This is a genomic window from Marinomonas sp. FW-1, assembly GCF_005222245.1.
Classification (GTDB): Bacteria; Pseudomonadota; Gammaproteobacteria; order Pseudomonadales; family Marinomonadaceae; genus Marinomonas; species Marinomonas alcarazii.
Genome location: NZ_CP025987.1, coordinates 1,787,819 through 2,018,504, shown reverse-complemented (window position 1 = coordinate 2,018,504; position 230,686 = coordinate 1,787,819). Strand labels below are relative to the sequence as shown.

General features: G+C 42.9%; 220 protein-coding genes, 3 tRNA genes and 3 pseudogenes (2 of these 226 cut by a window edge). 65 read left to right on the top strand and 161 right to left on the bottom strand.

The features are described from left to right. Positions 1-1,868: the 3' portion of an alkaline phosphatase D family protein gene (locus tag C1X04_RS09440; protein ID WP_137169763.1), read on the top strand. Its footprint begins 31 nt before the window's first position; the window shows 1,868 of its 1,899 coding nt (coding positions 32-1,899); its start codon lies beyond the left edge, outside the window; the stop codon is at positions 1,866-1,868. A 128-nt stretch (positions 1,869-1,996) separates the two neighbouring features. Continuing rightward, entirely contained in the window at positions 1,997-2,158 is a 162-nt protein-coding gene (locus C1X04_RS18465; RefSeq protein ID WP_175404921.1) for a hypothetical protein, read from the top strand. A gap of 10 nt (positions 2,159-2,168) precedes the next feature. On the opposite strand, the gene zapE is transcribed toward C1X04_RS18465, so the two are convergent. The 4 genes and pseudogenes from zapE to C1X04_RS09420 all read right to left on the bottom strand — a co-directional run bounded on the left by zapE (position 2,169) and on the right by C1X04_RS09420 (position 5,229). Continuing rightward, positions 2,169-3,632, bottom strand: a complete 1,464-nt coding sequence (zapE, locus tag C1X04_RS09430; protein WP_217494961.1) for a cell division protein ZapE — start codon at positions 3,630-3,632, stop codon at positions 2,169-2,171. 109 nt (positions 3,633-3,741) lie between these two features. Further along, positions 3,742-3,919: pseudogene (locus C1X04_RS18460) on the bottom strand (TraI domain-containing protein); the annotation flags it as partial. Beyond that, the gene (locus C1X04_RS09425) at positions 3,904-4,251 is read right to left on the bottom strand and encodes a hypothetical protein (protein ID WP_217494960.1); all 348 of its coding nucleotides are present in this window, start codon (positions 4,249-4,251) and stop codon (positions 3,904-3,906) included. The pseudogene C1X04_RS18460 and the gene C1X04_RS09425, both read right to left, overlap by 16 nt. Positions 4,252-4,515: 264 nt before the next feature. Further along, the gene (locus C1X04_RS09420) at positions 4,516-5,229 is read right to left on the bottom strand and encodes a hypothetical protein (protein WP_137169761.1); all 714 of its coding nucleotides are present in this window, start codon (positions 5,227-5,229) and stop codon (positions 4,516-4,518) included. A 279-nt stretch (positions 5,230-5,508) separates the two neighbouring features. On the opposite strand from C1X04_RS09420, the gene C1X04_RS09415 reads away from it, so the two are divergent. Next, on the top strand, positions 5,509-6,054 hold the full coding sequence (locus C1X04_RS09415; protein ID WP_137169760.1) for a recombinase family protein: 546 nt from the start codon (positions 5,509-5,511) through the stop codon (positions 6,052-6,054). Positions 6,055-6,305: 251 nt separating this feature from the next. Beyond that, positions 6,306-6,467 carry a hypothetical protein gene (locus C1X04_RS18455; protein WP_175404920.1) on the top strand — a complete coding sequence of 54 codons (162 nt, stop codon included), beginning with the start codon at positions 6,306-6,308 and terminating at the stop codon, positions 6,465-6,467. 66 nt (positions 6,468-6,533) lie between these two features. Here the strand turns inward: C1X04_RS18455 and C1X04_RS09410 are convergent, their stop codons facing one another. From C1X04_RS09410 to C1X04_RS09375, 10 genes are all read right to left on the bottom strand, one after another. Further along, positions 6,534-6,722, bottom strand: coding sequence for a hypothetical protein (locus C1X04_RS09410; RefSeq protein ID WP_137169759.1), 189 nt, complete (start codon positions 6,720-6,722; stop codon positions 6,534-6,536). A gap of 34 nt (positions 6,723-6,756) precedes the next feature. Next, positions 6,757-6,939, bottom strand: coding sequence for a hypothetical protein (locus tag C1X04_RS09405; protein WP_137169758.1), 183 nt, complete (start codon positions 6,937-6,939; stop codon positions 6,757-6,759). A 38-nt stretch (positions 6,940-6,977) separates the two neighbouring features. After that, the gene (locus C1X04_RS18450; RefSeq protein ID WP_175404919.1) at positions 6,978-7,142 is read right to left on the bottom strand and encodes a hypothetical protein; all 165 of its coding nucleotides are present in this window, start codon (positions 7,140-7,142) and stop codon (positions 6,978-6,980) included. Positions 7,143-7,221: 79 nt separating this feature from the next. Further along, positions 7,222-7,422, bottom strand: coding sequence for a hypothetical protein (locus C1X04_RS09400; RefSeq protein WP_137169757.1), 201 nt, complete (start codon positions 7,420-7,422; stop codon positions 7,222-7,224). After that, on the bottom strand, positions 7,394-8,005 hold the full coding sequence (locus C1X04_RS09395) for a DUF6338 family protein (RefSeq protein ID WP_137169756.1): 612 nt from the start codon (positions 8,003-8,005) through the stop codon (positions 7,394-7,396). Before C1X04_RS09395 ends, C1X04_RS09400 begins: the two co-directional genes overlap by 29 nt. Positions 8,006-8,047: 42 nt before the next feature. After that, positions 8,048-8,545, bottom strand: a complete 498-nt coding sequence (locus C1X04_RS09390; RefSeq protein ID WP_137169755.1) for a hypothetical protein — start codon at positions 8,543-8,545, stop codon at positions 8,048-8,050. A 310-nt stretch (positions 8,546-8,855) separates the two neighbouring features. After that, positions 8,856-9,785 (bottom strand): DUF6538 domain-containing protein, encoded by a 930-nt coding sequence (locus C1X04_RS09385; protein ID WP_368073957.1) that lies wholly within the window; start codon positions 9,783-9,785, stop codon positions 8,856-8,858. Between the two features lie 70 nt (positions 9,786-9,855). Beyond that, positions 9,856-9,996, bottom strand: coding sequence for a hypothetical protein (locus C1X04_RS18445; RefSeq protein ID WP_175404918.1), 141 nt, complete (start codon positions 9,994-9,996; stop codon positions 9,856-9,858). Then, positions 9,954-10,041, bottom strand: a tRNA-Ser gene (locus C1X04_RS09380). The genes C1X04_RS18445 and C1X04_RS09380 overlap by 43 nt, the downstream gene beginning before the upstream one ends. 91 nt (positions 10,042-10,132) lie before the next feature. Beyond that, positions 10,133-10,699, bottom strand: coding sequence for a nitroreductase (locus tag C1X04_RS09375; protein ID WP_137169753.1), 567 nt, complete (start codon positions 10,697-10,699; stop codon positions 10,133-10,135). A 69-nt stretch (positions 10,700-10,768) separates the two neighbouring features. Between C1X04_RS09375 and C1X04_RS09370 the strand changes: the two genes are divergently transcribed. Then, on the top strand, positions 10,769-12,334 hold the full coding sequence (locus C1X04_RS09370; protein ID WP_254682241.1) for a hypothetical protein: 1,566 nt from the start codon (positions 10,769-10,771) through the stop codon (positions 12,332-12,334). A 22-nt stretch (positions 12,335-12,356) separates the two neighbouring features. Here the strand turns inward: C1X04_RS09370 and nadA are convergent, their stop codons facing one another. The 14 genes from nadA to C1X04_RS09300 all read right to left on the bottom strand — a co-directional run bounded on the left by nadA (position 12,357) and on the right by C1X04_RS09300 (position 23,179). Further along, a complete protein-coding gene (nadA, locus tag C1X04_RS09365) occupies positions 12,357-13,403 on the bottom strand; it encodes a quinolinate synthase NadA (protein WP_110572540.1) in 1,047 nt (348 codons plus the stop codon). Positions 13,404-13,445: 42 nt separating this feature from the next. Further along, positions 13,446-13,521, bottom strand: a tRNA-Lys gene (locus C1X04_RS09360). A 26-nt stretch (positions 13,522-13,547) separates the two neighbouring features. Beyond that, positions 13,548-13,623: transfer RNA gene (locus C1X04_RS09355), tRNA-Lys, on the bottom strand. Between the two features lie 41 nt (positions 13,624-13,664). Beyond that, on the bottom strand, positions 13,665-14,456 hold the full coding sequence (ybgF, locus tag C1X04_RS09350) for a tol-pal system protein YbgF (protein ID WP_110572538.1): 792 nt from the start codon (positions 14,454-14,456) through the stop codon (positions 13,665-13,667). After that, positions 14,456-15,031 carry a peptidoglycan-associated lipoprotein Pal gene (pal, locus tag C1X04_RS09345; RefSeq protein ID WP_110572536.1) on the bottom strand — a complete coding sequence of 192 codons (576 nt, stop codon included), beginning with the start codon at positions 15,029-15,031 and terminating at the stop codon, positions 14,456-14,458. Before pal ends, ybgF begins: the two co-directional genes overlap by 1 nt. A gap of 19 nt (positions 15,032-15,050) precedes the next feature. Continuing rightward, positions 15,051-16,349, bottom strand: a complete 1,299-nt coding sequence (gene tolB / locus C1X04_RS09340) for a Tol-Pal system beta propeller repeat protein TolB (protein ID WP_137170754.1) — start codon at positions 16,347-16,349, stop codon at positions 15,051-15,053. Continuing rightward, a complete protein-coding gene (gene tolA, locus C1X04_RS09335; RefSeq protein WP_137169752.1) occupies positions 16,349-17,287 on the bottom strand; it encodes a cell envelope integrity protein TolA in 939 nt (312 codons plus the stop codon). The genes tolB and tolA overlap by 1 nt, the downstream gene beginning before the upstream one ends. Then, positions 17,287-17,712, bottom strand: a complete 426-nt coding sequence (gene tolR, locus C1X04_RS09330; RefSeq protein ID WP_137169751.1) for a protein TolR — start codon at positions 17,710-17,712, stop codon at positions 17,287-17,289. The genes tolA and tolR overlap by 1 nt, the downstream gene beginning before the upstream one ends. After that, positions 17,712-18,392: a protein TolQ gene (gene tolQ / locus C1X04_RS09325; RefSeq protein ID WP_110572528.1), complete on the bottom strand. Its 681-nt coding sequence runs from the start codon at positions 18,390-18,392 to the stop codon at positions 17,712-17,714. The genes tolR and tolQ overlap by 1 nt, the downstream gene beginning before the upstream one ends. A 9-nt stretch (positions 18,393-18,401) precedes the next feature. Then, positions 18,402-19,415, bottom strand: a complete 1,014-nt coding sequence (gene ruvB, locus C1X04_RS09320) for a Holliday junction branch migration DNA helicase RuvB (RefSeq protein ID WP_110572526.1) — start codon at positions 19,413-19,415, stop codon at positions 18,402-18,404. 3 nt (positions 19,416-19,418) lie between these two features. Next, a complete protein-coding gene (gene ruvA / locus C1X04_RS09315; protein WP_110572524.1) occupies positions 19,419-20,021 on the bottom strand; it encodes a Holliday junction branch migration protein RuvA in 603 nt (200 codons plus the stop codon). After that, the gene (gene ruvC, locus C1X04_RS09310) at positions 20,018-20,575 is read right to left on the bottom strand and encodes a crossover junction endodeoxyribonuclease RuvC (RefSeq protein WP_110572522.1); all 558 of its coding nucleotides are present in this window, start codon (positions 20,573-20,575) and stop codon (positions 20,018-20,020) included. Before ruvC ends, ruvA begins: the two co-directional genes overlap by 4 nt. Before the next feature lie 156 nt (positions 20,576-20,731). After that, the gene (aspS, locus tag C1X04_RS09305) at positions 20,732-22,504 is read right to left on the bottom strand and encodes an aspartate--tRNA ligase (protein WP_137169750.1); all 1,773 of its coding nucleotides are present in this window, start codon (positions 22,502-22,504) and stop codon (positions 20,732-20,734) included. Positions 22,505-22,687: 183 nt separating this feature from the next. Then, positions 22,688-23,179 carry a GreA/GreB family elongation factor gene (locus C1X04_RS09300; RefSeq protein ID WP_137169749.1) on the bottom strand — a complete coding sequence of 164 codons (492 nt, stop codon included), beginning with the start codon at positions 23,177-23,179 and terminating at the stop codon, positions 22,688-22,690. A 211-nt stretch (positions 23,180-23,390) separates the two neighbouring features. Between C1X04_RS09300 and C1X04_RS09295 the strand changes: the two genes are divergently transcribed. Next, positions 23,391-23,837 (top strand): MarR family winged helix-turn-helix transcriptional regulator, encoded by a 447-nt coding sequence (locus C1X04_RS09295; protein WP_110572516.1) that lies wholly within the window; start codon positions 23,391-23,393, stop codon positions 23,835-23,837. A gap of 10 nt (positions 23,838-23,847) precedes the next feature. Then, the gene (locus tag C1X04_RS09290) at positions 23,848-24,588 is read left to right on the top strand and encodes a siderophore-interacting protein (RefSeq protein ID WP_110572514.1); all 741 of its coding nucleotides are present in this window, start codon (positions 23,848-23,850) and stop codon (positions 24,586-24,588) included. A 62-nt stretch (positions 24,589-24,650) separates the two neighbouring features. On the opposite strand, the gene cysN is transcribed toward C1X04_RS09290, so the two are convergent. The 3 genes from cysN to C1X04_RS09275 form a co-directional block, all read right to left on the bottom strand. Then, positions 24,651-26,264 carry a sulfate adenylyltransferase subunit CysN gene (gene cysN, locus C1X04_RS09285; protein WP_110572512.1) on the bottom strand — a complete coding sequence of 538 codons (1,614 nt, stop codon included), beginning with the start codon at positions 26,262-26,264 and terminating at the stop codon, positions 24,651-24,653. A gap of 18 nt (positions 26,265-26,282) precedes the next feature. Then, positions 26,283-27,188, bottom strand: a complete 906-nt coding sequence (gene cysD / locus C1X04_RS09280) for a sulfate adenylyltransferase subunit CysD (RefSeq protein WP_110572510.1) — start codon at positions 27,186-27,188, stop codon at positions 26,283-26,285. A 218-nt stretch (positions 27,189-27,406) separates the two neighbouring features. Beyond that, positions 27,407-28,153, bottom strand: coding sequence for a hypothetical protein (locus C1X04_RS09275; RefSeq protein WP_254682240.1), 747 nt, complete (start codon positions 28,151-28,153; stop codon positions 27,407-27,409). A gap of 331 nt (positions 28,154-28,484) precedes the next feature. Between C1X04_RS09275 and C1X04_RS09270 the strand changes: the two genes are divergently transcribed. Then, a complete protein-coding gene (locus tag C1X04_RS09270; protein ID WP_110572506.1) occupies positions 28,485-29,069 on the top strand; it encodes a Fe-Mn family superoxide dismutase in 585 nt (194 codons plus the stop codon). Between the two features lie 63 nt (positions 29,070-29,132). On the opposite strand, the gene C1X04_RS09265 is transcribed toward C1X04_RS09270, so the two are convergent. Continuing rightward, positions 29,133-29,576 (bottom strand): TerB family tellurite resistance protein, encoded by a 444-nt coding sequence (locus C1X04_RS09265; protein WP_137169748.1) that lies wholly within the window; start codon positions 29,574-29,576, stop codon positions 29,133-29,135. Continuing rightward, the gene (locus C1X04_RS09260; protein WP_137169747.1) at positions 29,573-30,040 is read right to left on the bottom strand and encodes a hypothetical protein; all 468 of its coding nucleotides are present in this window, start codon (positions 30,038-30,040) and stop codon (positions 29,573-29,575) included. Before C1X04_RS09260 ends, C1X04_RS09265 begins: the two co-directional genes overlap by 4 nt. A 166-nt stretch (positions 30,041-30,206) precedes the next feature. Here C1X04_RS09260 and C1X04_RS09255 point away from each other — a divergent pair, with 166 nt between their 5' ends. The 4 genes from C1X04_RS09255 (at position 30,207) to C1X04_RS09240 (ending at position 33,421) form a co-directional block, all read left to right on the top strand. Then, positions 30,207-30,605, top strand: a complete 399-nt coding sequence (locus C1X04_RS09255; protein WP_137169746.1) for a YeeE/YedE family protein — start codon at positions 30,207-30,209, stop codon at positions 30,603-30,605. A 10-nt stretch (positions 30,606-30,615) separates the two neighbouring features. Then, positions 30,616-31,035 (top strand): DUF6691 family protein, encoded by a 420-nt coding sequence (locus C1X04_RS09250; RefSeq protein ID WP_137169745.1) that lies wholly within the window; start codon positions 30,616-30,618, stop codon positions 31,033-31,035. Between the two features lie 265 nt (positions 31,036-31,300). Next, positions 31,301-32,467: a type III PLP-dependent enzyme gene (locus C1X04_RS09245; RefSeq protein ID WP_137169744.1), complete on the top strand. Its 1,167-nt coding sequence runs from the start codon at positions 31,301-31,303 to the stop codon at positions 32,465-32,467. Between the two features lie 111 nt (positions 32,468-32,578). Continuing rightward, entirely contained in the window at positions 32,579-33,421 is an 843-nt protein-coding gene (locus C1X04_RS09240; protein WP_137169743.1) for an MOSC domain-containing protein, read from the top strand. A 70-nt stretch (positions 33,422-33,491) separates the two neighbouring features. Here the strand turns inward: C1X04_RS09240 and C1X04_RS09235 are convergent, their stop codons facing one another. Beyond that, positions 33,492-35,078, bottom strand: a complete 1,587-nt coding sequence (locus C1X04_RS09235; RefSeq protein ID WP_110572492.1) for an ABC-F family ATPase — start codon at positions 35,076-35,078, stop codon at positions 33,492-33,494. 299 nt (positions 35,079-35,377) lie between these two features. On the opposite strand from C1X04_RS09235, the gene C1X04_RS09230 reads away from it, so the two are divergent. Beyond that, positions 35,378-35,866, top strand: a complete 489-nt coding sequence (locus C1X04_RS09230; protein ID WP_137169742.1) for a Crp/Fnr family transcriptional regulator — start codon at positions 35,378-35,380, stop codon at positions 35,864-35,866. Positions 35,867-35,918: 52 nt separating this feature from the next. Here the strand turns inward: C1X04_RS09230 and C1X04_RS09225 are convergent, their stop codons facing one another. The 16 genes and pseudogenes from C1X04_RS09225 to C1X04_RS09140 form a co-directional block, all read right to left on the bottom strand. Beyond that, positions 35,919-36,272: a RidA family protein gene (locus C1X04_RS09225; RefSeq protein ID WP_110572488.1), complete on the bottom strand. Its 354-nt coding sequence runs from the start codon at positions 36,270-36,272 to the stop codon at positions 35,919-35,921. 81 nt (positions 36,273-36,353) lie between these two features. Further along, a complete protein-coding gene (gene cobO, locus C1X04_RS09220) occupies positions 36,354-36,962 on the bottom strand; it encodes a cob(I)yrinic acid a,c-diamide adenosyltransferase (RefSeq protein WP_137169741.1) in 609 nt (202 codons plus the stop codon). Positions 36,963-37,041: 79 nt separating this feature from the next. Beyond that, entirely contained in the window at positions 37,042-40,779 is a 3,738-nt protein-coding gene (gene metH / locus C1X04_RS09215) for a methionine synthase (RefSeq protein WP_137169740.1), read from the bottom strand. Positions 40,780-40,937: 158 nt separating this feature from the next. Next, the gene (locus C1X04_RS09210) at positions 40,938-42,473 is read right to left on the bottom strand and encodes a hypothetical protein (RefSeq protein ID WP_137169739.1); all 1,536 of its coding nucleotides are present in this window, start codon (positions 42,471-42,473) and stop codon (positions 40,938-40,940) included. A gap of 182 nt (positions 42,474-42,655) precedes the next feature. After that, positions 42,656-45,289, bottom strand: coding sequence for an aminopeptidase N (pepN, locus tag C1X04_RS09205; RefSeq protein ID WP_137169738.1), 2,634 nt, complete (start codon positions 45,287-45,289; stop codon positions 42,656-42,658). Positions 45,290-45,302: 13 nt separating this feature from the next. After that, a complete protein-coding gene (locus C1X04_RS09200; RefSeq protein ID WP_110572477.1) occupies positions 45,303-46,127 on the bottom strand; it encodes a DUF2797 domain-containing protein in 825 nt (274 codons plus the stop codon). Further along, complete coding sequence (locus C1X04_RS09195) at positions 46,127-46,408, bottom strand: YeaC family protein (protein ID WP_110572475.1); 282 nt, start codon at positions 46,406-46,408, stop codon at positions 46,127-46,129. Before C1X04_RS09195 ends, C1X04_RS09200 begins: the two co-directional genes overlap by 1 nt. Positions 46,409-46,460: 52 nt before the next feature. Continuing rightward, positions 46,461-47,342, bottom strand: a complete 882-nt coding sequence (locus tag C1X04_RS09190; RefSeq protein WP_137169737.1) for a rhomboid family intramembrane serine protease — start codon at positions 47,340-47,342, stop codon at positions 46,461-46,463. A gap of 59 nt (positions 47,343-47,401) precedes the next feature. Beyond that, positions 47,402-48,283: an NAD(+) kinase gene (locus tag C1X04_RS09185; RefSeq protein ID WP_110572471.1), complete on the bottom strand. Its 882-nt coding sequence runs from the start codon at positions 48,281-48,283 to the stop codon at positions 47,402-47,404. Positions 48,284-48,415: 132 nt separating this feature from the next. After that, positions 48,416-49,345, bottom strand: a complete 930-nt coding sequence (locus tag C1X04_RS09180) for a 1-aminocyclopropane-1-carboxylate deaminase/D-cysteine desulfhydrase (protein ID WP_137169736.1) — start codon at positions 49,343-49,345, stop codon at positions 48,416-48,418. A 331-nt stretch (positions 49,346-49,676) separates the two neighbouring features. Beyond that, positions 49,677-49,937: pseudogene (locus tag C1X04_RS09175) on the bottom strand (transposase); the annotation flags it as partial. A 220-nt stretch (positions 49,938-50,157) separates the two neighbouring features. After that, a complete protein-coding gene (locus C1X04_RS09170) occupies positions 50,158-50,541 on the bottom strand; it encodes a hypothetical protein (protein ID WP_217495011.1) in 384 nt (127 codons plus the stop codon). Positions 50,542-50,551: 10 nt separating this feature from the next. Further along, positions 50,552-50,674, bottom strand: a pseudogene (locus tag C1X04_RS18880) (HNH endonuclease signature motif containing protein); the annotation flags it as partial. A 566-nt stretch (positions 50,675-51,240) separates the two neighbouring features. After that, positions 51,241-51,630: a hypothetical protein gene (locus C1X04_RS09160; protein WP_137169735.1), complete on the bottom strand. Its 390-nt coding sequence runs from the start codon at positions 51,628-51,630 to the stop codon at positions 51,241-51,243. A 249-nt stretch (positions 51,631-51,879) separates the two neighbouring features. After that, complete coding sequence (locus C1X04_RS09150; protein ID WP_137169734.1) at positions 51,880-52,335, bottom strand: hypothetical protein; 456 nt, start codon at positions 52,333-52,335, stop codon at positions 51,880-51,882. Positions 52,336-52,610: 275 nt separating this feature from the next. Continuing rightward, positions 52,611-52,925 (bottom strand): hypothetical protein, encoded by a 315-nt coding sequence (locus C1X04_RS09140; RefSeq protein WP_175404917.1) that lies wholly within the window; start codon positions 52,923-52,925, stop codon positions 52,611-52,613. A gap of 146 nt (positions 52,926-53,071) precedes the next feature. Here C1X04_RS09140 and C1X04_RS09135 point away from each other — a divergent pair, with 146 nt between their 5' ends. Further along, complete coding sequence (locus tag C1X04_RS09135) at positions 53,072-56,146, top strand: FAD-binding and (Fe-S)-binding domain-containing protein (RefSeq protein WP_137169733.1); 3,075 nt, start codon at positions 53,072-53,074, stop codon at positions 56,144-56,146. Between the two features lie 70 nt (positions 56,147-56,216). Further along, positions 56,217-56,945: a spermidine synthase gene (locus tag C1X04_RS09130; protein WP_137169732.1), complete on the top strand. Its 729-nt coding sequence runs from the start codon at positions 56,217-56,219 to the stop codon at positions 56,943-56,945. Positions 56,946-57,028: 83 nt separating this feature from the next. Here C1X04_RS09130 and pgm read toward each other — a convergent pair whose 3' ends face one another. Continuing rightward, positions 57,029-58,672, bottom strand: coding sequence for a phosphoglucomutase (alpha-D-glucose-1,6-bisphosphate-dependent) (gene pgm, locus C1X04_RS09125; RefSeq protein ID WP_137169731.1), 1,644 nt, complete (start codon positions 58,670-58,672; stop codon positions 57,029-57,031). Between the two features lie 115 nt (positions 58,673-58,787). After that, positions 58,788-59,912, bottom strand: coding sequence for a beta-ketoacyl-ACP synthase III (locus tag C1X04_RS09120; protein WP_137169730.1), 1,125 nt, complete (start codon positions 59,910-59,912; stop codon positions 58,788-58,790). A gap of 254 nt (positions 59,913-60,166) precedes the next feature. Here C1X04_RS09120 and C1X04_RS09115 point away from each other — a divergent pair, with 254 nt between their 5' ends. Further along, on the top strand, positions 60,167-61,312 hold the full coding sequence (locus C1X04_RS09115) for a patatin-like phospholipase family protein (protein ID WP_110572461.1): 1,146 nt from the start codon (positions 60,167-60,169) through the stop codon (positions 61,310-61,312). Here the strand turns inward: C1X04_RS09115 and murI are convergent. From murI to C1X04_RS09075, 8 genes are read right to left on the bottom strand one after another with little or no spacing between them, the layout of a single operon-like run. Continuing rightward, positions 61,309-62,118 (bottom strand): glutamate racemase, encoded by an 810-nt coding sequence (gene murI, locus C1X04_RS09110; RefSeq protein WP_137169729.1) that lies wholly within the window; start codon positions 62,116-62,118, stop codon positions 61,309-61,311. The two genes, C1X04_RS09115 and murI, sit on opposite strands and share 4 nt — an antisense overlap. Beyond that, the gene (gene murB, locus C1X04_RS09105) at positions 62,115-63,188 is read right to left on the bottom strand and encodes a UDP-N-acetylmuramate dehydrogenase (protein ID WP_110572457.1); all 1,074 of its coding nucleotides are present in this window, start codon (positions 63,186-63,188) and stop codon (positions 62,115-62,117) included. The genes murI and murB overlap by 4 nt, the downstream gene beginning before the upstream one ends. Before the next feature lie 8 nt (positions 63,189-63,196). Continuing rightward, positions 63,197-63,673 carry a low molecular weight protein-tyrosine-phosphatase gene (locus C1X04_RS09100; RefSeq protein WP_137169728.1) on the bottom strand — a complete coding sequence of 159 codons (477 nt, stop codon included), beginning with the start codon at positions 63,671-63,673 and terminating at the stop codon, positions 63,197-63,199. Beyond that, the gene (locus C1X04_RS09095) at positions 63,670-63,867 is read right to left on the bottom strand and encodes a Trm112 family protein (RefSeq protein ID WP_110572452.1); all 198 of its coding nucleotides are present in this window, start codon (positions 63,865-63,867) and stop codon (positions 63,670-63,672) included. The genes C1X04_RS09100 and C1X04_RS09095 overlap by 4 nt, the downstream gene beginning before the upstream one ends. Continuing rightward, the gene (gene lpxK / locus C1X04_RS09090) at positions 63,860-64,897 is read right to left on the bottom strand and encodes a tetraacyldisaccharide 4'-kinase (protein WP_137169727.1); all 1,038 of its coding nucleotides are present in this window, start codon (positions 64,895-64,897) and stop codon (positions 63,860-63,862) included. The genes C1X04_RS09095 and lpxK overlap by 8 nt, the downstream gene beginning before the upstream one ends. Further along, positions 64,894-65,316 (bottom strand): biopolymer transporter ExbD, encoded by a 423-nt coding sequence (locus C1X04_RS09085; protein WP_110572448.1) that lies wholly within the window; start codon positions 65,314-65,316, stop codon positions 64,894-64,896. Before C1X04_RS09085 ends, lpxK begins: the two co-directional genes overlap by 4 nt. Then, positions 65,313-65,939: a MotA/TolQ/ExbB proton channel family protein gene (locus C1X04_RS09080; protein WP_110572446.1), complete on the bottom strand. Its 627-nt coding sequence runs from the start codon at positions 65,937-65,939 to the stop codon at positions 65,313-65,315. The genes C1X04_RS09085 and C1X04_RS09080 overlap by 4 nt, the downstream gene beginning before the upstream one ends. A gap of 13 nt (positions 65,940-65,952) precedes the next feature. After that, positions 65,953-67,887: a ComEC/Rec2 family competence protein gene (locus tag C1X04_RS09075; protein ID WP_110572444.1), complete on the bottom strand. Its 1,935-nt coding sequence runs from the start codon at positions 67,885-67,887 to the stop codon at positions 65,953-65,955. On the opposite strand from C1X04_RS09075, the gene C1X04_RS09070 reads away from it, so the two are divergent. Beyond that, complete coding sequence (locus tag C1X04_RS09070; RefSeq protein WP_342767490.1) at positions 67,865-68,455, top strand: DUF2062 domain-containing protein; 591 nt, start codon at positions 67,865-67,867, stop codon at positions 68,453-68,455. The two genes, C1X04_RS09075 and C1X04_RS09070, sit on opposite strands and share 23 nt — an antisense overlap. 56 nt (positions 68,456-68,511) lie before the next feature. Here the strand turns inward: C1X04_RS09070 and C1X04_RS09065 are convergent, their stop codons facing one another. The 5 genes from C1X04_RS09065 to dapA form a co-directional block, all read right to left on the bottom strand. Then, entirely contained in the window at positions 68,512-69,198 is a 687-nt protein-coding gene (locus tag C1X04_RS09065) for an ABC transporter ATP-binding protein (RefSeq protein WP_110572442.1), read from the bottom strand. Then, positions 69,191-70,435 (bottom strand): lipoprotein-releasing ABC transporter permease subunit, encoded by a 1,245-nt coding sequence (locus tag C1X04_RS09060; protein WP_137169726.1) that lies wholly within the window; start codon positions 70,433-70,435, stop codon positions 69,191-69,193. Before C1X04_RS09060 ends, C1X04_RS09065 begins: the two co-directional genes overlap by 8 nt. Before the next feature lie 66 nt (positions 70,436-70,501). Further along, complete coding sequence (purC, locus tag C1X04_RS09055; protein WP_110572440.1) at positions 70,502-71,218, bottom strand: phosphoribosylaminoimidazolesuccinocarboxamide synthase; 717 nt, start codon at positions 71,216-71,218, stop codon at positions 70,502-70,504. A gap of 41 nt (positions 71,219-71,259) precedes the next feature. After that, the gene (locus tag C1X04_RS09050) at positions 71,260-72,324 is read right to left on the bottom strand and encodes a hypothetical protein (protein ID WP_137169725.1); all 1,065 of its coding nucleotides are present in this window, start codon (positions 72,322-72,324) and stop codon (positions 71,260-71,262) included. Beyond that, positions 72,321-73,202 (bottom strand): 4-hydroxy-tetrahydrodipicolinate synthase, encoded by an 882-nt coding sequence (gene dapA / locus C1X04_RS09045; protein WP_137169724.1) that lies wholly within the window; start codon positions 73,200-73,202, stop codon positions 72,321-72,323. The genes C1X04_RS09050 and dapA overlap by 4 nt, the downstream gene beginning before the upstream one ends. A gap of 226 nt (positions 73,203-73,428) precedes the next feature. On the opposite strand from dapA, the gene bcp reads away from it, so the two are divergent. Beyond that, on the top strand, positions 73,429-73,878 hold the full coding sequence (bcp, locus tag C1X04_RS09040) for a thioredoxin-dependent thiol peroxidase (protein WP_110572434.1): 450 nt from the start codon (positions 73,429-73,431) through the stop codon (positions 73,876-73,878). A 49-nt stretch (positions 73,879-73,927) separates the two neighbouring features. Here the strand turns inward: bcp and C1X04_RS09035 are convergent, their stop codons facing one another. Next, the gene (locus C1X04_RS09035; protein ID WP_137169723.1) at positions 73,928-74,908 is read right to left on the bottom strand and encodes an aldo/keto reductase; all 981 of its coding nucleotides are present in this window, start codon (positions 74,906-74,908) and stop codon (positions 73,928-73,930) included. Positions 74,909-75,015: 107 nt separating this feature from the next. Between C1X04_RS09035 and C1X04_RS09030 the strand changes: the two genes are divergently transcribed. Both C1X04_RS09030 and C1X04_RS09025 read left to right on the top strand, forming a co-directional pair. After that, positions 75,016-75,921: a LysR family transcriptional regulator gene (locus C1X04_RS09030; RefSeq protein WP_110572430.1), complete on the top strand. Its 906-nt coding sequence runs from the start codon at positions 75,016-75,018 to the stop codon at positions 75,919-75,921. Between the two features lie 17 nt (positions 75,922-75,938). After that, positions 75,939-76,826: an AEC family transporter gene (locus tag C1X04_RS09025; protein WP_110572428.1), complete on the top strand. Its 888-nt coding sequence runs from the start codon at positions 75,939-75,941 to the stop codon at positions 76,824-76,826. Position 76,827: 1 nt separating this feature from the next. Here C1X04_RS09025 and C1X04_RS09020 read toward each other — a convergent pair whose 3' ends face one another. Further along, positions 76,828-77,721: a LysR substrate-binding domain-containing protein gene (locus tag C1X04_RS09020; RefSeq protein WP_110572426.1), complete on the bottom strand. Its 894-nt coding sequence runs from the start codon at positions 77,719-77,721 to the stop codon at positions 76,828-76,830. Between the two features lie 129 nt (positions 77,722-77,850). Between C1X04_RS09020 and betC the strand changes: the two genes are divergently transcribed. Continuing rightward, a complete protein-coding gene (betC, locus tag C1X04_RS09015; protein WP_137169722.1) occupies positions 77,851-79,374 on the top strand; it encodes a choline-sulfatase in 1,524 nt (507 codons plus the stop codon). Positions 79,375-79,412: 38 nt separating this feature from the next. Continuing rightward, entirely contained in the window at positions 79,413-80,357 is a 945-nt protein-coding gene (gene choX / locus C1X04_RS09010; RefSeq protein WP_137169721.1) for a choline ABC transporter substrate-binding protein, read from the top strand. 97 nt (positions 80,358-80,454) lie between these two features. On the opposite strand, the gene queF is transcribed toward choX, so the two are convergent. From queF to C1X04_RS08995, 3 genes are read right to left on the bottom strand one after another with little or no spacing between them, the layout of a single operon-like run. Next, the gene (queF, locus tag C1X04_RS09005; protein ID WP_110572420.1) at positions 80,455-81,270 is read right to left on the bottom strand and encodes an NADPH-dependent 7-cyano-7-deazaguanine reductase QueF; all 816 of its coding nucleotides are present in this window, start codon (positions 81,268-81,270) and stop codon (positions 80,455-80,457) included. An 11-nt stretch (positions 81,271-81,281) separates the two neighbouring features. Then, positions 81,282-82,055 (bottom strand): ABC transporter permease, encoded by a 774-nt coding sequence (locus tag C1X04_RS09000; protein ID WP_110572418.1) that lies wholly within the window; start codon positions 82,053-82,055, stop codon positions 81,282-81,284. Between the two features lie 4 nt (positions 82,056-82,059). After that, on the bottom strand, positions 82,060-82,974 hold the full coding sequence (locus C1X04_RS08995; protein ID WP_110572417.1) for an ABC transporter ATP-binding protein: 915 nt from the start codon (positions 82,972-82,974) through the stop codon (positions 82,060-82,062). 61 nt (positions 82,975-83,035) lie between these two features. Here C1X04_RS08995 and C1X04_RS08990 point away from each other — a divergent pair, with 61 nt between their 5' ends. Next, on the top strand, positions 83,036-83,443 hold the full coding sequence (locus C1X04_RS08990; protein WP_110572415.1) for a PA2817 family protein: 408 nt from the start codon (positions 83,036-83,038) through the stop codon (positions 83,441-83,443). A gap of 34 nt (positions 83,444-83,477) precedes the next feature. Here C1X04_RS08990 and fabF read toward each other — a convergent pair whose 3' ends face one another. The 7 genes from fabF to C1X04_RS08955 all read right to left on the bottom strand — a co-directional run bounded on the left by fabF (position 83,478) and on the right by C1X04_RS08955 (position 88,592). Beyond that, on the bottom strand, positions 83,478-84,719 hold the full coding sequence (fabF, locus tag C1X04_RS08985; RefSeq protein ID WP_137169720.1) for a beta-ketoacyl-ACP synthase II: 1,242 nt from the start codon (positions 84,717-84,719) through the stop codon (positions 83,478-83,480). Between the two features lie 104 nt (positions 84,720-84,823). Then, entirely contained in the window at positions 84,824-85,057 is a 234-nt protein-coding gene (gene acpP / locus C1X04_RS08980; RefSeq protein WP_012069834.1) for an acyl carrier protein, read from the bottom strand. Positions 85,058-85,192: 135 nt separating this feature from the next. Next, on the bottom strand, positions 85,193-85,927 hold the full coding sequence (fabG, locus tag C1X04_RS08975; protein WP_110572411.1) for a 3-oxoacyl-ACP reductase FabG: 735 nt from the start codon (positions 85,925-85,927) through the stop codon (positions 85,193-85,195). A gap of 45 nt (positions 85,928-85,972) precedes the next feature. Then, positions 85,973-86,896: an ACP S-malonyltransferase gene (fabD, locus tag C1X04_RS08970; RefSeq protein WP_110572409.1), complete on the bottom strand. Its 924-nt coding sequence runs from the start codon at positions 86,894-86,896 to the stop codon at positions 85,973-85,975. Next, positions 86,893-87,840, bottom strand: coding sequence for a fatty acid synthesis protein (locus C1X04_RS08965; RefSeq protein WP_110572407.1), 948 nt, complete (start codon positions 87,838-87,840; stop codon positions 86,893-86,895). Before C1X04_RS08965 ends, fabD begins: the two co-directional genes overlap by 4 nt. A gap of 11 nt (positions 87,841-87,851) precedes the next feature. Then, positions 87,852-88,031, bottom strand: coding sequence for a 50S ribosomal protein L32 (rpmF, locus tag C1X04_RS08960; RefSeq protein WP_072839128.1), 180 nt, complete (start codon positions 88,029-88,031; stop codon positions 87,852-87,854). Positions 88,032-88,049: 18 nt separating this feature from the next. Then, positions 88,050-88,592, bottom strand: a complete 543-nt coding sequence (locus C1X04_RS08955; protein ID WP_245926956.1) for a YceD family protein — start codon at positions 88,590-88,592, stop codon at positions 88,050-88,052. Between the two features lie 116 nt (positions 88,593-88,708). Here C1X04_RS08955 and C1X04_RS08950 point away from each other — a divergent pair, with 116 nt between their 5' ends. Next, positions 88,709-89,311 (top strand): nucleoside triphosphate pyrophosphatase, encoded by a 603-nt coding sequence (locus C1X04_RS08950; protein WP_137169719.1) that lies wholly within the window; start codon positions 88,709-88,711, stop codon positions 89,309-89,311. Here the strand turns inward: C1X04_RS08950 and C1X04_RS08945 are convergent. The 9 genes from C1X04_RS08945 to dinG all read right to left on the bottom strand — a co-directional run bounded on the left by C1X04_RS08945 (position 89,308) and on the right by dinG (position 98,830). Next, positions 89,308-90,225, bottom strand: coding sequence for a patatin-like phospholipase family protein (locus tag C1X04_RS08945; protein WP_137169718.1), 918 nt, complete (start codon positions 90,223-90,225; stop codon positions 89,308-89,310). The two genes, C1X04_RS08950 and C1X04_RS08945, sit on opposite strands and share 4 nt — an antisense overlap. Before the next feature lie 9 nt (positions 90,226-90,234). Beyond that, positions 90,235-91,029, bottom strand: a complete 795-nt coding sequence (locus tag C1X04_RS08940) for a DUF4892 domain-containing protein (protein ID WP_137169717.1) — start codon at positions 91,027-91,029, stop codon at positions 90,235-90,237. 40 nt (positions 91,030-91,069) lie between these two features. Continuing rightward, positions 91,070-91,933: an alpha/beta fold hydrolase gene (locus C1X04_RS08935; protein WP_137169716.1), complete on the bottom strand. Its 864-nt coding sequence runs from the start codon at positions 91,931-91,933 to the stop codon at positions 91,070-91,072. A 42-nt stretch (positions 91,934-91,975) separates the two neighbouring features. After that, positions 91,976-92,455 (bottom strand): phosphohistidine phosphatase SixA, encoded by a 480-nt coding sequence (gene sixA / locus C1X04_RS08930; RefSeq protein ID WP_137169715.1) that lies wholly within the window; start codon positions 92,453-92,455, stop codon positions 91,976-91,978. Next, on the bottom strand, positions 92,442-92,726 hold the full coding sequence (locus tag C1X04_RS08925) for a DUF4389 domain-containing protein (protein ID WP_110572396.1): 285 nt from the start codon (positions 92,724-92,726) through the stop codon (positions 92,442-92,444). Before C1X04_RS08925 ends, sixA begins: the two co-directional genes overlap by 14 nt. Then, complete coding sequence (locus C1X04_RS08920) at positions 92,719-93,750, bottom strand: NAD(P)H-dependent glycerol-3-phosphate dehydrogenase (RefSeq protein ID WP_217495026.1); 1,032 nt, start codon at positions 93,748-93,750, stop codon at positions 92,719-92,721. The genes C1X04_RS08925 and C1X04_RS08920 overlap by 8 nt, the downstream gene beginning before the upstream one ends. A gap of 33 nt (positions 93,751-93,783) precedes the next feature. Next, positions 93,784-95,205 (bottom strand): YdiU family protein, encoded by a 1,422-nt coding sequence (locus C1X04_RS08915; protein WP_137170749.1) that lies wholly within the window; start codon positions 95,203-95,205, stop codon positions 93,784-93,786. A gap of 28 nt (positions 95,206-95,233) precedes the next feature. After that, a complete protein-coding gene (locus tag C1X04_RS08910; protein ID WP_137169714.1) occupies positions 95,234-96,598 on the bottom strand; it encodes a DEAD/DEAH box helicase in 1,365 nt (454 codons plus the stop codon). A gap of 108 nt (positions 96,599-96,706) precedes the next feature. Continuing rightward, on the bottom strand, positions 96,707-98,830 hold the full coding sequence (dinG, locus tag C1X04_RS08905) for an ATP-dependent DNA helicase DinG (protein ID WP_137169713.1): 2,124 nt from the start codon (positions 98,828-98,830) through the stop codon (positions 96,707-96,709). A 69-nt stretch (positions 98,831-98,899) separates the two neighbouring features. Here dinG and lexA point away from each other — a divergent pair, with 69 nt between their 5' ends. Continuing rightward, the gene (gene lexA, locus C1X04_RS08900; RefSeq protein WP_137169712.1) at positions 98,900-99,523 is read left to right on the top strand and encodes a transcriptional repressor LexA; all 624 of its coding nucleotides are present in this window, start codon (positions 98,900-98,902) and stop codon (positions 99,521-99,523) included. Between the two features lie 98 nt (positions 99,524-99,621). Here lexA and C1X04_RS08895 read toward each other — a convergent pair whose 3' ends face one another. The 3 genes from C1X04_RS08895 to topA are packed head-to-tail and all read right to left on the bottom strand — an operon-like array spanning position 99,622 to position 102,988. Next, a complete protein-coding gene (locus tag C1X04_RS08895) occupies positions 99,622-99,888 on the bottom strand; it encodes a hypothetical protein (RefSeq protein WP_137169711.1) in 267 nt (88 codons plus the stop codon). Between the two features lie 2 nt (positions 99,889-99,890). Further along, positions 99,891-100,361, bottom strand: a complete 471-nt coding sequence (locus tag C1X04_RS08890) for a DUF6586 family protein (protein ID WP_110572385.1) — start codon at positions 100,359-100,361, stop codon at positions 99,891-99,893. Continuing rightward, positions 100,358-102,988 (bottom strand): type I DNA topoisomerase, encoded by a 2,631-nt coding sequence (gene topA / locus C1X04_RS08885; RefSeq protein ID WP_137169710.1) that lies wholly within the window; start codon positions 102,986-102,988, stop codon positions 100,358-100,360. Before topA ends, C1X04_RS08890 begins: the two co-directional genes overlap by 4 nt. Before the next feature lie 189 nt (positions 102,989-103,177). On the opposite strand from topA, the gene C1X04_RS08880 reads away from it, so the two are divergent. Further along, positions 103,178-103,930 (top strand): DNA topoisomerase I, encoded by a 753-nt coding sequence (locus C1X04_RS08880; protein WP_137169709.1) that lies wholly within the window; start codon positions 103,178-103,180, stop codon positions 103,928-103,930. A 25-nt stretch (positions 103,931-103,955) separates the two neighbouring features. Here C1X04_RS08880 and C1X04_RS08875 read toward each other — a convergent pair whose 3' ends face one another. Continuing rightward, on the bottom strand, positions 103,956-104,450 hold the full coding sequence (locus C1X04_RS08875; protein WP_137169708.1) for a hypothetical protein: 495 nt from the start codon (positions 104,448-104,450) through the stop codon (positions 103,956-103,958). Positions 104,451-104,516: 66 nt separating this feature from the next. Here C1X04_RS08875 and C1X04_RS08870 point away from each other — a divergent pair, with 66 nt between their 5' ends. After that, positions 104,517-104,951, top strand: coding sequence for a universal stress protein (locus tag C1X04_RS08870; protein WP_110572378.1), 435 nt, complete (start codon positions 104,517-104,519; stop codon positions 104,949-104,951). A gap of 80 nt (positions 104,952-105,031) precedes the next feature. On the opposite strand, the gene cysS is transcribed toward C1X04_RS08870, so the two are convergent. The 6 genes from cysS to C1X04_RS08845 form a co-directional block, all read right to left on the bottom strand. Then, entirely contained in the window at positions 105,032-106,414 is a 1,383-nt protein-coding gene (gene cysS, locus C1X04_RS08865; RefSeq protein ID WP_137169707.1) for a cysteine--tRNA ligase, read from the bottom strand. A gap of 4 nt (positions 106,415-106,418) precedes the next feature. Further along, positions 106,419-108,092, bottom strand: a complete 1,674-nt coding sequence (locus C1X04_RS08860) for a glutamine--tRNA ligase/YqeY domain fusion protein (protein WP_137169706.1) — start codon at positions 108,090-108,092, stop codon at positions 106,419-106,421. Positions 108,093-108,203: 111 nt separating this feature from the next. Further along, positions 108,204-108,533, bottom strand: coding sequence for an AzlD domain-containing protein (locus C1X04_RS08855; protein ID WP_110572374.1), 330 nt, complete (start codon positions 108,531-108,533; stop codon positions 108,204-108,206). Then, positions 108,530-108,826 (bottom strand): hypothetical protein, encoded by a 297-nt coding sequence (locus tag C1X04_RS18660; protein ID WP_254682370.1) that lies wholly within the window; start codon positions 108,824-108,826, stop codon positions 108,530-108,532. Before C1X04_RS18660 ends, C1X04_RS08855 begins: the two co-directional genes overlap by 4 nt. 32 nt (positions 108,827-108,858) lie before the next feature. Beyond that, entirely contained in the window at positions 108,859-109,263 is a 405-nt protein-coding gene (locus C1X04_RS18655; protein WP_254682369.1) for an AzlC family ABC transporter permease, read from the bottom strand. Then, complete coding sequence (locus tag C1X04_RS08845) at positions 109,260-110,246, bottom strand: bifunctional helix-turn-helix transcriptional regulator/GNAT family N-acetyltransferase (protein WP_137169705.1); 987 nt, start codon at positions 110,244-110,246, stop codon at positions 109,260-109,262. Before C1X04_RS08845 ends, C1X04_RS18655 begins: the two co-directional genes overlap by 4 nt. 228 nt (positions 110,247-110,474) lie before the next feature. Here C1X04_RS08845 and queC point away from each other — a divergent pair, with 228 nt between their 5' ends. The 4 genes from queC (at position 110,475) to C1X04_RS08825 (ending at position 113,260) form a co-directional block, all read left to right on the top strand. Beyond that, positions 110,475-111,134: a 7-cyano-7-deazaguanine synthase QueC gene (gene queC / locus C1X04_RS08840; RefSeq protein ID WP_137169704.1), complete on the top strand. Its 660-nt coding sequence runs from the start codon at positions 110,475-110,477 to the stop codon at positions 111,132-111,134. A gap of 155 nt (positions 111,135-111,289) precedes the next feature. Next, entirely contained in the window at positions 111,290-111,940 is a 651-nt protein-coding gene (gene queE, locus C1X04_RS08835) for a 7-carboxy-7-deazaguanine synthase (RefSeq protein WP_137169703.1), read from the top strand. Positions 111,941-111,989: 49 nt separating this feature from the next. Then, a complete protein-coding gene (locus C1X04_RS08830) occupies positions 111,990-112,484 on the top strand; it encodes a peptidylprolyl isomerase (RefSeq protein WP_110572364.1) in 495 nt (164 codons plus the stop codon). Continuing rightward, the gene (locus tag C1X04_RS08825; protein ID WP_137169702.1) at positions 112,484-113,260 is read left to right on the top strand and encodes a UDP-2,3-diacylglucosamine diphosphatase; all 777 of its coding nucleotides are present in this window, start codon (positions 112,484-112,486) and stop codon (positions 113,258-113,260) included. The genes C1X04_RS08830 and C1X04_RS08825 overlap by 1 nt, the downstream gene beginning before the upstream one ends. Before the next feature lie 89 nt (positions 113,261-113,349). On the opposite strand, the gene C1X04_RS08820 is transcribed toward C1X04_RS08825, so the two are convergent. Together C1X04_RS08820 and C1X04_RS08815 are read right to left on the bottom strand one after the other, a co-directional pair. After that, on the bottom strand, positions 113,350-113,661 hold the full coding sequence (locus tag C1X04_RS08820) for a hypothetical protein (RefSeq protein ID WP_110572360.1): 312 nt from the start codon (positions 113,659-113,661) through the stop codon (positions 113,350-113,352). 137 nt (positions 113,662-113,798) lie between these two features. Next, positions 113,799-114,410, bottom strand: a complete 612-nt coding sequence (locus C1X04_RS08815; protein WP_110572358.1) for a tRNA-(ms[2]io[6]A)-hydroxylase — start codon at positions 114,408-114,410, stop codon at positions 113,799-113,801. Positions 114,411-114,498: 88 nt separating this feature from the next. On the opposite strand from C1X04_RS08815, the gene C1X04_RS08810 reads away from it, so the two are divergent. Then, a complete protein-coding gene (locus C1X04_RS08810) occupies positions 114,499-116,256 on the top strand; it encodes a formylglycine-generating enzyme family protein (protein WP_110572356.1) in 1,758 nt (585 codons plus the stop codon). Positions 116,257-116,601: 345 nt separating this feature from the next. Beyond that, positions 116,602-119,403 (top strand): bifunctional aconitate hydratase 2/2-methylisocitrate dehydratase, encoded by a 2,802-nt coding sequence (locus tag C1X04_RS08805; RefSeq protein WP_110572355.1) that lies wholly within the window; start codon positions 116,602-116,604, stop codon positions 119,401-119,403. Between the two features lie 187 nt (positions 119,404-119,590). Here the strand turns inward: C1X04_RS08805 and raiA are convergent, their stop codons facing one another. After that, complete coding sequence (raiA, locus tag C1X04_RS08800) at positions 119,591-119,983, bottom strand: ribosome-associated translation inhibitor RaiA (RefSeq protein ID WP_110572353.1); 393 nt, start codon at positions 119,981-119,983, stop codon at positions 119,591-119,593. Positions 119,984-120,522: 539 nt separating this feature from the next. Here raiA and C1X04_RS08795 point away from each other — a divergent pair. Next, entirely contained in the window at positions 120,523-121,173 is a 651-nt protein-coding gene (locus C1X04_RS08795) for a sigma-70 family RNA polymerase sigma factor (protein ID WP_110572351.1), read from the top strand. After that, on the top strand, positions 121,166-121,921 hold the full coding sequence (locus tag C1X04_RS08790; RefSeq protein ID WP_137169701.1) for a DUF3307 domain-containing protein: 756 nt from the start codon (positions 121,166-121,168) through the stop codon (positions 121,919-121,921). Before C1X04_RS08795 ends, C1X04_RS08790 begins: the two co-directional genes overlap by 8 nt. 79 nt (positions 121,922-122,000) lie before the next feature. Here C1X04_RS08790 and asd read toward each other — a convergent pair whose 3' ends face one another. The 4 genes from asd to leuC all read right to left on the bottom strand — a co-directional run bounded on the left by asd (position 122,001) and on the right by leuC (position 126,394). Further along, complete coding sequence (gene asd, locus C1X04_RS08785) at positions 122,001-123,119, bottom strand: aspartate-semialdehyde dehydrogenase (protein ID WP_110572347.1); 1,119 nt, start codon at positions 123,117-123,119, stop codon at positions 122,001-122,003. A 78-nt stretch (positions 123,120-123,197) separates the two neighbouring features. Further along, positions 123,198-124,277 (bottom strand): 3-isopropylmalate dehydrogenase, encoded by a 1,080-nt coding sequence (gene leuB / locus C1X04_RS08780; protein ID WP_137169700.1) that lies wholly within the window; start codon positions 124,275-124,277, stop codon positions 123,198-123,200. Between the two features lie 29 nt (positions 124,278-124,306). Then, a complete protein-coding gene (gene leuD / locus C1X04_RS08775; RefSeq protein ID WP_137169699.1) occupies positions 124,307-124,957 on the bottom strand; it encodes a 3-isopropylmalate dehydratase small subunit in 651 nt (216 codons plus the stop codon). Positions 124,958-124,966: 9 nt separating this feature from the next. Then, on the bottom strand, positions 124,967-126,394 hold the full coding sequence (gene leuC, locus C1X04_RS08770) for a 3-isopropylmalate dehydratase large subunit (protein WP_110572341.1): 1,428 nt from the start codon (positions 126,392-126,394) through the stop codon (positions 124,967-124,969). A gap of 93 nt (positions 126,395-126,487) precedes the next feature. On the opposite strand from leuC, the gene C1X04_RS08765 reads away from it, so the two are divergent. Beyond that, positions 126,488-127,369: a LysR family transcriptional regulator gene (locus C1X04_RS08765; protein WP_110572339.1), complete on the top strand. Its 882-nt coding sequence runs from the start codon at positions 126,488-126,490 to the stop codon at positions 127,367-127,369. A gap of 5 nt (positions 127,370-127,374) precedes the next feature. Here the strand turns inward: C1X04_RS08765 and C1X04_RS08760 are convergent, their stop codons facing one another. Beyond that, positions 127,375-128,526, bottom strand: a complete 1,152-nt coding sequence (locus tag C1X04_RS08760) for an MFS transporter (protein WP_110572337.1) — start codon at positions 128,524-128,526, stop codon at positions 127,375-127,377. A gap of 193 nt (positions 128,527-128,719) precedes the next feature. Here C1X04_RS08760 and C1X04_RS08755 point away from each other — a divergent pair, with 193 nt between their 5' ends. Further along, entirely contained in the window at positions 128,720-130,342 is a 1,623-nt protein-coding gene (locus tag C1X04_RS08755; RefSeq protein ID WP_137170748.1) for an alpha-glucosidase, read from the top strand. Positions 130,343-130,428: 86 nt separating this feature from the next. On the opposite strand, the gene C1X04_RS08750 is transcribed toward C1X04_RS08755, so the two are convergent. Together C1X04_RS08750 and C1X04_RS08745 are read right to left on the bottom strand one after the other, a co-directional pair. Beyond that, positions 130,429-131,490 (bottom strand): AI-2E family transporter, encoded by a 1,062-nt coding sequence (locus C1X04_RS08750; RefSeq protein WP_137169698.1) that lies wholly within the window; start codon positions 131,488-131,490, stop codon positions 130,429-130,431. Positions 131,491-131,502: 12 nt separating this feature from the next. Beyond that, positions 131,503-131,748: a sulfurtransferase TusA family protein gene (locus tag C1X04_RS08745; protein WP_110572333.1), complete on the bottom strand. Its 246-nt coding sequence runs from the start codon at positions 131,746-131,748 to the stop codon at positions 131,503-131,505. Between the two features lie 34 nt (positions 131,749-131,782). Here C1X04_RS08745 and C1X04_RS08740 point away from each other — a divergent pair, with 34 nt between their 5' ends. Further along, the gene (locus C1X04_RS08740) at positions 131,783-133,204 is read left to right on the top strand and encodes a M48 family metallopeptidase (protein ID WP_137169697.1); all 1,422 of its coding nucleotides are present in this window, start codon (positions 131,783-131,785) and stop codon (positions 133,202-133,204) included. Between the two features lie 56 nt (positions 133,205-133,260). Here the strand turns inward: C1X04_RS08740 and C1X04_RS08735 are convergent, their stop codons facing one another. Both C1X04_RS08735 and C1X04_RS08730 read right to left on the bottom strand, forming a co-directional pair. After that, the gene (locus C1X04_RS08735; RefSeq protein WP_110572328.1) at positions 133,261-133,539 is read right to left on the bottom strand and encodes a hypothetical protein; all 279 of its coding nucleotides are present in this window, start codon (positions 133,537-133,539) and stop codon (positions 133,261-133,263) included. 50 nt (positions 133,540-133,589) lie between these two features. Then, positions 133,590-133,856, bottom strand: coding sequence for a hypothetical protein (locus tag C1X04_RS08730; RefSeq protein WP_110572326.1), 267 nt, complete (start codon positions 133,854-133,856; stop codon positions 133,590-133,592). A 332-nt stretch (positions 133,857-134,188) separates the two neighbouring features. Here C1X04_RS08730 and C1X04_RS08725 point away from each other — a divergent pair, with 332 nt between their 5' ends. Beyond that, entirely contained in the window at positions 134,189-135,436 is a 1,248-nt protein-coding gene (locus C1X04_RS08725) for a site-specific integrase (RefSeq protein WP_110572324.1), read from the top strand. 70 nt (positions 135,437-135,506) lie between these two features. Here C1X04_RS08725 and C1X04_RS08720 read toward each other — a convergent pair whose 3' ends face one another. The 3 genes from C1X04_RS08720 to moaC are packed head-to-tail and all read right to left on the bottom strand — an operon-like array spanning position 135,507 to position 136,686. Beyond that, positions 135,507-135,956, bottom strand: a complete 450-nt coding sequence (locus tag C1X04_RS08720) for a molybdenum cofactor biosynthesis protein MoaE (RefSeq protein WP_137169696.1) — start codon at positions 135,954-135,956, stop codon at positions 135,507-135,509. Further along, positions 135,957-136,211 (bottom strand): MoaD/ThiS family protein, encoded by a 255-nt coding sequence (locus tag C1X04_RS08715; RefSeq protein WP_137169695.1) that lies wholly within the window; start codon positions 136,209-136,211, stop codon positions 135,957-135,959. After that, complete coding sequence (moaC, locus tag C1X04_RS08710; RefSeq protein WP_110572318.1) at positions 136,204-136,686, bottom strand: cyclic pyranopterin monophosphate synthase MoaC; 483 nt, start codon at positions 136,684-136,686, stop codon at positions 136,204-136,206. The genes C1X04_RS08715 and moaC overlap by 8 nt, the downstream gene beginning before the upstream one ends. Before the next feature lie 153 nt (positions 136,687-136,839). On the opposite strand from moaC, the gene C1X04_RS08705 reads away from it, so the two are divergent. The 3 genes from C1X04_RS08705 to trmJ are packed head-to-tail and all read left to right on the top strand — an operon-like array spanning position 136,840 to position 141,526. After that, positions 136,840-139,347, top strand: coding sequence for an EAL domain-containing protein (locus tag C1X04_RS08705; RefSeq protein WP_137169694.1), 2,508 nt, complete (start codon positions 136,840-136,842; stop codon positions 139,345-139,347). Between the two features lie 54 nt (positions 139,348-139,401). After that, positions 139,402-140,703 (top strand): J domain-containing protein, encoded by a 1,302-nt coding sequence (locus C1X04_RS08700; protein WP_137169693.1) that lies wholly within the window; start codon positions 139,402-139,404, stop codon positions 140,701-140,703. A gap of 40 nt (positions 140,704-140,743) precedes the next feature. After that, the gene (trmJ, locus tag C1X04_RS08695; RefSeq protein ID WP_110572314.1) at positions 140,744-141,526 is read left to right on the top strand and encodes a tRNA (cytosine(32)/uridine(32)-2'-O)-methyltransferase TrmJ; all 783 of its coding nucleotides are present in this window, start codon (positions 140,744-140,746) and stop codon (positions 141,524-141,526) included. 90 nt (positions 141,527-141,616) lie between these two features. Here the strand turns inward: trmJ and yeiP are convergent, their stop codons facing one another. Beyond that, positions 141,617-142,189: an elongation factor P-like protein YeiP gene (gene yeiP / locus C1X04_RS08690; RefSeq protein ID WP_110572312.1), complete on the bottom strand. Its 573-nt coding sequence runs from the start codon at positions 142,187-142,189 to the stop codon at positions 141,617-141,619. Positions 142,190-142,351: 162 nt separating this feature from the next. After that, positions 142,352-143,506 carry a M14-type cytosolic carboxypeptidase gene (locus tag C1X04_RS08685; protein ID WP_137169692.1) on the bottom strand — a complete coding sequence of 385 codons (1,155 nt, stop codon included), beginning with the start codon at positions 143,504-143,506 and terminating at the stop codon, positions 142,352-142,354. 37 nt (positions 143,507-143,543) lie between these two features. Between C1X04_RS08685 and C1X04_RS08680 the strand changes: the two genes are divergently transcribed. Further along, positions 143,544-144,059, top strand: a complete 516-nt coding sequence (locus tag C1X04_RS08680; protein ID WP_137169691.1) for a hypothetical protein — start codon at positions 143,544-143,546, stop codon at positions 144,057-144,059. A gap of 71 nt (positions 144,060-144,130) precedes the next feature. On the opposite strand, the gene C1X04_RS08675 is transcribed toward C1X04_RS08680, so the two are convergent. Then, a complete protein-coding gene (locus tag C1X04_RS08675; RefSeq protein ID WP_137169690.1) occupies positions 144,131-144,742 on the bottom strand; it encodes a MarC family protein in 612 nt (203 codons plus the stop codon). A 357-nt stretch (positions 144,743-145,099) separates the two neighbouring features. Between C1X04_RS08675 and C1X04_RS18440 the strand changes: the two genes are divergently transcribed. The 14 genes from C1X04_RS18440 (at position 145,100) to C1X04_RS08605 (ending at position 162,815) form a co-directional block, all read left to right on the top strand. Further along, a complete protein-coding gene (locus C1X04_RS18440; RefSeq protein ID WP_175404914.1) occupies positions 145,100-147,004 on the top strand; it encodes a methyl-accepting chemotaxis protein in 1,905 nt (634 codons plus the stop codon). Positions 147,005-147,234: 230 nt separating this feature from the next. After that, positions 147,235-148,080 (top strand): lipase family protein, encoded by an 846-nt coding sequence (locus tag C1X04_RS08665; protein ID WP_254682367.1) that lies wholly within the window; start codon positions 147,235-147,237, stop codon positions 148,078-148,080. Positions 148,081-148,485: 405 nt separating this feature from the next. Continuing rightward, entirely contained in the window at positions 148,486-149,640 is a 1,155-nt protein-coding gene (locus C1X04_RS08660; RefSeq protein ID WP_110572300.1) for a mandelate racemase family protein, read from the top strand. 87 nt (positions 149,641-149,727) lie between these two features. Continuing rightward, positions 149,728-151,338: an ABC transporter substrate-binding protein gene (locus C1X04_RS08655; protein ID WP_110572298.1), complete on the top strand. Its 1,611-nt coding sequence runs from the start codon at positions 149,728-149,730 to the stop codon at positions 151,336-151,338. Positions 151,339-151,440: 102 nt separating this feature from the next. Beyond that, positions 151,441-152,475, top strand: coding sequence for an ABC transporter permease (locus C1X04_RS08650; protein ID WP_217495009.1), 1,035 nt, complete (start codon positions 151,441-151,443; stop codon positions 152,473-152,475). Continuing rightward, positions 152,472-153,374, top strand: coding sequence for a nickel transporter permease (gene nikC, locus C1X04_RS08645; RefSeq protein ID WP_137169688.1), 903 nt, complete (start codon positions 152,472-152,474; stop codon positions 153,372-153,374). The genes C1X04_RS08650 and nikC overlap by 4 nt, the downstream gene beginning before the upstream one ends. Before the next feature lie 13 nt (positions 153,375-153,387). Further along, entirely contained in the window at positions 153,388-154,227 is an 840-nt protein-coding gene (locus tag C1X04_RS08640) for an ABC transporter ATP-binding protein (RefSeq protein ID WP_137169687.1), read from the top strand. 10 nt (positions 154,228-154,237) lie between these two features. Beyond that, positions 154,238-155,020: an ABC transporter ATP-binding protein gene (locus C1X04_RS08635; RefSeq protein WP_137169686.1), complete on the top strand. Its 783-nt coding sequence runs from the start codon at positions 154,238-154,240 to the stop codon at positions 155,018-155,020. Between the two features lie 314 nt (positions 155,021-155,334). Then, complete coding sequence (locus C1X04_RS08630) at positions 155,335-156,276, top strand: ABC transporter substrate-binding protein (RefSeq protein WP_110572290.1); 942 nt, start codon at positions 155,335-155,337, stop codon at positions 156,274-156,276. A 5-nt stretch (positions 156,277-156,281) separates the two neighbouring features. Then, positions 156,282-157,301 (top strand): iron ABC transporter permease, encoded by a 1,020-nt coding sequence (locus C1X04_RS08625; protein ID WP_137169685.1) that lies wholly within the window; start codon positions 156,282-156,284, stop codon positions 157,299-157,301. Next, a complete protein-coding gene (locus tag C1X04_RS08620) occupies positions 157,298-158,383 on the top strand; it encodes an iron chelate uptake ABC transporter family permease subunit (RefSeq protein ID WP_137169684.1) in 1,086 nt (361 codons plus the stop codon). Before C1X04_RS08625 ends, C1X04_RS08620 begins: the two co-directional genes overlap by 4 nt. After that, positions 158,380-159,204, top strand: coding sequence for an ABC transporter ATP-binding protein (locus tag C1X04_RS08615; RefSeq protein ID WP_137169683.1), 825 nt, complete (start codon positions 158,380-158,382; stop codon positions 159,202-159,204). The genes C1X04_RS08620 and C1X04_RS08615 overlap by 4 nt, the downstream gene beginning before the upstream one ends. A gap of 209 nt (positions 159,205-159,413) precedes the next feature. Continuing rightward, positions 159,414-161,600 carry an OsmC domain/YcaO domain-containing protein gene (locus C1X04_RS08610; RefSeq protein WP_110572283.1) on the top strand — a complete coding sequence of 729 codons (2,187 nt, stop codon included), beginning with the start codon at positions 159,414-159,416 and terminating at the stop codon, positions 161,598-161,600. A gap of 27 nt (positions 161,601-161,627) precedes the next feature. Further along, on the top strand, positions 161,628-162,815 hold the full coding sequence (locus C1X04_RS08605) for a murein transglycosylase domain-containing protein (protein ID WP_137169682.1): 1,188 nt from the start codon (positions 161,628-161,630) through the stop codon (positions 162,813-162,815). Between the two features lie 40 nt (positions 162,816-162,855). Here C1X04_RS08605 and C1X04_RS08600 read toward each other — a convergent pair whose 3' ends face one another. Genes C1X04_RS08600 through C1X04_RS08585 form a run of 4 tightly spaced genes read right to left on the bottom strand, consistent with a single transcriptional unit; the run spans position 162,856 to position 169,915 of the window. Beyond that, positions 162,856-165,585, bottom strand: a complete 2,730-nt coding sequence (locus C1X04_RS08600; RefSeq protein ID WP_137169681.1) for a hsp70 family protein — start codon at positions 165,583-165,585, stop codon at positions 162,856-162,858. A 3-nt stretch (positions 165,586-165,588) separates the two neighbouring features. After that, complete coding sequence (locus tag C1X04_RS08595; RefSeq protein ID WP_137169680.1) at positions 165,589-167,367, bottom strand: Hsp70 family protein; 1,779 nt, start codon at positions 167,365-167,367, stop codon at positions 165,589-165,591. A 4-nt stretch (positions 167,368-167,371) separates the two neighbouring features. Next, the gene (locus C1X04_RS08590) at positions 167,372-167,980 is read right to left on the bottom strand and encodes a DUF2760 domain-containing protein (protein ID WP_137169679.1); all 609 of its coding nucleotides are present in this window, start codon (positions 167,978-167,980) and stop codon (positions 167,372-167,374) included. 3 nt (positions 167,981-167,983) lie between these two features. Beyond that, positions 167,984-169,915, bottom strand: a complete 1,932-nt coding sequence (locus C1X04_RS08585; RefSeq protein ID WP_137169678.1) for an ATP-binding cassette domain-containing protein — start codon at positions 169,913-169,915, stop codon at positions 167,984-167,986. A 252-nt stretch (positions 169,916-170,167) separates the two neighbouring features. On the opposite strand from C1X04_RS08585, the gene C1X04_RS08580 reads away from it, so the two are divergent. After that, a complete protein-coding gene (locus C1X04_RS08580) occupies positions 170,168-171,262 on the top strand; it encodes an efflux RND transporter periplasmic adaptor subunit (RefSeq protein WP_137169677.1) in 1,095 nt (364 codons plus the stop codon). Positions 171,263-171,273: 11 nt separating this feature from the next. Continuing rightward, positions 171,274-174,447 carry an efflux RND transporter permease subunit gene (locus C1X04_RS08575; protein WP_137169676.1) on the top strand — a complete coding sequence of 1,058 codons (3,174 nt, stop codon included), beginning with the start codon at positions 171,274-171,276 and terminating at the stop codon, positions 174,445-174,447. A gap of 128 nt (positions 174,448-174,575) precedes the next feature. Here the strand turns inward: C1X04_RS08575 and C1X04_RS08570 are convergent, their stop codons facing one another. The 17 genes from C1X04_RS08570 to C1X04_RS08490 all read right to left on the bottom strand — a co-directional run bounded on the left by C1X04_RS08570 (position 174,576) and on the right by C1X04_RS08490 (position 193,383). Then, entirely contained in the window at positions 174,576-175,748 is a 1,173-nt protein-coding gene (locus C1X04_RS08570; protein ID WP_110572270.1) for an O-succinylhomoserine sulfhydrylase, read from the bottom strand. A gap of 88 nt (positions 175,749-175,836) precedes the next feature. Then, complete coding sequence (purF, locus tag C1X04_RS08565) at positions 175,837-177,345, bottom strand: amidophosphoribosyltransferase (protein WP_110572268.1); 1,509 nt, start codon at positions 177,343-177,345, stop codon at positions 175,837-175,839. A 77-nt stretch (positions 177,346-177,422) separates the two neighbouring features. Then, positions 177,423-177,956 (bottom strand): CvpA family protein, encoded by a 534-nt coding sequence (locus C1X04_RS08560; protein ID WP_110572266.1) that lies wholly within the window; start codon positions 177,954-177,956, stop codon positions 177,423-177,425. 75 nt (positions 177,957-178,031) lie between these two features. Next, positions 178,032-178,610, bottom strand: coding sequence for an SPOR domain-containing protein (locus C1X04_RS08555; RefSeq protein ID WP_254682366.1), 579 nt, complete (start codon positions 178,608-178,610; stop codon positions 178,032-178,034). A gap of 3 nt (positions 178,611-178,613) precedes the next feature. Further along, positions 178,614-179,870 (bottom strand): bifunctional tetrahydrofolate synthase/dihydrofolate synthase, encoded by a 1,257-nt coding sequence (gene folC, locus C1X04_RS08550; RefSeq protein ID WP_137169675.1) that lies wholly within the window; start codon positions 179,868-179,870, stop codon positions 178,614-178,616. A 4-nt stretch (positions 179,871-179,874) separates the two neighbouring features. Next, positions 179,875-180,738 carry an acetyl-CoA carboxylase, carboxyltransferase subunit beta gene (gene accD / locus C1X04_RS08545; RefSeq protein ID WP_110572261.1) on the bottom strand — a complete coding sequence of 288 codons (864 nt, stop codon included), beginning with the start codon at positions 180,736-180,738 and terminating at the stop codon, positions 179,875-179,877. A 31-nt stretch (positions 180,739-180,769) separates the two neighbouring features. Then, the gene (gene trpA, locus C1X04_RS08540) at positions 180,770-181,576 is read right to left on the bottom strand and encodes a tryptophan synthase subunit alpha (protein ID WP_137169674.1); all 807 of its coding nucleotides are present in this window, start codon (positions 181,574-181,576) and stop codon (positions 180,770-180,772) included. After that, positions 181,573-182,784 carry a tryptophan synthase subunit beta gene (gene trpB / locus C1X04_RS08535; RefSeq protein WP_137169673.1) on the bottom strand — a complete coding sequence of 404 codons (1,212 nt, stop codon included), beginning with the start codon at positions 182,782-182,784 and terminating at the stop codon, positions 181,573-181,575. Before trpB ends, trpA begins: the two co-directional genes overlap by 4 nt. Next, positions 182,777-183,394, bottom strand: a complete 618-nt coding sequence (locus C1X04_RS08530; protein WP_110572255.1) for a phosphoribosylanthranilate isomerase — start codon at positions 183,392-183,394, stop codon at positions 182,777-182,779. Before C1X04_RS08530 ends, trpB begins: the two co-directional genes overlap by 8 nt. Next, positions 183,378-184,202, bottom strand: coding sequence for a tRNA pseudouridine(38-40) synthase TruA (gene truA / locus C1X04_RS08525; protein ID WP_110572253.1), 825 nt, complete (start codon positions 184,200-184,202; stop codon positions 183,378-183,380). Before truA ends, C1X04_RS08530 begins: the two co-directional genes overlap by 17 nt. Further along, positions 184,195-186,450: a FimV/HubP family polar landmark protein gene (locus C1X04_RS08520; protein WP_137169672.1), complete on the bottom strand. Its 2,256-nt coding sequence runs from the start codon at positions 186,448-186,450 to the stop codon at positions 184,195-184,197. Before C1X04_RS08520 ends, truA begins: the two co-directional genes overlap by 8 nt. 146 nt (positions 186,451-186,596) lie before the next feature. Further along, a complete protein-coding gene (locus C1X04_RS08515) occupies positions 186,597-187,319 on the bottom strand; it encodes an EAL domain-containing protein (protein WP_110572249.1) in 723 nt (240 codons plus the stop codon). 255 nt (positions 187,320-187,574) lie between these two features. Beyond that, positions 187,575-187,937, bottom strand: coding sequence for a hypothetical protein (locus C1X04_RS08510; RefSeq protein WP_137169671.1), 363 nt, complete (start codon positions 187,935-187,937; stop codon positions 187,575-187,577). An 81-nt stretch (positions 187,938-188,018) separates the two neighbouring features. Then, positions 188,019-189,689, bottom strand: coding sequence for a group II intron reverse transcriptase/maturase (ltrA, locus tag C1X04_RS08505; RefSeq protein ID WP_137169670.1), 1,671 nt, complete (start codon positions 189,687-189,689; stop codon positions 188,019-188,021). A 1,097-nt stretch (positions 189,690-190,786) separates the two neighbouring features. Next, positions 190,787-192,433, bottom strand: coding sequence for a chaperonin GroEL (groL, locus tag C1X04_RS08500; RefSeq protein ID WP_110572247.1), 1,647 nt, complete (start codon positions 192,431-192,433; stop codon positions 190,787-190,789). A 62-nt stretch (positions 192,434-192,495) separates the two neighbouring features. Continuing rightward, positions 192,496-192,786 (bottom strand): co-chaperone GroES, encoded by a 291-nt coding sequence (locus C1X04_RS08495; RefSeq protein WP_024022707.1) that lies wholly within the window; start codon positions 192,784-192,786, stop codon positions 192,496-192,498. A gap of 126 nt (positions 192,787-192,912) precedes the next feature. Beyond that, positions 192,913-193,383, bottom strand: a complete 471-nt coding sequence (locus tag C1X04_RS08490) for an FxsA family protein (RefSeq protein WP_110572245.1) — start codon at positions 193,381-193,383, stop codon at positions 192,913-192,915. 60 nt (positions 193,384-193,443) lie between these two features. Between C1X04_RS08490 and C1X04_RS08485 the strand changes: the two genes are divergently transcribed. After that, on the top strand, positions 193,444-193,755 hold the full coding sequence (locus C1X04_RS08485; protein ID WP_245926950.1) for an MGMT family protein: 312 nt from the start codon (positions 193,444-193,446) through the stop codon (positions 193,753-193,755). A 47-nt stretch (positions 193,756-193,802) separates the two neighbouring features. Here C1X04_RS08485 and C1X04_RS08480 read toward each other — a convergent pair whose 3' ends face one another. Further along, a complete protein-coding gene (locus tag C1X04_RS08480) occupies positions 193,803-194,288 on the bottom strand; it encodes a YajQ family cyclic di-GMP-binding protein (RefSeq protein WP_110572241.1) in 486 nt (161 codons plus the stop codon). Between the two features lie 83 nt (positions 194,289-194,371). Here C1X04_RS08480 and C1X04_RS08475 point away from each other — a divergent pair, with 83 nt between their 5' ends. Then, complete coding sequence (locus C1X04_RS08475) at positions 194,372-195,319, top strand: ketopantoate reductase family protein (protein WP_137169668.1); 948 nt, start codon at positions 194,372-194,374, stop codon at positions 195,317-195,319. 26 nt (positions 195,320-195,345) lie between these two features. Here C1X04_RS08475 and C1X04_RS08470 read toward each other — a convergent pair whose 3' ends face one another. After that, positions 195,346-196,179: a S1 RNA-binding domain-containing protein gene (locus tag C1X04_RS08470; RefSeq protein WP_137169667.1), complete on the bottom strand. Its 834-nt coding sequence runs from the start codon at positions 196,177-196,179 to the stop codon at positions 195,346-195,348. Between the two features lie 81 nt (positions 196,180-196,260). Continuing rightward, entirely contained in the window at positions 196,261-196,821 is a 561-nt protein-coding gene (locus C1X04_RS08465) for a DUF1415 domain-containing protein (RefSeq protein WP_137169666.1), read from the bottom strand. A 211-nt stretch (positions 196,822-197,032) separates the two neighbouring features. Here C1X04_RS08465 and C1X04_RS08460 point away from each other — a divergent pair, with 211 nt between their 5' ends. Then, positions 197,033-198,238, top strand: coding sequence for a DEAD/DEAH box helicase (locus C1X04_RS08460; protein WP_137169665.1), 1,206 nt, complete (start codon positions 197,033-197,035; stop codon positions 198,236-198,238). Between the two features lie 87 nt (positions 198,239-198,325). Here the strand turns inward: C1X04_RS08460 and ribA are convergent, their stop codons facing one another. Both ribA and C1X04_RS08450 read right to left on the bottom strand, forming a co-directional pair. Next, positions 198,326-198,934, bottom strand: coding sequence for a GTP cyclohydrolase II (ribA, locus tag C1X04_RS08455; RefSeq protein ID WP_110572233.1), 609 nt, complete (start codon positions 198,932-198,934; stop codon positions 198,326-198,328). Between the two features lie 109 nt (positions 198,935-199,043). Further along, on the bottom strand, positions 199,044-199,520 hold the full coding sequence (locus C1X04_RS08450) for an Lrp/AsnC family transcriptional regulator (RefSeq protein WP_217495024.1): 477 nt from the start codon (positions 199,518-199,520) through the stop codon (positions 199,044-199,046). A 210-nt stretch (positions 199,521-199,730) separates the two neighbouring features. Between C1X04_RS08450 and leuA the strand changes: the two genes are divergently transcribed. Then, positions 199,731-201,404 carry a 2-isopropylmalate synthase gene (leuA, locus tag C1X04_RS08445; protein ID WP_110572229.1) on the top strand — a complete coding sequence of 558 codons (1,674 nt, stop codon included), beginning with the start codon at positions 199,731-199,733 and terminating at the stop codon, positions 201,402-201,404. An 88-nt stretch (positions 201,405-201,492) separates the two neighbouring features. On the opposite strand, the gene C1X04_RS08440 is transcribed toward leuA, so the two are convergent. The 17 genes from C1X04_RS08440 to C1X04_RS08360 form a co-directional block, all read right to left on the bottom strand. Then, a complete protein-coding gene (locus C1X04_RS08440) occupies positions 201,493-202,419 on the bottom strand; it encodes a diguanylate cyclase (protein ID WP_110572227.1) in 927 nt (308 codons plus the stop codon). Further along, positions 202,410-206,510 carry a response regulator gene (locus C1X04_RS08435; RefSeq protein ID WP_137169664.1) on the bottom strand — a complete coding sequence of 1,367 codons (4,101 nt, stop codon included), beginning with the start codon at positions 206,508-206,510 and terminating at the stop codon, positions 202,410-202,412. The genes C1X04_RS08440 and C1X04_RS08435 overlap by 10 nt, the downstream gene beginning before the upstream one ends. A 107-nt stretch (positions 206,511-206,617) precedes the next feature. Continuing rightward, positions 206,618-206,869 (bottom strand): hypothetical protein, encoded by a 252-nt coding sequence (locus C1X04_RS08430; protein ID WP_137169663.1) that lies wholly within the window; start codon positions 206,867-206,869, stop codon positions 206,618-206,620. 184 nt (positions 206,870-207,053) lie between these two features. Further along, positions 207,054-208,442, bottom strand: a complete 1,389-nt coding sequence (locus C1X04_RS08425) for an ABC transporter ATP-binding protein (protein WP_137169662.1) — start codon at positions 208,440-208,442, stop codon at positions 207,054-207,056. Further along, complete coding sequence (locus C1X04_RS08420; protein ID WP_245926949.1) at positions 208,439-209,224, bottom strand: ABC transporter permease; 786 nt, start codon at positions 209,222-209,224, stop codon at positions 208,439-208,441. The genes C1X04_RS08425 and C1X04_RS08420 overlap by 4 nt, the downstream gene beginning before the upstream one ends. Further along, positions 209,221-210,153 (bottom strand): ABC transporter permease, encoded by a 933-nt coding sequence (locus tag C1X04_RS08415; protein ID WP_137169661.1) that lies wholly within the window; start codon positions 210,151-210,153, stop codon positions 209,221-209,223. Before C1X04_RS08415 ends, C1X04_RS08420 begins: the two co-directional genes overlap by 4 nt. After that, complete coding sequence (locus C1X04_RS08410; protein WP_254682365.1) at positions 210,150-211,706, bottom strand: ABC transporter substrate-binding protein; 1,557 nt, start codon at positions 211,704-211,706, stop codon at positions 210,150-210,152. The genes C1X04_RS08415 and C1X04_RS08410 overlap by 4 nt, the downstream gene beginning before the upstream one ends. Positions 211,707-211,939: 233 nt before the next feature. Next, on the bottom strand, positions 211,940-213,163 hold the full coding sequence (locus tag C1X04_RS08405; protein WP_110572215.1) for an ABC transporter substrate-binding protein: 1,224 nt from the start codon (positions 213,161-213,163) through the stop codon (positions 211,940-211,942). 116 nt (positions 213,164-213,279) lie between these two features. Further along, entirely contained in the window at positions 213,280-215,250 is a 1,971-nt protein-coding gene (locus tag C1X04_RS08400) for a beta-galactosidase (RefSeq protein ID WP_137169659.1), read from the bottom strand. A gap of 3 nt (positions 215,251-215,253) precedes the next feature. Then, the gene (locus tag C1X04_RS08395; protein WP_110572211.1) at positions 215,254-216,132 is read right to left on the bottom strand and encodes an SMP-30/gluconolactonase/LRE family protein; all 879 of its coding nucleotides are present in this window, start codon (positions 216,130-216,132) and stop codon (positions 215,254-215,256) included. 40 nt (positions 216,133-216,172) lie between these two features. Next, on the bottom strand, positions 216,173-216,808 hold the full coding sequence (locus tag C1X04_RS08390; RefSeq protein WP_137169658.1) for a 2-dehydro-3-deoxy-6-phosphogalactonate aldolase: 636 nt from the start codon (positions 216,806-216,808) through the stop codon (positions 216,173-216,175). Between the two features lie 4 nt (positions 216,809-216,812). Continuing rightward, on the bottom strand, positions 216,813-217,814 hold the full coding sequence (locus C1X04_RS08385) for a 2-dehydro-3-deoxygalactonokinase (RefSeq protein ID WP_137169657.1): 1,002 nt from the start codon (positions 217,812-217,814) through the stop codon (positions 216,813-216,815). Then, the gene (locus C1X04_RS08380) at positions 217,814-218,587 is read right to left on the bottom strand and encodes an SDR family NAD(P)-dependent oxidoreductase (protein WP_137169656.1); all 774 of its coding nucleotides are present in this window, start codon (positions 218,585-218,587) and stop codon (positions 217,814-217,816) included. Before C1X04_RS08380 ends, C1X04_RS08385 begins: the two co-directional genes overlap by 1 nt. After that, positions 218,587-220,323 (bottom strand): IlvD/Edd family dehydratase, encoded by a 1,737-nt coding sequence (locus C1X04_RS08375; RefSeq protein WP_137169655.1) that lies wholly within the window; start codon positions 220,321-220,323, stop codon positions 218,587-218,589. The genes C1X04_RS08380 and C1X04_RS08375 overlap by 1 nt, the downstream gene beginning before the upstream one ends. Next, complete coding sequence (locus C1X04_RS08370) at positions 220,324-222,468, bottom strand: alpha-galactosidase (RefSeq protein ID WP_137169654.1); 2,145 nt, start codon at positions 222,466-222,468, stop codon at positions 220,324-220,326. Between the two features lie 6 nt (positions 222,469-222,474). Then, a complete protein-coding gene (locus C1X04_RS08365; protein ID WP_110572199.1) occupies positions 222,475-223,326 on the bottom strand; it encodes a carbohydrate ABC transporter permease in 852 nt (283 codons plus the stop codon). Beyond that, entirely contained in the window at positions 223,326-224,201 is an 876-nt protein-coding gene (locus tag C1X04_RS08360; protein WP_110572197.1) for a carbohydrate ABC transporter permease, read from the bottom strand. The genes C1X04_RS08365 and C1X04_RS08360 overlap by 1 nt, the downstream gene beginning before the upstream one ends. A 340-nt stretch (positions 224,202-224,541) precedes the next feature. On the opposite strand from C1X04_RS08360, the gene C1X04_RS08355 reads away from it, so the two are divergent. Continuing rightward, positions 224,542-225,324, top strand: coding sequence for an IclR family transcriptional regulator (locus tag C1X04_RS08355; protein ID WP_110572195.1), 783 nt, complete (start codon positions 224,542-224,544; stop codon positions 225,322-225,324). An 18-nt stretch (positions 225,325-225,342) separates the two neighbouring features. Then, positions 225,343-226,446, top strand: coding sequence for an ABC transporter ATP-binding protein (locus tag C1X04_RS08350; RefSeq protein WP_137169653.1), 1,104 nt, complete (start codon positions 225,343-225,345; stop codon positions 226,444-226,446). A gap of 83 nt (positions 226,447-226,529) precedes the next feature. Here C1X04_RS08350 and C1X04_RS08345 read toward each other — a convergent pair whose 3' ends face one another. The 4 genes from C1X04_RS08345 to C1X04_RS08330 all read right to left on the bottom strand — a co-directional run. After that, positions 226,530-227,450 (bottom strand): LysR family transcriptional regulator, encoded by a 921-nt coding sequence (locus C1X04_RS08345; protein ID WP_110572191.1) that lies wholly within the window; start codon positions 227,448-227,450, stop codon positions 226,530-226,532. 49 nt (positions 227,451-227,499) lie between these two features. Then, entirely contained in the window at positions 227,500-229,065 is a 1,566-nt protein-coding gene (locus tag C1X04_RS08340; protein ID WP_245926979.1) for an MFS transporter, read from the bottom strand. Between the two features lie 3 nt (positions 229,066-229,068). Then, positions 229,069-230,211 carry an efflux RND transporter periplasmic adaptor subunit gene (locus C1X04_RS08335; RefSeq protein WP_137169652.1) on the bottom strand — a complete coding sequence of 381 codons (1,143 nt, stop codon included), beginning with the start codon at positions 230,209-230,211 and terminating at the stop codon, positions 229,069-229,071. A 368-nt stretch (positions 230,212-230,579) separates the two neighbouring features. Further along, positions 230,580-230,686, bottom strand: partial view of a dienelactone hydrolase family protein gene (locus C1X04_RS08330; protein ID WP_110572186.1) — the 3' end only. It continues 604 nt past the right edge of the window; only the last 107 of its 711 coding nucleotides appear in the window; its start codon lies off the right edge, out of view; the stop codon is at positions 230,580-230,582.

The following is a 230,686-nucleotide window of genomic DNA, read 5'->3' as shown; positions in this document are numbered from 1 at the left end:
GAATGACCACAGAGCGATTAACCATTTGGTTGATGACAACTGAATCCGTAGTGGTTGACTTAACCTTGTTTCAAGATGACAAGATGCGTTTTACCTATAAAAGCACGCAAGTTGCGGATTCCCATACCCAACTTAAAGTGGGTGATAACCTTTATATTCAACTACTGGACATTCCCTTAGACACCGCCTTACCAGCTCAATGCCCTATTCATTACGATCTACGACTTAATGATACAGGTTGGAGTGAATGGGCCGAGGATCTTGTTTATCCGGGGCAAAAACTGCCCTTTTTCGTGTTGCAGCCTAAGATCAAAAACATCCTACATGGCTCTTGCCGCAAACCACATCATCCAAGTCAAGATGGCTTATTAAGAGTCGATTCACTCTTACAAAATACTGATCCAAAAGAATGGCCTAGTGTTTTGATGATGAGTGGTGATCAAATATACGCTGACGATGTCGCAGCTCCTCTGCTTTGTGTTATTCACCAGCTAATTCCACATTTGGGAATACGTGCAGAAGCTTTTGACTGCATTGACATTGATAACTCGGATGAACTTCATACGGACTCTCCTCATTATTATGCAAGGGAGTCACTTCTTCCAGAAAATGATACCAATAGAAGCTTAATAGAACAGTTTTTTGGTGGTGTCCGTAAACCGGTTTTTACCACCGACACTGCCCACAACCATTTGATATCATTAGCTGAAATGCTGTCTATGTATGCGCTTGTCTGGTCACCTACAGGCTGGGATATCGCATTTACAGACACAAGTTGGATGGAGCCTGCTGGTTTATCAGAGGAGCAAAAAGACAGTTTTGCAAAGCAAGTTGTCATACTGAAAGAATTTGCGAAAGGGTTGCCGAAAGTGCGTCGTGCTTTGGCTCACATACCCGTCGCCATGATATTTGATGATCATGATGTAACCGACGACTGGAACCTAACAGCAGCATGGGAAAAAACGGCTTACAACCACCCTTTCTCTACGCGTATTATTGGAAATGCGTTATTTGCTTACCTACTTTGCCAAGGTTGGGGCAATAGCCCAGAATCTTTTCCTAAGGAACTTCTTAATAACTGCCAATTGGCGCTCAATCATTTGGGTGAATCCGACCATGATGAGCTAGTGCAAGAGCTTCTTGGATTTTCTGAGTGGAATTACACTTGGCAAACAGAGCCTCCTCTTGTGGTACTGGACACACGAACGCAGCGCTGGCGTTCTGAGAAATCCATTGAAAACCCTTCAGGCCTAATGGATTGGGAAGCACTTACAGACTTACAGCATCAATTAAAAGGTCTTGAAGCCGTGGTATTGGTGTCTCCCGCCCCCATTTTTGGCGTAAAGCTTATTGAAAGTATTCAACGTGTGTTTACTTGGTTTGGCAAGCCCTTAATGGTCGATGCAGAAAACTGGATGGCTCATCCTGGTTCTGCGTATACTCTCATGAACATGTTTCGTCACAATAAAACGCCAAAGAACTTCGTCATACTCTCTGGTGATGTGCATTACTCATTTGTTTATGACATACAGCTACGCGGAGTTAAGCGTGGGCCTGATTTGTGGCAGATAACCAGCAGCGGCCTAAAAAATGAATTTCCGGGGAAATTGTTAGATGTATTCGATCGTCTGAATCGTTGGCTCTATTCGCCTAGATCTCCTCTAAACTGGTTCACCCGACGTCGCAGCATGAAAGTCATCCCCCATAAGCCAGAAACAGCATCCGATGGTGAGCGACTGTTAAATGCTTCGGGCGTTAGCTTAGTAAGCCTAAACGAAGACGGCTCCCCTAACTCAATTATGCAGATGTGTTCTGATGGCCGTGATATACGTTTTACGCTTTCAGAAAAAGAAGCAACTTGGGAATAGCTGTTACTAAGCTCAATGGCGCTGAAGCTTAGAGCAATACGCATTCCCTATTATTGGTCATCTCTCTGTCAATCAAATTAATAAAACACACATACTTGAAGTGCTTCAGCCGATCTGGCTTGAAAAGAATGAAACTGCTAGTCGTCTGCGTGGTCGCATTTTTAACGGTTGCTCGTTCTGGTGAAGTACGTGGTGCAACATGGGGTGAAATCGATTTTGTTAACATTATTCTTTCATTTGAGCGAAAAACATGCGGTGTCATTCATTTTAGTGTTTTTTTTGCAATGTAAAGACCTTTCGTCATTGTCGTCCCCATTCCTTTCCACCCATTTCTCTCAACCGAGACGCGGCTCGTCTAAAGGAAAAGGCGAGATCATTTGCGGCCGAAAATTGTGCTAGTGACACACCAACACGACCCGTCGCTGACCACTCGAAATATTTCCCATCTTTGGTGCGAATCATGGTCGTCGCAAAAGAGCTCGAGTTTCCCCCCTTGTCATTGACAAACAATTCTTCATCTCTATCACAGCTTTCGACTTGCGCTTCAAAATTGACAAACAATTCGTCGAGCGGGACTTGTGCCGCCAGCACCAAGCGGGTGTGAGATTCATAACACGCGTCAATGAGGGTCACGAATCGTCGCGCTTCGTTAAGGTGCTTGGCGTTCAATTGGGGAACCCGTTCTATGATGAGGACCGGAAATCGGCAGCAGAGGGAAATATAATCGGCCGCACCGAGCGGTTGGTAGCACAACTCGGAAAAATCAAACCAAGCGCAACGGTCATTCAATCGGGCGACCTGGACGGTGCGACCAAATAGGACGGGAATAATCTCGGCCTCAGTTCCGGATGCAATGCCACCAAATATTTCTTCCAACTTCGCCTGTATGTTGTTATTAGTATTATTATCTCCATGAACATCCTTGTTTGACCAAAAATAGGATTGACCACACGCTCGATGTTCGCGTCGATAATCCTTGCTTGAATCCTCCATGGAAATAATGTCGGACGTGCGTTTCAACATGTCGATGAATGGTAAAAAAAGGGATCGGTTAATGCCTCCCTCATACAAGGCATCGGGAGATCTATTCGATGTGGCCACCACCACGACATTCCAATCCAGTAATAGTGAAAATAGTCGTTTCAAAATCATGGCATCTGCAATGTCTGTCACTTGAAATTCATCTAAACAGAGGAGTTGGGCTTCTTGTGCCAATTGTTGCGCAATGATGGGAGTCGCATCACCTCGTGGGTGCTTCTGTTTATAGACAAAGATTCGATGATGGACGTCTAGCATGAATTCATGAAAGTGGACGCGGCGTTTGGTAATCTTTGCGTGTTTGTGGCTGTCATTATTACAACAAAAATCATCAGTAACCGACGCGTAAAAGAGATCCATTAGAAAGGTCTTGCCTACCCCAACCGTTCCATGAATGTACATGCCTCGCGGTGGTGGACAAAAAAACCACAAATGGAGTTTCTTTCGAAGAAAGGACTGGGCGGATGCCAGGGATCGCGCCAATAGCAGTAAAAGTGGATTTTTGCTTGTACAGCTGTTCTCTGTAGGATCGTCGGTGCGTACGGGTACTGGTGGGAGCGAGGCAAGAAACTCGTACAGGGAATCGAATTTTGCCGCCAGAGCAACTTGAGCGTCATCTCGTCGCACCTCCCCCGCGTTCACCTTTAGTTCATAAGCCGCTGAAACGGGGCCTTTAGAGAAGCACCGCCGAGCGACACGATGTTGTGCTATCAACTTCTTCATCATCTTCTTCATCATCGAACTAACGAGTTTATCAACATGCTAATATGGTACGCTAAATTATTGTAAGAGGATCAAATGGATTTGCATGAGAGACTCAAGTTTTTGCGTTCTAGTCTCGCTGGATACTGGTTTGGTCAGCTTCAATGACCAATTTAGACAGGACATGCTCGGGATCGGTATTGCCAATTGCCTCCAACCAGCATGGCTCGCAAAATCTCAGGGCCTGGCTGGGTTAACCAGGCGAGCAACTCAGGTGTCATCACTCAGTTTAAAATCAGAATTGAAAATTGCTTTTCCGCATTCTCACAATAAACTGGTTGAGTAATCCTACAATTGCATCACACTCATTGATAAAATCGCTTTTCTCTTTCGATACATTATGCTTTTCGTAAAGCTTTTCGATTTCAATTTCAATTTCACGAACTTTCTTCTCTAAAGAAAGAATATCTTCTTCAAGGATCCGAAGTTGCTCAGTTTTACGTCCAATCTGAGTTGCACAGCTTTCCATCTCTTCTTGGAGTTGGCCGAAAAGCTCCTGTGCCGCTATTAAGTGAAGACTCAATCTTTTTAAGTTCAACCTCCAAGAAGGAGTGGCACACAGCTTGACTTTAGGTAATCTCATTAGAGACGGCAATAAATACGTTTTGTGATATTTTCTGAGGTTTAGGAATAGTAGGAGAATAGCTGTAGCTAAGATAAATTAAAGGCGAAAAAAAAGACGTCGTAGACGTCTTTTTTAAGAATAATGGCTGTGAGCAAGAGATTCGAACTCTTGATGCCAGATAATATCGCTAGATCATTGATTATAAACAACTTTATTGTCGCCATTTTTCTTAATCGTACCAGTATTTCGTACCATATCACAAGGCATCTCAACATATCACGCTCACAACTTACTAGTTGTAAAATCGAAACAGTCATTGTAATTTGACTTTAAGCGCTCGCCAAATACTTCCTGCAAAGAAACCGATAGCTCACCCAATCTTTTAAGCTCTCTACTCATCCTTTTAATACCTTCCTCCTGCAATTCATCACCCTTATAAAAGTTCTGAATTTGTCTACCAAGGATGTTATGAACCAGTAGGAAATCTTCTGCATTCTTAATGATATCCAAATGGTCGGCCTTGAGCCTTCCTTTTAATGAAACTCCCCAAAACCTGAGCTCCTTCTTAATATTCTCTAGCCGATAAATATCTAATCGAAGTAATGAATGTGCGTCATAGCCTTTCATTAGCAAATCATCGGACTGAGTTTTATTGAGTACAAACATGCCAGCTTGAGGGACGCAACTGTCAAAATAGTAATATGATGCGTCTAGCTTTTCGGCAATATCACCAAGACAGCGCAAATAGTCTTTGGTTAAATCATAGGCGTCTTCTTTTACTTTTATCTCCTTCCATTTTGTGTATGTCACAGTGACAACAATGAAAGTCAATAATGTACTAACTGATGATAAGACGTCTGTCCAACTCACACCTTCCGTAGATAAAAAATTACTGGGAGTAAATTCATCCCCGAAAACCTCATTCACCAATAACAAGTAGCCAGAGCCAAGTCCAAATAGAAAAGTAGCGAAGTAAGTCAGGAATTTTAAAAGCATGTTGAGCCTTAGTGAAAGTTACAGATTAACCGTTTTATATTACCCTGTTACATTGCGCACTTACTAGTAGGAGACAAGTTCAAAAACCAGCTAAAACCTGTGGGAGCTTAATACAACTCAAACTGTCAAATTCCCCCCCCATACCCCTTTATTTACAACCAGTCTCTTAAAGTATACCCATACGACACAGTAATAAAGTGTCTCATAAGGGTTGGCTTAAAATTATACGAGACAATATTATCCAAATCTCTAGACCCTAACGAGACACAAGGAGAAGCCATGAGTAGCACTTTCGGGTACTGCCGAGTATCAACGCTAGACCAGAACACAACGCTTCAAGAGGAGGCTCTCAGGAAGGCTTATCCAAACGCCATCATACTCCATGAAAAGGCTTCAGGGACGACCACCAGTGGACGTGATGTCTTAGGCATCCTAATGGAAATGGTAGGACAAGGAGATAAGCTGGTCGTCTGGAAGCTCGACAGGCTTGCACGTAACGTAAACGACCTAACGACAATTGTTAAGACGCTTGAAGACAAAGGCGCTTCGCTTGAGATACTTGACCAGCATATCGACACGAGCACTACGAGCGGCAAGGCTTTCTTGCAGATGCTTGGCGTGTTCGCTGAGTTTGAAACAAATATACGCAAAGAGCGTCAAATGGCAGGCATTGAGCAAGCCAAGCTCAAGGGCAAGTATAAAGGTCGCGGCCTTAGCATTGACCCAAAGGAAGTAAAGCGATTGAAGGCAAGCGGTATGGGGGCGACAGAGATAGCGCAAGAGCTAGGCATTGGAAGAGCCAGCGTCTATCGTCTGCTAAAGTAGCTTCTAAGGCTTATTGGAACTGTACATTTGAAACCCACACTCTAGGAAGAAATAATGAAAAAGACAGAGCGTACACAAAGAGTGATGCATCGTAGACAAACTTGAACCTGTGTTGATGCAGAACAGACTTGTAATTGACCCTAAGGTAATAACAGAAGACCTTGAGCAGTGTGAGCAAGACTTAAAATACTCACTGTTCTACCAGTTATCACGACTAACGCTCACTTCGCCATGACGATAGGTTAGACGCCTTGGCTATGGCAGTGGCTTACTGGCTGTCTCAAATGGATTCAGTCGCTAAGAAACTTGAGGCTATACGACAAGAAGAAGAGTTAGAGAAATTCCTGACTCAGTACGTTGTAGGCTTCGAAGGTGAAGGCAACGAACTATGGATGGACGTTAACGGCGCTTGAAGAATAGACAGTAGTAAATGGGTAGACACAAAGGCCCATATAGGGCCCTTGAATACCTATGTGCAGCTAATCTTTTTTGGGAGGAGATGGCTTTTCACCATCAGGCTTTACATTTTTTACAGGTGGAGTTGCTTTGAGTTCAGAACGAATAGGCCTGTAACCACAACGAGGCCCGCCGTACCTAGTGAGCTTATCAATATCTACACCATCATATTCAATAGTTATTGAGGCATCTAACTTATCATCTTGAGACATAATACCTTCTTAACCTATCCATAAATTATAGGTACTAATCTTTTTTTGGAGGAGAAGGTTTCTCGGCTGGCGGTCTTGGAGTTTTCTTAGGGACATACCCTCTATCTTCCGAGCGAATGGGTTGGTAGCCACCAGTTACATGTCTACGCTCATCATCCACACCTTGCTCACGGCGTATCATATCCACAAGCTCATCAATTCGTTTATCTCTAGACATAAACCCTCTTTAGCTAATAAGCCCTTAAAATAGCATAATTAGTCTTTTTTTGGTGGACTAGGTTTGTCAGAAGAAGGTTTTGCAACATTCTTAGGGGAATAACCCTTTTCGACATCTACGGTACGTGTTGGTTGATAACCATAAGAGTCTCTAGCAGACTCCATTTCTTCTAAAGTATGAGTAGATTTTCTATCTTGGGACATAAGCACCTCTTTGTTGTTAATTATAAGTTATATCCATTTACCGTAGCTGTCCAGTACGCCCTATAACTCAACGGAGTGATTAATCCTTTTTAGGAGGCTTAGGCGCTATATTAGAAGCCTGAGAACTACTTTTTTTTTCTATTTCTTTAGGGCTACTATTTTCAGAATTAGACGTTCTTGGTTGATACCCATTTAATGCAAATCCACCGAGAGTGGTAACATCTTCAGCACTTTCATTTGGCTGATACCCTTTATGAATCTGTTTCTTCTCTTGTGTCATATTCTGTAAGCTCCACATGCGATATTTCACTAGATAAAATCAAAATCCCAGCACTGCTATTCTTCTGCCTTTCAAAACTACCATCCTCGTTCAAAAACCATGTTTTCTCTAAATAAAGCTGTTCAGGGGCTGGCGAACTAGATGCAAAAGAAGCCTCAGCAAACTCACCGCCAAGAACTTTGCCATTTTTTAGCGTCACGCGTACCCAATAGCACTTTCTTTGAGCAAAGACATAATCCCATGGTTTCTGAACAGGATGAATAGCCGCTTTTTGAAAGAAATCACTTATCCTCAACCTTCTCCATATAAGCACCCAAATTATGGGAGCTAAGAAAAAAACAAAAATATAGAAAAAACAATAGAGAGCTGGATGGTTTTCTTTAATACCGCTAGCTTCAACTGAAAGAATAGGGAGTAATAATATCGAATAATTTATTGAACTGTATGCTATTGCATCTATGAGTTGATCTTGGGACGAGCGCTCCGTTGCAGGAAACACAAGCTGATAAGCTTTTAGACTTATAAAACCAGGAATTACAAAAGCCAAAAACAGGATTAACTTGTCTCCTTCCCAAATGTCCATTTACATTATTCCTTTAATAAAGTGGTTTACAGCATAGCACTCTTATTTAACAAGGGAGCCGACGCAGTCTTTGTAAGCACTAATTGTTGTCTCAAAAGTCTTTGGAGATATAACAGGGAGTTCAGCATAATGCCCGTCTTCGACAAGAAGCAGCTTAGCACCCCAAAAATAATCAAAATCAAAAGGGCTTGTGTATAAACCACTCATCGATTTCAAAGGAACATACTGACCTTTGTAAGGCCCACTGCTAACAAGCAATTTAGCATTTTTATGTATTTTCCCATCGTAGACAGCTTGTACCGAGATAATACTTATTGATGGATTGCCAGAAAGTAAGAAGGGTACAGCACCTCCTTTAAAGCGCAATATACAAGCAACAGGCCCACTTCCTAGTTCTGCTTTAATCCCGTTATGCTCTTCCACAAAATCAGGTGCTATTGCTAAGTCCCCATCAAGCCTAATAGCCTCATTGTTTTCTGTATCCGATGCCCATGTAACTTGAGACACTAAAATCCAAAAGACTATAAAGAAAAGACGCATCCATTACCTCTTAATATGTCCAAATGTAAATTTTACTGAGATTTGTAAGTGTATACAACTGGTTATTTGATAACCCACACCCTAGGAGAAGTAATCAGACCTTTGCCTCTATTCGCAATACCTGATGTTTACTTAATCGTTAGCTAACGTCTTACTCAACGATTGACCTATAGCTTAGACCTTAATCTTTTATTATCATTGTTAATCAATATCTTAGAGCCTGTACACTGTATATACCAATCGTAGACACAATGATGCACCTAGTGAAGACTATAAGGTATGATCAAGCTCTCATTAACCAATGGATTTTTTAAATAGACCTACTATGCTCCCTCTTTATGTCTTCGGAGTCGCTTAATTCGGCCAGCTGCAAGAGCGTCATGCCTTTGAAGCGCGCTGTGCGTGCATAGTTATTGGGTAGCTTAGACAAGAGAACGCTAAATTCCCTAAGTTGCTCACGGGTAATCGTGGAAGGGTTAGTGTTTGCCCCTACATATTCCATAAGCTGACCACACATACCTTCAACGTCTGAGAGCGTCTTAGCGTCCCAGTCACCTCTTTGCGTTTTGTAAGCTATAAATGACTTAATGACTTCGCTCAGTGGCTTGTACGTTGATTGGGACATAGGGCTGCACATAGCGGGTTTGTTAGCAGACTCAATGCTTAATAGCTCATCAGACCGACTGACAAGGGCTGAAGGAGTAGTAGACCAATCACCATTGTACCTGTTAAGAGACAAGCGGCTAAGTTCCAATAAGCGCCAACACATCTTCTCAGTCAGAGCACGGTAGCATTCACCACCTTTTTCTATGAGTAAGTTATTACTAGACTGTAAGTCATCGACGTGACGCCCTACCCAGTTCAATTGAGCGAGGTAACCAGACTCAAGCGCACGACTTAGAAATTCACCTATGGAGTGTATCTCTTCAACTTCCTCCGATGCATCAGCCTCGGCTCTCACATCATACTTTTCATAAACAATAAAAGAGCCGAATGCTTTACCATTTTCAATCTCTGCAATTTGGTACTTGAGCCAACGCTGAGAAAGGATTTCGATGTCTTTGGGAGTTAGACTTACGCGATTTCTAGCTTGAGCGAATAAAGCTTGGGTCTCGGCATACAGAGGCGCAAAAAGGCGCTTGGCCTCTGAGAAGCTATTGGTGTTTAATGATTTCTTGATGCTGGTTTTGCCGATGATATGACGAATGTCATTTGGCACGTCAATGCGATGGTAATAAATACCGCTTTTAGGATGTTTCTAAGGTTTAGGCATAGTTGAAATATTTGGTTGGCTCGCAGTAGTCAGCTTGTCAACCGTGCCAGCCTTTCGTACCAGCACGGTTGAGGACATTTTGCAACAAGTCACTGTTAAACTTAAAGTTTTTACTAATCAATGACTTGGGAATAATGGCGGTGAGCAAGAGATTCGAACTCTTGATGCCTTTCGACATACACGCTTTCCAGGCGTGCTCCTTCGGCCACTCGGACAGCTCACCAAAACTTTTTTACGCGCTGCGTAATTTGTGCGCGTATATTAGTGATGGAGAGGTTTAATTGCAACAGTTTTTTGCAATTAAACCTTAGAAATTAATCTCTTACCCATGTTAAATGTGATTCAAGCTCAACGTCTCTAATTGTGGTTTGTTCTTTAGCAGGTGTTCCCGCATAGATGAGGCCAATAATTTGTTCGTTGGATTCAAGCGATAATAGATCTTTGGTTTTCTGTGTAAAGCAAGCAGGACCGCTTCGCCACATTGCGCCATAACCCAGAGCATTAAGGCCCAGTAAAACTTGTTGTGCGGCCGCTGAGGCAGCCATAATCTGTTCTACCGCTGGTACTTTGGGGTGGTCTTGGATGTGTGCATAAATAAGCAATACTGCTGGCGCTCGATACGCTTTTTTAATGAATGACTCTTCTTTATTCAAAGGCATGGACTCCACTTCTGAAAGCGCGTGGTGCCAATAAATTTGCCCTAGTTTTTCCCGCCCTTCTCCTTCGTATATTCTGAAGCGCCATGGTGTTAAGTTACCATGGTCTGCGGCACGACTTGCTGCACTTAAGATTGTAACCCATTCATTTTCACTGGGCGCAGGTGAATCAAGTTTTGGTTGTGACACGCGGTTGCGCATGAATGTTATAAACTCTTTACTCATAAAATTTTGTATTCCATATACATAAAGAATGGTGAAAGCAAACTCGTTATCTGCTATTAATTAATGATAATGAATATCACATCTATTACCGAAAGGTCGAGGCTTTTTATGGCTAAGTGGTTGATTTGGACACTACTGGAGATCAGCACCCTGCTCTTGTTAGGCAGTATTTTCTTGCTATGGCTGACACACAGACTATCAAAAAAAGCCGAAGCCGTAGAGCCGAGGCCCATTGAAAGCAGTCAGGTTGAAATGCCTAGTCTATTGGGTGGTGCTGAAAACCCAGATGTATACAAGTCGTTAGCGCGATATTTAGATAAGCAAATCAGCTTTGCGGCTAATGCTATAGACATGGAGAGCATGAGCGAACATGAAACGAACCGCTTAAAAATTTGGGGTACTATTTTAAAGGCTGAGCGAGCCATCTTACTAAATCAAGTGAGCGAGCAGCCAACGCCAATATTACAGCGCTTTTTATCCAGTTTATTCTCCGCATTATTTAGCCCTAAATTGAAACAGCACAATATTGATGAACTAAAAAATAGTTTAAAGGAAATGGAGGGAGAATTTACACAGATTGCCGAGCTTTTAATGTCTAAAGAGCTATTGACTGAAAACCAATACCAACTAAACGAAGACTTGCGCGACAGTATCGATCGATCAAAGCAGGCGCTTAAGCGTTTAACCGTTAAAAAAATTGAGAAAGCTCGTTTAGAGTCCAAAGTCAAAGACCTTAATTTGAGCATTGAGCGATTAAAAAAAGTGCACGGTGATGATAAAAATAAAGATTCAGATTCTGTGTTACATAGGCAAGCCCCTGCAGCTAGGAATCTCGAGCGTGAGCGACGCTCTAAGCTTATGAAGCAGATAGCGAGTTTAAGTCATCTTTCGCAAAGGCAAGAAACCGTGATTGATCAGCTTAAAAACGAAATGGCTAGAGCGCAGGAGCATCATACTTCTCATACTACTTTTGAAGCCCAACAAACCGCTGTGGCTAAACTTGAACGTATTGCTAAAGAATCAGAGTCATTGGTTTTGCAATTAGAGGCCGAACTGGAAACGTCCAATTTATCCATTGCTTCTTTGAAAGAATACATTAGTGATAGAGATGCCAAGCTTGCTGAGCTAGAAAAACAATTAAACGAAAAGAACACCACTGCTATTGGTAGCCTTCAAGCTCTGCATAGTAATAAGAAAGAAACGATCATTTCATTACGCGATGGAGTCACTTCGGCCAAGGAAACCCTTCCAATAAGAAGTCTTGCAGAACAAGATAAAGATACTCATGAGTTAGAACGCCTTTTGCATGAATCTGAAACCTGCGTAACCTTACTTGCACAAGAACTGGAAACGATAGAAAGTGAAAATAAAAAATTAAAAGATGAGCTGAATTCCATTGTTCCAAGTAAAAAATCCACAGGAAATTTAGCGTCAGAACTTGTCTTGCAAAGAGAAAGGAATAGAAAGCTGGTTAGCATAACCACAGAGCTAAAAGAAAAAGTCTTAGGGATGAGATTAGGAAAAAGCCATCAAGAATTAAGAGGGATATTCAACAAAAAAAGCCTTGAAAGTGACAGGCTTCAGTTGGCGTTTTCTGACCTAGAAAAAAAATATTTAGGGACTCTAAAGCATTAGAGCCCCAAGCGCATCGAATAATCTATTTAGCTTGAAAATTCAGCATTTTTTGCAATGGAAGAAGTGCTTTTACCCTGGTTTCTTCTTGGATATGGATTTCTCCAGAGTTGTTTTTCAGAGCGTCTCTGAGCATTTCTAGGCTGTTTAATGCCATCCAAGGACAGTGAGCACAACTTCTACAAGATGCGCCTGAACCGGCTGTTGGGGCCTCAATAAAACGCTTGTCGGGAGAGGCTTGTTTCATTTTATAGAAAATGCCTCTGTCCGTTGCCACTATAAAAGTGTCATTCGTCATGGTCTTAGAAGCATTTAATAGTTGCGACGTTGAACCGACAACATCGGCGACTTCTACTACCGCTTCTGGAGATTCTGGGTGAACAAGTACCGCTGCATCTGGGTACACTGCTTTTAGGTCGGTAATGCCTTTCGCTTTAAACTCTTCATGGACGATGCAGGCTCCATCCCACAGAATCATATCAGCACCGGTTTCTCTTTGGATATAACCACCCAAATGCTGATCCGGAGCCCAAATGATTTTTTCGCCTTGTTCAACAAGGTGCTCAACAACATCTAATGCGATACTGGACGTTACGACCCAGTCTGCACGAGCTTTAACCGCAGCGGAGGTATTGGCATAAACAACGACTTTGCGGTCAGGATATTGATCACAAAAAGCAGAAAATTCATCTATAGGGCAGCCAATATCAAGAGAGCATGTTGCTTCTAGTGTTGGCATTAAAATCGTTTTTTCAGGGCTTAGTATCTTAGCTGTTTCGCCCATGAACTTAACGCCAGCAACAACTAATGTCTCTGCAGGGTGGTTTGCCCCAAAGCGCGCCATTTCCAAGGAATCGGCAATAATCCCGCCCGTTTCTTCAGCAAGTTCTTGAATGGCATCTTCAGTATAATAATGAGCAACTAGAACAGCATTCTTTTCTTTTAGTAATGACTTTATTTCAGCACGAATCTGTTCGTCATCAACTGACTTGATTTTAAGGTTCTCTTCGGCTTCAGATAAATATTTTTGGACGGTATCACGAAGTGCTGACTTATTAAAAAGCTCGGACATATCATTACCCCTTAAGAAACTGGGAGCGGAATGAGTGTTTTTTGGTGGGTCGTACTGGATTCGAACCAGTGACCAATTGATTAAAAGTCAACTGCTCTACCAACTGAGCTAACGACCCAAAAATCACAAAAGGAATAAAAAAGTTGGTGGGTCGTACTGGATTCGAACCAGTGACCAATTGATTAAAAGTCAACTGCTCTACCAACTGAGCTAACGACCCAACGGGTTGCGTATAATACAGAGCCCGCTGAGGAATGCAAGTTATTTAATTTTACTTAGATAACCTGATGCTAACTTAGCTGCTTTACTGTCAGGAAAACGCCGAATTACATCTTGCAAGTAGGATTTAGCTTTTGCGCTATCGCCCATTTGATCACTCACCGTCCCTAACTTGTACAAGGAATCTTGCTCTTTACTGTGGCCAGGGAATTTCTGGATAACAGTCGTGAATGCATCAAGTGCTTCATTAGAGCGACCTTGCACTAGTTTAACTTCGCCTAACCAGTAGTAGCCATTTCCAGTAAGCGTATTATTTGGAAATTGCTTCACAAACTGCGTAAACGCAGCTTCCGCTTCATCAAACTTTCTCTCACGAATTAGGTTGTATGCGTCATCGTAAGCTTGTTGAGCGGCCTGTGTTGGCGGTTGTAGTGCAACAGGGGCTAAAGGTGAGGTGATTAAATTATTACTAGAGGTTCGGTTTGTCGTCGTACTTTGAGTCGCTGTAGGTAGCGGCTCTTGATTTTGTGCTGGAGGGATATTTCTTTTCGTTTCATTAGCTGAAGCCGACATCAATAAAGATATACGTTTGTCCAGATCAATATAGCGATCTCTCTGGCTTTGCTTCATCAACTTTAATTCATGCCCCTGCTCTTCTAGTTGGCCACGAAGACTTTGAACTTCTTGCTGCAGCGTTTCTAACTGGAACAGTAGGTCGGCGGCGGCTCCTGCTGAAAGCCCTCCACCTGCCTGCTGCATTTCAGCTGATGCGAATGGTGCTGTGAAACACAGCACCATTGCAAAAGAGCGAATTCTGATATTTTTATAGATCATTATTCGTAACGCACTTCAACTCGACGGTTTAGCTGCCAAGCGTTGCTATCATGACCAAAAGCAACAGGAACTTCTTCACCGAAGCTTACGGTTTCGATTTGAGAAGCAGCTACGCCTTGGATAGTCAAATAACGGCTGATTGCTTTAGCACGACGCTCACCTAGAGCCATGTTGTATTCACGAGTACCGCGCTCATCAGCGTGACCTTCCAAAACAACGCGCGCATCTGGGTTTGCAACCAAGTATTCAGCGTGTTTTGCCAACGCTTCACGAGATTCTGGGCGAACAATTGATTTATCAAAGTCAAAGTAGAATACAGTTTCAACGCCAGCTAGAGAATCCATGCTAGATTCTTGTGCTGCTTCTGTATCATCAACGATAACACTTGTTAATGCGCCGTCTTCACCAGCACCGTATGCTTGGTCAGAACTTCCAGTGTCAGCTGCTTGTTCTGTTGAATTGGCATCTTCAGCAACAGTTGAAGAATCAGTATCTGTCGCTGTTGTACTACAACCCGCAATCCAAGCGGCAGACAATCCAATTACAGCAAACTTACCTAGTTTGTTTACACTCATTATTCACTCCTCAATGTCTTTATTTGAAATACGGGGACCAAGATGGCTCACGTACATCTCCATCAGCTGATGGTAACTTATATTTTACAAGTCCATCAACGGATACTACGGCTAAGATACCCTTTCCTTGATAGGTTGTGGCATACATCACCATGCTACCATTTGGCGCAATGCTTGGCGATTCATCTAAGTAAGTCTCTGTTAGAATCTGTACGCGACCCGTTTTCATATCCTGTAACGCTATATGATAATTGCCGTCGTCCTTTTGAACTGTCACAAGATATCTGCCATCTGGCGTCATTCTCGCTCTGGTGTTTAATTCACCTTCAAAAGTTACTCGTTCTACACGCTTACTATTTACATCTAATCGATAGATCTGTGGGTTACCACCACGATCAGATGTGAATACTATTCCTTTTCCATCCGGTTCCCAGCTTGGTTCGGTGTCGATAGCGTAATGATTTGTCATACGCTCCAATTTCTGGGTTGCAATATCCAGTGTATATATTTCTGGATTATTGTCCTTCGATAATACTAGGGCTAATTTCTTTCCATCTGGTGACCATGATGGAGCGCCGTTTAATCCTCTAAATTGAGCTATTTGTTGGCGTTTACCAGTAGCTAATTCCTGAATAAAAATATTAGGTCGACGATTTCTAAACATTACATAAGCAATATTACGACCATCCATACTCCAAGAAGGGGAAAGAATAGGCTCTTTTGATTCAACAACTACACGTGGGCGATGGCCATCGGCATCAGCAACCTGCAATTTGAATAAAGGCGCTTTTTTATCACCCTCTGCAGTAACATATAATATTCTAGTACTAAATGCTCCCCTTGTGCCCGTCAATAATTCGTAAACTTTGTCACTTATATAATGAGCCGCATCGCGAAAGTTCGCAGCACTAACATCTATTGAGCTGTGTTTCTGAACAGGCTTTTGAGTTAAAACATTTAATAATTCAAAGCCTATTCTATATTGGTTATTTTGCAACTTCTGAATATTACCAATAACAACATAGTCGCTTTTTAGCAATCGCCAGTCTCGATAAAATACATCCGCTTCTTTTGAAGGCATGCTAAGCATATTTGATCTTGGTATTGCTTTGAATAAACCACTACGACTCAAGTCATCTTCTACAATTTGCGCAATATCCTCAGGCAAACGGTTTACACCAGTATAGCCAAAAGGCACGACTGCGATAGGTAATAATTGATCTGCACCGCTCGTTACTTCAATAACCAATTGAGCTCTTGCTGTTTGGCTAAAAAATAGACATATAACAAAGTATATAAAAAATCTGCGTAAAATCATCAATTTCTCAAATCCTGTGGGTTGAAAATTACAGTTATATTGCGAAAGTTTTTATTAAATAAATATGGATCTATTTCGGATAACTCTTCCACTTTAATTTTTCTTGCAGCATTAACTGTATTACGATCAAACAATGCATCACCACTACTACTGATTATCGACACATCCAATACTTCACCCGTAGGTAAAAACGACATTTTTAAGGTAGTCTTCATACCATTTCTAGCACTAGGCGGTCTATTCCATGCTTTTGACAGTCTATCATTAATTAATCCGCTAATAGATTGCACCATCTGAGCTTCAGCAGCTTGCCTTTTAGCCTCTTCAGCAGCAGCTAAAGCTGCCGCTTCTTCTGCCTTTTTCCGTTCTTCAGCCATTCTAGCCGCCTCTTCTTGGCGTTTTCTCTCTTCTTCGGCCTGTCTTTCTGCCTCTACTTTCCTGGCAAGTTCTTCCTTGCGTTGTTTCTCTTTTGCTTGCTGTTCGGCTAAACGTTTCTTCTCTGCTTCTTCTGCCGCGCGTTTACGCTCAGCTTCTTTTGCAAGACGTTGGCGTTCTGCTTCTCGTTTCTGCTCCGCCGCTTTCTTTTCGGCTTCTGCTTTTTCTTGAGCCTGTTGTTTGGCTCTCGCTAGCTGTTTCTCTTTTTCCTCAAGAGCTTTGCGCTGCGCTTCTTTTCTTTTTTGCTGCTCAGCTTCTTTTTTCTTTTGTTCAGCCAAAGCGGCAGCTCGCTGTTTTGCCGCTTTTTCTTCCGCTTCACGTTTTCCAATAATCGTTTGGGAAATATCAATAACAGTGGCATTCACTATCGGCGGTCTTTTGGGTTTCTTTTGTTCTTCATCACCAAAATCAATCACCAATAGACCGGCAACCACAATGCTAAGGTGTAAACCTACAGCCAATATGATTGGAATACCATAACTGTCCTTGCGCAACCATTTCATTAGTTTCTATCCGGCTCTGTTACTAAACCAACATTTGGAGCGCCGGCTCCCTGCAAGGTTACCATTAACCCAACCACATCACCGTAAGGAACGTTTTTATCGCCTCTCACTAATACAGATATTTTAGGGTTCTGGTTTAATATTTTTCTTACGCGATCCTGCAGTTGCGATAAACCAATTGATTCCTCTTTACCACCAACATCTAGGTAGTAATTTCCTTTTGAGTCAATTGAGGCAATCAGCACATCGCTTTCATCGTTTTGTATTGGCGACGCATTGGCATTAGGCAGTTCAACGTCAACTCCTTGTGTAAGCATGGGAGCTGTAATCATAAAAATGACCAGTAGAACCAGCATAACGTCAATGTAAGGAACGACATTGATTTCTGCCATTGGACGACGTTTGTTTCTTCTTGAACGAGCCACTATACAGCGCCTCCCTCTCTGACATGAACCTTCCTATGTAAAATACTTGTAAATTCATCGGCAAAGTTCTCATAGCTAGAGCTTAGTGATTCAGCCGTAGAAGAAAAGCGGTTATAAGCAATAACGGCAGGGATAGCGGCCGCTAGACCGATTGCAGTTGCTATAAGCGCTTCGGCGATACCTGGAGCCACTGTTGCAAGTGTCGCTTGCTGGACTTCAGCAAGACCTATGAAGGAATGCATAATCCCCCAAACAGTACCAAACAAACCAATGTATGGGCTTGTAGACCCAACGGTGGCAAGGAATGGTAAATGCTGATCAAGCTTCTCTTCCTCACGGTAAAGCGCTACTCTCATCGTACGTTGAACGCCATCCATAATTGCTTCAGGGTCAACATTTTGATTTTGTCTCAGTCTGGTGAATTCTTTTATGCCAGAAGTGAAAATGTTTTCCATGCCTTCTACTTTGCGCCCTTCTTGAGTTAGCTTTCTATAAAGCTGGCTCAAATCAATGCCGGACCAAAAGCTCTCTTCGAACGCAGCACGGGTCTTCTTTGCCGCTTTTAATACTCGAATTCTTTGAAATATTACGACCCATGAAAATACGGAAGCGGCCAATAGAATCAACATAACAAGTTGAACCACAAAGCTAGCGCTGGCGATAAGTCCCCAAATTGACATTATTAACCTCTATTTTAAATCTGAAGGTAGCTGGTAATTAAAATGTTCGTAAGCACGTTTCGTGACCTGACGTCCTCTTGGTGTTCTTATAATAAAACCTTGTTGTATTAAAAAAGGCTCTATCACATCTTCAATAGTATCTTTATCTTCACCCAAAGCTGCGGATACACTATCTAGTCCGACAGGTCTGCCGTCAAACTTTTCTATCATAGTCAACAACATACGTCTATCTAAGTGGTCAAATCCCTGACTGTCTACACTTAACATATCCAACGCTCTTTGAGCAACCTTTTGACCAACAATTGCTTCGCCACTCACTTGCGCTACATCACGTACGCGTCGCAATAGTCTGTTTGCTATGCGTGGCGTTCCTCTTGATCTTCTGGCAACTTCAAAGCAACCTGAGTGATCAAGATCCATACCCATTTTACCCGCGGATCTGGCGACTATCGTGGTTAAGGACTCTACATTATAAAATTCAAGTCTTTGAACGATACCAAATCGATCACGTAAGGGTGAGGTTAATAATCCTGCCCGCGTAGTTGCTCCGACAAGTGTAAACGGCGGTAGTTCAATTTTAATTGATCTAGCCGCTGGCCCTTCACCAATCATAATGTCCAATTGGTAATCTTCCATGGCAGGATAAAGCACTTCTTCTATCGCTGGGCTTAACCTGTGAATTTCATCGATGAAGAGAATGTCTCCTTCGTTTAAATTCGTCAGCAGAGCGGCTAGATCCCCCGCCCTTTCAAGCACAGGTCCAGAAGTGGTTCTGACTTCGGCGCCCATCTCATTACCAATAATGTTCGCCAGGGTTGTTTTACCCAAGCCTGGCGGGCCAAATATCAGTGTGTGGTCAAGCGGCTCTTCACGCTGCCTTGCGGCTTGAATGAAAATCTCCATTTGCTCTTTAACCACTGGCTGGCCTATGTAGTCTGCCAGCTTTTGAGGCCGTATGGCCCTGTCAATCTGTCGATCATTGCCTTTTAGTTCGGCTGAAATAATGCGATCTTGTTCAATCATCTGTTATTTCCTCAGCATGCTTTTTAGCGCGGCCTTGATGACATCTTCGCTATTGGCTGAATCGATCGGAACGCCAGCAATGGCTTTTGCTGCTTCTTGAGGTTTGTAACCAAGCGAAATAAGCGCCGCTTCAGCTTCTTGCCTAGGATCTGCTTGAACTTGGCGCAAAACAGCCGGCGCTGAAAAGAGGTCACTTTTTGCGGCTTGCCCAAGCTTGTCTCTCAGTTCGATAATTAAGCGCTCTGCGGTTTTTTTACCTACTCCAGGAATGCGAGTAAGCGCGGTAACATCGGACTCTTGTACGTTATTAATCAACTCTTCTGCTGACATGCTTGATAAAATGGCCAATGCCATCTTTGGTCCTATACCGTTTACTTTGATAAGAACGCGAAATAAAGCTCTCTCATTCTTATCAATAAAACCATATAAGGTATGGGAATCTTCTTTTACTAATAAATGCGTGTAAAGCGTGACCTGACCACCAACTTGAGGCAGGTCATAAATGGTCGTCATGGAGGCACTGACTTCATAGCCAATTCCAGCCACATCGACTAATAATTCTGGTGGGGTTTTTTCAATCAAGGTGCCGACGATTCGTCCGATCACAATGTTTTCCTTACATCTTGTTCTGTCCAGCGCTTGGACGTACGCCCTGCTCGCTTACCAACGCCATACTCTAACCCCCCAGAGGTTCTGGTATTTGCATGACATAAAGCAATAGCTAAAGCATCGGCTGCATCTGCTTGAGGTTTTGATTCTAAATTAAGCAACAGCTGAACCATCATTTGAACTTGTGTTTTGTCTGCATTGCCGTTACCAACCACAGATTGCTTAACGCGTCTCGCAGCGTATTCATGAACAACCAAATCTTGTAGAGACGCCGCAACGATCGCAGCTCCCCTAGCTTGCCCAAGTTTTAGAGCTGAGTTGGCGTTCTTAGCTAAGAACACTTCTTCAATAGCAAACTCGTGTGGTTTATATTCGCTTAACAATGTAGAAACGCCTTGGTAGATAGATTTCAGCCTAACTGACAGCGCTTCATCCGGTAGCTTAATGCAGCCACTCGTCACATAAGTTGTTTTACCATTTATGATATCGACGACACCAAATCCGGTTATTCTGGATCCTGGGTCAATCGCTAAAATTCTGGTTGTCGACATACTTCTCGCGCCTTTTATAATTACTGTATATTTCAACAGCCCTTTACAAAGTATGCAATGTAAAAATATAAAAAAGGTCGCTAATTAGCGACCTTTTACATTTTTCTTTCAGATAATTAACATAACTTACTGTTTTACAATAAGTTAAGGTTAAAATTAAGACTCAACAACAGGCTTTCTTACTCGAATGTTTAGTTCTTTAAGTTGCTTCTCACTTACTTCACCAGGCGCCTGGGTCAACAAACAAGTTGCACTTTGAGTTTTAGGGAAAGCAATTACGTCACGAATTGAGCTTGATCCAGTCATAAGCATAACAAGACGATCAAGACCAAATGCCAAACCACCATGTGGTGGCGCGCCGAACTTCAATGCGTCAAGCAAGAAACCAAATTTCTCTTCTTGCTCTTCTTTAGTGATTTTCAACAATTCAAAAACTGTTTCTTGCATTGAAGACTGGTGAATACGAATAGAACCGCCACCAAGTTCAGTACCATTAAGAACCATGTCGTAAGCTTGTGACAATGCCGTTAATGGGTTTGCTTTTAACTCTTCAGGAGAGCAAGAAGGCGCAGTGAATGGGTGGTGAATCGCAGTGATTCCACCATCACTGGTTTCTTCAAACATAGGGAAGTCAACAACCCATAATGGTGCCCATTGGCAAGTATAAAGGTCTAAATCTTCACCTAGTTTGCAACGAAGTGCTCCAAGAGCTTCATTTACAACGCGTTCAGAGTCCGCGCCAAAGAAGATCAAGTCGCCATCTTGTGCTTCAAGACGTTCAAGCAAAGCAGCACGTACTTCAACAGGCAAGAACTTAACAATTGGAGACTGCAAGCCCTCTTCAAGGTTGGATTTATCATTAACCTTGATGTAAGCCAAGCCTTTAGCGCCGTAGATGCTAACAAACTTAGTGTAATCATCGATCTGTTTACGTGTTAATGCGTTACCACCAGGTACTTTAAGTGCTGCCACACGACCTTTTGGATCTGTTGCTGGACCAGAGAAAACTTTAAAGTCAACATTCGCCATCAAATCAGAAACCGTTACAATCGTAAGTGGAATACGAAGGTCTGGCTTGTCGCTACCATAGGTTTCCATCGCTTCAGAATAAGGCATGCGAGGGAAAGTACCTAGGTCGACATTCATTAGTTCTTTGAACAAACCAACGATCATGTCTTCCGTCATCGCCATGATTTCTTGTTCGCTCATGAAAGATGTCTCGATATCTACTTGAGTAAACTCAGGCTGACGGTCTGCACGTAAATCTTCATCGCGGAAACATTTTGCGATTTGGTAATAGCGGTCAAAGCCAGACACCATCAACAATTGTTTGAATAGCTGAGGAGACTGCGGAAGAGCAAAGAAGCTACCTTGCTGTGTGCGGCTAGGAACCAAATAATCACGTGCGCCTTCAGGTGTGGCACGTGTCAAAATTGGTGTTTCGATATCTAGGAAACCATTGTCATCTAAATAACGACGCAATACAGACGTTACTTTTGAACGGAAACGCATTTTTTGCTGAATTTCAGGACGACGTAAATCGATGAAACGGTTTTTCAAACGTACGTCTTCACCAACAGATTGATGTTCGTCAAGCTGGAACGGTGGTGTTTTAGCCGCATTTAGAATTTCTAATTCAGTACCAAGAACTTCAATTTCACCCGTGTTCATGTTTGGATTCACTGTGCCTTCTGGGCGAGCACGTACCAAACCTTTAAGTTTAACAACAAATTCGTTGCGAACACTGTCGGCCAAAGCAAAGCTTTCTGCGCGATCTGGGTCAAAAACAACTTGTGTAATACCTTCACGGTCACGAACGTCTAGGAAAATAACACCGCCGTGATCTCGGCGACGATGAACCCAACCGCATAGGGTTATTTCTTGTGAAATGTTAGAAGCATTTAACTCGCCGCAATAATGGCTGCGCATAATTTCTTTTCCTATTACTATCTCAGTAAGAGAGTGATGTGTTCTTAGAGTGCCTTCCATCAAGTTAAACTGTGTGTTTTGTACTAAACGAAAGAGCTGAATAATTTAAGGCAAAACATTATATGCGAACATAAGCCGACTCTCTAGAGGCTGACCTAAATTTGTCCGCTACAATATTCGCTATTAACTGATACTGGTTATTTCGTAAGCCGTTTGCTTGCCATTTTGTAGCAATTCGACCTCGTCCCCGGTCAGTTTTCCAAGCAGAACTTTTCCAACAGGGCTTGAGCTTGTGACGAGATAAACTGTTTTCTCGTCTACTTCGACCGTTAATCCTCCTGCACATGGAGAAATAAAAAAATATTTTTCAGCTCCGTCAGCCACCTCAATCCCTTCAAGCCTGACTAGAGCCCATAACTTAATAGCCTCGTCCTGATTAAAAATATCCACAGATTTTTTATTGAAACGTAGCCAGTCTTTTTCACAGTCTAAAACTCGCTGCGATTGGCCGTGAGCCAAATAGGAAGCCTCAAGCCCAAATGTATCGTACTTATTTTCAGCAACGCTTTCGTCATTTGTGGCGGCATCATGGGCTTGCTTAGCAGCCCATTTTGCGGTTTCAAAGCGCTGTAATAATGCGTTTTTAATGGCTTGATGTACCGATTTTTTATCCACTTTTTAAATCTACTTAGTATTGATGCATGCATTGTAGCGATTCAAGCAAATAAAAAAAGAGACTTGTTAGTACTTTCGACGTTAGTAAAAATGACAAGAATCGTGGTTTTAATGTGCTGCCTTTTTTTGTCAGTTGATATTATCAACCAAAATCTGTATATTGATAATCGTTCTCATATATTAATAATTCATTAAGCATTTTAGAGGTTACATGAAAGAAAATATTGGTGAGTCACTTCATCGACTAATGCATAACTATCGGCATCAAATTCGCGCTGCTGCATTAGAAGCAGACATCGCCATGCCGGTAACCCACATACGCTCTTTAAAGTGTATTGATAAGATCCACAACTGCAGTGCGAAAGATATTTCTGACAAGCTTTCTTTAGATAAATCTCAGGTTACACGCGTTCTAAAGGAATTGCTTACTAAAAGCTATATAACCAAAGCCAGTAACCCAGAAAATCATCGTAGCCAGTTATTGAGCTTGACAGACTCCGGCCGAGAGCAGCTTTCCAGAATTATGATGCTAGAACATACGGCAGTAGAACGAATGACCCGTAATTTAACGGATCATCAAATAGAGGATTTCATACGTATTTCGAACATAATGATTAGCGACAGTCTCTCATTAACGGAATGCGACAAACAAAATTAAGGAGCACGTAATGAGCAAGCCTCAACAAAGAGAGTTGGTTGTTATTAAAAAATCACAAGTGACCCCTCATATGTTGCGTATAACCTTGGGTGGTGATGAGATTAATACCATTCCAGAAGATCAAGAAAGTGGCTATGTAAAACTTATTTTTCCCAGAGAAGATCAAAAGCCGTTAATTCGTACCTATACCATTCGCTACCAAAGAGAAAGCGAAATCGACATTGATTTTGTTCTGCACGAAGATGGAGGGCCCGCATCCACTTGGGCAAAGCAGGCTCAGCCAAATGACAAGATTTTCGTTGGCGGACCTGGACCGAAGAAGCTCATTGAAGAATCGGCCGATTGGCAAATAATGGTTGGAGATATGACGGCCCTTCCAGCGATCAGTGTTAATTTAGAAAAGTTGCCCCATGACGCTAAGGGGTTTGCCATTTTGGAAGTTATCTCTGAGGCTGATATTCAGCCATTAAAGCACCCTGCTGGCATCGAGTTAAAATGGGTGATCAATGCGCATCCTGGTGAAAATAACAGCTCACTGCTTGATGAAGTGAAGTCACTTTCATGGCCTGAAGGAAGCGTTTCAGTTTGGGCTGCTTGCGAATTCAGCAGTATGAAAGCACTGCGCTCATTCTTTAAGAGTGAAAAAGAAATTCAAAAAGACAGGTTGTATATATCTAGCTATTGGAAGCTCGGCAGCAATGAAGATCAACATAAAGTTGTTAAACGAGTTGACCTTGAAGCCACTGCTTGATTAGTAAAAAATTAATCAAAAAGCCACTTCATCATGAAGTGGCTTTTTGCAATTTTACAGACTTATAGCAATACGCTTTCAGCGATTAAATCAACCACTTCATCCAATGCCGTTTCTGTTATCTGCGAGTCCGCAATAGCCGAATCAGCGATCAAAAAGGCAATCCCTGTCTGACGGATTAGTGCTGCATCAGCTGCCGTTGCATCTGCTTTGACTAATGCGACAACCCCTTGGCGCAATAATAGACGCTCAAGGACTTCGCTTTGCGCGAGCACATCACTAGTAAGAGCAATGACGGCTGGTTTCTGTCCAAGTCGAGCCGCACGATCTTCTGCCGTTACAAGCGTTTCTTGGTCTAGCTCTGCAACAGCCTCTTCAACCATGCCAGCACCCACAGTGACGTTTGTCAGGCGATCGATAATGATGAGAGCGCCAGTAAAGCGGCTATCCGTGTATTCATCAAAAGCGACAGGAGCATCGAATTGAATAACTGCATCGCCAATGCCATTTAACTCTAAAGAGTCTATATCACTCACTTCGAGGGTGTTTACATCAACTCTGTGGTTGAAGTGATGAACTTTTCCAGGAACCGTTTGTGTTCCAATCTTGAAGTCATACAATTTACCAGGCACCAGAGGGTGATCTGCCATCCAAACTATTGACGAGCGCAGTGTCGTTCCAATGAGAGGCTCTTGGCCGAGATGTGAAAGCATATCACCGCGGCTGATATCAATTTCATCTTCCAATGTAATGGTAACGGCTTGTCCTGCTTTAGCGGTTTCAAGGTCACCATCAAAAGTAACGATTCTTTCCACTGTCGACGTTTTGCCAGATGGCAAAGCAACCACTTTATCTCCAGGTTTCACAGCGCCTGCGGCAATCGTTCCAGAGAAACCACGGAAGTCTAGATTAGGTCGATTAACGTACTGGACTGGAAAACGGAAAGAATCACGTTTCACATCGCGGTTAATCTGTACAGTTTCTAGAATAGACATGAGTGATCCACCTTGATACCAAGGCGTACTTTCTGAAGCATTCACCACATTGTCGCCACGTAAAGCTGACATAGGAACAAAATGAATGTCTTCCGGTTGGCGATCACCAAGTTGACCAATAAATTTTAAATAATCCGCTTTGATTTGTTCATACTTCTCTTCAGAGAAATCCACCAAATCCATTTTGTTTATCGCAACGACAACATGCTTAATACCCAAAAGAGAAGCAATATAGCTATGGCGTCGCGTCTGGGTTTGCACGCCATAGCGAGCGTCGATCAAAATAATAGCAAGGTCACAGGTCGATGCGCCCGTCGCCATGTTGCGAGTGTACTGCTCGTGGCCTGGTGTATCGGCGATAATGAATTTACGCTTTTCGGTCGAAAAGTATCGATAAGCCACATCAATTGTGATGCCCTGCTCTCGTTCTGCTTGAAGACCATCAACAAGCAAAGCCAAATCCACTTCTTCACCTTGAGTACCGGATTTTTTACTATCACGTTTAACCGCATCAAGGTGGTCTTCATAAATCAACTTTGAGTCATGAAGCAGGCGTCCAATTAATGTACTTTTTCCATCGTCAACGTTGCCACAAGTAAGAAGACGTAATAAGTCTTTTTCTTCGTGTTGTTTCAAATAACCAAGTATGTCTTGGCTGATCAATTCTGATTGGTGAGACATTCTTTCTTTACTCCAAACTTAGAAATAGCCTTGTTTCTTCTTCTCTTCCATTGACCCGGATGAATCGTGGTCAATCATTCGCCCTTGTCGCTCAGAGCTTCTTGTTAGCAGCATTTCCTGAATAATTTCAGGTAACGAAGCGGCTTCAGACTCAACCGCCCCCGTTAATGGATAGCAACCCAGAGTACGAAAACGAACAGATTTCATTTCTGGCACTTCGCCATTCAACGGCATGCGTTCATCGTCAACCATGATCAATGTGCCGTCACGCTCTACAACTGGGCGCTTTTCTGAAAAATACAGTGGCACAATTGGGATGCTTTCCAGATAAATGTATTGCCAAATATCCAACTCGGTCCAATTTGATAATGGGAAAACGCGGATGCTTTCGCCTTTGTTAACCTTACCGTTGTAGATATTCCACAATTCTGGACGTTGATTTTTTGGGTCCCAACGATGCTGTTTGTCACGGAAAGAGTAAACTCGCTCTTTCGCACGTGATTTCTCTTCATCTCGGCGGGCACCACCAAAAGCTGCATCAAAACCATATTTATCTAAAGCTTGTTTCAAAGCTTGGGTTTTCATGACATCTGTGTGCTTGGAACTACCATGTGTGAATGGCCCAATACCTTGCTCAATGCCTTCTTGGTTTTGATGAACAATAAGCTCTAGACCTAGCTTAGCTACCATTTCATCACGGAATGAAATCATCTCTTTAAATTTCCAGCCAGTGTCCACGTGCATAAGCGGAAACGGTGGTTTACCTGGATAGAAAGCCTTCATTGCAAGGTGTAGCATCACCGCTGAATCTTTACCAATAGAGTAAAGCATTACTGGGTTATCAAATTCAGCCGCAACCTCACGTATTATGTGAATGCTTTCAGCTTCTAGTTGTTTTAAGTGAGTAAGTCTTGCCTCTGTCATAATTTCCCATCTCTATATATCAGGATTCAGCATTTTCCAAACTATAACATGCTATAAAGTTATAAAAAGAGTGGTGTCTAGACTTTAGTGGAATATAGATAGTTAAAAAGCCATATATGGCCGATTAGTGTGTTGTGAATATGGCAAGGCAAAGTTAGACAGGCATAAAAAAGGCCGAAATAATCGGCCTTATGCACAAATTGGTACGAAATATTTTACTATTCGTTGGTTAGTTGCTGTTCTAACATCAATTGATTAATTTGCTTACGCAATCGAATTATTTCAGCGTTCACCTGAACCCTAAATGTATCACTTGATTCTATCGCTTCCTGATGTCTAGCTAGCGTTTGTTCAAAAGTTGCCATTTCAGCGTTATTTGATCCTAACGCCTGTGTTTCTATTGATGCGACTTTCTTCTCTAAGGCGGCTAAACTTTGAGACAGTTGCTCTAGGCTTAATGCTTGAGCTTCATTCTTACCGCTTTGTGCTGTGATCATTTTTTCAGCTGATTGTAGTTGCTTAGCCTGCTCACCCTGCTCCACAGCAATTGATTTAACGGTTTCATCAATATTGGCGACGGTGGGAACCAGCTTATTAAAACCCGCTTCAACTTCGTTAAACGCTTCTGCCTGAACCGCAATGCGCTTAGATTGGGTCGATATCGTGTCTCGCATTGTCGAAAGCTTTTTTTGCATTTCATCAATTGCAGCGTTATTGCTGGCGATGGACTTTCTGTTTGTATCGTATGAAACACCCCACAATTTGCGGATTTCGCTGGCATGGTTGTTTAGTGTTTCTTCCAATGTTTCGCCCTGCTTATTGGCGGACACATCGGCAGCAAGTAACTGATGATCTAAATTTTGTATTTCACTTTTAGCACCATACAACTCGTTACGCAGCTGTATATTTTGTTGCCACAGCCAATAACCGGCACCTGCCGAGACTATCAGCAAGAGAATTAACAAAAGATAGACTCCAACAAGGCTTTGTTTTTTATGCACAATATTTGGTGCATGCGCTGGCCTTGTGGGTGTAGGGGTTGTCTGGCTCTTAGGCTTGACAGCGCTAGGCCTTCTTTCGCTGACTTCATCATGATCCAGAGTCAGGCTTGGGATCTCAACATCATCATCTTTTCGCATGGAAATCTTATATATCGTTATTAACAAAAATTATGGAAAATAGCTCAAGAACAAACCTAAGTAATATTATCTTAAGATGTTCGGTGATACTATATAAGCACCATTAACTGCTTGATCACAAGCATTTTTCGTTAAATAAAAAGCAAGGAGAATTGAAATGGCTTTTGAATTACCCGCTCTTCCTTATGCTAAAGACGCACTAGAGCCTCACATGTCTGTTGAGACGCTTGAATACCACTACGGCAAGCATCACAACACATATGTTGTTAAATTGAACGGCTTAGTACCAGGTTCTGAATACGAAAATAAAACGCTTGAAGAGATCATTGTCTCTGCTCCAGCGGGTCCTGTTTTCAACAATGCTGCTCAAATCTGGAACCACACGTTTTTCTGGAACAGCCTAAGCCCTAATGGCGGCGGCGAGCCAACTGGCGCTCTAGCTGATGCAATCAATGCAAAATGGGGTTCTTTCGCAGAGTTCCAAGCAGCATTTGACGACAAAGCTGTAAACAACTTTGGTTCTAGCTGGACTTGGTTGGTTAAGAACGCAGATGGTTCTCTTGAAATCGTCAACACAAGCAATGCTGGAACTCCTATGACAAGCGGTCAAACAGCGATCATCACTGTCGATCTTTGGGAACACGCTTATTATATTGACTACCGCAATGTTCGTCCTGATTACCTTAAAGGTTTCTGGGCACTTGCAAACTGGGAATTCGCAGCAGCGAACTTCGCAGCGTAAGCCTTAGTCTTAGATTTAGACCAGTCAAAAAATGCGGCCTAAGGGCCGCATTTTTATTTTCATTCATTCTGCCTTCATTTCTGCTTGCGTTGACAATTTCGCCTGTATGAACTCTGAGTGAGGCATGAATAGCAATTCGCTAATTCTTCTTATTCTGTGATCCTCATAAGAGTCAATGTCTCCGTCTGCCAAAGCCACTCGCCACAAACCTTTTAGCAGTAACATTTTTTGCTCCAATGTCGCTCCATCATTAATCACTTTGGTAAATTGATACAAATCATTTGCTTCATCTACGCCTGACTTCGCTTCTTCATACAAAACATCAATGTCTTCGCCCAAGTCACTTATTTCACGTAGAAACTCTTTTACCTGCTTTTTTTCCTGCTCATCGACTTTATGATCCGCAAGCATGACCTCCATTAATAGCGCAGCAACGGCTTTTTGATAAGATATTTGCTCAACCTGTTCTACAGGTAGCTTAAAAAGGTTTTTTAATGCTGTAATCATTTTTTCTCCAAAATGTACTCGCGTAGAGTATCAATAAGGCTATTAGGAAATTGACGATAGTCTAAATAGGGGCACCAGACATAAGGAAGATCGACTCTGGCGTGTTGTTTCTCCCCTATCAACCTTGCTTGTTCTGAAATTGGGCAGGCATCTTCAAACGTCTTACCTACAATAAAGACAACGCCATTAACGTTTTGAATTTGATGTGCTGAAAAAGCAATGCCTACTCTTGTTAATAAATCGTTATCGCGAAAGGTTCGCCAAGTACTGAGTTCTGGTGCAGCCAGTTTCGCCATAATGGTAAAAATTTTTCGCCAGTGGTTTCCGTTAATGGCAATCAAAGTGGTCACATCAACATGGGGATAATCTTTTTTTAGTAAATGGGGCGGAAATTCGGGTCTATTTGGCAACAAGAAAATGTAATCGGCACTTTCTGCTGACGCCCCTAGCCACAACTCGTTCATTTGTCTCTCCTCAAGATAATTAAGAATACAATGAAGAGTGATTAATATCAGTATGCTAATGAATAAACACTGTGCACATGTGGAGAAGAAAATAGAGCAAATATTACATTAGAGTTTTCTTATAAAGTGCATTAGAATTAACTAATATAAACATGAGGATGTAACAATGGATACGATTTTCAACCCTTTAGTTGGAGGTCTGCTCATAGGCCTAACAGCAACGATATACCTTTTAACCCTTGGTAAAGTGATCGGTATCAGCGGAATTTTGTCGCAACTGCTTTTCTCTAAAGAGCGCTTCCTGCCTTTCTTATTTATTGTTGGGCTAATTATTGGGGGTGCCGCTTACGGAACGCTCACAGAGCAAACAGTGGATTTTCCTGAAATAAGAAGCCCTTGGTTACTTATCGCATCTGGACTATTAGTTGGATATGGCACGCGACTAGGCGGCGGGTGCACAAGCGGCCATGGTGTTTGCGGTATTTCACGATTATCGCCTCGTTCAATTGTCGCCACAGCAACATTTATGTTGGCAGCCATTCTGACCGTGATGGTCTTAAATTAGGAGAACTAACATGTCTGCAATCATAACACTCCTCGCAGGTATCCTGTTTGGTCTAGGATTGGCATTTGCTGAAATGACCAATCCAGCTGTTGTCTTAGGCTTTTTAGATATTCTTGGTAATTGGAACCCATCACTTATCATAGTAATGGCCAGCGCTATTGCGGTTGGCATGCTTGGCTACATCATCAAAAATAAGCAACTTAAGCCGCTTTTATCCCATAGTTGGCAAGTGCCAGTAATGCGTCAAATCGATGCGAAACTAATTATTGGCGCCATTCTTTTTGGTATTGGCTGGGGATTAAGTGGGTATTGCCCTGGGCCTGGTTTGACGGCGTTAGTGAACAATCCTGCAGAGGGATTTTATTTTGTTATCGCTTTGATAATTGGCAGTGGATTACATCATTTACAGTCGCTTTCATCGCAAAAATAGACAATGAAATCCCTAAAAAAAAAGGAGACGCTCGCAGTCTCTTTTTTTTGGTCTAAAATATGAAAAAATACTTGACCAAAGACGCCTTGCGTCTTAAATTTCGCCCGCGTCATTGCTGAACATAATCCGCACCGCTTCAACTGCTGCGCTAGTCGCTTAAGGCCATTTTGCCGGATAAGTAACAGCCATAAGTAGGACGGGAGAAGGTAAAGGCGTTTACTTATTTAATCGGTTTATGTTTTGCATAATTAAGGAGCTTTTGCCCATGACTGTTGACGTCAATTCTTTCTACACACCAGAACGCTTTGCCCGTTTTAAAGCCTTTGCTGAAACCAAAGACACGCCATTTGTTGTCATCGATACCGAAATCATCGATGAAGCATACACTGAATTAACAAAAGGCTTTCCGGCTGCTGATATTTTTTATGCTATTAAAGCAAACCCAGCGCCAGAGATTTTAAAGTTACTGCGTGACCGTGGCTCAAACTTTGACGTTGCATCACGTTATGAACTAGATAAATTGCTTGCAATTGGTGGCATCTCTCCAGAGCAAGTGAGCTACGGAAACACAATTAAGAAAGCAAAAGACGTTCGTTACTTTTACGAGAAAGGTGTTCGCATGTTCGCGACAGACTCAGAAGCGGATCTGCGCAATATTGCAAAAGCAGCCCCTGGCTCTCGAGTTTACGTTCGCATTTTAACTGAAGGTACAGTAACAGCAGACTGGCCTCTTTCACGTAAATTTGGCTGCCGTCCAGACATGGCGATGGACCTACTGGTGCTTGCAAAAGAATTAGGCTTGATTCCTTATGGCGTTTCTTTCCATGTTGGTTCACAGCAACGTGATATCGGTGCGTGGGATGCGGCTATCGCTAGCGTTAAAGTAATATTTGAACGCCTTAAAGAAGAAGATGGCATCGTATTAGAGATGATAAATATGGGCGGCGGCTTCCCTGCTAACTATATTGCTCGTACGAATGACTTGGCAACGTACGCAGAAGAAATTAAACGCTTCTTGGAAGAAGATTTTGGTACTGATTTACCAAGAATCATTCTGGAACCAGGTCGCTCTTTAATCTCTAACGCTGGTGTTTTAGTAAGTGAAGTTGTTTTGATTTCTCGTAAATCACACACTGCATTGAATCGTTGGGTATTTACAGATGTTGGTAAGTTCTCTGGCCTTATTGAAACGCTAGACGAATCTATCAAGTACCCAATTCATGTTGATAAAGGTGGTGAATTAGAGGAAGTTATTATTGCCGGTCCAACCTGTGACAGCGCCGATATCATGTACGAGAACTACAAGTATGGCCTGCCACTGAATTTGGCGATAGGTGATCGTATGTACTGGTTGTCGACTGGTGCCTACACCACAACTTATAGTGCGGTAGAATTTAATGGCTTCCCTCCTTTGGCGTCATATTATCTATAAGCTTTTCAAGCACTAAATTAGAAGCCCTAGAATAATCCATTCTAGGGCTTTTTTATTGGCATCATGCTTCGCTATGGGGAATAATAATGAGAGTTTATACAAGGAGCACTCATGCATTATTCCCTCAGTGACCTGGTCATTTATCCTATTAAATCGGTGCAAGGCATCTCACTAAAGACGAGTCAGGTAGACTTTTCTGGCCTATGGGGTGATCGACGTTACATGATGGTAAAACCTAATGGCTTATTTATCACTGGACGTGAACACCCAAATATTACGTTAATATCTGCACAGCTTACTGGAGAGAACCAATGGACACTTTCACATCCAGATATGCCTGAAAACATTACCATTAATCCTGATATTTTTAGCGGCCAATATAAAAGTGTGTCCGTGTGGGATGATATTGTGCAGGGACAAACCAGTAATGAAAATATAGACGCTTGGTTTAGCGAGATCGCTGGAGAGCCGGTACAACTTGTTTACTTTGGTAAAGCGTCCGAGCGTTTTACTAGTCGTAGGCCAGATTCACCTGTCGCTTTTGCTGATGGCTATCCATTTCTATTAACAACAGAAGCCTCACTTGCAGAACTTAATCGTAGCTGTCCTAAAGACATCGACATGATGCAATTCAGACCCAATTTGGTTGTGAAAGGAAACTCGCCATTTGAAGAAGACAGTTGGAAACGCATTCGAATTGGCCAAGTCGAATTTGAAAATGTAAAACCTTGTGTTCGTTGTATATTCACAACATTAAACCCAAAGACAGCAGAAAAAATAGGGAAAGGCGAACCACTTAAGACACTTGGCAAGTTTCGTCTACTTGGTAAAGATGGTGTCACATTTGGTATAAATATGATCGCCCTAAATTCAGGTAGCATTCATCTAGGCGATAGTATTGAAGTGCTTGAATATAGAGAGCCTGAACAGTATCTAGACAGAAGAAAAGCCTAACACTGCTCTTTTAGACCCATAAAAAAAGAAGGCACTTGGCCTTCTTTTTTATCATCAATGCTTAGTGAAATTAGGCTTCTTGTTTCGCTAAGTATTCGTCGTAAGTGCCGTGGAAATCGACAATGCCATCACTGGTTACTTCGACGATACGAGTCGCCAAGGACGATACGAATTCGCGGTCATGGCTGACAAAGATCAAAGTGCCAGGGTAGTTTTCAAGCGCCAAGTTCAAAGACTCGATCGATTCCATATCCATGTGGTTAGTTGGCTCATCCATAACGAGTACGTTAGGCTTTTGCAGCATCAACTTACCGAATAGCATACGACCCTGTTCACCACCAGAAAGCACTTTTACGGATTTCTTAATGTCGTTTTGAGAGAAAAGCAGGCGTCCCAAAGTGCCACGAATAACTTGCTCGTCGTCGCCTTCTTGCCCCCACTGTCCCATCCATTCGATTAGGTCAACGTCTTTTTCGAATTCATGGGCATGATCTTGGGCGTAGTAGCCAATATTGGCGTTTTCTGACCATTTCACTTCGCCCTTGGTAAGCTCTGTATCGCCAACCAAACATTTTAGCAAAGTCGTTTTACCGATACCGTTTGGCCCGATAACCGCAATGCGCTCACCGACTTCGACCATCATGTTTAAGCCACTGAATAGTTCTTCATCATAAGATTTGGCTACGTTTTCGATTTGCACGGCCATACGATGTAGCTTTTTCTCTTGCTCGAAGCGAATAAATGGATTCTGTCGGCTGGAAGGTTTTACTTCTTCTAGCTGAATTTTATCAATTTGTTTAGCACGTGATGTTGCTTGCTTCGATTTTGAAGCGTTGGCAGAGAAGCGGCTAACGAAGGATTTTAGCTCGTTAATCTGCGCTTTTTTCTTCGCATTGTCTGATAATAGACGCTCACGAGCTTGAGTCGCCGCTGTCATGTACTCATCGTAGTTACCAGAGAACAAGCGCAATTCGCCGTAGTCTAAATCTGCCATGTTAGTACAAACAGAGTTTAAGAAGTGACGGTCATGGGAAATGATGATCATAGTGCAATTACGCTCGACCAAAACACCTTCCAACCAGCGAATAGTGTTGATGTCCAAGTTGTTGGTTGGCTCGTCAAGCAATAGAATTTCTGGATCAGAGAACAAGGCCTGAGCAAGCAATACACGAAGTTTTAAGCCAGGAGCGACTTCGCTCATTAAGCCATAATGTTGTTCTATAGGAATACCAACGCCTAGTAGCAATTCTCCAGCACGAGCATCAGCGGTGTAACCGTCCATTTCAGCGAACTCAGCTTCCAAGTCGCCAGCACGTAAACCATCAGCTTCAGTCATTTCTGGGTTTGCGTAAATGGCATCTTTTTCAGATTTAATTGCCCAAAGCTCAGTGTGACCCATAATGACAGTATCAATAACGGAATACTCTTCGTAGGCAAACTGATCTTGCTTCAATTTACCAAGACGCTCATTCGGATCTTTAGAAACATTACCAGAGCTTGGTTCTAGATCACCGCCTAGAATTTTCATGAACGTAGATTTACCACATCCATTCGCTCCGATTAGACCGTAGCGCTTGCCTTCTCCAAACTTCACAGAGACATTTTCAAAAAGAGGTTTTGCACCAAATTGCATGGTGATGTTAGCCGTCGTTAACAAAGTATTCTTCCGTTTATCATGAGGTAAGTTTTTTTGCTTTTATCTGTTTTTCGTCATAAGAGCAAAGATTATGCGGCGCATTATCGCACAGAACTAGGCGAGTCTTTAAGGAAGAAAGTGCTTATTGTGAAAAAAAGCTCGAACTAACTGTTACACATAGAGTCAATAACCCACAAACGGAATACAAAATGATACTGATCTTTTGACTGGATAGGACTAAAACTAATATATATCCATTGGCTATTTAGAAATCATGATAACCGCCGATGATATAGTTATAACCACTGACGGAGAGAGATATGGAAACCGTCTTAGCAGTAGCGACACAGTACGATATATCGCCAGCGCACCTAAAAGAAGGCTCTATTTTTGGCGCTTTGTCAGACCCTTCAATTCAGTTTTTACTAGACGAAGGCGTTTTGCATAAAGTAGCAAAAGGTGATGAGGTTTTTTCCTATGGTAGCAAAGGCGGAAGCTTTTATGCTGTCTTGCATGGAAAGTTAGATTTCTACAAGCAACATAATGATAAAAAATTGCGAACCAGAACTGTTTGTTTTGGTGAAGCGATTGGCTTTGTGTCTATGATTGCCCTGCATGAGCGTGTCGGCAGTCTATGCGCATTAGAAGATTCTCTTTTGTTAGAGGTCTCAAGCCAGTTGTTTAGTGATTTTCATGATCAACATCCGTTTGATTTCGGTATTCTGTTGATGAACTTATCGCGAGATATGGCAAGAACAATACGAGAATTGAGTAATGCCTTGGTTGAATATGATGAGCTTGAGAAATGAAATGAATCGACTAATGAATTGCACTATTAGTCGATTCATAAATAACGGGTCATTACTTAATAGCGGCGACCACGGATATTTCAACTAGCAGTTCAGGTCTTGCCAGTCTTGCCTCTACACACGCTCGAGCTGGTGCGTGGCCTTTAGGAATCCATGTGTCCCAAACCGCATTCATTGCTGTAAAGTCTTTCATATCTCGAAGGTAAATTGTTGCTGATAAAATATAAGATCTGTCTGAGCCAGCTTGCTCTAATAGAACATCAACTTTTTCTAGCATGGTTTTCGTTTGCTCAGTGATATCCGTATTTGCATCCGCACCCACCTGGCCGCATAAATAAACTGTCTCGTTGTGTTTAACGATACGGCTCATGCGTTGACCAACTTCCATGCGCTCAATTGTTGCCATAATTACCTCTATTTCATTAAGAAAGAATATACTTTTTTATATTTATAATTTTTAAGTGTTTCACTATAAAGGCAGAAGCCTCTAAAATTCCAGCCCTTTTTGCGCTTTTATTCCACGTTTAAAGGCGTGCTTTACTTCTTTTATCTCACTTACTGTGTCAGCAAGTTCGATCAATGCTTCAGAGGCGCCACGTCCAGTCACAACAAGATGTTGGTTTTCAGGGCGATTCATCAAGGCTTTCAACACTTCGTCTTCATTCAGGTATTCGTAGTGAAGCAGATAAGTCAGTTCATCCAATACAACCAAATCGATGTCAGGATCATTGAGCATGCTCAATGCATTGGACCAAGCTTCCTCTGAAGACGCTATGTCTGCGTCTCTATTTTGCGTTTCCCAAGTAAAGCCTGACGGCATGATTTCCCATCGAACATTTTCTTGTTGTTTAAAAAAATCGATTTCGCCAGTGTTCCACTCGCCTTTTAAAAATTGCACGACACCGACTTTCATTCCATGGCCTAGAGCACGAGCGACCATTCCCAATGCTGAACTGGACTTGCCTTTTCCATTCCCTGTCAAAAGCACAAAAGTGCCTTTGTCTTCTTGAGCTTTAGCAATACGCTTATCGACATGCTTTTTGATATTTTGCATGCGCTGTTGGTGTTTTTCTGGGTCCTTAATTGCTTTTGACATAATGCCTCTTGCTACTAAATAGAACGAAAGCCTTATTCATACTTACGTACAAATAAGGCCTCATAATTGCAAACATAAATTAAATACGGTCGTCTTCAGGGTCATAGCCAAGGTTAGGGGCTAGCCACCTTTCGGCATCATCTTTACTCATCCCTTTACGATCTGCGTAATCATCAACCTGATCTGGCCCAATCTTACCAATACCGAAGTAAGTTGCATCTGGGTGGGCAAAATACCACCCACTCACTGCTGCGGTAGGCATCATTGCAAAGCTTTCTGTGATCTCCATCTCGATGTTTTCTTTCACATCTAACAGAGTCCAAAGCTTGGCTTTTTCTGTGTGATCCGGACAAGCAGGATAACCAGGTGCCGGACGAATACCTTGGTATTTTTCTTTGATCAATTGTTCATTGGTTAACGATTCTGCTTCAGCATAGCCCCAAAATTCCTTACGAACTTTTTCATGCAAGTACTCTGCTGTCGCTTCGGCCAAACGGTCTGCAACCGCCTTGATCATAATAGAATTGTAATCATCATGATCCGCTTCGTATTTTTCTACCAATGGATCGATACCAAAACCTGCCGCACAAGCAAAAGCCCCTATATAATCAGCGACACCACTTTCTTTTGGCGCTATAAAATCGGCCAAGCTATGGTTGTATTTACCAGGAGCCGTCAATTCATTTTGAATGCGTAAGAAAGACAAACGTTCGATAACGTCATTACGCGATTCATCCGCATAGATTTCAATGTCATCATGGTTTGTCTGGTTCGCTGGAAACAAACCAACAACCGCACGTGCTTGCAAACATTTACTCGCAATCACTTCGTCTAACATTTTAAGCGCATCTTTATATACTCGGGTGGCTTCTTCGCCAACTACTTCGTCAGTCAGAATGCGAGGATAAGCGCCCGCCAATTCCCAAGTTTGGAAAAATGGTGTCCAGTCTATGTAGTCTTTAACTAGATTAAGATCGATATCGTTTTCGTTTAAAACAGTAACGCCCAGCTTGTTGGGTTTTACAATATTTCCACCATCAAACGCTATTGGGGCCTTATTTTGACGCGCTTTATCCAAAGAAACTCGACGGCCGGCTTTCGCGCGATCTTTATAGCGAATTCGTGTCTTCTCGTAGTCCGCTTTAATGTCGTCGACAAAGGCTTGATAGCGCTCTTTGTCTTTGCTTAATAAAGCGCTGGCAACACCTACGCTGCGAGATGCATTGGTAACATGCACCACCTGATTGCGTTTGTAGTTCTGCTCAATTTTAACGGCCGTGTGGGCTTTCGATGTGGTTGCGCCGCCGATCATTACCGGCAAATCGAATCCTTGGCGCTCCATTTCTTTGGCCACATGCACCATTTCATCAAGAGATGGTGTAATTAAGCCAGACAGGCCAATCATGTCTGCGCCCTCTTCTTTGGCGGTCCGCAGGATTTTTTCTGCTGGCACCATAACCCCAAGGTCGATGACTTCGAAGTTATTACACTGCAGAACAACACCAACAATATTCTTGCCGATATCATGTACATCGCCCTTCACTGTTGCCATAACGATCTTGCCATTACTAGAAGAAGCTGTGTCCATATTGAGACGTTTTTCTTCTTCGATGAAAGGCATCAAATAAGCAACGGCTTTTTTCATTACTCGAGCAGACTTTACCACCTGAGGCAGGAACATTTTGCCGGAGCCAAATAAGTCACCGACAATGCCCATTCCGTCCATCAAAGGCCCTTCAATTACCTCTAATGGGCGAGCATAAGCTTGGCGAGCCTCTTCTGTGTCATCATCGATGAACTCTGTAATGCCTTTTACTAGAGCGTGACTAAGGCGCTCAGAAACAGGCAAACCACGCCACTCTTGAGTTTCTTTTTCCGCTACTTCGCCGTTACCCGCAAACTCGCCAGCGATTGCTAACAAGTTATCCGTTGCTTCTGGTGTGCGATTAAGTACAGCGTCTTCGACGGCATCGCGTAGTTTCAGCGGGATGTCTTCATACAAGGCAAGTTGCCCCGCATTCACAATCCCCATCGTCATGCCTTGCTTGATCGCGTGGTACAAGAACACAGCATGAATCGCTTCACGTACGGGGTTATTACCACGAAAGGAGAAAGAGACGTTAGACACGCCACCAGACACTTTGGCATAAGGCAGTTCACGAGTGATATCACCCGTAGCTTCGATAAAATCCAAGGCGTATCTGTTGTGTTCCTCAATGCCTGTGGCGATGGCAAAGATATTTGGATCGAAAATAATGTCTTCTGGTGGGAAACCAACTTCATCAACCAAGATATGATATGAACGTCGGCATATTTCTATTTTTCGAGCACGAGTATCCGCTTGACCCACTTCGTCAAATGCCATGACGATAACGGCGGCTCCGTATTTCATTAATTTGCGCGCTTGCTCACGGAAGTTATCTTCGCCCTCTTTCATACTGATAGAGTTGACGACGCCTTTACCTTGAATCCATTTCAGGCCGGCTTCTAGAATCTCCCATTTTGAAGAATCCAGCATGATGGGCACACGTGAGATATCTGGTTCAGAGGCAATCAGCTTAAGGAATCGCTCCATCGCTGCTTGCGAGTCCAACATGCCTTCGTCCATGTTGATGTCGATGATTTGCGCACCGTTCTCAACTTGTTGGCGAGCAACATCCAGCGCAGTATCAAAGTCACCTTCTTTAATAAGGCGTTTGAACATCGCTGAACCGGTGACATTAGTACGTTCACCCACGTTAACAAATAAGCTACCTCCGTCGATGTTAAATGGTTCAAGACCCGATAGACGACAAGCCTTTTCGATAACTGGAATAACGCGCGGAGTCGCGTCTGCAAATGCTTTGGCAAAGGTTTCAATGTGTGCCGGCGCAGTACCGCAACAACCGCCAATAATGTTCAAGAATCCAGAATCAACCCAACCCTGAATTTCTTCAAGCATTTCTTCAGGCGATTCATCGTATTCGCCGAAGGCGTTGGGTAAGCCTGCATTTGGGTGAGCAGATACGTGAGTGTCTGCAATACGTGAAAGCTCTTCTACGTATTGGCGTAGTTCTTTCGGCCCTAGTGCACAGTTTAAGCCGACAGAAATAGGTTTAGCGTGCGAAATAGAATTCCAGAATGCTTCGGTTGTTTGTCCAGATAAAGTACGGCCAGAGGCATCGGTAATGGTGCCCGAAATCATGATTGGGTAGCGTACACCCGTTTTCTCAAAGTAATCTAATACAGCGTAAATGGCCGCTTTTGCGTTTAAAGTATCGAAGATCGTTTCGATTAAAATGAGATCGACACCACCCTTAATTAAACCATCTACTGCTGTGGTATAGGCTTCAACAAGTTCATCAAAGTGAATATTACGGAAGCCTGGGTCGTTAACATCAGGGGAAATCGTACAAGTACGACTTGTCGGGCCAACCGCGCCAGCAACAAAACGAGGTTTGCTTGGGTTTTGCTTGGTAAATTCGTCAGCGGCTTCACGTGCTAAGCGTGCAGATTCAAAGTTAAGCTCATAGCTGAGATCTTCCATGTGATAATCCAACATGGAAATGTAGTTGGCATTGAAAGTATTTGTTTCAATAATGTCTGCGCCAGCAGCAAGGTAGCTGGAATAAATGTCTTTGATGATCTTTGGTTGAGTCAATGAAAGAAGATCATTGTTGCCTTTTAGGTCACTTTCCCAATCTTCAAAGCGCTCGCCACGATAGTCTTGTTCTTCTAATTTGTATCCCTGAATCATGGTGCCCATGGCGCCATCTAGAATCAATATGTTTTCAGCTAGTCGTTTCTCAATAATAGAATACGAATCGGACTTTACCACTCTCACCACCTCAAAAAAGAATATGCAAGAGTACTATACCGAAAAGTTGGGCTTGTCGCGTTGAAAAAAAGTAATGCAGTGTTGAATGATTCGAGAAAAGGCAATCACGAAGCGGCTCAAAGGAGCCAGCTTCGTGAAGATAACAGTAAATTAATGGCCTAAGAGTTAAATTCTTGGGCGTTTTTTGATTTGTTAATTCGGCCGATAAGGAAACCTCCTATCAGGCCAAGCAAAATTGCCATGCCCCAATAGCCGTATTTATCGAACAAGTTCGTATTGACTAATGATAAGGTTTCACTACCACGATAAATTTGTCTTTGAAATACCTGATCTTGGAAATTCATTTGTTGGTTAACAAATAGGTTTAATTGCGCGTCAGGTTTCTCATTTAACCCAGCAACACGCCAGCGCCATTGCAAACGACCATTTTGCACCATAGCATTTGCAACTCGATCGCTAATCATTTGAATATCACTGTCTACTACCAGCTCAGCTTGATAAGTTTGACCTGATATAAATGGCTGTACATCAGCAGAAACCAGAATTTCAAAGTTGTTGTGCAGCGCCATTTCGTCTGGTAGCTGCCAGCTGACATTCTGTAGTCTTGAACCTAGCTGAGATTGCAAGGATTCGATCGTTGCGTTGACCGATATGCCATTATTCTCATTACTCTGAAGTGCTTGCTGAGTGCTAGTAAGGCGATCTGATACAGCGCTTAGTTCAGACTCAGTCGTGCTAAGAGCCGTTTCTGCGGCTTCTAGCTTGGCAGTTAACGTAGCATTATTTTGCTGTGCAAGTGACAATTTCGCATTTAAGTCTTTCCAGCGCTGCTCATAGGCTGCGCCCTCATCTAATGCTGCTTCCAACTTAACAATGTCACTTTTATATTCTTCTATTAGTGCTTTTTGATCTGTTACTTGCTTTTGCAGATTAATCAATTCAACACGTAATTGGGCATTATCACGGTCATAAAAAGCACCGTTATCTGTTTGTATCACAGGCTGGGTTGTTGAATTAGGAATCACAGAGTTATCGTTTAGATTAGAAAGTCTCTCTGATAATGCTTGATGTCGAGCTCGGGCGTCAGATAACTCACCAGCAAGAATTAGGTTTTCTTGTTTAAGGTCTGAAAGCTGTTTTTGAAGGGCTTTGTTATCTGTTTGAAGATTTGCATACTTTGCTTGTAACTCTGTATTTTCACCTAATAGCTCAAGATAGCTTTGTTTAAAACCATCTTGTGATGCTGGCATTGCTTCAAGACTGGCGACTTGTTTTTTTAATGATCCATTTTCATTTTCAAGCTGACTAATACGACGGCGTAATAATTCATTATCCAGTTTTAACGCTGAATATTGTGATTCGAGTTCTGCTCGGGATTGTTTTTGTTTTTCTAAAGTCGCTAGGGTTTCAGCTGTTAGTGCTGTTTTTTGAAGCGAGGCGATTAAGCTATCTTTCTCATCAAGGGATTGATTAAGCAACGAAAGCTGCGCTTTGTTGTTGTCTAGTTGAGTCTGAAGGTTTTGAATAAGTTCAGCGTTGGAGTCATTGCTTGCTGATTTGACTGCTGTAGCGGTTGTGGGTTCAACCACGTCATTGTCGATAGATGATGACGTTTGCTGGCTGGACGTTGTACTACAGGCTGACAATAATAATCCTAAAGCAATAGGAATAAACTGTGTTTTATTGCTTTTCATGTTTCGCTCCTTAATAAACTCAAGGTCGACAATAAGTTATCCTCTCTTATGCCAGATTTAAGTATAGAATGCAAAGAACCAGTAAAGATAGAACTCAAATTATTATAAGCCATACACAAAAAAGCCCCCAATGAAAAACATTGGGGGCTTTGAATATCGACGAAAGAATAATCTAAAACTTGCTAGGCAAGACTTTTTGAAATCACTTCATAAACATCTTTAGATAAGTCTTCTGCCAATATACGCTCAAGCTCTGCTTTCATTTTTATACTTAACTCAGGTTGCATTTTTTTCCAACGAGTTAATGGTGTACAAAGGCGAGAAGCAATTTGTGGGTTACGCTTATTTAACAAAATTATCTGATCTGCCAAGAAATGATAGCCGCTGCCATCCATCTTATGGAAACCGCTAATACTTTGTCCAAAACCACCGAGAACAGAGCGAACCTTATTTGGGTTCTTTAGGTCAAAGGCAGGATGTTCCATTAAGCCTTTTACCGTTTCCAAAGCGGTTTCTTGTTCTTGGCTTGCACTTAACATAAGCCATTTATTGACCACCAATGGTTCCGCTTTCCACTGTTCGTAGAAGGCTTCCAATAGTTCAACGGCTTGTTTTTGCTGGGTATTAACCACAATAGAAAGTGCAGCAAACTGATCTGTCATATTGTTGGCTGTTTTGAACTGTGCAACAAGCTCTTGTTGAGCGAGCTCACTGCCCGATTCCACCCAGTAAGATAAGGCGATGTTTTTCAATGAACGATGAGCGATGTCTTCAGCGGCGGGTTGGTATTCACCTTGAATTTTATGTTGACGATAGACTCGCTCAAAGTCAGTCTCCAGCGCATTAGCCAATTGCCCTTTTAAGTACTCGCGGGCCTGTTTAATGGCCGCTGGGTATATTGGATTTGCTAGTTCAGACAAATAAGCTTGACTCGGCAAGGCAAGAATTAAAGCAACCATTGCTGGGTCGAGCGTTTCATCATTTAGCAATGCTTTAAAGCCATGCACTAATTGCGAGTCAATAGATAAGATTTGCCCTTCTATTGCCTGATTAATAAGAGTGGTTAACTCATTAACAGCGAGTTGCTGAGCAGCGCTCCAACGATTAAACCCATCCGAATCGGAAGACAGCAATAACAATAGGTCTTTCGAAGAATAGTCATAACGTAATTTAACGGGTGCCGAAAAGCCTCGTAACAAAGACGGTACAGGCTTAGAAGTCAAACCGCTAAACTCAAATTCTTGCTCACTGGCATTGAGGTGCAATACATGATCTTCTGCTGTCACACCGTTTACTTCAGCAGATATAACCGTGCCTTGTTGGTCAAGCAAGCCAACACGCACTGGAATATGCAGAGGTAATTTTGTTGGTTGACCTGGGGTGGCAGGTGTATCTTGTTTCATGGTTAAACGATATGTACCTGTTGCTTCGTCAAAACGATCTGTCACTGTGACAATCGGTGTTCCCGCTTGAGAGTACCAGCGCTTAAATTGCGTAAGATCAACGCCAGAGGCATCTTGCATCGCTGCAACAAAATCATCACAAGTTACCGCTTGACCATCGTGACGATCAAAATACAAATCGGAACCGGCTCGGAATTTTTCAGCACCTAACAAGGTGTGAATCATACGTACAATTTCAGCGCCCTTTTCGTAAACAGTCAGGGTGTAAAAGTTTGAAATTTCGATAAAAGATGCTGGGCGTACCGGATGCGCCATAGGACCAGCATCTTCAGCAAACTGCGCTGTTTTTAGAAAAGAAACGTCTTCAACACGTTTTACTGTGTCTGAATGCATATCGGCAGAGAAGGTTTGATCACGAAAGACCGTAAAACCTTCCTTTAGACTTAATTGGAACCAGTCACGGCAAGTGACGCGATTACCTGACCAGTTATGAAAATATTCGTGAGCGACAATAGCTTCAACACGCAAATACGTATCATCTGTGGTGGTTTCTGGGCTAGCTAGCAAACATGATGAATTGAAAATATTCAATCCTTTGTTTTCCATTGCGCCCATATTGAAGTCATCCACGGCAACGATCATGAAAATGTCCAGATCGTATTCGCGACCGTAAGTTTCTTCGTCCCAACGCATGGAACGTTTTAGCGCTTCCATCGCATAATCGACTTTGTCGATATTATGGGACTCAGTGAAAATTTGCAGTTTTATATCGCGCTTGCTTTGTGTCGTAAAGACATCATTTTTAACTGCAAGATCACCCGCTACCAAGGCAAAAAGATACGCAGGCTTTGGAAATGGATCGTGCCACACAACGACCGTTTTGCCCTCATCCGTTTTACCGCGCTCTACTTCGTTGCCGTTAGACAACATAACTGGGTAGCGTGCTTCGTCAGCAATAATGGTTGTGGTAAACACGGACATTACATCAGGACGATCTAGGTAATAAGTAATATGGCGAAAACCTTCGGCTTCACACTGGGTACAGAACATAGAAGACGAACGATATAAGCCTTCTAGGCGTGTGTTATTTTGTGGCTCAATTAGAGTTTCACAAGTCAGAATAAATTCATCAGCGGTGGCAGTAATGATCAGTTTATCTTCACTGATACGGTATTCTTCTGGCGGCAATGCGTAGTCATCCATAGCAACACCGATTAATTTAACATCTTCACCGCCATCAAGAACCAAAGGCGCTGTTGATTTGCCAAACGCTGGATTCCGGCGCATATGTAGGCGAGAAGTCACGATGGTAGTGGCTTCGTCTAGATCAAAGGTGAGCTCTGTTTTATCAATAAGAAAAGGAGGAACTTTATAGTCTTTTAAATAAATTACTGAAGGCTGACTCTCTTTCATTTGTTCTAATCTCCTAAAATGTCAATGTCGCTTGATAACCAGTGTATTTACGGATATTTATGACGCCTGTATCTAGCATCCAATATTGCCCTTTTATTCCCATTAAAGTCCCTTCAATGAGTGGCGTTTTTTCCGCATTAAGGCTGGTGATCTTGGTTGGATATTCTAAAACTGGATAGTGAAACTCATGGGTTTCATTTTCATCAGAAAGATCGGTTATAGATTGCAAGCCGAATTCACTCTGTAGTGAGTCTAAGCCTTCGTAAAGGCGATCAATTAATCGCTCTTGCTCTTGCTCAAGATCAAGTTCGGTAGACGACCCTTTGAGCATATTTCGCCAGTTGGTTTTATCTGCCACTTCGGTTTTAAACAAGGTTTCGACTAACCCCGACATTCTGCGGTTTTGTACTCGAAACAAGGCTCTTGCCTGTGTCGCACCTTGATCGATCCAGCGGGTAGGAAGTTGATCGCCACGGGTGATGCCAACTTTCAGTGCCGATGAATTCGCCAAATAAACATAATGACTTTGCATGCAATATTGCTCAGCCCATTCAGGTTCTCGACACGTTCCCAAATGGAAATGACATTTTTCTGGACTCATGATGCAGGTATCGCAAGCAGCCAACTTTCGGAAACAGTTGTAGCAAAAACCTTGGCTGAATGATTTTTTAGTCACTTTACTGCAATGAACACAATGAATGATGCCATCAATATGCAAAGAGACTTTCTTACCCAAGAGGTCGTTGATTAAAACGCGTTCATTACCCAAATCAAGATGATAATAAACCTGACCATCGCGGACTTCAGTGGACATTTTTTTGAGGTTGCCTTGCAGCATTAAGCTTGCCCCTCAGGGCCATCACCTACCCATTTGATCGTGTCTTGTTCTTTTGCTGGATCTTTTTTGCCGACATTTTTATGCCCTGTGGTATCAATGTATCCCACGCGGTCTTTTTCTTCTTTATTGCTGTAGTCATAAGTAATGACAGCTTGAAGACATAACTCTGTTTGCTCTGGGGTCAATCTCACGCCATTGGGCCATTTACCAAGCTCTACAGCTTGCTTCAATTTGACATAAACTTCAGGCGACATATTGTCGATCATTTCTTTAAAATTCATTTTTGTATCTCCCTGCGCTACAGCAGGCTAAGTCTATAATTAAAAGGTAAAATTAAAATTGATTTGACGGATGTTGGCGGTGTTTTGTCGCCAACCAATAGATCACAGCCAGCACCAAGCCCGATAGCAAACCAATGGTATGGGCTGTGTTTGCAATGCTGCCAAGTCCTATCATTTCAGGCAAAGGCGTATAGCCTACTGCGAGCCAAACTGTAAAAAACAACATTAAGTGCTTGCTGATAATATTAGGCCAGCGCTTGTTTAATAGTGGTACGAGCCAAGCAAAACCAATCAAGCCGTAAACAACACCAGACAAGCCCCCAAATAATGGATAGCCGCTTAGTTGATATTGCAGAACATTGCTTAAAACCGCAATGATGGCAACCCCAACACTCCAAACGATGGAACCTAAAATACGCTCTAATTTCCCGCCGATTTCCCATACCCACAGGGTATTAAAGACAATATGAAGCACACTAAAATGCAGTAATGCAGGAGTAAAGAAACGCCAATATTCTCCTTTAGCAACGACTTCAGCTAAGTCATAAAAATAAATATGACCATTTCTAATATCAAACGGACTTATGGAAAAGTAACCAACTGTCTTGAGGTTTGCACCTAGCTGAGTAAGGACGGCCACTAGAAGAGTGAGTAACAAAAGAATGGTTGTGACAGGCGACTTTTTAAGCTGAGAAACAATGCCACCCGGAGATGTCGCTTTGACGTCTTTAGGTTGGGTTTGTTCTAACAAAGAGGGATTATCTTTCCATATGGTTAGAAGTTGCTCAACCGTTGGAAGTTGGTTTGGATCTAGTATCCATAGCTCATCATGTCCTTGTTGAGAAACAATCTGATGTGCCACCTTATGTCGCCATAATGCTTCACTTAACCCTTTAGGGTCTTCTGTTTGTTGAAACTGATAAACAAAATACATGGAACCCCTAAAGGATATGTTTATAAAATGATAAGAACACTAACCTGTTATTCGACCCTTTAAGGGCGATAACTGGATTGCCAACCTAATTTATCACGACACACATTGTAAAAGTCATGGTTTTTAGGGTGTATTAGGCGAATCCCCCCCGTTTTTTTGGTGATATGTATTTCATCACCAGGTGCTGCCGTAATGTTTAACTGACCATCACAGCTCACGCTTGGGTAGGTAAGATTGGATTCACACACCACAATACGGATTTTTGCATTCGCATCAATCACAATGGGGCGATTACTTAAGGTATGAGGGTGCATAGGAACCAGTACCAAGGCATCCAATTTTGGTAGCATGATAGGTCCACCAGCCGATAACGCGTATGCCGTCGACCCCGTTGGCGTTGCCACGATCAAACCGTCAGACTTTTGGTTCATCACAAATTGATCATCAATAAATAAATCAAAGCGAATCATTCGCGCAGATTTACCTGGGTGAAGCACTAGATCATTCAGTGCTATGCCCTCACCACTAGGGCGATTTTGACGCTTAATTTTGGCCTCGATCATAAAGCGTTTTTCTTCGTGGTATTCACCACGAAAAATAGGATCTAACTCTTCTTGAAGGTTATGAGGAGAAATATCGGTAAGGAACCCTAAGGTGCCACGGTTGATACCTAAAACTGGAATGTCGTAATTACAAATTGCTCTTGCTGCGCCGAGGAAACTACCATCACCTCCAACGACCATGACCATGTCACAATGATCTCCCAATTCTTTTAGCGCAGAGGATGCGACTTTAACGCCCGGCATCATAGTTGCCAACTGGTCTTCAAGTACCGGTGCGATGTTTTTTTCTTGGAGATATTCCATCAGCTTCTTAACCGTATCAAGAATCTGAGGTTTATCTAATCGAGCAATAATACCAACACGTCTAAAAAGACTCATGTGTCATTCTCTTCCCGTCTATCGATGTCAACAAATCAACCCACTAAGGTGTGTATAACGGTTTTTATTTTTATGTGGGTCTTACATAAGTTGCGCAACTTTAACATGAAGACGATGACTATCGCCATCTCGTTAAGAACACCAGTAGGGATTAGTATCTTTTGAATATCCTCGCCAGCCTTGTAAACCGCCTGTATGGATAAATAATGTACGACGATATGGCCACACGCCCTCTTTTATCGCTTTCAAGGTGGCATACATGCTTTTACTTGTATAAACCGGGTCAAGTGGATGGTTGGGATTGGCTTTCGCGAATTCTCTCATAAAGCCAATTAATGCTGGGCTTTGTTTGGCGTAACCACCTTCGTGGCAATCGAAATGGAAGAACAATTTTGAATCTAAGCACTCTTTTGAGATTGACGCATCAGCTAGCTGACTGGCTAACTCTAAAATCAAATCCCGCTGAGCGGGCTCACCCTTAAGCGCACTAAACACATGTAAGTCTGGTGTTTGGTGACTTGCTAACATACCTGCAGCAGTTGTGCCAGTACCTGAAGACACAACCCATGCATCATATTTACCATCGATTGCGTTAATATCAGTCGCCCAATCTCGGCAACCCATAGCACCAAGCTTCCCGCCGCCACCTTCTGGAATCCAGTAAACATTTCCATAATAACGGTTTATCTCATCAACTATTTGAGCGTCCATACCAAGTCGATAATCGGCTCTTGTCGAAGGCCACAACTCAACACCATCGCTCACCATATCTTTTAATGTGGGAGTGAGTTTAGGCTGAAGTTCGCCCCGTACGACAGCCACCGCTCTAAACGGCAAATCCTTGAGCGTAGCACCAAAGGCATGAAGGTGATTTGAAAACGGCCCACCAAACGTAGCGATGACAGAAGCGTTTTGTTGTTCTGCGGCTTTTAGGTGATGTTGCAGTTTATGCCATTTATTTCCCGGTGCATTCGGGTGTTCAAGATCGCCGCGGTAGATATCGAGCTTATAGTCTTCAATAGCGTTTGAACAAGGCAGAACAAGCGAATAAATCAATGACACGAAGCGGGCCTTTAGAATGTTAAATTCTGCTTATACTAACATATTAGGGAGTTAAGATTTCATTACCTTAAGCATAAGCTTTAATGGTTTGGCTAGTTTTCCGCTGTCATTCAACCAATAATTGGGGGTGGATAATAAGCTAGTGTTCCTCTGAATGGAGGGTGATACCGGATCTATTTTATTCGCCCGCATGTTAAGCCATTTCAGGTCTGGAAGGTGAAAACCTAGCCACCAACTCTAGTGAGTTTATCGATTTTTACGAGACACCCACGTTAAAAACCTTGATTTTACGGGCTTCTTAACATGCGTGTCCTGTTAAATTCTCTAGTGTTGACCATGATTTTGATTTCTCTGCATCCACATGCAAAACAACATGAAGATGATTGCTCATCACAGCACAAGCACATATATCGATAGAAAAGACAGACGCTAAAAAAAGTAACCTCTTCTCTATCCAGCCACGGCGATGCTCATAGCTGTTTCCTGTGGCAGGATCATCACCGCATAAAAAAGCCCGTCGAACACAACGAGCCACACAATGATAATAAGGAGTATCTTCTAAACTGACTTGTTCTTTCCTAGACCTCGGCATATCCAACCTCTCTTCCTTGAGAAAATATACTGTACATTGAAATATGGTCAAGAAAAAGCTAGAGGCCTTGTAAATACTAGGTTCTTGAGATGCATATCCTGTTAATACATGTCCTGTTAATTCTTTATTCAATACCTTGGTATAACTGACTTCTTAACATGCGTGTCCTATTAAATTCCGTGTAAATAATTAGCCCCGCATTGCGGGGCTAATTTGAAAATTATGGAACATGTACCGACTGCACTTCATAAATATAAGATGTACCATCCTCATAAACGCGTACTGCTAACACTAAGTCGCTTGCACCTTCATTAGCTGTAAATAAATCTATATAGACTTCCCAATAATCCAGCATCCATTGGCAAACAGATGTACTCCATGTATCATCAGGTAGATCAATTAATTGATCGCCATAGTCGCGTATATTGGCAGTAATTATCGCCGCATCTTTTGCAGAAATAGATCGTGCATCGCTCACTCTCAGGTTGAGCTTAAAATCTCCTTCCTTTAAAGCTTCAGCAATTAATCTAAAAGTGTTTCTCCAAACAGTGGGAACTGGAGTTTGATTATCTTCATCTTTTAAGACCGGTACTGTATTAGTCATTTATAAAACCTCACTTTGAATGCAATTCTTTATGACACTCTTTACATACTTCAGCATGATTCTCTGAGCTTGTAGGACCACCATCCGCATGACGCTTTTTATGGTGGCCAGCAGAATTTGATGAATCGATTTCTGTGCCGCAGCCAGTTGCACATTGATTATTCGGGCGCTTTACGAGACACCCACGTTAAACCCCTTGATTTCACTAGCTTATTAACATGCGTGTCCTGTTAAATTGCTATCGTTGGTCCTTGCACAACGATCTCACTGCCCCCTGTGCTATTTATTGCACTTTACGAGACACCCACGTTAAACCCCTTGATTTCACAAGCTTATTAACATGCGTGTCCTGTTAAATTGCTAACATGCGAGTCCTGTTAAATTAGCTATCGTTTGGATGCCTTATTAAATAGACTCATATCAATAATGGCCTAATTTCTGAGTCTATTTTTTCAAGATCATCATGATCTAAAAACTTAGAGCTATAAATTAGTAACACGCCATCATTTAGTGAAGAAACAGATTCCACCTTACCTTCCAAGCGGTCGATAATTTTTTCTGGCGACAAATTAAAAGCACGCCAACAAAGCTCTCGATCAAAATAGTTAATAGCGTTTATTCTATAGACACCATCTCTACCATTAACATCCTTTCCGCTGTTGCTACATATTTTAATAATTTCCCTAAAATCCGACCTTGCTATTTTCTCTCATAAATAGTCGCACGATAACTCTCAAATGCAGTAACAAATATTGGGAAAACATTTAAAACAAGATCAGAGTAATTAATTTTGTCAGGATCAAACTCAATAGAGACATGATCATCATACTGGGCATTATCTGTTAAATATTTTTCATCTCTATGAGAGTATACTATTTGCCCATCTAGTCTCTCTTCTGTGAGATAATTTAAATCTACCACAGATACTAATTCTCCTGTAATTTCAGGAAGATCAATAACTCCCGCATCAGGTATTGCCCATATTTTAGAAACTTCTGATTGTCTACTTATAAATCGCTTGTGCCTAATACTAATATCATCATTAGGGTTTGGCCTATGCCGTAAACCTATTACATATTTACTACTCATGGTTTAGCAACTCTTATATCAATGTTGGTGATGTTGTTATAGCCGCTTTACGAGACACCCACGTTAAACCCCTTGATTTCACTAGCTTATTAACATGCGTGTCCTTTTAAATTGCTACACTAGGAATAAGTTGCATCAATCCAGATTCCAGATGGTGATGCCGCGTAAAGCCTTCAGGTGTATTCTTTAAGCCAGTGCTTTATTAGATAGCATATGGATAGTGTGGACAGGACAATCTTTTAATTTCTATTAAATTTTATCTGAATTTAGGCTATTCAATACTTTATGTATATCAGAAATACTTACCTTCCACTCAGAAATAGCCTCACCATCCTCATTAACTGTTTCTCTATCATCAATATAAGCTGACATTTTACTTTCATTAAATGGTTCTTTTAAATCCTCCATAAATAAAATACGATTTTGTATAAATACATCTTCCTCTATCAGATATAATGGCCATATAACAATGAAATTTGCATTAATTGGATCATACATTGAAGTAACTATTGCTGACTTTTTATTTCCAGAAATTATTTCATTAAGCCCAAACCTCCATTGAGATAAATACCTCTTTCTATTCCAATAGGAAATAGGAGAGCGAATTTTTTCAGAAAAAGAATGAATATTAATTTCTCCAAATAAAACTTCCTCTCCATGTGATACCACAACCTCATTATTTAGTTCTAAAGAAAAAGTGCGCATATTAGTCCTTAATTCTAACAGTTAAATCATTATTCCAAGTGCCAGTTCTATTTCCTTTCCTATCGAAAGACTTCCAATTATCAGTCCCATTATGTCCATCTACGCCTGGTGATATATACTTTTTACCATCACTGTATGCGGGTTAACCATGTGTATCAAACCCTGTTTTTTGTAGTGGAATACGGTTTTTATAACCTAACCTTGCAGCATCTTCTTTAGAAGTACCGCTTTACGAGACACCCACGTTAAACCCTTGGTTTTACTGGCTTCTTAAATTATGCGTGTCCTATTAAATTAGGCTGAAGTTCGCCCCGTACGACAGCCACCGCTCTAAACGGCAAATCCTTGAGCGTAGCACCAAAGGCATGAAGATGATTTGAAAACGGCCCACCAAATGTCGCAATAACGGATGCGTTTTGTTTTTTGGCAGCCTCAATATGATGCTGAAGCTTATGCCACTTATTTCCCGGTGCATTCGGATGTTCAAGATCGCCGCGGTAGATATCTAACTCGTATTTAATCTTAGAATCCTTAAATTCATTTGATAGAAGGAAATCTGGCCCAAAGGCGATTGGTTGGATACAAGACACAAATATACTCAGTTACAAAAAATACATGTTTTCATCATAACATGTGTTTTTCATTCGCGATCACACACTTTTTAAAATGAGAAAAACCACTCTCGTTGACATTTGTTTGTTAAAATCCTCGCACTCACCAATTGTGGAGATGAAACATGATTCCAAAGCTTTCTGAAGTCTCGCCCATTCAGGCCAAATACCTTTCTTTCATTGAGCGCCTGAAAGCTTCAGGATTCTCAGGAGATACCAATCCTGATTACGCCAACCGTGTGGTTCTTTCAACTGACAACTCTATTTATCAGGTCTTACCTCAAGGGGTTATCTTTCCTAAGAACGTACAAGATATTCAACTGTTGGCTCAACTTTCTAATCAAGAAGAGTTCAACGATGTGGTGTTAAGTCCTCGTGGTGGCGGCACGGGCACTAACGGCCAGTCGTTAACCGATGGTTTGGTGATCGATTTATCCAAGCACATGAATCGAATACTGGAAATTAACGCTGAGGAAGGTTGGGCTCGTGTCGAAGCCGGCGTAGTAAAAGATCAGCTTAATAAAGCGATTAAACCTCACGGCTTATTCTTCGCGCCAGAGTTATCGACCAGCAACCGAGCGACTATTGGCGGCATGATTAATACCGACGCCAGCGGACAAGGTTCGGTTATGTATGGAAAAACACGCGATCACGTTCTTGAACTAAGAACCGTGCTGTTAGATGGCCATCTATTAGATTCTGCACCCATTGATGATAAAACACTGGACGATATACAAAGCGGCAGTGACTATTCCGCTCATGCACACCGTGTTGTCGATCGTATTCAAAAAAGTAAAGCTCAAGAAATCAAAGACACCTTCCCTGCACTTAACCGCTGTCTAACGGGCTACGACTTGGCTCATATTCGCACCGAAGACGGACAATTCAATATGAACTCGGTGCTTTGTGGCTCAGAAGGCACGCTAGGCTTTATTGTTGAAGCGAAAGTTAACCTTTTACCGATTCCAACTTATGCCGCTTTAGTCAATATTCGTTATGACAGCTTCGAAGGATCCCTGCGTCATGCTCGTGAGCTACTGGCCGCCAAGCCAACCTCCATCGAAACCGTTGATTCGAAAGTTCTCGGACTCGCGAAAGGCGATATTATTTGGAACTCTGTAGCTGAGTTTTTTCCAGAAAAAGCAGTAGAAGACATCCAAGGGATTAACCTTGTCGAATACACTGGAAATGACGAACAAGACGTTGCCGATAAAATCAAAATACTGACCGACAAATTAGATGCTTTAGCGGAACAAGGCGGAAGCAGTGCGTTGGGTTACACCATCGCCATGGGACACGATAACGTTAACAAGCTCTGGGCAATGCGTAAAAAATCCGTTGGGTTATTAGGAAACGCAAAGGGGGAAAGTCGCCCTATTCCATTCGTTGAAGACACAGCCGTACCGCCTGAGAATCTTGCTGATTTTATAATGGAGTTTCGTGCCGTTCTTGATAGCTATAATGTTCAGTATGGCATGTTCGGTCATGTTGATGCGGGTGTTCTTCATGTTCGCTCTGCACTTGACCTCAAAGACGAAGCCCAAGAACCCATGATCCGAGAGATCACAGATAAGGTCGTTGCACTTACCCAGAAATACAATGGTTTGTTGTGGGGTGAGCATGGCAAAGGCGTTCGCTCTGAATATTCTCCTGCTTTTTTTGGCGAACTTTATCCGAGTATCCAGCAAATAAAAGGCGCTTTTGATCCAAGAAACCAGTTAAATCCCGGTAAAATCGCAACGCCATTTGAACTCGGCGTAGATTTATTAAAAATAGATGCCGTTCCATTACGAGGTCAATTTGACCGTCAAATTCCATTGCATAATCGTGACCAATTTCAGGAAGGTATGTACTGTAATGGCAACGGTGCCTGCTACAACTTTGACCCAAATGATGCCATGTGCCCTTCCTGGAAAGGTACGCGAGATCGTCGTCATTCGCCAAAAGGACGCGCCTCTTTAATGCGTGAATGGCTACGTGGAATGAGTCAACAAGGCGTGGACACGGTTAAAGCAAGCAAAGACGCAAAAAACAGTAATTTTCTTTTTAGCTTTTTTCCAAAGCTTAAAAACACACTAGCAAAACGTCGCGGCGACTACGACTTTTCCAATGAAGTGCATGAATCTATGATGGGCTGCTTGGCGTGTAAATCTTGTGTCGGACAGTGCCCAATTAAAGTTGATGTACCAGAATTCAGAGCGAAATTTTTGGAGCTGTATTACAGCCGTTATTTACGACCTGCCAAAGATTACCTGATTGGGTCGTTAGAATTCATCATGCCAACGTTGGCAGTATTTCCTCAGCCATACAATTGGCTCATTCGACGTCGTTGGGTTAATCACTTCTGTAGCAAATACCTAGGCTTGGCTGACAATCCAAAATTGAGCGCGCTCAACCTAAAGAAAGAAATGTCCCGTCGTGGTATTCGTTTGGCAACACCATTAGCAATCGAATCCCTAAGCCCAAAAGACAGAACCCGTGCTGTTATTGTGGTTCAAGATGCGTTTACCAGCTACTTTGAAACGGAGCTGGTATTAGACACGATGGAAACCCTAAGCCGTCTTGGCTTCCAAGCCTACCTAGCGCCCTACATGCCTAACGGAAAACCCTTGCATGTACACGGCTTCATGAAAGCCTTTAATCGCACGGCGCGTAAGAACTTAGACATGCTGCAAAGCTTGGCATTCTATGGCTTGCCATTTATCGGCATTGATCCTTCGATGACGCTGACTTATCGTTCGGAATATACCAAAGCCTTTGGCGATACTAGACAAATACCTAACATCCAGTTGCTGCAAGAATGGTTGACGAAGAAAAGTGCTCACCTGATTAAACAACCTTTAATGTGTGATAATTCGACTTACCACCTAATGACCCACTGCACAGAAAAAACCAATGCGGCGGCGTCTATTCAAGACTGGCAAAAGGTCTACAGTATTTTAGGTCTAGAACTGAAAGTCGAAAACGTCGGTTGCTGTGGCATGGCGGGAACCTATGGTCACGAAACCGCGAATAAAGAAACGTCCAAAACCATTTATGATTTGTCTTGGAAAGAAAAAGTGACGGATCCAGAGTTAGCCGGAAAACTAGTAGCTACAGGCTACTCTTGCCGTAGCCAAGCAAAACGGTTTGATGACGTTGCCATTCCTCATCCAGTGCAAGCCATCTTGAAACATCTAAGAGAAGCGCGAACCGATTAAGCAATCACTGCATCACCATCATTAAGGCTCTGAAATACGAGCCTTAACTATTTATATTTAAAGGAACACTATGTTAATACATGACAGTGCCGACGAACTTGGCCCTATTCGGGTTTTTGATGACGGCCAATACCGCATTCTGTCTTTTGCAGAAGGTGATGAGCAAAGTCGTATTCGTCTTTCAACGCCACATGTTTTACAACACGAATACACTCAAGCCATGATGCTACCTCTATTGTTTTGCGAGCCAAAACGAGTGTGCATTTTAGGGCTTGGCGGTGGCACTTTACTTAATGCGCTTCACCATACGGTTCCCGCTATTCATTTAACTGCTGTCGAATTACGTCAAGAAGTGATGGACGCGGCTGAAATGTATTTTAAACTGCCAAAAGGCAAGCGAATCAACTTAGAGGTTGCCAACGCCATTGGCTACATGGCTGAAGGATTGCCTAAAAAGGTCGATTTATTGATGACGGATCTTTATAACACGCAAGGAATGGATCGTGACGTTCTTCAGACAAGCTTCATTGAGAACTGCGCCAAAAACATCAAAGAGGATGGATGGTTAGCCCTGAATTGCTGGATTGATCAAAAGAATAACCATGACCTGACTGCTGTCATTAAACAACACTTTAACGATGTCAGAGCCTTGGATACAGGAAGTGGTAATTGGGTGATTATCGCTGGCAAAAGAGTGAACCATAATAACGCCAAAGAACTGAAAGCCGCCGCACAAAAGCTCAGCGATAAAATGGGTTTCCAATTAGGAAAATGGCTGTCTAGATTGTCGGAGATTTAATTCACTTCAAAAAAAACGCTGCCTCTCTTTTTTAACAAGAAAGGCAGCGTTTTCATTGGTTTTAACCTATTCAAAGTGTTTCTTTAGTTATCAAGCACACTATCTACCAAGGCTTTCGCCTCGCTTTCAAGCTCAGCAAGATGCTCTTCTGAAACAAAGCTCTCTAAATAGATTTTATAAACGTTTTCTGTACCCGATGGTCGCGCTGCGAACCAACCGTTTTCTGTGGAAACTTTTAATCCACCAATGGCAGCATTATTGCCTGGCGCTTTAGTTAGCACTGAAAGAATTTTTTCACCAGCTAACTCTGTTTGTGTAATATCTTTGCTATCTAAAGCCCCTAACAAGGCTTTTTGTGCGGATGTTGCGACAACGTCAATACGCTTGTAATAAGGCTTACCATACTTTTCTACTTGCGCTTCAGAAAGTGTCTGAGGGTCTTTGCCTGTTACCGCTAGAATCTCAGCAGCAAGCAGTGCCATTATGAAGCCGTCTTTATCCGTTGACCAAACACTTGCGTCTTTACGCAGAAAAGAGGCGCCAGCGCTTTCTTCTCCACCAAATGCCATAGAGCCTTCATACAAGCCTTCAACATACCATTTAAAGCCAACAGGCACTTCGCAAAGTTTACGTCCAAGACCTGCGACAACGCGATCGATCATGCCACTAGAGACAAGGGTTTTGCCAAATTGAATATCTTGTGGCCACTGCGTTCTATGCTGAGACAAGTATTCAATTGCCACGGCTAGGTAGGCATTAGGATTCATCAGGCCAAAATCAGCACACACAATGCCATGACGGTCATAATCTGGATCATTGCCAACGGCGATATCAAAATCGTCTTTGAGCTTTAACAAACCCTGCATTGAATAAGGCGAAGAGCAGTCCATACGGATACGACCATCTTTATCACGTGGAACAAAGCGAAATGTAGGATCCACTTCATTATTTACCACAGTAATATCCAAGCCATATTTTTTCGCAATAGGTTCCCAATAATGAATGCCTGAGCCGCCCATTGGATCAACACCAATTCGAATTTTCTTTTCTGCGATGGCTTTCATATCAATCACATTTTCTAAGTCATTAACGTAGTGACTTATGAAATCAAAAGGTTCAATCAATCCACTTAATTCGACTTCATCTGGCGATAAGCATTTTACGCCTTCAAGATTGGCTTCTAGTAATGAGTTTGCTCTTTTCGCAACCCAATCAGTAATGTCTTTGTCTGCCGGGCCGCCTTTACTGGAGTTATATTTAATACCACCATCTTCTGGTGGATTGTGGGAGGGTGTAATAACAATACCATCGCTAACATCAACTTCTGTTTTGTTGTGGGTTAGCACAGCGTGAGAAATAACGGGTGTTGGCGTGTAGCCACCGTTTAATTGAGTTCGTACACGAACCCCATTGGCCGTGAGCACGCTCACTGTTGTTTGAAAAGCGGCTTCCGATAAGGCGTGTGTATCCTTACCTAAATACAATGGACCAGTAATGTTTTTGGACAAGCGATATTCCGCAATTGCCTGAGCAATGGCTAGGATATGACTTTCGTTAAAACTGGTTAATAAAGCACTACCACGATGACCTGATGTGCCAAAGCTTACACGCTCATCTGGATGAGTGATTACGCGTGGCTTTTTTGTGTAATAAGCTGACATCAGCTCTGGAATGTTTACAAGGATATCGTGAGAAGCAAGCTGCCCTGCTTGAGGATGAATTGCCATATTTAAAATGCCCTATTAAGTCATTGAAACTAATATGATTAGTCTCCCTTATAATCAGGTCTGTTTCAATGACTTAACTGAGCAAGTTATTCAAGCAAGATAAAAGAATAAGCAATTAACGTTTACGAAGTATCAAACTGCCTATTGAATAACCAGCACCAAAAGAACAAATCACACCAATATCGCCAACAGTCAAATCTTCATGGTATTTGGCGAAAGCAATAATAGAGCCAGCAGAAGCTGTATTGGCATACTCATCAAGCACCACCGGCGCCTCTTCAAGTGTTGCATCACGCCCTAACAAGCGTTTGCTGATTAACAGATTCATGTTGATATTGGCTTGATGTAACCACCAACGTTTTAACTCTGACACCTGAATGCCTTGGCTTTTCAAATGGTTCTCAATGTGATCTGCGGCCATGGGACAGACTTCTTTAAAAACTTTGCGACCATTTTGATGGAATAGCATGTCGGCAGAATAAGGGTCTTCATCTGTGACCCGAGACGTATAGCCAAAGTTAGAACGAATATTGTTTGAGTATGATGTAATGCACTTGGTGCTTAGCACATCGAAGGAATGGGCTGACTGACAGGAATCGCTACTTTCAACAACAATGGCAGTGGCAACATCACCAAAGATAAAGTGAGAATCCCGATCCATGTAATTTACTTGGGGAGAAGTTAATTCTGGATTGATCACCAGAACCCCTTTTGACGATCCTGCTTTTACGGCATCAACAGCCCGCTGCAAACCAAACGTTGCAGCCGAGCACGCGACAAGCATGTCAAAACCAAAACCTTCTATACCCAACGCCCCTTGCACTTCAATAGCAATAGCAGGATAAGATCGCTGAGTATAAGCACAAGAAACGATCACCATATCAATATCACTGGCTTTTTTGTTGGCTGCTTTTAAGGCTTTATTGGCCGCAGCAATCGCCATTTCTGCTTGGTGGGATATTTGATCGTCAGTTCTAGCTTCTAGCGTGGGCCGCATACGATTAATATCTAACGCACCCTCTTTTGAATAAATATAACGACTTTTAATGCCAGAAGCCTTTTCGATAAAAGCAGCGCTTGAAAGAGGTTTCGCTTCCATTTCCCCTTTTTCAATGGACGCTGAGTTTTTAGCATTATAATTCTCAGCCCAAGCGTTGTAGCTCTCTACGAGCTCTTCATTGCTGATACTGTTTGCTGGAGTCCATAGACCGACTCCGCTAATGACAACGGAAGAATTCATGGAATTTACCTTTTTATTATTTTTACTATAAAGTGATTATTAAGCGTTAAGTTAGATTGTGAACCACAACGTTAGAACAGTCCACAAATTGTAATAACAAACTGGTTTTATTATGTTTTCTGGTAATATCTAACGTGATACTTCTAATGGCATTAGCCATCCTTTTTCTTAAATGAGTAGTTGTTTTAATAGGAGAAAATGATTCATTATGGAGTAAATTTGTTGCTTAATCAGGATTGAAAAAGTGAGCTTTTATGAACAATAATAATGCATTGATTTTGTCCGGTGGTGGGGCTCGTGCGGCCTATCAGGTCGGGGTTTTATCTGCGATGGGCCGAATCCTGCCTAAGCACTCACCTATCCCCTTTTCTATTTTGTGCGGCACATCTGCTGGCGCGCTTAATGCCACTATGCTTGCTTCCTATGCCGATAATTTTTCCAAAGCTGTTTCGACCCTTGCCTTTGTATGGCGACATTTAACACCTGATCAGATTTATACCGTAGGACGTTGGCCGGTTGCGAGTTCTTTAACTAAAACACTAATGTCATATTTCCATATGCATAATCATGACCGCTCTATTGCGCTTATGGATAATCTGCCCTTAGAAGAGTTGCTACGTAATCATCTCGATTTTTCGAGGGTTACGAATGCAATTGATAATAAACAGTTGAGAGCGCTTGCGATTACCGCTATGAGTTACAGTACGGGTGAATCAACTACTTTCTTTCAAGGAGCACCAGACATTCATCCTTGGCAAGGCAATAGACGAAAAGGCGTCATTGCTAACCTGGGAGTTGATCATCTCCTAGCCTCCAGCGCGATACCCACCATCTTTCCAGCTCACAAGATAGATAATCATTATTATGGTGATGGCGCTATTAGGCAGAAATCAGCGATTTACCCAGCTTTAAAGTTAGGCGCGAATAAGCTTTTTATTATCGGTGTAAGCGGTAATCGTAGCGCCAAAAAATGGTCAGCACCTGACACTGATGTTGATTCAAGCGCCCCAAGCATGGCACAAATCTTAGGGCAGTTATTGAACAGTGCGTTTATCGACAATCTAGAAGACGACATTAATCAGCTAGAAATTATGAACAGTCTTATTAGAGACCTTCCCGAAGAGAAAAAAGCGCAACACCAAAACCTGCCTACTGAAACCTTGATAATCTCTCCGTCTCAAGAGCTGAATGCTATTGCGCATCAACATCTAGGAACCTTGCCAAAGAATATTCGAGTGCTTTTAAAAGCCGCTGGCGGATCCACTTCGGAAAAAATCAGTTCTGCAGCGAGTTATCTTTTGTTTACCCCCCAGTATTGCAAAGCACTTATGGATTTAGGCTATCAAGACGCCATGTGGGAAAAAGATCGCATTCTCGCTTTTTTAGAAAATGATACTTAGAGCTTAACAACCCTTTTTAGGGTAATGGCGTCAGCGTCTTCAATCCATTGCGTTAGACGCTTAAAGCTTTCCGTTTCTTTTGTGCAACACAACTCAATACGGCCTTTGTTAGACGAGCTAGTGACCAATGCACGTTGAGCTTCCATTGGGTATGACTCTAATAGGCGGCGAACCACTTGTGCTGTGACGCCTTCGCTTGGCTCTATTATTTCACACTGGCTACCTAATGCCTTTTCAAATAAACCTTTTACTAAAGGGTAATGAGTGCATGCCAATACTAAGGTATCTATATTTTCAGCGAGCATATCCTCGCTTAATGCATGAATCGTCGCCTTCACCTTTTCTTCTGTTTCTGGCCAGGCATCGATATCGAAAGCCAAACTGGAACTCGACATAATGTCGACATGACTATCCGCTTTCCAAAGGTCGATGAGCTGGTTTAGCCTTGGACTCTTTGCTGTAACGGGTGTCGCCAATACAGCAACACGACGTTTTTTACTGAGTCGAAAAGCGGGTTTTACAGCAGGCTCGACACCAATAACGGGTAACGAAGTACTTGCTCGAAGCGTATCAATGGCGGCAACGGTTGCTGTATTACAAGCAACCACAATAGCGCAAACATTTTCATCCTCAAAGAAACGACCCACTTTGACCAGTCTATCCTGCAACTGATCAATATTTTTACTGCCATATGGAGCAAAGGCATCGTCAGCCAAATACACCAGATCAAGACTAGGATGCTTTTGATGTATGGCATTAAGAATCGTCAAACCGCCGGCACCAGAGTCCATTACTCCGATCTTCACTCTACTATCTCCGTCACAACAGGTAGCTGAACAGGTTCACGCTCTAAAGACACGCCATATTTTTCATAGACCGATTGTTTGATTTTATCTTCTAACTCTAGCAAGGCTGATGCGTCATTTTCAGAATAATTAACTAAAACCAAGGCCTGCTTTTCATAGACTCCAACCCCTTGGAAATGAGCCCCTTTCCAACCTGCTCGATCAATTAACCAACCAGCGGCCAGTTTGAAACCCTCTTCAAACGGAAAAGAAACAAGATCAGGAAAACGCAACTTCAATTCTGCATGTTGTTTCTGGCTAATAATTGGATTTTTAAAAAAGCTTCCAGAGTTAGCAAGAACAGCGGGATCGGGCAGCTTTTCATTACGAACACGGCACACCGTATTAAAAACAGATTGTAGATCGGGTATGCCATCCATTCGGTCAGACAAACCACCATAGCCTAATTGAAAATCGGCCTGTTTTTTTAATGAAAGCTCAATAGAAGTGATCAACAACACATCTTTCCATTGACCTTTAAAGTGGCTATCACGGTATGCAAACCCGCAGTCTCGACCATTAATCCAATACACATCACCGGTGTCTTTATTGATCACTTGAACACGAGAAAGAACATCCTTGATCTCAACGCCATAAGCTCCGATGTTTTGTACTGGCGCGGCTCCTGCTGTGCCTGGGATTAAGGCAAGATTCTCAATTCCATACCACCCGTTCTCTACGGCAAATTGCACCACTTGGTGCCAGTTTTCACCAGCAGCAACCGTTAAATTAACAAGGTTACCTGAATGCTCTCGCACGTTAATGCCCGATAGCTTGTTAATGATAACTAGACCTAAGACATGGTCTGAAATAAGCAAATTACTGCCGCCGCCAATCATGGTGACCGTTTTATGATTAAGCTTCGCCCAAGCGAGTAAATCCCTTAAAGAATCCAACGTCTCGGCAATTGCAAAATATTCTGCAGAGTAATCAAAGCGAAAGGTATTATAAGTAGCTAGAGAAACATTTTCTTGGATGAAACCTTCAATGCGCTGAGCAAAGTCGTCTTCCGTGTTGAATCGAATTTTCATTGCCTAGTCTAATCTTCTTTATTGGAATGAAGGTGATGTACAAATGCATCAGCAATTTTAGTAAGGTGTTTTCGCATTTCTACAAAGCCTTCATTACCACCATAATAAGGATCAGCGACTTCGCCAAAAGCAGCTTGATCATTAAATTCACCAAACATGACCAATGATGCTTTGCTGTTTTGTGGCTGAATTTTTTTAAGATTGGATAGATTTTCTCTATCCATAGCTAAAATCCAATCAAATTCATTAAAATCTTCTTTGGTTACTTGGCGTGCTTTCTGGTGAGAGATATCAATGCCAATCTGACGAAGCGCAGCAATGGAACGAGAGTCTGGCGGATTTCCAATGTGATAGGCTGCAGTTCCTGCAGAATCAAGTTCTAAAAAAACGTCATTCTGTTTAGCAGCAGCTTCCAAAATACCTTGCGCTGCAGGTGATCGGCAAATATTGCCCAAACACACCGTTAATACTTTGTAACTTCTCATTTTGAAGAATCTGAATCTAAGCGTTCATCAGCCGTTAATGTGCGAGCTTCTGTTTCTAATAAAACAGGGATGCCATCTCTAACTGGATACGCCATGCCGCCGACTTTGCTTATCAACTCTGTACCATCTTTACTCAAGGTTAAAGTGGCTTTGGTAACTGGACAAACAAGGATATCAAGTAAGGTTTTATTCATTGGATTGATCCGTAATAATTTGATTAAGTTTTTCTAAAAATGTGTGCTGAAAGGTTAAGGGCAATTCTAAAGACACCGGTAAATACCAAACCTCAGCGTTTGATAACTCAAGCGCTTGGCACTTAACTGCGTCTTTCTCTGTCATAACCACGGCACCATTAGATGGAATGTCTGTGGCTTCAAAAGCATGGTGATCAGCAAACCATTGATGAGTTGTGTTTTGTCTTTGCACCCCGAGATTTTCTAATGTTGTTAGAAAGCGCTCAGGGTTACCAATACCTGCCATAATATGCCACTTTGACTCTGGCGTAAAAGCGGATCGCAAGTCCATTCGCTTAGCCCCATCAAGCGATACCAGTTCGGTCGGTGTTAGTGGAGCAAGTGTAATTGGCAGGCCCAAAAGATTGAGAGACTCTGTCGTTTTGCTGGATACACTAACAATAAAATCGACGTCATTAAGTCGTTCAACAGGTTCTCTTAATGGGCCAACAGGAAGCAAGTGGCCATTACCAACCCCACGAGAAGCATCTAACATGGCAACTTCGATATCTCGATTAAGTTGGTAGTGCTGCATACCGTCATCACTAATAACAACATTAACGTCTGTTGTATTCAACAAATACTTAACGGCTTCATCTCGCTTAGGGTAAACCACCATTGGGCAATTAGCGCGACGGACAAGCATTACAGGCTCGTCACCTACCTCTTTAGCCAAACTTGTTGGGTAAACTGGAGTTGGTGTTTTAATTTTTGCACCATGGCCGCGGGAGACAATGCCTGGTCGATATCCGTTTTCCGTTAAGAGCTTACACAGGGCAACGACCATTGGCGACTTCCCGGTTCCCCCAACACTTATGTTACCGACCACTATGACCGGCACAGGGGCTTTGTAGGACAATTGCGGGTGCTCTACAAAGCGACGCCTCTTGTCAGCTACGACCTTATTAACTAAGGGCTGAAGTGGACGAAAGATATGGGTCCAACCACAACGACCATACCAAGATCGAGTAAATAGCGACTCAAAACTCACTGACTAGGCTCTTTCTGTGCTGTATGCGCCAGCTTGGTAATCCCCAAGCTTGCTGCAGCATCGTAAACTCTTAACACCAAGTCATAAGGCGATTTTGCGTCTGCGGTAATGATAAGCGGACGAGTTAAATCCCCTTCTCCAACTTCTTTTAAGCCTTGTATTAAGGTACTTACTTTCTCATTAATGAGCGTCTGACCATTAATGACATATTGCCCATCCGCCGTGATCACTAATTCAATATTTTTCGTTCTGTCGGACGCTGGAGCATTCGATGTCGCTGTTGGAAGGTCTATCGTTAATTCTGTACTTTGATTAAAGGTTGTACTGACCATGAAAAATATTAACAACAAGAAAACGACGTCAATCAAGGGCGTTAAATTAATTTGAACGTCATCTATTTTTTGACGACGAAACTTCACTGTGCCACCCCTGTCTTCTCTCTATCTGTGTGTAAAGCATCGATCAGTTTTGTGGACTGTTGCTCCATCGTAACGACAAGAACATCAATTTTACGACTAAAAAAGCGGTGAAAAATCAAAGCAGGGATAGCAACGCCAAGGCCGGCAGCGGTTGTTAATAGCGCTTCCGAAATACCGCCAGCTAATAACGCGGTGTTTCCAGCCCCACTTTCCATTAGCACAGAGAACACTTTAATCATACCAACAACGGTTCCAAGCAAACCAAGCAATGGAGAAATCGCAGCAATAGTTCCTAACGTATTCATAAAGCGCTCTAACTCATGGATAACATGACTGGCAGCCTCTTGAATGCTTTCTTTCATCGAGCTTCGCCCATGCTTTGAGTTTAGCAACCCCGCTGCAAATATTGATGCAAGCCCTGCTTGACCCTGCATTGAACGAATGTATTCAATGGTCATTCTGTCGTCACGTAATCGTGACATAACATCAGATAAGAGACCTTTAGGAGCAACATGCGATTGGCGGAGAGTCCAAAAACGCTCAATAATAATAGCCAAAGTAAGAATGGAACAGGCCAATAACGGCCACATGAAAAAACCACCAGTTTGAATAAAGGCTAACACTTCGCTCTCCAATTTAAGTTTGTAAGTAATTTAACACACTCTCTAGCTTTTCTACACGCTTGCAAGTGTCAGATTTTAAGAGAAAAAATGAATAAAGACACGAAGAGTGTCGCAGAGAAAGATGCTTGTCTCTAAAGTAGAACTCTAAAAATTCCCCATTCGCAATAATAAGCCAATTAACCTTTAATGCATCCAGCATTACGGTGGTCATTTCGGCTTCCGCTTTTTGTAAAAATACCCATGACGCATCGGCCGAGACTAATTTATTGGGCGTTAAATCCGACATTTGCGCTGGCGATAACATATAACTACCAGCTGAATGGAAATGTAGATCTGAATCAAATGTCAGACGTTCAACATCGCTACCAGCCCAAGAATTAACCATTAATATTTGGTCATTACTTTTCAAGATCAAGCTGTTGTTTTTATTTTGTATCAAGTAGTCAGGCTTATTATCGTAGAGAAGTGTAGAAGAAAAGAGTAAGCACCAAATGCTGGTTAAGCTAAGAATGCCTCGCTTTAATGGGCTCTGATACACCCAGAATACGATCAAGAACAGCATTAAAATCCTTGGAAAATCGGTTGGAAAAGTTTCAAACGCTAACAGTGGCAGACGAAAAGCCACCCAGTTAATTAGCTCATCCACGTAATAAAGCAGCATTTCCAACAATTTATAGCAGTAGGTTGAGCCAATCAAAAAAGCCTCAAAGCAAGCCGATAGCCCCCATGGGAACCAAACAAAGGCCGCGAAAGGAATAAGCAACATATTGACTAACACTGATACGCTTGAGATTTCTTCTTGCCAGCCAAGAATCAAAACCATAGAAGCTGTGCTTAACATCATTTGCCCCATAAATAAGCGAGACAACTTAGCTGTTTGGCAATAGCCAATAAGCAAATACACCAGGCTAAATGAAAGCCATAACCCAGGACTTAAAATAGCTCTGGGGTTCGCTAAAAGCACCAACCATAAAGCAAATGTTATGATGCTATAGGCAGAAAAATGCAGTGATAACATGCGAGCAAATAAATACGCGCTCAACATTATGGAAGCTCTTACGACCGGTTCGCCCCAGTTTGTAAAATAGGCATAAGAAAATAATAGCGGAATGATTATTATGGCGTTGCAATGCCAGCGGGTTAATCCTGATAAGAGTATGCTTCCCGGAAGAAGCCGCCAAACCACCCTACTTACCAAGCTTCCGATTACAAACATAAATCCAGTATGCAGACCTGAAACGACAAAAAGATGCGCCAATCCTAATGTTCGGATCACCCAAGTGTCTTTTTGACTCCAAAGATCATTTTGCCCTAACAGCAAGGCTTTTGAAAAACGCCAAGAACTAAAGTCGGATAACTTTGAATCTAATGTCTCAAGAAGTTGGTCCCTTGGTGATGACCTTAGGCTGTCCAATCTTTGTATATCGTGCTCTGAAAGCTCCACTGTGATTTGAGCTACTTGCCGATTAATGTAAAGTTTTTTCTGCCACCAACTGCCTTCTTTGTCCGAGAGAATGACATTTTTGACAACGCCTTTGATGTATTCTGAGGATAGATCGTGCCTTGTTGCTTCGAACACCTTACCAAAGCGCAAATTAAAATTCTGATGTGTTCTTCGCTCTCCGCTCGGGGTGAAATACATAATTTCAACGGATTGCTTTTTAAAGGAGCCGGATTGCTCTGGGGGTAGGCTTCTAGAAGGGAACAGGGTTCTTTGCTGGAAATCTATAAAGACCACTTCTTGTGCATCAATCGGTATGGTCGATGGCTGTTTGCCCTCATGAAAAGCGAGAAACATTAAGGACACAAGTGTCAAAAATAGCACTAGGAAGCGCTTTGTCCATATTAAGTAGAGACACACCATTACGATATGAGTAGAATACACCCATAAATAATCGCTCGGCACCAATATGGCGCCCATCAATATGGACAAACTACTTAGTAACATAAGACCTCCTTGTCTTAAATTGCTAATTTTTCAATACCTGATTATGCCGAAGAATTATCTAAGAAAATTCATACCAAACCCTGAAAAGCTAAAACAAAGTAAAGCGCTGAATCTATTAGGGTCTCAAATTTATGAGGCTAACTTATGGCATTTGAACAGGAAATCCGTTGCTAGGGCATTTTTTAATGGCCTATTTTGGGCGTTTATTCCAATGCCTTTCCAAATGTTAGCATCGGCTTTATTAGCTATTCCTCTTAGAGCAAATATCCCCCTCTCGATAGCACTCGTTTGGATTACAAACCCGCTAACCATGCCTTTTGTATTCTATTTTAACTACAAAGTTGGCTCGCTTATTTTAGATCTGCATCACGACAAGAATTTTCACCTTTCCGTTGAGTGGATATGGGATAAAATGGAACACATATGGCTTCCACTTTATGTTGGATCCGTAGCCTCTGGACTGGTTGTCGGTGCCATCAGTTATGCTGTTATTTCCATACTGTGGCGTTTGCATGTCTTAAAGCGTTGGAAAGAGCGTAAAGCCCGTAATACTCCAGACAAAAAATAAGCCGAGAGTCGGAGTGCAACCTCCTCTCTCGACCTTCTTTAGAGCTTTCAATAAGATTACTTAAGTGGCTGCAAAGTCCCCTTTGATAATCTATAAGCCGAATCCATCCAGCTAAGCATTTTTTCATCATGCGTTACAACAAGAAACGCCATGCCGTAATTGACCTTTAGCTCATTAATCAGCTTTTGAATTTCCACGGACGTGGTTTCATCAAGATTACCTGTTGGTTCATCCATCAAAACACAAGCAGGACGATTGGCTAGCGCACGAGCAATGGCAACTCGCTGCCTTTCACCGCCAGATAGCTGTGACGGTTTGTGATGTAATCTGTCTTTTAGACCAACTTGCCCAAGTAATTCTTCACCTCGCTGATACGCTTCTTTTTTGTTCATTCCAGCAATCCACATAGGCATAAGAACATTTTCCAGTGCAGAAAATTCTGCGAGTAAATGATGAAACTGGTAAACAAAGCCCATTTCTTTGTTTCTCATCTTCGCCCGCTTAGCGTCTTTCATGCTGGACCAAGAAACATTCGCAAGCTTCACATCGCCTGTGGTTGCCAAGTCTAAGCCCGCCAACAAATTAAGTAAGGTGGTTTTGCCGGATCCAGATGCCCCCACGATTGCACAAGCCTCTCCTTTATTTAAAGAGAGCTCAATAGATTGGAAGACATCGACCACTTGCTTGCCATCTTGATATTGCTTCGACAATTGACGGCATTCCAAAACGATATTACTACTCATAGCGCAATGCCTCCGCGGGTTCTACTTTTGATGCTCGCCAAGCAGGATAAATTGTTGCGGCAACCGTCATGATAAAAGCAGAAGTAACAATTAATTCAACATCCGACCACTGGAGTTCAGACGGTAAATAGTTAATAAAATAAACATCTGAACTTAAGAATTGAACATTTAACAAGTTCTGTAATGCAGCAATCAGTTCACTCACATTCAATGCCAATGTCACGCCTAGCACAACGCCGATTAAGGTCCCTAGCATACCAATGAACATACCTTGAACAATAAACACCCACATAACTTGGGTAGAGGTTAGGCCCATAGTTCGCAGGATAGCGATGTCGTTACGCTTATCAGTTACAACCATTACTAAAGTGGAGACAATATTAAAAGCTGCGACCGCCACAATAAGAAGTAGCAACAGCCCTATCATGGTTTTTTCCATTTTTATTGCTTGGAAAAGACTACCGTGAGTGCGGGTCCAGTCACTGACTCTGTTTTGCCCAGGCACTTCTCTGGCTATATCCCAAATACGTGATGGTGCGACAAATAAGTCATCAAACGAAATTCTTAGCGCTTCCACTTCGTCAGTTTTGTAACGCTTCAATTTTGCGGCATCTTTAATGTTTATATAGGCTAAACTGCTATCCAGCTCTGCCCCAACCTCGAACGTACCGACAAGGGTAAAACGTTTTAAAACCGGTGCAACACCAGCAATCGAAACGTTTGCTTTTGGCAAAATCGCTGTCACCTTATCACCAATATCAACCCTTAGCATTTTGGCAAGTTGTGCGCCCAAGACAATCCCGAAGCTTGTGTCATCCAAGGCATCGAGAGAGCCTGAAGCCATGTTGTTACCAATGATAGACACTTTCTTTTCCATCTCTGGATTAATACCATTTAGTATGGCGCCATGAACACTTGAACCAGACTGAAACATAACTTGTGCTTGGGTGTGCGGCGCAACCCCAACAACATTTGGCATGGCTTCAACCAACTTAGCTGTTTCTCGCCAATCATGTAAAACAGGGCTTCCCCACAAGGTAGCGTGTGGAACCATGCCTAAAATACGTTGGCGTAATTCACGATCAAACCCATTCATCACAGACAATACGGTGATTAAAACCATCACGCCCAAAGCGAGGCCTGCGATAGAGGAAAAACTGATAAATGAAATGAAATGATTTGAGCGCTTAGCGCGGGCGTATCTAAGCCCGATAGCAACAGGTAGGAAATTAATCAATGTGTATCCTTGCATAGCAAAATGGAGGGAATATCCCTCCATTATAGATTTAATCGCCAAATTCGTTTAGGCGTCGAAATCGATACCTATACGACGACCAACATCTTCGTAAGCTTCGATAACGCCACCCAAGCCTTGACGAAAACGATCTTTATCAAGTTTTTCTTTGGTTTTCGCATCCCACAAACGGCAACCATCTGGAGAGAATTCGTCACCTAATAAAACTTCACCTTTATATAGACCAAATTCTAATTTGTAATCAACTAGAATCATGCCGCCATCAGCAAAAATCTTTTTTAGTACATCATTTACTTTAAATGTAAGTTCTTTTGCTTTTGCCAAATCTGCCGCTTTTGCCCAGCCAAATGATTCAACATGAGATTCGTTGATCATTGGGTCACCCAAAGCATCATTTTTCAAAAACAATTCAAACGTTGGTGGTGATAATTCAATGCCTTCCTCAACACCTAAACGACGGCATAGACTGCCCGCAGCAACATTTCGTACGACACATTCAACCGGCATCATATCAAGGCATTTTACGAGCGACTCTGTATCACTTAAAAGCTTTTCAAAATGGGTTGGGATTCCAGCTTCTTGTAATTTGCTCATGATGAAAGCGTTAAACTTATTGTTCACCATGCCTTTACGATCAAGCTGCTCTATTCGCTTTCCGTCAAATGCTGAGGTGTCATCGCGAAATACTAGAACCATTTTGTCAGGGTCATCTGTACGAAATACAGATTTTGCCTTACCTGCATACAGCTCTTGTCGTTTTTCCATTGGAGAGTCTCCGGTCTTCTTTTATGAGGGGTTAATCTTAATTACTTTAAAAAGCGCTGAACTAAATGAAAGGATGTCACTTCTGGAGAATCCATAGCAGAAACATCAATCACTAAAAAATCACCCGCTTTTTGGCGTGAAATCTGATAAGGATATTCTCGCTTTTCCCAGCTAACATCATCAAGGTTTCGACGGTACACCTTAAACAATTTTTGTTCACTACCAGGAATGTTGAAGTCAACAACATCACCAATACGCGCAACCTCTTCTGCAGGGACTGGCGCTAGCATATTGTCTTGGTCTGGAATCAAATAAAGGCCAGCTGCATTTAATTTTGCTTCTATTTCCGATGCTGAAGAGTTTTTACCTAAATAAATGGCAAAAATTCCGCGATGGTCAACCCAAATAGGGAATGTAGTCTCTGAACCACGATTGGATAGATAAGCAGATGTTTGATTTAGTTGACGCCCTATGGTTCCCCAAAGACGCACTGCTACAGAATAGGCATCTTGGCTTTTAACAGGACTCATCCAATTGCTTGCCTCTGCCCCTTTTTGCTCTTCACGGTACTGAACGGATAATAATGTTTTACCTTCAACTTCGTTGAATGTAAAAGAAAACGCTGGGGTAGCTGGATAAACTCGAGTAATGCTACTCCATAATGAGCCCCACCAACCTTGTGGATCAAAATCAAATGGCACACTGACAATCTGATTTTCAGTTTGAGAAGCTATTGGTGACCCTGCACCATGCAGCGCGGTTAAAAAATCAGTCACAATACGCTTAGATTGGCTACTGTTGGCAGGAATTGAAAATTGAATCGCATCCGGCTTTTCAATCACATCAACGCCGACCATAGGGTAAAATATAAAGGGAGCACGTGGTGTCTCATAAGGTGTAACACCCTCTAAATCTGCAATAGTGTTTTCATTTGGTATAACCAAAACATCCTTTGCAGGTTGGGAGCCATCTGGCATCACGATGGGTGTTGTTGCAGTACTTTCTTTTTGATAATCATCTGAATGGTCAGTAAAAAAAGTACTGCAGCCAGATAGCAAAAATGCCACCGAGCTTGCACCGATTAACTGTAAAGCTAACTTGTTCATACTAATAAAACTCCAGCTTCTATCAATGCCTGTCGAACAGCTGGATGATGCTGCTCTGAAAGCGGGGTAAGAGGTAAGCGAATACCATCTTCACACAAACCCAATTGGCTGCACGCCCATTTTACTGGTATTGGGTTAGATTCTAAAAATAGATTCGTATGCAGTGATGATATAGTGGTATCAATTGAGTGAGCTAGATCAGAATTGTTTGCTAACGCGGCTTCCGCTGCTTGCGCAACCGCTTTTGGTGCGACGTTTGCCGTAACGGATATATTGCCTTTACCGCCAAGAAGCATAAGAGAGACGGCGGTTGGATCGTCACCTGAGTAAACAGCGAAATCATTTGGAAGCGCGTTAATTAACGCTTCTCCACGCTCCAAATTACCAGTGGCATCTTTGATTCCAACGATATTCGTAATGGATGAAAGACGTACGACTGTTTCATTTTGCATGTCACATGCAGTTCGACCCGGTACGTTGTAAAGAATCTGAGGAATATCAACCGCTTCAGCAATGGCTTTAAAGTGCTGATACAACCCTTCTTGAGTCGGTTTGTTGTAATAAGGTGTTACCAGCAAGCAAGCGTCAGCGCCTGCTTCTTTTGCACTTCGAGTAAGATCAATAGCTTCATGGGTAGCATTAGCGCCAGTCCCTGCAATAACTGGAACACGACCATTAACAGTATTCACTACTTGACGAATAACGTTGGCATGCTCTTCAGGCGTCAGAGTGGAAGACTCGCCTGTCGTTCCCACAGCAACAATGCCATGAGTCCCCTCATTTATATGGAACTCTATTAGATCATCTAATTTTTGGGTATCTACAGCGCCATCTGGTGACATAGGTGTGATAAGCGCAACTAAACTACCTGTGATCATTTCGAGTCTCCGTTAAAATTATAAGCGCGCCTATAGTAACGTCCAGACTCTTGATTAACAATAATTCGAGGACGTAAAGCAGGCGTAAATTCGTAAGAAACTCATGACAAGAGGATTTTTCACTAAGCCCTTGTTAAGATACTCTTTCTTAAGCTCATACATACAGAGCAAATATTAAACAAAATACATACTATTAAATCCTATTAATGAAACAGAGAGCAGCCATATGACAATTGAAATTGGACAAATTGCACCAGATTTTAGTGCTAAAGATCAAAACGGCGATACGATCACTCTTAGTCAATTTAAAGGTAAGAAAGTCGTCTTATATTTTTACCCAAGAGATAATACGCCTGGCTGTACAGCTCAAGCCTGCGATTTGCGCGACAACTATCAGGCGCTTTTGGATCAAGGTTTTGTTGTTTTGGGCGTTAGTACCGATACAGAGAAAAAACACCAGAATTTTATCGAAAAATACGATCTACCATTTCCGTTAATTGCGGATACAGAAAAAGAGGTTCATGAACTATACGGGACTTGGCAGCTGAAGAAGTTTATGGGGCGAGAGTCTATGGGGACAGTAAGAACCACTTTTATTATCGATGAAAATGGCGTTATTTCCGACATCATCAGCAAAGTGAAAACCAAAGTTCACGCTGAGCAGATCCTAAAATAAGCCACAAAACAATGGCGCGAAAACACACGCGCCATTGTTTTAGCAATTACTAGATCCCTCCACGAATCTCATCTCTAACTTCCATACGGTAAAAGTCCGCTAACAAGCTATGCAACTCTTTACTTAAAGGTGGCAAATTCGATGCCGCGGCATTGCGAACAACTTGTGAGGAGCGACTCGCACCAGCGATAATACTTGATACTTGTGGCTGATCTAAAATCCAACGTAGAGACACATCCAGTATATTGTGTTCTTCAGGCAGTTTTTCTTTCAGAGCTTCAACTAGAGCAATGCCTTTTTCAAATGGGATACCATTAAAGGTTTCTCCTACATGAAATGCCGCACCATCTTTATTATATGAACGATGATCATGCTCACTAAAAGTATGATTAAGTCCCATTTTTCCTGTTAATAAGCCGCTCGCCAGTGGCAAACGCACAATAATACCCACGTCATTTTTACTCGCTAGCGGTAACAATGAGTCTACTGCATCCTGACGGAACACATTAAACAGAATCTGCAAGCTGGCAATTTGGGGATGCTCACAGCAAAACTTTGCTTCATCCAACATCTCGACACTGGCGCCAAAGTGTTTGATTATGCCCTCTTGCTTAAAGTCTTCCATCCAAGCCAACAAGTCGCCTGAGAACAAGACATCTCTAGGCACGCAATGCAGTTGAGCCAAATCAATGGCTTCCACACCTAATCGTTTAGCGGAAGCCTGTAAGCTTTCTTTTACTTTCGCCTTGCTGTAACCATTTGGGTATAGCTCACTATTGCGACCAACTTTAGTAGCTATGATAGGTTGATTGCTTAACGTTTTTCGCCATTTCCCTATTCTTTGTTCACTTAAACCACCACCATATACGTCAGCGGTATCAAAAAAATGAATTCCTTCGTCCACTGCTGATTGTAAGATTGCGACCGCTTCTTGATCTTCTACTGGCCCAAAGTCATTGCCAAGTTGCCAACATCCTAAGCCGATTTCCGATACTTCAAATCCTGTTTTCCCCAGTACCCGAGTTTTCATACATGCTCCTACGATAAAGTTATTCGTGAATCCCTCTACTATACGAGCCTTTTAACTGTTTATAATTATCGATACATTAAAATGATTGTTTAATAGGACTTAACAGTATGAATCCGCATTTTCCCGAAGGTATTCGCGAATTTTTAACCGTAGTTGAAGCGCAGAGCTTTTCGAAAGCGGCAGAACAACTTAACCTTTCGAGAGCGCGTGTTTCACAGATAATAAGCCGATTAGAAAAAGATATGGGCGTTCAATTGCTCTATAGATCGACTCGCTCGCTGTCATTATCTCCTGCTGGAGAAACCTTTTATCAATTGTCGCGCCAAGGAGTGAACCAACTGGAGCATGCTGTTTTGTCGGCACAGAATGCTCATTCGAGCATCGGAGGCCAAATCAGAATTAATTCAGTAGGAGGTTTGTTTGGTGAAGAAATACTTGCACCGATATTGATTCAGTTTATGAATGACAATCCGAAGATTGAAATTGAGCTTAGCTTTTCTAGTACACGAGAAGATTTAATTGAATCGCAATACGACCTTGTTGTTAGGATGGGGGCTTTAATGAATTCCAACCTAATTGGAAGAAAGCTCACCCGCTACACCAATCATCTTGTTGCCAGTCCAACGTATTTTGAAAACCAATCTAAGCCCCAGAGCCCGAAAGACTTGTTAGATCATGCGTTGATTAATGGTTCAGTAAAACGTTGGTCCTTCACCCATATCAGTAGCAAAGAGAAATACGATTTACCAGTGCAGGGAAAACTTAAGTGCTCAAATGGTTATGTGGTTAGACGAGCAACTCTAGATGGCGCTGGAATATCAAGACAACCAGCCTATTATGTAAAAGACGATATTGAGTCTGGCCGCTTGATAGAGTTACTACCAGACTGGCATATCCCTCATTCTGACGTAACTCTGCTTTACCCTAAGTCACGGAATATTAGCCTAAGAGTAAAAGCATTGGTGCACTATTTAATGGAAGCCTTTACTATGGACGCCTCCAAAAAATCATAGAGTCTATAAGGATTTATATGCTGTCGGCCTTGGCGAGTTCTCTCACCCCTATTTTGTTACTGATTTGTTTGGGGTTCTTCCTTGGAAAGAAAACAAACTATTTAGAGAGTCCATCACTAGGCGCTTTAGTGTCTAATTTAGGCTTACCAGCTTTGCTGCTTTACTCGGTTTTATCGATGCAAATGCAAGTTTTTAGCATGCTTAAAATCATCAGCGCTACCGTTTCTGTATTGGTCTTAGCTGGGGTTGTTTCTTTTATTTTTTTAAAATCACTAAAGCTTCCCACACAATTTTATCTTCCCCCGTTGGTTAACCCAAATACAGGCAACCTGGGCATTCCAATTGCTTATGCGTTATTTGGCAATGAAGGCATGGCTATTGCGGTTGTCATTTCATCGGTTGTCCAGATAAGCCACTTCACTTTAGGGGTTGGCTTTATGTCCGGTTCCTATAGTGTAAAGCAATTATTAAAAAATGGTCCTGTTATAGCCCTCGTTGTTGGCGCGTTATTCTTAAGCTTCAACCTGAGCTTACCTGCCCCTTTAATGAACACACTGAACATGCTCAGCCATATAACGCTACCAATAATGCTAATGTTATTAGGGAAGTCTCTGAGTAATCTATCGATTCAAGATGGCAAAAAAATATACCGAGCCGCTGCTCTATCTTTTTTTCGTCCCTTTGTTGGTGGCTTAAGTGCCATATTGGTTATTAGTGTCTTTCCGCTAACACACCTAGAAAGCTCTGTATTAGTTGTATTGAGCATGATGCCTGTTGCCGTGATCAGCTATATGCTGGCCACTAAATTCAAAGGGCCAACCGATGAAATTGCCCTTATGATACTTATTTCGCTGCCGTTATCACTTTGCTCAGCGGCCGCTGTTTGGTGGTTTTATTTATCTTAAGTTAAGTTTTCAACCATTCTAGAAAAGCTGAGACAGCGGGGTTGGGAGCATGTTGCTTTGATAAAACAATGTAATAGCCATTATCAGATTCTACGGTAAATTTTGGCAGTGAAACCAACACGCCATTTTGAATGTAGTCATCTAACAAGGGTGACCACCCCAAACCAACACCTTGGCCAGAAATCGCAGCCTGTACCAGTAAAGTATAATTATCAAACTCCATTACGGATTCTGAAGGCTGCCACAGCGAATCATTGAGTTGAAACAACTGGTCCCAGTCTACCCACTTTTGCCCCATATCAGCGTTCAATTTTAAAAGTGGTGCCGACACCAGGTCTGACAAATTATTAAATCCAGAGAATTCATTAAAAAGCTTTGGGCTGCACACTGGGTAGACGACTTCAGATAGCAGTTTTTCACTGTGATAACCTTGATACTGCCCTTCTCCAAATAAAATTGCCACATCAGCCTCAAGAGACACTAAATCCACTTCCGATTGAGAGGTTTGAATTCGAATATCAATATCTTTATGTAATCTGCGAAATTCGGGCAGTCTTGGCATCAACCAAAAAGCGGCAAAAGCAAAGTCCGTCGCAACGGTAATTCGCTGACTTTTCGGTTTTTGTTTAATTCTTTGCAGAACATCACGTAAGTCTCTCAAGCTAGACTGCGTCGTTTTTAATAAAATATATCCGGCATCAGTCAACACCACGCCACGGTATATTCTATCGAATAACATTACGCCGAGAGACTCCTCCAACCCTCTTATTTGCTGACTAACTGCTGGTTGAGTCGTACCAAGTTCCCGTGCAGCAGCGGTAAAACTCAATAGCCTTGCTGATGCTTCAAAAACGACGAGCGATTGCAACGGAGGAAGATCGAAATCATCTAACATAAGCTCAACTTATCCCATGTATAAAATTTCAGTGAGTTTACAATAACTTTTTGTTAGCGCAATCTCTATATAACAAGGCAATTTACTTTCATTTGCCTCTCTTTCACTTTTTACGCATTAGAGATAATCATGGCAGAAAAGAAACCAAACATCCTTTTTATTATGGCGGATCAGCTTGCTACCTCTGCCCTTCCTATTTATGGTAATCCGATTGTAAAAACACCGAATCTAAGCACTCTTGCTGAGCAAGGCGTGGTCTTTGACTCCGCCTATTGCAATAGCCCTCTTTGTGCACCGTCTCGATATGTTTTAATGACAGGACAACTACCAAGTAAAATTGGTGCTTTTGACAACGCTGCAGATTTCCCTGCAGACATTCCTACATTTGCTCACTACCTTCGCGCACAGAACTATAAAACAGCGCTCTCTGGCAAAATGCACTTCTGTGGACCAGATCAGCTACATGGGTTTGAAGAAAGACTTACGACAGATATTTATCCTGCTGATTATGGCTGGTTTCCCAATTGGGACGATTTAAAAACTCGCCCTACTTGGTACCACAATATGTCGTCTGTTACTCAAGCAGGACCTTGTGTTCGAAGCAACCAGTTAGACTTTGATGATGAGGTGGTTTTCCATGCTCAACGTTATTTATACGATTACGTAAGACGAGATCAAGACAGACCTTTCTGTCTAACCGTTTCGATGACTCACCCCCACGATCCGTATGCGATTCCACAAGAGTATTGGGATAGATACAGCGACGATGAGATAGACCTACCCAGAATAAACATCCCTAAGGATCAGCAGGACCCGCATTCTTCCCGATTGCAAGAAGTGTATGCGTATCATGATCAAGAGCTTAGCGAACAACAGGTACGCAAGGCCCGTCGCGCTTATTACGGTGCAATAAGCTATGTAGACGATAAAATAGGTATGCTTCTAAAAGCACTAAAAGAAACTGGCCTAGACGATAATACAATCATTGTTTTCTCAGGTGATCATGGCGATATGCTGGGAGAAAGAAACCTCTGGTACAAAATGTCCTTCTTTGAAGGCTCTGCCCGCGTTCCAATGATAGTTCACGCACCGACTCGTTTCTTGCCAAAACGAGTAAAAGAATCCGTTTCTACGATGGACTTATTGCCAACTTTTCTTGAAATGGCAACCAGCGTATCTGATCATGAATACGCCATGCCTATCCAAGGCAGAAGCTTAATACCTCATTTGGATGGGCAAAAAACCGGTCATGATGAGGTTATAGGGGAATATTTTGGAGAAGGCGCAATAGCACCTTTGTACATGATACGCCGCGGACCATACAAATACGTTCATTGCCATATCGATCCAGATCAATTGTTTGATTTAGAAAACGATCCTGATGAGCTTATCAATCTAGCTACCAACCCTAGCTACAAAGACATCCATGATAGTTTCAGACAAGAAGCTCTTGAGCGCTGGGATTCAGAGGCCTTAACGCAAGACGTTTTAATCAGTCAGCGTCGTCGACGTTTGGTGGTAAAAGCCATGAATATAGGCAAAAAGCTACCATGGGATCATCAACCTATTTTTGATAGCAGTGAAATGTACATGAGAAACCATATCGACTTGGACGATTTGGAGAGCCGATCACGTTTCCCTAAAGCAGAGTAAACATACTAATAATGTTCATCACAATAGGAGCAAAAAAAATGAAAGTACTTTCTTTCAGTAGCACAGGACTCAGAGCCATTACCATGGCCAGTCTACTAACTGGTAGTGGTTTCGCCTTATCTGCCGAGCCGGAGCAATGCCAAAAAGTGACGCTTAGCGATCCAGGTTGGACGGATATTGGCGCTACTAATGGTGTAGCAACAACCCTACTAAAGGCAATGGGCTATGAAACTCAGGTATATTTATTAAGTGTTCCAGTAGGTTTTGAAAGTATCAAAAATGGTGAGATTGACGCATTTATGGGGAACTGGATGCCTGCTCAATCCGCCTTTATTGATAAATACAAAAACGATGTTGATGTTGTTCGAACTAACTTACAAGGCGTTAAATTCACTTTAGCTGTGCCTGAATACGTCTATGAAGCAGGAGTTAAAGACTTTTCTGACCTATCAGCGTTTGGAAAAGAGTTTCGTCATCGAGTATATGGTATTGACGCAGGGGCGCCAGCAAACCAAAAGCTTCAAAACATGATTGATACAAATGACTTTGGTCTTGGTGATTGGAAAGTGGTTGAGTCTGGCGAACAAGCCATGCTTTCGCAGGTAGCGAGAACCATCAAGCGCGATAACTTTATCGTCTTTCTTGCTTGGGAACCGCATCCAATGAACGTCAATTTTGATCTTAAATACTTAAGTGGTGGTGACAAATATTTTGGCCCAAATTATGGCGGCGCCACCATCAGAACCTTAACCCGCAAAGGCTATAGCAATGAATGCCCAAATGTTGGTAAATTGCTTAGCAATCTTGAATTTGGTTTGACCATGGAGAACGAAATCATCGCCTCAGACGAAAAACCAGAAAAAGCAGCGGCAGACTGGATAAAGGCACACCCAAAGGTGCTCGATAAATGGCTAGAAGGCGTCACTACATTTGATGGTAAACCAGCATTAGACACGGTTAAAAAACAGCTGACATCTATGTAATGTGTCACACAAGTTACTTTCTATAAGCTAATGTCAGAACCAAAAAAGCCGCATAATTATTAAATTATGCGGCTTTATAAATCTTCATGTCACACAGTTATTGACGTGTCAGACGATCATTTCCTAAAACAACAGGCGTAGAAGAGCGATAAGGATTAATATCTAACCCTCCGCGTCTAACATAACGCGCATATACCGTTAAGCTTTCAGGTCGACAGTGACGCATTATATCAATAAAAATTCGTTCGACGCATTGCTCATGAAAATCCGTATGCTCACGGAATGAGATCACATACCTAAGCAAACTCTCATGGTTAATTTTTGGCCCTTTGTAATCAATAAATACCGAACCCCAATCTGGCTGATTGGTAACCGGACAATTTGATTTCAAAAGATGACTCACTAACCGTTCTTCAACAATGCCCATAGATTCATCTATTGCCAGCAAGTCAGCATTAGGATGATATTCCGACACATCAATGTCTAAATCGTCTATGCAATAATCCGGCGTCAACACCACCAAAGATGACATAGAATCCACATCACGAATAATCACAGTGACTTCCGCTTGAGCAGCTTGAGAAAGATCACGCTCAAGAATGCCCTGCACTTCTTCTGCCGACTCATAACGCATTTGGTTTAACGAGTTTAAATACAGCTTAAATGATTTAGATTCTATAATATTTGGGGAATCACACGGCAAACGAAACTCAGCCAAAGCAACAATAGGCTTGCCCTTCAAGTTTAGCCATGAAAGCTCGTAAGCATTCCAAACATCCTCCCCATAGAATGGAAGGCGTTCAGATTCAATGCCCATTTCAGTCCATTTATCCACTCTTGCAATGGGGTAAAGCAACCCTGCATCGTATTCAGAAACATATTCTGTTTGCTGACCTAAGGGTAAAAAGCCCATATAACACTACCTCAACTTCTAATACCTTTGCCCTGATTGAGCAAACGCAGACCGAAACTAAACAACACAACAATAAACACACTCACAATAACCAAGGCCCAATATACGTTAATATCGGAAACTCCTAAGATGCCATATCGAAATGCGTTAACCATATAAAGCACAGGATTCAACATCGAAACAGACTGCCAAAAGTCCGGCAATAAATCGATGGAGTAAAACACGCCGCCCAAATACGTTAATGGCGTGAGTATAAAAGTAGGCACGATTGACACATCATCGAAACTTCTTGCGTATATCGCATTTACAAAGCCACCAAGAGAAAACATCACCGCGGTCAGGCACACAACCAAAATGGTTAAAAACAGATTCTCCAAAGCCAAATGGGTAAAGAATAAAGACAGCAAAGTGACAATAAGGCCAACACATAAACCGCGCGCAACACCTCCCAAAGTATAACCTAATAAGATCACCCAGTTTGGCGTAGGTGACACCAATAGCTCTTGCACGCTATGCTGGAACTTGGCAGAAAAGAAAGATGACGAAACATTCGAATACGAGTTAGTGATTACTGCCATCATGATCAAGCCAGGAACAATGTATTGCATATAACTGAACCCGCCCATCTCACCAATACGGCCCCCAATCAAATTGCCAAAAATAGCAAAATACAATGACATAGTTATTGCGGGTGGTAGTAATGTTTGCGGCCATATACGAGTAAAACGACGTATTTCTCTTACAATAATGGTGTAAAATGCGACCCAAATTTCTGAGTTTTTCATCTTATTAGCCTTTAATTAATTTCACGAAGAGCTCTTCGAGTCGGTTAGATTTATTGCGCATACTAACAACGTTAATAGAGATATCATCGAGCGCTTTAAATATCGCATTAATCGATTGCCCTTTGACCACTTCTACTTCCAGTGTTGTTGCGTCTTTACTTACCGCAACGTTAAAGCCAGGCAGAGACCAATTGTCTGGCAAGTTGCTATCCAGATCTAAAATAAAGGTTTCTTGGTTAAGTGTTTTCAATAGCGCTTTTACACTTGTGTTTTCGACAATTTCACCAGCACTGATGATGGCAATATTTCGACACAACTGCTCTGCTTCTTCTAAATAATGAGTGGTTAGAATGATTGTCGTACCCTGCTCATTGAGTTTTTTAATGAACTCCCACATAGAGCGACGTAATTCTATATCAACACCGGCAGTTGGCTCATCTAAAATAAGTACTTCTGGCTCATGGATGAGCGCTCTTGCGATCATCAAACGGCGTTTCATGCCGCCAGAAAGCATGCGAGATTGTGAATCTTTTTTATCCCACAGATCCAACTGTTTGAGATATTTTTCAGCGCGTTTTTCAGCGACAGCACGTGTAATGCCATAGAACCCAGCTTGGGTGACGACAACATTAAAAACTGTCTCGAAAACATTGAAGTTAAACTCTTGCGGGACGACACCAAGAAACTGTTTTGCTTTTGCAAAATCCTTATCAATATCATTGCCAAAAATGGATACGCTGCCAGAAGTTTTGTTAACTAGGGAGCATAACACACCAATGGTGGTAGATTTTCCAGCACCATTAGGACCTAACAACGCAAAGAAATCTCCCTTTTCAACTTTTAAATCAATTCCTTTTAAGGCTTCAAATCCACCTTCATAACGTTTTTTAAGGTCACTAATTTCGATTGCATATGTCATAATTGAAATTCTCATACGGCATTGCCGACTAATTTAGTTACTTACTTGAATAGGGTTTTACGTGGAATCACGCACACAATACATACTTGACGCATTTGCAGATTTGCGCGAACGAATCGCAGAACATGACCCCTTTAATCAGCAAGAATTGGCAGAAGAAGAATTAGACTTCTTAGAAAAGTGGGATGACCTGACAAAAAAAATTCAGGAAAACACCCATGATTATACGTTTGATGCTCAAGAGATATTATCGCGTTTCATTCGTTGCTACGCAAACCTCGTCCCTTTGATAAAGCGCGAGCTACTGTGGTTTGTAGGTGGAGAATGCTTGCACTTTCTTGGTGACGAGGAAATCACACTATATCAACAGCTAGAAGACCACTTATACGAACTCGACAGTCAAAACCAAGACTACGATATTGCAAAAGAAATCAATACCTTACGTGGCATATCGAACCAAGTTCATTAATGATGATGTTTAACTGAAAAAGTCTAACTAGTCTTTAAGAAATTTTCTTAAAGACTAGTGTTCCATTCGTACCACCAAAACCAAATGAGTTGTTAAGTACAACGTCAATTTTGCGTTTTTGCGGTGTACCTGAAACATAATTCAGGTCACATCCTTCACTAGGCTCTTCAAGGTTAATCGTAGGAGGAGCAACCTGATCACGAATCGCCAAAATTGAGAATATCGACTCTACCGCACCAGAGGCCCCCAGTAGATGACCAATCATCGACTTAGTCGAGCTAATAGCAACATCCGAAGCGTCATCACCCATTAGTGTTTTTACAGCTTGTGTTTCTGCCAAATCACCAGCAGGTGTTGATGTGCCATGAGCATTTATATAGTCAACATCCAAAGGGGTTAAATGAGCGTCTTTTAACGCAGCACTCATTGCCAAACACGCACCTTCACCATTTTCTGGTGGAGCTGTCATATGATAGGCATCATCGCTCATGCCAAAGCCTGCTAGCTCTGCATAAATAGTTGCGCCACGTGCAACGGCATGTTCGTATTCTTCTAGGATCAAAATACCCGCGCCATCCCCCATAACAAAACCATCTCTGTTTTTGTCCCATGGGCGACTTGCTGTTTTAGGGTCATCGTTACGTGTTGATAACGCTCTTGCAGCACCAAAACCACCGATACCTAAAGGCGTAATTGCCATTTCGGCACCGCCAGCAATCATTACATCGGCATCGCCATAAGCGATCATCCGGCCTGCCATACCAATATTATGAGTACCAGTCGTACATGCTGTAACGATGGATATATTTGGTCCTTTAAAACCAAAACGAATCGCTACATGACCAGAAATCATATTGATAATCGCGCCTGGCACAAAAAAAGGAGAAATACGTTTTGGGCCAGACTCATTCAATAGCTCTAGGTTTTTCTCGATCATTGGCAATCCACCAATACCTGAACCTATAGCGCACCCAACACGGCTTAAATCGGCTGTGTCAGCATTAAGATTGGCATCATCTAAAGCTTGTACAGCAGCAGCGATACCATATTGAATGAATAGATCCATCTTGCGGGCTTCTTTCACGCTCATATACTGAGTAGCGTCAAAACCATTTACTTGAGCCGCAAAACGAGTGGAAAACTGGCTGGCATCAAAAGAAGTGATATCCGATACACCACTCTTGCCTTCCAGGATATTATCCCACGTATCTTTCACATTATTGCCAAGGGGTGTCACCATTCCCATTCCTGTGACTACTACCCGACGACGAGACATAAGATTTCTCCAACAAATCGCTCTCATTCATTAAGAGCTATTAATAAGAAAAGCCGCTGTAACGAATACAAGCGGCTTTTCGGAAAACTCAGTTCACCAATATCTTACAAGTTAGCGTTGATGTAGTCGTTCGCTGCTTGTACGGTAGTGATTTTTTCTGCTTCTTCATCAGGAATTTCAGTATCAAATTCCTCTTCAAGAGCCATTACTAGCTCAACTGTATCTAGGGAATCTGCACCTAGGTCATCAACAAAAGATGCTGAAGCAACAACATCTTCTTCTTTAACGCCTAGTTGTTCACAAACGATTTTCTTAACGCGTTCTTCAATGCTACTCATTAGAAGTTCCTACTCTACTCATTAACAGCTCAGTGTGAGCATATTATAAAAATTCGATCACCTAAAAAAAGGTATGATTCTCGACATGAACCGGAGACGTATTTTCGTTGAATTAAACATAAAATTCAACTCAAATTACGACATATACATACCGCCATTGACATGCAATGTTTCACCGGTGATGTATGCAGCGCCATTTGACGCCAAAAAAGCAACAGCTGCTGCAATTTCTTCTGGTTGACCAAGACGTGATGAAGGCACTTTCTCGACCAATTTGGCCTTATGCTCTTCAGGTAACACCTTAGTCATATCTGTTTCAATGAAGCCTGGCGCGACACAGTTAACCGTAATGCCACGAGAAGCAATTTCAGCAGCCAAAGAGCGACTGAAACCTTCTAAACCGGCTTTTGCCGCTGAATAATTTGTTTGGCCACCATTACCCATAGAGCCAACAACAGAGCTAATGCTAATAACACGACCAAATTTTGCTTTAGTCATGCCGCGTAAGCAAGCTTTTGTAACACGAAAAACAGAAGTTAGGTTAGTGTTGATCACTTGATCCCACTCATCTTCCTTCATGCGCATCATCAGGTTATCACGAGTGATACCGGCATTATTAACCAATACTGTTGGCGCACCATATTCTGCAGTGATTTCTTTAATCACATTATCAACAGATTCGCTTGAGGATACATCCAGCACCCAGCCTTTACCGTTAGCGCCTAGATATTCGCTGATACTTTGTGCACCAGACTCACTGGTAGCTGTACCAATAACTGTAGCGCCCTGCTCGACCAATGCGGTAGCGATCGCTTTACCAATGCCACGAGTAGCCCCCGTGACTAGAGCAATTTTTCCTTCAAGACTCATGCTTGTCTCCAACTTTTTAATATACAAATCAATATAAAGCGATATTTAAACAGACAGCGCCGCTTCAAATCCAGCAACATCACCTAAAGACGATGCATCCAAGCCTTTTACTATTCGCTTATTAAGTCCACTCAATACTTTACCTGGGCCACATTCAATAGTTGATGTAACACCCAGCTCAGCAAGAAGCATAACAGATTGTGTCCATAAAACGGGTTCGCTCAACTGAGAAACCAAATTCGCCTTAATTACTACAGGATCAGAAACCGCTTGTGCAGTCACATTTTGAACCAAAACACAGTCCGGTTCACTGAACACAATTGACTCTAGTTTTTCAGCCAATTTTTCGCCAGCAGGAATCATTAATTCGCAATGAGACGGCACACTAACAGGCAAAGGTAACGCGCGCTTAGCACCGGCTTCTTTTGCATTGACCATTGCTGCTTCAACAGCGGCAACGTGACCTGCAATAACCACCTGACCTGGAGAGTTAAAATTCACAGCGCTCACGATGCCAGGAGCCGCTTCACAAGCAGCAACCACTTTATCATCATCAAGACCAATAATAGCCGCCATTGCGCCCTCACCAGCTGGTACGGCTTGCTGCATGTATTCACCACGCAACTTAACCAGTTCAACCGCATCGGCAAACTTAATAACACCAGCACACACAAGAGCCGAATACTCACCTAAACTATGGCCAGCCACATAAGCAGGTTTGGCACCGCCCTGTTGCTCCCAAAGACGCCACAAAGCCACACTTGCAGTAAGAAGTGCAGGTTGAGTTTTGTCTGTTTGGCTTAGTTTTTCAGCATCATTTTGCACAAGATCCCATAAATCGTAGCCAAGTACATCAGACGCCTCAGCGAACGTTTGCGCTATTATTTCGTGCTTCTCCGCTAGATCTGCCAGCATTCCCAACTGTTGAGAGCCCTGACCTGGAAAAACAAAAGCTAATTTAGTACTCATTTCACTTCCTCATTACAAAGACGCGCTTCAATAGCAGAACATAAGTCAGCTCGCGCAATATCAATTCCATACTCAATCGCACCAATCATAGCCGGCAAATCAGAACGACCATGACCTTTTACCAAATTGCCACGCACACCAATTAAACAAGCACCGTGCCTGCGTTCAGTTTGGTAAAAAGTCTCAAACAGCGACGAAGCGCCATTAATTTTTTTGAACTTACTCATCATAAAAGACAAAAGCCCTTCAGATGCTTTTAGTACAGCATTACCAACCATGCCATCACAAACAATGACGTTTTTATCGCCTTCAAACAACTCAGTGCCTTCAGCATACCCTAAATACGTAAGCCACTTATTGGCAGATAACAATCTATCCGTCTCACGAATAACAGCACTGCCCTTAGAGCTTTCAACACCGACGTTCAGCAGCCCAACCTTAGGCAGCTCATCACTTAACGCTTCTATGTAAGCAGCGCCTAACTCAGCGAAGCCAACCAACATAGAAGGAGGACAATGTACGTTTGCCCCCAAATCAACCAAACAACGCAACGGGTTTGAGTGAAGTTCTCGAATTAAAGCCGGATAAAGCTTTGGCCTTAGGACGCCTAATATATGCCTGGCTAAAGCAACCATTGCGCCTGTGTTCCCAAGCGTTACAACCACATCTGATGTTTTCTGACTAAGTGCATTCAAAGATTGATAGAGTGAACTATCGCGTCGTTTGAATAAGGATAAGACTATTTCTTCATCTCCATCAATAACATCAGAGCAAGAAATCAAAGATAAGCGTTCATGAGGTGCAGGAAGTTCCAGACCAGGATAAGGAGAATAATACGCAGTGATAAAAACATCATGATGGCGAGAAAGAATATCGACCGCACCATCTAATGCAATGCGGGGACCTAAGTCCCCGCCCATAGCATCTAAAGCTACCCTGATCATGGGTATCTTAGTTACTCACCTTTAGGGGTGATAACTTGACGGCCACGGTAGAAACCATCTGCAGAAATGTGGTGACGACGGTGAAGTTCACCAGTTGTCTTTTCTACAGAAAGAGTTGGACCAGTCAAGGCATCGTGTGAACGACGCTGACCGCGACGTGAACGAGTAACTTTACTTTTTTGTACTGCCATTTTTTGGAGCTCCTAACTTTACTTGGCCTTTAATTGGGCCAATATACTAAATGGATTCGGTTTTTCGTCATCCGGTGCGTCATCGGTAGACGAGGCATACTTTACAGCTGTTGGGTTGCAACCACTTTCTTCGTGATAAGCGACAATTGGTAAGGCAAGTATAATTTCTTGCTCTACCATATCTGCTAAAATTACTTCACCATCGGTCATGACAACAGGATCGTAACTGTTCGGTAGATTCTTCGCATGATCTTCGTCATAGACAAACCCAAGCGACAAATCTAACGCCAGATCATGTGAAACAGCTCCCATGCAACGTTGACAAACAACTTGCACTTGAGCCTTTAATGATCCGGTAGCAATATAACGCCTATCCTCATCAACTCTAAAGTCTAGATGAATAAATGCATTACCCTCATCAGAGGCTAATATAGCACAAAGCTCCTCAAATTGATTGAGGGGCACGTTCCCTTCAAAGGACATCTCGTTATGAGCGTACTTTCGTGGGTCAAAATATTTAGGTAATGAGTCATTCAACATGGCGGGGAATAATATTGCCAAGCACCCTCTTTGTCAAAGTCTAAGTGCCGTTAAAGCGGCTTTTTTTAGAAAATTAAGCTTTTCAAAGAGAAAAAAAGTAAAATGTCGACAAACCAGAACAAAACGGCCAAGAAACAATGCAAAAAAAAATTATTTTAGGTTCTTCTTCACCTTATCGTAAAGCTCTTTTAGAGAGGCTAAATCTGCCTTTTGATTGCCACTCTCCAAACATAGATGAAAGCCCACTTAGCGAAGAATCCACACAAAACCTTGTTCAACGCCTTACAATCGCAAAAGCAAAAGCCGTACACCAAGAGCGTATGACAAAAGGCCTAACTAATGATGCTTTGATTATTGCATCTGACCAAGTCGCTGTACTGAATTCTACTATTTTAGGCAAACCCCATACGCAAGCAAACGCAATAAAGCAGCTAGCCTCATTCAGCGGACAAAAAGTGAGCTTTTTAACTGGGCTCTGTCTTTTCGACCAAGAAAGCCAGACATACCAATACAAGCTAAATGAGTTCCATGTTTACTTCCGGCAGTTGACTCATCAGGAAATCAGCAACTATGTTGCCATCGAGCAGCCTCTAGACTGCGCAGGTAGTTTTAAGTGCGAGGGATTAGGAGTGTGTTTGTTTGATAAAATGGAAGGGGATGATCCGACTAGTCTCATCGGCCTCCCCCTTATTATGCTGTCTAAGTTTCTTAGGAACTCAGGTGTCAACCCGCTTTCTTAATAACCTTTAGGAAATGAATGATAGCTGGATACTGGTGATTCAAGACCATCAATTGCGTTTAAAGTGACGTCATAACCGAATTCAATCAAATCTTTGGCCCGCCAAAACTCATAAAAACCAGAGATGTCTTTTGGAATTGAAATCAACAAGTCTGGCGGATAGCCTGCCAACTTGTACTGAGTTAACGACTCTTGCATTGTTTCAAACATCATATTGATCGTCTGCAAACGTCCCCAGCTTTCTGGGGAGTATTTAGCCTTATCAGACTCTTTCCCCTTCGCAAAAAAGTCTTTTGTGCTATGCCACCAGGCAGGCCCTGTCGCGGCTGTCTGAGATTCTTTATCCAACAACGCTTCCGCTGGGCCATTAAGATCCACGGCGACGATATAATCTGCACCAGCTGGTACAGCAGGAATAATAGGCAAAGGGTTTAATACGCCGCCATCAACATACATCCTGCCATTAAACTCCACAGGAGAAACAAGCGATGGTATCGCCGAAGATGCCCGCATAGCGCTGATTAAGTCCCCTCTTTGGAACCAAAATTCCTTTTGATTGAGTAAATCAACAGCAACAGAGGTATAATCTATGGGTAGCGATTCAATAGTTGGCGTTGCAATGATTTCCTGAATTTTCTCAAAAAATCGATCGCCTTTTACATAGCCGCCTTTTAGAAGTGACATATCTAACAAGCGCAGAACATTCATCCGATCTAGAGACTCTGCCCACTCACGATATTCGGATAATTTACCAGCTGCATACACACCACCGACTATCGCACCTATTGAACAACCAGAAATGCTAATAATCTCATATCCACGCTCTTCGAAAGCCTGAATTACACCAATATGCGCGTGACCTCGAGCGGCACCACTCCCTAAAACAAGCGCAACTGTCCCTTTTTTTGAGCTCACTACTACCACCTAACGACGAACATAAACAAAAGAAATTCGGTTTACACCTAGCGCCTCTCGACCAAGGTCTGCCAAATTAATAAAACGCACCCGTGATTGTAGACGCTCGCCTATGCCTGCAGACACCTGTGAAATTAATCTATCTCCCGCTTCGATTGAAGTAAAAAGATTGCTTTTTTCACTCGTAACAAAGCCTACGACATTCTGTCCAGCAGGCAAGCTACTAATAAAACGACGAATACGAGGAATGTCATTAACATCCATTTGAGCAACAATATTTATTGACGTGTCTTGTCCTTCAGTGGATTTCACCTCATCTAGGCGGATCATTACATCACCAGCGCCACGACGATTTATATACAAAACTTGATAGATATCTTGCTGATCTTGCACGACCAGTAAATATTGACTGCTGTCCGATCCATACAACAAATAATCCTGAAAGAAATTATTTGCCCACGCATTACTGCTTCCGCAACTACGGCTTTCACATTCAAATAAAACACTGCGACCGCTAGATAACATCTGACTTCGGTAATGTTCATATACGTCAGGTAAAAGAGCATTTCGGTTTACTTTATATAGGGAAGAAAAATACTTGCCCTGTAAACGAATGACCGACTCTGGCTCCCAGCCACTCCCGGCTCTGCGTATTTTACTCAGAGGGATTTCAACTAACTCTTCAGATTTAGAATAGCTTTTAACCAATTGAGCATCACGATAAGGCTCGACATCCAACAAAGCCGCGAAAGAAGCACTACTACCTAACAGTAAAGAACAAAAAATTCCACGAAACCTAACCATATTACCTTCCCATCACCCTAGTACAGGGCGTATTAACACACTAGTTTTGGTCAATAAACCGCTGAATTTCGGTTGCCACAGCAAAACAGGTATCTGGCTCTAGGTGAAAGTGATGGTTCCCCTCCAGCCATTTCAACTTAATCCATGGAAATTGAGCCGCTCGTTTTTCAACTAACTGTTGGTCATTTTGATAAACACCATCTTTAGCAACCAATGCCAAGGTTGGGCATTTAATTTCCTGAATAAAGGTTTCTACACTCGCCTCATCCATTCTAAAAGGCGATGGAAACGTTAATTTTCTATCGTGACGCCATGCCCAAACACCATCGGAGTTTTGCTTAGCGCCGCGTTCAACCAGCAACCTAGACGCACTGTTGGAAATCGAGGTAAAGCCCTCCATTCTCGCCGTTATCATTGCTTCTTTCGTTGGGTAGCTTGTTTCTCTACCATGGCGATGCTTAGACATTTTATTAACCGCACGTTGTAGAGTGACAACACGATTTTCAGGGCTATCAGTGAGCGGCCCCATATTGTCTAAAATAATTAAGCCACGAATTTTGTCTGGTGCTATAGCTGCCACCAACATCGCAACGGCTCCACCCATACTGTGACCTATTAACCAAACACTCTGTTTTGATTGATTAAGTATAGACACAACATCCAATGCGTAATCCCACAGATGATAAAAACTGCCGGCAGGTCGATGCAAAGACAAACCATGCCCAGCAAAATCCAAGGCAACATGAGAAAAATCAGATAAGTGAGGTGATAAGTTAGCAAAGCTGGCTGCATTATCCAGCCACCCATGAAGTGATAATACTTTTAGGTCTGATGTCTTTTTTGGCAGCCATTGCATACCAGATATTTCAGTATGCGGCAGCTTATAAACAATTTCATTTCCCATAGAGTTTCTATCTTTACCAATAACAAAAATTCGACAAGATAATTACGAAGGAGACTCGCTCCAACGAAATTGACAGCAAGCATTTGCGAATAGCTCGCCTTCAACTGACGCCAAAGTCGCTGTCGTCATCGCAAAATTAACCGGCAGTGGCTCATCAACTAAATAATCAACAAATTGGTGAGCAAATGGCTGGTGCGTAACGAGCAAAATGGATTCATATGGCTGATCATTTAACCAAAGCGCCACATCCATATTACGGCCATCTGGAGTAATTAAAGGGCAAGTTTTTTTCTCAACGGATACATCCAAGCTTGATAAAAACACTTTAGCTGTTTGCTGAGCACGAACATAAGGACTAACAAAAGCGACATCAAAGGCTTCTGCCCTTGATTGAAAGGCAAGCGCCGCCATTTTTACTTCCGCCACACCAAGTTCAGTGAGTTCCCTACGCTCGTCTAGATCGTATCCATAAGGCTGAGCATTGCCATGGCGTAAGACATATAAGCGCTTAAGCTTCATCATCCGCCTCTACATGCGGCCAAGGCTGAAACGGATACGGTTTTTCTTCCGTCTTATAAGCCATAAACGAAAAAATTTGCTGAATAAATGAAGCCAAACGATTTAACCATGAAGATAACATCACTGGCTCATGCTTAGAGCCAAGTTTAATTAAACTCACGATAACCAAAAGCACCCCAAATACTGTCACAGCAACATTTAAGACAACCCAGTACAACAACATAAAAATAATACGAAACCAAAAACCTTGATCTGCATAGCCTGGCTTAGACATTGTCACTCTCCTCATTTGTCGCAAATTCGACATCCCATTTTTGCTCACCCGTCATCATTGATCCAATCAATGATTCAAGCTTGGCATTATCAAACAATAATTTAGAAAGACCTTCCGCAAGTGGCATATAAAGCCCATGTTTATGAGCCTCTTCAACCACCATTTTTAATGTATTCACACCTTCCGCAACTTCTCCAATACCGCCAACGGCATCGTCTAGATTTTCACCGGAACCAATAGCAAAACCAACTCGATAATTTCGGCTTAGTGGTGAAGTACAAGTGGCAATCAAATCCCCCATTCCAGCTAAACCGAGAAAGGTCATAGGGTTCGCACCAAAGTGCACAGCAAAACGGCTCATTTCAGCTAAACTACGAGTCATTATCATCGACATCGTGTTTTCGCCAACATTCAATGCTTTAGCAAGACCGCACACTATGGCATAAATGTTCTTTAATGCCCCAGCCAACTCCACACCTTTGCTATCACGATTTTCATAAACTCGAAAAGTCGGAGATTTAAGTAACTCGATAACACGTTGGCGAACTAAATCATCAGCACTGGCAATAACAGACCCTGTCATTTGTCCTGCAGCAATTTCTTTAGCCAGATTGGGCCCACTTAAAACACCAATTTTTTGCGTGATAGAGTTTCGACGCAAAACATCACTCATAAGTTCAAAACGATTTGGATTAAATCCCTTAGTCGTGCTGATCAGTATTTTATCTGCCGTCAATAATGGCTCAATTCGCTGCACAACTTGCTCAAATGACTTAGATGGAATAGATACGAAAACAGTATCACTTTCTCGAATTGCTTGTTCAAGATTACTTGTCGCCAATAGCTCTCTGTGCAAAGGCGCATTTGGCAAATAACGGCTATTTAACCCCGTTAAATTAATCTCTTCTACTTGCTCTTCATTACGCATCCATTGACTAACCTGATGACCATTATTGGCCATAATATTCGCCAATGCCGTACCAAAACTGCCACCACCTAACACACAAACTGAATGCTTCATTATGATTATTTCTCTTTTTGAAATCGTCAAATACTTTTAGGACGAACAACTAACTTCTAAAGACTTACCCCATTCAGGAGCTCTTTGAGCCAATACGCTTGACTCAGGGTGTTCATCAAATGGCGTATTTAGCACATTTAACAAACGTCGAAATGGCAAATAATCTCCACGCTCCGCTGCTAAAATGGCCTCATGAGCCAAGTAGTTTCTTAAAATAAATTTGGGGTTTGTTTGCAGCATCAGATTACCAGTCTGCTCCCAATTGCTCTGCTCTGATAGCCTTATTGACAAGTAACGATCAAGCCATTGGTTCAACCGTTCACGGTCAACCACCTCATCCAGCAAAGGCGTAAAGTCGTCTTTTTCAAGATGACTCAAAAGACGAAAGAAGACCGTATAATCCATTTTTTCAGCCGCTAAAATAACCAGCAATGGAGGTAATAACTCATGCAGAGCGTCAACGGAGTTTAACCCCATCTTCTTCATCATCAAGACATCGTAATGAGCTTGAAGTTCTGGCTCATAACATTTAAGAATAGCAATAAGCTGGTCTCTCTCAAGATGCTTTGAAAAACAGCGCATCAAACAATTTAAGTTCCATAAGCCCACGCCTGGCTGACGAGAAAATGCATAACGCCCTTCATAGTCTGAGTGATTGCAAACCCAATTAGGCTCATAATCCTCCATGAAACCATACGGACCATAATCAATCGTCTCGCCAGTAAATGAAAAGTTATCTGTATTCATCACACCGTGCTGAAACCCGACTGCCTGCCATTTAGCAACCATTCTTGCTGTGCGCTTAACCACTTCGGTTAACATGTCTTCTAATGGGGATTGTGCCTTTAAACTGTCTGGGTAGTAATGCTTAAGACAATATTCTATAAGCTGATCCAGTTCATCCTGCTTACCTTGATAAAAAAAGTACTCAAAATGACCAAAGCGGATATGGCCTTGCGCTGTTCTTAGCAACATGGCGCCTGCTTCTGGAGTCTCTCGATACACCGCTTCTCGACTGTCGTACAAAGCCAAAGCTCTGGACGAAGGCACAGACAAAGCTGTCATCGCCTCACTCGCCAAATATTCACGTATGCAGGAGCGTAAAACGGCGCGCCCATCACCACGTCGAGAATAGGGTGTCAGACCAGCGCCTTTCATATGCAGGTCATATAATCGACCGTCTTGACCACGCACCTCACCTAGCAAAACACCTCGCCCATCCCCAAGCTGAGGCGAAAAACCGCCAAATTGATGCCCAGCATAAACCATGCTCAGGCTCGAAGGCAGAGCTTCTTCACCGCTTAAGATACGCTTGGTTTCATTGGATTTAATATCAATAGACAGAAAGGTAGCGAGCGATTGATTAAATTCTACCAATCGCTGCTCATGAAGTGGCTGGATGAGAGTTTTCGAAGAAAACGCCTCACCCAAACTTGCAAAGTGATGCTCTAAATTCATCATATCTCACTTAAAAGTTAAGCGATGTTTATAGCGATGTATCGACCATATACTCGCAGCGGATACTTTCACCAACAACCCTTTCGATTTCTGGAATCATAAACGCATCGTCTTCACTGGCGAAGCTAACAGATTTCCCTGTCTCACCACCACGTCCAGTACGGCCAATTCGATGTACGTAGTCTTCAGGGTCTTCTGGCAATGAGTAGTTAACTACTAACTCGACATTATCAACATGGATACCACGTCCAGCGACATCTGTTGCTACAAGCACTTGAATCACACCGTCTTTGAAATTCTTCAAAGTTTTAACACGCTTATCTTGGGCAACTTCCCCAGATAAAATAGCGCAGTTAATATTGGCTTTACGTAGGCGCTCAAAAAGATCACGAGTTTCATCTCGACGATTAGCAAAGATGATGGTTCGTTGACCGCCGTTCTTGTCGATCAGCTGTTGTAAAACAGGCCATTTTTGCTCTGCTTCAACAGTATAAATCACCTGATCTATATTCTTATTTGTCGCTTCTTTTGGCACAACCGACACTTCTTTAGGGAAATAAGTCCATTGCTGAGCCAAAGCCTGGATATCCTTAGGGAAAGTCGCACTGAACAGCATGGTTTGTCTGGTTTCTTTGTGTGGCGTCATGCGAATAATGCTTTTCACATCAGGAATGAATCCCATAGACAACATGCGGTCAGCTTCATCAAGTACCAAACATTCTACTTTGCCTAATTGAACTTTTCGGCTGCGAGCAAAATCCAATAAGCGACCAGGCGTGGCAACCAAAATGTCAACATTCTCTGTTTCCACTGCGATCTTTTGCTTCTCGTAGCTTAATCCACCCACCAAAGTAACAACATTTAAATGGCAGTTAGACGTTAGCTTAATGGCTTCATCAGCAATCTGAATAGCCAATTCACGAGTCGGTGCAATAATCAATCCGCGGGCAAAGTTATTGGCGCGCTTTTCTTCTAGTGGGTAATCAAGGAAATCACTAATCATGGCGATTAGAAAAGCCGCAGTCTTACCTGTACCAGTTTGAGCCTGACCAATAATGTCATAACCCAACAGCGTCATAGGTAAGGTTTCAGCCTGAATTTCACTGCAATACTCAAAACCCATTTCAGAGATAGATTTAAGAACTCTGTCAGGAAGGTTTAAATCATGGAAACGCAATTTACCTTCTACTTCAGCAACAGGGAAATCTTCGATCGACCAAATATGACCTTTGGCATTTCCAGCAGTATTTTTTACTTCTTTTGCTTTTGTATTAGCTTGGTTATTTGCACTGCTAGATTCAGCATTGTTACTTTTAGGTCGTTTGTTAGGACGACGAATACGCTTAGGTTTTGTAGAGGTTTCTGATGGCACTTCTTGATTTTGGTTTTCCATATTGGAATCTATACGCTTCTATTATGTTTTGAGGTTAATTATCAGTGCAAGGAGTGTACCTAAATGATACGGTTTTATCACCCCTTGCTTACGGTTTGTTGATTTACATTATTGATAACGATATGGCGGTAAACTATTAATAAGCTGACTACCATAACGCTTAGTGCGTAAACGCTTATCCAATATGTGAATTTCACCTTTATCCGTTTCGCTTCTTAATAGCCGCCCCGTAGCTTGGACTAAGCGCAAAGATGCATCTGGGATGGTGATTTCCATAAATGGATTACCACCACGCTTTTCTATCCACTCCGCCAGCGTTGCTTCAACGGGGTCATCAGGCACTGCAAATGGGATTTTGGCGATATAAACACAGGTTAAATAATCTCCTGGCAGATCCACACCTTCTGCAAAACTTGCTAAGCCTAGCAATAAGCTCCCCTTTCCTTCATCCACTCTTGCTTTATGAGAATCCAGAATAACGCGTTTCGACTGCTCTCCTTGCATGAGTAATATTTCCTGCAAGCTGGAAGAAAGTGATTTCGATACCTCTTCCATTTGTCGACGGGAAGAAAAAAGCGCCAAACTGGCTTTTTTGGTATCAACATGCGCTTCAAGATAGCGCACTATTTCATCCGTATGTTGCTCAACACGATTAGGCTCATGCTCCATATCGGGTACCACTAAACGTCCATTTTCTTGGAAATCAAAAGGACTTAAAACACGTAAATATTCACTGTCACGAGGCACACCAGAGCGCATATTAAATCGATGAAATTGATTCAATGCCGTTAATGTTGCTGATGTAACGACGGCACCAAAACATTTATCCCAAAGCTGCTGCCTTAATGTATTGGCCGCCAAAATTGGAGAAGCCCCCAACTCAATATCTTGTTCCATACCTTGACCGGACAAAACCAACCATCGAGCATTGGGCGGGAAGTTCTGGTCATCCACGGTTGAATACAATTGCCATAAACCAACACATTGCTCCAGTCTCCCAAGAACTACTCCCAAAATAGGCTGCCAAGTTTCCGCGGTTTCAGGCGTCACGCCCATCCCTTCGTTTTGCTTGGTCTTTTTGCATTCATCTTGGATGCTTTCTATGTTGTTGAACAACTTTTGGTACGAGGTTTGTAAACTGTATGCTAACTGGCGCAATTCATCTGGTACCTGACCAAACTCAAACCTATGTTGGTTATTTTCTTGATCCAGCCCCAACCCTTGAATATAAGGCGCTAAACCTTGTTGTGCATATTGAATAAAATTAACAATACTTTGTATTTGCTGAGGAATTTTAAGCAAGAGTTGCCCTGTCAAACTCACGTCATCCGTTAGCTCTTGTTTAAGGTTCACTAAGTTTTTTTCTAGCTGGCGTAACCAGGTAATACTTTGCTGTAAACGAACTTCATGGCGAAAATGCCCTATGGCTTTGTCCGGAAGGTGATGACCTTCATCAAAAACATAAATCGTTTCTTTTGGCGGTGTAAGAATTACTCCGCCACCTAGTGATAAATCAGCAAGTACTAAGTCATGGTTAGCAACAATAACATCCGCCACTTCAATTTCAGCGCGAGCTTTAAAAAATGGACAAGCGGAATAATTCGCACAGTTACGATTTGTGCACTGCTGATGGTCTGTTGTAAGGCGCCGCCAGTCTTGATCTCGCACCACGCCAGCCCAATTATCCTTATCTCCATCCCAGTCACCTTTAGATAACGCCGCATCCATTTCTTGGTAAAGAACGGTGTTTATGTCATCAGAGTGAAGGTGCTGCTCGAATAAGCCAGCAAACATATCTTCCATGGCATGTTCTTCGGAACTCAGAAAGCTTTCAAGATTGTTCAGACAAAGGTAACGGCCTCGGCCCTTAGCAAGCGTGTACTTGAACGAAAGATCGGTATGCTCCAATAGATTGGGCAGCTCTTTATGTAAGATCTGTTCTTGTAAGGCCACTGTAGCGGTAGAAATAATCAATTTCAGACCACGTGCTTTGGCAATAGGGATGGCGGCAAGGCAATAAGATAAGGTTTTACCTGTCCCTGTTCCCGCCTCGATAACGGCAACATGCTTCTCATCAAGGCGTTGGCCTTCAGAGTCACGTTTTATATTGCCTAAGGTGCGAGCGATTGCACCAATCATCTGGCGCTGCCCGGCCCTTGGTTTATGGGACTTCGCATCCAAAGAAGCTCGGTATGCGAGTTGAATTTGTGTTTTTAGTTCATCTGAAAGCATTTATATCATTGAGTATAGTTAGGAATGCTGTATATAATAACAGTAACTGTATAAACAACCAGATACCCTATGATTAAATTAACCAAAAGACAATCTGACGTACTAGAAACCATTCGCGAGTTTATTACCGAAACGGGGTTTCCACCTACGAGAGCAGAAATAGCGCGCCGACTTGGGTTTAAATCCCCCAATGCAGCCGAAGAGCATCTAAAAGCCTTATGTAAAAAAGGCGCGATCGAGATGCTATCTGGCGCATCACGCGGAATACGCTTAATTGACAATGAGCCAAACAATGACTCTGTCGACGACCTTGGCCTACCCGTTATAGGCAAAGTCGCTGCAGGTTACCCTATTTTGGCACAAGAGAATATCGCGTCCCATGTGAATATACCTGCGGCAATGTTTTCTCCTCAGGCGGACTACTTCCTTTCCGTCTCAGGCACCAGTATGAAAGATATCGGCATTATGGAAGGCGATTTACTCGCCGTTCATAAAACCAACTCTGTACGTAATGGCCAAATTGTTGTGGCTCGTATTGGCGATGAAGTAACAGTAAAACGCTTTGAACAAAAAGGCAGTATTGTTCGACTCATACCAGAGAACGACGAATTTAACGACATTATTGTTGATCTTGAAAGTGAAGATTTTGCTATTGAAGGCTTATCTGTCGGTGTGATACGACAAGGCCTATAGGTAGCAATTCTGTTTTACTGTCTTGCCATTTAATAAAAAAGCGAAGACTAATCTTCGCTTTTTTATTTGGTGTGAGATATCACAACACTCATACAAGCTTAGTGAAGGATCTTGGGCCGAAAGTCTTCATCATCAAGATAATCTGCGCCTTCATCAAAGCCTGCATCATCAGAATAAACAAAATCAATTCCGGCATGAAACATATGTTTTGCCAATTCAAAATACCGATCTTTTAAGTAAGAGCGAGTATCATCGGATATTTTCAATGTTGCTAACGGAACGGTTTCCTCACCATCTTCAGCGGCTGGACGCAGCACAATATCGCCGTTATCAAGCTCAACAATTTCTAGGTAGGATTCTTTCATATTCAATACTCTGATGACTCTTCTCTAAAACGTAACACTAATTCAACCAACTTAGCTAAATAGTAACTCACTGATGCGCCCGCATCACTTCCTCGACCGATCAAGTTATCTCCTTGGACTGCCGACGAAGCTAAGCCTTTACATTCAAACTGAGCTAAATAAGCTTGATCTAGCTGAAAAAACCAAGAATCTTTCCGCGTTAGCAAATCAGCCAGTTCAGATAAAACCGGCACAACAATTTGCTTAGACTCAGACTCTGTCAATAATTTTGCCACATCCAGCGAACCAGATAATGAATACGCTAAAGACACTTCTTTCAACAAACCATTTAATGCGCTTCTTATCTGGAAAAGAGCGGAGCTTTCAAGCCCAACACTCAACCAGCTCTCTTCGCTTTGCTGACTTTGTTGAATAAATCGTCTTGCAGTATCTAATTTTTGATTCGTAAGGCTCGCTAGACTGGCAACACTCATTTCTTCTTACCTTCCTCAACAACCCATTTAGAGCCAACAAAAAATGCTTTCCAACCTGTAGGCTTGCCCTCTTCGTTCTCCGTCATAACATATTGCTCTTTAGTCTTACGGCTATAACGAATAATAGCAGGACGACCTTCGGGATCCTCTACAGGCGCCTTAGCAAAGAAATGGTATTTAGGATCAATTTGGTCCATATAAGGAAGCAGTTCTTTAACCAAAGGTGCTCTAGTTTCTCGTTTACGAGGGAACTGACTAGCCGCAAGGAACAAGCCCGTTGCGCCATCACGAAGCACATAATGGTCTTCTACTTTCTGACATGCCAAATCAGGCATCGGCACAGGATCCATCTTCGGCGGTGCAGCTTCACCATTTTTTAATAGTTTACGAGTGTTTTTACACTCTTCATTTGTACAGCCAAAATATTTGCCAAAACGGCCTGTTTTTAGCTGCATTTCGGAACCACACTTGTCACATTCAAGCGTAGGACCATCATAACCTTTAATTTTAAAGGTTCCAGTTTCGACTTCATAACCTGAACACGCAGGGTTATTACCACAAACATGAAGCTTACGGCTTTCGTCCATTAGGTAGCTATCCATCGCTGACCCACAAATCTTACAGCGATGCTTATTGATCAGCGCTTTAGATTCACCTTCCTCGTCATCAATGGCAACGGCTTCATCACCACGGATGAGGTTGATCGTTGCTTTACAACGTTCTTTTGGAGGCAACGCATAGCCGGAACAAGACATAAAAACACCGGTACTTGCTGTACGAATTTGCATCGGACGGGAACAAGTTGGGCATTCGATGTCTGTCGGTGTTGGCTCATTTAGCATCATACCGCCGTCAGGCGATTCAGCTTTAGCAAGCACAGAACTAAAGTCGTTATAAAACGCATTAAGCGTCTTTATCCAATCTTTATGACCTTCAGCGATATCATCTAGTTGCTCTTCCATTTGCGCAGTAAAACTGAAATTCATCAACGAATTGAAGCTATCGACTAGGCGCTCTGTGACTATGTCACCCATTTTCTCTGCATAAAAGCGACGATTCTCAACGCGCACATAACCACGATCTTGAATCGTTGAAATGATAGAGGCGTAAGTAGAAGGTCGACCAATACCACGCTTTTCAAGCTCTTTAACCAAACTTGCTTCGCTAAAGCGCGCCACCGGTTTAGTAAAGTGCTGCTCAGGTAATAACTCTTTAAGAGTTAAATATTCACCCTCACCCACATCTGGCAAAGTGTTATCTTCGCCTTTCTTTGCAACGGTTTGCATGGCCCGAGTGTAACCATCAAAGCGCAAAATACGACCTTTAGCTTTAAACTCATAGTCACCAGAGGTCACTGTAATTGTGGTAGAGGTGTATTCAGCTGGCGTCATTTGACATGCCATAAACTGACTACGAATCAAGTCATATAAACGATGCGCGTCTTTTTCCATGCCAAGCAAATCATCAACGCGCACATTTACATCGGAAGGACGAATGGCTTCGTGAGCCTCTTGTGCGCCTTCTTTACTGCTATAACGAATAGGTTCTGCAGGCAAATACGCATCGCCAAAATTAGAAGCGATATAGCCTCTAAGCGCTTCTACAGCATCGACACTTAAATTGGTCGAGTCTGTACGCATATAGGTGATGTAACCACCTTCATACAAGCGCTGAGCGAGCATCATAGTCTTTTTAACACCATAACCCAGACGCGTACTGGCCGCCTGCTGAAGAGTTGAGGTAATAAAAGGGGCTGACGGCTTACTGCTCGTTGGCTTATCTTCTCGACTGCTTACTAAGTATTTTGCATTATCAAGACGAGCAACATGCTCATCGGATTGCGCTTTATTAACGGGTCGGTATTCTTTATTTTGATACTTTGTGGCTTCGAACTTAATGACATCCTTTGAAGGCGTTGAAAGCATCGCATCCAACTCCCAAAATTCATCAGGAACAAACGCACGAATTTCTTTTTCACGCTCAACAATCAAACGCACTGCGACAGACTGCACACGCCCTGCCGACAAACCTCTTGCTACTTTTGACCAAAGCAGCGGAGACACCATAAAACCAACAACTCGGTCTAAGAAACGACGAGCTTGCTGAGCATTCACGCGATTCATATCAAGTTCAGATGGCGTTTCAAAAGCAGCTTTAATGGCTTTTTTCGTAATCTCGTTAAAGACGACTCGCTTGTACCGGCTGTCATCACCGCCAATTGCTTCTCGCAAGTGCCAAGCAATAGCCTCACCCTCTCTATCCAAATCGGTTGCGAGATAGATGGTGTCAGCATTTTTAGCTAGGCGTTTTAATTCATCGACTACTTTTTCTTTGCCTGGCAATATTTCGTAGTGAGCTTTCCAATTATTTTCTGGATCAACGCCCATTCTGGAAATCAATTGCGTACGCGATTTTTTACTTTTATAAGCAAGCTTTTCTTCTGGGCTCATTTTTCGCGTCAAAGCAGCCTGCTTTGCACGCTCTTGAGGTGTAGAGGTAGCCGTTGTACCTGTTGGTAAGTCTCGAATGTGCCCGACACTCGATTTGACGACAAAGTCATTACCCAAGTATTTGTTGATGGTTTTCGCCTTAGCGGGCGATTCCACAATAACCAGTGATTTTCCCATTGAACTGTGTAAGCCTTTTATAAAGTAGGTCTGCAAATCCACGTTGCACGAAGTTTCATCTCTAGGGGCGCTGATATTAAGTAAACATCTTTTATATGACAAGCGATCCCTGTATTGTTTCACACATTAAATCTTGTTGAACTTAGTATTTCTTATTTAACATACTGAATTCATTGCTTAAGGACAATCATGGCTACCCTTCAAATTTTAACAATTGCATTTTTGATCATCATTGTACTTTTGTCTGTAGTAATAGGATCGCGCGCCCATCAGAAAGAAAAAGAAATAACTGAACGTCGTGTCAAACAACTTCAGCTGTCCAATAGAGCCGATCGCGTTGAGCAGCACATTCGGGGATTAAAGGATATCAATACAGATAACATTGCCACCGATGTGCTATATGATTTCTATCTAGACACACTTCGAGAACTTCTGCAATACACAGATGATCCAGAGAAAATTGAAATCCGCATCGCGACCGCCGAAGAAAACCGAGAAAACGAGCCGCTCACATTTAACCCTGAGCCAGAGCTTTTTAGCTTCCAAGAAAAATCAAACTACAAAGAAAGATTAACCAAGTTAGCAAAAATGCTACTGTATTTACGCCGTAAAGGCCGCATTAGTCACTCCCATTACCAAGCATGTTATGAGTACCTGCGCTGGCTTAACCTATGGGTTCAAGTTAATCGCCAAATGGTGCAAGCAAACAAAAACTTTGCCAGTGGTGACATGCGTGTTGCACAAACCCTTTATGGTGTCATTTTGTCTCATATAAAGTCCGATGAAACAGAACGTCCGGAAAAAAACGCCTTAAAAAACTTTATTACAGACAGAATGAAGGAAATTCTCTCTCCTCAAATAGCCGCAATGAAAGAAAGCGAGAACCCAGAAGAAGTGCTGTCTGAGTTATTGCATAATTTAGAAGTGCCAAAAGACAGCTGAGCATAATCAACACAGTAAAGTAGTGTCATTTTTGATGAGTGACACTACGAATTTTTTCCAATGCCGTAATAAGCTCAAACAACTCATTTAATATCGCTTCATCCCCACTTTCATCCCAATAACAAAAAACCCCGTCCGCCGTAATTTTTATGGCTGAAAGTATTGATGAATATTTTTTTAAAATATTTAACGCCTTTTCGTCCAATTGAAATGACTCGCTTGCCCACCAGCCCTCTGTAATAGCGTGAAACTTCCAAACTTCAAACGGTAATATCCAAATGGTTTCTGGCAAAGTAGCAAGCGGCTTTAGGCGATAATGAGAATAAGCTACTGTTTTTTGCCGATTTTTTGATTTATCCCACTTGTCAGGAAGGTCAATTGATGTAAGCTGGACGGTAATACCAAGCTTTCGCGCCTGCATACGTAGGCTCATTCGCTGGCGCTCTTTTTTTGGAGGCATAATCCACAGTGCCGAACCCATTAATGACAATGTAATAAAAATAACGATAAGAGCAGTCATAATTTAAAGTGTCTCTCTAAGTTTTAAACTAAAATTAGTAAATCGAGCTAAATTTGGAGGTGTTCTATGATGTACAACAGAATTCTACTCGCTGTTGATCTAACAGATGAAAGTATCAAGGTAGCAAATAAGGCTGTTGCACTGTGCAAAGCTACTGGCGCAGAACTTACCATACTTCACGTCATTGAATCACTCAATTACGCCTATGGTGGTGATGTTCCAATAGATATCACAGATATCCAAGCGCAGCTGCAAGAGACGGCAAAAGAGCGCATTTCCATTCTTGAAGCTCAATTGGATGTGCCTGTACAAGAAAGCTGCATTTCTCAAGGCGGGATAGAGAGTGAAATACACCGCATCGCCGAAGAAAAGAAAGCGGACTTAATTGTCGTTGGTAGCCATGGCCGCCATGGACTCGCCCTACTTCTAGGTTCTACGGCAAACGGTGTTCTTCACGGTGCACCTTGCGATGTTTTAGCGGTTAAAGTCGTAAAAGACTAATCTAAGAAACAATTCAGCAAAACAACAAAAAGGCGATGTTTATTATAACATCGCCTTTTTAATGGATGACGCGAACAATTTTAGCTTCTCGTCCAAGTCGTTCCTTCACGGCTATCCAATAGCTCGATTCCTTGACTAGCCAATTCATCACGAATTTCATCACTGCGCGCAAAGTTTTTATCTTTGCGTGCTTGCGTTCTTTCGTCGATCAAAGCTTGAATCGCAGCTTCGTTTAAGCCTTCAGATACTGTGCTATTTTGCAGAAAGTATTCCGGATCTTGGTAAAGCAAACCAAGCAACTCTGCCAAAGCACGCAACTCTGCAGCCAATGCAGATGCTTTATCCGCATCTTCTGTTTTTGCCTTGTTTAGCTCGCGAACAAGCTCAAATAATACAGAAACAGCAACGGCCGTGTTAAAGTCGTCTTTCATGGCTTCTTCAAAGCGCTCAGTGAAAGCCGTTGGCTCAAATGACTCAGCAACTGGCTGCTGACGCAACGCTGTATAAAGACGCTCTAGAGCGACTTTGGCTTCCGACAAACTTTGATCCGAATAATCAATCGCACTGCGGTATTGGCTTGAAACCATCAAATAGCGAACTACTTCAGGGTTAAACTTAGCCAACACATCACGTACAGTGAAAAAGTTGCCTAACGACTTAGACATTTTTTCATTATTAACGCGAACGGCACCACAGTGCATCCAATAATTAACATAGTCCTTACCCGTCGCCGCTTCTGACTGAGCAATTTCATTTTCATGATGTGGAAATTTAAGATCCGGACCACCACCATGAATATCAAAATGACTACCAAGGCAGTTTGTCGACATCGCAGAACATTCAATATGCCAACCAGGACGACCTTCTCCCCAAGGCGAAGACCATGATACCTCACCCGCTTTTGCCTGCTTCCACAAAACAAAATCCGCAGGGTGCTCTTTGGCCACTTCCACGTCAATACGTGCACCAGCTAACATATCTTCAAGTTTACGGTTGTTTAATTTACCGTACTCCTTAAATTTAGTAGCTCGATAGTAAACATCACCAGAAGTCCCTTGATAGGCAAAACCTTTATCAATAAGGATTTGCACCATATCAATAATTTCTTGCATGAATTCGGTGGCTTTTGGCTCGCGGTCCGGCATTTTATTACCAAGGCGCAGCTCATCTTCGCGTTGTGCCGCAATCATTCGCTCAGTCAGAGACTGAGTTGATTCATTGTTTTCTTCAGCGCGCTTGATGATTTTATCGTCAACATCGGTAATGTTACGAACGTAATTAAGTTCGTAACCTAGATGACGAATAAAACGCGAAATAATATCAAAGGAAATCATCGCGCGAGCATGGCCAATATGACAGAAGTCGTAAACCGTGTTGCCACAGACATACATTCCCACTTTGCCTTCTTCAATTGGCTTGAAAATTTCTTTCTTCCCGCTAAGGGTGTTGTAAATCTTCAACATGCGCTTAATTTCCTTTTGCTTCGATTTTCGCCCAAGAATCACGTAACGTCACAGTGCGGTTGAATACCATACCGTCTTCTTTCAAGTCGCGACAGAAGTAACCTTCACGCTCGAACTGGAAACCTTGACCTTTTTCAGCGTCCAACAAAGAAGGCTCAGCCTTCGCGTTTGTCAAAACCGTTAACGATTCAGGGTTAATAAAGTCCAAGAAGGTTTTATCTTCATAATTGGCATCCGGCGCCTCATTGACGAACAAGCGATCATAAAGATTCACGGTCGCGTCTACAGCATGCTTAGCGCTTACCCAATGAATAACACCTTTTGGTTTGTAGTCTTCTGGGTTTACACCAAGTGTTTTCTCATCGTAGCGACATAAGAGTTCTACCACCTCACCCGCTTCATTCTTAATTGCTTCATCACAAATAATGACGTAGCCACCACGAAGACGAACAGCACCATCCAGTGTCAAACGTTTCCATTTGCGAGGTGGCACTTCAGCAAAATCGGCAGCATCTATGTACAGCTCTTTACTGAATGGTACTTCACGAGTACCCGCTTCTTCGTTTTTCGGATGGTTGCCAACACTGAAAATTTCTTCTTTGTCTACCGGGTAGTTGGTCAAAGTCACCTTAATAGGATTTAGCACAACCATGGCACGATTTGCACTCGCATCCAAATCTTCGCGAATAGCGTGCTCAAGCATACCAACATCAACAACACTGTCAGACTTGGTTACACCAATGCGCTCACAGAAATTGCGGATAGACCGTGCGGTATAACCGCGACGACGCAAGCCCGAAATCGTTGGCATACGAGGGTCATCCCAGCCATGAACGTGCTTCTCATCCACTAGCTGTTTCAATTTACGTTTACTGGTCACCGTGTAGTTCAAGTTCAAACGAGCAAATTCAATTTGCTGCGGATGCGCTGTCTTCAAGGTATCTAGCACCCAGTCGTACAATGGACGATGATCTTGGAACTCCAGCGTACAAACAGAATGCGTAATATTTTCCAGCGCATCGGACAAGCAGTGAGTGAAGTCATACATCGGATATACGCACCATTTATCACCAGTTTGGTGATGGTGTACATGGCGCACTCGATAGATGATTGGGTCACGCATATTAATATTTGGGCTCGCCATATCAATTTTGGCGCGTAAAACCACTTCGCCATCTTTGTACTTGCCGTTTTTCATATCCATAAAAATGGTCATGTTTTCTTCAACGGTACGATCACGGTAGGGGCTATTCTTACCTGGCTCTTTTAATGTGCCACGGTATTCGCGCATTTGTTCAGCATTAAGTTCGCATACGTAAGCTTTACCTAGCTTAATTAACTGCTTTGCAAAATCAAATAACTGATCAAAATAGTCTGAAGCAAACTTAGGTTCGCCTTTCCATTCGAAACCAAGCCATTCAACATCACGCTTAATAGATTCGATGTATTCAACACTTTCCTTTTCTGGGTTAGTGTCATCGAAACGTAGATTACATTGACCGTTGTAACGCTGCGCTAAGCCAAAATTAAGGCAAATAGATTTAGCATGGCCAATGTGTAAGTAGCCATTTGGTTCAGGAGGAAAGCGAGTAAGAACCTTACCGCCATGCTTGCCTGATTCGTTATCTTTATCAATGATTTGGGTAATAAAATTACCTGGTTTAGACGTTTCTGACATGTTTGATGTAAGTCCCGATAAGTGTTGATCTAACAATATTGTTACTTTGACCGCCAAGTATATAGTATTTAGGTTTGCATGGGATATTGGGCAGAAAATCTTTTCTCTTTTTTATAAAGAAAAACCATATTTCGCTACAAAGAAAACCAAAACGCCCACTAGAATGGTCAACAGTTGCTGTTGTCGCCAAATCCCGACGACAAAAGCAGCAAGAGAACCTAGCAACCAAGGATTGGTCAATGTGAGATCTAACTTACTATCTGGCATTAAAGCCATCGGGGTAATGATGGCGGTTAGTACAGCAACCGGTACAAATTTCAGTGCCTTTTCAATATAAGCAGGCATCACGACTTTGTCAGCACGGGCAAAGAGTACAAACCGCACACCAAAGGTCACAGCAAACATACCAAAAATAATGAGAACACCTTGCCATAAATTCATTTGCTCGCCTCTTGCATACTATCATCTATTTCTGAAACCGTTTTACTCGAAGAGTCGCTCACAAACCCCATTACCACACCAATGATTGCAGAAACCAAAAGCCCCAAATTATTCGGCAAATCAAACAAAATGATTGAAGACGCTCCAGCACTTAATAGACACAACCAAAATGCTTTGTGTTTTAAATATGGCGTGATAATGCCAATAAAGGTTGCCACCATTGCAAATTCCAATCCCCATTCACTCATGCCAGGAATGAGTTCACCAGACAGAACCCCTAAAATGGTGGTCATATTCCACATGACATAAAACGACAGAAACGAACCTATGTAGACTTTATGTCCATTTTTTCATTCGCTGAACCTACTTCATACATGGGGCGAACAGCGGCATACGTTTCATCGATTAACCCAAAGCCCATGATAATTCTCATCGACATGGGTAAGTGTTTCACAAACTTAACCATATCCGCGGCGTACAAAAGATGGCGCAAATTAACAATAAAGGTTGTCGAAACAATGACCCAAATAGGCGCGTGCAGGGCAATCAAGCCAAGCGCAACAAACTGCGCGGAACCGGCAAATACAAAGGCCGACATAGCAATGGCGAACCAAGGGCTTAATCCGTAACTGGACGCCAACGAGCCAAACAACAACCCAAAGGGTATACCACCAATAATCATTGGGATCGATGCGACAGAACCACGGCGCATATGCTGCAAAGTATTCATGACATATCTCGGCTTTTTGTTAAGGTTAATGTTTTTTCCATATACACATCTGCTCTCTCGTATAAAGAAGGGTTTGGAAATGCTTTTTCAATAAAACCGTTTTTGTCATAAAGGCATCTTGCTGACTTTAAAATCGATGATGTTTCTAGCGATAACACTGAAAAGCCTTGCTGAGCAGAAAAACCAATCGCAGCAGACAACAAACGTTGAGCAATCCCTTTGCCTTGAGCGTGCTCAGCGACTGAAAGCTTGAAGACTTCAGCTCTTTTATTGTCTGCACCAAAGCCCTCAGTAGGCGCAAAAGCAATGGTCCCAACAACTGAGTCAACCGATTTTGTTTTGCGAATCGCCACCCAAACCATACCACCTTCTGAAATAATTCTTTCTTGCGGATTACTTAACTGAACTCGGTCTTTCTCTGTAATCTGCTCTGGAAAATAACGTTCAAGCCAAGCCATATTTAGATCGTAAAATGCTTGCTCATGCTGGCTTTCCATCGGCACTATCTCGATAGACTCTAAACGATCCAGCACTTTATCCGCCAAGCTACTTCCACTTAAGATATGGGATTCTAGGCACGTCAGACCCTCCATAAAATTTTCACTGGAAAAGTCCAACATTCTTTCCAAGATAATTTTCATTTCTTGTAAAACAGGCTCAACGCGCTGCATAGCACTTAGGCCAGAGTTAGAAAGGCGCAAGGAGGATCTTCGCTGATCTTGCTCATCCACTGTTTTCTCCAGCAACCCCTCTTTGATCATCTTAGTGGTCTGCTTGCTCACCGCCGGATGACTCAGATTCAAGCTGTCAGCTATTTCCATCACAGATAGGCTCCCGGTTTTCTGTAACAGCCTAAGAATAGGGAAAAAGGTTGCCGAAATGGGTATCTCGCATTGAGAATATATTTCTTGCACTTGCATGAATAAATGATCACTTAATCGCTTTAGGCGACTGCCAAGTGTCAGCACTCCGAACTGTTCCATGTTGTTCCTAGGAAATTAAAATTTAACAATAATGAAAGGTCACATAAAATTAGGTAACCAGTTACGAATATAAAAATATCGTAATCCTCTAACGGTTTCAAGCCTTGTTTCCTCTATGATTTCTAGTTTAAGCGTTTGCCTGTCTGCTATACTCCGAGTTTTATCAACCCTCGCCTAATTACTGTGATCTTTTCAGTAATATAAAAGCTTAATTTGAGGAGCCAAAAGATGTCTGAAAAAGCCGTCGTTGTGTATTCAGGAGGAATGGATTCATTTACTGTTTTGAACACTGCCATTCAAAACGGACTGGATGTTTATGCTTTATCCTTTAACTATGGACAAAAGCACAGTAAGGAACTGGAAGTTGCTGCACGTGTCTGTAATGAATTAGGGGTGACACATAAAGTTGTCGATATCACGGCAATTAATAGCTTAATGGCAAACTCATCACTCACCAGCGATGCAGAAATTCCAGAAGGGCATTATGAAGACGACAACATGAAGTCCACCGTTGTCCCTAACCGTAATATGGTTTTACTTTCTATGGCGATTGCTTATGCCGTTTCCCTAGAAGCTGGAAAGGTTTATTACGGTGCTCATTCAGGTGACCATCATATTTATCCTGATTGCCGTCCGGAATTTGTAGAAGCGATGAATGCGGTGTCTAAAATCGCCAATTATCAGTCTGTAGAAATCGTCACACCATTTTTACATTCTTCTAAGGGTGAAATTTTAAAAGCCGGATTAGAGATGAATCTTAACTACGCCAATACATGGACTTGTTACAATGGCCGTGAAAAGTCTTGTGGAAAATGTGGCGCTTGCTATGAACGTTTAGAAGCGTTTGCGCAGCAAGGTACGACTGATCCATTGGATTACGAAGTTTAACCACCGAGTTAAACAATTAACTTATTCTGATTTTAGTGTGTTTATTTTAGTGCCCATTGGCTTTTGTTCCACAAATGACCAATACGCTATCAAATGATTAACTAAAGTTATAACCCTTGCCTCGACTGTTTTTCGAGATGTAACAGGTATAACCAATGTACTCAATTAAAGAAGCCTTTTATTCATTACAAGGCGAAGGCGCCCATGCTGGACGCCCTGCTCTATTTTGTCGTTTTACCGGCTGTAATTTGTGGTCTGGTTTAGAAAAAACACGCGCCAAATCCGAGTGCCAATTTTGTGACACTGATTTTATAGGCACAGATGGCCAACATGGTGGGAAATTCCAAACGGCCCAACAACTGCGCGCCCATATCGATGCACTTTGGCCTGCTGGCCAAGGACACAAATACGTTGTTTTTACTGGCGGCGAGCCAGCACTTCAACTTGACGAAAAACTCATTATTGAAATGAAACAGCACGGCTACACTATTGCTATTGAAACCAATGGCACTCTGCCTCTTCCTGACGGTATTGATTGGGTATGCGTTAGCCCAAAAACCACAAAACCTTTAGTGGTAAGCAAAGGCAACGAAATTAAGCTAGTGTATCCACAGTCCCATCTCTCGCCTGATTTATTTGAAGATCTAGATTTTCAGCATTTCTACCTACAACCTATGGATCAAAGCCATTTAACCGCGAATCAAATTCCACTGATTGATACTCAACAAGCCACTTTGCACTATTGTTTATCACATCCACGGTGGCGTCTTAGCTTACAAACACATAAAATGCTCAACATTGATTAAGCATGATCTCATTTTTACATTACCGCGTTAACTTTATAAGGAAACTTAAATGATCATTTTACATACAAACCACGGTGACATTCACGTTGAGCTAGATTACGAAAAAGCACCTAAAACAGCGAAAAACTTTGAAGACTATGTGACTTCAGGTTTTTACGATGGCGTAATCTTTCACCGTGTCATTAATGGTTTCATGGTTCAAGGCGGTGGCTTTGAGCCAGGAATGACTCAAAAAGAAACTCGCACAGCAATCGAAAACGAAGCTGACAACGGCCTTAAAAATGAAGTAGGCACATTGGCGATGGCTCGTACAATGGACCCACACTCTGCATCAGCGCAGTTTTTCATCAACGTAGCAGATAACAGCTTCCTAAATCACCGTAGTAAAACACCAGATGGTTGGGGCTACGCGGTATTTGGTAAAGTGACTGCGGGTATGGATATCGTTAATAAGATCAAAGAAGTGAAAACAACAATGAAATCAGGACACCAAGATGTTCCTGTTGAAGATGTGATCATTGAAAGTGCTGAACTAGTAAAATAATGATTCGTTATTTTATTTCAGATTTACACCTGAGCCACAAACGCCCGGATCTTATCCGGGCGTTTGTACAAATGACCGAAGAGCTTATCGCACGCAATGAAAAGGCAGAGCTATATATACTGGGAGACTTCTACGAAGCATGGATCGGGGACGATTTTCAGGCAGACTGGAATACTCAGATAGAAAACGCCTTAGCAAGAGTATCGAAGTCAGGGATCTCTCTGTATTTCTTACACGGCAACCGAGATTTCTTAATTGGCAAAGCTTGGATAGATCGTGTTGGCGCGACGCTTATTCATGAACAGACCAAACTGGCTCTTGAAGATTGTGTTGTGCTGCTAACACATGGCGATGAATATTGCTTGGATGACACAGAATATCAAGCGTTTAGAAAAACCGTGCGCTCTAGCGAATGGCAACAACACATATTAGCGATGCCAATTGAACAGCGTATCGCGTTGGCGGCTCAGCTTCGCAATGACAGCAAGTCTATGGCGACCGAAAAATCTCTGGAAATCATGGATGTCACACCATCAGCGGTTGCTGAATCTTTAAATCAACATCATTGTAAAAGCCTAATACATGGACACACACATCGTCCAGATATTCATAAAGATGATCAACATTTGCGTTGTGTGCTAGGTGACTGGGATAAGTGTATTTGGCTGGCAAGTATTGAAGGTAAAACATACACTCAATCGAACGCAAGCGTGGAAGACTTTGAGCAAAAAGGATTACTTAGCCTAAAGGAAGTACACAGAGAATCACTTTATTAAGTGGGACCATAGCGTGTAGGTTCATAGGCTTTTAGCCATTATAACGAAAGCCAGCATAAGCTGGCTTTTTTTGCATATTCTATAAATACCTAGCGCTTCAAGAGCTCACGAACCCAAACTGTTTCTTCTCTATTACGCGAACGATTAAATTCAATGCTACGGTTATGAAGCATTGCCACTGCGCGGAAAAATGCATTATTCACGATCACAGGGCTCAATTGAATGCCATGTTCTTGCCACCAATGCTGCTGAGCCTTACACGTAAGTAGCTGGTATAAAAAATCCAACTCTAAAGACCCTTTATACATAGCATCCAAGTCGACAACAGGATCAACTTTCGCAATCTCTAATGCAAGCCAATGTGTCACATCTGGTAGAGTTTCACTCTTATGTATGCTCATTATATCCTCCAGAATCTCAAGAGTAATATTCTGAGGCCCTTGCAGATTCAAGGATCAAACATGGACCTTTCTATGAGTGTAGCACCCTACTCAAAAGTCACCAGAAGAAGTCTTTAAAGATTGTGGCATTTTGTAATTTACATCAAACTTGGTGGGCCACTGTGCATACGGAACTCTTCATCAGGCTCAGTAATTAACTTTTCTTCTAAGTCACGGAAAAAAGCCACACGATCATCAATTGGCTCATTAGAATATTCTTTTGCAAGCTCAAGATAATCTTGAAAGTGTCTCGCTTCAGATTTAAGCAAAGAAATATAAAACTTCGACAGCTCTTCGTCTAAATGGGGAGCGAGTGCGGCAAAGCGCTCGCAGGAACGCGCTTCAACAAAAGCGCCTATAATCATGGTATCAACCAAACGCGCAGGCTCATGAGTTCTGATATGCTTACGTAAGCCTTCAGCATAGCGTGAGGCCGTCAAATGATCATATGCGACATCGCGTTTTCGCATAATTTTATGTACTTGTTCAAAGTGCAATAACTCTTCTCGAGCCAAACGAGACATTTTATGCAGTAGGTTGTCGCGATCAACGTAACGATACATTAAACTCATAGCCGTTGAAGCGGCTTTCTTTTCACAATGAGCGTGATCATTAAGCAATAGAGTTTGATTCTCAAGTGCCCAATTTACCCATGCCTTAGGCGACTCACATGGAAGAAATTCAACAAGCTCTGGGTACGCAGATAACATTACTCTACCTTTTTATGTTAAAAAACGTGATTATACCTTGTATTAAGCACTTAGGCAGCAACGTCTTGATTTGGATATCAAATTCGTAATGAATGATTTTTATGACCCTCAGAAACTAAAAATTGGCCAACATGTTGGCGTAGAGCTAGATCCGTACGTCTTAAACTACCCAGTGGACAGTCGCAAAACGACATGGGTTGCAGATCAGGGTGGGCGCCCTTTTGTGCTACGATTTTATCAATCTGGCAAAGGCAAGGTAGAAGATTTTTTACAAAATGCCCGTAAATACGCTAGCGTAAAACATCCTGCCATCACTCCAAATTACCCACCCTTTTATTCTAATTTGTGGGTATTCTCAACGTCTGCTGTGTGCGGTGGTGAGAACTTATACAGTTTTTTAGGCAAATATCCAGATGGTGCTCCACTCAATGTGGTGATTAGCTTATTTGACAATATTGCTAAAGCATTGGATCAAGTACATAGAAACGGCTTGTTCCATGGTCATCTTGACTTAAGTTCCATCCATGTTGTTAATGGCCTAGGCATAATGACTGGGTTTGGCGCTCATAATTGGATGAAGCGTATTGAAGAGAGTGAAATGGATATCCGCCTTTTCCCTCCAGAGTACCTAAAAAAAGATCAGCAACGAACAGAAGCGGCTGATAAATACGCCTTTATGCGACTGTTAATGGCAACCTTGTTAGGGGAATCTATTCTTGATAAAGATTTCAGCACAGGGCTTCCAGATACGCATCCAAACCTTAGCGATGCGACTTGGGGACGTTTATTAAAATGGTGTAGAGACAGTGAACGCCATCGTCCTAAATCCTTAGCTGAAGTAATTCGCATTATTCGCGCCAACCTTTACAAGCAAGAAGTCAGTGATAGCTCTCCTACAAAACGCGCCGTTAAACGTTATATCCGCACACTATCGCCCATAAAATTAACGATAGGATCAATATTAACGTTAAGCATTATTGCTGCATTTGCTTTTTGGACCAACACGCCACCAGAGGAAGAGACCATTGCGGTTACCAAACCTCAACCACCAAAAGAGCCGGCAAAAACCCCTTTTGAGGCATTACCTCAAGTACTAGAAGAGCCGCTTATATCTGGCGGAACAGCCCCAAAGGTCGAAAAAATTCCTCCGGCCACCTTTATTATGGGAGATCAAAGTCGAATTGGCGATGACAATGAAAAACCTGCCCATGAAGTGGATATTCCGCGTGGCTTTTATATCAGCAAACATGAAGTGACTTTTAATCAATACGACAAATTTGCCAAAGCGACTGGTCGAGCACTCCCCCCAGACAATGGCTGGGGACGTGGACAAAGGCCAGTAATCAACGTTAGCTGGTACGATGCCAAAGCTTATACTGCATGGATTTCCAGTGAAACAAATGCCGAATACCGCCTACCCACTGAAATTGAATGGGAATACTCAGCCAGAGCCGATTCTAATACCGCATTCTGGTATGGCGATACAGTAAAAGCTGGTTACAGCGTTTGTGACAGCTGCGGAAGCCAGTGGGATGGTGTTTCTACCGCCCCTGTTGGTAGCCAAGCAAGTAACCCGCTAGGCCTTTTCGACATGCACGGAAACGTCGCTGAATGGGTTGAAGACTGCTATCACGATACTTATGAAGGCGCCCCAACCCAAAACCAAGTTTGGCTAGCAAACCAATGTGATAGCCGCGTTCTAAGGGGCGGATCATGGTTTGATATTCCAAGAGTTGGTCGTAGTTCCACTCGATATCGAGCAGAACCCGAGTTAAAAGCCAGCAATTGGGGATTCAGAGTGGTTAGGATTATTCAGCAATCAAATGATTTATCTAAATCAGAATAATTCCGCTAAATGTCACCTATTCGAAATTGTTATGGTCCACAGTAACTCTTTGGTGCTTTTTTTCTATAAAATAAGCACATCAAAAAAATGGTCTTAGAAGTTCCCGACTTGGTTGAATTGATTCAGCCAAGTCACCGTTTAAAGCGTAATGCCAGATAACGTAATAAAAATGAAATAGGAATACGGGCAGTCTTTCTGTTTCATTACTGTAAACGATCTGTATAAAACCGCTAATTAGGGAGAGATAATGAGGTTGAACGTACTATTTTCTCTAGAGCAAATACCGCTCACCTGATCTCAATTATTGGCACAGAACTTATCGAAAATTATTATTCAGAGGTGCAAATGAGCTTATATTTAGAGTACTTAAAAGAGATAGAGAATCGTAAAAGCCAAGGGTTGCACCCTAAACCTATCGACGATGGCAATCTATTAACTGAAATTATTGCTCAAATCAAAGATACTGGGCATGAACATCGCGAAGACTCCCTATCCTACTTCATCTACAACACCTTGCCTGGTACAACCAGCGCAGCGGCTGTTAAAGCAGAATTCCTTAAAGAAATTATCCTAGGTGAATCCAGTGTGAAAGAAATCACACCTGAGTTTGCTCTAGAGCTTTTATCCCACATGAAAGGCGGTCCTTCTGTTAAAGTCTTGATCGACCTTACTTTGTCTGACGATATGGCGGTTGCCGCTCCTGCTGCTGAGGTACTAAAAACTCAAGTATTCCTATACGAAGCAGATATGGAACGCCTTGAATCCGCTTATAAGGCTGGAAACGTACTAGCTAAAGACACGCTTGAAAGCTACGCTAAAGCAGAATTTTTCACCAAACTGCCTGACATCAGTGAAGAGATCGAAGTTGTAACTTACATTGCAGCCGAAGGCGATATCTCTACAGATTTACTGTCTCCTGGTAACCAAGCACACTCCCGCTCTGATCGTGAACTTCACGGTAAGTGCATGATTTCACCTGAAGCGCAGCAAGAAATTAAAGAACTTCAAATTAAGCACCCAAGCGCAAAAGTGATGCTTATTGCTGAAAAAGGCACAATGGGTGTTGGTTCTTCTCGTATGTCTGGTGTGAACAACGTGGCGCTATGGGCAGGCCAACAAGCAAGCCCATACATTCCATTCGTAAACTACGCTCCAGTTGTTGCTGGTACAAACGGTATCTCACCAATCTTCATGACAACGGTAGGTGTTACTGGCGGTATTGGTCTTGACTTGAAAAACTGGGTTAAGAAAGTAGACGAAAATGGCAAGCCGGTTCTTGATGAAAACGGCGATACTGTTCTTGAGCAAGCTTACTCTGTTGAAACAGGTACAGTTTTAACAATTAATACCAAAGAGAAAAAACTTTACAATGGCGACAAAGCGCTAGTAGATGTTTCTTCTGCATTCACTCCACAGCAAGTTGAGTTCATGAAAGCGGGTAGCTCTTACGCTGTTGTTTTTGGTAAGAAACTACAAACGTTTGCTGCAGAAACTCTAGGCATTCCAACTCCTACTGTCTACGCTCCAGCGCAAGAAATCTCTAACGATGACCAAGGTCTAACGGCTGTTGAGAAGATTTTCAACAAAAACGCTGTCGGTGTGAAATCTAAGAAAGCACTGCATGCAGGCTCCGATGTTCGCGTTAAAGTAAACATCGTTGGCTCACAAGACACGACAGGCTTAATGACAGCTCAAGAGCTAGAGTCTATGGCTGCGACTGTTATTTCTCCAAGTGTTGATGGCGCTTACCAATCAGGCTGTCACACAGCGTCTGTTTGGGACTCTAAAGCACAAGCTAACATTCCAAAATTGATGTCTTTCATGAATAAGTTTGGTTTGATTACTGCTCGTGATCCAAAAGGCGTCTATCCTCCAATGACAGACGTTATCCACAAAGTATTGAATGACATTACAGTTGATGACACAGCCATCATTATCGGTGGTGACTCGCATACTCGTATGTCTAAAGGTGTGGCTTTTGGTGCAGACTCTGGAACCGTTGCTCTTGCCTTGGCAACAGGTGAAGCAACTATGCCGATTCCTGAATCAGTCAAAGTAACCTTCAAAGGCGAAATGAAAAACCACATGGACTTCCGTGATGTGGTACACGCTACTCAAGCTCAGATGCTTAAACAGTTTGGCGGCGAAAACGTATTCCAAGGCCGTGTCATCGAAGTGCACATCGGTACACTGATGGCAGACCAAGCGTTCACCTTTACTGACTGGACTGCTGAGATGAAAGCGAAAGCTTCCATCTGTATTTCTCAAGATGAGACGCTAATTCAATCTCTTGAACTTGCGAAAAAACGCATTCAGATCATGATTGATAAAGGCATGGAAAATGAAGCCAAAACACTACATGGCTTAATTGAACTTGCTGACAAGCGTATTGCTGGTATTACTTCTGGCGAGCAACCTGCCCTAGTACCTGATAACAACGCTCACTACTATGCAGAAGTTGTCGTCGATCTTGATGAAATCGTTGAACCAATGATTGCCGATCCAGACGTAAACAACGATGATGCTTCTAAGCGTTACACTCATGACGTGATTCGCCAAGTTTCTTACTACAAAGATAAGCCTGTTGATTTAGCGTTTGTTGGATCTTGTATGGTTCATAAAGGCGACATGCAAATCATCGCTCAGATGTTGCGTAACCTTGAAAAACAAAACGGCAGTGTGTCCTTTAAAGCGCCTCTAGTTGTTGCTCCACCAACATACAATATTGTTGATGAGTTAAAAGCTGAAGGTGACTGGGATATCCTGCAGAAATACGCTGGATTCGAATTTGATGATGCTAAACCTAAAGGCGAAGCTCGTACTAAATACGAAAATATTATGTATTTGGAGCGCCCTGGATGTAACTTGTGTATGGGTAACCAAGAAAAAGCTGAGCCAGGCGATACAGTTATTGCGACCTCTACTCGTTTGTTCCAAGGCCGTGTGGTTGCCGATTCAAAAGAGAAGAAAGGCGAATCTTTGCTTGGCTCTACGCCAATCGTTGTACTTTCTGCTATTTTGGGACGTTTCCCAACATTGGAAGAATACAAAGCTTCTGTTGCAGGCATCAAACTAACGGACTTTGCGCCGCCGCTTGATGCAATGACAATGGCTCCAGTAGAGTTTATTCCAGTAAATAACGTTTAAGCTCTGCCATAAGATCATATTGTTAATATGATTCAATGCCGCTGCCTATTCTATAAGAGCCCAAGGGCCAAACTTATAAAGTAGCAGCGGCATTTTTATGTCAGCCTGATAGATAAAACTCATAGCAGAATTCGACAAAAACAAAAAAGCCCCGCTATGCGAGGCTTATCCTAGAAAGGTTGATTTACTAAATAACTTCTCGTTCTACCAGTTCATCAAACTCTGCTTGTAACTGTTGCTCTACAGGACTTTCTACATCTTTGGCATTGATATGATGTTGTCGGCCTGCATGCTTCGCTTTGTGCTTAATTAGTTGCTTCTCTAGCTTACCGACCAGAAGGTCAAGTGCCGGCTTAAGTTGTTTATCGGTTTTAACCGTTGCAAAAAGATCATGACCAGGAATATGAACACTGGCTTCCACTATTAATTCATGAATCTCATGCTTCTCTGTGTTTAGTATCACTTTAATGGTCGTAATCTGATTATTGATACGTGCCAAGTGATCCATTTTTTCTTTTACTACTTCTTGAACTTCTTCACCAGATTGGACGTGGTGACCGCTAATATTCAATGTATACATAGAGAATTATCCTTCTATTTTAGTCAGTTTTTTTATTAACTTAAGTCTTCTTTCTCCTCTGCTGCTCTTACTTATAATCTATGGGTGATATCGTTTTATTTCAATGCCTAGAGTGTAAATACTTGCTCAAGATCATGAACAAAACACAGCAATCAAAAAAACCGACTCAACACCCTTAAATACTTTATATATCAATACCATAAATCTTCTACAGAAAATTTATTTCGATGCGATATTGATAAAGTAATTAGTTTTGTTCCCTATAGCAAGCTTTAGTTTCATCATGAAAAGCGCCGCTATTGACGCAAGCCACTTGCCTCATTAAATCAGTGTAGCAGTCCCAGAAACAATTGAGAGACGAATTTCTATACTTCTACACATAAGCGTATAAAAAATACTAATCACCACCACGAAATCGAGAAGCGCACTTTTTTATTAGCCATAAATAGCTAAAAAGCATTAATTAGCCATTTTAGGCTAAATTTGTATTTTTAGTCATAAACGGCTAAATTACTCTGACGAACTAGAGGGAACAGCGCATGAAGCAGACAATCAAACCCATTGCCGTGATAAGCGGTGATGCCATTAACTCGACCAAACTCACTTCTGATGAATTCGAACAATTACTACAACGAGTTAAAGAAATTCAAACGTGGATCACTGAAGGGAACACCTCTAACCTCCACAGCATTGAGCGCGGAGATGAATTTCAGACGGTCGTGCATGACATTCAAAATGCACTCAGATATGCGATTCTTTATCGGATCGGCATTAAATCCCTTGGCAAAGCCTTTGACAGTCGCATTAGCTTTGCTATTGCCTCTAACGCGGACTTACGCAGCTCAGTATCGGAGTCAATGGGAGAAGCTTTTGTTTTATCTGGCCGGGGATTAAAAGCCCTGAAAAGCGACCGCTTCACTTTCCAATCGGAACATGCCGAACTCACAGAACGCTTTGATCTACTCTTCAAATACTTGGATAGACAGATCACCGAGTTAACCTCGCGACAATGTGCAGTATTAGTTCCCATGCTACGAAATCAAGAAGGTTTGTCTGTGAGCGAGCTTGCAGATAAACTCGACATTGCCACAGCGACAGCCAGCAAATCACTGAAAGCATCAGGCTGGCCACTGATAAGTGAGCTAAATAGTCTATTTATAAACCAAGTAACAGGGCTTAAAGATGACTGATTTTACCAGCCTACTCGTATCATTTTTACTGATCCATATTCTTTGTGACTTTTATCTTCAACCAAAGCATTGGGTAGAGGAAAAGAAAGAGAAAAAAATCAAATCACCAAGGCTCTATTTGCATTCGATTTTACACGGCGTGGCCTTACTCATTCCTTCGTTAATCCTAAAGATAGAGTGGATTAACATCGTCAGTATCATCACGATCGTTACCATTACTCATTTCATCATCGATCTATGGAAAGTCAGTACAACCAAAGGCGACGCCTTTTCACGCTTTGCCATTGATCAAATATTGCATGTACTGGTGTTGATCTCTACGGTTTTTTACGTCACTGACAGCATCAACATTACTGAACTACTACAGCATGATCAGATGCCAGAAATCATCCTGATAACTTTTGCTTACTTGCTAATACTCAAGCCAACCTCAGTCACAATCGGCTGCATTTTAAGCAAGTATCCAATTTCAGGGAGCGAAGAAGAAAATGTTAACGGCTTGGTTGCTGGCGGTGAATTAATCGGGTATCTAGAACGAATATTGATATTAACTTTCACGCTAGTAGGCAGCTACGCCGCTATAGGCTTTGTATTAGCGGCCAAATCAATCTTCAGATTTGGCGAACTCAATAAATCAAACGATCGAAGCATGGCTGAATACATGCTAATTGGATCGTTAGTGTCCGTTGTTATTACAACTCTGATAGGCATACTAGTGATACTCAGCTTAGACATAGAAATCAGCTAACTTATTGCCTCCCCTGTTTCGTTATGCCATAAAAAAACCCGCTTACAGCGGGTTTTTAGGCGTTATTTGAAAACAGTTATTAGTCTTCGATTAGGATGCGTAGCATACGACGTAGTGGCTCAGCAGCACCCCATAGCAATTGATCCCCTACTGAGAAGGCACTGATGTATTCAGGCCCCATGTTCAGCTTACGAATACGGCCTACAGGAATACCAAGCGTGCCAGTAGCGACCGTTGGCGTTAGACGCTGCATTGTTGCTTCTTTATCGTTTGGTACAACATCAACCCACTGATTGTGCTCAGCAAGCAGACCTTCAATATCCGCAACAGGAATGTCCTTGTTAAGTTTAATAGTGTACGCCTGGCTATGGCAACGCATTGCACCGATACGTACACACAGACCATCAACCGGGATAGGCTTTCCATCAATGCCAAGAATTTTGTTCGCTTCCGCTTGCGCTTTCCACTCTTCACGGCTTTGACCGTTATCCAGCTGACTATCAATGTAAGGAATCAGAGAGCCTGCTAGAGGTACACCAAACTGATCTGTTGGCAGATTTCCAGAACGCATTGTTTCAGCGACTTTACGATCGATCTCTAGGATAGCACTCGCTGGATCGGCAAGTTCACTTGCAACAGAATCTTGCAACATACCCATTTGATTGATTAACTCACGCATGTGACGAGCACCGCCACCAGAAGCGGCTTGGTAAGTCATAGAGGTCATCCATTCGATATGACCTTTTTCAAACAACCCACCTAGCGCCAATAACATCAAGCTTACAGTACAGTTACCACCAACAAAGGTTTTAACGCCAGTTGTTAAACCTTTCTTAATAACATCCAAGTTAACAGGATCAAGTACAATGATGGCATCTTTCTCCATACGCAAAGAAGATGCCGCATCGATCCAGTAACCCGTCCAACCAGCATTACGCAACTGAGGGTAAATAGCCTTGGTATAATCCCCACCTTGGCAGGTAATAATTACATCCATCTTCTTCAATGCTTCAATATCGCTCGCATCTTGAAGTAATGGAATATCTTTACCAATTTCTGGACCTTTCTGCCCCGTTTGAGATGTAGTGAAAAACACTGGATCAATATGATCAAAGTCTTTTTCTTCCATCATGCGTTGCATCAACACGGAACCGACCATTCCGCGCCATCCGACTAAACCTACAGTTTGTTTTGACATGGTTAACGTTACCTTTTTTTGTGGGGCCACTCATACCAAGAGCAGTATCCCTAATGAATGCCCAATATCGTTATGATATTAGGCTTTTAATGCTGCTAGCACGGCATCACCCATGGCTTGCGTACTAACAGTTTCGCACCCTTTTGATGCTATATCTGACGTTCTTAGACCCAAATCTAGAACCTTACTTACCGCTGCTTCAATCGCATCAGCCGCGTCTTTTGCATCCAAAGAGTATCGCAACATCATAGCAACAGACAAAATGGTCGCTAGTGGATTCGCAATTCCTTGGCCCGCGATATCTGGCGCAGAACCGTGACATGGTTCATACATACCACGACCTTCAGCATTCAGAGAAGCAGAAGGTAGCATACCAATTGAGCCTGTCAACATCGCAGCGGCATCAGAAAGGATATCACCAAACATATTGCCAGTAACCATTACATCAAACTGTTTTGGTGCCCGAACAAGCTGCATAGCAGCATTATCTACTAGCATATGAGTCAATTCGACGTCTGGATACTCTTTTGCGACTTCTTCCATGATCTCTTTCCAAAGAACCGTCACTTCAAGAACGTTGGATTTATCAATTGAGCATACACGTTTACCACGTTGACGAGCCGCCTCAAAAGCAGAACGACCGATACGACGAATCTCAGATTCGTTGTAAACATAGGTGTTAAAGCCTTCTCGCTCACCATTCTCTAGCGTACGAATACCACGAGGTTGGCCAAAATAAATGCCACCTGTCAGTTCACGAACAATCAGAATATCCAAACCGGCAACAATTTCCGGCTTCAAACTAGAGGCTTCAGCCAACTGTGGATACAAGATTGCAGGACGCAGATTTGAAAACAATTCAAGATTAGAGCGTAAGCCAAGCAAGCCTTTTTCAGGGCGAACAGACATGTCTAATTTGTCCCACTTAGGTCCACCAACTGCACCAAGTAAAATCGCGTCTGCCGCTTTTGCCTTCGCTAATGTTTCTTCTGGTAATGGAGAGCCCGTTTCGTCATAAGCTGACCCGCCAACCAATGCGCTTTCATGCTTAATATTCAATGAAAACTGTTCATTCACCGCATCCAACACACGAACCGCTTGCGCTACGATTTCTGGACCAATACCGTCACCCGGTAATACCAATACATTCTTAGTCATGTTAAATCCTTAAAACCTATATCTTGAGTTTACTGACCGCGTGACAAGAACAGCCACGGCGCCTCATTCATGCGTTTTTCTTCATAGCGACGAATCGCTGCATCTTGCTGTAGCGTCAAGCCAATATCATCCAAACCATTCAATAAACAATGCTTACGGAAATTATCGACGTTAAACTCAAATGTCGCACCGGAAGGTGACGTAACTGTTTGGTTTTCAAGATCGACAATCACTTGAGCACCTTCGCGTAATGCAACTTCAGCGAACAATTGATCCACTTCTTCTGCCTGCAAGACAATAGGCAATAAACCATTTTTGAAACAGTTGTTATAAAAGATGTCAGCAAAACTTGGAGCAATAATTGCGCGAAATCCGTAATCATCTAACGCCCAAGGGGCGTGTTCACGGCTAGAACCACAACCAAAGTTCTGACGAGCCAATAGTACACTCGCACCTTGGTAGCGATCTTGGTTCAACACAAAATCCTTACGTAAAGGACGTCCAGAGCAATCTTGATCTGGCTGACCTTCGTCTTCATAACGAAGCTCATCAAATAAATTTTTACCAAAGCCAGTTCGCTTGATGGATTTCAAGAACTGCTTTGGAATGATCATATCAGTATCAACGTTCGCCAAATCCAAAGGAGCGGCTAGACCTGTATGTTTAGTAAAAGGACGCATACTGTTCTCCTAGTGTTTAACAAACTCATTAACATCAACAAAGTGACCTGCAATCGCTGCTGCCGCGGCCATTGCTGGGCTAACCAAATGCGTACGACCACCAAAACCTTGACGACCTTCAAAGTTACGGTTCGAAGTAGACGCACAATGCTCACCAGCCCCTAGTTTGTCAGCGTTCATTGCCAAACACATAGAGCAACCAGGCTCACGCCATTCTAATCCAGCCGCTTCGAAAATCTCGTGCAAACCCTCTTTTTCCGCTTGCGCTTTTACTAAGCCTGAACCCGGAACAACAATCGCTTGTTTTAGAGTCGGTGCCACTTTACGGCCTTTAACCACTTGAGCGGCAATACGCAGATCTTCAATGCGTGAGTTTGTACAAGAACCGATGAAAACGCGGTCTAGAACAACATCCGACAACATGGTTTTGCCTTCAAGACCCATGTACTTCCAAGCACGAGCATAGCCCTCTTTTTTCACAGGGTCTTTTTGGTCCTCTGCACGTGGAATAGGTTCATCAATCGCGATCACCATTTCAGGTGATGTTCCCCAGGTAACCTGCGGCTTGATGTCTTCGGCTTTAATCACTACCACTTCATCAAATTGCGCATCTTTATCTGAAACAAGATCTTTCCATGCTTCTACCGCCATATCCCAGTGCTCGCCTTTTGGCGCATAAGGGCGATCTTTAACGTATTCAATTGTCGTCTCATCCACTGCGATCAAACCAACGCGAGCGCCCGCTTCAATGGCCATGTTACAGACCGTCATACGACCTTCCATAGACAAAGATTGAATACCTGTGCCACCAAACTCGATGGCATAACCCGTACCACCTGCAGTGCCGATCGCACCGATAATGGCCAAAACGACGTCTTTAGCAGATACCCATGGTGACAATTCACCATCAACACGAACAAGCATGTTACGGCTTTTCTTCTGCACTAGACATTGAGTTGCCAATACGTGCTCAACCTCTGACGTACCAATACCATGCGCCAAAGCACCAAAAGCACCATGGGTAGAAGTATGAGAATCACCACATACCACTGTCATACCAGGAAGCGTCGCACCTTGTTCTGGCCCAACAACGTGTACGATTCCTTGGCGAATATCTTTCATGTTGAATTCAGTGATGCCGAATTCGTTACAGTTATCATCCAAAGTCGTTACTTGGATCTTAGAAACAGGGTCTTCAATACCATCGACACCAGAAATACGCTCTTTTTTGGTCGTAGGCACGTTATGGTCTGGCGTTGCTAAACTTGAAGACACGCGCCAAGGCTTACGCCCAGCCAATCGAAGCCCTTCAAATGCTTGTGGTGATGTCACTTCATGAAGTAGCTGCAAATCGATATAAATCAATGCACTACCGTCATCTCGTTGCTGAACAAGGTGGCTATCCCACAACTTGTCATAAAGGGTTTTCGCTGACATAAGTTCTCTCCTCAGAAATCTATTGCGCTATCCTAAAACTTTGGCTTAAATTACTCAAATTCATATTTTTCATGTTTTGGATAATTTTTTGGAATGATTGACATTGCCGAACTGCTGACTTTCATAAAAGTCGCCGAAACCAGCTCTTTTTCAGAAGCTGGAGATCAACTTTTCGTCACCCAACCTGCTGTTAGTAAACGAGTTGCCTCGCTTGAAAACAGCCTTGGGGTAAAACTTTTTGATCGCATTGGCCGGCAAGTACAATTAACTGAAGCAGGTATTCGCCTGTTGCCCAAAGCGAGAAAAATGGCTGAAGACTTGCAAGACATCAAGCGCAGCATGACATTACAGATGCAAGACGTAAGTGGTGAATTGCGTATTTCTACAGGTCATCATATTGGTTTGCACCGTTTACCTAAATCTCTCAAACGATTTCAACAAGATTACCCTAGCGCGCAGTTGGAAATTGAATTTGTGCAATCTGAAGAAGCCTACCAAGATGTTTTGAAAGGCCGAGCTGAATTAGGGATTATCACCTTATCGAATAAAGAAAACCCTCTTATTGAATCTTTGCCAATCTGGTCAGATCCGCTGACTTGTGTGGTCAGTAAAGACCACCCTCTCGCACTTTATCGCCATGTCAGTTTAATGGATTTGGCGCAACATGCTTGCGTATTACCTAATAAAAACACCTTCACACGACAAATTGCCGAGCAAGCGTTTGGTAAACAAGGGTTAAAGCCGCAAGTAAGAATGAATACTAATAATCTAGAAACCTTAGCAATGCTGGTTAACATTGGTTGGGGGTGGTCTCTACTTCCGTCAACATTAGTTGATGACAGGCTCGTTGTTTTGAATTTACCAGACCTCAACGTCGAAAGAATGCTTGGTGTTATTCATCACAAACAACGTACATTAAGCCGCGCAGCCATCGCTTTTATAGAATTGCTAAAAAGCGACAGCTCCAGTTTGTAATTCCTTTAACGACGCTGACTGATAACAAGAATGGTCAGTGCCAAAGCACTTACACATGCGGCCAAGGTGAAAACCCAGGCACCGCCTAACCATTCCCAAAGATAACCTGTGATAACCATTCCAAGTCCACCGCCTAAGCCAATAGCAAATGCGCTGTACATTGCTTGGCCTTGGCCAGCAAAGCGCTCAGGAAAAAGGCGGCGTATTTGCTCAATAGAAACCATGTGAAATAAAGCAAAGGTTACACAATGCAGCAGCTGGGTAAAAATAACGACCCATACTACAGAAGCAAACCAGCCAATTAACACCCAGCGAACAATACCGCACACAAAACACAGTATAATCACATGGACCACATCAAATCGTTTAATGGTATTGCCAAAAAATAAGAACAAGAAAATCTCAATGACCACACCCAACGCCATCAGCAAGCCAATGTGCTCACCGCTATAGCCAAAATTGGATAAGTGCACAGCAAAAAAGACATTAAAAGGCGCGTGAGACATAAAGGCTAAAAAGGCCAGACCAAAAAACAGCAACGACTCTGGATGTTTAAGCAGTGAGAAAAAAGACGTAGTCGCCTTTTGTTGATTAACTTCATAAGCCTGCTCTTTCAAAAAGAAAGAAGTGACCACTGCAAGCCCCATAAAGACACACATGGTAGGAATAACAACCGCAGTGCCAAACTTGCCAATTAAAAACCCTGCACTGGTGACTGCAAAAACATAACCAATCGAACCTCCCGCCCTTAATCGCGTATAAGGCACGTCAAGGTGGCGAATACTTCTCACCGTTAACGAATCGGTCATTGGTATAAGAGCAGAATAAAACAGCGCCATCGTACAAGTAAGAAGCCATAAGGTTTCAAACTGATCGCTCCAATTAAACGGAAGCACTGCAATGAAGCAGCCTAAAATCCCTAATTGCAGCGTGCGTTTTGGTAAACCAACTTTGGCAGTTAGCCACCCCCAGAAATGCGGCACTAAAATACCGGACAAGGTAAAAGTAGACATCAAACGTCCGATTTCAGATGCGCTTAAACCTATCGATTTATAGTACATCGAAATATAGGGCATCATGACACCGACAACCGCACAGAAGAAAAAGTAAAAAAAGAATAAAGGCCAAGCTATAGGGCGTGATTTTTCAGAAAACATCATGTCTCCATGGGGTGCAAATAAGATAATTATCAATCAAGACAATAAAATATTATGCATAACTAATAATGTTTGAGTATGCTGGAATTACAGAAAAAAAGCACGACAGAGAATGGAACTAATCCTCTATAAATCTAATAAATTCTGTTAACGCTTAGACCCAATCATCCCTATTTTAGAGAGAAGAATTATGATGAACGATCAAGAGTGGTGGCGTGGCGCAGTAATTTATCAGGTTTATCCCCGCAGTTTCTTTGACTCAAATAACGACGGTATAGGCGATCTTCCCGGTGTAACAGCGAAGATGAGTTATATCGCCTCTCTTGGCGTCGATGCTATTTGGTTGTCTCCTTTTTTCACCTCTCCCATGAAAGACTTTGGCTACGATGTATCGGATTACTGCGGGATAGATCCTATTTTTGGCGATTTGGCTGATTTTGATGAGTTGGTTGCCTCCGCACATCATCACGGCATTAAAGTTATGATAGATCAAGTACTAAACCACAGTTCAGATCAACACCCGTGGTTTGTTGAATCAAGAAACAGTCGCGACAATGACAAAGCCGACTGGTATGTTTGGGCTGACGCTAAGCCTGATGGCACAGTTCCTAATAATTGGTTGTCTGTTTTTGGTGGCCCTGCCTGGCATTGGGACAGCCGTCGTAGGCAGTATTACCTACACAACTTCCTAGACAGCCAACCAGACCTGAATTTCCATAACCCCGTGGTCGTCGATACTTTACTTGATACCGTTGAGTTTTGGCTTAAACGAGGTGTTGATGGCTTCCGTCTAGATACGGCTAACTATTATTACCATGATTTAGAGCTTAGAAATAACCCGCCTAAAGAAGAGGTCATTGAAGGCAGTATCGGTGTCCGGCTCGACAACCCATATGCGTACCAGCTACATATATATGATAAATCAAGACCTGAAAATATCGCTTTTTTAAAACGTTTACGCCATTTGCTCGATCAATACCCAAATACCACCACAGTAGGTGAAGTCGGCTGTGATTTTGCCTTAGAAACCATGGCGGCGTACACGCAAGGCAAAGATAAACTGCACATGTGCTATTCATTCGACTTACTGACCCATGATTCCTCAATGACGCACATTCGTAATACCATGGAAACGATAGAAGCAGGATTAGGTGATGGATGGCCATGCTGGTCAATTGGCAATCACGACGTAGAGCGTGTGGTAAGTCGATGGGGAAAAAACCACGACATGGTAGCCAAAGGCAAAATATACATGGCGATGCTATTAACCTTACGCGGTAGTGTTTGTTTATATCAAGGTGAAGAACTTGGATTGCCGGAAGCGGAACTCACATTTGATCAATTGGTCGATCCGTTTGGTATCGCTTTTTGGCCTGAATTTAAAGGACGAGATGGCTGCAGAACACCGATTCCATGGAAAAATGAAGTATTAGGAGGTTTCACTCAGTCAGCTCAACCTTGGTTGCCTATTGCAGATTCCCAACGCTCTATGGCGGTAAGTGAACAAGAAGGTAATCGCCACTCTGTATTGCACGCTTATCGTGATTTTCTGCACATTAGACGAAGCCATCCAGAGCTGCGCTATGGCGATATCGAGTTTTTATACAACGATGAAACCACCCTCACCTTCGTCCGCCGTTATAAAGGGAAATGCATCTATGTGGCCATCAATACCGCAGAACAAGATATCATTTTACCGGTTGAATTCACTTTATCGCCGATCACTTTACCAGAGGCCATACAAAGTGGGTACGTAGATGGCGGTACAATCATACTTCCTCCATTTAGTATTTTACTGGCCTCTATTCTCGATTGACTTCGCTTCTTGAACATAGAACCTTGGGTAAAAAAATCCCGCTACTAACTAAGTAGAGCGGGATTTTAAACCATCATTAAAGGCGGTTAAGAAGAAAGCTGCTCTTGATTTGGCCAAGCGTTAATAATTGCTTTCACTAATGTTGCCAAGGGGATCGCGAAAAATATGCCCCAAAACCCCCAAATGCCACCGAAAAACAATACAGCAACAATAATGGCCAATGGATGTAAGTTCACCGCCTCTGAAAAAAGCAAGGGAACAAGTACGTTTCCATCTAATGCCTGAACAATTAGGTAAGCAACCACCACATAAATGAACTCACTCTGTGTCCCATACTGATAAAACGCCACAAGGACCACAGGAATCGTCACAGCCGCCGCACCAATATAAGGAATTAAAACAGATAGACCAACCAGCAAGGCAAGTAACTCCGCGTATTTCAAACCGAAGAACAAAAATACTAGGTAAGAAACAACGCCAACGACAACCATTTCGATGAATTTACCACGTATGTAATTGGCTATTTGGTCATTCATCTCGTGAGCGATGTTGCGCATCATTCTTCTTTCTTTCGGTAACCAAGATGTTAAATAATTAGAAATTCGCTCTTGGTCCTTTAGCAGAAAAAACATCACTAAAGGCACTAAAACGACATAGATCACCACAGCAAACATCGAAGGAATACTTGAAATAGAGAAGGAAACAAGCCATTGACCAAGGCTTGCGGACTCATTGGCCAAGGAGTTCGTTATCTCATCTATCGCTGATTGACTTACTAACTCGCTGTGCCCTTCCGCAAATTGCTGCACCTCATTACGAATAACCGTGAACATTCTTGGCGCATCCTGAACCAATCGCACAGCCTGACGCCAAACGATCGGCACCATCACGCCGATAAACACACTGCATGAGGTTAAAAAGGTAAAAAAGACAATGAAGACTGAAGGCGTATGACCAAGGCCTATCCTCTGTAATCGTTCAACAACGCCTTGTAGCAAGAACGCCAACACAATCGCAATTAAAATAGGAGCAAAAATTCCGCCCCAAAATGCCAACACACATACTGCAGAAATTAATAAAAGCAGAAAGACCACAACTTCTTCATTTGAGAAATATCGCTTAATGAGCGTGTCTACAATTTTAAACATATCAGATCCGTTTTAACTTTTTTGAATCACAAAGGTATATACATTACTGTCTTCTGAAGTTGACAGTAAAGAAAAACCAACCAGAGCTACGTACTGAGGAATATCTTTCAAAGATCCAGCGTCGCATGTTTTCACACAAAGACACTCACCTTTGGCCATTTTACTTAACGCCATTTTGGCTTTGAGTAGAGGCATGGGACAACGATCTTCTCTTGCATCCAAGATTACGTCATACTGATTCTCTAGATTGACTGTCATTTTATAATTTTCCAATAAATGCATTAGCCGTATTATGAGACTATTTCCAAACGTTACAACAAGCTTTGCTATCTTAGCCATTGTTTTTACAAGCACTTTATCTTGCGTGAGCCAAGCAAGCATCCCTGACTTGGAAGCGAACAAAGACGAAAGATCCTTATCTAACCCCTCGTATATTTTGGGGCAATTTTGGTTTAGGAAGCTTAATGGTAGCCGTGCACTTATCGATTTCCCACCGGCCTACAACTACCTGAAAGACACACTTTCACGCATACTTCCACAGACGAATTTATACAACACTACAGTTGAAATGACGCTATTAAATAGCTCACAAAGCAACGCTTTTGTTATCCCTGGCAACCACCTTTTTATCTATTCAGATATTATGGAGATGATCACTAGCGAAGACATGCTGCTTGGGCTTCTTGCCCATGAAGTCGCTCATCTAGAGCTAAGACATTATGAACGACAACAAAGAAACTCAGGGCAAGAGCTGCAAAAAACATTAGCTATGTTAGGAGCTGGGCTTGCTGCAGCGCTAGCTGGAGCAGGCTCTGATGCGACGACAGCGCTTTGGCTTGGTGGAATAGCGAACCAAGCAGAAAATACTTTAACTTACAGCCGTAACCAAGAACAAGAAGCAGATCGACGCGGGCAGGAATATTTAAATAATGCTGGATTGGCTCCTGATGGTATGTCTAAGTTATTCCAAGCATTCTTTAAGAAAGCACTCGGTCGCCCAAAACTAGAATTTCTCTCCACACATCCATCACCAAACACACGACTGTCCGATTCGTTTAACACCGACACAAAGAAAACCATTCTAAGTCAAAAAACAAACAGTGAATTCGAATACTTTCGCGCCAGCCTACTCGCCTACAGAGCAGGCATCGAAGACAACCCTTATACCTATCTCGATCAAAACATCCAATATGCTGACGCCCAAAATTTTGCGAAAGCATTGTTCTCCTACTTGATACAGTCACCCGAGCGTGCTCTTGTATTTTTAAATAATATAGAAAACTCAAATGGCTTTTCAGATTATCTTAAAGCACTGAGCCACACACAGGCAAAGCAAAAAGAAAAAGGACTCGAAATCATACAAGATAGACTGGCGTTAGCGCCAAATGACATATTATTTTCAATGCTTAACTCACAACTAACGCAGACTAAACCTAACACTATTGATTCAAATTATCTTTATGAAAAAAGACTAATGTGGCGCGCCAATATTCAGTACTATCAGTCCGTAAATAATCTTCCAATGGCACTGCATTACAAAGCCCTTTTAGATTTCAGCCAAGGAAAAGAAAAAGCGGCACTTTTCTTGATTAAGAGAGCTAAAAATGACGCTTCTGAAAATGAGAAAAATACCATTCTAAAAACAGAGGCTTTATTTGAAAGAGTTATTGAGGCAGAAAAACAAGAAGATTTAATAGATGATAACTTTGATTAATTATAAGCATAAAAAAAGCCAAACTAATGTTTGGCTTTTTTATAAATAACGATACATTATTCTGCAGATTGTGCGTGTAACTCATTAAACTGAGCTTGAAGCTCTGCGTGTTTAGCTTGGTAAGCTGAAGTTTTCTGCTCGTTTGTGTAAGCACCATTTAGGTTCACACTTGAATCAACGTCAGCCCCCATGTTTTCAAGGGTGACAGAAAGAGCTTCTACGCTACCTCTTGCACTTTGAAGACGTTCGTAAGACGACTCAGTTGCTGCAAAAGCAGATGTCGCCAAAGCAGAAGTTGTCACGAGAGCGAGTATTGCACGATTTACATTATTCATAGCTAACTCCTTAAAATAGATATTCGTTAAGATAGTATTAGTGTGAACTATTACTGAGCGTTAAGGTTATTAAACTGCTCTTGAAGCTCAGCATGTTTAGCGTTATAAACAGCGGCTTTTTGGCTAAAAGTATATGCACCGCTTAAATCAACGCTAGTATCCACATCAGCGCCCATATTTTCTAATGTAGTACCCAATGCTTCTACACTACCTTTAGCACTTTGTAGGCGCTCTTCAACAGTATCATTAGCAAATGCAGATGTTGTCATTACCGCTGCAGTTAATAGTGCCAAAGATGTTTTAGTAAATGTTTTCATATTAATCTCCTTTTGAGAGTAAGTTTTATATTTAAGATTTAAATCGTTTTGCGTTTCGATAAATTTATAATAGTCCTTTCATGGAAATTAAAAAGGGGTAGCCGATCTCTTCCACCTTTGTTCCAAATACGACTCAATACACGCAAGATTCGTTAAAAATCACATCAAATCTGTATAAACCAGATAAATATGATTAAAAAGACACCAAATAAGGAGGAAATAGACAAATATTACAACCGATGTGATGTGCACGCCTTAATCTGCAACACAAATTAGTAGGGATATATCGAATTTTTTGTTAACCTAAGACTAATATTTAGATGTGAACGATTATGATACCTCTAGCTTTAATTGATAATTTGGAACATTTGCCGAACCCCTTTACTCAGTTTGAAAGTATTGCGGCCGACTTATCAAAAAACACACCCCATCTTACTGAGCCGGAATATCGTCGAGACCTACAACTCGCTTTGTGCTTTATTTATAGCTATAACGGTTCTAAGGCAACCTTTAACTCCTACCGCAGAGAAGTCGAACGCCTACTGCTTTGGTCATGGAACATAGCCAAATGTCCTTCTATCGAGTTAAGACGCGATCAGATTGAAGAGTTTATCCATTTTTGTATTAGCCCACCGGAAAGCTGGATTGGAACCAAGAATGTGGCACGCTTTAAACTACACATGGGCGCAAGGGTACCTAACAACGATTGGCGTCCCTTTGTGGCTCATGTAAGTAAATTGGATTTTAAAAACGGTGAATCACCTCAAACCAAGCAGCACTCACTTTCGCAAGCGGCCATTCGTGCGACCTTCTCTATCCTGTCGTCTTATTATGGTTTTTTAATGCAAGAAGACGCCGCCCAACAAAACCCTGTTGCGCTGATTCGCCAAAAAAGTAAATTCGTCAAAAAAGAAGTCACTCGTAAACAAGTACGAAGAATTTCAAACCTGCAATGGGATTACGTGATTGAAACTGCTGAAATGCTCGCAGAGGAAGACCCTGCTCAGCACGAACGCACCCTATTTATTATGAATGCCTTACTTGGTATGTATTTGCGAATTTCCGAACTGGTTGCGGATGAAAGGTCGGCGCCCGTGATGGGAGATTTCATTAAAGACTCTGATGGGCATTGGTGGTTTAAAGTATTGTCTAAGGGAAACAAGGAACGACTGGTAGCCGTCTCGGATGAGATGTTGAAGGCATTAATACGTTACCGACAATTCCGAGATTTACCCTTGCTACCAACCATTGCAGAAAACACACCATTGATTCCTAAAAACCGTGGTCAAGGTGCCATGACCAGCTCTAGACAAGTGCGTAATATCGTGCAGTCCTGCTTTGATAAAGCCTACGAAAGAATGTGCGAGGATGGAATGAGAGCTGATGCTGATGACCTTCGAGTTGCAACCGTTCACTGGTTACGCCATACGGGAATCTCTGAAGATGTAAAAACACGACCAAAGGAACACGTTAGAGAAGACGCCGGTCACGCGAGTATGGCAACAACCGATAAATACATTGATACAGAATATCGAGAGCGCCATGCTAGTGGCCGTAAAAAAGCATTGCGACCACATTAAAGACTAGAGCCCAAAAAGGCGAACACGGCCTCTTAGAGGGGCCTTGTTCGTCTTTTCTGTTTAACACAAACTATTTTGACCAACGCTCCAAGCTTTTCTCATCCTTAATATTGGCCTCTACCCAATGACTTTCATTGCCTTTAGACTCTTTTTTCCAAAAAGCGGCTCTGCTTTTTAAATAGTCCATAATAAAGTCACATGCCTGAAACGCTTCAGCTCGATGTGATGCACTCACGCCAACAAAAACAATTTGATCATCCACTTTTAAACGACCAACACGATGCACTACACAAACGTCCAAAAGAGGCCATCGAGAATACGCTTCATCGACAATTGCCTGCAAGTTATGCTCGGTCATGCCAGGATAATGCTCCAGCTCAAAGCTTGAATCTTCTTCTGGGTCATCAGCAAACTGACGAACTAGGCCAACAAACATGGCAACAGCACCCGTTTTATTGGCTTTTAATAGGCTTTTGTATAAAGCATCAACATCAAAATCGTTTTCTTGTACCAGAATCATTTAACCTCCAGTAACGGGTGGAAAAAAAGCCACTTCATTTACGTCCTTGGGTACAAGATCCGCATCTCTTGCGAATTCGAAGTCAATTGAAGCTTGAATGCCTTTTTCAAGTAATGCCTGACCTTTATCTAATTCAGATGCTAATTGTTGCTTGAGCTCAGCAATACTTAAAGGGGCGTCTAACTCAGTCATATACTCACTATGACCAATTCTTTCCCTTAACGAGGCAAAAAAAACCACTCTTACCTTAGACATTAGCTTTACTCCAATTACCGCTTTTTCCGCCTTTCTTTTCTAGCAAAGACACGTTCTGAATTACGATACCTTTATCAACGGCTTTGCACATATCATAAAGCGTCAATGCAGCGACACTGGCGCCGGTCAATGCTTCCATTTCCACGCCAGTTTTGCCGGACAGTGAACAAGTGCACAACACTTCTAACTCACAGTCACTCGCAACATTTATGTCCACTGTTACCTTGGTTAACATCAACGGATGACATAACGGTATCAGGTCAGAGGTCTTCTTAGCGGCCTGAATGCCAGCAATACGAGCCGTTGCCAGTACATCTCCTTTTGGCAGCCCCCCTTCAATAACCTTAATCAAGGTACTAGGCTGCATAAGCAAAATAGCCTGAGCCGTCGCTGTACGCTTAGTAATTTCCTTATCTGAGACATCCACCATGTGGGCATGGCCTTGATGATCCAAATGGGTAAGTTTATCGCTCATAAAAATCCTAAACAGTGTACATAAATTTGAAATGTCGCCTATATTTTAAGAAAGCCCTTACGATTGCAAGAAAAGATGCAGCAAAGCCATCATAAAAAGGCCTATATAATGAATTAATAACGTCGTCGTTTTAGTAAAATAGGATCGAACGGAATGGTATCTAGGCGAATTTTATTATCTGTCCTACTAACGACGCTCTTATGCGCACCTCTGACAGCTATTTCGAATGAAGAGATCAGGATTGATAAAACCCTCCCGACGTTAAAAGAAACATATCCACTCTCAGCACAAGAGGCATTGTTTTCAACCGAATTTGAAACCAGCCACTACGAGCCGTCGCAACATTTTTCAAACCAAGCTTATTGGCATAAGTTGTCTTTTCCAATAGGCGACGCTCCAAGCTCGCAGCCTTCGTTTTACCTTAACTTGAATTACTACGTTATTGAACACCTAGATTTTTTCCTTTTCCATGGCGACACCCTTAAGCAGCATTGGAAAAGAGGCGCGCTGGATAACTGGCAAGATGATCAACAAAAATACGATGGAATTTGGATACCCGTTACTCTTTCACCTGATGAAGTAACCACCTTATTGGTTAGAAAGCAGGGCAACAGCCCCCTACTAACTCCTTTCAAACTGTTTGATAGTGAAAAAGCCGCACAGAAAAAAGAACAAAAATTGTTATTTTGGACTTTTATTATTAGCAGCTTGGGGATTTTACTGGCGCACAATGTCTTTGTGTTTGTCTTACTAAGGCAACCAGGATTTATCTACTATCTTGGGCTGAATGTCGTCATATTCCTCGCGTTATCGATAATTACGGGCTTTAATCGGTGGATATTTTCGGAAACGATTAGCCAATGGCTAATCAATAACTTATTCGTCGTTTTTGGCATTGGTGCTTGGATACTTTTCCGATTTACCGTGCAATTCCTTCAAGAAGTGCAAATTCCTTCACGAAAGTCACTGATAAGACAATACGGTGATGTCTTATTCATTACCTTTTTGGTTGCAACACAATTCATCTCAGTCAAATCCTCAGCCTTGTTCTTTGCTGGGCTAGAATTGTTTATGTTAATTATATGCTTATATTGGGGAATCAAAGCCTATCTAAAAGGCTTTACAGCTGTACGATTTTATTTATTTTCTTGGCTCTTTCTGATCGCTGGCAGCATCTTAAATACGTTGATTTTCTGGAAAATTCTACCTATCAATCTCATTACTGAATCAATCCTCCCCATCGCATGCATATTACAGTTACTGGGGTTTTCATTTGCGTTTGCCGATAAGGCAAAACACATTGAGCAAAATCGATTACTGCATGCCATCACAGATATAACAACAGGTTTACCAAACCGAGCCTACTATTTCGATCAGTTACCCAAGTTATTAAAAGAGTCTGACAAGGACGCTCATGAGCTTGCCCTTATTATGATTGATATGAGTAATCATCAAACATTAAGCCAAGCTTTAGGCCCTGTGAAAGCCGACTCTGTCATTGGTGAAGCAATCAGCAATATTCATCACCAGTTAATAAAATTTACAGGTCTAATGTCGTTTCCTCTTCCAAACAAGAGTACCAAAAAGCTTATTCGACTTACTGCAACCCACCTAGTAGTAATCAGCACCGAGCCTACCTATTTAAAAGAGCTCATTCGCGATTTACAACGGGTCTTAGATAACCCCACACAGCTAGATAGAATACACTTTAGACCCCAATATAAAATTGGTACGGCTCTTTACCCTTCACAAGGTCATGATCTGAATACGCTCTATAAAAATGCCCTTACAGCAAGTCAGTCTGTCACATACTCATCGGGGAATTGGGCCGCCTTTACAGACAATGTAAAAAATAATCATGCCCATCAGCTCAACCTCATTACCTTACTCACGAACGACATTGAGCATGAAAAGTTGTATTTCGACATCCAACCACAGGTCAATTTAACAAACCAGAGCCTTGTTGGCGGTGAAGTATTGATTCGCTGGCACAACCAATACCTAGGTCAAGTTTCCCCTAGTGAATTTATCCCCCTAGCCGAGCAGACAGGTTTAATTTACAAGCTCACAGACATGCTGATTGAAAAGGTCTTTTCTTGGGCTTCTGCAAATCCACAAGCAGTGGCTAATCAATATTTATCTATTAACATCTCAGCGCTTGATCTATTGCAAGAAGGTTTTGCTCGTCGAATGGTAACGAGTGTGACAAAGCATCAACTAGAAGCACAAAAATTTACCATAGAAATCACAGAAACCAGTGTGTTTGATAACAACACAATTGTTCATAACAATGTTAAACATCTCCATAATGCTGGTTTTAAAATTGCCATCGATGACTTTGGTGTAGGCTATAGTTCAATGCAAAATATAGTCGCCCTAGAAACAGACGAATTAAAAATAGATCAATTTTTCGTGATGAACTTACTGAATGATCCGCAAAGTCAAATTTTATGTCGTAACATGATCGACCTGAGCAAAGCGCTGGACATAACAAGCGTAGCGGAAGGGATTGAATCCGAAGGCATATTGCAACTATTGCGACAATGGCGTTGCCAAATTGGACAAGGTTACCACTTGTACCGCCCTATGACGCCAGTTGAGTACCTTGCCTTGTTAGCGGAAAAAGATCTGCCTTTGTCAGAGCCTGTAAATCGTGCATAATGCGTCATACACTTATTCTTTCCTAGATATAAAACGGTAAGTAACCAAAATCCCATGAGCCTAAAAGACGACTATCAATTACTGGACATCCCCACCAGTGCCAGTGAGCAGGAGGCAAAAGCCGCATTTAGACGTTTAGCAAGGCGCTATCATCCCGATAAAAATCCAGATACAGACACCACAGAGTTATTTATAAGGCTTCAAACGTCCTATGAGAATGTCATTAGCGCTATTCGCCAAGGCGCCTTAGTCAATGACTGGAAACCCTTTAGCTTTACAAGCGAAAATACCTACAGCTCTGGCGCAAAAAACCGTTATTCCAATTTTTCGAAAGCGACAGACAAAGAACAAGAAGCCTTCATCAAAGAGCGACAGCGTGCTTACGAAGAAATGAAGCGTAACAATGCTCATCACGAGAAAACCCGTAATGAAGCGATTAAAGCCGCGCGAAATACGCTCAAAGAAAAACGCGTTAAGGCGCTCTATGAAGAGGCGTTCAAAGCCTCTAAAAATTTCACCTCACAAGGCTACAGCTACACAGATAGCCCAAATGATGGAAAGTCAGACATACCGCCTTACCAATCTTTTGTAGACGATGACGACGATTATCAAAGTGGGAGCACTCAACAAAGCACACCTGTCAGCCGACCTATTCGATTAGATGCTGCAAAAGCGGCCTTTCGAGCTGCAACTTATATCGCTTGTTTCGCCGCCGGAATATATGCCACGCTCTATTGGCAATCTTCCAAGGAAAAAGCAACACCATCACCGCAAACAGCAACCTATGTAAGCGGCCTGTATCCTCAATTCCGCGTTGGGCCGGGCTATACACTTACCAATACAACGCTTTATGCCGAACCAGATACATCCAGTGCCATCCTAAAAACCATACCAACCAATGCAGACTTGCTAGGAATAAAACTCCAAGGTGATTGGTTGACTGTACGCTTTCAAGGTGTCAATGGCTGGGTTCAAACCAAAAATATTGGTTATGGCAATGTGCAACACGCTATGCAAACAGGCTGCATCGGCCAGCCTGGGATTGCCCCGCAACACGGTGAGTTAATTGGTAAAGCAGAAGGCAGCAGCCGACTGCGTATTCTTAACCAATTGCCAGAGCACAGCATACTGACTTTTGAGTCATACGATGGGCAAGCGCCCTTTTCCATCTACTTGTATGGAAAACAAGCTTATGCCGCAAATTACATCCCAAGAGGCAACTACCGATTGGTGTTAGAGACCGGTTCCCTGTATCATCACGCCTGTAATCAATTCATATTTAATGACACAAGCAAAGTCATCTTAGAAAATGTCGATTTTGCTAGCACAGAGCAATCGCTCACACTAAAGCCATAACTATCCTAACTGACAAATAACCCTGAGTACTTCACGACCCATGCTAAGTAACATCCGAATTGTACTAATCAACACCTTCCATCCTGGCAACGTCGGTGCGATTGCCCGAGCCATGAAGAACATGGGCTTAACCAATCTTTATCTGGTTGATCCAAATGACTACCCATCGGAAGAAGCCACCAGTCGAGCTGCTGGCGCTGTTGACCTATTAGAAAACGCCACTATCGTTGACACGCTAGAAGAAGCCATTGCTGACTGTAGCCTTGTCATCGGGACCAGTGCTCGTCATCGCACCTTCCAACTTCCTATAATGAATGCGCGTGAATGTGCTGAAAGCGTTATTCCTGAAGCGGTTAATCACAATGTGGCTATCGTATTTGGCCGTGAAACAACGGGCTTGCTAAACGATGAAATCGCCCAATGTCACCGCCAAGTTTATATCGATGCGAATGATGAATACCCTGTATTGAACATTTCACAGGCTGTACAAATAGTGGCTTATGAAATTTGGATGGCAAACCAAAACAAAGAGAACTACAAAAAAGAAACGCCTGAATACCCGCACAAAAAAGACATGGATTTGTTCTATGATCATTTAGAAGAGACCCTTTATGGCATCAACTTCATCATTCGTAACCATCCGGGTAAGGTTTTAGACAAGCTGCATAGATTCTTCAATCGCTCTCGCCCTGAGAAACAAGAATTGGGGATTTTACGAGGTGTACTGGCCGCCGTACAACGTGAAGCAGGTTTAACCGAAGCCAACAACCACCCAGAGAAAAAAGCCAAAGACGCATTAAAGGATTCTACTAACAAAGAATAAGCATAAGGCTTTTTAATCAAGATTCGCTAAAACAAAAAATGCAGCCAATTGGCTGCATTTTTTTATATTCTTTCACAAGAACTGAAAGTCTTACTTTTCAGCGCGACCGGCAAACTTACGCTCTTCAACGTTAACTTTAATACGGTCACCAGTAGAAATATGTTCTGGCACTTGAATAACCGCACCAGTCGACAATTTAGCTGGCTTGTTACGTGACGTTGCAGAAGCGCCTTTGATAGAAGGATCCGTTTCAACAACCTCTAACTCAACATTCGTAGGTAACTCGATAGCAACAGGTGCATCGTTAACCAAAACAACTTGAATACCAACAGTGTCTTCATTAACAAACAGAATTTCTTCTTCAATTGCACTCTTATTCAAGCTGTATGGCGTGTAGTCTTCGTTGTCCATGAAAACATATTCGTCGCCATCAGAGTATGAAAACATCGATTGACGACGAACAAGATCGGCCAGATCGATCATATCGGAGTCTTTGAATGTTTCATCCAATTTACGCCCCGTTACAACATCGTACATGCGCATACGGTAAAGACTGCCACCAGCACGCCCCTGAGGTACAGAGCGTTCAATATCCCTTACAATGTATGTTTTGTTGTCATAACTAATAGCAACATTTTTTTTGATCTCACTTGCCTTAGGCATTTTTCTTCGTCCTAAAATTACGTTCTATAAAAATAAAAATGGGTAATTAAATTCATTGCAATTTTGAAAGCAAGATCCTAATCCAGTTTGCCAATATTCGCTAGATAATAAATCATCATTTCATCAACAAAGCGGTCAAAAATCTCGAAATGCCAACGACTCTTAGTCGTCGGCTTTCATATGAGAACTCATGATCACTTGATAAATAGGATACAAGACATCCGCACCCAAAATCTTAGCGCGCTCAGGTGACCAGCCAACTATATCGTCAGGCAAATTTTGATTGTCTTTAAATGGCATTTCTAAGGTAAAAGACAAACATTTATAGGTTTCCCCTACCCATTTTGTTGCCACCGTCAAATTCGCTTCACCAAATTGATCTGGGGTATAACCAATCTCAGTCTGAAAATCCGGGCTAACTGCAGTGAAGATATTTTTGAACAAGGTCTCCATGGCTTCCATACGAGCATCAAAGGATGGAACACCTTGGCATCCATCAACGAAGTTCACAGGCAGAGCTTCATCACCATGAATGTCTAAGAACATATCAACGCCTGTTTCAGCCATTTTCTTTTGTACTGCCAACACTTCTGGGCTGAATTCTGCCGTTGGATTTTTCCATTCGCGGTTCAAATTCACGCCTTTAGAATTCACTCGCAAATTACCGTGCACAGCGCCATCTGGATTCATATTCGGAACGACATAAAATCGACAATGCTTCAACAAAGCACGTGCAACCGGATGAGACTCATCAAACAAACGCTCCAGCAAACCTTCGACAAACCATTCAGCCATGGTTTCACCTGGATGCTGACGCGCAATAATCCAGATATTTTTGGCTAAACCTTGGGTTTTGCTGATTTCTAACAAAGTGATGTCACGACCTTCTGCCGTTTCACCCAAATGATCGGTAATGCAATCTTCATTACTTGCTGCCCAAGCGATCATATCTAAATGACGCTCATAGCTGTATGGCGCAAAATACGCGTAATACACACTGTCTTGCTCGGGTTGATGCGTAATTACCAATTTGCCGTCTACGTATTTTGTTGGAACACGGAACCAATACTCTCTATCGTAAGAGGCTACCGCTTGATAATCGACCCAACCATCTGGGTAAGCAGCATCGCTAGCGTTCTCAAATTGAATGACACATTGTTCACCCATGCCGCCTTGTAAACGAAAATAAAACCACTGCAAAAATTTAGAGTTTGTATCATTAGGGATCTTTACTCTAATATTGTCCGGCTCCGAAGCATTAATAACGGAGATGTTACCGCCATCAAACGCACTACTGATCTTGATTCGGCTGGTCATTTATTCTTCCTTAACAATCAAACATTGGTTCTAAATTATGGCAAGTTTACCTATATTCATGACGGCTGTCGCCAACTCTTCCGACGAGCCAGCTTTTCCATTACTTTTCACCTGGTCTACTCATGAAGCACAAGTAAAAGAAGTATTGGTAATACCCGACGACGAGTGGCTAGAAAACCACCGTATCGAGCCTAACGCACTCGACCTTGATGAACAACAGCTCTACGAATTCGGCTACGAAGCCAGCGACATTCTAGCGGAATGGATCAATGAATTTGATACCGATGTCATTTACGCACTTGAACCCGAATCGCTTAACCTGTTGGTCGAGACTACTTACGATATAAAAGGATTAGAGCCAAGCTTTGAAGTACAAAGTATTCACTCATGGTTTGAAGAACGGGATGTAGATCTAGACGATGCCGTGAAAGAGCAAGGTCAAACAACACCTTTGCACTTGCTGCCACCAGATGAACTCGTCATTCAGCTGCTACAAATTGCAGTAGAACACGGGCTTATCGACCCAAGTGATATTCCAGTGATAGAAGACTAAGTCTTAACAAATAGTATGAAGTAACAAAATTTAGCCACCCAGCTTATCATTCAAGTGGGTGGCTAAATATTTTAAAGGGCAGCAAGTGTGTGAGTGAATAAACTGCGCACACCGTTTACCAGCATTTGTACAGACATCATCAATAGCAACATCCCCATCAGTCGTTCTAACGCAGCCAAGCCTTTCTCTCTTAAGATTCTGTTCAGCAAAGGCGCCAGTGCCAAAATAATCACAGAAATTGCCCAAGCTGCACCAACAGAAATAAGTAAGTCTTGCTGATCATTTGGGTAGCTTTTCACCATCACCAACAAGGTCGCTAACGTAGAGGGTCCCGCTAGCATAGGAATAGAAATCGGGACAATGAAGGGCTCCATCACAGGCCCCGTGTCTTTCGCATAAGCAGAAGGAAATATCATCTTCAAAGCAATCACAAATAAGACCACGCCACCAGCGATTGAAATAGACTCCGTTTCCAAATGCAACAGCGCCAAAAACTCAGCCCCAAAAAACAAAAAACTCACCAAAATAATCAAACCGATTAAGCCATCGCGCAACACGATTTGATATTGGCGCTTCTGGGGAACCCCCTTCATCACTGACAACAAAATAGGAATATTACCGAACGGGTCGATAACAAACAAAAACAGTAAAGTGGCAGATAGAATGGAAAACTCAGTGCTCATTAGATTCTCGGTTAGTGTTACTGGAAAATTAGGGTGGGGATTTTACCGTATTACTAATCTTGGTGATACCTGAGAGCGCTTATAAGCAATGCTAAAATGACGGCATCAAAAACCACCTTGTTTATCGCCTATCTTTATATTAGAAAACCGCTCTATAAAGCTTAAGAAACTCTTAACAGGTTATTCAAACCATGGCAGGTTAAATCGATTTCCCCCTGATTACTCCCAAAACATAAAAAAGAATGTAAAACAACGTACTTTTGTAACTTTTTATTAAGAAATCTCATCGCAAAAGTCCGTCAAAAAAATTACCATTTGCCACCAAATTATCTCCCTAAAGTCCTTACAGGAAATTTCATGAAAAACCCCTTCGAAAATCTCTCTATCGGGCTAAAACTTGTATGTGGTTTTGGCCTAGTTTTATTGTTAACACTTATCGTCGCGATTGCTGGCTTTTTAGGTGTTGATATGCTGCTAGAACGAGCCCATAAGGTTCAATTGTCCAACCAGCTTAATAGCATTGTTCTAGATCTTAGAGAACAGCGTAAATTATATCTTAGTAACGGTAGCGAAGATGCTTACCATGGCGTCATCAATATTGAGACAGACTTATCGAAACAGTTTAAAGACTCTTTCAATATTTACACTGGTGAAACAAGCTTAGCCATCGTAAAAGAGGCTTCCAGTGCCTTAGATAAATATATACTCGCATTTGAAGAAGTTCACACATTCCGCCAAGACTGGGGGAATACTGGCAAAAAAGCAGCCGGTATTCGTAACGAAATCAATACCCAAGCAGACCAGCTAATCGATAGCCTTAGCGGTTCCAGTGATATAAATGCCGTAACAACTACTTTACGCATGTCAAGGGAACTCTCTGACACTATGTTAATCATCACAACGAGTGTCGCTAAAGGAAACCCCATTCCACTGAACATAATCAATGTTCGTATCCCAAAAATTGCATCCGAAATGGAGAAACTGCAACTCACAGGGCAGTCGCAAGCTATTCAGCAGAAAATCAATGAGCTATTTAAAACCTACCAAGGATTACTCGCTCTAAACCCTCCTCTGACGCTGAAATTGGATAACGGAACTCAAAAACTTGCAGAATTGGCAACAACTATTACTGATAAGCTTGAAGATTTAAAAGCGCTGCAACAAGTCAAAAGTGCTGAAGATGGCGCTAAAGTTCGCATGTTACTCATATGGGTTACCATCGCAGCTATCTTCATGGGATTATTCTTCGCGTGGTTTATCCGCCGCATGATAGTCACACCAATGAATGATGTTACTTTGGCGTTAGAGTCCATTTCTGCCGGTGACTTGACTGAAAGTTACTCCACTGAACGTCGCGATGAACTTGGTAAACTCTACAACGACATCGGCAAAATGAGCCTGACATTAAACAAATTGATCTCAGAAGTTGTTAGCGGTGTACTTAACCTAAGCTCGACAAGCGAGCAACTGGAAGTCATTACCAAGAACAGCCAAAGTAGAATGCAGTCTCAGCGAGATGAAACAGACCAAGTAGCGACAGCCATAAATGAAATGTCTGCAACCGTTGCAGAAGTCGCTCGCAATGCTGAAACAGCAGCCTCTGCCACGACGGCCACTGACAAAATCGTCGATCAAGGTAGTGCTATGGTTAATCAGACAGCAACTCAGATCAGCAATCTAGCCATCGAGCTTAACAATACCAGCCAAACCATGGAAACACTAAAAGAACGCTCTGATAATGTCGGAAACGTACTAGAAGTGATTAAGGCTGTGGCTGAACAGACAAACCTATTAGCGCTTAATGCTGCGATTGAGGCGGCTCGAGCTGGTGAAGCGGGTCGCGGATTTGCCGTAGTGGCAGATGAGGTTCGTGGTTTAGCAAGTCGAACTCAAGACTCAGCAAAAGAAATTGAAGACTTAATTCACTTACTACAAAGCGGTGCGCAAGAGTCCCTAGATAAAATTCAAACCAGCCGCGATTTATCTATTAATAACGCTGAGCAAGCGAAAGAAGTTGTTGCACTCTTTGCAAGCATCAATATGGAAATGGGCCATGTGCAAGATATGACTCAACAAATTGCGACAGCAGCAGAACAGCAGTCTCACGTTTCTAACGAAATAAGCAGCAGTGTTGAAAATGTTCGCCAGTTAGCGGATCAAACCACGGAAGGCGCTGCTGAATCGGCAATGGCGGTTAGCAACTTAAAAGCGTTAAGCCTCGAGCTAAATGCGTTAACTCAACGCTTTAAAATCAAACGTTAAAGCCCCCTCCCAAAGCCCCCTGTATAATCAGGGGGTTTTACAACCTTCGCAACCTTCGAATTGGCTTAACAGTAAAGACCGTTTTCCTAATCGCTAAGAAACATGAAAATTCACCCTCTCTGCCACTTCTCATCTTAAATTTATATTACGCGATGGTTTTTTTTAGTACTCTGCTCCTCTTTACTACTTTATTGCTCCTATCCCGCATGCTAAAAAACAAGATCTTATTATTGTCTCTTTTACTGGTTATACCTTTTCAACTGGCCATTGCCGCACCAGATTTCACTGCAATTGAAGGTCAAGCAAGACTGTCAGATGACACTTACCTAGAACCAAGCACACTAGAGCAACGACTTAAAGAACAAGGCCAAACCTTAATTCATCAATCCGTCATTCCCTCATCTCAAGTGAGTTATTTTTTAAGTCGCGCCAATAATATTCAAACCATTGCCATTCGAGGAACGGCAAATCTAGAAAACGCCATGTTGGATTTAAATTTACAACTGCACCCAGACACAGTACTTGATATAAAGCTACATCAAGGCTTTGCTTCTGGAGCAAAAGCCATTTACCAAGATATCAAACCTTTTCTCGTTAAAGATCAATCTATCGAACTCACAGGCCACAGTCTGGGAGGAGCGATTGCCGTGATCCTTAGCATGTATCTACAAAACGATGGTTACCCAATAGAGCAGATCATCACCTTTGGCCAGCCTAAAGTCACCAATGTCACTGGTGCGGACAAGTTTGGCAACCTACCTTTAACAAGAGTTGTCACGGAAGATGACATTGTGCCTTTAGTACCGCCTATCAGCCCAATGCAAATAAAAGATTTAGATATATTCTGGCACATGGGAGAAGAGATTATTCTCATGAAAAAAGGGGAATTTGCCAAAACTAGCGGCGTGAAAGCTATGCTCAGAGCGACCAAGTTCACCACCTCTATTCCCAGTGAAAAGAACCTACAAGCCCACAAAATGAAGACCTATTTGGACTTAATAGAAGCGCTTCAATCCTCTGCAAAGGAAACGACCTACAAGACAGAGATTAGTATCTTTGGCTTTTCCTTCGATTAGCCATCTACTTACTCATTTTATCAACCCCTTCCTGTGACGTTCGACGTAATAAGTTGTACACCTACTCTACTGACGCTACCTCAAGACAATCTTTTTAGCCCTTACTTTTAAGCAAATAATAGAGAAAAAGGGTTCCTTCCCAACAGACTATTAAAAATTCTTATTCATAGGAATACTTCTTAACATACTGTTTTTTAAGACATTATATCGATAGCAAAAACACGCCGAATAAACTTTTTCTATACAGCACTTGACTACATTAGTTATACATCATACAACTTAACAAAGAAGATAAATGAAATGCCGTTTTGATTTTAAAATCACATCATTTCATCAATTTTGTTTAGCTTCTTGCATATAAAAAGTTTCTTAAAGATAAAAAATACTAAACAGGATACTTAATTTATGATCATTAAATCCATTACAGTGGACGTTTTCACATTTCTCAGTCGCCGATCTGTAGATACCGCAGGCCACGCTCATCCGGGAGATGAAAAGCAAACCCAAATGGCCATGTTGCGAATCACAACAGAATCCGGAGACGAAGGATATTCTTTTGGCCCTCCAGAAGTTATTCGCAAACACATCCTAGATGCTTTTGCTCGCAAGGTACTGATCGGGCAAAACGTAATGCACAGAGAACGTCTATGGCAAGAACTTGCTCATTGGCAGCGTGGCAGTGCAGGACAACTAACAGATCGAGCTCTTGCTTTAGTGGAACAAGCTTTGTGGGATCTTATCGGTCGAAAATTTAATACTCCTGTTTATCAACTTCTTGGTGGTTACCGAGATAAAGTCTTAGCTTATGGCAGCACAATGTGCGGCGACGAACTTAAAGGTGGTTTAGCAACTCCTGAAGACTATGCCAACTTTGCAGAAAAACTCGTAAAACGAGGCTATAAAGCCATCAAACTTCACACTTGGATGCCTCCTGTTTCCTTTGCTCCTAGCCCAAAAATGGACATTCGTGCCTGTGCCGCTGTGCGCGAAGCTGTTGGTCCAGATATCGCCTTAATGTTAGACGGCTACCATTGGTACAGCCGCACAGATACATACAAAATTGGCAAAGAGCTAGAACGACTGAATTTTGAATGGATCGAAGAGCCAATGCCTGAAGAATCTACGGAGTCTTATGCATGGCTAACAAAAAACTTAGACATCCCTGTATTAGGCCCAGAATCATTATCAGGCAAACATTTTAGCCGTGCGAGTTGGGTTAAGAATGAAGCCTGCGACATTTTACGTGCTGGCGTTGCAGGTGTTGGTGGTATTGGACCTTGCATGAAGGTTTCTCACCTTGCCGATTCTTTCGGAATGAACTGTGAAATCCACGGGAATGGCGCTGCAAACCTTGCGGTAGTAGGAGCAATAAAAAATTGCTCTTGGTACGAACGCGGATTACTTCACCCATTTCTAGAATACGATGATATACCTGCCTACCTTAATAGCATCGTAGATCCTATGGATGAGGACGGCTATGTCCACTTACCTCAAAAACCAGGTTTAGGGGAAGACATAAACTTCGAGTACATCGCCAACAACATAGTGGAAACCTACTAATTAAATCAGATAAAAAACCGAAACGTCGCTGACATTATGATCAGCGGCACTGCTTATCCAATACAAAAATAAAGAGGAAGCAAAAGAATGAACGTTTCAAATCTGCTTAAATATTGCGCACTTTCAATCGCTATTAGTAGCACTATCGTACCCAGTGCTAATGCTATAACACCTGAAAATCAATTGGTTATCGGTATGAGTATGGATAACCTGTTATCCCTCGATCCCGCTTCAGCCAGTGGCTTAGATGTCGTTAGCGTAAACTCTAATCTATACGACATGCTGATTGAATTAGCACCAAAAGAACCGTCTAAAATATCACCAGCTGTCGCGAAAAGCTGGTCTATTAGCGAGGACGGTAACCGCATAACATTTGAATTACGAGATGATGTTATTTTCCACTCCGGAAACAAACTGACAGCACATGACGTCGCTTGGTCGTTACAACGTGTTTTGAAGCTTAACCTAGCCCTAGCTTCAACATGGAAAACATACGGCTTCACTGCTGATAATGTCGAACAATTTATTCAAGCAAAAGACGACTATACAGTTGAAATTAGCTTGCCAGAAAAAACAGACCCTAACTTAGTACTTTATACACTCGGTAGCTCTCCAAGTGCTTTTATTGTTGATAGTAAAGAGGTCTTAAAACATGAAAAAGATGGCGATTTAGGCCACGCGTGGCTAACCACAAATGTTGCTGGTTCAGGCCCTTTTCAATTGAGAGATTGGCGAGCAAAAGACCGTGTTCTAATGACCAGATTCGATGATTATTGGCGCGAGCCTTCCGAAATGAAGCGTATAGTAATGCGCCATATGACAGAGTCTCAATCATTGCGCTTAATGCTGGAGCGTGGCGATATTGATATCGCCATGGGAATGTCGGTTCCTGACATCGAAGCCTTAAAAAAAGACGATAATATCCGTTCGGAAGCGACGATCCGTGGCACACTTTACTATGTCGCAGTAAGCATGAAAGACGATAAGTTTTCGAACAAAAAAGTGCGCGAGGCAGTGCGCTATTTGATCGATTACAAAGGAATAAACGATTCAATCATGCCGAATTATGGTGTTTTGCACCAACGCCCGCTCAAACTAGGATTGGATGCAACTCTCCCTGAACCTGGTTATGCATTAAATGTCCAAAAAGCCAAAACGCTTCTAGCAGAAGCAGGCTATCCAGACGGGTTCAAAACCAGCATTAGAGTGTTGTCTCAACTTCCATTTATCAATATCGCTACAAGCTTGCAATCTACTCTTGCTCAAGCAGGTATTGATGCAGAAATCATCACAGGTACAGGCAATCAGGTCTATGGCGCAATGCGCGAACGTAAATTCGAGATGTTGGTTGGCCGAGGCGGTGGCGGTATTGAACCACATCCTCACTCAAGCTTGCGCTCATTAGTTTACAACCCTGATAACAGCGATGAAGCCAAACTGACTAATTTTCAAGGCTGGCGTACTGGATTTTATAGCCCAGAAATAAACACCATTATTGAAAACGCGCTGCTAGAGAAAGACGCACAAAAGCAAATTGAAATGTATCAAGATGTTCAAAATATTTATGAAACTCAAATTGGAGCCATCTTCCCCGTTTCACAAATGTTAGACACCGTTCTGCTTAGAACCGATGTGAAACACTACGAAGGCCACCAGGCGGCAACGACTCGGTTACGAGAAGTTACTAAAGAGCGTTAAGAGAATTCTTTTACAACGAAAGTGCTGGCCTACTCTGTCCAGCACTAGCCACTAGTTACTTTGTAAATAGTGGCTTTCTCACCATTATTTTGGAGATTTACTTTGCTTACTTTCCAGTTATCAAATAAGCGTTTTAAGCATTTCTTTGGTGGACTTAGCTCCGTCGCCATTACGCTATTAGGTTTGCTTGCATTGACGTTTTTTATCGGTCGAGTAATGCCCATCGACCCTGTTCTTTCTGTCGTAGGGCCAGATGCTGATAATTCAACGTATGAACAAGTTTACAAAGAAATGGGGTTAGATAAGCCCCTCTACACTCAGTATTTATATTATTTAAATGACATTGCTCATGGAGACTTTGGTAACGCCCTACTAACAGGTCGTCCAGTAATAGAAGATATTGCACGTGTTTTTCCTGCAACACTGGAGCTCGCCACTGTCGCGATTATCTTTGGTATTGTTATCGGCATTCCATTAGGTGTGTACGCTGCCGTTAACAAAGGTCGCGCTGTTGACCATATTATCCGAGTTATCAGCCTCTTTGGTTATTCAACACCCGTATTTTGGGTAGGGATGATAGGTCTAATTATCTTCTATGCTTGGCTTAATGTCGTTGGTGGATCTGGGCGCGTAGATTTAGCCTACGATGGCTTTGTCGACCCAGTTACTGGGATGTTATTGATAGATTCTGCTCTGGCAAGAGACTGGGATGTATTTCAAAGTGCGATTAAGCACATCATTTTGCCTGCCTTTATACTGGGATTGAACGCTGTTTCATTCATTACCCGTATGACACGCAGTTTCATGTTAGAGCAGCTTTCACAAGAATATATTTTGACTGCCCAAGTTAAAGGTTTGCCTAAACGTGTGGTTATCTGGCGTCACGCGTTTCGCAATATTCTTGTGCAATTGCTCACTATTATTACCCTCTCCTACGGCTCGTTATTAGAAGGTGCCGTTTTAATTGAAACGGTTTTTGCTTGGCCAGGTTTTGGACAATACCTTACTAGTAGCCTTTTGCTCGGTGATATGAATGCCGTGGTCGCATCAATTTTACTCATTGGTCTAATTTTTATATCACTGAATTTACTGACAGATTTGCTTTATCGAGTATTTGATCCGAGGACACGAAAATGATTACAAATTCAACAATGAAGTCGTCTTCAATCTCAAAATCAACTAATGCCAACCTAATGATGTTATTAAAAACTGTAGGTCATGGCTGTAAACGAATCATACGTAATCCTTTGACCGCTGCGGGTCTTGTTGTCGTGATATTGCTACTTGTAATAGCGGTATTCGCACCTTGGATTGCAACTCATAATCCGCTTGCTCAGCAGCTCAGCAATAGCTTACAGGCACCTAGCGCTGAGCATTGGTTCGGTACCGATGAATTTGGAAGAGACATCTTTAGTCGTCTTGTCTATGGTTCTCGTATAACCCTGTATATCATTGCATTAGTTACCATAATTGTTGGACCAATAGGTTTAGCAATAGGCACCATTTCAGGTTATTTCGGTGGCATCATCGATACCGTTTTCATGCGAATCACGGATATTTTCATTTCATTCCCTGGGCTTGTCCTAGCCTTAGCCTTTGTTGCTGCTTTAGGGCCTGGCCTTGAACATGCTGTTATTGCTATTGCTCTAACAACTTGGCCGCCTATAGCTCGCTTGGCAAGAGCAGAAACCCTTCAATTGCGTAAAGCGGATTATATTGTTGCGGTTCAATTACAAGGTGCCTCTTCTACACGAATCATTTTTCGCCATATTGTTCCAATGTGCCTATCTTCCGTCATCGTTCGTCTAACAATGAATATGGCTGGAATTATTTTAACCGCAGCAGGTTTAGGCTTCTTAGGACTAGGTGCTCAGGCCCCTTTGCCTGAATGGGGGGCGATGATATCTACAGGCCGTAGCTATATGTTAGAAAATTGGTGGCTCGTGGCCGCACCAGGCGCTGCAATTATGCTCGTCAGTCTGGCATTCAATTTACTTGGCGATGGTTTACGTGACCTACTCGACCCTAGAAACTAAAGGTGTGATTTTTATGGAAGATACAAAATTAGAAGTTAAAAATCTCCAAATTAGCTTTTCTCATGAAGGGAACCAAGTAAATGCAGTACGTGACGTCTCATTTACTCTAGGGCAAGAGAAGCTAGCGATAGTTGGAGAGTCTGGATCAGGTAAATCGACGGTGGGCCGAAGTTTATTAAAACTTCACCCTAAAAATGCCACAGTGAAAGCCGAAAAATTGCAATTTGGTGATATCGATTTGTTACAGGCAAACGATAAAACCATGCAGAATATTCGCGGCCGCAGAATATCGATGATAATGCAAGATCCAAAATACTCACTGAATCCTGTCATGAAAGTTGGCGATCAAATTGCGGAAGCTTACCTTGCTCATTACAAAGTAAGCAAAAAAATCGCCAAAGAAAAAGCCATAACTATGCTTGAAAAAGTACAAATTCGTGACCCAGAGCGAGTCTACTCTCTTTACCCTCACGAAGTATCAGGCGGAATGGGTCAAAGGGTTATGATTGCAATGATGTTAATTCCTGAGCCAGAAATAATCATTGCGGATGAACCCACCTCTGCACTTGATGTATCCGTTCAGCGCCAAGTACTTAACTTACTTGATGAGTTGATCAGCGAACGCAATATAGGGCTTATCTTTATTAGTCATGACCTAGATCTGGTACGTAATTACTGTGACCGCGTACTGGTTATGTACGCAGGCCGAGTTGTGGAATCTATTAAGGCCAGTGAACTTGAAAATGCGCAACACCCATACACACAAGGCTTACTCAAAGCACCGCCTAGAATAGGCGATATTCGAAACCGCCTTCCAACCCTGCAAAGGGATCCAAGCTGGTTATTCAATTAAGGGGAGCTTTATGAATATAATCGACATTGAAAAACTCAACTTATCTTTTGGTAGTGGTGTTAATGAAAGCAAAGTTTTACACGACGTTTGTCTTCAGATTCAGGCAGGGGAATCCTTTGGTCTAGTAGGTGAATCTGGCTCAGGAAAAACAACTGTCTTACGCTGCCTAGCAGGACAATATCATCACTGGTCAGGTCAGCTGTCTGTGAATGGCAAGCAATTGCAACATAAGCTCGACAAAAAACGCTGCATCGATATGCAAATGGTTTTTCAGGATCCATACGGATCATTGCACCCAAGACACAGTATTGAGACCGCGTTAGCGGAACCTTTGAAAATTCATAAAATGGACAACAGAGACGAACGGATTACCACCATACTGAAAAAAGTAGGCTTGGATAATAGCTTCCGCTATCGGTCGCCACATCAATTATCTGGGGGGCAACGTCAACGCGTAGCTATCGCTAGAACCTTGATACTTGAACCAAAGATCCTTTTATTGGATGAACCTACTTCAGCGCTGGACGTTTCAGTGCAAGCTGAAATCTTAAATTTATTAAAAGACTTAAAGGAAAAAGAAGGTCTAACGTATCTTATGGTTACTCATGATTTGGGTGTCGTGTCTTATCTCTGTGATCGTGTTGCCGTTATGCAAAGTGGCCGCATTGTAGAAACCATATCCTCTGACGATCTTGCTAATCATAATGCATCAGAACCTTACACTAGAATGCTTCTGGATTGTTGCTATCATACAGAAGCAACAAACGTAATAGCTGAATCTAATATTTATTAGAGCATACAAATAGTGTTTTTAAGCGCTCAGTAAAAGAGCGCTTTTTTTCATTTCAGACCAATAGCTAAACGATACTATTTCATAAATTCATCTTGGTTCTTATTCTACGAATACGCCCTGCCTGAGAAATACTCGAATTGTAAAACGCTACGTTGCATTTTTTGCAGTGCTTTCATTAGATTAAACAGTTAAACACAGTAATAAGAAGCGTTATCATTACTAAACTTGATTTGGTTTCTTTATACCCTCAATACTCCAGCTCGCACTGAAGCGTACTGCTTATTGAAAATATTCATTTTTAAGGAATGTATGTTATGACGTTTAATCGCCCTTCGTTTAAGAAAATATTACTGTGTGCTGGTTTAGCCGCTTCTTTTACTACATTCGCAGCGGAACATACTGTTAGCACGAAATACGGTAATGTTAAGGTTAATGACGAGGTAAAACGTGTGGTTACTTTATCCGAAGATGCCTTAGATAGCGCGATTGCTTTGGGTTTTAAACCTTTGGCGGCGGTTGCTACACGGGGAGGTGATTCCGTCGCAGAGTACATTCAAGATCGTGTCGGCAATATCAGCATCGTAGGCACTTCGAGACAAAACAACTTAGAAGCCATCGTTGCTCAGCGACCAGACTTGATTCTAGCATCAGCGACTTTGTCCCAAGATCAATACAATATCCTTTCGAAAATCGCACCAACTGTCGTGCCAAAATCCCCAGGAATAGTTACAGGTTCATGGGAAACGATAGCCCACGTTTATGCTGATGCATTGAACAAGACTGACGAAATGGATGTCATTCTTGCGGATATAGAGAAACGTGCAAGTGCGCTTAAAAACAAGATTACAACTAAATTACCTCAAAATGAGCGTTCAGCAACACTTGCTCGCTGGATGCCTCAAGGACCTGTCGTCATGTCTTCACAGATTTTTGCACCAGACATCCTAGCTTCCGTTGGTTTCGAGATTAACGATGCAGGTGTCGTCAAAGAAGGACGTCCACACAGTAGCCCTCTTAGCTTAGAAAATTTATCTAAAGTGGACAATGACTGGTTGTTCTTGGCAACACTGAACAATGAAGGCAATGCCGCACTCGAAGCCGCTAAGACCTCGCCTTCGTTTTCTCGCCTAAATGTTGTTAAAGAAAACCACGTTATGACTGTTAACGGACAGCTTTGGACAAGTGCGGCGGGACCATTGGCAGCGCATGCAATTTTAGACACCATTGAAACTGTTATTGATAAAAAGATGAATTAAACTCGATGCAAAGTTGGTTTCTTAAGTCTCCAGCCCAGCGACCATTGTTTGCCGTCTTAGTGTCAGCACTTTTTGTGTTGGCACTTTGCTGCTTGCTGAGCTTATTATTTGGTGCTGGAGGGTTAACCCCTCAGGCTTCCCTTCAAACCTTATTTGGTAACGGTTCTGCAGACGACGAATTTACGGTTTTCCATCTGCGCTCAACAAGAACATTAATTGGATTATTTGTTGGTTTAACGCTAGGTATTGCTGGCGCGTTAATGCAAGCCGTGGCTCGTAATCCTTTAGCCGAGCCAGGCTTGCTTGGTGTCAGTGCAGGCAGTTCATTTGCTGTCGCCATGGCACTTGTCATGGGAGCCAGTACAGCAACGTTAACGGTTGGCATCGCGCAGTTAGGTGCCTTAATTGGCTGTATCTGTGTGCTTGGTGCGGCGCGTATGCAAGGTCAACACAACGACCCTATTCGCCTTGTACTTGCTGGTGCTGCGTTATCTAGTCTGCTATTAGCCATGACGTCACTTATTCTCTTATTCGATCAAAGAGCGGCAGACGAAATTCGCTTTTGGGTCACAGGAAGTGTTGCTGGTCGTGACACCCACACGCTAATGTCCGTTTTGCCTTCCATGTTAGTTGCCGCTGCTTGCGTTCTATACACGGCAAAGCCGCTGGCTTCGTTAGCTTTAGGTGAGCGTGTCGCTATTGGTCTTGGACACAAGCCAAGACGAATTCGCGGCATTATCATTATCGCGGTAGCCTTGCTCGTAGGCGGTGCCACGGCAATAGCCGGTCCCGTAGCCTTTATCGGCTTAGTGGTTCCTTTTGCTGCCAGAGCCTTAGTTGGCCCTGATATTCGTAGAACATTATGGCTATGCTTACCTCTTGGGCCAATTATTGTGATAAGTGCTGATATTATTTCGCGACTTGTCGCACAACCTGCAGAAATGCCTCTGGGCGTGCTCACCGCTATCGTCGGTGCCCCTGTGCTTTTATTGATTGTCCGATCACGTAGGCTGCCCACATTATGATTAACCAAAGCCTTTCCATGCCAGATACTCCGACCAGCAACACAAGTCCAAATGGCTATCGACTCGTTTCTATTGGCCAACATGCGCAAATCCTAATAGAGAAAGAAGCGATTGTTCGCAACACTTGGCTTTTGGTTGTCTTATTCTTTGCCAGCATCATTACTCTTGGCAGCGGCACTATGGCTATTTCGCCAAAAGAAGTCGTTGATGTCCTCTTAGGACAGGGTGATACCATGAATCAATTTGTTGTCAAAGATTTACGCTTACCACGATTATTGGCCGCTATTTATACCGGTGCAGCCTTCAGTTTGGCGGGTTGTTTGATGCAAACAATGGCTCGAAATCGTTTGGCAACACCAGGCATCATTGGTATCGACAATGCAGCTATGGCCTTTGCGGTCTCCTCCATTGTTGGCATGAGTGTATCCTTGGCCCCTTCCTTTATGGCCCTAGCAGGCGCAGCAACCGCAACAGCATTGGCATTTGGCTTGGCTGGTGGAAGTGGCACTCGTGGCTATCGCTTCATTGTTGCAGGCATTGGGATTGGCGCTATAGCTGGCGCAGTAACTCAGCTCTTATTAAGCCAAGTCAGTATTGATGTTGCCAATAGCGCGTATCCATGGACGGTCGGAAGTCTCAGTGCTCGCGATCCTTTCATGGTCAATACGTTGGGTATTGGCATTGCCATTTGTGTCATTGGCTGTCTTTTGTTTTCAAGACAATTTGCTCTATTACCTTTTTCAGATCAGGTTATTACTGGGCTTGGTGCCAATATAAAACACATCAGAATACTCGCGCTAATTCTGTGTATTACCTTAACTGGACTGGCTGTCGCTGTCGCTGGGCCGGTTGGTTTAGTTGCGTTGGTTGGACCTGAAATTGCCCGTGTTCTTTCTCGCTATCGAGGTATTCCTCTTATTAGTTCCGCGCTCACTGGTGCACTGGTTATGATGCTCTCCGATCTATTTGGGCGAACTGTTTTATCTCCTATCGAATTACCAGTAGGCATTGTGACTGCTGTGATAGGTGGACCTTATTTAATTTGGATACTCGTTAGACGCTCTTCAAGGAGTTCGTTATGACAGCTACTGCTTTTAAACAAAAGCCCAACACTTTTAGCGCCAGCCTTAGCGCAGATAAACTAAGTCTAAAACATGGCAAAATAAGCATTATCGATCAATTAAACGTTACCTTACCAGAAGGCCAAGTAACGGCGATTGTCGGGCCAAATGGCTGTGGAAAATCCACTTTATTGAACGGACTATCTCGTGTTCATACGCCCAGTTCAGGCGTTGTAATGTTAGATGGTAAAGATATCCACTCATTGCCATCTAAGGAAGTGGCTCGTCGTCTTGCCCTATTACCACAAGACACTTTGGCACCTGATGGCATCACCATAGAAGAACTCATACGATTTGGCCGTCATCCTCACCAAAGCTTATTAAGACAATGGGCAATGGATGACCAAGAAGCCATAAAATATGCTTTGCAGGCTGCAGATCTTGAGGGTTTAAAAGACCGTCTACTGGACACCTTGTCAGGTGGTCAACGTCAGCGCGCTTGGATAGCTATGTCCATTGCACAAGAAACGCCTTTATTACTGTTAGATGAACCAACATCTGCACTTGATCTTGGCCACCAGATCGAAGTTTTCGAGCTGATACGAAATCTATCTCGGCAAGGTAAAACATTAGCGATGGTTGTTCATGATTTACCAAGTGCGTGTCGATATTCAGACCATATCATCGCCATGAAAGAAGGTGAAATACTGACGCAAGGGAGTCCAAAAGACATTATGACCAAAGAGCTGGTACGTGAACTCTACGGTGTTGATTGCGACCTTATGCCAGACCCTATGACAGGAAGCCCTATTCTAATCAACATCAGACGCCTGAGAAGCTAATCGCAAAGTACAAAATAAAGCCTTCTTATGAAGTTTTATAATGCAATTGGGCAAACTAAAACTGAAAAGAAGGCAATTTGTTTTAAAATGGCCAATTTGATTTTACTCACCCCCCTCTTATCGAAGATAATCTCTCTATCATTTTTTATCGACCTCTTAGCTCGATAACTGTCCTGCACATACGCCCTATTTAGTGGAAATACGTTTCAATGGAAATCAAAGTTAATTTTCTCGACAATCTCAGACTAGAAGCCAAGTTTGATGATTTTACCGTCACTGCAGATCAGCCAATACGCTACAAAGGCGATGGCTCAGCACCCAGTCCATTTGATTATTTCCTAGCTTCCTCTGCGTTATGTGCCGCCTATTTCGTCAAGGTATATTGTAAGTCTCGCGATATCTCGACAGACAATATTCGCTTGTCTCAAAATAATATCGTCGACCCAGAAGACCGTTATAATCAGATTTTTCAAATTCATGTCGAGCTGCCTGACGATATTTCAGATAAAGACCGCCAAGGCATTTTGCGCTCTATTGATCGCTGCACAGTAAAAAAAGTCGTACAAACTGGTCCTGAATTCAAAATTGAGACCGTTGAAAACTTAGACGCTGACGCCAATGCTATGTTAATGGGCCAACCAGACGGCTCATCCAACACTTTCATTCCTGGGAAAGACTTACCACTGGAAGAAACCATCAGTAACATGACGGCTATGTTAGCCGATCTTGGGATGAAAATTGAAATATCATCTTGGCGTAACATAGTGCCAAACGTTTGGTCGTTGCACATTCGTGATGCAGCCTCTCCAATGTGCTTTACCAACGGCAAAGGCGCCTCTAAAGAAAGCGCTCTGTGTTCTGCTCTTGGGGAATTCATCGAACGTTTAAACAACAACTTTTTCTATAATGATCAGTTTTTTGGTACCGAAATCGCTAACAGTGATTTTGTTCATTACCCGAATGAAAAATGGTTTGCATTAACAGAAGACGATTCCTTACCGGAAGGCATCTTAGATGATTACTGCTTGGAGATTTACAATCCAGACGATGAGCTGCGCGGCTCACACTTGATCGATACAAACTCAGGCAATAAAGCCCGTGGTATTTGCACCATTCCTTACACACGCAAATCCGATGGGGAAACGGTTTATTTCCCATCAAACCTCATCGAAAACTTATTCTTAAGCAACGGCATGAGCGCGGGTAATAACCAACAAGAAGCGCAAGTACAATGCTTATCTGAAATCATCGAACGTGCGGTAAAACGCCAGATTATTGAAGACGAGATTGTCTTGCCGGATGTACCAATGGCAGTGTTGGAACAATACCCAAGCATCCTTGCTGGCATCAAAGGGCTAGAAGAACAAGGCTTTCCAATCCTAGTGAAAGACGCGTCGCTTGGTGGCCAGTTCCCAGTCATGAACGTCACATTAATGAACCCAAGAACTGGCGGTGTGTTTGCTTCTTTTGGTGCTCACCCAAGTTTCGAAGTTGCTTTAGAACGTAGTTTAACTGAGTTAATGCAAGGACGTAGTTTCGAAGGCTTAAACGATGTGCCAAAGCCTACCTTTAACAGTATGGCTGTTACAGAACCAGAAAACTTCGTTGAACACTTTATTGACTCAACAGGCGTTATTTCTTGGCGCTTCTTCAGTGACCAAGCTGACTATGATTTCGTCGAATGGGACTTTTCTGGGACCAGCGAAGAAGAAGCTAATGCGTTATTTGGTATCTTAGAGGACCTTGATAAAGAAGTGTATGTGGCCGAGTTAACGGACTTAGGCGCTGCAGCTTGTCGTATTTTGGTTCCAGATTATTCCGAAGTCTATCCAGTGGAAGACTTAGTTTGGGATAATACCAACAAAGCGCTGGATTATCGTGAAGATATTCTAAACCTACATGCCTTAAGTGATGATCAATTAGAAGACTTAGTTAATCGTCTAGAAGAAAGTCAACTGGATAACTATACCGACATCCCAACCTTGATTGGCATTGTATTTGATGAAAATACCGTCTGGGGACAGTTAACCATTATGGAGCTTAAGATTCTAATTTACTTGGCTCTTGGTGCCCATGAAGATGCACTAGAACTGGTGGGTGAATTTTTACAATTCAACGACAACACAGCGGAGCGCGGCTTATTTTATCAAGCCATGAATTGTGTACTAGAAGTCACTCTAGACGATGAATTAGAACTGGATCATTTTGTTCATAGCTTCAGCCGAATGTTTGGTAAAGAAGTCATCGATAACGTTATTGGCTCCGTTAAAGGCGATGTGCGTTTTTACGGTTTAACCAAAACCAGCATGCAACTTGAAGGTATTGAACCACATTTGCGCTTAATTGAAAGTTATAAGAAACTTCATCAAGCGCGTAAAGCACATTCATTGAAATAAAATACGTACACCATGAGAGGCCATTTAATGCTAAAGAGTATCGTCCGCCAGTCCCGCTTTGTATTGATTGGCCCTTTATTATTAACATTAAATGGCTGTGAATCTATGTCACTGTCCTTCAATTCTGTGGATTCTGTTAATACACTTTCCAATCAAATTAAAGAAGCAGACGACATAAAAGATGTAAAAGCCATTGCCAAGCAGGTAAAAGCCACTAGCAAAGTTATTCGGGCTGATATTGAAGCAATAAGAGCCTTATACGCCGAACTTGATCAAAAAGTGAATAAGCGATGGGGCAAGGATAATAGCGAGCTACCCGAAAAGAAAAAGTACGTAAAATACACCAATGATTATCAAGCGAGAACAATAGTCGATTTTGAAAAAGGCACAGTTCGGGTCGAAACATTAACCACGGATCGACCGCTTGAAGCCCTAAAGCAAGCGGTATCAACCACGTTACTCACCACCTCTGACCCGTCTAAAACGGATATTTTTTCGAGCGATGCACCGGATACGGAAGGCGTCCCCTTCTTGTACCCTCAGGTCATAGATCACGATGGCAAGGTTGTTCAATATCGCTGGCGAGCAGAACGCTATGCCGATTATTTAGTGTCTAAACAATTGAAACGATCCAGCTCAAATGGCAAATCCGTTTATGCAGTAGAGTTCAATCTCGCCCCACAACATGAGCACCTAAGACAAGAAAAATACAGCCAATATGTCATCGCTGCTGCGAAACGCTACAACCTATCTCCGGCGCTTATCTACGGAATCATAGAAACGGAAAGCTCGTTTAACCCCTATGCAGTTAGCCCAGCGAACGCCTACGGTTTGATGCAAGTTGTTCCGGCGACAGCTGGACGAGATGTTTATAACTTAGTGAAGAAAAAATCAGGGGAGCCGACTAAAGAGGTGTTGTTTGTACCAGAAAACAACATTGATATTGGCAGCGCTTACTTACATATTTTGCAAACGCGCTATCTTGTTAAAGTCAGCAACAAGATAAGTCAAGAATACTCTATGATATCGGCCTATAATGGTGGCACAGGCAATGTGTTAAAAACCTTTGATCCGAATGACCGAACGAGAGCGATGAACAAAATTAATCAAACATCCACTAGTAACGTCTATAAGAAGCTTAGGTACGACCACCCTAGATCAGAATCCAAAATGTACCTAGAGAAAGTCACCAAAGCGAAAAAGAAATACGAATAGTCTTTAAACACTTTGGTGACAAAGTCGAAAAATTGGCACGTTATAGGCGTAAACCAATTGGCAAGCTCTCACCGACCAAGGCATTCAATTCGTCGCTGTTAATCTCGATTTGACTTTCTAAACGCTCCAACCATTGCGCGGGGCATTTGTCTTTTTTGAGTTTATTCGCGACTTTCTTTCGCAACGCGCTCAGCTTATCAGATTCCCCAACGCTCACCTGGCTCATTAACACCGCTGCCAATCCAGCTTGCTTACGCTTCTTCCAATCTTCCTTGAGGACAGTTTCTAAAATCGGTAAAAGTTTTTCTTCTGCAATTCTCTCCTCTTGCTTACCAGATAAAAGATGACGGGAGGCTATGCGCCCTATCGTCCACCAAGCGGTGTCTGGCTCCGAGGTCTTTTGCAAACGCTTTAGCAGCCAATCTATGGTTACGGTTTTGTCTTCATTCGACAGGCGTTCTAGCGCGCCAACTAGACGAATCAGATCATCACTCGACTTAGTGGTCAGCGCCTTCATTTTGTCACGAGATCGCTGCCCTGATGGTGAATAATATTGGCTAAACTGCTTAAACAAATGCGTTTGCTGCTCAACGGATAAACCACCAGCAATACGGCGATATAAGGTCCAATATTGCCCCCAAACTGGCGCAGTATCATACTGAGCACCCGCTTTAGTAATGTTCACCACTTGCTGAACACGAGCTAAATCATCGGCGGCACCAAAGCCTGGACGCAAACAATACCCCATGAGCTGTAACCATTGTCGCTCATGTTGAGCACTTTTGATTCGACCTGACTTCAAACTTAAAAGCTTATCAACCAAACGTCGAGACGTTGCAAGATTCCAGTCATCTCGATTGCCAAGCAACTGATCCAAATCCTGCTTAAGTGATTTCACCAGATCAGGATGTTGTTTTTGTCCTACACTAGAAAAGCATTTAGCCAAGTGCTCTTCTGCTTGCCCCATATTGGCATGAAGCAAACCGCTTTCATCTGCTTGTGCAGACTCTTGAGAAGAACTGGCATGTGTTGAAAAATCCAAACGCCATTGATCTTGTTTATTGTTAGCTTTTAGCTCAACTTGTAAGACACCCACTTCGGTCATTTGTACCGACAGCTTTACAGGCACTTCTTCAGAGTCGATAGAGCCATCCAACTCGGTCATCAAGGTAGAAATATAATGTAAGTCCTCTTGGTTACGCACTGCACCAACCACACCATCAATATGGTCATCAGAGCGATACAGAGGAAACTGAACTTGCTGCCCCAGGGTGACAAAAAACTCTTGCTCTAAAACGATGGCATCGCCTTTTAAGGTGCCTTTCGGCAAGATACCAACAAATTGATCATCACCTACTTGCAAATACAAACTGTGTGCCACACCACTTTCAATGCGTGCACTTTCTCCCGCCAAAGCAGTTAAATACTTCACTGCGCCTTTGGCAACAGCATCGTTAGGTTCATCCGCTGCGCAAGCAAGAATAGGCTCAGCACGCCAATCGTTAAGTTGCTCTAACAAACGTGCTTTTAATACTGGGCTATTAAATAAACCACCATTAAACAACACCGCATCAGGCATACCCGAACCTGTCGCAGCTTCAATAGCCGACCTATGCTGTTGCAAAAATGCCGCTAAATGACGAGTGAAAGCAGGGTCCGATTCATAAGGCAAACCCAAGGTATGCATGGCGTAATCGCTTTTTTGCACCTTGTCAGCCGCATCCACTAAAGGAAAAAAACCACTGCTTATTTGCTCTAACAAGGTATTTCTGAAAACATCAAACTTTTGCGAACCACCAATTAGACGACTGCCGCCGCCCAGTACGGTAATGGTTAATGACTCTGGTGCATTTTCACCTAATAGCGCTTCTTTAGCCTGACGAGTTTGCTGAACCAACGCGGCTAAGCGCGAGGCAGATAATGCTGAAATCTGTTTGGGGTCTAGCTGAAATGCCAAGGCTTGATCAAGGTTATCGCCACCAAGTAATAAATGCTCGCCTACCGCAATACGCTTAAGAGAAACATTCTTACCCTTTGACGACACAGGTTTAATTGCAACCAAACTAAAATCGCTGGTCCCCCCGCCAATATCCACCACTAAAAGCATTTTCTTATCCGCGATCGCTGCGAGTTTTTCATCATCGCTTATATAGTGATAGCAAGCCGCTTGTGGCTCTTCAAGAAGGTACAAATCCTTTAAACCTGCTAGCTTGGCTGCTTCCAACGTTAAAGCTCTCGCTTCTTCATCAAAGGAAGCAGGTAAGGTCAAGGCAATGGATTGATATTCTAATGGTGCATCAGCAAAGCGGTAATCCCAGCTTTGCTTAATGTGCGACAAGAGTATTTTACTCGCATCTAATGGACTGAGCTTTTTCGAGAACTCACTTGCCCAAGGCAAAATGGCTGATCGCCTATCAACCTGACGATGGCTTAGCCAGCTTTTCGCACTTTGTATCAATTGCCCTGCTCGTCGCTGGCCAAGAGCCAAAGCTCCAACACCAACAACTCGCTCTTTATCACAATGACGCCAAGGCAAAACAGGATCGATTTTACCCACTTCATCAGACGCTAAGACATAAATAGCACTTGGCAAATATACGAACTCTTGTACAGAACCATCCGCCATCACTTGAGGAATCGACAAGAGTTCGGGTTCGCTTTCTGCACAGACAGAAACATCGCTATTAATCGGCGTGTAAGAGACAACACAATTGGTTGTCCCTAAATCAATACCGACTCGATAAGTAGCAGGAAAAGCCGCTTTCGCCATCTTTTAAGACTCCCTAACTTGAAACTCAATAGTCCAACTCAGGTCTGATTGGGTGTCATGGGCTTGTAACAGCAACTGCCCCAATTCAGTTACACGGGCCGTCAAATACACACGAACCATGTCACCAGCTTGATAATGACCTGCATCTAATCGAACCGATAAAGGGTTTAGTTCATTTAGCTGTGCAATTGAAAACGACGCAATGACTTTACCAACCGAATCCACTTCACTCGTTTTTGACTGGAAAAAACGAAATGTCACACTTTCGCCAACAACAAGCGAAAATTCATTCGGCAGCATTTGCTCATCTGAACCTTCCTCCAGACCAAATGGTGCCACGCAGATCGCATCGACAGGTGGTGCCATTCCAGGAATAGCAGGCATTGGACTTGCAACACCAATGTAATAATTGGCCGCTAAACCACTTTTTACTTTTACACCACCTTCTGCTTGCACTTGAGCATAGTACGTTGCGCCTTTGGCAACCGCATGATCCAAATGTGAAGGTGTCAGCATGGTTAATTCACTGCCACCGGATGATTCAGACAACATCGAAGCCAAACGTGTTTCTAAGGTATTGCGAATCAAACTGGCATTGAATACACCGCCGTTTAGCAGAACCTTACTTGGTTTCACATCATGCTGAGACAAAAACTCACTGATATGGCGAGTGATCGCAGGGTCAACCTCGTAATCCAAATTAATCGCACTGAAACCACTGCGCGCTGCTTTTTGAGCTTGCTCACCCAGCTGCACTTGCGGAAAAAAACCATCAATTAATAGCTGTTGAACATCATTTCGCGTCAAGGTCGCTTTAATGCTGTTATTGAATAAACTACGGCCACGACTAGGCACCACGACGCTGACTTCTTCTAAGTCTGCATTAGTTAACAAGCGTTCTTTGGCCTCTCGACACGCCTGTGTTAGACCGCTAATTTGCCAAGCCTCAAGATTGGTGCCATTTTGCGCGAGCTGAGCCGCCAGATGGTAAGTTAACGTGAGGTCCATATTGTCGCCACCAAGCAAAATATGACGACCAACAGCCACCCGCTCTAAACTTAAAGCGCCTTCTTGCTCGACTGCTTGGATCAAAGACAAATCCGTCGTGCCACCACCAACATCAACAACCAAAATATGCTCGTTAACTTCTAGGTTGTCAGTCCAATTTTGTTGATCACTTAACCAAGCATAAAACGCGGCCAATGGCTCTTCGATCAAACGAGCACGTAAGCCAACTTTTTCCGCTGCTTGCTCAGTAATGGCACGAGCGGCAGGATCAAAGGACGCTGGAACCGTGATGACAACGGTTTGATCAGTAATAGGAGCATCAGGAAATTGATTTCCCCATGCGCTAACCAAATGCGCTAAAAGGGTTTCTGTGACCTGTGCTGGAGACACTTTTTGCACTTCTTCTAGCGCATCGACAGGTAAAACCGCTTCGTCTGCACTAACTCTCGAATGGCACAGCCAGCTCTTAGCACTTTGCACTAGTCGACCAGAAGATTTAGCACCAAGTTCTCGCGCCATCTGGCCCACAATAGAAGCAGCCTTACCCCAAGGCAGCTGCAAATCGCTTTCCAAAAACTCACTTTGATGAGGAAAGTACACAAAGGAAGGCAATAAAGGACGAGCATCAACTTGGCCTGCTGCAATAAACTGCGGAATGGCTAATTGTTGAATACGCCCTACTTGCTCAGCTTCTGTTGATGTTTGTGTCGATGGAGAATAATAGACAGCAGAATGCGTGGTACCCAAGTCGATACCAATGAAATATTGACTCACTGAATTATACCTCGACTTCAGCTGGCGCTAGAATGGTTAGACTTTCTGTATTCGTCACTTTTGGTAAGCGTGTTTCAGTGACTTTCCAACCTGGGTGAATCAGTGTTCCAGCATAAGGGCCATCGCCTTCGACTTTACCTTCAAGCTTAATCTGCTTGGCATCATATCCAGACGGCACTTCAACACGGCTATTCTCTACCGCAGTGTTGACAACAGATGTAGAGACCGCATCAATGGTAAAGTGTTGTTTCAATACTTTCGAACAGCCTGCATGAATTTGACGTGAAGCGGCACCAACATCAGCATCGCTATAATCATCAATGCTTTCTTGGATAAAATCGATAAAACGCGCTTCTTGTTGTAACAGTTGTAATAACTGATGTGCACCGTCTGCATTTACCGTATCCAAAATAGGAGCCGCGACTTCAACCTCACGAATCACTTCGACTTCTTTAGTAATAACTGTCGGCTCAACTTCAAAGGCAAATTGCTTACCTTCACTTATCGCCTGACAACGAGCGGCATAATTGCCGCTCGCCATGTATTTTATAAACTGACCAAAAGCGCCAAAAAAGCGCGGTACAAATGAAATTGGTTTAATTTTATTCGTCATAATTTATCCGTTTTGCATTTCTTCAAGCTCTAACCAACGCTCCATGGTTGTTTCAAGCTCTTCTTCTTTATGCGCTAACTTTGCTAAGGTTTTTTGAACATTCTCTGCATCTCCGGTATAGAACTCCGGTGCACTTGTGGTGACATGCAAAGCGGCAATTTCTTCTTCTAACTTAGCGATGGTGGCAGGCATCTCATCAAATTCACGCTGAATTTTGTAGCTAAGCTTCGCTTTAGACTTGGCTGGTTCAGGCGTTTTCTGATTGGCCTGTTCAGCATTACTTGCTTCTACCTTAGCTTTTTCCTTTTTAGATGGCACATCATCCGTTTGTGAAGTGGATTCAGTTGGGAACTTACCACCTTGGCGAATCCAATCTTGATAGCCACCAACATATTCTTTTACTCGACCTTCGCCTTCAAAAGCAATAACGCTGGTGACCACGTTGTCTAGGAAAGAACGGTCGTGACTTACCAATAACAAAGTGCCATCGTAATTCATTAAAAGTTCTTCTAATAACTCCAGCGTCTCTACATCCAAGTCGTTGGTCGGCTCATCCATAATGAGCAAGTTAGCAGGTTTCGTGAATAGCTTCGCTAGCAACACTCGGTTTCGCTCACCACCTGATAACGCTTTGATTGGTGTTCGTGCACGTTCTGGCGGGAAAAGAAAATCGCCAAGGTAGCCAATCACATGTTTGTTCTGACCGTTGATTTCGATAACGTCTTTACCTTCACCAACGTTCTCGGCGACGGTTTTTTCAGGGTCAAGTTGTTCACGCAACTGGTCGAAATACGCCACGTTAAGTTTGGTGCCTTGGCGAACAGTACCTGTCTGTGGCTCCAGATTACCCATAAGAATCTTTAAAAACGTACTTTTACCGCAACCATTGGGGCCAATCAAACCAATACGGTCACCGCGATTCACAATAAAATCCATCGGCTGCAAAATAACTTTGTCTTCGAAAGAGTGGCCAACTTGCGTAAACTCCGCCACCAACTTGCCAGACTTCTCTTTCGTTTCAATCGCCATTTTTGCATTGCCTTGGCGATTAATACGTTCAGAGCGCTCTTCACGAAGTGCCTTCAAGGCACGAACTCGACCTTCGTTACGGGTACGACGTGCTTTAATGCCCTGACGAATCCACACCTCTTCTTCAGCAAGACGCTTATCAAACAAGGCGTTTGCACGCTCTTCTTCTTCCAGCATTTTTTCTTTAAAAGCTAAGAACGCGGTGATGTTACCGCTAAAGGAAATAAGATTGCCGCGGTCTAGCTCAATAATACGATTGGCTAATTTTTCTAGGAAGCGACGATCATGGGTAATAAACAAAATCAAACCACGAAATTGCTGAAGCTGCTGCTCCATCCATTCGATTGTCGGCACATCCAAATGGTTAGTCGGTTCGTCGAGCAGCAAGACATCTGGATTAGAAATAAGTGCCTGCGCTAAAATAACGCGACGACGCCAACCACCAGACAGTTCCGACATCAGCTTGTCAGCAGGCAAAGCCAAACGTTGAACCATATGATTCACTCGTTGCTCTAGGTCCCAGCCCTGAATTCGATCCAATTCAGTTTGGATATCACTTAGCTCATTTGAGTGATCATTTTCAAAATCTTCTAATAACTTAAAGTAACGAGTCATTAAGGAATGTGCTTCACCAGCCCCTTCACTCACAACTTCACGTACCGTTTTTTCATTTGCATCAGGCAATTCTTGAGGAAGCTGAGCAACCTTCATTCCGCCTTCGATGCGTACCACACCTTCATCAGGTACTTGCTCACCAGAGATGACTTTTAATAACGTGGATTTACCTGCACCATTACGACCAATAATTGCAACACGCTCTCCAGCCTCTGCTGAAAAACTAATCTTTGACAACAGTGGATTATGACCGAAAGCGACACTAATCTGTTCTAACGACAATAGACTCATATCTATCCATATAAAGTAAAAATTTTGTGGCGGTATAGTATCATCCTTCTAAGCGAAGGTTCAGCAAATAGACGTTATCAATTGATAAAAAGAAAAGGATTCTTATTTTAAAAAAGCATTTTTTGCTTTTCTCCAAACAGCCGCTATCTGTAAAACTATTAGCAAAGAGATTTCATAAAACCCCTTTATTCATTCTTATTTGAGCCTATACTAAAGTCGCTTAATAATGATTTTCAAATAACGGAGTATTGGATGGCGTTAAAAAACAAGTTAGGACCAATAACAGCAGTGGTCGTGGCGACAGCGACAGTGGGTTGGATGCTCGTAGGTGGCAATGGCATTACCGTAAGCAACCCTGACGCTCAACCTAGTGAAAGCACAGTTTCTTCTCAAGCTGCTGAAATTAAGCAAGCCTATCCAGTACAAGCCAAAACCTTATCGCCAAAACACATTGAGATACACCTGCCATTAAGTGGTAAAACGATGGCGGGAGAAACGTTAAATCTCGTTAATAGCTACCAAGGCAAAATCATTAAGCTTCCAATAGAAAAAGGTCAGCTTGTTGAAAAAGGTCAATCGATCATGCAGATCGATACACGAACATTAAAAATGCAAATTGAGCAAGCTGACTTACTCGTTAAACAGCGCCAATTTGAGCTGGATGGTGTTAAAAAACTCAATGCCACTAACCTATCATCTAAGGTTAATCTTGCCCAAGCAGAAACGGATTTAGCGTCTGCAAAAGCCACCAAAACTTCGTTATTAATTGACTTAGAAAATGCCAACCTTGTTGCGCCCTTTTCAGGTATTCTCAACACGCTTGATGTGCAGGTCGGGCAAATTCTGGCTACTGGCGTCACTATTGGCTCACTTGTCTCTATTAATCCAATCAAAGTGAAAGTGGATATCCCACAAAATAAAGTCCATCTAGTTAAAATCGGAACGCCTGGGAACATTCGCTTCGAATCTGGTTATGAGGCGGACGGTTTCGTCACATACATTAGTGCAACGGCCAACGAAACCAGTCGAACCATTAGTGTTGAGCTGCTCGTAGACAATCCAAACAATACCATCCCAGCAGGACTCACAGCATCGGTTGATTTCATCATTGATGAGCAAAAAGCACATGCATTGTCTCCTGCTCTATTAACGCTCGACGACACCGGGCGTACTGCCATCAAAACCATTAGCATTGATAACACCGTTACCATCACGCCTGTCGATATTGTGAAATCGGAGCGTGATCATGTTTGGGTTGTAGGCCTACCTGATAATGTCAATATCATCACTGTTGGACAAGGCTTTGTCTCAGCTGGTGATCTTGTTGACGCACACTACCAAAACTAGGGAGGTCTATTATGCAAGCAATAATCGAGGCTGCTTTAGCACGCTCCCGAACCGTGATGATGTTTTTTTTGCTCATATTAATAATGGGCACAGTGTCTTATATCGAAATTGCCAAAGAAAGCGATCCCGACATCACCATTCCAATGGCCTATGTATCGGTATCATTAGAGGGCATATCGCCAGAAGACGCCGATAGCTTATTGGTTCACCCTTTAGAAAAAGAATTAAAAGGTTTAGACGGCCTGAAAGAACTGAAATCTACGGCTTCAGAAGGTCATGCTTCTATCATTGTGGAATTCCTATCTGGCGTAGACATTGATCAAGCCATCAGCGATACCAAGGATAAAGTTGACCGAGCAAAGAGCGAACTACCCAGTGATGCCGATGAACCAACCGTCACCGAAATTAACCTTTCCACCTTCCCTGTTTTACGGGTCAATTTATCCGGGAATGTGGATTTCGCTACTCTTAGCCGCACAGCCAAAAACTTACAAGACGCAATTGAAGCGGTTGATGGTGTATTAGAAGCAAACATTAGTGGAGATAGAGATCAACAAGCACAAATTATCATTCGCCCTGAACAGCTTGAATCGTACAACCTATCCCTGAGTGATGTTGCAAACTTTGTTTCTAACAATAACCGTTTGGTGGCCGCGGGTAATTTAGACACCGGCGCAGGTCGCTTCTCTCTAAAAGTCCCTGGGCTGTTAAAAACCAAGGAAGACATACTTAATTTGCCAATTAAAGCCGATGGCGATCAAGTCGTTTTGTTAGGCGACATTGCGACAGGAGAACTGACGTTCGAAGATCCCACCAGTTATGCGCGGGTTGAAGGCAAGCGTAGCATCACTTTAGCTGTCTCTAAACGCGTTGGCGCCAATATTATAAATACCATAGAAGCAGTCAAAAACGTTGTTGAAACAGAAAGTCAGCAATGGCCAAGTGGTGTGAATTATAATCTCACAGGTGACAAATCAACTGAAATCGAAACCTCGCTTAATGATCTCTTTAACAATGTCCTAGCAGCCACCTTGCTGGTGATGATTGTTATTGTTTGGGCTCTTGGTATACGCAGCTCCATTTTAGTTGGTCTAGCCATTCCCGGGGCATTCCTAGCCGGAATTTTGATCTTAAATTTACAAGGTTTCACCATTAATATGGTGGTGTTGTTTGCGTTAATACTCAGTGTCGGCATGCTGGTAGACGGTGCTATTGTGGTAACCGAGTATGCAGACCGGAAACTTTCCGAAGGCGCATCTAAACGACAAGCCTACAGTGAAGCCGCTAAACGCATGGCATGGCCAATTACTGCATCCACCGCTACCACGTTAGCGGTTTTCATGCCGCTATTGTTTTGGCCAGATATCGCTGGTGAGTTTATGCGCTTTATGCCAATTACCATCATAGCAACGCTGGCCTCCTCTCTTGTCATGGCGCTTATTGTGATTCCAACTATTGGCTCAATTATTGGCAAAAAAGGCGCTTACAGCGATAAAACAATGCATGCCCTACGCATTACTGAAACAGGCGATCTTAGAGAGCTGACAGGCGCAACTGGACTATACGGTCGAGTACTGACTCGTTTAGTCGAAAAGCCTATTTGGGTATTAATGTTTACCATCGCTTTGCTGATCAGCATTTTCATTAGCTATGGAAAATTTGGTAAAGGCATCGAGTTCTTTCCAGATATTGAACCAGAAACGGCCAACTTGGATATTCGCGCTCGTGGAGACCTCTCTCTTGAAGAAAAGGACAAGCTTGTTCAATTAGTCGAACAAAGGATTATTGGCACTCGTGAATTGAAAAGTGTGGTGGCTACTTCTTATGCAACACCAGGAAACAATGTGGCGCCAGACAGTATTGGCACTATTACGATGGAGTTTATCGAGTGGTACAAGCGAGATTCAGCAAATGTCATCCTCGATAGAATCAGGGAAAAAACCAAACAAATCCCTGGCATAGAAGTCAGCGCCAAAAAAGAACAAGGTGGACCTCAATCTGGCGCCGATATCCAATTGCAGCTAAGTTCAAATTATACGGAAGCGCTCAATATTGCAGCCGATGAAATCAGCAAACAGCTGTTACTACGAGATGAGATTCTAACCGTGAGTGACGACCGATCATTACCCGGTATTGAATGGCGTATTGACATTAACCGCGCTGAAGCAAGCCGCTACGGCGTTGATGTAACCAGCCTAGGCAATGTCATTAAGTTAGTCACAACAGGCATTACATTAAGCGACTTTCTACCCGATGGTGCTGATGACAAAATCGATATTGTGCTGCGCTATCCAGTGAACCAACGAAACCTTGATCAGCTAGATCAGCTACAGATACCAACGAATCAAGGCAGCATTCCAGCCAGTAACTTTATTACTCGCTATGCGGCACCCAAGCAAGGCGTGATAAATCGAACAGATGGCAAGAAAACCGTTAAAATTGATGCGGATGTGAAAGATGGCTTGGTAATTGATGAAGTTATTAAAGCCATTAAAGCAAAAATCGATGCGGCGAACATAGACAAGTCAGTTCGTTATGAATTCCGAGGTAATACGGAAGAGCAGCAAAAATCCATGGTCTTTTTGTTAAAAGCCTTTGGCGTTGCCTTCTTTATTATGGCGATTATTCTGGTAACCCAATTCAATAACTTCTTCCAATGCTTATTGATTCTAAGTGCGGTAATTTTCTCTACCATGGGGGTTTTGATTGGCTTGATGGTAAAAGGCCAGCCCTTTGGTATCGTCATGAGTGGTGTTGGTGTGATTGCCTTAGCGGGCATTGTCGTCAATAACAACATTGTGCTTATTGATACATTCAACGGTTTACGTAAGCAAGGCATGCTGGTTCGTGAAGCCGCAATTCGCACGGGTGTTCAACGCTTAAGGCCTGTGATGCTGACAACCATCACCACAATCCTTGGCTTGGTGCCTATGGTGTTTCAGTTAAATATTGATTTAATCCATCAAACCTTCAGTATCGGCGCACCTTCTGCACAGTGGTGGACACAACTATCGACTGCTATAGCAGGCGGATTAACCTTCGCCACGCCGTTAACACTTATACTCACTCCTTGTTTATTAGTATTGGGTTATAGACGCAAAGAACGTAAACAGCTTGAAGCACTTAATGCGCAAACGGTAGAAAAAACAGATGAGGAAACAATAGATAAGGTTGACGAGTCGTAGCAATTATTGCCATGACGTTACAACGTATTTTGTTAGTAGCCATAAAAAAAGCGGACTTAGAGAATATCTAAGTCCGCTTTTTTGAGCACTCACATTACTCAATGTGGCGCCAAAAAATACCGCAAGGCTTATAGCTGTGCCAACGCACTCTCGACATCAGCAATAATATCGTCGATATCCTCTAAGCCAACAGATACACGAACCAGACCTTCTGCAATACCTGCTTTCGCCTTCTCTTCGTCGGTTAAGCGGCCATGCGTGGTTGTTGCTGGATGCGTAACGAGAGTTTTGGTGTCGCCCAGATTGCCTGTAATAGACATCAACTTAGTAGCATTGATGAACGCCCAAGCCGCTTTGCGACCACCCTCAACTTCGAAAGACAGCAAACCACCAAAATCTTTTTGCTGCTTCTTAGCAAGCTCATGGTATTTATGACTTGGTAAACCGCCGTAATTCACCTTCAATACTTTAGGGTGAGCTTCTAAGAACTGCGCCAATTTCAATGCATTTGATGAATGCGCTGTCATTCTTAGCGACAAGGTTTCAAGACCATTGAGCAACACCCACGCATTAAATGGGCTCATGCATGGACCCGCACTGCGCATAAACGCAGTGAAAACATCCACAATGTCTTTACTTGCGATCAAAGCACCACCAAGGCAACGACCTTGACCATCAATAAACTTGGTCGCAGATTGCATGACGATATCAGCACCTTGCGTTAATGGATTTTGCAAGGCAGGTGTCGCCAATACAGTATCAACGCACAATAAAGCACCTTTAGCGTGAGCCAATTCAGCAACTTTTGCCACATCAACAACTTCGTATAATGGGTTTGAAGGCGTTTCGAAATAACATAAGCGAGTTTTGTCATTAATCGCTTCTTCCCAAGCGTTATAATCTGTTGCATCCACGTAGACGACTTCAACACCAAACTTCACGGTATAGGTATTAAAAAACTTCACCGTAGAGCCAAAAATATTACGTGAACAAACAACTCGATCACCAGCGCTTAACAAGCTGTAGGCTAGAGTCATCAGGGCGGCCATGCCTGAACTGGTTGCAATCGCCGCTTCGCCCTTCTCTAAGGCAGCAAGGCGTTTTTCAAAAAGCTCTACCGTTGGATTGGTAAAACGAGAATAAACGTTACCATCTTCTTCGCCAGAAAACTTACCTGCCGCTTCTTCTGCACTAGAATAAGCAAAGCTTGAGGTCATGAAAATGGCTTCGCTATTCTCTTGTTCTTGCGTTTGACGAGCGCCTGCATGAATCGCTTTCGTCGCATCATTGTATTCCGACATTCGTGTCTCTCCAAAATTGCCTTAGCTAAAAACAACAAAGCCAGGCGTGACCTGGCTTTGTTTCGTAAGTCACTATCTCATGATTTTGCTACATAGGGTGCATCATGTCACTACCAGACGCGACTTCAAGAGAAGACTTCTGGGAATCATTTCGTACGCTTTCAAGACGAGCAAGATAAGCGCCATCAATATTGCCGGCAATGTATTTGCCATCAAACACAGAAGTATCGAATTCACGAACATCTGAATGTTTGTCATCAATGCATGCTTCAATTAAGTCTTCCAAATCTTGGAAGATCAGTTTATCAGCACCAATTAATTCGCAAATTTCATCTACATTACGACCATTAGCAATCAGCTCTGTCACCGCAGGCATGTCAATACCATACACGTTCGGATAACGAACTTCTGGTGCTGCAGATGCGATATATACCTTCTTGGCACCCGCTTCACGCGCCATCTCGATAATTTCTTTACTCGTTGTTCCACGAACAATAGAGTCATCAACCAGCAATACCGTTTTGTCTTTAAATTCGAAAGGTACTGGGTTCAGTTTTTGGCGAACTGACTTCTTACGTACCGATTGACCCGGCATTATAAAAGTACGGCCAATATAGCGATTTTTCACCAATCCTTCACGGAATGGGATATTTAGTGTTTGTGCTATTTGTAACGCTGCTGTACGACTGGTATCTGGAATTGGAATCACCACGTCAATGTCATGATCCTTCCACTCACGCTCAATTTTCGCGGCCAGACGATCACCCATGTTCATGCGTGCTTTATAGACAGAAATGCTATCAATAACAGTATCTGGACGAGCAAAGTACACATACTCGAACAAACAAGGGCGGGCTACCCTTTTCTCTGTACATTGGCGCACATGTACGTTGTGATTCACATCAAAGAAAATCGCTTCGCCTGGTTGAATATCACGCTCTACCTTAAAGCCTGCAGCATCCAAAGCAACGCTCTCAGACGCCACCATGTACTCTACGCCTGACTCAGTTTTACGAGAGCCGTAAATTAATGGACGAATACCATCAGGATCACGGAAGGCTAAAATGCCGTAGCCAGTAATCAAGGCAACAACTGCGTAGCCGCCTTCGATGCGATTGTAAACACGCTCAAGTGCATTAAAAATATCTTCTGGTGTTGGGATTAGCTTGTTTTCCAAGTGCAATTCATGGGCAAGAACATTCAACAGCACTTCTGAGTCAGAGGTGGTATTTACATGTCGCAAGTCCGACTCGAACACTTCTTGCTTAAGCTTTTCGGTATTCGTTAAATTGCCGTTGTGAGCAAGCGAAATACCATATGGAGAATTAACATAAAAAGGTTGGGCTTCTGCTGAACTAGAAGTACCCGCTGTTGGGTAACGAGCATGACCAATGCCGATATTACCGTGTAGTTTTTTCATATGACGAGTGCGAAATACTTCACTCACCGGACCATTGTCTTTGCGTAAGCACAAACGTCCATTATGGCTTGTGACCATGCCTGCTGCATCTTGCCCGCGATGTTGAAGAAGGGTTAATGCATCAAAAATGGCTTGATTGACCATGGATGTGCCTACGACACCAACGATACCACACATGTTCTATATCCTCGTGTTGGGGAATTGCGGCAAACGCCGCAAGTTTCTATCTATTTTTTTGCTGCTACTGATAACAACTAATTGCCAAGGGCACGATCAATGAGAGACGAATCCATTAGATCCGAGCTCTTGCCTAACATATCACGTGTCCAGTTATTCAATTGCCCCAATTGAGGAATCAATTGAGATGTTTTCCAAAATTCCGTTTTCTCTATTGCAGGACTTAAGCTCAATAACGCAACAAAAGCCACAACGACTAAGCCACCACGAGCAAAGCCAAACAACATTCCTAGCACTCTGTCAGTGCTAGACAAGCCCGTTACCTGAATTAAGGAGCTGAGCAAAAAGCTGACTAGCGCCCCTACAATCAACGAAGCGATAAAAAGCGAAACAAAAGAAACGATATATCGAATCTGATCATTTTGAACTTGATCAATTAATAGAGATTGCATTTGATCTGAGAATTTCACCGACACAACAAAGGCAACAACCCAAGTCAGCAAGGATAAAACTTCTTTAACAAACCCTCTTTTCAAACTTAAAAGAGTAGAAAGAACCACTACTGCAATAATCAACCAATCAACAGTCGATAAAGAACTTACCTGCTCCATGAAAACCTCTAAAAATCGCTGCGGAGTTTAACAGACGCCTAACTGATTCCAAACACTGCGAAATACATTATCAGCTTAATTCACCGAATATTTCACAACAATCCCGCTCAAACTAAACTCTTTTTTAATTTCATCTCGCAGTTTATCGGAGACTTCACGCTTAAGCTCTGGACCAACATACACTTTATAAAGCGAATTGGTTGTCAGGCTGTAGGCATCGTACTTAGCAGCCTTGAGCTTTTCTACTAAGCGCGTTGCATTGTCTTTGCTCTTGAACGTAGCAATTTGCAATGTCCAACGATCAGCAACCACTGTAGGAGTACGTTTCTCGACAGGCGCTTTCGCAGACGATGCTGGCTCTTCAGGCTCTGCTGAGCTGACCTGAGAAACATCCTTTGCCGGTTTTGGCACAGGTATTAATTCAATTTCGTCAGAATCGCTTGCAGAATCTTGCATGGATGTAACGGGTAGGCTGTCAACAGGTTGAGCCGGTGCAATTTCAATAGGAGAAAATGCAGGTGGCGATGTCACCTGAACCTGCATATCCAATTCTTCAGGACGTTCTCCATCTAGGATTAATGGCAATATAATAGAAGCGGACAACACCATAATCCCTGCACCAATCAGCCTGTACGTAATGGTTCTATCTATCATAAATCACTTTTCCAATTGACCGATCGCCAAATATTCTGAGACGGTTACAAAGGAGCCAAAGACAACAACGGGGCAATCTTTTTGCTTTGCCTGATTTAACGCTGCCATATAGGCATCTTGTACCGAGGTGAAAGCATTAACGCTAAAAGTTTTACTCTCGGACTGCTGTACAATGCACTCAATAAGCTCATTGGCTTTTGCTCCCCTTGGACCAGGCAAGTCACTACAAAACCAACCTGAAAAACTGTCCGCAAGGTAAGTCATCACACTGTTAATATCTTTATCTTTTAACATGCCGCAAACTGCAATCGGCTTGGCAGGCAAATGTTTTATGCGCTGCGCCAGCTCCAAAGCCGCTTCCGGATTATGTGCAACATCAATATAAACGTCAGGTGAAGAAGCTACTTTCTGAAAACGCCCAGTTAGCTCTGCTGTACTAAATAGTGTCTCAAGATCTTCCTGAGATGGGGCAAATCCCATATACACTAAGACAGCGAGAACAGTAGCAGCATTCTGCAAAGGCAATGTAGGAATCGGTAAATGCTCATACTGAACACCAGCTCCGACCCATGACCATTCATGCTCATTACTGTCAAAGGTAAAATCCACGCCCTTTTGATGTAGCCTAGCGCCAATTTCTAACGCGGTGCTAGCAATGGTCTCAGGAGGATTCACCACACCACTGACCAATAATTTGTCTTTTCGGGCGATACCTGTTTTCTCTCGAGCAATAACATCCAAATTATCACCAAGCCAATCGACGTGATCCAACGCAATAGAAGTCACAACAGCAACGTCAGCATCGATCATATTGACAGAATCCAATCGCCCGCCCAAACCAACTTCTAGAACCCAATAATCCAATTCGCTTTGATCAAAAATCCACAAAGCTGCCAGAGTACTAAATTCAAAATAGGTAAGCGTTATGCCGTCACGTGCCGCTTCTACAGCTTCAAATGCGCGACACAAAAGATCGTCATCACAAGGAGAGTTATTAAGAGCAACACGCTCATTGAATCGAAGGAAATGAGGAGAGGTATAAGTACCAACAGAATAATTTTGACTACATAAATACTGTGTCAGCATGGCACAAGTCGAGCCTTTGCCATTAGTGCCAGCCACGGTAATTACATTGACCTTAGGTCTAGATAAATTTAATCGAGCTAATACAGCATTCCCTCGTTCTAGACCTAGCTCTATCTCAGAGGGATGTTGGCTTTCAATGTATGAAAGCCAACTCGCTAATGACGTGTGCGTCATCTAATTAAGCAACCTTATTGGTAAGCAGAGATAAGATATTGAACAAGCGATCGCGCATTTCATCACGCTTAATAATCATATCAAGAGCGCCTTTATCAAGCAGGAACTCACTACGCTGGAAGCCTTCTGGTAGTTTCTCACGTACCGTTTGCTCAATTACACGAGGACCAGCAAAACCGATCAATGCATTTGGCTCAGCAACGTTTAAATCACCTAGCATAGCCAAAGAAGCAGATACACCACCGAATACAGGGTCTGTCATCACAGAGATGTATGGAATACCTTCTTGCTTCAAACGCTCAAGGCCAGCACTTGTTTTAGCCATCTGCATCAAAGAAATCAAAGCTTCTTGCATACGTGCGCCGCCACTTGCCGAGAAGCAAATAAGAGGAATGCGTTTTTCTAAACAAACATTTACCGCTTGGATAAATCGTTCACCTACAATGGCCCCCATAGAGCCGCCCAAGAAGCTAAATTCAAATGCTACAGCAACAACAGGCATACCGTTCAAGACACCCTGCATAGCAACCAAAGCATCTTTCTCACCAGTTGCTTTTTGTGCATCCGCGATACGGTCTTTATAGCGTTTTGAATCTTTAAACTTCAATTTATCTTCAGGCTCAAGATGTGCGCCGATTTCATGACGACCTTCTTTGTCCAAAAAGATATCCAAACGACGACGTGCACTTACACGAAGATGATGCTCGCACTTAGGACAAACATCTAAATTCTTTTCTAGCTCGGGACGATATAAAACGTTTTCACATTTTGGACACTTCTTCCAAAGACCTTCAGGCACAGAACCTGTGCTACGCTTTGATTCACTGCGCACAATGGAAGGGACAAATTTATCTAACCAGCTACTCATTTAATTCTCCATATCTCTCGTTGGCTGCCGCTTAAGCGTCCATTTCATTACGCATTGGTAATAAAATATCTTTTAAAGCGCCAGCTATATATTCTTTTTGATGATCTTTATTTTCGGCAATGGCGTTAACCAACACACTACCTACAATGACCCCATCAGCACATTGACTGACTAACGCTGCTGTTTTCGCATCACGAATACCGAAGCCAACACCAATCGGCAAAGTCGTAATAGCACGTAATGAATCAACATGCTTTTTTACACTGTCTACATCTAACTCAGCAGAGCCTGTCACACCTTTAACAGAAACGTAATAAACATAACCGGTCGCTAAATCACAAATTTTCTTAGCGCGCTCTGGTGTCGTAGTCGGTGACAGCAGATAAATAAGATCAATCTCATTCTCTCGGAAGCATTCTACTACATCTGTCGCCTCTTCTGGAGTCAGATCTACTAATAAAACGCCATCAACACCCGCTTCTTTTGCAGCATTTGAAAAAGATTGATACCCAAAGAACTCAATTGGGTTCAAATAGCCCATCAAAACAACCGGAGTGTGAGTATTCTTCTTTCTAAAGTCGGCAATAATTTGCAATACTTTTTTAACACTTGTACCCGCTGCCAAACTTCGCTCACAAGCTAACTGAATAACTGGACCGTCAGCCATAGGATCAGAAAAAGGCATACCTATTTCAATCACATCAGCGCCGCCGTCCACCAAAGCATCCATTAAAGCGACAGAATACTCAGGCGAAGGATCGCCAGCGGTAATATACGGAATGAGCGCCTTTTTACCAGATTTTTCTAAATTTTCAAAACATTGTTTAATGCGGCTCATACATCAATCCCATCCAGCTCAGCGACAGTAAGAATATCTTTATCACCACGACCAGAAAGATTGATAACGACAATCTTATCTTTCTCCATCGTCGCAGCGAGTTTCATACCATATGCAACAGCATGACTTGACTCAAGCGCAGGCATAATACCCTCTAGACGGGTTAAATCCCTGAAGCCTTGCATCGCCTCATCATCATTAATTGCGACATAATTAGCTCGACCAATGTCTTTCAACCAAGCATGCTCAGGACCCACACCCGGATAATCCAAACCCGCAGAAATGGAATGGGTACCAATAATCTGGCCGTCATCATCCGCCATCACATAAGTACGGTTACCATGCAACACACCAGGACGACCAGCACTTAGAGGGGCAGCGTGACGACCCGTTTCAATACCATCACCGCCAGCCTCAACACCGTACATAGCAACATTTTCATCTTTTATGAATGGATGAAACATACCAATGGCGTTTGAACCACCACCAACACAGGCTACAACAGCATCAGGCAATCGACCTTCATGCTCCAAGCATTGTGCTTTGGTCTCACGACCAATAACAGCCTGAAAATCGCGAACCAATTTTGGGTATGGATGAGGACCTGCAGCCGTACCAATGATGTAAAAAGTATCGTCCACATTGCCAACCCAATAGCGCATCGCTTCATTCAGCGCGTCTTTCAGCGTTTTCGTACCCGAATCGACAGAGATAACCTCGGCACCAAGCAACTTCATACGGTAAACATTCAGTGATTGACGACGAATATCTTCCGCCCCCATAAACACTTTACATTTTAAACCCAAACGAGCCGCCACTGTCGCTGAAGCAACACCGTGCTGCCCTGCCCCAGTTTCCGCAATAATATTTGGCTTGCCCATGTGCTTCGCCAGCAAAGCTTGGCCTATCGTATTATTTATCTTATGAGCGCCAGTGTGATTCAAATCTTCACGCTTTAAGTAAATCTTAGCCCCACCTGCTTTCTTAGTAAGGCGCTCAGCAAAATAAAGCGGTGATGGACGACCAACATAATGGGCCAAGTCATAGTCAAACGCCGCTTGAAATTCACTGTCTTTAGAGAGGCGTTCATACATTTTGGCCAAATCGTCCAAAGCTGACATCAATGTTTCAGAAACAAAAATGCCGCCATAGGAACCAAAACGGCCATGGGAATCTGGTAAATCTAGATTAATATCGTTGCTATTCACTCTTTGCTCCACGAATAAACTCTTGAACTCTAGGCTCACTCTTGATGCCTTTTGACAATTCAACGCCACCACTTACATCAACAGCATAAGGAGCAACCTGATTTATCGCTTGTTTAATATTCTCTGGGGTTAAGCCACCGGCAAGCACAATGGGCTTCGACAAATCGGCCGGAATTAGAGACCAATCAAATACTTCGCCAGTACCTCCTGGCACACCTGCTTTATAAGCATCTAGCAGCATTGCTGTGGCGCTTGGGTATTGATCAACTAGAGCGACAATATTATCGCCCTGCTGAACTCGCAACGCTTTCATATAAGGACGATCATAGCGACGGCACTCAGACTCAGATTCATTACCATGAAATTGAATCATCCAACGTGAATTCGCTCCAACCACTGACTCAATAAGCGATGAGTCAGCATCAACAAATAAAGCAACGGGCGTAACAAAAGGAGGCAATTGTTTAACAATAGAATTTGCCATTTCTGGGGACACATACCTTGGGCTTTTTTCATAAAAAACAAAACCAAGAGCATCCGCCCCATGATTACAAGCCATCATTGCATCTTCAAGGTTGGTTATCCCACAGATTTTAACTCGGCAATTCATAGTTAGGCTCGTCTACATAGGGTAAAAAATGAGGACCTAAATGCAGTTTAGGTACGTTGAAAACATCTGGATATTGAGCATCGACAAAATACAAACCTGTTGGTGGTGCCGTAATACCACCTTTAGTACGGTCTTTCGCATCCAAAATCTGTTTTGCCCAAGACACGGGCTTTTCCCCCGCGCCTATAGACATTAAGACACCAGCAAAATTTCGAATCATATGATGCAAAAACGCATTAGCTCTAACATCTAAAACAATATACTGGCCAAGCTTTTGTACGTCAAAATTAAGAATGGTGCGGATAGGCGTATTGGCTTGGCAGCCAATAGCACGAAAGGAAGAGAAATCATGAGTACCAAGGAACACTTTAGCGGCTTCTCTCATCGCATCGACATCAAGTGTTTTATACGTCCAAGTCACGCCTTTTGCCAAAATTGCAGGGCAAAAGGGAGAAGAATAAATCACATAACGATAACGACGACTTAATGCACTAAAGCGAGCATGGAAGTCGTCAGATACATAGCTCGCTGCGACAACCGTAATATCTGAGGGCAAATAGGTATTAACACCTAACGTCCATGCCCGCTCATTTCGCTCAGCATCTGTTTCGAAGTGAACAACTTGCGCACTTGCATGAACACCAGAATCTGTTCGCCCTGCGCAAACCACTTGCACAGGGTGATTAGCAACAACACTTAACGCTTTTTCTAAATTCTCCTGAACACTTGGAACACCAAATTTTTGTGCTTGCCAGCCCTTGTATTCAGAGCCGTTATACTCAATAACCAATACTACTTTTTTAGTCACTTGGGAACATTCGCTCCATCATATTCTGCGCTTCCGCAATTTGTTTTTCATTGCCAGAATCAATAACGTCTTCAAGGATCACCCGCGCGCCCTCTTCATCACCCATATCCATATAGGCTCTTGCTAAATCTAATTTAGTGGCGGCTTCATCCCCACTAGCATCAAAGAAGTCAAACTCTTCTTCCTCATCGCTTACTTCTTCGTCTTGTGCGGCTTCAGCCTCACCAAACGAAGGAACTTCCATTTCTTCTTCTTGTTGAGCTTCTGCTAACGACTCTTCAATGGAGTTAGCTAATGTATCGCTTGGAGATTCACTAAAGACAGCAGATTCATCGACATCTTCTTGCTCTTCTTCATCAACATCATTTAATAAACTTGATACAAAGGATTCTTCTTCACTATCAACTTCATCAACTTCATCAACTTCAGTATCTATTTCATCAATTTCAGCATCCGTATCCAACGCTTCTGGGGTTACGGTTGGAATATCATCTTCTTCAACAAATGCTTCTAACTCATCCAAGTCATCGGTATCTTCTAATTCTGGAAAAGTGTCAGTTACAGCATCATCGCCACCAAAGGAATCAAACATGTCATCAAGACTTTCTTCAGTATCATCTTGAAGCGCACTTTCAAACTCATCTTCAGCTGAATCAGCTTCATCCTCAAACGCATCAAATGATGGTTCTGTCGAAGCAACATCTTCACCGAACGAACCGAAGTCCGCCAAATCATCTTCTTCATCGTCGTCTGGACTATCAAAATCGAAGGCGAAAGGGTCTTCTTCTTTCGTCTCTTCAACAGGTTCAGATTCAGGTTCATCCGCTAAAACCTGTTCCGCTGCTGCTACTGCTGCGACGGGTGCAACTGCTGCCGCAGGGGAAAGATCAAACTCATCCTTTTTTGATAGGTCTTGTTCCTCCTGTTTTTTTCCAGAACGACGCATAACCAAACCGATCAAGAGACCAATCAGCAATAGAACCACCGCACCGATAGATACAACAATAGGATTGCCAAATACTTTATTTACAAAGGAATCCGCTTCCGCTTGCTCTTTCTCTCTACGTATCTGATCGGCTTCTAACAATTGATCAACTGTATTCTTTTGCTCTTGTAGCGCTTGCTGAGCACTAGCAAACTGCTGCTGCAGTTCGGCCATTTGCTTGTCTTTCAAACTAATAAGCTTTTCCAACGTTTCCAGCTGCTTATTCAAATCACCAAGCTGACTAGAAAGTTCCGCTTTCTCTCTTTGCTCTTTGTCGAGCATCTCTTTTGAGGCTGACAACTCATTCTGCAAAGCACTCATTGCCGCACTAGAGCTCTGACCTGTATTTGAGCTAGCCGCATTCTCTGGCAATAAACTTTGGCCGGATGCTAACGTTAACTTATCACCAGCCGCTCCAGCTTTATCAGCCGCGGCTTTTGCTTTCGCTTGTGTATTTAATTGAGCTTGATTCACAGAAGCACCAGATTGGGAGCCTTTTAATGCCATCCAAGCATTGTGCTGACGCTGAAACTCTTCTTCTGAAATAGACTTATTGAAAAGAGCGATCTGCTCTTGTGTTGGCAAGCGTAAAATAGCGCCTTCTTTTAGAAGGTTAATGTTATTAGAATAAAACGCATCTTTGTTGAGGGCTTGTATCGCCATCATTGTCTGATAAATAGTTAGCTGATTGGTTGGTCGATTTTGCCCAGCAATCGACCACAGAGTATTCCCCTTAGCCACATTTAGCTGACCTTTAGAAGACATTTTCTGAGCAGCGAGTGTTGCTTGACGAAACACGGAAGAGGAAGAACCAGCTTGTTGGGAAGACACTACGGTCGATTGAACCACGTCATTTTGCGACTTATTCACCAATGCTGACTGATTTAGTGGCGTTTGATATTCTCGTACCAGCTGTCCGCTTGGCCAACGTGCCGCCAACACGAAATGCAACTCATCCACTTTCAAAGCTTGGTCTGAAGAAACAGAAACGGCTAGTTGCCCATTTTCGCGAATCACATCAAACTTAAGCTGAGATAATACACTCGTTGGGGCAAAACCCGCTTGGCGAAATTCACTTTCACTGCCAAGACGAATCAAAATATCATTGTCGGTTAAAGCACCTACATCGGAAAGCTCTATTCTCCCGCGATAAGGTTCGCCCAAATTTGATTGAGAGGTTAACTCACCCAGTTCCAATGCGTAACTGCTGGACACATATAGCGCGCCTGATACAGCAATACTAACGAGGGTTTTTCTGAGCATAAGCTTCCCTTTATTTACAAAAAATGGACATAAATATCTAACCAAGTATCTTACACAGGTGACTATTTATCAATAGCTTTAGAATCAATGGTTTGCACTTAACACCAGTGAAAGAAGAAAAATACAAAAGCAATAGTTTTTTACAGCTAATAACTTAAAAATTGATCTCTAAAATAAAAACCTTGAACAAAGTCTGCACCGATCTGTTGAGCAAAGGCTAAATCTTCTTCTCTCTCTACGCCCTCAAGAATAACCTGCTTACCAGTAGCATGAGCAAAATCAATTATCTTAGACACAAACACCATAAAATTAGCATCTAATCTATTATCTAGCACACATTTATCCAACTTTATCCACTCAACTAACTGCAAGACAGCAACAGACAACATGGATTTTGGATTACACAAATCATCTAACGCAGTACGAACACCCAGCCCATTAAACAATTCAATCATAGACAAACTCATTAATGCATCGCTTATTTCAGAGTTTTCTATCAACTCGACCACTACCCGATCACGACCAGACAACTGAATAAGTTCAACAAAAGCGTTATTTTCTGCATCCTGCCCGCAGGCATAAAACGCATCCTGATCTAAATTAACAAAAATTTTCTCTGAATTGCAGAGGCGATCTAGCTGAATCTTTTTTTGAGCCAACTCAACCTGAAACAGCAGCAGCGGATTATCATGCAATGCAGCATAAACATGATCAGGCCGAATAAATTCACCCGCTACAGAGCGAAACCTAGACAGGGCTTCATAAGCAAATACATCTCTCGTTTTCAGTTCCACAATCGGCTGATACTCAACACCAAACCGCTTAGACTCAACCAACTCTAACAGCATTTTTTGTGATAAAAAATCCATTTTAACAGCCTTAAATAAATGAGAATGACACTCACTAATATAAAGACTTATTATAAAAAAAAACCTCGCCAAATAGCGAGGTTTTCTTTTATCTCAATGAGTTAGAGAGGAATGTCGGGTAAGAGAAGCTCATTACTGAGCCTCCCTCCCCTAAGAACTGTACGTGCGAGTTTCCCCGCATACAGCTCAAGCCTTTATAAGCCTAGCAAGCTAGGCCAGCAGCTTATATTAAAGCTATATAAATCGAACTCACTCTCAGTTTATTAGAACAGACATGTTAGACAGAATACCTGTAACTTTTTCTAAAAAAGTGAGGATAGCCCCTAAAACACATAGGATTACAAGCCAAAACTTCTTACTTATATTAAGCAATGTCACATGCAACCTTTTGCTGTTTTCGAAGCGTTTAATTTCTTCACGTCCTTTAACAGTTACTATTGGAAACTGATATGTCTTAACTGATGTTGCTATAGGTATATAGGAGTTAGCTTTTATATACCCATGATCAACAGCAAATTCGAACGCGTACATATCGATGCCGGAGCCGTCAAAAACTTTTTTGAGTCTTTGCCCATCGATTGCAGTTAACACTGAATATAGCCTTTTACTATCAATCATAATCAGCACCTCAAGAAATTAATAAACTCAATTCAATAGCTTTTCACTATATCAATAACAATAATAGCCTATGATCGAAATTTATTCAATTTCTAATAGCGCTACGCTATGGAGCTTTATATGACAGTTGGGATGTAACAACACCAAGTTATCCAGTTTGTCGCTCCCGCCCTTATGACGCTCTACCACATGATGAATGTTCCACCCTGTTTCGGGCGTTATCAGTTGGTTGCAACTTGGACAACGGCGCTGTTGTCGTTTCCACAATGTAAAGGCTTTGCGCATCCCCATCTCCGATTGACGAAGTACATATTCCAAGCGTTGCTCAAAATAGAACTCATCCTTTGGGTCATAGGGATTGGCTTCAGCCACTATTTTGCGGTGGCGTACTATTTTTGTATCCGCTGCATACAATAAGTGCATGTCTCCTTTATCAGGAGACTGACCAAAGAATACCCAATTCCGTTTACCAACGGTCTTGAAGTATTTCTTAACCACCCATCGCTTGTGACGATTGGAGTGTCGGCGTTTGCACCATTGCCATAGCATTTTCCAGATACGATAGTCTAAATATTTGAATGTTTCTTTTGCCGCCCCTCCTCTATGATAGTTAGCCCAGCCTCGAATAATCGGGTTAAGTTTCGCTATCAATAACCAAGCAGGCGCCGTTTTAAAACGAGCAAATATCTCCTTTATCTTAGTCAGTACTGCTTTCAGGTTTTTATGCGATGGTTTGTTTAAAAACTTGCCACTGTATTTCCTGATATTCTGACCAAGGAAGTCAAATCCCACATCGATATGGGTTACGAGTGTTTTCTGTTTAGAAAGCGTTAACCCACGTTCCGCCATAAAGGCTTCAACCACAGGCTTCACTCTTACTTCCAGTAACTCCTTGGATATTCCCGTAATGATGAAATCATCTGCGTAGCGCACATAATTCACCTTAGTTTTATACGATGCTTTTGTGTTCTTCTTCCCAAAATGGGATTCCAAAACACGTTCGAGACCGTCTAGCGCCCAGTTAGCCAGTAACGGAGAAATGATTCCGCCCTGTGGTGTGCCAGCCTCGGTTTTATGAATTTGACCAGACTCTACATAGCCAGCCTTTAACCACTTCTTGACGATCCGCCTGTCCAGAGGGACGTTTTGGATCAACCAGTCATGGCTTATATTGTCGAAACAACCTTTTATATCCCCCTCAAGCACCCATTGTGCGGACGACTTTCGGCTTAGATTGACAAATAATTGCTCAATCGCATCCGCTGCCGAACGTAATGGACGAAACCCATACGAGTTTCGGTCTGCCCACGTTTCTGTCACAGGCTCCAGTGCTAGCAGATATAACGCCTGCATAGCCCGATCCAGCATAGTAGGTATACCTAATGGACGGCGTTCGCCGTTCGATTTTGGTATATACACCCTACGCAGCGCTTTCGGTTTGTAGCCTTTTTGACGCAAACGAGATACAGCTGACCATTTGCTTTTAGGGGAATCCCAAGTCTCACCGTCGATCCCCGCTGTCTTACGACCTCGGTTTTCAGTGACACGTTTAATGGCGATTGCTTTGGCGGAAAAGGAATGCACCAACATACGTTGAAGCTGCTTCACTTTTCGCCATTGCTTTTCTTTAGCTGCCTTCGCGATCCGAACCTGTAGCTCTCTCACTTTGAGATGGCTGGTTTCCCAGTCGATCTCATGCCATGAGCTAGCAAAGTGGGATGACGCAGGCGCTTCATTTGATGAATTGCTCATCTTGCAGTCCTCCTAGATTAAAGAGCACCCACAAGATGGAGACGGATTTATCCCCACGAGGGGAAATAAATCTTTCCCCTCGTGGGTGTTCAATTGGTTATAGAGCCTTATGACTCTACTTTCTATTTAATAGAAAGCTTTACAGGTTTTCACACGATTAAAGACCAGATGGAAGTCTGCGCCCTTTCGGGCTGAGGCAAAGTTCGAACCTCTATCCAACCCATTACAGATTGGCATTCGCTTTTTCCACCCTCCTTTACCCGCAACACCAACAGATCACCTTACGGATCACCTGCCCAGAGGGCGACGTTACGGGCTTACCGAGTTCCGATACTTTCACATTATTGGCTTAGGTTCTGTCTGTCCACCGGTGGTCGAATGTCAGCGCCTACCCAGATGTAAAGGGTAAGACCAACCACATACCATTTTGGTCTGAGCCTTATAGTAAAGCTTAGCTCAATGCGGATGACGGTGTTTATCAACAGTTCACATACGTTAACCATACCAATAAGCCTAGCACCTCATTCACGCCTTACTCGTGAAATCTATACCCACCCTCACGGATGAAATATACCCGTGATGGGGGTTACATTATCAGGAAGCTTCGCACCCCACCATTACCAGTGACGCACTATCCTTAGGCTACTAATAGCTGAATATTAGGTCTCGCTACCTGAGGAACAGGTGAGACAATGAAAGTACCAGCTTACGCACATCGGTAGCTGATTTAGTATTGAAAACACACGATGATGTCTACCTCAATAAATCCCGTTTGATAGCGGAATTACCTCAGTATAACTTTGAAATGGATGACCACCGATAGAATCGGAACTCACCTCTGTGAAAATGATTCAGCTATATAACTGAAATCGATTTAATAAGTTCGGGTTCACTTTGCGAACTTTATTTCAATAGGCGAAAAAAGCCCGGGCTTATTACTCTCAATTAGAGAGTCCGATGCTCGGGGTTTAACGCCCGAACATCGGGATTTTCTATAATACTAGTTATTGCTGGAAGGTGAATGGATACCAACCTAAGTTAGTATCCACTGACGTTATAGCCCAGCGAGGCTAGCTACCTCTGCGACTCTCGTCGCACTACATCATTCCGCCCATGCCACCCATTCCGCCCATGCCACCCATATCAGGCATGCTACCAGCGTCATCTTTTGGCAAATCAGCAATCATTGCTTCAGTAGTGATCATAAGACCAGCAACAGAGGCCGCTGCTTGAAGTGCAGAACGAGTCACTTTAGCTGGATCTAGGATACCCATTTCCAACATGTCACCGTATTCGCCAGTTGCGGCATTGTAACCGAAGTTACCTTCACCTTTTTTCACTTTATCAACAACGACAGAAGCTTCTGCACCAGCGTTAGTAACGATCTGACGCATTGGCGCTTCCATTGCACGAAGAGCTAGTGTGATACCAACACTTTGATCTTCGTTATCGCCTTTAAGGTCAACAATCTTAGTAAGAGCACGTACCAGTGCAACACCACCACCAGCAACAACGCCTTCTTCAACAGCTGCACGAGTTGCATGAAGCGCATCGTCTACACGTGCTTTCTTCTCTTTCATTGCCACTTCAGTTGCAGCGCCAATTTTGATAACTGCAACACCGCCAGCCAATTTAGCAACGCGCTCTTGAAGTTTTTCTTTGTCGTAGTCAGAAGAAGAGTTCGCCATTTCTGCACGAATTTGCTCTACACGACTTGTGATGTTAGCCGCTTGACCTGCACCATCAACAATAGTTGTGCTTTCTTTCGTTAGAGTAACGCGCTTAGCTGTACCTAGTTGCTCAAGAGTAGCACCTTCTAGCGTCATACCCACTTCTTCAGAAATAACGGTAGCGCCAGTTAGAATAGCAATATCTTCTAGCATCGCTTTACGACGATCACCAAAACCAGGCGCTTTAGCAGCAGCAACTTTTACGATACCGCGCATAGTGTTCACAACCAAAGTCGCTAGGGCTTCGCCTTCAACGTCTTCCGCAATGATCAATAATGGACGAGATGCTTTTGCAACGCCTTCCAATACTGGTAGCAAGTCACGGATGTTAGAGATTTTCTTATCAACAAGAAGAATGAATGGGTTTTCAAGTTCCGCACTCATTGTTTCTTGGTTGTTGATGAAGTATGGAGATAGGTAGCCACGATCAAATTGCATACCCTCAACCACAGCTAGCTCATCTTCAAAACCAGAGCCTTCTTCTACTGTGATAACGCCTTCTTTACCAACACGCTCCATTGCTTCTGCAATGATTTTACCAACAGAAGAGTCAGAGTTAGCAGAAATAGTACCAACCTGCTCGATTGCGCGAGTATCTGTGCAAGGTGTAGCTTGTGCAGCAATTTCTTTTACAACAGCTGCCGCAGCTTGATCGATACCACGTTTAAGATCCATTGGGTTACGACCAGCAGCAACCGCCTTCAAACCTTCAGAAACAATTGCTTGAGCAAGAACAGTCGCAGTTGTAGTACCGTCACCAGCAACATCATTGGCTTGAGAAGCAACTTCTTTCACCATTTGTGCGCCCATGTTCTCAAACTTGTTATCAAGCTCAATTTCTTTGGCCACTGTTACACCATCTTTTGTAACAAGTGGCGCACCGAAAGATTTCTCGATAACAACGTTACGACCTTTTGGCCCCAAGGTTACTTTAACTGCATCTGCAAGAACGTTAACACCTTTCAGCATTTGCTGACGTGCACTGTCTCCAAATTTAACTTCTTTAGCTGACATTTTCTTACTACCTTTTAACTTGTTTTAAGTGTTACAAATCGAATATGAACTACAAAGATAAATTAGGCTTCAACAACACCGTAAATTTCATCTTCTTTCATGATAAGTAGCTCTTCACCATTGATTTTCACTGTTTGACCTGAGTATTGACCAAACAACACAGTGTCACCAACGCTAACAGCCAACGCTTGCACGTCACCATTAGATTGAATACGGCCAGTGCCAACAGCCAAAACCTCGCCTTGTGTAGGCTTTTCTGTCGCAGATCCAGGCAGAACGATACCAGATGCGGTTGTTGTCTCTTCTTCTTTACGGCGAACAACGACACGATCGTGCAAAGGACGAATATTCATCAATCATTTTCTCCAATTAAAACAATACCAGGACTCCCCTGGCAGGACTGCTCTTGCTTTGAAGCAAGAATCTCTATCGAAGTTTTATATACGGCTAGTAATTCGTATTTCAACCCAAACAAAAAATTATTTTTTATCTATTAAGTCGTTATCTTCATTAGCATATTCTCCTTCAATGATATCCCCATCATCTTTTGGGCCATATCGTTGACCATCACGCCACTGCGTGCCGCGAGCCATCAAAGAGCTAACAAACTTAACAATCAAACCTGCTGCGAATAACTTTCTTAATGGCGGCACTAATAACAAGGCACCAATCGCATCGGTTACAAAACCAGGAATCAACAAGCACAGGCCAGCGAAAACCAACATAACACCTTCTGCCACTTCTGTGGCAGGAAGTTCGCCACGACGCATTTTTTCCTGCGCTTTTAATGACGTCTCTAAACCTTGCTTACGAATTAAAGTGACACCTATAATTGCTGTAAGGAACACCAAACCTACTGTAGCCAATGCGCCAATTTTTCCACCGACCTGAATAAGCACGGTCATTTCCACAATGGGCACTAAAATAAAAAGTAATAGCGCAAATCTCATATTCACCTTCTTTATGTCATACTCAAATTCGTTTTCTAGTATCTATCTATGGGCGTTCCTTTGATTAATCAAGCAATGAAGCACTTTAAATCGCAAGTACTTCTTATTTTAAGTGAAGTACCCTTCGGAAGCTGCATATCCTATGGTGAATTGGCTAAGCAAGCAGGCTTTCCTGGTTATGGGCGACAAGTAGGACAATTAATGAAAAAACTTCCCAAAGACACTAAGCTGCCTTGGCACCGCGTTGTAAATGCTCAACGTCGAATTAGCTTTGCAGAAAATACAGATGGCTATTTGAGGCAAAAGGAAAAATTAGAAAAGGAAGGCTGGGTTATCGTTGGCAACAAACTAACCCTAAATGAAGGCAAGTGAGTGAGGAGCGTCACTCAATATTTAGTAACGCTCCTTGTAGAGTAGGCTTAATCTCTAAAATTGGTAAATTGAACCGGCTGTGCTAAATCCGCACCACGCAATAACGCCATTACTTGCTGTAAATCATCTCGTTTTTTGCCCGTGACGCGTAATTGGTCGCCTTGAATCTGAGCCTGAACTTTTATCTTGCTGTCTTTGATCATTTTCACGATCCGTTTTGCTTCATCTGTTTCAAGCCCTTCTTTCATTTTCACGGCTTGAGATGCTCGCATATTGCCTTTTACAACATCTTCTTTTTCCAAACTTTTCAAATCAATGCCACGGCCAACCAATTTTTGATTTAGAATATCGGACATCTGGCGAAGTTGAGGCTCAGCCTCTGCTTCCATGACAACGTTTTTCTTGTCTTTAATTTCGTAGTGCGCTTTCACGCCTTTAAAGTCATAACGCGTTGTAATTTCTCTGTTAGCCTGATCGACTGCGTTGCTGACTTCGTGCCAATCCAACTCAGATACTACGTCAAATGATGGCATTTTCTGCTCCTTTGCATTTTCAATAAGGTAATTTGGAGCGATAATAACAGGGATTGAAATAAAACACCTAATGGAAACCTATTATGAAGAACACGCCTTGGTTAGTCATCGGCGCTGGCGCTATCGGCCTTTTTTGGGCTTGTAAGCTAGAAAAACTCGGCAATAAAGTCCATCTAGTGTATCGATCAGAGAGCCCCGGGAAGAAAATCACCTTGGAATCGCTTACTGACGAAGAAGGTCAACAGCAGGTTTGCACAACCAAACATAAAATCAAAAGCTTTACTGCTGAAGAGCTAACCGACCAATACGATAAAGTGCTAATCTGCACTAAGTCTTTTGACCTCAAAAATGCTTTCACCCAAGTAGAAGCACACATTACAAACGATGCCGATATTGCTTGCCTTTGTAATGGCATAGGGGCACAAGAAGAACTTCAAAACAAACTACTAGAAACACAAACCCTTTGGGCTGGCACCACCAGCGAAGGCGTACTCAAAATAGAAGCAAACCACATAAAGCACACGGGACTGGGTGACACCTACTTCGGCCAATGGCGTCCAACGACACCAGCCAAAGACTTTCCACTGGAAGGAATGACGGTAACTAACATCCACCAACGAATGATTGAAAAACTCGCCGTTAATGCAGTTATTAACCCTATTACCGCTATTTTCAACATCCATAACGGCGATATATTGAATGATGAATACAAGCCACTGATCGACGCCACTCTCTCAGAATTGTCCAGCGTTTTTACCCATCCTAAGTTTAGCTACTTACAAGAAAGCCAACACCTCACCCGAGATAACCTAAAGAACAGAGTAAACACCATCGCCCAACTCACCCGCTTAAATCGGTCCTCCATGCACGAAGACATCCGACTACAGCGACAAACTGAAAACAATTTTATTTCTGGCTTTTTACTTGATAACAGTCCAATAGAGTTGCCCGTACAGCGACTGCTTTTTGATGGCGTTGCCCACGCAGAACAGCGTGAAGAGGTGAAAAAAAAGCTGCTAAGTCTCTCTTAGCAGCTTTTTTATTGATTCACACAAGATTAGATTTTAGTGATCTTTTCTTTCGTAAGAAGAATTTTCTTCTCTTTATAAAGCGCGCCCAAAGCTTTTTTATAGGTCGCCTTACTGACTTTAAATACCGCATAGATGGCTTCTGGAGAGGCTTTATCGGTCAATGGTGACTCGCCACCATGAGCATCCAAATAATCAAGAATGTCGTCTAATATATTACGCACTTTCTTGTAGCCAACTTCTTGCAAGCTTAAGTCGATTTTGCCGTCTTCTCGCATTTGCTTAATAAAGCCAACGGTCTTTTCACCTTTGCGCAGTTGCCTAAATGCATCTTCGAAGAATAAAACACCCCAGAAGCGGTTATCGATCACACACTTAAAACCAATATTTGTCTTGTCGCCAATGATGATGGAAACTTTATCTCCCACTCGATAAGGCGCTTCCTCACGATTCAGCAAGGCATCCACTTTGGTTGTCGCCACAATGCGATTGGTTGTTTGGTCCAAGTAGATGAACAACAAATGTGTTTCACCTTCTTCTACGCGATTCTTCTGCTGACTAAAAGGCACCAACAAATCTTTTGGCAAGCCCCAATCAAAAAACGCCCCCACTTGGTTGACTGCTATTGACGTTAATGCAGCAAACTCCCCCACCTGCGCCTTAGGAAATTCAGTGGTGGAAATTAATTTATCGTCTGAATCCAAATAGACAAATACTTCCACTTCGTCTCCCACTGTCACATCTTTTGGTACGTAACGTTTAGGAAGTAAAATTTCGCCTAATTGGTCGGCGTCTAAATACACACCAAAATCTTTTTCTTTAACGACTCTTAATGTATTTAAGCGCCCAATTTGTGTAGCCATGAGTTCTCCGGCAAGCAATTTTTTTCGCACTATACGCACTTCATCAATAAGCGCAATACAGTTCAATTTGAATGTTATAAGTTAGTCATTATCTGCTTTCATACAACCAGCAAATATACCGTCTAATTTAGACTTCCCAAGCTCTTCCATTTTTTCAATATTTTGATTCGGTATCTCAGCAGTATCACCATAAAACTCAATCGCCTTATCAACACTCGCTTCTCTTAAAAGATGCAGCATAGGGTAAGGCGAACGATTGGTGTAATTGGATACATCATCTGGTTCAGTGCCTGCAAAACAATAATCAGGGTGAAAAGTTGCGAGCTGATACACACCCTCACAACCTTGATCAAACATAAGGTTTTCCGCCGTTTCAACAAAGTCTAAATAACGATGAAAATCCTTAAATATGGTCGGAAAAATCAATAAAGTTGTTTCTGTCTCAGGATGCTCGTCTAACCACTGAATTTCAGCCATTAACTCCTCTAGCGCCACATCCATTTTTTTCGATCGCAACACCACGCAACGCACGCTGTCTCTTTCCACTTCACGTTTCGCAAAAGGACAAACATTCAACCCTACAATAAACTCTTTTACCCATGTCATTGTTTGGGCAGTAACCAACTCATCTGATAACAGCATAACGTGTCTTCTTATAAATATTTATGAGTATTTTAGAACAAAGCGTACAAAGGGTCTAACTTATCCAATTATCATCTGATGTTTCGATTTCGAATCCTCATAAAACAAGGTATCATGACTTACATTACAGTCCATTATAGTGGTCATACGACCAAATTTATTATGATATTCATACTTGGCCGTACCACTTATCCCGCTACAGAGAGTTTACATGTCATTTGCTGAATTAGATCTGGATTTCACCATAGAACAAGCTATTAGTGATCTTGGTTTTGAAACCCCAACAGAAATCCAAGAACAAGCCATCCCAATCGCTTTAGATGGTTCTGACTTGCTTGCAACCGCACCAACAGGCACAGGCAAAACCATCGCATTTTGTGCACCGGCTGTTCAGCATATTCTTGACCGCGACGAACAATCCACTACCGCACCCAAAGTGCTGATTTTAGCGCCAAGCCGAGAACTAGCTCGCCAAATTTTCAAAGTGGTTGAACAGCTGACTCAGCACACACGCATTCAGTCTCAACTTATCATTGGTGGGACGCCTTATGGCATGCAGCAGCAACAACTCAGCGAACCATGCGATATCTTAATTGCCACCCCTGGCCGTCTGGTCGAACTCGACGACAAACAATGGTTAGACCTAACCGATGTTTCTTACTTCGTTATCGACGAAGCTGACCGTATGCTGGATATGGGTTTTGTTAATGCCATTAACCACATCGCCAAAGAGTTACCAAAAGAACATCAAACACTTATGTTTTCCGCCACACTTGAAGGCGAGAAAATGGGCCGCTTTGCTAGCGCGCTGTTAAACAGCGAAACCGAACAGATTCGTCTTGGCGAATCTTCACGCACAGTACCAAGCCAAATTCGCCAATTGGCCTACCGCGTAGATAGCGAAGAACACAAAGAAGCCATACTAAAGCATTTATTAACACAAGAACGCGTTCAGCAAGCGGTATTATTTGTTTCCAACCGAGAGCACGTAGATATTTGGGTTCAGCGCATTCGCAAAATGGGCTTAATGTGTGACGGTTTGCACGGAGAAATGAAGCAAGGTGACCGCAGCGAACACATGAAACAAATGAAACGTGGCCGCTTACAGGTATTGGTAGCAACAGACGTGGCCTCTCGTGGTATCGATCTTCCTGAAATCAACACAGTAATTAACCTTCGCCTACCACGCAAAGCGGATTCCTATATTCACCGCGCAGGCCGAGCTTCACGTGAAGGCGCGCCTGGCGATTGCATCTCGTTAATCGACATTAACGACCTGCCAATGATCGAGAAGATCCAACGCTTTATGCAGGCCAATATCAAGTTCGGTCGAATCGAAGGGTTGGAGCCAAAAACAAAAGCCCGCTCACCAAGCAGCAAGAAGAAAAAGAAGAAACCAGCACCAAGTAAAAAATAAAGCGGGTATAACATCCTCTAAAATAAAGAAAGGCACTTTTAAAGTGCCTTTCTTTTTTGTGCTTTTAAGTATTACTAACAATCACAGTCAATCAAACTTCAACGTATGGAGTTTGCGTTTCGCTTTGGTTTCTAAATACAAACGATTATGCTGATTTACATGCACTTTAGTTGGCACTAACTCAGCAACGGAAATACCGTGTTCGATAAGTTGTTGTGCTTTATCTGGGTTATTGGTCAATAAACGAACTTCATCCACACCTAATGCTTTCAACATTTCCGCCGCAATACCAAAATCGCGACCATCATCTGGCAAATGTAACATTTCATTAGCTTGGTAAGTATCGTAGCCCTTATCTTGTAATGCATACGCTTCTAGCTTTGCATATAAACCAATACCGCGACCCTCTTGGCGTAAATAAAGAATATATCCGCCCTGTTCATTAATCAGATCAATGGCCTCGTCTAATTGTTCGCCACAGTCACAGCGCCCTGAACCAAAGACATCACCCGTTAAACACTCTGAATGTAGACGAACCAACGGAATACTATTGGCTTCTTTTCCCTGTGTTCCTTCAAAAAATATCCCTATATGTTCTTTGCCTGAGTCATCACCATCAAAGGAAATAAACTCCGCCATCACGTCGCCAGCCCTCACGGGAATCATCACTCGACGCTTAATTGTCAAATCGCTCATCACATCTTCTCTACTAGGGATTTTTTTACTTTATGCACATTGTACAAGTATAACGCCCATTAATTTGGTCGAAAGCAAAAATATCAATGCCAAATAAGGAAATAACCTTTTAAATCAGGTGATCCAAAGGCAAAGCGGTACTCTCTTTTACACTACGCAACAAAAAACTAGACTGCACACCAGTCACGCCTGGGATGCGTGTCAACTTTCCTAATAAAAAATCATGATACTTTTCCATATCCTCTACCACGACTTCCAATAAGTAATCGCAATTCTGCCCAGTCACCAAGTTACAGTTGCGTACTTCTGGAAAAACATCCACCTGCTCTTCGAACACACTAAATCGATCTGGTGTATGTCGATCCATACTTATTTGCAAAAAAGCGGTCAACTTCAACCCCAAACTCGACTTCTTTAAAATGGTCACCTTACGATCAATCACCCCAATGTCTTCCAGCGCTTTAACTCTTCGTAAGCAAGGTGAGGCAGACAAACCAACCCGATCGGCTAACTCTTGGTTGGTTAAGCTAGAATCTTGCTGTAACTCTCGCAATATACTCAAGTCAATTTTATCAAAACCCATAATCACAGCTCCAAATTGCTAATTTTTTTCTTCATTACGCAATATAATGCCATTTGAATTGAAAATTCTATAAAAAACGCAATCTTTTACTCATCTTTTTTGTTTACACTATACAAACTGAAGAAATAAAGAACGCTAGCAAAAGAAAGCGTCTACTCAAGACGCACAAATAACAACGAGGTTTATCGACCTCCTATTAATAAGGACAAGATCATGTCGTCTTTTGACCATACAAAGTACACGCCATTCAAGCCAGTCGCTATTACAAACCGTACTTGGCCTGATAAAGAAATCACTAAAGCCCCTATTTGGTCTAGTGTTGACCTGCGTGATGGCAACCAAGCCTTGGTTGAACCAATGACTGTGGAACAAAAGAAACAATTTTTTGCCCTACTAGTAGATGTTGGCTTTAAAGAGATCGAAGTAGGTTTTCCTGCCGCCTCTCAATTGGATTTTGACTTTGTCCGCTGGTTAATCGAAGAAGACCAAGTGCCAGACGATGTCTACATCCAAGTATTGACTCAAGCACGTCCAGAATTGATTGAGCGTACTTACGAATCTCTAAAAGGCGCGAAAAAAGCCATTGTCCATGTTTACAACTCAACGTCTACAACACAGCGCGAGCAAGTATTCCGCATGGATATGGAAGGCGTTAAACAGATCGCGGTTAATGGCGCAAAATGCGTAAAAGAACATGCCGCTAAGCACCCAGAAACAGAGTGGGTATTCCAATACTCTCCTGAAAGCTTCACTGGCACAGAAATCGACTACGCAGTAGAAGTCGTAGATGCGGTTGCTGAAGTTTGGCAACCAACACCAGACAACAAAATTATTATTAACTTGCCTGCTACGGTAGAAGTATCCACTCCTAACCGCTACGCAGACCAAATTGAATATTTCTGCCGTAATGTTAAGAAGCGCGACAGCATGATTGTCAGCTTGCACACACACAACGACCGTGGTTGTGGCGTAGCGGCAGCAGAATTAGGCGTAATGGCTGGTGCAGACCGTATTGAAGGCACATTGCTAGGTAACGGCGAGCGCACAGGCAACATGGACATCGTTACTATGGCGATGAACATTTACAGCCAAGGTATTGATCCAGAGTTGGCGTTAGGCGATATGGACCGCATCATAAGTGTGGTTCAAGCTTGCACCTTGCTACAAGTTCACCCGCGTCACCCATACGCAGGCGAATTGGTGTTCACCGCTTTCTCTGGCTCTCATCAAGATGCCATTAAGAAATGTTTGGCGAATCAGACAGACGACAAACCGTGGGACGTGGCATACTTGCCAATCGATCCTCGCGATGTAGGTCGTAGCTACCAAGAAGTTATTCGTGTGAACAGCCAATCAGGTAAAGGCGGTGTTGCTTATACTCTTGAACAAGAATACGGCTTAGCTTTGCCTCGCTGGTTGCAAGTAGAATTCAGCCCAATTGTTCAGCAGTTTGCTGAAAAAGACGGCGGTGTGGTGAACGCGCAATCCATGAAAGACTTGTTCGAAAACAGCTTCATGACCGGAACGACACCATACAAATTGGGCAAATACGATCTTGCAAAAGATGAGGTTGATACCGTTCATGCAGAATTGGTAGGCAATAATAGCTCAATCAAGATTACTGGCGATGGTAATGGTGCGTTGTCTGCCTTCAGCGAAGCGCTAGGCAAACACTTCAATATGCGAGTGGATATTATCCAGTACCAGGAGCATGCGTTGACAGTAGGCAGTGATTCACAAGCTATCGCCTATGTTCAAGCAAATATAGACGGCGACCGTTTCAACGGTGTTGCCATCGACAATGATATCGTGTCCGCATCCATCCAGGCATTATTGGCAACCGTGAACCAAAAAATCACTGAAAACAAAGATTCTGCCGTTGCTTAATTTTTGAGCTAGAAGTAAAAACAAAAAAGCTGACAATTTTATTGTCAGCTTTTTTTATATTTACACGATAACAAACCCAGCAGTCGCTCTATTCTGAATGATAGACAACCTTATTGCGACCAGTCTCTTTTGCTTCGTACAAACATTCGTCAGCACGCTTTAGCAACGTCAGCTTATCACCATTATCCCCAGTGTATTGCGCCACACCGATACTAGCCGTAACCGGAATCTCAACACCTTCGTGCACTACAGGATGCTCTGCAACGATTGTACGGTAACGATCAAAGGCCGATAACATCTCTTCCTCATGCATTTTAGGCAAGATCATACCAAATTCTTCCCCACCTAAGCGGCCAATGACATCGCCATCCCTTAGATTTTTATTGATGCGTCGCACAACTTCCACAAGCACAGCATCTCCTGCATCATGACCATAGGTATCATTGATTGTTTTAAATTTATCAAGGTCAAATATCGCACACGCCATAGGCATACCATATCGACGTGTAAAGGACATTTCTCGCTCTAACATGACCTCAAAGGCACGACGGTTTGCAACCCCTGTTAAATGATCGGTAGAGGCCAATTCTTCAAGAACTAGATTGGACTCAACCAAACGCCGTCTCATATCTGCAATACGTTGCATGGCCAACATTTTAGCGGATAATATTTTCTGGCTAATGGGCTTAATTAGATAGTCATCGCCACCCGCTAAGATACCATCTTCTACATCATCGTCTTCCGCACTGGCACTTAAAAAAATGACAGGAAGCCATTCCTGTTTTTGCTGCTCTTGTATTTCACGAATAGAACGCACTGCATCAAAACCGTTTAAATAAGGCATTTGCACATCCATTAAGATCAAATCCAAATCATCTGAATGTGCCGTAAATTGCTCTATAGCCTCTTTACCGTTGCTGGCCTCTATCGTTCGGTAGCCAAGTTTCGCTAGATGCAACTTAAGCAACAAGCGATCTGTATTTGTGTCATCAACTATTAATACTTTCATTGGCATGACAGTATATCCTGCAGTTTATTTTTCACTTCGTGGTACATCGCCAACAACTCTTGCAACTTCGTATGCAGCTCAGGTATTTCACCCTCACGACCTTCTTTTTCAAGTTGCGCCGCCATAGAAGACATCGTCATGGCCCCGACATTTTGGCTAATGGATTTCAAGCTATGTGCAAGCCGAGAAATGTGCTCACAATCGATATCACCATCTTGTTTAAGTATTTCCTCAAACGAGCCAAGGATACTGTCTGCATCAGCGTAAAATGCCTCTACCAATAATACAAAATCGTCCCCCAATATCATTTTCAATTCGCCTAGAGCGACTTCATTAATAATGACATCAGATTGCACGGTAAAAGCGGAACCAGCAGACAGCACAGGCGGTTCCTCATCTGCGTGCTGTGATTGATTCGCTGGCAACCATTTATCTAACATACTAATAAACTCTTTTTGTTTGAATGGCTTAGGTAGCAAACCATTTCCGCCTGATCGAAACACCTCGGACAAAGTCTCGGGCATGATATCCGCAGTCAACGCCAGAATAGGAACGCGTGTACGGCCCGCACTTTTTTCAGCCTGCCTAATATGCCGCATAGAAGTAAGCCCATCCATAACTGGCATATGCAGATCCATAAAAATCAGATCTGGATAATGCGCTTCCCACATTTCAATACCAACCGCACCATTCTCAGCACCAACAACATCAAACCCAATGCGCTCCAATATGCCTTTCGCAACAGCCATATTCGCCTTCATATCCTCCACAACTAAGATCAGTCCGCGCTTTTGATGTTCAACTTGATCTATGACCGTTGATTCATCTTCAGCAGAATGCTCTTTTGCATCTAAATACGAGTATTGACGCCCAATAAAGTGCGTAGACAAAGCCGCAATAAGGCTCTTTTTCAGCATCACGCCTGTCATGGGTTTCGCGACATTGATATTAACACCCGCATCGGAAAGCACCTCACTGGTAAGCAGTCCTGCCGACGTAGTCATTAAAATAATCGGCTGATGATTGGATCCGGTGACTTCTCGAATACGTCGAGTAAGCATCAAACCGTCTATATCGGGCATCATATAATCCGTTACCACTATCTGATACGGTACCCCGTCGTCTAAGGCTTGGATCACTCTATGCAGGGCTTTTTCCGTTTTACTCTCAGCATCCGCGTAAATATCACAAGAGCGGAGCTGATTTTTCAAAATGGTTAAATTCGTCTCATTGTCATCGACAATTAATGTTTTCTTACCAATCAATAAGTCTTCATTGATAATGGCCTCAATATGAGAAATAGCATGGCTTTCAGGCAAAGACACAGTCACAGTAAAAGTAGAACCAACATCTGGTTCACTGACCAAAGCTATACTGCCATTCATTAAATCGATCAGCTGCTTTGTAATAGCCAATCCAAGTCCTGTGCCACCAAATTTACGCGTCGTCGAACTATCTGCCTGCACGAAAGCATTAAACAATAACGGCTGAACATTTTTATCAATACCAACACCTGTGTCCGATACACTCAATGTCAGGGCTGCGATGCCTTTTTTATCTACCGTGCCTTTAACCGTCACCAGCACATGACCAACACTGGTAAACTTAATGGCGTTACTAATCAGGTTAATAAGGATCTGCTTAATACGAAATACATCGCCTACTAAAAATCTAGGACAGCTTTCATCAAATTCGACAAGCAAATCAATGCCCTTCTCTTCGGCTTTGACCACCAGCATGCGAACAACATCGTAAATGCTTTTCTCTAGATTAAAGTCCACTCGCTCAATCGACAAATGGCCCGCTTCTATCTTAGAGAAATCCAACAAGTCATTAATTAGCGTTAATAACCCCTCGCCTGATTCGCGCAACACTTTCAATTGCTCGGTTTGCTCAGGATTCAGAGCTGTACCAGACAACAACTCGGCCATACCTAATACGCCATTTAGTGGCGTTCTGATTTCATGGCTCATTGTGGCAAGAAAATCACTTTTCGCCTTACTTGCCGCAACAGCTTGCTTACTTGCATCCCGCAGCAGCACTTCCGTTTCTTTACGTGAAGTGATATCCATATTCACACCAACAAGATGGGACGCATGACCTTGCTTGTCTAACACAAGAATCGCGTTAGACTTAAGGTATCGGGTTTGACCATCCTTTCTGATAATTTTGAAATCAAAATCTAAAGTCTTTGAAATATAATCGGACTCTTGTGCCGTAAAATGACCGTTTCGATCTAAGTTACTAAAAACCTCACTTAGCCTGACCTTATCTTCTGGGATCACACACTCGTCCCAAACATCCAAAGGTGTCACATCAGCCGACTTTGACGTACCGTATAAACGATACATCCATTCATCCCAATGTAATTTGTTACTCTGCAGATCAAATTCCCAAACACCAATACCAGCCGCATCCGCCGCAACAGAGAGGCGAAGGTTAGTGTTGATCATTTGCCTTTCAACTTCTAATCGTTCTGTTACATCACGCACATGTGCAATATACCCACCAAGGCTACCATCAAGGTTCTTGATCATATTACCAATTGTTTCAGCATGAAAAATCTTACCCCGCTTGTGTTTATAGCTAACGCGGTAACGGTTTAAAACATCTTCAACGTCTTTAGAATACGCTTTGCCTTGATTTAAAAAATCACGCTCTTCAGCATAAAGCATCCGAGTGCTTTCTCCTTTCACCTCGTCAAGCTCATAACCAAAAAGCTCTGTGAAAGCCGGGTTAATCATTTTAATTGCTCGATCAGCCCCAACCATAACGATGGCTTCTGGTGCGTTCACAAAAAGGGTCTCAAAGAAGATTTTTTGCTCTCGCAGTTCTCTCTCGTACTGAGCCTGTATGGCCCTATCCTGTTCCAACGTCATTTCGTTCCCAATCCATTGAGCCAACAATTTCATGACTTCATTATCATCTTCGCTGAATGGATATTTTTTGGGATCCGGACTCGAAAAGCTTAATACTCCCCAACACTTACCACCGACACGCACAACCATGCCGATATAAGCTTCTAAACCAAAAATCACATAACAAGGATGCTCTTTGATGTCACTTATTGCCGTATGGAAATAAGAGGTTGGTACATTACTGCCTAACGCATGCACACAATAAGTGTCAGCTAAATCAAACCGCTCTCCTTGAAGCACCTCGCCATTTGGCGTCTGACAATATTTCACCTCATAGACGTCTCCTGTGATAGAGCTAATCAAACCAATTGGGAGGGCAAATTGCTCAGTACCAATTTCGAGGATTTCTTGTAACTTATCATCCAATGATAGCTCTGCATTAGTAGCAACCTCATGCAAATGGTGTAGTGTTTTAAGAGTTCGCCTTTGACGGGTAACATCTTGCACACACACATAAATGCCAACCACTTGCCCTTGCTCTATTCGAGGAATATATGACGACTTATTAAATCTAACCTCACCACCACTCTTCGAATAGTCAACTTCATAATGAAATTCTACGGTTGAACCTTGCAGCGCCTCTCTCAATTTAGGTTCAATCTTCGTGTAAACCTCAGCAGGAACCAAGTCTTTTACATATTTCCCTAAACAAGCATCACGCGACGAGTTGAAACGCTGGGCGTAAGCTTCATTAACGAACTGATAGCGTAATTCGCAATCGAGCAAGGCCAGATAAACTGGCACATTATTGCTTAAACTTAACAGCGCTTCGTCTTTCATGAACTCAGGAGTTTCACTTGATGATTGACTAAGATCTGACGCCAATAACCCAGAAAAGACATTCACTAAATCATCAATATGCGCATTCACTTCAGATATGTCTGTCGAACACGGGACCACGTCTAAAAAAAACAAACGCGCCCTGTAAAGCGGGATATATTCAGAAAGGTAACTGGAAACCTGAGAGTAACGAGACAAAAAAGGCGACGTGACAGCACGCTGCTGTATGTGGAGTTGCCGAGAAGAATTTAACTCTTTGCTGTGAAATGAGTTATCAGTAAAATCGACACCGTGCCCATCACCTGAAATAACAACATGGCCATCTTCAAACAGCAAACCAGAACAAGACATCCCCAATAGAGACCGAGCGACTTTCAGAGAAGCTTGCAATGGATCCATTTATTTCCCCCTAAATACAAACCAAGAAGCCTCTATATATTCGATCATTCTAGGCTTTATATAAAACATAACAGAAAATAAAAGTTTTGCTGCATCGAAGTCATAAGTTAAGGGAGTAATTTATCGATAAGAACACAATCCTTAGTAGTATTTCGGCTTGCTTTCACTTTATCTAAAATTTTCTGAGCTACGTCTTTTTGGCGATCTGACACATGCTCAGAATCCACAGTCTTCTGAACATTGCTCAAATAAATGTCCAGTTTGGGCGTGCAATAGTCTTCAAACGCAAAAGCGCCAGTCGATGCAACAACTGCAGCAACACCAACAAAAGCAACAGAGAAAGTTTTTTTGAACGACATATAATTTTCCTAAATAAAGCCATTTAATTAGAAAAATTAGATCATAGACAACACAAAAGTGAAACCTAAACTCACCCTTAAGCCAGTGTATTTAGCTGTTTCAATGTTAAATAGAAGTAACCTGCAGATATTAAGCAAGCGCATTTGAACGCACTTACCTAATACCACAGATCCTTAACCTAACTTATAAGGCAATAACTTGATGACAAGTTCGCTGAATAAGGTCAGGGTCATGACTCACTAACAACACAGCGCAATTCGCCTCAGTGGCCAACTCGACCAATAACTGCGTTACCTCCTTAGCCGTAATCGGGTCTAGACGTGATGTCGGCTCATCTGCGAACAGAAAAACAGGATCAAGCAACAAGGCGCGTAATATGGCAAAGCGTTGTAATTCACCACCGGATACCGACAAACAATTACGCTCTAAAATCCCTGCTGGTAGTTTCAATTTAGCCATTAAAGGAGGAATACGGCTTTCATCAATACGATGCAACGCCACCAAATCATCCAACAGCTGACCGAGCGACACACTAGAAGAAAACGCTGAAGGTGGGTCTTGATATAGCTTCAGCCATTGAAACGGCTTAGCGGTGCTATCACTACGAACAATACTGCCAGATGAAATAGACAGTAAGCCCAGCAAAGCATCCCCAAGCGAAGACTTACCGCAGCCACTATCACCCACGATACCAACCACTTCCCCCTGCTTGATAGTAAAAGACAAACGATCAAATAGGACGCGTCCTCCTCGCTCTAGCACTAGCTCGTTTGCAACAATAAGATCCTTCGCGTTTGCTTGTCGAATTGGCGCAGTGATGTCCGACCAAGCGCTTGGCTCAGCAGCAATCAGTTCTTGAGTGTAAGCGTCTTGTGGAAAATCAAGGATGCTAGCCGCCTCTCCTTTTTCTACCAAGCGACCTTCCTTCATCACCAACAGCAAGCCACCTAATTGACGAGCCACCTCCACATCGTGCGTGATCGTCAACAAACTGCCCATCTTTGCGCGAGTTTGCAGCAAACGAACAATGCCATCACGTCGAGACACATCAAGCCCTTTGGTTGGCTCATCCGCCAAGATAACATGAGCACCGCCCGCCGTGGCCGCCGTAATCGCAAGGCGCTGCGCCATGCCTCCCGACAGTTCGTCTGGACGTTTATGGCCATTGCCAGCCAAACCGACTTGCGCGAGATCCTCTTCCGCCATCGCAAGTGCCTTTTCAGGGCTATTGCCACGGACAAAACGATAAACTTCTTTAACTTGATCGACCCCTTTCATCAAAGGGTCCAGTGAATGCCAAGGCTCTTGCGGCAGCATAACCATTTCGCGCCCCCACAAAGCTTGTCGTTCTTCAACCGTCATCACTTTGCCAAAGGTTTCGATCTCACCAGACACCGTCAAACCATCCGGCAATAGTCCCATAATGGCCTGCGCCAATAGACTTTTACCAGACCCAGTTTGCCCCAGAATAGTCAGTGGCTCGCCTTGCTTTAACGCCAAAGATATTGGCTCTAATAAACAAGTATCGTCCACATAAACAGCCACATTGGTTAATTTCAGTAATACGCTCATGCTCGTTTCCCTGCCAATAAATGAAATGCAAACACCATCAAGGCAATCACTAACAAGGGCTGAGCGAGTAACCAAGGCGCTTCACTGTAAAACGGAAATAATTCAACCGTCATCAAGCCAAGTTCAGCCAACGGAGGCTGAATACCAACATAAACAAAGCCCAAAGAGGCCATGGTCAAAATAGCATTTGCGCCACCAAATGCAGCAAGCGTAAATACCGAAGGCGAAATTGCCGGCCAAATATGACGCTTAAATTGATACCAGCGGCCAAAACCCATCATCTGGGACGACTGCCTTGCAGGGCTTTGTATTACACCTTGAGTCACAGCACGAACAACGCGATAGTATTCCACCCACTGCACCAAAGAAATTGCCAAATACAGCACCAAAAAAGAGCCCGGCGCGATTGCGGCAAACAGCAACACCACCACTAAACCTGGTAACGCCAGAAGAATATTCACCACAATTCCCATGGCAACATCGACCTTCTTCCCACCCCAAACAGACCAGACACCAAATGCCGTTCCAACCAGCGAGGAAGTAAACATACACAACAGACTCAACGCGAAAGACAACCCAACAGCATGCGCCATACGCGTAAACATACTTCGACCAAAATGGTCTGTGCCCAGCCAATGAGTCGCAGAAGGCGGCTCCATAACGGCGTTTAAATCTTGCTGGGAAATACTATAAGGAGAAAAAGCCATTCCCCCCAATGAAAACACCAACAGAGCGAATAAGATTGCCAAACCAACCCATTGTGATTTTTTCATGCTCATCATGCTTTCACTCCTCTTGGATCAATCCATAAACAAATCATGTCCACCAAGGTGTTAAGCAAAACAAACAATATCCCCATGACCAAAGCAGATCCTTGGATCACCGGAATGTCACGAGCAAAAATAGCATGAGCCAAACCATGGCCGATTCCGGGCCACGAGAACAAAGACTCGATCATCACAATCCCTTCGATCATACTTACCAATTGGATACCAAAGAACGCCACCACAGGCACAGCAATATTACGAACACCATGCTGTCGAAAGGTTTGCCATTCAGACAAGCCCTTTACCCGAGAAAAACGATAGAAAGCAGCTTGAAAAGTCTGCTTAGCCGAGTCCCTCACCACGCGATTCGACACGGCAGCCAAGCTAATAGCCAAGGTGAAAGCAGGCAACACGAGATGTGCAGGCGTCCCAAAACCTGCTACTGGAAACAACCGCCAATTCAAAGCAAACAGCAAAAGCAGTAACACACCAACCACAAAAACAGGCATAGCGCGAATCACACTAGAGAGCCCCATAAAAACAGAGTCTAAAGGGTTACCACGCCATGCACTGAGCAAGCCCAGTGGCACAGCGATCAAGACCGACAACAACAAACCAGAAAGAGCCAACAACAATGAATGCCCTAACATATGCTGAACAGAATCCATCACTGGCAAGCCACTCACTAACGAATCACCTAACTTGAATTGCAAAAGATCCGTTAACCAGTGCCAATAGGCTACCCACGGGCTTTGATCTAACTGTAACTCTGCGCGCACTAACGCTGCTGCTTCTGAATTCACATTGTCTTGCCCATATCGGCTGGCCGCTATGCGATAAGCCATATCACCGGGCAATGAGCGCATCAAAATAAAGGTTAACGTGCCAACGCCCCACACCACAGTAATAAGTTGAAGCGCCCGTCTTAACAGCATTGCCTTCATGGTTTTACAAACTCCATTTCATTCAAATAGTAGCTGCGCTCAAAAGGATCAAAACGAAAACCTTTAATCCGTGTATTAACAGACGTTTGCTGAACATAAGCAGAAACAGGAATCATCGGACGTTCGTCATAAATTATCTGCGCACTGCGCTGAGCAATTTCTTTGTATTTAACTGGGTCGGAGGTGTGTTCTAAGGTCATTAAGTCGGCACTAAATTCGCTATTATTCCAATTCATTGCTCCCCAATCGCCACCGCCATTGGAACCAAAATCAGACAACATCACACCCAAAGGATCGGCAATAAAACCATAATTTCGAGCCATCAACGCCACCTCTAAAGAGCCATCTTGATGACCCATTGCGATCGCACTGGAATTCGTAACCTCTACTTTTGTCGACACACCAATAGCTTCCCACTGAGCTTGGATTGCCGTCGCTACCGTGGTTAATTCTGGTCGGTCTGCGTAAGTTATAAGTGTTAATTCAAACGGTTCACCATTTCTCTCTAACATTCCTTGGGCGTTTTTCTTCCAACCTAATGACGCCAACAAGGATTCAGGAGTGCCAGCCGCCGCTTCAGTTTCAGGAGTAACATTCTGCAAATACCAATTCGACATAGATGCCGGCAATATTTGCTCCGTTTCTGAACCTGGAATACGCAAAACACTTTTGGCAATGCCCTGTCTATCAACCGCCAAACTCAAGGCTTTACGTGCTCGTACATCATCTAAAAAGCGATGGCCGCTGTTTAGCTTCAAAACAATGGTTCTAGGAATAGGGTTCGAATGCAGAGTCAAAGTGTCTAATCGTTGTAACGAAGGCAGACTGGCTGGGTCTAAGCCAAACACAATATCCGCTTGACCACTTTTAGCTTGCAAAACACGACTTTCAGCACGGTGACCCGTTAAGTAGCTAGCGTAAGGAATACTGGCTTTTTTCCCCCAGTAATCATCAAACTTTTCAACCACCAGCTTATGTGGCGGAGCAAACTGAAAGACTTTGTAAGGACCAGTACCCGATAACGCCACAACTTCCTTATCCTTTCCATACGCAGAAGGAGATAAAATGCTATTGGCATAATTCGCTAACACCGCCCCCAGCAAAGTGTAAGGACGCGATAACGAAATAACCACAGAATGATCACCCGCGGAGGTAATACTGTCGATCGGCGCTTTTTTCAACGCGCCATGCTTGGACTGAGCAATCAACAGACTATTAACAACCGCCTCGGCATTCATCAAACTACCATCGTGAAAATACACGTCGTCGCGTAAATCGAACGTCCAAGTTCTCGCGTCATCACTTACTCGCCATTCCTTTGCTAAAGCAGGAATAAGCAAACCTTTTTCATTCACATCTAATAGTGTTTCCAAAACTTGCATACGACTGAATACATAACCGTTCTTTGAAGGATCTAGACTGGTGAATTCAAAAGCCCCGCTAACTGACACTGTGTTAGAAGATGTCGGCCCCGAACAAGCTGTTAGCGCCAACAACCCAACCACTATGGAGGCACACATTAGTATTTTTTTATAAAAAGGCATTACTTTCATATCCGTATTTTCCACAACGATAATAAAAAGTTATGATATAACATAATGAAAGAATTTAGCAATCATTTGAGAATTGCTTTCATTAACGTACAAAATTTAAACAACCAGAAAATAAAATCGTACCTCATTAATTTATAAGCCAAAAAAAACCAGCTCAACGTTAATTGAACTGGTTTTATACTAACTGTATGGAGTCTTCAAAGGCGGATTGTGGCCTTTAAGCAAACTCGCTGCTATTTGAAAACGCGCTTTCTAACACGCTCTAAACGTTTCAAAATCGCATCCAAACGCTCAGGTTTTACCATGAACTCTTGGAAACCCTTCATACCCTCTTGAGCCATGCTTGGATCCGTATCACGGTCATAAAACTGCGCTGTACCAGAAGCATTGCTTAGCATTTCAACCCCTTTATTCAAGAAGAAGTCATCTGGCGCACTCGCTTTCTTATGTGGAGGAATTTGCAACAATGCAGCGTTCACCAAAGTTTGGTTGTCTGGGCGAGCCATAAATTCTAGGAATTTACGCGCGTCTTTCTTGTTCGCCGCTTTTGCTGGAATATGAATAGTATCCATTGGCGCATCTTCGGCCATCGGCACATTGCTATCTATTTGTGGGAATTGGAAAAAACCCATTTTCCCATCTAGCTCTTTAGGGAAGTTAGGTACAATGAAGTTACCAATCAAATACATAGCCGCTTTACCGTTATACATAAACGGCTGCGCTTCTTGCCAAGAATAAGAAGCATGATTTTCTAGGAAATAGCCCTTATCAATTAACTCTTTCCAGTGTTCAAACGTTTTACGAACGCGTGGATCAGTGTAAGGAATTTTGCCATCCATCAAATCGATGTGAAAATCCAAACCGTTGGTACGCATATTCAAATAGTCAAACCAACCCGCAGCAGTCCAAAGATACTTGGTACCAATCGCGATTGGCGCAATATCATTGGCTTTTAATTTCGCGTTTACCGCTAAAAATTCATCCCACGTTTTTGGCTCACTCAAACCTAACTTATCAAAGATATCTTTGCGGTAGTAAATACCCCACTGATAATAAGTATAAGGAACGCCCCATTGCTTATCTTTAATAGTCATCGCTGAAGTGGCTGATGGCATATTGGCTTTGAGGTCTTGGTTTTTCCAGATGTCACTCACGTCTTCAAATAAGCCGCGGTCAACAAAGGCTTTCATACGGTTACCCGCGTACCAGAAAACAATATCAGGAGGTGTCGTCGACAACCAATTTCGAATGGCGGTTTTATAACCTTCTTTGTCGTACAAGTTGTACTTCACTGTCACGTCAGGGTTTTCTTTCTCAAACTTCTGCACGATTTCAGTAAACGCTTTTTTCGGCGCTGGGTCCGCTTGATCGGAGTTGATCACCAAAGTACCCGCATTGGCGATAGAGACAGCACTCAATGCCATTGCCCCTACCAATAAAGATTGTAATTTTTTCATTTATTAAAGCCCTCTTTTTATTTTTTTATTAAATGGAACCAAGTTTCAGTATTGACCATAAAAGCGCAAAAATCAATAAACGAAACAAAGTTCCACTTTATTCCCTGGCAAAGAATTTACTTTTTCTTCCAAATGGAAACATCTGCACCATTTAGCGTTCTATTACCCAAAACCAACTCAGCATTGTCTGGTTCAAAAACCACCGATTGCGAAGAATAATTAAAGACAAAAATGACATTACCGCGCTCACGAATTCTCACGCCTTCTGGCAAATAACAAGTAGGCAGAGAAGCAACGTCTGCTAGCTTCGCCAAGCTGGCTTTCAACAAACTATTATCCAGGCAAGAGCCCAAATAAAAATGTCGTCCCTCGCCCATCAACACAGGATTGCCACCACGATCACTTAGCAAACAAGGTAAATCTGTCTTGATCTGCTCATGCCAATGTTTCACGCTACCGGCTCCCCAGCGCCCAGAAACGGCTGGCTGAGTATGCTCAGGCAAAGCGTCTACACGTTCGACCGTTAACGGCAATAATTCCGCCAATGGCCCCGGCGCAAGATTGTCTGGAATTTGATAACTGTCCGTTTTACTGCCTGTTCTTGGCCCCGCTAATAACACGCCTTGGTAAGCATTTAGTCTTTCTTGCAACTGTGGCGTGATATGAGCTTGAGCAGGTAAAACGAGAAGCTCATAAGCGTCTAATGGTCCATCACTTGGAATAATATCGACTGAAAGTCCGATTTCGCGCAACGCTTCATAGACACGATAGCACCAGAATAAATAACGATACGCGCGGGACTGTGGCTGAATATCCAATGACCAACAGGCGTCGTAATCAAACATCAGAGCGACTTTGCCAGCGCTTGGCAAGGACATCAGTTCATCAGCATCTAACCCTAATTTTTCAGCCAATGCTTTCACTTCATTCGCAACCAAAGTCGCTTCTTTTGCCGCTTCGGCTTCTTCCGCATCTGGGCGTAACAAACCGGCGTGCATTTGTTCTTGACCAAATGGTGCCTGACGCCAGCGGAAGTAAGAAACCAATTCAGCACCATGGGAAAAAGCCTCCCATGTCCATAAACGCACCGCACCATCAGCAGGCGTTGGATTATGTGGCGCCCAGTTCACAGGCCCTGGTTGCTGTTCCATAATCCACAAACGACCCTTACCACAACCGCGATATAAATCATGATGGAAAGCACCAAAATCAGGATGACCAACACGTAAATACTGATGTTTTTCTTCTTGGGTATAAATGGCTTCTTGGTCTAAAAAGCCCAATGGGTAAGTATCCCAACTCGCCACATCCAGATCTTGCCCAACTTTGTGGTGATCGAAAGCAGTAAAAAAGCCCATGTAGTTATGGACCAAATCACGCCCTGCAGAATGCTCGCGCAAAATATCTACCTGCAGCTTGTTAAACGCGACCACTTGATCAGAACAACAACGCTGAAAATCCAAACGATGAGAAGGATTGGCTTCTGTCACGGTTAAATTTGGCAATTCAATTTCGTCAAAAGAGCGATAATCCATGCTCCAGAACACATTGCCCCACGCCGTATTCAATGCCTCAATCGTGCCGTATTTCTCTGCCAACCAAACCCGAAAAGCCGCAAGATCGGCATCTGCATAACTTAGAATCGTGTCATGACAGCCGAATTCATTGTCAGTTTGCCAAGACGCTACGGCTGGATGTTGGCCATAACGCTCTGCCATCATGGTAACTATGCGACGACATTCTTCACGGTATTCAAGGCTGGCAAACGTATAATGTCGACGAGAACCAAAATTACGCACACGGCCCTGCTCGTCTTTTGCCAACATAGAAGGATGACGATCTACCAACCATTTTGGTGGCGTTGCAGTTGGCGTTCCTAAAATGACTTTTAAACCATGCGAATGAAGAATATCTAAGGATTCATCTAGCCATTCCCAATGCAGCTCGCCCGGAGTCGGTTCAATTGTGCTCCAACTGAATTCGCCTATCCGAACGTATTCAATTCCAATACGCTGCATATGCTGTGCATCTTCTCGCCAACGAGTTTTTGGCCAATGCTCTGGGTAATAACAAACACCTAACTTCATATTCTACGCTCCAGCAAATGGCTGACTTGGTTCACCTGTGATATCAAGACCCAATGTGGCCTTCAAATCGATAGCAACAACATGACCAGACAACGGCTTTTCTGCTAATTCGCTTTCACTTGTGGCGACACTCGCCGATGTAATAAACAAAGTATTGCCATCAGCACCACCAAACACACAGCTTGTCGGCTTAGAGAACGGCAACTCAATCGTCTGCAAAACCTCACCTTCTGGGCTGTAGCGTACAATACGAGAACCGTCCCAATTCGCATTCCAAATACAGGCTTCGGCATCGATACAAGAACCATCCGCACCGATGCCCTCTTTCACTTCGAAAAATGGTTTTTGGCTGCGCACGTCATAAAATTCTGGGTATGGAAAAGCATGCACTTTGCGTGTCATTGAATCACCAAAATAAAAACGACCGCGCGCTTCATCCCATGCCAAGGTGTTTGAAATACCAACCCCTTCAAGCAACAATGTTCTCTTACCTTCTGGCGTGATTTTCCATAGACGCCCTGATGCTTGTTCCTCTGCATCGTCCATTGTGCCAAGCCATAACACACCATTTGGATCACATTTGGCATCGTTACTGCGGTTCCCAGGAATATCGGTATCTAGATCGCACAGGTGCTCTAACTCCCCTGTAGATTTATCCAAATACGCGACAGAATCCGCCAAAGCCACCAACAGTCGATCACTTTGCGTGGTAAATACTGCTGACACTTTTTTCGGCAAAGTCCAATGTTGGTATTCATTTGACTCTTGATGCCAACGCCATACTTGGCAGGCTGGAATATCAACCCAATACAAAGCTTGTTCTGACTGACTCCAAAAAGGCCCTTCCGCTAATTGATGTCGCTGAGTACTAATTTGCTTCATTATTTTTATTCTCCTATCTCTACTTTATAGTTAAAGAGAGCTATTTTTGATAAGCCTTCCAAGCCGCCACAAAAGCATCTGCATTCGTTTTAGTGACTTCGACCGATTGACCCTTTTTATACAAAGCCGAACCTAAACCAAACCCACGAGCACCGACATTTAAATAGTCCTCGACATTGGCAGGCGTGACACCGCCCACTGGACACAACCAAGTTTCGGCGGGAATCACCGCACCCAAGGCTTTCACTACATTAATGGTTGGCAAGGCTTCGGCAGGAAACAGCTTCACCGCATTTGCGCCTGCGTGCAATGCCGCAAAGGCTTCACTCGCCGTAAAAAAGCCTGGCATAGCATACAAGCCAGCCACTTTCGCAGCCTTAATCAATTCAACATCGGTGTGTGGACACACCATTAATTTCGCCCCAGTATCAACCAGCTCGGTTAACTGCGCCATGGTCAAAACCGTACCAGCACCAATCAACACTTGATCACCAAACTTTTCCTGAAGAGAACGAATACTGGTAAACGCATCAGGCGAATTGAGTGGCACTTCAATTAAGCGAAAACCAGCATCAATTAAAACTTGAGCATGCTCAACCACTTCAGCTGGTGTTATCCCACGCAAAATGGCAACCATTGGAAACTCTTGCATCAATGCATCAAAAGAATGTTTCATATCATTATGCTCCTTTTGCCGGATTATCTTCCGACATAGCCTGACGATTCGCCAAGCGCTTTAAACCACGAATACTCGCTTCGTTGGCGGCCAGAAATTCAGAAGTAAGATCGCGCGAAGACAAGGCTAAGGCATATCTTGCGCTCAACGCCTGACTGCCAACAATCACTACTGGACAGGTTTTCGTTTCTAGCGATGCGGCCTCTAACGCCACCAAGATGTCATTCACATCATGGCCAATCACCACACCAGACAAATAATCTCGCACTTCATCTGCGGCCAATTCGCCACAAACAAAACGACTGCGAGCACTGAACAAATGATGCAAAATACCGCCCGTTTGCTGGCTCGCTAACACCCCTTTTTTAAAGGCGGCTTCGTTAAGCTGATCTGATTTAGGCAAGCCTTTTACCAAACTCGATTCATCGTTCAAGCGCGCAAACAACTCTCCAGTAATAGAAGTAGAAAACTGCGTTACCTTACCCTCAGTAATTTGCGCCCATTTACAATGGGTACCAGGCAAACAAAAGATCGGTGATTCATCACCGCGACCTTGTTCTTCTAGCCAATCAAGTGCTCCTAGCAATTGCGTTTCTTCGCCGCGCATCACATCAAGCAAACCGGAAATGCCTGTACCTTGCAATCCTGGCACAATCGCCACCTTATTAGGTAACGAGGTCGATAACCAAAAAAGATGCTCAGCTAAATCGTCTAATTTAATCGGACAATGCTGGTAAGGCACTTCTTGCCAACCTCCTCGACTCCCCACCATGCCTGCCATATAAATTGGCAAATCAGGTGTTAGCCAATCGTCTAGCAAATCCGATAAGACACGTTCAAATTCAGCCGAACCAAGCTTCAACATACCTTGGTCACTGTCTCGCTGGGCTTGGATATGACCATCCTGATTCATCAAAAAGGCGCGTAAATTGGTGGTTCCCCAATCAATAGCAATAAAGCTCGCTTTGCCACCAACGGGTTGTGAAACAGGATTAAATTGAGTCATTACAAGCGCCCTCCGTCCACAACCAAACTTTGCCCAGAGATCATTCGGCTGTCATCAGCGCCCAAAAACAACACTAAATCCGCCACATCTTCAGGTTCAATTTTTTCTTTCAGCGCTTGCTGCGTCATGAGTTCTGCTTCCGCCTCTGGCGTTAGCCATAAACGCTTTTGCTTTTCTGTCATGACCCAACCGGGTAGCACCGTATTTACACGAATTTTCTGCCCACCAAGCTCACGAGCCAAGCCTTTGGTTAAGCCTGAAATACCCGCTTTAGCTGTTACGTAACCAGGATAACCTGCCAGCCCTAGCATCCAAGAGTTGGAGCTCATGTTAATAATGCTACCGCCACCCGCTTCAGCCATGGCAGGCGCAACCGCTTGAGCCGCAAAGAAATGATGCTTTAAATTGACCGACATGCATTTATCGAACGCATCAGAGGTCATGTCTTGTAAAGTATGACGATGATCGTTGGCCGCATTATTAACGAGAATACGGATCGCACCCCATTCGGCCATACGTTCGTTGATGACGGCTTGCAGCATATCTATTTCTGTTAAATCAACCAGATTAAAGTTCGCGCTTAATCCCTGATCGTTTAGCTCTTTGGCAAGACTATCACCGGCTGTTTGATCGATATCGAAAAAGCTGACCAAGCAACCTTGCTGAGCCAAGGCTCGCACCAAGGCTTCACCTATGCCGGATGCGCCACCACTTACTAACGCGTGACGCCCTTTTAAACTAGGATAAACCGTTTTATTTTTATTATTGGTCATTAATGAGACTCCCTACTGACTTTCGATCCACTCTTGCCAACCAAGAAGTCTAAATCCGCACCTTGATCAGCCTGCATAACATGATCAATGTACAACTTAGCATATCCACGATTGTAATCACTTTCTTCTGGCTGCCATGCGGCTTTACGAGCTGCCATTTCTTCATCGGAAATATGCAAATGCAAACCACGTCCTTCAACATCAAGGGTGATTTCATCACCGTTTTGCACCAAGGCCAAAGGCCCACCGACGGTCGATTCAGGAGCCACATGCAACACCACAGTACCGAATGCCGTTCCGCTCATGCGTGCATCACTAATACGAACCATGTCAGTAATGCCTTGTTCTAATAATTTACTTGGCAACGCCATATTGCCCACTTCAGGCATACCCGGATACCCTTTTGGACCACAGCCTTTCAGCACCAGAATTGAATCTTTGTCGACTTCTAGTTCTGGCGTATCGATACGAGCTTTGTAGTCTTCGATGTTTTCAAACACCACGGCTTTACCCGTGTGTTGCAACAAAGCCGGTGTGGCAGCGCTCGGTTTAATAATCGCCCCAAGTGGCGACAAGTTACCACGCAACACCGCAATCCCCGCATTCGCTCGCAAAGGCTGATCAATTGGACGAATCACATCTTCGTTGAAACATTCAGCCCCTTCGGTAATCTCACCCAAAGTAGCGCCACAAACGGTGTTAGCGTTCATATCAAACAAATGGCTTAAACGCTGAATTAACGCAGGGAAACCGCCGGCGTAATGGAAGTCTTCCATCAAGAATCGACCGGATGGCATCAAATCAACAAGACATGGAATTTCCGCACCAATACGATCCCAATCTTCTAGCGTCAAATCCACACCCACACGACCTGCAATCGCCAATAGATGCACTACTGCGTTCGTAGAACCACCAATCGCCGCATTGGCGCGAATGGCATTTTCGAACGCTGTCTTAGTCAAAATATCAGAAGGTTTTAGATCTTCTTTGACCATCTCAACAATGCGAGCACCGGTCATGTGAGCCAACGCCTGACGACGAGCATCGACCGCTGGCAAAGTGCCGTTTTCAGGAAGAGACATGCCTAAGGCTTCCACCAAGCAAGACATAGTCGATGCTGTGCCCATGGTCATACAAGTACCACGAGAACGAGACATGCCAGACTCCGCTCGCATGAAAGCGTCTAGGCTCATTTTGCCACCGCGAACCGCTTCACTGAATTTCCATACGTCCGTACCAGAACCAATATCTTTACCGCGATATTTACCGTTTAACATGGGGCCGGAGGACACAACAATCGTCGGTAAATCCACCGAACACGCGCCCATTAGTTGCGCTGGCGTGGTTTTGTCACAACCGCCCAGTAACACAACACCGTCCATTCCGTAGGCGCGCATGGATTCTTCCACGTCCATACTCATCAAATTGCGGAACAGCATCGCCGTCGGTTTCATTTGCGTTTCGCCCAACGACATCACAGGAAATTCCAATGGCACTCCGCCCGCTTCCCAAACACCGCGTTTGACGTATTCTGCCAATTCGCGAAGATGTGCATTACATGGCGTCAATTCACTCCATGAGTTGCAGATTCCAATAATTGGACGACCATCAAAACTGTGATCAGGTAAACCTTGGTTCTTCATCCAGCTACGATGAATAAATCCATCTTTATCTAACTTACCGTACCATTGCTGACTGCGTAATGGTTTTTTATCTTTGTTATTCGTATCGCTCATTCAGTGCTTCTCCGCTGCAGGTACGGCTTGAATCGCTATCAATACTAGAGATTCTGGATCAAAAATAGGCAATCTCAGCCCAACTTGACTCAAACTCGCACCATTCAAAATAAGATCTTGTTGCCACCACGCAGGCAAGGCTTTCATCAGATGACCTGGCAATGGACTATGCTCCAGAACCGAGACTCGATAGGGCTGCTCTGGCAGTAAATTGGGTAAACAAATCGGCAAGGTTTGCGCTTGCTTTGGCATGCTTAACTGACTATAAACGGCCAAACCTTGCATTCTGTCTTGGCTCAATGCCCATTGGGTTTGCGCTCGACCATCGGCGCTTGGCAAACGCCAGTTATTACCTTCGTGCAAGACACTTCGATACTGTTTGTAATGGGATAACCATTTGGCAATAGTGGCTTTTTGCTCAGCGTTTGCATCCAGCAAATTCCATTCAATACCTAAATGCCCTAACATCGCTGTTCCAGCTCGAAACGCCACATCATGGATTCGGCTTGTGGTATGGCTCTTATCTGGGCCGATATGAGAACCCATGACTTCTGGAGGTAAAAAATAACTGAAGCCGCGCTGGATCGTTTGACGCTCCAAAGCATCGTTACAATCGGACGCCCAGAAACGCTTGGTAAAATTCAAAATACCGAAGTCCACTCGCGCACCACCAGACGAGCAACTCTCAATTTCCATCGCTGGAAACGCCTGATTAAGCTCGCTTAGCAAACGGTACAAAGCCTCTACTTGCACACGGGCCTGTGGCGCAATATCACCACTTGGCTGCGTGTAGTCTCGATTCATGTCCCATTTCACATAGTCAATCGGATATTCCGTAAACAAAGCAAACAAGCGTTCACGAATGTATTGATAAGCTTCTGGTTTGGCTAGGTTCAACACCAATTGATTACGCCCAAGCGCTGGCTCGTACTGCGGCAATTGCAACGCCCAATCAGGGTGAGCACGAAATAAATCGGAATCTGGATTGACCATTTCAGGCTCAAACCACAAACCAAACTCCATGCCTAGATCGTCTTTCACATAACGAATCAATGGCATTAAGCCATCTGGGTACTTTGTTTCATCAACGAACCAATCGCCCAAAGCGGCCTTATCATTATCACGGCCACGGAACCAACCATCATCAAGAATATAACGTTCAACACCAACATCAGCGGCTGCTTTCGCCAGCGCTTTCAGCTTGGTCATATCGTGATCAAAATAAAAGGCTTCCCAAGTATTGAGATGGACAGGACGAGGTTTGGTCAGTTTCAAACGATGACGAGCTTCTTGGTGAAATTGCTGGCTCATGGCGTTCAGGCCTGAAGCGCTGTGTGAAGCTAACAATTCTGGTGTCGAAATAGAGTCGTTGCCAGCAAGTACAATTTCACCTGGCAAATACAAGACTTCAGCTTGTAAATAACGGTGACCTTCCGCGGTGTAATCGGCTTTTAATCTGTGATTACCGCTCCACGCCAAATGCGCACCGACTAGCTCGCCTTGCTGCTCACCAAAGCCCTGCTCGCCAACAATCACAGCAGGAAAGTTCGCCTGAGAATTGCGCCCGTTACGATTCTCTTGTAACCAAGTGGACTGCCAATCGCTACGCTCTTGCTGAAATTCTTGGCACCAACGGCCATAAAAGCCCATACGCTCTGTAAACTGAGTAACAACGGGCAAGGTGCAAGCCAAACGCTGTACGGTCACATTCGATTCACCTTGATTGGTCAATGTTAACTGCTGGCGTAATACCCCAGACGGCAACAAACCAATGTCTAACGCAACAGATAGCTTAGCCACCTTGTCTTCTAAGCGAATGACAAAGCCATCTTGCTGCTCTGTCACATCCAGCAAAGTCCAGCATGCCGCCCACGTTGGACGGTCTTGCGCGCTGGCTTCTAACGCTGGTGTTTGCAACCAGCCTCGCCCCGCTTCAGGAATCAGCGACATTGGCGTTGGCTTGTCCATCATGCCTTGCGGTATGGCCGCTTGTTGCGACAAATACACATAGCCCAAATCGGTCGCTGCAGGTAAAACGTCGCCAAAATACAGCAGTTCAGGAGAACCCTGTACCGGACACGCTATCACCAAGGTTTTCTGTTGCTGGTCTTGGCGATAAAAAGTCACGTTCTTCACATCAGACATGAGTGATTATCCTTTCGTAGCACCTAATGTTAAGCCAGCAATAAAATGACGCTGCATAGCAAAGAACAAAATAACGGGTGGCAATGCCGCCACAATAGATCCCGCAGCAATCAGCTGCCAAGACGCCATCCACTGTCCTTTTAATGCGCTGATACCCGCCGTAATTGGGCGCACTTCATCACTTTGCACCAGTACCAAAGCCCAGAAATAGTCATTCCAAATAAAGGTAAAAATCAGAACAGACAACGCTGCTAAAGCAGGACGAACCAAAGGCAACACAATATGCCAGAAGATCTGCCACTCACTCACCCCTTCCACGCGCGCCGCTTCAATCAGCTCATCCGGCAAGCCAACAATGAAGTTACGCATAAACAAGGTACAAAAGCCGGTTTGAAAAGCGATATGAAAGAGAATCAAACCTGACGCTGTGTCATACAGTCCCATGCTGATCGTTAGATCGCGCACTGGAATCATAAGAATTTGAAAAGGAACAAAGTTACCCGCGATAAACGCCGCAAAAAGAGCAACATTACCGCGAAACTTAAACTTGGCTAACGCATAACCCGCCAAGGTAGACAAAGCAACCGCCCCAAAAACAGCAGGCAAAGTTATAAAGATAGAGTTCAACAAATAACGCAACATGGGCGTTTCAGAAAACACCGTCATGTAGTTTTCGAACAACATCCATTCGGAAGGAATTCCCCAGTAATTGCCGGCATTAATATCGGCAGTTGAACGCGCCGAGGTTAACAACACAGCCACAAGGGGCAATAGCCAAAGTGCCAAAGCAATCCATACCGCTGCTCGATAGCTTAAATTAAAAGGTAATGATCTTTTTTCTATAGGAGTTGGAAACATTAGGCTTTCTCACTCTTCAGCATGCGCCACAAGAAGTAGGCGATATAAATATCCATAATCAAGAACAGCACTGTCGCAATCGCTGCACCATAACCGGCACGATAGTTAAAGATGGACTGCTCATACATGAAGTATGCAAGCACACTGGATGTGCCAAATGGACCACCACTTGTCATTGTCGCCACAAGGTCGAAGCTTCGTAAGGCACCAATTACCGTCACCACCACCGCAATAAAAGTAGCAGGTCGTAATTGAGGCAAAATGACATGACGCAGCATTTTCCAACCATGGGCACCGTCTAAACGTGCAGCTTCGATTTGATCCGGATTAAGGTTATTTAAGCCTGTGAGATACAAGATCATGCAATAAGCGATTTGCGGCCAAAGACCCGCGACTATGATGCCAAATGTCACCCAATTCTCATCGGATAACACCGCCACAGGTTCCATTCCGAACAGCCCAATCGCCTTATTAAAAAGACCAAATGATGGATCATAGAACCAAGAGAAAACCAAACCAACAACAACTTGAGAGATAACAAAAGGAAAGAAAAACATAGACTTAACTAAACGTATGCCCATGATTTTTTGATTTAGAAATAACGCAATACCCAAGCCAATAGGCGGCGCTAACATGAAGAAAACCATCCAGTAGATATTGTTTTTTAATGCTACCCAAAACTGATAATCATCAAACAGCTCCAAGTAGTTACTAAAGCCTACGAACGTCTTTTCTCCAATCCCGTCCCATTCATAGAAGCTCAGCCAAATACTCTGAAGAATCGGAAAGATCACGTAGACCACAAACAAAATGACTGCTGGCGCTAAGAACAAAACCGGCATCCATTGCTGCTGCCTGCTATGCAATTTCTGCATGGCGCACACACCTCTTATTTTTATTAATTTATAAATCGCCTACTTGCTACTTGAATTTTACTTCAAACAACTCGATGAATAAAATAATGGAATAAAGTTCCATTTTTTGCAATACTCAATTTAGAACATTTTTGAGACTTGGTTTTTTGAAGTGAAATTTACCTTACAAGAATAAGAACAAGAGTGATTTATACGATTAAATGAGCGACGCTAGAACGAGCACCAAACAGATTGAAGGTACGACTCATTGGTTATAGATGGATATTTTCAGTCTATTTTTTAATAAAATAGTGCAAAACCTAGTCGTATAAATACCTCAAAAAAATTAAGGAAACCCAATATGGCAGAACAAGAATCAAAGAGCGGAGGCTCATCTTTAGACAAAGCACTCAACCTGCTACAGGAAGTATGTGTTGCAGAAGTGCCATTACGCTTTGCAGATTTGGTTGAAAAAACAGACCTGCCAAAAGCCACCGCTCACCGAATTTTAATGTCCCTAACAGAAAAGGGCTTGGTTCGTTTTGACGAATTCACTCAGCTTTATCACCCTGGCTATGGACTACTAGAGCTTGCCCATCAAGCGTGGGCAAAAATCGATATACGTGACATTGCCGCAGACCAAATTAAGTATTTATGGGATGAAACAGGCGAAACCATTCACCTTGCCGTACTTGATCGAGGGGATGTGATATACATCGATAAACTGGAAAGCCAGAAAAGCTTGCGTCTATTCTCCGCCGTGGGCAAAAAAGGCCCTGCTTATTGCACTGGTGTTGGCAAAGCCATGCTGGCGTTTCTTAGCGAAGACCAATTGGTCGCTGCTATTAAAGAGCAAAGCTTTACCAAACACACAGACACCACCTTAATTAACGAACAAATGCTAAGAGACGATCTTATTAAGATTCGTGAAAGCAAAGTCTCCCTAGATTTGGAAGAACATGAGGAAGGCATTCAATGCGCCGCCTCCGTTATTTTGAATCACAGAAACGAACCCATCGCCGCGCTAAGTATTACCGCTCCAAAATTTCGAGTAGACGACGCGCGTTTTCAACACTTTCAAACACTGGTGAAAGAAGCCTGTATGAAAGTATCCACCCGAATGGGGGCCATGGCCTCTAATTAAGCATAGGAAAGCCCTATTATGGCGACGATAAAACTAACAAACGTCATCAAACGGTTTCATGACATTGAAACAATTCATGGCGTCAATTTAGACCTTCAAGACGGTGAATTTGTGGTCTTCGTGGGTCCATCTGGCTGCGGTAAATCAACTCTTTTGCGTTTAATAGCAGGGTTAGAAGACATTACCGATGGCAAGTTAGAAATCAATGGCATCAACATGAACAGCGTGGCACCTGCAGATCGAGGTGTCGCCATGGTATTTCAATCCTATGCGCTCTACCCACACATGACAGTGGAAGAAAATATGAGCTTTGGTTTACGCATGAATGGCGTAGCCCCAGAAAAAATCAAAGCCCAAGTAAGCGATGCTGCCAACATTCTTCAACTGAATGAATTACTCGATCGCAAACCCAAACAACTATCAGGCGGACAGCGCCAACGTGTTGCCATTGGCCGCGCAATCGTTCGTCAGCCAGAAGTCTTCCTGTTTGACGAACCGCTTTCTAATCTAGACGCCGAACTTCGTGTCGACATGCGTATCCAAATCGCGCAGCTACATAACAAACTTAAAGCCACTATGATTTATGTGACTCACGACCAAGTCGAAGCCATGACATTGGCTGATAAAATCGTCGTGTTGCGCGCTGGTAATGTAGAACAAGTGGGATCCCCTCTTGAGCTTTACCACAACCCTGCTAACGAATTTGTTGCTGGGTTTATTGGCTCCCCTAAAATGAACTTCTTAGAAGGCAAAGTCGTCAGCATAGACAACAAAGATATTGCCGTTATTGAAATCGCCAATCAAACCATTGAACTAGAAGTCGATTGCACAAAAGTTTCGGTCAATGAAAAGGTTAAGTTTGGCATCCGCCCAGAGCATGTTAAAGAAAACACCCAAGACGCTGACCTAACACTTAGCCTTGATATCGACGTAGCGGAACACCTCGGTGGCCTAACCTATCTTTACGGCCAATTTGAAGGCAATAAATTAACCATAGAAGTGAGTGGCGCCAACTTAACTCGCAACGGCGAAAGCGTCACCGTCGGCATCAAAAAAGAAGACTGCTACTTATTTAACAGTCGCGGTGAAGCCTTGGTTAACCGCCCTGTGCCAGAACGATAAGAAAAAACGATAAGAACAAAGAGTAAAAAAATAGCCCTTGTAAGGGCTATTTTTTCATCTGCAAGAGAAAAATAAAATGTAAGCTAATCAAACGGATTAGGGCTCACCACTTCCGCAAAATATTGCATAAGACTTTCTAAAAACACCCTTAATGCTGGCGTCATGGTTTTCCTATTAGAATAGACCGCCTGTACGATACTGACCTTGGTTGTCCAATCAGGCAATACGCGCACTAGATTTCCCGCTGCCAAGTCTTCACTCGCCACAATTTCCGGCATCAGTCCGACACCAACACCCTGCACAGCCGAACTAAGCAACAACCCACGATTCAGACACACCAACCTTGGATGATGCTGTACTAAACAAATACTGCTGTTCGGTCCGAGCAATTCCCACTGATGGACAGACTCCTGTTTACCAAAGACTTCTGTCAATGTGGGCATTTTAGCAAGCTGATCTGGATGAGTCGGCATACCAAATTCTTCGATGAACTGCGGACTGGCTACCAAAATCATTCTACTGGTGCCCAATTTCTTCGCCACCATACCCGCCCCATTTACGATGGCTCCCCTTGTTCGTAGCGCGATATCAATGCGTTCTTCCAATACCTGAACGTCTCTATCCGTTACATCCAAATACACTGAAACCTTGGGATACTGCTTCATAAACTCAGGTAAAAACACCGAAAAATGGTGCTGAGCCAATAAAACCGGACAGCTCACCCGCACCACACCCGAAGGAACCGACTGCAATAACGCCACAGATTCGTAAGCAGACTGCCCCTCTGCCACCATATTAATGGCGCCTTCATATAATTGTCGGCCAGCGTCTGTGAGAGAAAAACGCCGACTATTTCGCTGAATCAATTGGATACCCAGCTTGTCTTCTAGCTGCGCAACTCGGCGACTTAAAAGCGATTTTGTAATACCTGACACTCGCTCAGCAGCAGTGTAACCGCCATGTTCAGCAGTCAGGTAAAAATAATAAATATCGTTAAAATCCATAAATCGACTAATTACCCTTAGAGAGCCAATAAGTAAGCGTTACATCGCTCTAGTTTAGGCGTTTTTGACACCCCATAACAATCACACCAACAATACCTACAACAAATAACAAAGAGAAATAATCAATCCCTGCTAATACCACAGCGTTTTTTTGTACTTCATTGGCAATCCATGCAAAGCCGGCCTTACTGGCTAAATCGCCACTCATGTGAGTGCTGTACACACTACTAATCTGGCTCAGCACTCTTATAAAGACAGGATCGTTTGACGCAACATGCTGGTTTAAAACATCATAATGAACTGTTGTACGCCATTGCAGACCAATACTTCCTAAAGTGATCCCTAACGCCACACTCAATTGTGACACCATGTTTTTTACTTGTTGGGCGTGAGAAAAGACTGTTTCATCATGCTGAAGCTCGGTAAACGCTTTCGCTGCCACGGTGCCTTGCACACACACCGTAAAAAACACAAAAAGAAATAACGCAGGCGCGACATAAGTCTGTAAGTTGGTTGTTGGCGTTAACCTCATCATAAAAAAGCCATACGCCATCAAACACAAAAAGCCAGTCACATAGAATTTTTTGCCGTGTGGCCGCTTCGGCATAATCAGCATACTAACGTACAAACCAATCACACCCGCTACCTGGCCAAGAGCATACCAATTGCCAATCGTACTCCAACCATACCCAAGCCCTTTCTGCATAATCTGTGGTATCAAGTAACTGTTTGATCCCATTATCAAATAACACACAAAAAACACAGTCACGCCATTCCGGTACAGCTTGCTATCAAACAGCGACTTCATCGACAGTAACGGTCGATTTTCATGGTGACGAACCATACTGCGTAAAAAATAATACAGGCTACTCAAACCCAACAATAGAAAGACGCCCACCAGCACACTGTTGCTAAAAAAAGCGTAATTACCGTGTTGAAAGCCATACAACATGAAAAAAGAGCCCGCGGCTAAGGCCATTAAGATATAGGGGTGGCTTTGGCTACGAATATCTTCTTTCGCAGGTATACCAGGCAAACAAAAAGACGCGGTAACCGCACTCAGCAAACTCACCACCATCAAAATGACAAATAAATAATGCCAAGAACTGGACATAAATAAATGCGCCGCCAAAAAAGGCGCAAGAGCAGAACCTATGGTCAATCCATAAGCGTACGCCTTAATCCCCGTTAAGCGAATCAAGCTAGGGGGAAATAAATTAATAATGACCCTAGCCCCTGTCATGAAAGCCGCACCACCAAAGCCCATAATCACATAGCCAATCAAAAAGCCATCAAAGCTTCGGCAGTAAAACCCAACCACACAACCTATAAAGAAGACCAACAAAGAACCTAATATGTAGTACTTCCACCCCACTCGCTCAACCAACCAACGCTGCTTCGAAATGGTGACCACAGCGACACAAGCATACGACGCAGTTGCCAAACTGTATTCTTGTGGAGAAACACCCAACTCCCCCATCAAAGGCGCAGCGGCAAACACAATCATCCCCGTCTGCAAAAAGTTCAGCAGCATGAGCAAGAATATGGTCGCCAGCATTAGCCATTCATGGGATGGCGCTGGCACATATTTGTGACGACTAATTTTACTGATCATCACTTACAAACTTTCTTTAATGATCTTTTGAATAATCACATTGACGCCTTCATCATTGTGATCAAACACACGAGTGCGCCAAGGACTCTGAACGTCAGCGAGCGACGTTAATACTGGTGCACCTGCGTTATGAGTGTCCACGTTTACGCTCATAGACAAACCAGGGCGAAGCGGATGCTCCTGCAGCTCATCTGGGTTTATCACTATACGAACTGGCACCCTTTGTACCGTCTTAATCCAGTTGCCTGTCGCGTTAGACGCGGGCAGCAAAGAGAACGCACTGCCTGTTCCAGGTTCTATCCCTTTTACTTTGCCATGGTAAGTCACACTAGAACCATAAATATCAGACGTTAAGGTAACGGGCTGCCCAGCGCGAATATGACCAAGCTGTGTTTCTTTGAAATTCGCGGTTACCCAGACATTTTTTAATGGAATAACAGACATCAAGGTGGTGCCTGGTGCCACATGCTGACCCACTTGCACGCTACGTTGAGCAACATAACCGCTGGCAGGGGCAAGCACCGAAGTGCGATTCAGCGTTAACCAAGCCGCTTTTAAAACAGATTCGGCTTTTAACACATCGGGATGCGTCAGCACCGTTGTATTATCGACCTTCGTTTTATTCGTATCGTATGACTTTAAAGCAAGATTATAAGACGCTTTCGCACTCGTTAAAGCGCTTTCATAATGGCTTAAATCTTCATTAGAAATTAAGTTATTCTTCTTTAAATTCACGCGGCGCTGATAATCTTGTTGTGCCTTATCCAATGAAATTTTAGCCAATCGGACATTGGCCTCCTGCTCTTCCAAAGAAGCAAAACTATTGCGCACAGACCGTATGGTACTCGCAAGACTCGCTTCGGCCTGCTGCAAGGCCAACTGAGCATCGACCGGATTTATTCTTACTAACTGATCAGACTCGCTCACCAAGCTAGTATTATCAGCCATGATGTCCGTGACGGTGCCAGACACTTGAGACATAACATTTACAATATTGCCGGACACATAAGCATCTTCTGTTGTTTCGTAAAACCGTCCTATTTTTAACCACCAAATATAGATACCAACACAAACTACCACGACACTAATCACCAGTAAGACAATCGTGTTTTTCTTTTTCAATGAATGCTTATCTATCTCTGTCATTGCTCTTTTATACTCTCGAAATAACCTGAAGGGATCTGAATCGGGCAAGGATAAGGCGATAAAATAAAGAGGGCAATATCAAAAAATGGGACTCATCGTCCTATAATTAAGACAATAATATCAAAGTTAATTTTCCTTATTTTTTACCAAGAACTTATGAAAAGATCGACATTTTGAGAGCGAAAAGTCGTTGCAAAAAGCAAAAACGCGCCGTTTTCTCAAAATGTTTTATCATTATTTTTTATACGTTTTGACAGCGAGAGCACAAACCAGACAGGAAAAGCATGATCGAGAGGAATAACAAGAGATAAGAGACGATTCAAGCAGACACAGACTGGGTTTTCCCTGTCTGCTTGAATCGGTATTACTTAAACAAATTCTTCTAAAAAGTGTTCCAAATATTGATAACCGCGCTGCGCGGTCAATGGATTATACTGGCTGCCATGCTCTGGACTGTCCGCACTTGGCAACATGA

Bases quoted from the DNA above. Each gene is read 5' to 3' on its own strand.
- C1X04_RS18465 (WP_175404921.1), top strand. From the start codon at position 1,997: ATGAAACTGCTAGTCGTCTGCGTGGTCGCATTTTTAACGGTTGCTCGT.
- zapE (WP_217494961.1), bottom strand. From the start codon at position 3,632: ATGATGAAGAAGTTGATAGCACAACATCGTGTCGCTCGGCGGTGCTTC.
- C1X04_RS09425 (WP_217494960.1), bottom strand. From the start codon at position 4,251: ATGAGATTACCTAAAGTCAAGCTGTGTGCCACTCCTTCTTGGAGGTTG.
- C1X04_RS09420 (WP_137169761.1), bottom strand. From the start codon at position 5,229: ATGCTTTTAAAATTCCTGACTTACTTCGCTACTTTTCTATTTGGACTT.
- C1X04_RS09415 (WP_137169760.1), top strand. From the start codon at position 5,509: ATGAGTAGCACTTTCGGGTACTGCCGAGTATCAACGCTAGACCAGAAC.
- C1X04_RS09410 (WP_137169759.1), bottom strand. From the start codon at position 6,722: ATGTCTCAAGATGATAAGTTAGATGCCTCAATAACTATTGAATATGAT.
- C1X04_RS09405 (WP_137169758.1), bottom strand. From the start codon at position 6,939: ATGTCTAGAGATAAACGAATTGATGAGCTTGTGGATATGATACGCCGT.
- C1X04_RS18450 (WP_175404919.1), bottom strand. From the start codon at position 7,142: ATGTCCCAAGATAGAAAATCTACTCATACTTTAGAAGAAATGGAGTCT.
- C1X04_RS09400 (WP_137169757.1), bottom strand. From the start codon at position 7,422: ATGACACAAGAGAAGAAACAGATTCATAAAGGGTATCAGCCAAATGAA.
- C1X04_RS09395 (WP_137169756.1), bottom strand. From the start codon at position 8,005: ATGGACATTTGGGAAGGAGACAAGTTAATCCTGTTTTTGGCTTTTGTA.
- C1X04_RS09390 (WP_137169755.1), bottom strand. From the start codon at position 8,545: ATGCGTCTTTTCTTTATAGTCTTTTGGATTTTAGTGTCTCAAGTTACA.
- C1X04_RS18445 (WP_175404918.1), bottom strand. From the start codon at position 9,996: ATGTCGAAAGGCATCAAGAGTTCGAATCTCTTGCTCACCGCCATTATT.
- C1X04_RS09375 (WP_137169753.1), bottom strand. From the start codon at position 10,699: ATGAGTAAAGAGTTTATAACATTCATGCGCAACCGCGTGTCACAACCA.
- C1X04_RS09370 (WP_254682241.1), top strand. From the start codon at position 10,769: ATGAATATCACATCTATTACCGAAAGGTCGAGGCTTTTTATGGCTAAG.
- nadA (WP_110572540.1), bottom strand. From the start codon at position 13,403: ATGTCCGAGCTTTTTAATAAGTCAGCACTTCGTGATACCGTCCAAAAA.
- ybgF (WP_110572538.1), bottom strand. From the start codon at position 14,456: ATGATCTATAAAAATATCAGAATTCGCTCTTTTGCAATGGTGCTGTGT.
- pal (WP_110572536.1), bottom strand. From the start codon at position 15,031: ATGAGTGTAAACAAACTAGGTAAGTTTGCTGTAATTGGATTGTCTGCC.
- tolB (WP_137170754.1), bottom strand. From the start codon at position 16,349: ATGATTTTACGCAGATTTTTTATATACTTTGTTATATGTCTATTTTTT.
- tolA (WP_137169752.1), bottom strand. From the start codon at position 17,287: ATGAAATGGTTGCGCAAGGACAGTTATGGTATTCCAATCATATTGGCT.
- tolQ (WP_110572528.1), bottom strand. From the start codon at position 18,392: ATGTCAATTTGGGGACTTATCGCCAGCGCTAGCTTTGTGGTTCAACTT.
- ruvB (WP_110572526.1), bottom strand. From the start codon at position 19,415: ATGATTGAACAAGATCGCATTATTTCAGCCGAACTAAAAGGCAATGAT.
- ruvC (WP_110572522.1), bottom strand. From the start codon at position 20,575: ATGTCGACAACCAGAATTTTAGCGATTGACCCAGGATCCAGAATAACC.
- aspS (WP_137169750.1), bottom strand. From the start codon at position 22,504: ATGCGCAGCCATTATTGCGGCGAGTTAAATGCTTCTAACATTTCACAA.
- C1X04_RS09295 (WP_110572516.1), top strand. From the start codon at position 23,391: ATGAAAGAAAATATTGGTGAGTCACTTCATCGACTAATGCATAACTAT.
- C1X04_RS09290 (WP_110572514.1), top strand. From the start codon at position 23,848: ATGAGCAAGCCTCAACAAAGAGAGTTGGTTGTTATTAAAAAATCACAA.
- cysN (WP_110572512.1), bottom strand. From the start codon at position 26,264: ATGTCTCACCAATCAGAATTGATCAGCCAAGACATACTTGGTTATTTG.
- cysD (WP_110572510.1), bottom strand. From the start codon at position 27,188: ATGACAGAGGCAAGACTTACTCACTTAAAACAACTAGAAGCTGAAAGC.
- C1X04_RS09270 (WP_110572506.1), top strand. From the start codon at position 28,485: ATGGCTTTTGAATTACCCGCTCTTCCTTATGCTAAAGACGCACTAGAG.
- C1X04_RS09265 (WP_137169748.1), bottom strand. From the start codon at position 29,576: ATGATTACAGCATTAAAAAACCTTTTTAAGCTACCTGTAGAACAGGTT.
- C1X04_RS09260 (WP_137169747.1), bottom strand. From the start codon at position 30,040: ATGAACGAGTTGTGGCTAGGGGCGTCAGCAGAAAGTGCCGATTACATT.
- C1X04_RS09255 (WP_137169746.1), top strand. From the start codon at position 30,207: ATGGATACGATTTTCAACCCTTTAGTTGGAGGTCTGCTCATAGGCCTA.
- C1X04_RS09250 (WP_137169745.1), top strand. From the start codon at position 30,616: ATGTCTGCAATCATAACACTCCTCGCAGGTATCCTGTTTGGTCTAGGA.
- C1X04_RS09245 (WP_137169744.1), top strand. From the start codon at position 31,301: ATGACTGTTGACGTCAATTCTTTCTACACACCAGAACGCTTTGCCCGT.
- C1X04_RS09240 (WP_137169743.1), top strand. From the start codon at position 32,579: ATGCATTATTCCCTCAGTGACCTGGTCATTTATCCTATTAAATCGGTG.
- C1X04_RS09230 (WP_137169742.1), top strand. From the start codon at position 35,378: ATGGAAACCGTCTTAGCAGTAGCGACACAGTACGATATATCGCCAGCG.
- C1X04_RS09225 (WP_110572488.1), bottom strand. From the start codon at position 36,272: ATGGCAACAATTGAGCGCATGGAAGTTGGTCAACGCATGAGCCGTATC.
- cobO (WP_137169741.1), bottom strand. From the start codon at position 36,962: ATGTCAAAAGCAATTAAGGACCCAGAAAAACACCAACAGCGCATGCAA.
- C1X04_RS09210 (WP_137169739.1), bottom strand. From the start codon at position 42,473: ATGAAAAGCAATAAAACACAGTTTATTCCTATTGCTTTAGGATTATTA.
- pepN (WP_137169738.1), bottom strand. From the start codon at position 45,289: ATGAAAGAGAGTCAGCCTTCAGTAATTTATTTAAAAGACTATAAAGTT.
- C1X04_RS09200 (WP_110572477.1), bottom strand. From the start codon at position 46,127: ATGCTGCAAGGCAACCTCAAAAAAATGTCCACTGAAGTCCGCGATGGT.
- C1X04_RS09195 (WP_110572475.1), bottom strand. From the start codon at position 46,408: ATGAATTTTAAAGAAATGATCGACAATATGTCGCCTGAAGTTTATGTC.
- C1X04_RS09190 (WP_137169737.1), bottom strand. From the start codon at position 47,342: ATGTATTTTGTTTATCAGTTTCAACAAACAGAAGACCCTAAAGGGTTA.
- C1X04_RS09185 (WP_110572471.1), bottom strand. From the start codon at position 48,283: ATGAGTCTTTTTAGACGTGTTGGTATTATTGCTCGATTAGATAAACCT.
- C1X04_RS09170 (WP_217495011.1), bottom strand. From the start codon at position 50,541: ATGACTAATACAGTACCGGTCTTAAAAGATGAAGATAATCAAACTCCA.
- C1X04_RS09160 (WP_137169735.1), bottom strand. From the start codon at position 51,630: ATGAGTAGTAAATATGTAATAGGTTTACGGCATAGGCCAAACCCTAAT.
- C1X04_RS09150 (WP_137169734.1), bottom strand. From the start codon at position 52,335: ATGCGCACTTTTTCTTTAGAACTAAATAATGAGGTTGTGGTATCACAT.
- C1X04_RS09135 (WP_137169733.1), top strand. From the start codon at position 53,072: ATGATTCCAAAGCTTTCTGAAGTCTCGCCCATTCAGGCCAAATACCTT.
- C1X04_RS09130 (WP_137169732.1), top strand. From the start codon at position 56,217: ATGTTAATACATGACAGTGCCGACGAACTTGGCCCTATTCGGGTTTTT.
- pgm (WP_137169731.1), bottom strand. From the start codon at position 58,672: ATGGCAATTCATCCTCAAGCAGGGCAGCTTGCTTCTCACGATATCCTT.
- C1X04_RS09120 (WP_137169730.1), bottom strand. From the start codon at position 59,912: ATGAATTCTTCCGTTGTCATTAGCGGAGTCGGTCTATGGACTCCAGCA.
- C1X04_RS09115 (WP_110572461.1), top strand. From the start codon at position 60,167: ATGAACAATAATAATGCATTGATTTTGTCCGGTGGTGGGGCTCGTGCG.
- murB (WP_110572457.1), bottom strand. From the start codon at position 63,188: ATGAAAATTCGATTCAACACGGAAGACGACTTTGCTCAGCGCATTGAA.
- C1X04_RS09100 (WP_137169728.1), bottom strand. From the start codon at position 63,673: ATGAGAAGTTACAAAGTATTAACGGTGTGTTTGGGCAATATTTGCCGA.
- C1X04_RS09095 (WP_110572452.1), bottom strand. From the start codon at position 63,867: ATGAATAAAACCTTACTTGATATCCTTGTTTGTCCAGTTACCAAAGCC.
- C1X04_RS09070 (WP_342767490.1), top strand. From the start codon at position 67,865: ATGGACAAACTACTTAGTAACATAAGACCTCCTTGTCTTAAATTGCTA.
- C1X04_RS09075 (WP_110572444.1), bottom strand. From the start codon at position 67,887: ATGTTACTAAGTAGTTTGTCCATATTGATGGGCGCCATATTGGTGCCG.
- C1X04_RS09065 (WP_110572442.1), bottom strand. From the start codon at position 69,198: ATGAGTAGTAATATCGTTTTGGAATGCCGTCAATTGTCGAAGCAATAT.
- purC (WP_110572440.1), bottom strand. From the start codon at position 71,218: ATGGAAAAACGACAAGAGCTGTATGCAGGTAAGGCAAAATCTGTATTT.
- C1X04_RS09050 (WP_137169725.1), bottom strand. From the start codon at position 72,324: ATGAACAAGTTAGCTTTACAGTTAATCGGTGCAAGCTCGGTGGCATTT.
- dapA (WP_137169724.1), bottom strand. From the start codon at position 73,202: ATGATCACAGGTAGTTTAGTTGCGCTTATCACACCTATGTCACCAGAT.
- bcp (WP_110572434.1), top strand. From the start codon at position 73,429: ATGACAATTGAAATTGGACAAATTGCACCAGATTTTAGTGCTAAAGAT.
- C1X04_RS09035 (WP_137169723.1), bottom strand. From the start codon at position 74,908: ATGAAAACTCGGGTACTGGGGAAAACAGGATTTGAAGTATCGGAAATC.
- C1X04_RS09030 (WP_110572430.1), top strand. From the start codon at position 75,016: ATGAATCCGCATTTTCCCGAAGGTATTCGCGAATTTTTAACCGTAGTT.
- C1X04_RS09025 (WP_110572428.1), top strand. From the start codon at position 75,939: ATGCTGTCGGCCTTGGCGAGTTCTCTCACCCCTATTTTGTTACTGATT.
- C1X04_RS09020 (WP_110572426.1), bottom strand. From the start codon at position 77,721: ATGTTAGATGATTTCGATCTTCCTCCGTTGCAATCGCTCGTCGTTTTT.
- betC (WP_137169722.1), top strand. From the start codon at position 77,851: ATGGCAGAAAAGAAACCAAACATCCTTTTTATTATGGCGGATCAGCTT.
- choX (WP_137169721.1), top strand. From the start codon at position 79,413: ATGAAAGTACTTTCTTTCAGTAGCACAGGACTCAGAGCCATTACCATG.
- queF (WP_110572420.1), bottom strand. From the start codon at position 81,270: ATGGGCTTTTTACCCTTAGGTCAGCAAACAGAATATGTTTCTGAATAC.
- C1X04_RS09000 (WP_110572418.1), bottom strand. From the start codon at position 82,055: ATGAAAAACTCAGAAATTTGGGTCGCATTTTACACCATTATTGTAAGA.
- C1X04_RS08995 (WP_110572417.1), bottom strand. From the start codon at position 82,974: ATGACATATGCAATCGAAATTAGTGACCTTAAAAAACGTTATGAAGGT.
- fabF (WP_137169720.1), bottom strand. From the start codon at position 84,719: ATGTCTCGTCGTCGGGTAGTAGTCACAGGAATGGGAATGGTGACACCC.
- acpP (WP_012069834.1), bottom strand. From the start codon at position 85,057: ATGAGTAGCATTGAAGAACGCGTTAAGAAAATCGTTTGTGAACAACTA.
- fabG (WP_110572411.1), bottom strand. From the start codon at position 85,927: ATGAGTCTTGAAGGAAAAATTGCTCTAGTCACGGGGGCTACTCGTGGC.
- fabD (WP_110572409.1), bottom strand. From the start codon at position 86,896: ATGAGTACTAAATTAGCTTTTGTTTTTCCAGGTCAGGGCTCTCAACAG.
- C1X04_RS08965 (WP_110572407.1), bottom strand. From the start codon at position 87,840: ATGATCAGGGTAGCTTTAGATGCTATGGGCGGGGACTTAGGTCCCCGC.
- rpmF (WP_072839128.1), bottom strand. From the start codon at position 88,031: ATGGCAGTACAAAAAAGTAAAGTTACTCGTTCACGTCGCGGTCAGCGT.
- C1X04_RS08950 (WP_137169719.1), top strand. From the start codon at position 88,709: ATGCAAAAAAAAATTATTTTAGGTTCTTCTTCACCTTATCGTAAAGCT.
- C1X04_RS08940 (WP_137169717.1), bottom strand. From the start codon at position 91,029: ATGGTTAGGTTTCGTGGAATTTTTTGTTCTTTACTGTTAGGTAGTAGT.
- C1X04_RS08935 (WP_137169716.1), bottom strand. From the start codon at position 91,933: ATGGGAAATGAAATTGTTTATAAGCTGCCGCATACTGAAATATCTGGT.
- sixA (WP_137169715.1), bottom strand. From the start codon at position 92,455: ATGATGAAGCTTAAGCGCTTATATGTCTTACGCCATGGCAATGCTCAG.
- C1X04_RS08925 (WP_110572396.1), bottom strand. From the start codon at position 92,726: ATGTCTAAGCCAGGCTATGCAGATCAAGGTTTTTGGTTTCGTATTATT.
- C1X04_RS08915 (WP_137170749.1), bottom strand. From the start codon at position 95,205: ATGAATTTAGAGCATCACTTTGCAAGTTTGGGTGAGGCGTTTTCTTCG.
- C1X04_RS08910 (WP_137169714.1), bottom strand. From the start codon at position 96,598: ATGGAAAACCAAAATCAAGAAGTGCCATCAGAAACCTCTACAAAACCT.
- dinG (WP_137169713.1), bottom strand. From the start codon at position 98,830: ATGCTTTCAGATGAACTAAAAACACAAATTCAACTCGCATACCGAGCT.
- lexA (WP_137169712.1), top strand. From the start codon at position 98,900: ATGATTAAATTAACCAAAAGACAATCTGACGTACTAGAAACCATTCGC.
- C1X04_RS08895 (WP_137169711.1), bottom strand. From the start codon at position 99,888: ATGAAAGAATCCTACCTAGAAATTGTTGAGCTTGATAACGGCGATATT.
- C1X04_RS08890 (WP_110572385.1), bottom strand. From the start codon at position 100,361: ATGAGTGTTGCCAGTCTAGCGAGCCTTACGAATCAAAAATTAGATACT.
- topA (WP_137169710.1), bottom strand. From the start codon at position 102,988: ATGGGAAAATCACTGGTTATTGTGGAATCGCCCGCTAAGGCGAAAACC.
- C1X04_RS08880 (WP_137169709.1), top strand. From the start codon at position 103,178: ATGGCTACCCTTCAAATTTTAACAATTGCATTTTTGATCATCATTGTA.
- C1X04_RS08875 (WP_137169708.1), bottom strand. From the start codon at position 104,450: ATGACTGCTCTTATCGTTATTTTTATTACATTGTCATTAATGGGTTCG.
- C1X04_RS08870 (WP_110572378.1), top strand. From the start codon at position 104,517: ATGATGTACAACAGAATTCTACTCGCTGTTGATCTAACAGATGAAAGT.
- cysS (WP_137169707.1), bottom strand. From the start codon at position 106,414: ATGTTGAAGATTTACAACACCCTTAGCGGGAAGAAAGAAATTTTCAAG.
- C1X04_RS08860 (WP_137169706.1), bottom strand. From the start codon at position 108,092: ATGTCAGAAACGTCTAAACCAGGTAATTTTATTACCCAAATCATTGAT.
- C1X04_RS08855 (WP_110572374.1), bottom strand. From the start codon at position 108,533: ATGAATTTATGGCAAGGTGTTCTCATTATTTTTGGTATGTTTGCTGTG.
- C1X04_RS18660 (WP_254682370.1), bottom strand. From the start codon at position 108,826: ATGACCACCATTTTAGGGGTTCTGTCTGGTGAACTCATTCCTGGCATG.
- C1X04_RS18655 (WP_254682369.1), bottom strand. From the start codon at position 109,263: ATGAATACTTTGCAGCATATGCGCCGTGGTTCTGTCGCATCGATCCCA.
- C1X04_RS08845 (WP_137169705.1), bottom strand. From the start codon at position 110,246: ATGGAACAGTTCGGAGTGCTGACACTTGGCAGTCGCCTAAAGCGATTA.
- queC (WP_137169704.1), top strand. From the start codon at position 110,475: ATGTCTGAAAAAGCCGTCGTTGTGTATTCAGGAGGAATGGATTCATTT.
- queE (WP_137169703.1), top strand. From the start codon at position 111,290: ATGTACTCAATTAAAGAAGCCTTTTATTCATTACAAGGCGAAGGCGCC.
- C1X04_RS08830 (WP_110572364.1), top strand. From the start codon at position 111,990: ATGATCATTTTACATACAAACCACGGTGACATTCACGTTGAGCTAGAT.
- C1X04_RS08825 (WP_137169702.1), top strand. From the start codon at position 112,484: ATGATTCGTTATTTTATTTCAGATTTACACCTGAGCCACAAACGCCCG.
- C1X04_RS08820 (WP_110572360.1), bottom strand. From the start codon at position 113,661: ATGAGCATACATAAGAGTGAAACTCTACCAGATGTGACACATTGGCTT.
- C1X04_RS08815 (WP_110572358.1), bottom strand. From the start codon at position 114,410: ATGTTATCTGCGTACCCAGAGCTTGTTGAATTTCTTCCATGTGAGTCG.
- C1X04_RS08810 (WP_110572356.1), top strand. From the start codon at position 114,499: ATGAATGATTTTTATGACCCTCAGAAACTAAAAATTGGCCAACATGTT.
- C1X04_RS08805 (WP_110572355.1), top strand. From the start codon at position 116,602: ATGAGCTTATATTTAGAGTACTTAAAAGAGATAGAGAATCGTAAAAGC.
- raiA (WP_110572353.1), bottom strand. From the start codon at position 119,983: ATGTATACATTGAATATTAGCGGTCACCACGTCCAATCTGGTGAAGAA.
- C1X04_RS08795 (WP_110572351.1), top strand. From the start codon at position 120,523: ATGAAGCAGACAATCAAACCCATTGCCGTGATAAGCGGTGATGCCATT.
- C1X04_RS08790 (WP_137169701.1), top strand. From the start codon at position 121,166: ATGACTGATTTTACCAGCCTACTCGTATCATTTTTACTGATCCATATT.
- asd (WP_110572347.1), bottom strand. From the start codon at position 123,119: ATGTCAAAACAAACTGTAGGTTTAGTCGGATGGCGCGGAATGGTCGGT.
- leuB (WP_137169700.1), bottom strand. From the start codon at position 124,277: ATGACTAAGAATGTATTGGTATTACCGGGTGACGGTATTGGTCCAGAA.
- leuD (WP_137169699.1), bottom strand. From the start codon at position 124,957: ATGCGTCCTTTTACTAAACATACAGGTCTAGCCGCTCCTTTGGATTTG.
- leuC (WP_110572341.1), bottom strand. From the start codon at position 126,394: ATGTCAGCGAAAACCCTTTATGACAAGTTGTGGGATAGCCACCTTGTT.
- C1X04_RS08765 (WP_110572339.1), top strand. From the start codon at position 126,488: ATGATTGACATTGCCGAACTGCTGACTTTCATAAAAGTCGCCGAAACC.
- C1X04_RS08760 (WP_110572337.1), bottom strand. From the start codon at position 128,526: ATGTTTTCTGAAAAATCACGCCCTATAGCTTGGCCTTTATTCTTTTTT.
- C1X04_RS08755 (WP_137170748.1), top strand. From the start codon at position 128,720: ATGAACGATCAAGAGTGGTGGCGTGGCGCAGTAATTTATCAGGTTTAT.
- C1X04_RS08750 (WP_137169698.1), bottom strand. From the start codon at position 131,490: ATGTTTAAAATTGTAGACACGCTCATTAAGCGATATTTCTCAAATGAA.
- C1X04_RS08745 (WP_110572333.1), bottom strand. From the start codon at position 131,748: ATGACAGTCAATCTAGAGAATCAGTATGACGTAATCTTGGATGCAAGA.
- C1X04_RS08740 (WP_137169697.1), top strand. From the start codon at position 131,783: ATGAGACTATTTCCAAACGTTACAACAAGCTTTGCTATCTTAGCCATT.
- C1X04_RS08735 (WP_110572328.1), bottom strand. From the start codon at position 133,539: ATGAATAATGTAAATCGTGCAATACTCGCTCTCGTGACAACTTCTGCT.
- C1X04_RS08730 (WP_110572326.1), bottom strand. From the start codon at position 133,856: ATGAAAACATTTACTAAAACATCTTTGGCACTATTAACTGCAGCGGTA.
- C1X04_RS08725 (WP_110572324.1), top strand. From the start codon at position 134,189: ATGATACCTCTAGCTTTAATTGATAATTTGGAACATTTGCCGAACCCC.
- C1X04_RS08720 (WP_137169696.1), bottom strand. From the start codon at position 135,956: ATGATTCTGGTACAAGAAAACGATTTTGATGTTGATGCTTTATACAAA.
- C1X04_RS08715 (WP_137169695.1), bottom strand. From the start codon at position 136,211: ATGTCTAAGGTAAGAGTGGTTTTTTTTGCCTCGTTAAGGGAAAGAATT.
- moaC (WP_110572318.1), bottom strand. From the start codon at position 136,686: ATGAGCGATAAACTTACCCATTTGGATCATCAAGGCCATGCCCACATG.
- C1X04_RS08705 (WP_137169694.1), top strand. From the start codon at position 136,840: ATGGTATCTAGGCGAATTTTATTATCTGTCCTACTAACGACGCTCTTA.
- C1X04_RS08700 (WP_137169693.1), top strand. From the start codon at position 139,402: ATGAGCCTAAAAGACGACTATCAATTACTGGACATCCCCACCAGTGCC.
- trmJ (WP_110572314.1), top strand. From the start codon at position 140,744: ATGCTAAGTAACATCCGAATTGTACTAATCAACACCTTCCATCCTGGC.
- yeiP (WP_110572312.1), bottom strand. From the start codon at position 142,189: ATGCCTAAGGCAAGTGAGATCAAAAAAAATGTTGCTATTAGTTATGAC.
- C1X04_RS08685 (WP_137169692.1), bottom strand. From the start codon at position 143,506: ATGACCAGCCGAATCAAGATCAGTAGTGCGTTTGATGGCGGTAACATC.
- C1X04_RS08680 (WP_137169691.1), top strand. From the start codon at position 143,544: ATGGCAAGTTTACCTATATTCATGACGGCTGTCGCCAACTCTTCCGAC.
- C1X04_RS08675 (WP_137169690.1), bottom strand. From the start codon at position 144,742: ATGAGCACTGAGTTTTCCATTCTATCTGCCACTTTACTGTTTTTGTTT.
- C1X04_RS18440 (WP_175404914.1), top strand. From the start codon at position 145,100: ATGAAAAACCCCTTCGAAAATCTCTCTATCGGGCTAAAACTTGTATGT.
- C1X04_RS08660 (WP_110572300.1), top strand. From the start codon at position 148,486: ATGATCATTAAATCCATTACAGTGGACGTTTTCACATTTCTCAGTCGC.
- C1X04_RS08655 (WP_110572298.1), top strand. From the start codon at position 149,728: ATGAACGTTTCAAATCTGCTTAAATATTGCGCACTTTCAATCGCTATT.
- nikC (WP_137169688.1), top strand. From the start codon at position 152,472: ATGATTACAAATTCAACAATGAAGTCGTCTTCAATCTCAAAATCAACT.
- C1X04_RS08640 (WP_137169687.1), top strand. From the start codon at position 153,388: ATGGAAGATACAAAATTAGAAGTTAAAAATCTCCAAATTAGCTTTTCT.
- C1X04_RS08635 (WP_137169686.1), top strand. From the start codon at position 154,238: ATGAATATAATCGACATTGAAAAACTCAACTTATCTTTTGGTAGTGGT.
- C1X04_RS08630 (WP_110572290.1), top strand. From the start codon at position 155,335: ATGACGTTTAATCGCCCTTCGTTTAAGAAAATATTACTGTGTGCTGGT.
- C1X04_RS08625 (WP_137169685.1), top strand. From the start codon at position 156,282: ATGCAAAGTTGGTTTCTTAAGTCTCCAGCCCAGCGACCATTGTTTGCC.
- C1X04_RS08620 (WP_137169684.1), top strand. From the start codon at position 157,298: ATGATTAACCAAAGCCTTTCCATGCCAGATACTCCGACCAGCAACACA.
- C1X04_RS08615 (WP_137169683.1), top strand. From the start codon at position 158,380: ATGACAGCTACTGCTTTTAAACAAAAGCCCAACACTTTTAGCGCCAGC.
- C1X04_RS08610 (WP_110572283.1), top strand. From the start codon at position 159,414: ATGGAAATCAAAGTTAATTTTCTCGACAATCTCAGACTAGAAGCCAAG.
- C1X04_RS08605 (WP_137169682.1), top strand. From the start codon at position 161,628: ATGCTAAAGAGTATCGTCCGCCAGTCCCGCTTTGTATTGATTGGCCCT.
- C1X04_RS08600 (WP_137169681.1), bottom strand. From the start codon at position 165,585: ATGGCGAAAGCGGCTTTTCCTGCTACTTATCGAGTCGGTATTGATTTA.
- C1X04_RS08590 (WP_137169679.1), bottom strand. From the start codon at position 167,980: ATGACGAATAAAATTAAACCAATTTCATTTGTACCGCGCTTTTTTGGC.
- C1X04_RS08585 (WP_137169678.1), bottom strand. From the start codon at position 169,915: ATGAGTCTATTGTCGTTAGAACAGATTAGTGTCGCTTTCGGTCATAAT.
- C1X04_RS08580 (WP_137169677.1), top strand. From the start codon at position 170,168: ATGGCGTTAAAAAACAAGTTAGGACCAATAACAGCAGTGGTCGTGGCG.
- C1X04_RS08575 (WP_137169676.1), top strand. From the start codon at position 171,274: ATGCAAGCAATAATCGAGGCTGCTTTAGCACGCTCCCGAACCGTGATG.
- C1X04_RS08570 (WP_110572270.1), bottom strand. From the start codon at position 175,748: ATGTCGGAATACAATGATGCGACGAAAGCGATTCATGCAGGCGCTCGT.
- purF (WP_110572268.1), bottom strand. From the start codon at position 177,345: ATGTGTGGTATCGTTGGTGTCGTAGGCACATCCATGGTCAATCAAGCC.
- C1X04_RS08560 (WP_110572266.1), bottom strand. From the start codon at position 177,956: ATGGAGCAGGTAAGTTCTTTATCGACTGTTGATTGGTTGATTATTGCA.
- C1X04_RS08555 (WP_254682366.1), bottom strand. From the start codon at position 178,610: ATGATAGATAGAACCATTACGTACAGGCTGATTGGTGCAGGGATTATG.
- folC (WP_137169675.1), bottom strand. From the start codon at position 179,870: ATGACGCACACGTCATTAGCGAGTTGGCTTTCATACATTGAAAGCCAA.
- accD (WP_110572261.1), bottom strand. From the start codon at position 180,738: ATGAGTAGCTGGTTAGATAAATTTGTCCCTTCCATTGTGCGCAGTGAA.
- trpA (WP_137169674.1), bottom strand. From the start codon at position 181,576: ATGAGCCGCATTAAACAATGTTTTGAAAATTTAGAAAAATCTGGTAAA.
- C1X04_RS08530 (WP_110572255.1), bottom strand. From the start codon at position 183,394: ATGAATTGCCGAGTTAAAATCTGTGGGATAACCAACCTTGAAGATGCA.
- C1X04_RS08520 (WP_137169672.1), bottom strand. From the start codon at position 186,450: ATGCTCAGAAAAACCCTCGTTAGTATTGCTGTATCAGGCGCGCTATAT.
- C1X04_RS08515 (WP_110572249.1), bottom strand. From the start codon at position 187,319: ATGGATTTTTTATCACAAAAAATGCTGTTAGAGTTGGTTGAGTCTAAG.
- C1X04_RS08510 (WP_137169671.1), bottom strand. From the start codon at position 187,937: ATGATTGATAGTAAAAGGCTATATTCAGTGTTAACTGCAATCGATGGG.
- ltrA (WP_137169670.1), bottom strand. From the start codon at position 189,689: ATGAGCAATTCATCAAATGAAGCGCCTGCGTCATCCCACTTTGCTAGC.
- groL (WP_110572247.1), bottom strand. From the start codon at position 192,433: ATGTCAGCTAAAGAAGTTAAATTTGGAGACAGTGCACGTCAGCAAATG.
- C1X04_RS08495 (WP_024022707.1), bottom strand. From the start codon at position 192,786: ATGAATATTCGTCCTTTGCACGATCGTGTCGTTGTTCGCCGTAAAGAA.
- C1X04_RS08490 (WP_110572245.1), bottom strand. From the start codon at position 193,383: ATGAGATTTGCGCTATTACTTTTTATTTTAGTGCCCATTGTGGAAATG.
- C1X04_RS08480 (WP_110572241.1), bottom strand. From the start codon at position 194,288: ATGCCATCATTTGACGTAGTATCTGAGTTGGATTGGCACGAAGTCAGC.
- C1X04_RS08475 (WP_137169668.1), top strand. From the start codon at position 194,372: ATGAAGAACACGCCTTGGTTAGTCATCGGCGCTGGCGCTATCGGCCTT.
- C1X04_RS08470 (WP_137169667.1), bottom strand. From the start codon at position 196,179: ATGGCTACACAAATTGGGCGCTTAAATACATTAAGAGTCGTTAAAGAA.
- C1X04_RS08465 (WP_137169666.1), bottom strand. From the start codon at position 196,821: ATGCTGTTATCAGATGAGTTGGTTACTGCCCAAACAATGACATGGGTA.
- C1X04_RS08460 (WP_137169665.1), top strand. From the start codon at position 197,033: ATGTCATTTGCTGAATTAGATCTGGATTTCACCATAGAACAAGCTATT.
- ribA (WP_110572233.1), bottom strand. From the start codon at position 198,934: ATGAGCGATTTGACAATTAAGCGTCGAGTGATGATTCCCGTGAGGGCT.
- leuA (WP_110572229.1), top strand. From the start codon at position 199,731: ATGTCGTCTTTTGACCATACAAAGTACACGCCATTCAAGCCAGTCGCT.
- C1X04_RS08440 (WP_110572227.1), bottom strand. From the start codon at position 202,419: ATGCCAATGAAAGTATTAATAGTTGATGACACAAATACAGATCGCTTG.
- C1X04_RS08435 (WP_137169664.1), bottom strand. From the start codon at position 206,510: ATGGATCCATTGCAAGCTTCTCTGAAAGTCGCTCGGTCTCTATTGGGG.
- C1X04_RS08430 (WP_137169663.1), bottom strand. From the start codon at position 206,869: ATGTCGTTCAAAAAAACTTTCTCTGTTGCTTTTGTTGGTGTTGCTGCA.
- C1X04_RS08425 (WP_137169662.1), bottom strand. From the start codon at position 208,442: ATGAGCGTATTACTGAAATTAACCAATGTGGCTGTTTATGTGGACGAT.
- C1X04_RS08420 (WP_245926949.1), bottom strand. From the start codon at position 209,224: ATGATGAGCATGAAAAAATCACAATGGGTTGGTTTGGCAATCTTATTC.
- C1X04_RS08415 (WP_137169661.1), bottom strand. From the start codon at position 210,153: ATGAAGGCAATGCTGTTAAGACGGGCGCTTCAACTTATTACTGTGGTG.
- C1X04_RS08410 (WP_254682365.1), bottom strand. From the start codon at position 211,706: ATGAAAGTAATGCCTTTTTATAAAAAAATACTAATGTGTGCCTCCATA.
- C1X04_RS08405 (WP_110572215.1), bottom strand. From the start codon at position 213,163: ATGAAAAAATTACAATCTTTATTGGTAGGGGCAATGGCATTGAGTGCT.
- C1X04_RS08400 (WP_137169659.1), bottom strand. From the start codon at position 215,250: ATGAAGTTAGGTGTTTGTTATTACCCAGAGCATTGGCCAAAAACTCGT.
- C1X04_RS08395 (WP_110572211.1), bottom strand. From the start codon at position 216,132: ATGAAGCAAATTAGTACTCAGCGACATCAATTAGCGGAAGGGCCTTTT.
- C1X04_RS08390 (WP_137169658.1), bottom strand. From the start codon at position 216,808: ATGAAACATTCTTTTGATGCATTGATGCAAGAGTTTCCAATGGTTGCC.
- C1X04_RS08385 (WP_137169657.1), bottom strand. From the start codon at position 217,814: ATGACTCAATTTAATCCTGTTTCACAACCCGTTGGTGGCAAAGCGAGC.
- C1X04_RS08380 (WP_137169656.1), bottom strand. From the start codon at position 218,587: ATGACCAATAATAAAAATAAAACGGTTTATCCTAGTTTAAAAGGGCGT.
- C1X04_RS08375 (WP_137169655.1), bottom strand. From the start codon at position 220,323: ATGAGCGATACGAATAACAAAGATAAAAAACCATTACGCAGTCAGCAA.
- C1X04_RS08370 (WP_137169654.1), bottom strand. From the start codon at position 222,468: ATGTCTGATGTGAAGAACGTGACTTTTTATCGCCAAGACCAGCAACAG.
- C1X04_RS08365 (WP_110572199.1), bottom strand. From the start codon at position 223,326: ATGTTTCCAACTCCTATAGAAAAAAGATCATTACCTTTTAATTTAAGC.
- C1X04_RS08360 (WP_110572197.1), bottom strand. From the start codon at position 224,201: ATGCAGAAATTGCATAGCAGGCAGCAGCAATGGATGCCGGTTTTGTTC.
- C1X04_RS08355 (WP_110572195.1), top strand. From the start codon at position 224,542: ATGGCAGAACAAGAATCAAAGAGCGGAGGCTCATCTTTAGACAAAGCA.
- C1X04_RS08350 (WP_137169653.1), top strand. From the start codon at position 225,343: ATGGCGACGATAAAACTAACAAACGTCATCAAACGGTTTCATGACATT.
- C1X04_RS08345 (WP_110572191.1), bottom strand. From the start codon at position 227,450: ATGGATTTTAACGATATTTATTATTTTTACCTGACTGCTGAACATGGC.
- C1X04_RS08340 (WP_245926979.1), bottom strand. From the start codon at position 229,065: ATGATCAGTAAAATTAGTCGTCACAAATATGTGCCAGCGCCATCCCAT.
- C1X04_RS08335 (WP_137169652.1), bottom strand. From the start codon at position 230,211: ATGACAGAGATAGATAAGCATTCATTGAAAAAGAAAAACACGATTGTC.